The sequence below is a fragment of the Dyella sp. 01N36 genome (genome assembly GCF_056399745.1).
Window position 1 is genome coordinate 1 of record NZ_JBFTRY010000001.1, and the last position, 172,821, is coordinate 172,821.

Annotated in this window: 146 protein-coding genes; 61 read left to right on the top strand and 85 right to left on the bottom strand. The window is 62.7% G+C overall.

What is annotated here, in order from left to right; all coding sequences use genetic code 11:
- The 4 genes from mctP to AC1DMG_RS00020 form a co-directional block, all read right to left on the bottom strand.
- On the bottom strand, window positions 1-1,468 hold a 1,468-nt coding region (gene mctP, locus AC1DMG_RS00005; protein WP_477180048.1), incomplete at its 3' end, for a monocarboxylate uptake permease MctP.
- Window positions 1,458-1,655, bottom strand: coding sequence for a DUF3311 domain-containing protein (locus AC1DMG_RS00010; protein ID WP_441602211.1), 198 nt, complete (start codon window positions 1,653-1,655; stop codon window positions 1,458-1,460). The genes AC1DMG_RS00010 and mctP, both read right to left, overlap by 11 nt.
- Before the next feature lie 168 nt (window positions 1,656-1,823).
- Entirely contained in the window at window positions 1,824-2,696 is an 873-nt protein-coding gene (locus AC1DMG_RS00015) for an alpha/beta fold hydrolase (protein ID WP_441602210.1), read from the bottom strand.
- A gap of 75 nt (window positions 2,697-2,771) precedes the next feature.
- Window positions 2,772-3,767: an oxidoreductase gene (locus AC1DMG_RS00020; protein WP_441602209.1), complete on the bottom strand. Its 996-nt coding sequence runs from the start codon at window positions 3,765-3,767 to the stop codon at window positions 2,772-2,774.
- 77 nt (window positions 3,768-3,844) lie between these two features.
- Between AC1DMG_RS00020 and AC1DMG_RS00025 the strand changes: the two genes are divergently transcribed.
- The gene (locus AC1DMG_RS00025) at window positions 3,845-4,837 is read left to right on the top strand and encodes an AraC family transcriptional regulator (protein ID WP_477175560.1); all 993 of its coding nucleotides are present in this window, start codon (window positions 3,845-3,847) and stop codon (window positions 4,835-4,837) included.
- 9 nt (window positions 4,838-4,846) lie between these two features.
- Here the strand turns inward: AC1DMG_RS00025 and AC1DMG_RS00030 are convergent, their stop codons facing one another.
- Entirely contained in the window at window positions 4,847-5,833 is a 987-nt protein-coding gene (locus tag AC1DMG_RS00030; RefSeq protein ID WP_477175559.1) for a DUF4331 family protein, read from the bottom strand.
- 198 nt (window positions 5,834-6,031) lie between these two features.
- Between AC1DMG_RS00030 and AC1DMG_RS00035 the strand changes: the two genes are divergently transcribed.
- Window positions 6,032-7,126 (top strand): HoxN/HupN/NixA family nickel/cobalt transporter, encoded by a 1,095-nt coding sequence (locus AC1DMG_RS00035; protein ID WP_477180049.1) that lies wholly within the window; start codon window positions 6,032-6,034, stop codon window positions 7,124-7,126.
- Window positions 7,127-7,130: 4 nt separating this feature from the next.
- Here the strand turns inward: AC1DMG_RS00035 and AC1DMG_RS00040 are convergent, their stop codons facing one another.
- From AC1DMG_RS00040 to AC1DMG_RS00050, 3 genes are all read right to left on the bottom strand, one after another.
- On the bottom strand, window positions 7,131-7,862 hold the full coding sequence (locus AC1DMG_RS00040) for a 2OG-Fe dioxygenase family protein (RefSeq protein WP_477175557.1): 732 nt from the start codon (window positions 7,860-7,862) through the stop codon (window positions 7,131-7,133).
- Window positions 7,863-7,913: 51 nt separating this feature from the next.
- A complete protein-coding gene (locus AC1DMG_RS00045; protein ID WP_477175556.1) occupies window positions 7,914-8,543 on the bottom strand; it encodes a glutathione S-transferase N-terminal domain-containing protein in 630 nt (209 codons plus the stop codon).
- A 116-nt stretch (window positions 8,544-8,659) separates the two neighbouring features.
- A complete protein-coding gene (locus AC1DMG_RS00050; RefSeq protein ID WP_477180050.1) occupies window positions 8,660-9,568 on the bottom strand; it encodes a substrate binding domain-containing protein in 909 nt (302 codons plus the stop codon).
- Between the two features lie 103 nt (window positions 9,569-9,671).
- Here AC1DMG_RS00050 and AC1DMG_RS00055 point away from each other — a divergent pair, with 103 nt between their 5' ends.
- The gene (locus tag AC1DMG_RS00055; protein WP_477175554.1) at window positions 9,672-10,328 is read left to right on the top strand and encodes a DsbA family protein; all 657 of its coding nucleotides are present in this window, start codon (window positions 9,672-9,674) and stop codon (window positions 10,326-10,328) included.
- Between the two features lie 10 nt (window positions 10,329-10,338).
- The gene (locus AC1DMG_RS00060) at window positions 10,339-10,701 is read left to right on the top strand and encodes a nuclear transport factor 2 family protein (RefSeq protein WP_477175553.1); all 363 of its coding nucleotides are present in this window, start codon (window positions 10,339-10,341) and stop codon (window positions 10,699-10,701) included.
- A gap of 47 nt (window positions 10,702-10,748) precedes the next feature.
- On the opposite strand, the gene AC1DMG_RS00065 is transcribed toward AC1DMG_RS00060, so the two are convergent.
- Window positions 10,749-11,441 (bottom strand): response regulator transcription factor, encoded by a 693-nt coding sequence (locus AC1DMG_RS00065; protein WP_477175552.1) that lies wholly within the window; start codon window positions 11,439-11,441, stop codon window positions 10,749-10,751.
- Window positions 11,442-11,489: 48 nt separating this feature from the next.
- Here AC1DMG_RS00065 and AC1DMG_RS00070 point away from each other — a divergent pair, with 48 nt between their 5' ends.
- The 4 genes from AC1DMG_RS00070 (at window position 11,490) to AC1DMG_RS00085 (ending at window position 14,473) form a co-directional block, all read left to right on the top strand.
- Window positions 11,490-11,759 (top strand): hypothetical protein, encoded by a 270-nt coding sequence (locus AC1DMG_RS00070; protein ID WP_477175551.1) that lies wholly within the window; start codon window positions 11,490-11,492, stop codon window positions 11,757-11,759.
- 95 nt (window positions 11,760-11,854) lie between these two features.
- Window positions 11,855-12,142, top strand: coding sequence for a hypothetical protein (locus AC1DMG_RS00075; protein WP_477175550.1), 288 nt, complete (start codon window positions 11,855-11,857; stop codon window positions 12,140-12,142).
- 180 nt (window positions 12,143-12,322) lie between these two features.
- A complete protein-coding gene (locus AC1DMG_RS00080; RefSeq protein WP_477175549.1) occupies window positions 12,323-13,435 on the top strand; it encodes an alkene reductase in 1,113 nt (370 codons plus the stop codon).
- Window positions 13,436-13,543: 108 nt separating this feature from the next.
- The gene (locus tag AC1DMG_RS00085) at window positions 13,544-14,473 is read left to right on the top strand and encodes a LysR family transcriptional regulator (protein ID WP_477175548.1); all 930 of its coding nucleotides are present in this window, start codon (window positions 13,544-13,546) and stop codon (window positions 14,471-14,473) included.
- 15 nt (window positions 14,474-14,488) lie between these two features.
- Here the strand turns inward: AC1DMG_RS00085 and AC1DMG_RS00090 are convergent, their stop codons facing one another.
- The 5 genes from AC1DMG_RS00090 to AC1DMG_RS00110 all read right to left on the bottom strand — a co-directional run bounded on the left by AC1DMG_RS00090 (window position 14,489) and on the right by AC1DMG_RS00110 (window position 20,480).
- Window positions 14,489-15,817: an Nramp family divalent metal transporter gene (locus tag AC1DMG_RS00090; protein WP_477175547.1), complete on the bottom strand. Its 1,329-nt coding sequence runs from the start codon at window positions 15,815-15,817 to the stop codon at window positions 14,489-14,491.
- 133 nt (window positions 15,818-15,950) lie between these two features.
- Complete coding sequence (locus AC1DMG_RS00095) at window positions 15,951-16,142, bottom strand: hypothetical protein (protein WP_441602194.1); 192 nt, start codon at window positions 16,140-16,142, stop codon at window positions 15,951-15,953.
- Between the two features lie 141 nt (window positions 16,143-16,283).
- Window positions 16,284-17,756 carry an efflux transporter outer membrane subunit gene (locus AC1DMG_RS00100; RefSeq protein ID WP_477175546.1) on the bottom strand — a complete coding sequence of 491 codons (1,473 nt, stop codon included), beginning with the start codon at window positions 17,754-17,756 and terminating at the stop codon, window positions 16,284-16,286.
- An 11-nt stretch (window positions 17,757-17,767) separates the two neighbouring features.
- Window positions 17,768-19,348 (bottom strand): MDR family MFS transporter, encoded by a 1,581-nt coding sequence (locus AC1DMG_RS00105; protein WP_477180051.1) that lies wholly within the window; start codon window positions 19,346-19,348, stop codon window positions 17,768-17,770.
- Window positions 19,341-20,480 (bottom strand): HlyD family secretion protein, encoded by a 1,140-nt coding sequence (locus tag AC1DMG_RS00110; protein ID WP_477175544.1) that lies wholly within the window; start codon window positions 20,478-20,480, stop codon window positions 19,341-19,343. The genes AC1DMG_RS00105 and AC1DMG_RS00110 overlap by 8 nt, the downstream gene beginning before the upstream one ends.
- Before the next feature lie 97 nt (window positions 20,481-20,577).
- Here AC1DMG_RS00110 and AC1DMG_RS00115 point away from each other — a divergent pair, with 97 nt between their 5' ends.
- A complete protein-coding gene (locus AC1DMG_RS00115; RefSeq protein ID WP_477175543.1) occupies window positions 20,578-21,279 on the top strand; it encodes a CerR family C-terminal domain-containing protein in 702 nt (233 codons plus the stop codon).
- Window positions 21,280-21,299: 20 nt separating this feature from the next.
- Here AC1DMG_RS00115 and AC1DMG_RS00120 read toward each other — a convergent pair whose 3' ends face one another.
- The 6 genes from AC1DMG_RS00120 to AC1DMG_RS00145 form a co-directional block, all read right to left on the bottom strand.
- Window positions 21,300-22,322, bottom strand: coding sequence for an amidohydrolase family protein (locus AC1DMG_RS00120; RefSeq protein ID WP_477175657.1), 1,023 nt, complete (start codon window positions 22,320-22,322; stop codon window positions 21,300-21,302).
- Window positions 22,323-22,335: 13 nt separating this feature from the next.
- Entirely contained in the window at window positions 22,336-23,007 is a 672-nt protein-coding gene (locus tag AC1DMG_RS00125) for a 4-carboxy-4-hydroxy-2-oxoadipate aldolase/oxaloacetate decarboxylase (protein WP_477175542.1), read from the bottom strand.
- 20 nt (window positions 23,008-23,027) lie between these two features.
- Window positions 23,028-24,497, bottom strand: coding sequence for a carbohydrate porin (locus tag AC1DMG_RS00130; RefSeq protein ID WP_477175541.1), 1,470 nt, complete (start codon window positions 24,495-24,497; stop codon window positions 23,028-23,030).
- An 84-nt stretch (window positions 24,498-24,581) separates the two neighbouring features.
- The gene (gene dctA, locus AC1DMG_RS00135; RefSeq protein WP_477180052.1) at window positions 24,582-25,862 is read right to left on the bottom strand and encodes a C4-dicarboxylate transporter DctA; all 1,281 of its coding nucleotides are present in this window, start codon (window positions 25,860-25,862) and stop codon (window positions 24,582-24,584) included.
- Window positions 25,863-25,923: 61 nt separating this feature from the next.
- The gene (locus AC1DMG_RS00140) at window positions 25,924-26,823 is read right to left on the bottom strand and encodes a substrate-binding domain-containing protein (RefSeq protein ID WP_477175540.1); all 900 of its coding nucleotides are present in this window, start codon (window positions 26,821-26,823) and stop codon (window positions 25,924-25,926) included.
- Complete coding sequence (locus tag AC1DMG_RS00145; protein WP_477175539.1) at window positions 26,820-27,677, bottom strand: amidohydrolase family protein; 858 nt, start codon at window positions 27,675-27,677, stop codon at window positions 26,820-26,822. Before AC1DMG_RS00145 ends, AC1DMG_RS00140 begins: the two co-directional genes overlap by 4 nt.
- A gap of 268 nt (window positions 27,678-27,945) precedes the next feature.
- Between AC1DMG_RS00145 and AC1DMG_RS00150 the strand changes: the two genes are divergently transcribed.
- From AC1DMG_RS00150 to AC1DMG_RS00160, 3 genes are all read left to right on the top strand, one after another.
- Window positions 27,946-29,229, top strand: coding sequence for a LysR family transcriptional regulator (locus AC1DMG_RS00150; protein WP_477175538.1), 1,284 nt, complete (start codon window positions 27,946-27,948; stop codon window positions 29,227-29,229).
- A gap of 50 nt (window positions 29,230-29,279) precedes the next feature.
- Window positions 29,280-29,585: a hypothetical protein gene (locus tag AC1DMG_RS00155; protein ID WP_477175537.1), complete on the top strand. Its 306-nt coding sequence runs from the start codon at window positions 29,280-29,282 to the stop codon at window positions 29,583-29,585.
- Between the two features lie 320 nt (window positions 29,586-29,905).
- Entirely contained in the window at window positions 29,906-30,001 is a 96-nt protein-coding gene (locus tag AC1DMG_RS00160) for an FAD-dependent monooxygenase (RefSeq protein ID WP_477175536.1), read from the top strand.
- A gap of 52 nt (window positions 30,002-30,053) precedes the next feature.
- Here the strand turns inward: AC1DMG_RS00160 and AC1DMG_RS00165 are convergent, their stop codons facing one another.
- Complete coding sequence (locus tag AC1DMG_RS00165) at window positions 30,054-30,662, bottom strand: carbonic anhydrase (protein WP_441602182.1); 609 nt, start codon at window positions 30,660-30,662, stop codon at window positions 30,054-30,056.
- Window positions 30,663-30,856: 194 nt separating this feature from the next.
- On the opposite strand from AC1DMG_RS00165, the gene AC1DMG_RS00170 reads away from it, so the two are divergent.
- Genes AC1DMG_RS00170 through AC1DMG_RS00180 form a run of 3 tightly spaced genes read left to right on the top strand, consistent with a single transcriptional unit; the run spans window position 30,857 to window position 33,136 of the window.
- On the top strand, window positions 30,857-31,654 hold the full coding sequence (locus AC1DMG_RS00170; protein ID WP_477175535.1) for a helix-turn-helix domain-containing protein: 798 nt from the start codon (window positions 30,857-30,859) through the stop codon (window positions 31,652-31,654).
- A gap of 26 nt (window positions 31,655-31,680) precedes the next feature.
- The gene (locus AC1DMG_RS00175; protein ID WP_477175534.1) at window positions 31,681-32,643 is read left to right on the top strand and encodes an NmrA family NAD(P)-binding protein; all 963 of its coding nucleotides are present in this window, start codon (window positions 31,681-31,683) and stop codon (window positions 32,641-32,643) included.
- 34 nt (window positions 32,644-32,677) lie between these two features.
- On the top strand, window positions 32,678-33,136 hold the full coding sequence (locus AC1DMG_RS00180; protein WP_477175533.1) for a MarR family winged helix-turn-helix transcriptional regulator: 459 nt from the start codon (window positions 32,678-32,680) through the stop codon (window positions 33,134-33,136).
- A 43-nt stretch (window positions 33,137-33,179) separates the two neighbouring features.
- Here the strand turns inward: AC1DMG_RS00180 and AC1DMG_RS00185 are convergent, their stop codons facing one another.
- The gene (locus tag AC1DMG_RS00185; RefSeq protein ID WP_477175532.1) at window positions 33,180-35,636 is read right to left on the bottom strand and encodes a TonB-dependent receptor plug domain-containing protein; all 2,457 of its coding nucleotides are present in this window, start codon (window positions 35,634-35,636) and stop codon (window positions 33,180-33,182) included.
- A gap of 344 nt (window positions 35,637-35,980) precedes the next feature.
- Between AC1DMG_RS00185 and AC1DMG_RS00190 the strand changes: the two genes are divergently transcribed.
- The 4 genes from AC1DMG_RS00190 (at window position 35,981) to AC1DMG_RS00205 (ending at window position 40,605) form a co-directional block, all read left to right on the top strand.
- Window positions 35,981-36,430 (top strand): DUF3574 domain-containing protein, encoded by a 450-nt coding sequence (locus AC1DMG_RS00190; RefSeq protein ID WP_477180053.1) that lies wholly within the window; start codon window positions 35,981-35,983, stop codon window positions 36,428-36,430.
- A gap of 10 nt (window positions 36,431-36,440) precedes the next feature.
- Complete coding sequence (locus AC1DMG_RS00195) at window positions 36,441-38,024, top strand: SulP family inorganic anion transporter (RefSeq protein ID WP_477175530.1); 1,584 nt, start codon at window positions 36,441-36,443, stop codon at window positions 38,022-38,024.
- Window positions 38,025-38,119: 95 nt separating this feature from the next.
- The gene (locus tag AC1DMG_RS00200; protein ID WP_477178929.1) at window positions 38,120-39,349 is read left to right on the top strand and encodes a dicarboxylate/amino acid:cation symporter; all 1,230 of its coding nucleotides are present in this window, start codon (window positions 38,120-38,122) and stop codon (window positions 39,347-39,349) included.
- 53 nt (window positions 39,350-39,402) lie between these two features.
- A complete protein-coding gene (locus AC1DMG_RS00205; RefSeq protein WP_477175528.1) occupies window positions 39,403-40,605 on the top strand; it encodes a threonine synthase in 1,203 nt (400 codons plus the stop codon).
- Between the two features lie 2 nt (window positions 40,606-40,607).
- On the opposite strand, the gene AC1DMG_RS00210 is transcribed toward AC1DMG_RS00205, so the two are convergent.
- Genes AC1DMG_RS00210 through AC1DMG_RS00225 form a run of 4 tightly spaced genes read right to left on the bottom strand, consistent with a single transcriptional unit; the run spans window position 40,608 to window position 46,414 of the window.
- Window positions 40,608-42,695, bottom strand: coding sequence for an oxidoreductase (locus tag AC1DMG_RS00210; RefSeq protein ID WP_477175527.1), 2,088 nt, complete (start codon window positions 42,693-42,695; stop codon window positions 40,608-40,610).
- A gap of 5 nt (window positions 42,696-42,700) precedes the next feature.
- The gene (locus tag AC1DMG_RS00215) at window positions 42,701-44,026 is read right to left on the bottom strand and encodes an amino acid permease (RefSeq protein WP_477175526.1); all 1,326 of its coding nucleotides are present in this window, start codon (window positions 44,024-44,026) and stop codon (window positions 42,701-42,703) included.
- A 19-nt stretch (window positions 44,027-44,045) separates the two neighbouring features.
- Window positions 44,046-45,347, bottom strand: a complete 1,302-nt coding sequence (locus AC1DMG_RS00220; protein ID WP_477175525.1) for a Xaa-Pro dipeptidase — start codon at window positions 45,345-45,347, stop codon at window positions 44,046-44,048.
- The gene (locus AC1DMG_RS00225) at window positions 45,344-46,414 is read right to left on the bottom strand and encodes an aromatic ring-hydroxylating oxygenase subunit alpha (RefSeq protein ID WP_477175524.1); all 1,071 of its coding nucleotides are present in this window, start codon (window positions 46,412-46,414) and stop codon (window positions 45,344-45,346) included. The genes AC1DMG_RS00220 and AC1DMG_RS00225 overlap by 4 nt, the downstream gene beginning before the upstream one ends.
- Window positions 46,415-46,472: 58 nt before the next feature.
- Between AC1DMG_RS00225 and AC1DMG_RS00230 the strand changes: the two genes are divergently transcribed.
- Window positions 46,473-47,630, top strand: a complete 1,158-nt coding sequence (locus AC1DMG_RS00230; protein ID WP_477175523.1) for a DmpA family aminopeptidase — start codon at window positions 46,473-46,475, stop codon at window positions 47,628-47,630.
- Window positions 47,631-47,641: 11 nt separating this feature from the next.
- Here AC1DMG_RS00230 and AC1DMG_RS00235 read toward each other — a convergent pair whose 3' ends face one another.
- From AC1DMG_RS00235 to AC1DMG_RS00265, 7 genes are read right to left on the bottom strand one after another with little or no spacing between them, the layout of a single operon-like run.
- Complete coding sequence (locus tag AC1DMG_RS00235) at window positions 47,642-49,678, bottom strand: alpha/beta hydrolase family protein (RefSeq protein WP_477180054.1); 2,037 nt, start codon at window positions 49,676-49,678, stop codon at window positions 47,642-47,644.
- Window positions 49,675-52,215 (bottom strand): CehA/McbA family metallohydrolase, encoded by a 2,541-nt coding sequence (locus AC1DMG_RS00240; RefSeq protein WP_477180055.1) that lies wholly within the window; start codon window positions 52,213-52,215, stop codon window positions 49,675-49,677. The genes AC1DMG_RS00235 and AC1DMG_RS00240 overlap by 4 nt, the downstream gene beginning before the upstream one ends.
- 4 nt (window positions 52,216-52,219) lie before the next feature.
- Window positions 52,220-53,563 carry an acetyl ornithine aminotransferase family protein gene (locus AC1DMG_RS00245; RefSeq protein ID WP_441602444.1) on the bottom strand — a complete coding sequence of 448 codons (1,344 nt, stop codon included), beginning with the start codon at window positions 53,561-53,563 and terminating at the stop codon, window positions 52,220-52,222.
- A gap of 2 nt (window positions 53,564-53,565) precedes the next feature.
- A complete protein-coding gene (locus AC1DMG_RS00250) occupies window positions 53,566-54,369 on the bottom strand; it encodes a CoA-transferase subunit beta (protein WP_477175520.1) in 804 nt (267 codons plus the stop codon).
- Window positions 54,366-55,211, bottom strand: a complete 846-nt coding sequence (locus AC1DMG_RS00255; RefSeq protein WP_441602165.1) for a CoA transferase subunit A — start codon at window positions 55,209-55,211, stop codon at window positions 54,366-54,368. The genes AC1DMG_RS00250 and AC1DMG_RS00255 overlap by 4 nt, the downstream gene beginning before the upstream one ends.
- A gap of 4 nt (window positions 55,212-55,215) precedes the next feature.
- The gene (locus tag AC1DMG_RS00260) at window positions 55,216-56,799 is read right to left on the bottom strand and encodes an aldehyde dehydrogenase family protein (protein WP_477175519.1); all 1,584 of its coding nucleotides are present in this window, start codon (window positions 56,797-56,799) and stop codon (window positions 55,216-55,218) included.
- An 11-nt stretch (window positions 56,800-56,810) separates the two neighbouring features.
- Window positions 56,811-58,130: an aminotransferase family protein gene (locus AC1DMG_RS00265; RefSeq protein WP_477175518.1), complete on the bottom strand. Its 1,320-nt coding sequence runs from the start codon at window positions 58,128-58,130 to the stop codon at window positions 56,811-56,813.
- Window positions 58,131-58,235: 105 nt separating this feature from the next.
- On the opposite strand from AC1DMG_RS00265, the gene AC1DMG_RS00270 reads away from it, so the two are divergent.
- The 7 genes from AC1DMG_RS00270 to AC1DMG_RS00300 all read left to right on the top strand — a co-directional run bounded on the left by AC1DMG_RS00270 (window position 58,236) and on the right by AC1DMG_RS00300 (window position 67,546).
- Window positions 58,236-59,054 (top strand): IclR family transcriptional regulator domain-containing protein, encoded by an 819-nt coding sequence (locus tag AC1DMG_RS00270; protein ID WP_477175517.1) that lies wholly within the window; start codon window positions 58,236-58,238, stop codon window positions 59,052-59,054.
- On the top strand, window positions 59,047-60,249 hold the full coding sequence (gene pcaF, locus AC1DMG_RS00275) for a 3-oxoadipyl-CoA thiolase (RefSeq protein WP_477175516.1): 1,203 nt from the start codon (window positions 59,047-59,049) through the stop codon (window positions 60,247-60,249). Before AC1DMG_RS00270 ends, pcaF begins: the two co-directional genes overlap by 8 nt.
- Window positions 60,246-61,637, top strand: a complete 1,392-nt coding sequence (locus AC1DMG_RS00280) for a M20/M25/M40 family metallo-hydrolase (RefSeq protein WP_477175515.1) — start codon at window positions 60,246-60,248, stop codon at window positions 61,635-61,637. The genes pcaF and AC1DMG_RS00280 overlap by 4 nt, the downstream gene beginning before the upstream one ends.
- A 64-nt stretch (window positions 61,638-61,701) precedes the next feature.
- A complete protein-coding gene (locus tag AC1DMG_RS00285) occupies window positions 61,702-63,726 on the top strand; it encodes a tetratricopeptide repeat-containing sulfotransferase family protein (protein WP_477175514.1) in 2,025 nt (674 codons plus the stop codon).
- Between the two features lie 37 nt (window positions 63,727-63,763).
- Window positions 63,764-66,298, top strand: a complete 2,535-nt coding sequence (locus tag AC1DMG_RS00290) for a TonB-dependent receptor (RefSeq protein WP_477175513.1) — start codon at window positions 63,764-63,766, stop codon at window positions 66,296-66,298.
- A gap of 190 nt (window positions 66,299-66,488) precedes the next feature.
- Window positions 66,489-66,902: a helix-turn-helix transcriptional regulator gene (locus tag AC1DMG_RS00295; protein ID WP_441602158.1), complete on the top strand. Its 414-nt coding sequence runs from the start codon at window positions 66,489-66,491 to the stop codon at window positions 66,900-66,902.
- Window positions 66,903-67,036: 134 nt separating this feature from the next.
- Window positions 67,037-67,546, top strand: a complete 510-nt coding sequence (locus AC1DMG_RS00300; RefSeq protein WP_477175512.1) for a DUF4199 domain-containing protein — start codon at window positions 67,037-67,039, stop codon at window positions 67,544-67,546.
- 45 nt (window positions 67,547-67,591) lie between these two features.
- Here the strand turns inward: AC1DMG_RS00300 and AC1DMG_RS00305 are convergent, their stop codons facing one another.
- Window positions 67,592-68,476, bottom strand: a complete 885-nt coding sequence (locus AC1DMG_RS00305; RefSeq protein ID WP_441602156.1) for a LysR family transcriptional regulator — start codon at window positions 68,474-68,476, stop codon at window positions 67,592-67,594.
- Between the two features lie 182 nt (window positions 68,477-68,658).
- Here AC1DMG_RS00305 and AC1DMG_RS00310 point away from each other — a divergent pair, with 182 nt between their 5' ends.
- On the top strand, window positions 68,659-69,105 hold the full coding sequence (locus AC1DMG_RS00310) for a DoxX family protein (RefSeq protein WP_477175511.1): 447 nt from the start codon (window positions 68,659-68,661) through the stop codon (window positions 69,103-69,105).
- A 43-nt stretch (window positions 69,106-69,148) separates the two neighbouring features.
- Window positions 69,149-69,745 carry an NADPH-dependent F420 reductase gene (locus AC1DMG_RS00315; protein WP_477175510.1) on the top strand — a complete coding sequence of 199 codons (597 nt, stop codon included), beginning with the start codon at window positions 69,149-69,151 and terminating at the stop codon, window positions 69,743-69,745.
- 99 nt (window positions 69,746-69,844) lie between these two features.
- Here the strand turns inward: AC1DMG_RS00315 and AC1DMG_RS00320 are convergent, their stop codons facing one another.
- From AC1DMG_RS00320 to AC1DMG_RS00355, 8 genes are all read right to left on the bottom strand, one after another.
- The gene (locus AC1DMG_RS00320; RefSeq protein WP_441602153.1) at window positions 69,845-70,327 is read right to left on the bottom strand and encodes a type II 3-dehydroquinate dehydratase; all 483 of its coding nucleotides are present in this window, start codon (window positions 70,325-70,327) and stop codon (window positions 69,845-69,847) included.
- 130 nt (window positions 70,328-70,457) lie between these two features.
- Window positions 70,458-71,078, bottom strand: a complete 621-nt coding sequence (locus tag AC1DMG_RS00325) for a phosphatase PAP2 family protein (RefSeq protein ID WP_477175509.1) — start codon at window positions 71,076-71,078, stop codon at window positions 70,458-70,460.
- 11 nt (window positions 71,079-71,089) lie between these two features.
- Window positions 71,090-72,622: an ArnT family glycosyltransferase gene (locus tag AC1DMG_RS00330; RefSeq protein WP_477178927.1), complete on the bottom strand. Its 1,533-nt coding sequence runs from the start codon at window positions 72,620-72,622 to the stop codon at window positions 71,090-71,092.
- Between the two features lie 373 nt (window positions 72,623-72,995).
- Window positions 72,996-74,654 carry an ArnT family glycosyltransferase gene (locus AC1DMG_RS00335; protein ID WP_477180056.1) on the bottom strand — a complete coding sequence of 553 codons (1,659 nt, stop codon included), beginning with the start codon at window positions 74,652-74,654 and terminating at the stop codon, window positions 72,996-72,998.
- A gap of 45 nt (window positions 74,655-74,699) precedes the next feature.
- The gene (locus AC1DMG_RS00340) at window positions 74,700-76,526 is read right to left on the bottom strand and encodes an ArnT family glycosyltransferase (RefSeq protein WP_477180057.1); all 1,827 of its coding nucleotides are present in this window, start codon (window positions 76,524-76,526) and stop codon (window positions 74,700-74,702) included.
- The gene (locus AC1DMG_RS00345; RefSeq protein ID WP_477180058.1) at window positions 76,523-77,626 is read right to left on the bottom strand and encodes a glycosyltransferase family 9 protein; all 1,104 of its coding nucleotides are present in this window, start codon (window positions 77,624-77,626) and stop codon (window positions 76,523-76,525) included. Before AC1DMG_RS00345 ends, AC1DMG_RS00340 begins: the two co-directional genes overlap by 4 nt.
- A gap of 296 nt (window positions 77,627-77,922) precedes the next feature.
- Window positions 77,923-78,420 carry a hypothetical protein gene (locus AC1DMG_RS00350; protein ID WP_441603817.1) on the bottom strand — a complete coding sequence of 166 codons (498 nt, stop codon included), beginning with the start codon at window positions 78,418-78,420 and terminating at the stop codon, window positions 77,923-77,925.
- A gap of 11 nt (window positions 78,421-78,431) precedes the next feature.
- On the bottom strand, window positions 78,432-79,529 hold the full coding sequence (locus AC1DMG_RS00355; RefSeq protein ID WP_477180059.1) for a porin: 1,098 nt from the start codon (window positions 79,527-79,529) through the stop codon (window positions 78,432-78,434).
- 208 nt (window positions 79,530-79,737) lie between these two features.
- Here AC1DMG_RS00355 and AC1DMG_RS00360 point away from each other — a divergent pair, with 208 nt between their 5' ends.
- The 10 genes from AC1DMG_RS00360 (at window position 79,738) to AC1DMG_RS00405 (ending at window position 91,280) form a co-directional block, all read left to right on the top strand.
- Window positions 79,738-81,504, top strand: a complete 1,767-nt coding sequence (locus AC1DMG_RS00360; RefSeq protein WP_477180060.1) for an ATP-binding protein — start codon at window positions 79,738-79,740, stop codon at window positions 81,502-81,504.
- Complete coding sequence (locus AC1DMG_RS00365) at window positions 81,501-82,862, top strand: sigma-54-dependent transcriptional regulator (RefSeq protein WP_477180061.1); 1,362 nt, start codon at window positions 81,501-81,503, stop codon at window positions 82,860-82,862. Before AC1DMG_RS00360 ends, AC1DMG_RS00365 begins: the two co-directional genes overlap by 4 nt.
- A 545-nt stretch (window positions 82,863-83,407) precedes the next feature.
- A complete protein-coding gene (locus AC1DMG_RS00370) occupies window positions 83,408-85,279 on the top strand; it encodes a gluzincin family metallopeptidase (protein WP_441603821.1) in 1,872 nt (623 codons plus the stop codon).
- A gap of 257 nt (window positions 85,280-85,536) precedes the next feature.
- Window positions 85,537-86,760, top strand: a complete 1,224-nt coding sequence (locus tag AC1DMG_RS00375) for a ComEC/Rec2 family competence protein (protein WP_441603822.1) — start codon at window positions 85,537-85,539, stop codon at window positions 86,758-86,760.
- A gap of 43 nt (window positions 86,761-86,803) precedes the next feature.
- On the top strand, window positions 86,804-87,571 hold the full coding sequence (locus AC1DMG_RS00380) for a hypothetical protein (protein WP_441603823.1): 768 nt from the start codon (window positions 86,804-86,806) through the stop codon (window positions 87,569-87,571).
- 15 nt (window positions 87,572-87,586) lie between these two features.
- Window positions 87,587-87,844: a hypothetical protein gene (locus AC1DMG_RS00385; protein WP_441603824.1), complete on the top strand. Its 258-nt coding sequence runs from the start codon at window positions 87,587-87,589 to the stop codon at window positions 87,842-87,844.
- Entirely contained in the window at window positions 87,841-88,476 is a 636-nt protein-coding gene (locus tag AC1DMG_RS00390) for a hypothetical protein (RefSeq protein WP_477180062.1), read from the top strand. Before AC1DMG_RS00385 ends, AC1DMG_RS00390 begins: the two co-directional genes overlap by 4 nt.
- Before the next feature lie 83 nt (window positions 88,477-88,559).
- A complete protein-coding gene (locus AC1DMG_RS00395) occupies window positions 88,560-89,786 on the top strand; it encodes a patatin-like phospholipase family protein (RefSeq protein ID WP_441603826.1) in 1,227 nt (408 codons plus the stop codon).
- Between the two features lie 29 nt (window positions 89,787-89,815).
- On the top strand, window positions 89,816-90,451 hold the full coding sequence (locus tag AC1DMG_RS00400) for a glycoside hydrolase family 25 protein (RefSeq protein ID WP_441603827.1): 636 nt from the start codon (window positions 89,816-89,818) through the stop codon (window positions 90,449-90,451).
- 37 nt (window positions 90,452-90,488) lie between these two features.
- Window positions 90,489-91,280 carry a hypothetical protein gene (locus AC1DMG_RS00405; RefSeq protein ID WP_441603828.1) on the top strand — a complete coding sequence of 264 codons (792 nt, stop codon included), beginning with the start codon at window positions 90,489-90,491 and terminating at the stop codon, window positions 91,278-91,280.
- On the opposite strand, the gene AC1DMG_RS00410 is transcribed toward AC1DMG_RS00405, so the two are convergent.
- The 5 genes from AC1DMG_RS00410 to AC1DMG_RS00430 all read right to left on the bottom strand — a co-directional run bounded on the left by AC1DMG_RS00410 (window position 91,245) and on the right by AC1DMG_RS00430 (window position 99,019).
- Window positions 91,245-91,571: a hypothetical protein gene (locus tag AC1DMG_RS00410; protein WP_441603829.1), complete on the bottom strand. Its 327-nt coding sequence runs from the start codon at window positions 91,569-91,571 to the stop codon at window positions 91,245-91,247. The two genes, AC1DMG_RS00405 and AC1DMG_RS00410, sit on opposite strands and share 36 nt — an antisense overlap.
- Before the next feature lie 4 nt (window positions 91,572-91,575).
- The gene (locus AC1DMG_RS00415; RefSeq protein ID WP_441603830.1) at window positions 91,576-93,990 is read right to left on the bottom strand and encodes a GH92 family glycosyl hydrolase; all 2,415 of its coding nucleotides are present in this window, start codon (window positions 93,988-93,990) and stop codon (window positions 91,576-91,578) included.
- 60 nt (window positions 93,991-94,050) lie between these two features.
- Window positions 94,051-95,490 carry a glycoside hydrolase family 125 protein gene (locus AC1DMG_RS00420; protein WP_441603831.1) on the bottom strand — a complete coding sequence of 480 codons (1,440 nt, stop codon included), beginning with the start codon at window positions 95,488-95,490 and terminating at the stop codon, window positions 94,051-94,053.
- On the bottom strand, window positions 95,487-98,138 hold the full coding sequence (locus AC1DMG_RS00425) for a beta-mannosidase (protein ID WP_441603832.1): 2,652 nt from the start codon (window positions 98,136-98,138) through the stop codon (window positions 95,487-95,489). The genes AC1DMG_RS00420 and AC1DMG_RS00425 overlap by 4 nt, the downstream gene beginning before the upstream one ends.
- A 101-nt stretch (window positions 98,139-98,239) precedes the next feature.
- Window positions 98,240-99,019 (bottom strand): IclR family transcriptional regulator, encoded by a 780-nt coding sequence (locus AC1DMG_RS00430; RefSeq protein ID WP_441603833.1) that lies wholly within the window; start codon window positions 99,017-99,019, stop codon window positions 98,240-98,242.
- Window positions 99,020-99,208: 189 nt separating this feature from the next.
- On the opposite strand from AC1DMG_RS00430, the gene fucP reads away from it, so the two are divergent.
- Together fucP and AC1DMG_RS00440 are read left to right on the top strand one after the other, a co-directional pair.
- Window positions 99,209-100,510, top strand: coding sequence for an L-fucose:H+ symporter permease (fucP, locus tag AC1DMG_RS00435; protein ID WP_441603834.1), 1,302 nt, complete (start codon window positions 99,209-99,211; stop codon window positions 100,508-100,510).
- Window positions 100,507-100,857: an L-rhamnose mutarotase gene (locus AC1DMG_RS00440; RefSeq protein WP_441603835.1), complete on the top strand. Its 351-nt coding sequence runs from the start codon at window positions 100,507-100,509 to the stop codon at window positions 100,855-100,857. The genes fucP and AC1DMG_RS00440 overlap by 4 nt, the downstream gene beginning before the upstream one ends.
- Here AC1DMG_RS00440 and AC1DMG_RS00445 read toward each other — a convergent pair whose 3' ends face one another.
- The 6 genes from AC1DMG_RS00445 to AC1DMG_RS00470 are packed head-to-tail and all read right to left on the bottom strand — an operon-like array spanning window position 100,858 to window position 106,919.
- Window positions 100,858-102,003, bottom strand: coding sequence for an alpha-hydroxy acid oxidase (locus tag AC1DMG_RS00445; RefSeq protein WP_441603836.1), 1,146 nt, complete (start codon window positions 102,001-102,003; stop codon window positions 100,858-100,860).
- A gap of 3 nt (window positions 102,004-102,006) precedes the next feature.
- Window positions 102,007-103,326 (bottom strand): L-fuconate dehydratase, encoded by a 1,320-nt coding sequence (locus AC1DMG_RS00450; RefSeq protein WP_477179748.1) that lies wholly within the window; start codon window positions 103,324-103,326, stop codon window positions 102,007-102,009.
- Window positions 103,327-103,378: 52 nt separating this feature from the next.
- The gene (locus AC1DMG_RS00455) at window positions 103,379-104,236 is read right to left on the bottom strand and encodes a fumarylacetoacetate hydrolase family protein (RefSeq protein WP_441603838.1); all 858 of its coding nucleotides are present in this window, start codon (window positions 104,234-104,236) and stop codon (window positions 103,379-103,381) included.
- Between the two features lie 13 nt (window positions 104,237-104,249).
- Window positions 104,250-104,996, bottom strand: coding sequence for an SDR family oxidoreductase (locus AC1DMG_RS00460; RefSeq protein WP_441603839.1), 747 nt, complete (start codon window positions 104,994-104,996; stop codon window positions 104,250-104,252).
- A 46-nt stretch (window positions 104,997-105,042) separates the two neighbouring features.
- Window positions 105,043-105,897 carry an amidohydrolase family protein gene (locus AC1DMG_RS00465; protein ID WP_441603840.1) on the bottom strand — a complete coding sequence of 285 codons (855 nt, stop codon included), beginning with the start codon at window positions 105,895-105,897 and terminating at the stop codon, window positions 105,043-105,045.
- Window positions 105,894-106,919, bottom strand: a complete 1,026-nt coding sequence (locus tag AC1DMG_RS00470) for an aldo/keto reductase (protein WP_441603841.1) — start codon at window positions 106,917-106,919, stop codon at window positions 105,894-105,896. The genes AC1DMG_RS00465 and AC1DMG_RS00470 overlap by 4 nt, the downstream gene beginning before the upstream one ends.
- Before the next feature lie 276 nt (window positions 106,920-107,195).
- Between AC1DMG_RS00470 and AC1DMG_RS00475 the strand changes: the two genes are divergently transcribed.
- From AC1DMG_RS00475 to AC1DMG_RS00500, 6 genes are read left to right on the top strand one after another with little or no spacing between them, the layout of a single operon-like run.
- Entirely contained in the window at window positions 107,196-108,230 is a 1,035-nt protein-coding gene (locus AC1DMG_RS00475) for a glucokinase (RefSeq protein WP_441603842.1), read from the top strand.
- Window positions 108,231-108,257: 27 nt separating this feature from the next.
- On the top strand, window positions 108,258-110,399 hold the full coding sequence (locus tag AC1DMG_RS00480; RefSeq protein ID WP_441603843.1) for a glycoside hydrolase family 2 protein: 2,142 nt from the start codon (window positions 108,258-108,260) through the stop codon (window positions 110,397-110,399).
- Window positions 110,399-112,024: an alpha-L-fucosidase gene (locus AC1DMG_RS00485; protein WP_441603993.1), complete on the top strand. Its 1,626-nt coding sequence runs from the start codon at window positions 110,399-110,401 to the stop codon at window positions 112,022-112,024. Before AC1DMG_RS00480 ends, AC1DMG_RS00485 begins: the two co-directional genes overlap by 1 nt.
- Window positions 112,021-113,079, top strand: coding sequence for a glycosyl hydrolase family 18 protein (locus AC1DMG_RS00490; protein ID WP_441603844.1), 1,059 nt, complete (start codon window positions 112,021-112,023; stop codon window positions 113,077-113,079). The genes AC1DMG_RS00485 and AC1DMG_RS00490 overlap by 4 nt, the downstream gene beginning before the upstream one ends.
- Window positions 113,066-115,390, top strand: coding sequence for a family 20 glycosylhydrolase (locus AC1DMG_RS00495; protein WP_441603845.1), 2,325 nt, complete (start codon window positions 113,066-113,068; stop codon window positions 115,388-115,390). Before AC1DMG_RS00490 ends, AC1DMG_RS00495 begins: the two co-directional genes overlap by 14 nt.
- A 19-nt stretch (window positions 115,391-115,409) precedes the next feature.
- The gene (locus tag AC1DMG_RS00500) at window positions 115,410-117,971 is read left to right on the top strand and encodes a glycoside hydrolase family 3 C-terminal domain-containing protein (RefSeq protein ID WP_477180063.1); all 2,562 of its coding nucleotides are present in this window, start codon (window positions 115,410-115,412) and stop codon (window positions 117,969-117,971) included.
- Window positions 117,972-118,027: 56 nt separating this feature from the next.
- Here the strand turns inward: AC1DMG_RS00500 and AC1DMG_RS00505 are convergent, their stop codons facing one another.
- Entirely contained in the window at window positions 118,028-119,395 is a 1,368-nt protein-coding gene (locus AC1DMG_RS00505; RefSeq protein WP_441603847.1) for an alpha-L-fucosidase, read from the bottom strand.
- Between the two features lie 77 nt (window positions 119,396-119,472).
- Here AC1DMG_RS00505 and AC1DMG_RS00510 point away from each other — a divergent pair, with 77 nt between their 5' ends.
- The 5 genes from AC1DMG_RS00510 to AC1DMG_RS00530 all read left to right on the top strand — a co-directional run bounded on the left by AC1DMG_RS00510 (window position 119,473) and on the right by AC1DMG_RS00530 (window position 127,304).
- Window positions 119,473-120,606 (top strand): sialidase family protein, encoded by a 1,134-nt coding sequence (locus AC1DMG_RS00510; RefSeq protein ID WP_441603848.1) that lies wholly within the window; start codon window positions 119,473-119,475, stop codon window positions 120,604-120,606.
- Window positions 120,607-121,267: 661 nt separating this feature from the next.
- Window positions 121,268-124,276, top strand: coding sequence for a TonB-dependent receptor plug domain-containing protein (locus tag AC1DMG_RS00515; RefSeq protein WP_441603849.1), 3,009 nt, complete (start codon window positions 121,268-121,270; stop codon window positions 124,274-124,276).
- Window positions 124,277-124,429: 153 nt separating this feature from the next.
- A complete protein-coding gene (locus AC1DMG_RS00520) occupies window positions 124,430-126,097 on the top strand; it encodes an alpha-L-fucosidase (RefSeq protein ID WP_441603850.1) in 1,668 nt (555 codons plus the stop codon).
- Window positions 126,098-126,551: 454 nt separating this feature from the next.
- Window positions 126,552-126,731, top strand: coding sequence for an antitoxin Xre/MbcA/ParS toxin-binding domain-containing protein (locus AC1DMG_RS00525; RefSeq protein ID WP_477180094.1), 180 nt, complete (start codon window positions 126,552-126,554; stop codon window positions 126,729-126,731).
- A gap of 36 nt (window positions 126,732-126,767) precedes the next feature.
- A complete protein-coding gene (locus tag AC1DMG_RS00530; RefSeq protein ID WP_477180064.1) occupies window positions 126,768-127,304 on the top strand; it encodes a hypothetical protein in 537 nt (178 codons plus the stop codon).
- Window positions 127,305-128,149: 845 nt separating this feature from the next.
- On the opposite strand, the gene AC1DMG_RS00535 is transcribed toward AC1DMG_RS00530, so the two are convergent.
- On the bottom strand, window positions 128,150-129,070 hold the full coding sequence (locus AC1DMG_RS00535) for a DNA-binding protein (RefSeq protein ID WP_477178802.1): 921 nt from the start codon (window positions 129,068-129,070) through the stop codon (window positions 128,150-128,152).
- A gap of 104 nt (window positions 129,071-129,174) precedes the next feature.
- On the opposite strand from AC1DMG_RS00535, the gene AC1DMG_RS00540 reads away from it, so the two are divergent.
- Complete coding sequence (locus tag AC1DMG_RS00540; RefSeq protein WP_477180065.1) at window positions 129,175-130,254, top strand: site-specific integrase; 1,080 nt, start codon at window positions 129,175-129,177, stop codon at window positions 130,252-130,254.
- 291 nt (window positions 130,255-130,545) lie between these two features.
- Here AC1DMG_RS00540 and AC1DMG_RS00545 read toward each other — a convergent pair whose 3' ends face one another.
- The 19 genes from AC1DMG_RS00545 to AC1DMG_RS00635 all read right to left on the bottom strand — a co-directional run bounded on the left by AC1DMG_RS00545 (window position 130,546) and on the right by AC1DMG_RS00635 (window position 148,112).
- The gene (locus tag AC1DMG_RS00545; protein WP_477180066.1) at window positions 130,546-130,764 is read right to left on the bottom strand and encodes a hypothetical protein; all 219 of its coding nucleotides are present in this window, start codon (window positions 130,762-130,764) and stop codon (window positions 130,546-130,548) included.
- Between the two features lie 49 nt (window positions 130,765-130,813).
- Window positions 130,814-131,212, bottom strand: a complete 399-nt coding sequence (locus AC1DMG_RS00550) for a hypothetical protein (protein ID WP_477180067.1) — start codon at window positions 131,210-131,212, stop codon at window positions 130,814-130,816.
- Window positions 131,209-132,636 (bottom strand): ThiF family adenylyltransferase, encoded by a 1,428-nt coding sequence (locus AC1DMG_RS00555; RefSeq protein ID WP_477180068.1) that lies wholly within the window; start codon window positions 132,634-132,636, stop codon window positions 131,209-131,211. Before AC1DMG_RS00555 ends, AC1DMG_RS00550 begins: the two co-directional genes overlap by 4 nt.
- Window positions 132,633-133,124, bottom strand: a complete 492-nt coding sequence (locus AC1DMG_RS00560; protein WP_477180069.1) for a hypothetical protein — start codon at window positions 133,122-133,124, stop codon at window positions 132,633-132,635. The genes AC1DMG_RS00555 and AC1DMG_RS00560 overlap by 4 nt, the downstream gene beginning before the upstream one ends.
- A complete protein-coding gene (locus AC1DMG_RS00565; RefSeq protein ID WP_477180070.1) occupies window positions 133,105-133,563 on the bottom strand; it encodes a DUF7665 family protein in 459 nt (152 codons plus the stop codon). Before AC1DMG_RS00565 ends, AC1DMG_RS00560 begins: the two co-directional genes overlap by 20 nt.
- Window positions 133,564-133,575: 12 nt before the next feature.
- The gene (locus AC1DMG_RS00570; protein WP_477180071.1) at window positions 133,576-134,085 is read right to left on the bottom strand and encodes a hypothetical protein; all 510 of its coding nucleotides are present in this window, start codon (window positions 134,083-134,085) and stop codon (window positions 133,576-133,578) included.
- 173 nt (window positions 134,086-134,258) lie between these two features.
- Entirely contained in the window at window positions 134,259-135,320 is a 1,062-nt protein-coding gene (locus AC1DMG_RS00575; RefSeq protein ID WP_477180072.1) for a 3'-5' exonuclease, read from the bottom strand.
- A gap of 134 nt (window positions 135,321-135,454) precedes the next feature.
- Complete coding sequence (locus AC1DMG_RS00580; RefSeq protein ID WP_477180073.1) at window positions 135,455-136,294, bottom strand: UvrD-helicase domain-containing protein; 840 nt, start codon at window positions 136,292-136,294, stop codon at window positions 135,455-135,457.
- Window positions 136,295-136,306: 12 nt separating this feature from the next.
- The gene (locus AC1DMG_RS00585) at window positions 136,307-136,927 is read right to left on the bottom strand and encodes a hypothetical protein (RefSeq protein WP_477180074.1); all 621 of its coding nucleotides are present in this window, start codon (window positions 136,925-136,927) and stop codon (window positions 136,307-136,309) included.
- Window positions 136,924-137,625, bottom strand: a complete 702-nt coding sequence (locus AC1DMG_RS00590) for an RNA polymerase sigma factor (RefSeq protein ID WP_477180075.1) — start codon at window positions 137,623-137,625, stop codon at window positions 136,924-136,926. Before AC1DMG_RS00590 ends, AC1DMG_RS00585 begins: the two co-directional genes overlap by 4 nt.
- A 478-nt stretch (window positions 137,626-138,103) precedes the next feature.
- Window positions 138,104-138,820, bottom strand: a complete 717-nt coding sequence (locus tag AC1DMG_RS00595) for an AbiV family abortive infection protein (RefSeq protein ID WP_477180076.1) — start codon at window positions 138,818-138,820, stop codon at window positions 138,104-138,106.
- A 70-nt stretch (window positions 138,821-138,890) separates the two neighbouring features.
- Window positions 138,891-139,661, bottom strand: a complete 771-nt coding sequence (locus AC1DMG_RS00600; protein ID WP_477180077.1) for a hypothetical protein — start codon at window positions 139,659-139,661, stop codon at window positions 138,891-138,893.
- Window positions 139,662-140,530: 869 nt separating this feature from the next.
- Window positions 140,531-141,541, bottom strand: a complete 1,011-nt coding sequence (locus AC1DMG_RS00605) for a DMT family transporter (RefSeq protein WP_477180078.1) — start codon at window positions 141,539-141,541, stop codon at window positions 140,531-140,533.
- A gap of 25 nt (window positions 141,542-141,566) precedes the next feature.
- Window positions 141,567-142,298 (bottom strand): Dps family protein, encoded by a 732-nt coding sequence (locus AC1DMG_RS00610; RefSeq protein WP_477180079.1) that lies wholly within the window; start codon window positions 142,296-142,298, stop codon window positions 141,567-141,569.
- On the bottom strand, window positions 142,295-143,470 hold the full coding sequence (locus AC1DMG_RS00615; RefSeq protein ID WP_477180080.1) for an L-dopachrome tautomerase-related protein: 1,176 nt from the start codon (window positions 143,468-143,470) through the stop codon (window positions 142,295-142,297). Before AC1DMG_RS00615 ends, AC1DMG_RS00610 begins: the two co-directional genes overlap by 4 nt.
- 15 nt (window positions 143,471-143,485) lie before the next feature.
- Window positions 143,486-143,920, bottom strand: coding sequence for a GlcG/HbpS family heme-binding protein (locus tag AC1DMG_RS00620; protein WP_477180081.1), 435 nt, complete (start codon window positions 143,918-143,920; stop codon window positions 143,486-143,488).
- 23 nt (window positions 143,921-143,943) lie between these two features.
- Window positions 143,944-145,536 (bottom strand): benzoylformate decarboxylase, encoded by a 1,593-nt coding sequence (gene mdlC / locus AC1DMG_RS00625; RefSeq protein WP_477180082.1) that lies wholly within the window; start codon window positions 145,534-145,536, stop codon window positions 143,944-143,946.
- Between the two features lie 30 nt (window positions 145,537-145,566).
- Window positions 145,567-146,973, bottom strand: coding sequence for an NAD-dependent succinate-semialdehyde dehydrogenase (locus AC1DMG_RS00630; protein WP_477180083.1), 1,407 nt, complete (start codon window positions 146,971-146,973; stop codon window positions 145,567-145,569).
- Between the two features lie 47 nt (window positions 146,974-147,020).
- Window positions 147,021-148,112, bottom strand: coding sequence for an enolase C-terminal domain-like protein (locus AC1DMG_RS00635; protein ID WP_477180084.1), 1,092 nt, complete (start codon window positions 148,110-148,112; stop codon window positions 147,021-147,023).
- 304 nt (window positions 148,113-148,416) lie between these two features.
- On the opposite strand from AC1DMG_RS00635, the gene AC1DMG_RS00640 reads away from it, so the two are divergent.
- Genes AC1DMG_RS00640 through AC1DMG_RS00650 form a run of 3 tightly spaced genes read left to right on the top strand, consistent with a single transcriptional unit; the run spans window position 148,417 to window position 151,121 of the window.
- Window positions 148,417-149,430: a zinc-binding alcohol dehydrogenase family protein gene (locus tag AC1DMG_RS00640; protein WP_477180085.1), complete on the top strand. Its 1,014-nt coding sequence runs from the start codon at window positions 148,417-148,419 to the stop codon at window positions 149,428-149,430.
- A gap of 17 nt (window positions 149,431-149,447) precedes the next feature.
- On the top strand, window positions 149,448-150,533 hold the full coding sequence (locus AC1DMG_RS00645) for an SMP-30/gluconolactonase/LRE family protein (RefSeq protein ID WP_477180086.1): 1,086 nt from the start codon (window positions 149,448-149,450) through the stop codon (window positions 150,531-150,533).
- A gap of 57 nt (window positions 150,534-150,590) precedes the next feature.
- Window positions 150,591-151,121, top strand: a complete 531-nt coding sequence (locus AC1DMG_RS00650; RefSeq protein ID WP_477180087.1) for a cupin domain-containing protein — start codon at window positions 150,591-150,593, stop codon at window positions 151,119-151,121.
- A gap of 73 nt (window positions 151,122-151,194) precedes the next feature.
- Here AC1DMG_RS00650 and AC1DMG_RS00655 read toward each other — a convergent pair whose 3' ends face one another.
- On the bottom strand, window positions 151,195-153,426 hold the full coding sequence (locus tag AC1DMG_RS00655; protein WP_477180088.1) for a winged helix-turn-helix domain-containing protein: 2,232 nt from the start codon (window positions 153,424-153,426) through the stop codon (window positions 151,195-151,197).
- Between the two features lie 195 nt (window positions 153,427-153,621).
- On the bottom strand, window positions 153,622-156,336 hold the full coding sequence (locus tag AC1DMG_RS00660) for an ATP-binding protein (protein ID WP_477180089.1): 2,715 nt from the start codon (window positions 156,334-156,336) through the stop codon (window positions 153,622-153,624).
- A 307-nt stretch (window positions 156,337-156,643) separates the two neighbouring features.
- Between AC1DMG_RS00660 and AC1DMG_RS00665 the strand changes: the two genes are divergently transcribed.
- Both AC1DMG_RS00665 and AC1DMG_RS00670 read left to right on the top strand, forming a co-directional pair.
- Window positions 156,644-157,525, top strand: a complete 882-nt coding sequence (locus AC1DMG_RS00665) for a LysR substrate-binding domain-containing protein (RefSeq protein WP_477180090.1) — start codon at window positions 156,644-156,646, stop codon at window positions 157,523-157,525.
- A 152-nt stretch (window positions 157,526-157,677) separates the two neighbouring features.
- Window positions 157,678-158,277: a DUF6933 domain-containing protein gene (locus AC1DMG_RS00670; RefSeq protein WP_477164874.1), complete on the top strand. Its 600-nt coding sequence runs from the start codon at window positions 157,678-157,680 to the stop codon at window positions 158,275-158,277.
- A gap of 336 nt (window positions 158,278-158,613) precedes the next feature.
- Here the strand turns inward: AC1DMG_RS00670 and AC1DMG_RS00675 are convergent, their stop codons facing one another.
- Window positions 158,614-159,246, bottom strand: a complete 633-nt coding sequence (locus tag AC1DMG_RS00675) for a class I SAM-dependent methyltransferase (protein ID WP_477164873.1) — start codon at window positions 159,244-159,246, stop codon at window positions 158,614-158,616.
- On the opposite strand from AC1DMG_RS00675, the gene AC1DMG_RS00680 reads away from it, so the two are divergent.
- The 3 genes from AC1DMG_RS00680 (at window position 159,245) to nhaA (ending at window position 162,214) form a co-directional block, all read left to right on the top strand.
- The gene (locus AC1DMG_RS00680; RefSeq protein ID WP_477164872.1) at window positions 159,245-159,526 is read left to right on the top strand and encodes a chloride channel protein; all 282 of its coding nucleotides are present in this window, start codon (window positions 159,245-159,247) and stop codon (window positions 159,524-159,526) included. The genes AC1DMG_RS00675 and AC1DMG_RS00680 overlap by 2 nt on opposite strands.
- 186 nt (window positions 159,527-159,712) lie before the next feature.
- Window positions 159,713-160,486: a bestrophin-like domain gene (locus tag AC1DMG_RS00685; protein ID WP_477164871.1), complete on the top strand. Its 774-nt coding sequence runs from the start codon at window positions 159,713-159,715 to the stop codon at window positions 160,484-160,486.
- 531 nt (window positions 160,487-161,017) lie between these two features.
- Window positions 161,018-162,214, top strand: coding sequence for a Na+/H+ antiporter NhaA (nhaA, locus tag AC1DMG_RS00690; protein ID WP_477164870.1), 1,197 nt, complete (start codon window positions 161,018-161,020; stop codon window positions 162,212-162,214).
- 388 nt (window positions 162,215-162,602) lie between these two features.
- On the opposite strand, the gene AC1DMG_RS00695 is transcribed toward nhaA, so the two are convergent.
- The 8 genes from AC1DMG_RS00695 to kdpF all read right to left on the bottom strand — a co-directional run bounded on the left by AC1DMG_RS00695 (window position 162,603) and on the right by kdpF (window position 172,701).
- Entirely contained in the window at window positions 162,603-163,292 is a 690-nt protein-coding gene (locus tag AC1DMG_RS00695) for a response regulator (RefSeq protein ID WP_477164869.1), read from the bottom strand.
- On the bottom strand, window positions 163,289-165,955 hold the full coding sequence (locus tag AC1DMG_RS00700; RefSeq protein WP_477180091.1) for an ATP-binding protein: 2,667 nt from the start codon (window positions 165,953-165,955) through the stop codon (window positions 163,289-163,291). The genes AC1DMG_RS00695 and AC1DMG_RS00700 overlap by 4 nt, the downstream gene beginning before the upstream one ends.
- 32 nt (window positions 165,956-165,987) lie before the next feature.
- Window positions 165,988-166,557 (bottom strand): potassium-transporting ATPase subunit KdpC, encoded by a 570-nt coding sequence (kdpC, locus tag AC1DMG_RS00705; RefSeq protein ID WP_477180092.1) that lies wholly within the window; start codon window positions 166,555-166,557, stop codon window positions 165,988-165,990.
- Between the two features lie 71 nt (window positions 166,558-166,628).
- Window positions 166,629-168,371 (bottom strand): outer membrane beta-barrel protein, encoded by a 1,743-nt coding sequence (locus tag AC1DMG_RS00710; RefSeq protein WP_477164867.1) that lies wholly within the window; start codon window positions 168,369-168,371, stop codon window positions 166,629-166,631.
- Between the two features lie 85 nt (window positions 168,372-168,456).
- Window positions 168,457-168,657, bottom strand: coding sequence for a hypothetical protein (locus AC1DMG_RS00715; protein ID WP_477164866.1), 201 nt, complete (start codon window positions 168,655-168,657; stop codon window positions 168,457-168,459).
- A 46-nt stretch (window positions 168,658-168,703) separates the two neighbouring features.
- Window positions 168,704-170,785, bottom strand: a complete 2,082-nt coding sequence (kdpB, locus tag AC1DMG_RS00720) for a potassium-transporting ATPase subunit KdpB (protein WP_477164865.1) — start codon at window positions 170,783-170,785, stop codon at window positions 168,704-168,706.
- Window positions 170,786-170,809: 24 nt separating this feature from the next.
- A complete protein-coding gene (gene kdpA, locus AC1DMG_RS00725) occupies window positions 170,810-172,612 on the bottom strand; it encodes a potassium-transporting ATPase subunit KdpA (RefSeq protein WP_477180093.1) in 1,803 nt (600 codons plus the stop codon).
- Window positions 172,609-172,701 carry a K(+)-transporting ATPase subunit F gene (gene kdpF / locus AC1DMG_RS00730; RefSeq protein ID WP_121882515.1) on the bottom strand — a complete coding sequence of 31 codons (93 nt, stop codon included), beginning with the start codon at window positions 172,699-172,701 and terminating at the stop codon, window positions 172,609-172,611. Before kdpF ends, kdpA begins: the two co-directional genes overlap by 4 nt.
- Between the last annotated feature and the right edge of the window lie 120 nt (window positions 172,702-172,821).

Consider the following 172,821-nt stretch of genomic DNA (forward strand, 5'->3'; position numbering starts at 1 on the left):
TTGCTTTGGACGAGAGGCTGCCGACCGCATGCACGATCGCCACCGCCAGCAGATTGATGATCAGCGCCACCAACCCCGTATACAGCGAGACCGAAAGCGATCCCCACGCGTAGTGATGGATCGGCTTGAGTCCATCCGACCAGATCAGCCAGGTGCCGCTGGCCATGCCGGCGATCCACCCGATCAGCAGGCAGCGCGCGGCGACACGCGAGGCGAACAGGCTGAACATCAGTGCAGGGAAGGTCTGCAGGATCCACATGCCACCCAGCAATTGCAGGTCCAGCGCAAAATGCGTGGGCAGATACAGGATGGCCAGCAGCGCGCCCACCTTGACGACCAGCGACGCGATCTTCGCAACACGCGCTTCCTCTTGCGGGCTGACCGCCGGATTCACATAGGCCTTCCAGAAGTTGCGGGTGAACACGTTGGCCGCGCCAATGCTCATCACCGCGGCGGGCACCAGCGCCCCGATGCCGATGGCGGCGAAGGCAAAGCCCGCGAACCAGCTGGGGAACAGCGCCTTGAACAAGGCCGGCACGACATCATTGTTGCTGGCAAGCTTCAGATGAGCGGCATGCCCCATGTAGCCGAGCAGGGCAAGCAGGCCTAGCAGCAAGGTATAGGCCGGCAAGAGCATCGCGTTCTTGCGGATGGTGTTCGCGCTCTTGCTCGCAAAGATCCCGGTCAAGGTGTGCGGATACATGAAGGCTGCCAGCGCCGAACCCAGTGCCAGCGAGGCATAGGGCATGAACTGGGCCGGATCCAGCAGGATGCTGCCGCTGCCCTTGTCCTTGAATGCCTGCGCGGCGGCATCGAAGACAGCGCCATAACCGCCCAGCTTGCTGGGAATGACGGCCACCGCGGCGATCACCGCAATATAGATGAGGATGTCTTTGACGAAGGCGATCAGCGCCGGCGCGCGGATGCCGGAGGAGTAGGTATAAACGGCAAGTATCACGAACGCGATGATCAGCGGAATTTCGCCATTCAATCCCAGGGCGGYAAACACGGTCGCCATGCCCACCAGCTGCAACGCGATATACGGCATGGTGGCGATGACGGCGGTGATCGCCACCGCCAGCTCAAGCGCACGCGAACCGAAGCGGCCATACACCACATCCGGCGCCGTGATATGGCCGTGTGCCTTGGCGTTGCGCCACAGCACCGGCATCACGGCAAACACGAACGGGTAGACGATGATGGTATAGGGCAGGGCAAAGAAGCCGTAAGCGCCGACGGCGTAGACCAGCGCAGGCACGGCAATAATCGTATAGGCCGTATAGAAATCGCCGCCGACCAGAAACCAGGTGATCCAGGTGCCGAAACGGCGACCGCCCAGACCCCATTCATCCAGGTTGGTCGGTTCGGACGATTGCTTCCAGCGCGCGGCCAGAAAACCCATCACGGTGACGAGTGCGAACAGTGCAGTGAAGACGCCGATGGCGACAAAGTCGGGCTCAGTCGTCATGACGCGATTTCCCATAGACGATCCAGAGCAGAATGACCGTGATCGGCACCCATAGCAGCTGGTACCAGTAGAAGAACGGAAAGCCCAACAGCGCGGGCTCGGCCTTGTTATAGAACGACACCCAGAGCAGCCCCAGATAGGGCAGCAGCAGTAGCAGGGAAATCAGGCGAGCGCGATCACGAGCCATGCAAACACCTCATCGGGGGCGGCCATCGCTGCGTCCTTTGCACCGATAACCGCGAATGCCATGCAGYTGCCTTCCACTCTATGACGCCATGCGCAAGGATCGAATAGCCACGAATCGATAGTCAGTCTTCCGTGAGCAGCAACAATCCCGGTGCTCCGCCACGCAGCCTCAGGCCTGCGCCATGCGCATGCGGTGGCGATCCAGAAACTGCAGGGTGAGATCGGCCACTTGCAGCACCTTGGTATCCATCGCGAAATGGCCGGCGTCCAGCAAGTGGACCTCCGCCGATGGAACGTCGTTCTGGTAAGCCCAGGCACCGGGTTCGACGAACGACGGATCGTATTTTCCCCACAACACCAGCAAAGGCGGCTGCTGTGCCTTGAGATAAGCCTGCCACTGCGGATACGAGGCCACGTTCGTTCGGTAATCGTAGAAAAGATCTTCCTGGATGCGGTCCTGGCCGGGTCGGTTCAGGAAGGCGGATTCGTCGGTCCACAGATCCGGGTCGTACAGTTCGGTGTGGGGATCGGTTCCGAGGTGACGTTGTCTGGCTGCCTCGAACGAGATCAGATTCGCGCGCAACTTGTCGGCAAAGGCATGTCGGTCGGCCCAGTATTGACGACGCGTTGCCCACAGTGGCCCGAGGCCTTCTTCATGCGCCACGGCATTCTGGATCACCATCGCGTGGATGCGCTCGGGATGCATAAGCGCGAGCCGAAATCCAACCGGGCCGCCATAGTCCTGCATGAACAGCGTGTAGCGTTGCAGGCCCAGTTGCTTGGTAAACGCTTCGATGACCGACGCAAGATGCCCGAATGTATAGGCGAAGATGGCGGGGTCGGGCGCATCGGAGTGTCCGAAACCCGGATAGTCGGGAGCAATCACGTGGTATCGCACCGCGAGCATCGGTATCAGCTTGTCGTACATCCTCGACGACGACGGAAAGCCGTGCAGCAGGAGCACGCCGGGTGCGCTCTTGCTGCCGGCTTCGCGATAAAAGAGGTTCAAGCCTTGGACCTGAACGCTCTGGTACGTCGTCATGGCATTCACTCGTGTGCTGATCGCGCTCTGTGTGGATCAGCAAGCCGAGTGATTAGACGCGATGCGCCGTAAAGCTTACGTCGATGCGATGCGCACGTCCGTCGACCGCTCGCTCAGCGTCCACAACCGTTCGGCAGCCGCGGGATCGGTCGCCCACGGGCGAACACCGCTCGACAAGGTCGCCTGACCTGCCTCGGTGGCCTCGGTGTCGGGTGCAAGTTCAGCAATATCGCAGTCCTCGCAGTAGACGCCGCCCAGGCCATCCAGTTGCGCACTGGTGGCTGCCCATACGCTGGTCGCCGCGCCTTGCGCCACGCTCTTGAGGCCCAGCGAGAGGTCGACCACCGCCTGGCCGTGTTCGTCGATGGCGCCGATCTTCCGCAGTTCTTCCGCGCTCATGTGTCGGGCCAGGTCGGTGACGATGCGGCCCGGATGGACGGAGAAGGCGCGCACACCGTGGGGCGCACCGCGCGTATCCAGGCCCACGGCGAACAGCGCGTTGGCCGTTTTGGATTGGCCGTAGGCGATCCAGCGGTCGTACTCGCGACGCTCGAAATTCGGATCGTCGAAATCGATTGCCGCATATCGATGCCCCAGCGACGACAACGCGACCACGCGGGCGCCGTTCGCGCGCACCAGCGCCGGCCACAGGCGCGCGGTCAGCTGGAAGTGTCCCAGGTGATTGGTAGCCAGTTGCATCTCGTAGCCGCGTGCATCGCGCATCAGCGGGCAGGCCATGATGCCGGCGCTATTGATCAGGATATGCAAGGGCGAGCCGGAGGCCACGAAGGCTGCCGCAAACGCATCGATGGACGATGGGTCGGACAGGTCCATCGTCGCGATCTCCACGTCCAGGCCGGCCAGGGCGGTCTTGGCTTTTTCGAGATCGCGCGCCGGCACGATGACGCGCGCACCCGCCGCGCGCAATGCGCGCGCTGTCTCGGTGCCGATGCCCGAGTAGCCACCGGTGACGATGGCGGTCTTGCCGGTAAGGTCGATGCCGGCCAGCACGTCCTGCGCCGTGGTGGCCGCGGAAAAGCCGGTATGGATGGGGGCTTGCAAGCTGGGCATGGGGAGGGTTCCGGTGAAGGTGACGCCTAGTCTAGACATCGCGCCTCGTACGATGAATGCTTGAAAATCCCTGATACATGCCCAATCGTTCAGGCATGCTCAACGATCCGCTTTCCGATGTGCTCAAGCTGGCGAATGTGCAATCGCTGGTGACCGGCGGTTTTATGGCATCGGGTCCATGGGCGATTCGTTTTCCTGCGCCGGGCAAGCTCAAGTTCTTCGCGGCGGTGCGCGGCGCCTGCTGGTTGCAGCTGGAAGGCGAGGCGAGTCCGTTACGGCTGGAGCCGGGCGACGTGATCTTGCTCGCCCTCAGGCGCAACTTCGTACTGGCGAGTGATTTGACAGCAACACCACGCGCCTCGCATGAGCTGTTTGCAAATCGCAGCGAGCCGATGGTGGCCGTGGATGGGGTGAATATTGACGAGGCCGAGGTGGTGCAGATCGGTGGCCATGTGCATCTGCATCCTTCCTACGGTGCCTTGCTGTCGGATGTGCTGCCGCCGTATATCCATGTGCATGGCTCGGCGCCGGAGGCACAGGCCTTGCGCTGGATCCTCGATCAGTTGCTGCGCGAGCGCGCCGACTTGCCGGGCTCGGGCCTGGCCACCATGCAGCTGGGCTATCTGCTGTTTATCCAGGTCTTGCGTGCGCATCTGGCGGCAGGCGGCGCGTTGCGTGCCGGCTGGTTGCGGGCGGCGACGGACGCACGTCTCGCGCCGGCTCTGCGATTGATCCACGGCGAACCCGGGCGCGCCTGGCGACTGGATCAGCTCGCGCGTGCCTCGGCCATGTCGCGCACCAGCTTTGCGACGCACTTCAAGGCGGTGGCCGGCGAAGCGCCGCTTTCGTATCTCACGCGCTGGCGCATGCGACTGGCCGAGCAGGCGCTGCGTCGCGGCGATGCGCCGGTGGCGGCGCTGGCGCAAACGCTGGGCTATGCCTCGGAGAGTGCGTTCAGTCATGCGTTCAAACGCGTGGTCGGTCTTTCTCCGAGGCACTATGGCGAACAGCTGCGCGATATGGGCGAAGACAACGTTGCCCAGGCCGCAGTAGCCGTCGACGGGCTATAGATATCCGCTCTATGCCTCGGTGCGTACCTTGTGCGGCGGGCCAAGATAGGGAAACTCGCTGAGCAGATCCTTGTGCGGTCCCACCTTGTCGCCCGGCACCTTGCCGTTGGTGATCAGCGGCAGGAACACATCCATCACATCGTCGGTCAGGCCTCTCCCGTTGCGGGGGTAGGACGCCGGTTGTTCGGGATCGTAGCGAAGGATGTCCGGCAGCAACGAGCTCGCTACACGTTTGGCCTCTTCCGGGGTGTAGCCACCGGTGTGTTCCAGCGAGTGCGCAAAGGTGGGAATGAAGCGGGCGTCCTCGGCCGGTTCGCTGGCGAGATAGAGACTCTTCTGATCGCCCGCGAGAAAGACTTCCTGCGATGGGCGCGCTGCACGATCGGCTTGCACCCAATGTCCATCCACCCGATTGAGCGTGCGATGCCACAGGCCCAGCTGGCCCGTGCCGAGTGCGGTGTTGGGCACTTCAATCACGATGCTGCATACATCGCCCTCGGTAAAGAAGTCGTCGCCGGTGAACTGGAAATTGTTCAGCGCGCCGCGCGTGTCGAAGAAGAAGGGATCGCTGCGCCAGCCGGCAAAGAAACGGTACTCGCCAGCTTCCGTCACCACAGCCATGGGCCCTGTCGACACTGGCGCCTCCTCGACGATCAGCGTGCCGCTGTCGCCGATGCCCGCAGCCTGCGCGCCCTCAAGTCGGCGCAACGTGGCGGCCAGGGCCCAGCCTTTGCTGGAGAAGAAGCGCACCTGGTACGAGATATTGGCGACGGCATCGCCGTCGGTATCGATCTTCAGTTCATAGATCGCATCCGCCGAGAAAGGCTCGTTGGTGGTGGGTCCTTCGGGATTCACGCCTACCGACGGATGCACGTTCATCACCAGGATGGACTTGTCCGAGCTTCCTGGTTTGGGGAAGGCATACAGGTCGGTGAGATTGAGGCGGGCATCGCCATGGGGAAACCCGAAGTCCGGGCCGGGATAGTGGTGCGACATGATTGACCGCCTGTGCGTGATGGAGGGATGCATGGCGCTGGCCGCGCCGATTCATCAGGCGCATGCGTCTTCATGACGACATCAGGGCGTATCGCACGCACGCAAACGAACCACTGGATGCTGCGCTGCGTGCGCAGGGCAAGCAATTATGCGGAAGTATGGGTTGCGGTGGATGTCAGGGGCAGCTCTAGTAGGGCGATGCACTCCGCGCACAGCCCATGCCGACATCTCCCCGAGACTCTCCGACCAGGCGTCGCACACGCCCAGGGTATCGGCATTCGCAAGAAGCTGCATTTCATCTATGCCGTGCTGATTGTCTTCAATGTAGGTGCGTGGATCTGGGCGATTGCCGCCCTGCATGCGAGACCGTCGTTGCTTGGCGTGGCCTTGCTGGTCTATGGCCTTGGCCTTCGTCACGCCRTCGATGCCGACCATATCGCMGCCATCGACAAYGTCACGCGCAAGCTKATGCAGGCGGGACAACGCCCGGTGTCGGTGGGTTTCTGGTTTGCGATGGGGCATTCGACCATCGTGGTGCTGGTCACAGTGTGCGTGGCCTGCGCGACGCGTTCCCTGGCGGTGTTCCAGCATCTGCGCAACCTGGGCGCGGCGATTGGCACGTCGGTGTCGGTGGCCTTCCTGCTCGCCATCGCGGTAATGAATCTCGCCATCTTCCTGTCGATCCACAAGAGCTATCGGCAATATCGCAACGGCGGCGTATATATCGAGGAGGACCTCGATCGGCTGCTGCATCAACGTGGCTTTCTGGCCCGTATTTTTCGGCCGCTGTTTCGCCTGGTGGCGCGCAGCCATCACATGTTTCTGCTCGGGCTGCTGTTTGGACTGGGGTTGGATACCTCAACCGAAATAGCGATGTTCACGGTGTCCGCGCAGGAGACGGTCAAGGGCGTGTCCATCATGGCGATCCTCGTATTGCCCGCTTTGTTTGCCGCCGGCATGTCCCTGATCGACACCACCGATGGCGTGGTGATGCTGGGCGCGTATGACTGGGCATTTGTGCGGCCCCTGCGCAAGCTCTACTACAACATGACCATCACCCTGGTCTCCGCCCTGGTCGCGATCATCGTGGCGGGCACCGAGGCGATGGGATGGCTGGGCGAAACGTTTCGCTGGCAGGGCGCGGCGTGGAAGATCATCGGCGCACTCAACGACCACACCGACAGCCTCGGCTTTGCCGTGATCGGCATGTTCGCCCTGGCCTGGACGTTGTCGTATCTGATCTATCGCGCGCAGCAGCCAGCGGGCGTCGAGCTGCCACTACGCAAACGCTAGTCGCTCAAGCGGATGCCCTGAACGTCACCACCATTACATCGCGATGCGCGGCTTCGTCAGCCACCAGCGGTCGCACCGGTGTCACGCCGTGGAAAACGCTGGGGTCGTGGATCAACGCCGCGTCCAGCGGATGGGTGAGGGTGAAGTCGCCAAGCAAACGCCCATCCGGCGCATGGATGGTGGTGGTGCCGCTGGCGATATTGTGGCGATCGATCAGCAGCACCAAGACATAGTCGACGCCATCGCGATGACTGCCCTCCGGCGTGGGCTCACCCGCGGCATCGCGGGTGGCCTCGATGCGGAATTGATGCACTTCGATATGCCAACGAGGCACAGCTGGTGCGAGCGAGCCGAAAAACGCATGGCAGAAGTCGAGAATGCAACGCATGCTGGCGCCCGCGACGATCGAGGGAACGACCGGCTCGAACCATCGTTCGATATCGCCCTGCAGCGCGTTGTACTGCAGCGCCTGAAAATGCGCTTGATGCGCTTCCGGTCTGACGCCCTGTGCCGTGGCAGAGAACGTCGCGTGCCGACGGCGGCGGAAGCGTCCCTTCGCGGCCAGGTAGGGGTCCGGTTCCAGCTGGTTCCAGCTGTCCACGAAGGCCGGCCAGTCCGACAACGCGCCTACTGCAGTCAGCAGCGGCTGCATGCGGTCGGATGCCGCAAAGGCGAAACCATCGCGGCTGACTTCAGTCAGGAGCGTCGATACGGGCAGATCGGCGGGATTGAGCATCCGCCCATGATAAGTGATCCGGGCATCCGCACCTACCGTGTGCTTCCCGCGTCAGGCGTCCTGCAAAACGTTCATGCCCTTGATCACCGCGGGACGCGCGGCAAGCTGCGTCATCCAGCGATCCACGGCCGGGCGCCTGGCGCGGGCATCGCCCAGCAGGCTCGGGTTGGCAGTAATCACGGCCGCCACCCACGGATAGATCGCGATATCAGCGATGCCGTACTCGTTGCCGCCCGCATACGCCGACTGCGACAGGCGTTGTTCGAGCACATCGAGCAGGCGATTGGATTCGGTGAGGTAGCGATCGATCGCCAGCGGAATCCTCTCCTTCGCGCGGTTGGCGAAGAAACCAAGCTGGCCGAACATCGGTCCTACACCACCGACCTGCCAGTTCAACCACTGCAAGGCGGTGTAGCGCGCTGAACCGCCGGTGGGCAGCAGCTTGCCGGTCTTGTCGGCGAGGTACTGGAGGATGGCGCCGCTCTCGAACAGCGTCAGGCCATTCTCGCGATCGACCATCGCCGGTATCTTGCTGTTGGGCGATATCGCGACGAAGTCGGGCAGGAACTGCGCGTCGTTGCCGATATCCACCGCATGCACCCGATACTCCAGCTGCAGTTCTTCCAGTGCGATGACCGGCTTGCGGCCGTTCGGTGTTTTCCAGGTGTAGAGATCGATCATGGGGTGCTCGTCGACGGTGGCTGGGGCAGCCGCTGATGGTAGGTCATGCAATGGCGTGCATAAACGCGCTGTGAAACACTTCTATTGATACCTGGGGTAACAAGCCCGCGGGGTGCTCAGGCAACCTGCTGCACCAGGAAATCGATGAAGCTGCGCACGCGCAAGGGCAGGTGACGGCCATGCGGGTAAAGCAGGCTGAAGGGTCGCGATCGTCCACCGAAAGCCGGGAGCACCGCCACCAGGCGGCCATCACGCAAGTCGTCTTCCACGATGAAGCGGTAAGTCTGAAACAGGCCGGCACCGTGACGCGCAAGCGTGACGCCGCCGAGCACATCTTCGGACAAGACATAGCCGCCATCGCCGGCGATCTCGACATCCTTGCCCTGATCCCGGAACAACCATGGAATGCGCCGACCGCTGCTGGGCAGATCGAACTGGATGCATTCGTGCCGGTTGAGGTCGTCCAGCACGGCAGGCGTGCCGCGCGCGGCCAGGTAATCGGGCGACGCCACGACGACGAGTTCGGCATCTTCGAGGTGGCGGGCAATCAAGGTCGAGTCGGCGGGTGCGCGCACGCGGATGGCCAGGTCGTAACCCTCTTCGGAAAAATCGACGTTGCGATTGCTTACMTGCACTTCCAGCTGCACTTCCGGATGTTGTTCGCGAAACGCGGGCAGCAGCGGCAGCAGCCGGTAGTGGGCGTAGGTGGTCGGCACGCTGATCCGCAGCGTTCCGACGGGGCGCAGCTGCTGGCCAGTGGCCATGCGTTCGGCTTCGATCAGCTGGGCGAGCGCCTGCCGGCACTCTTCGAAATAGGCGCGACCGACGTCGGTCAGGCGGATCTGTCGGGTGGTGCGCACGAACAGCCGCACGCCCATGCGCTCTTCGAGCCGGGCCACCGAGCGACTGACCGCGGCGGGCGTCACACCAGCCGCAGCAGCGGCGGCGGTAAAGCTGCCGAGTTCACCAGCCAGGCAGAACAACTCGATGCTACCCAGCAGCACATCATCAAATTGGCGACGCATGATTCATTACGCCACGTATCAACTGAAATGCATTGAACCACATTTATGGCTATGGAACGCAGGAATACAGTGGACGCATTGTCAAGCATTCGAGGCAGCAAACATGAAACTCGTCCTGGTCGCCGATCCCATGTGTTCCTGGTGCTATGGCTTTGGCAAAGAGGTCACGGCGTTGCGCGAGGCCATCCCGGGCCTCGAGCTGGAGGTGGTCGTTGGCGGCCTGCGCCCCGGTGAAACCGCCGTGATGCCGAGGCAGCAGCGCGTCGCACGGCTTGAGCACTGGTCGCGCGTGGAAGCGGCCAGCGGCCTGCCATTCAATCGCGAAGCCTTCCTCGCCAACGACCATCTGGTCTACGACACCGAGCCGGCGTGCCGCGCCGTGGTCACCGCACGACGACTGGCGCCTGCGATCGATCAGCTCGAGGTGCTGCGCGGCATCCAGCGTGCGTTCTATGTCGACGGGCGCGATATCACCAAGGGCGAGGTGCTCGCCGAGGTGGCATCTGCCGTCATGGGCGCGCTGGGTTTTGCAACCACGCCGGGGGATTTTCTCGCCGCCTGGCAATCGGCCGAGGCCGTGACGGCAACACAGGAGGATTTCCTGCAGGCGCGTCGCTGGGGCATCTCCAGTTTTCCATCCTTGCTGCTGGAAGATGGCGATAGACTTTATAGCGTCGCGCCAGGGTATATCGACGCGCAGCAGCTGATCTCGCGGGTGCGCACCGTGACCGGTTCGCGCCTGGACACCAAGGTCGGATAAGGCAACGCGCATGACCCACGATCAGGCAGTACTCGAACTGGCCAACCGATACCTGCGCAGCATCTATGAGGGCGACACGCAAACCTTGCGCGAGGTGTTCCTGCCCGATGCGCGTGTCGAGGACCTGGTGACGGGCAGCTTCCGCTCGCGCACGGCCAGTCAATACGTGGAGGCTGTGGGCTCTCGTCAAAGCCCGCGCGCGGCAGGCGAAGCGTTCACCATGAGCGTGCTGTCCATCCACGTGCTTGGCGACATGGCCACGGTGACGGCGGAGCTGCGTTTTCTCGGCAACCACTACTACAACGTGCTGTCGCTGCTGCGTTGTGATGACCGGTGGCGCATTGCGCACAAGCTGTTTGGTCCACCGGTGTGACGATCACTGCGTGTGATCGACGATCGGCAGGGTAAGTCGATGGTCGATCACCGGCTGTGGTCGTGGGCTTCCCTTGCCGCATGCGCCTGCTGAAGCCTGGCATCCATGCGCACCAGCTCGGCCAGCGAGCCGGCCATCATCTTGCGCATCACCTGGCCGCGATGGGCTTTGACGGTGATCTCGCTGATGCCCAGTTCAGCGGCAATCTGCTTGTTGAGCAAGCCCACCACGACCAGCGCCATCACCTCCCGTTCGCGCCGGCTCAACGATGCCCGGCGCTGCTCGAGTACCAGGATGTCGAGCTCCTGCTCGAGCGTGGCGCGGCTGTGCGCGATGGCCTGGCGGATCGCCTCCAGCATCACTTCGTTGTCGAACGGCTTGGTGAGGAATTCCGCTGCGCCCGCTTTCATCGCGCGCACCGTCGTGGGAACGTCCCCGAATCCGGTGATGAAGATGATCGGCATGTCGATGCGGTCATGGCCGATGGCGTCCTGCACATCCAGCCCGTCGAGATCCGGCAACGATATGTCGAGGATCAGGCAGCTTGGCGCGAACACGCGAGGGCGCGCCAGAAAGGCCTGGGCGGACGCGAACGTCTCCACTTGCCAGCCTTCCAGGCGAATCATCGCCTCGAGCGCTTCGCGCACGGACAAGTCGTCGTCGACGACGAAGATCACGGGCGTGGCAGACGGGATAGGAGGGTGCGCGGAGTCCCGGTCCGGTGCATGGGGCGGGCGCATCGTGATCTCCGATGGCAGAGGCGCCCCTGTCGCGCGGTTCAAGATGACATGGGGCCGCAACCTGCACGGATCCGCACGTGGCTCACGCAGGCAATCGACGGCGGCTTCAAGTTGATGAGCACGACATCAATCGCCTGCAACGTCGGTTCTACGCTGCGTTCCATGCGTTTTCAATGTGATTATTTTCACTGTATCAAGAGTGAAACGCTTCTTGATCGGCAACGCGAAGGCAGATCGCCAGTCGCCACCGAGCAGTCGCGCTTCGACGGAAGGCTGTCGATGCAGCGCTTTTCAAGGCTTTTTTCCCGGGAAAAATGATACCCAGGTACAATCGACGGGCGTGCTGGATCGACTTACATTCACCTTCGGTTGGCCGGCAATCCGTCGGGGCCGACGTGCAAGCGCAGCGGTGAATGACTATGTATCTGGTCAAGCCACGCTCATCGTTCAATCCCATACCGGTGCCTATCCGCTGGAGCAAGCCCAGCGGCAACTCGCGTGTCATCGACCGCGTGGGGCAATACCAGCTCCTCCAGTTGGCGCTGATGATCGAGCCCGACGAGATACGCATCTCGGAGTGGTGGCACCAGACGCCTATTGCCGAACTGGGCGGCGATACGGCCGATGCGCTGGTGTCGCAAGGCATGCAACATCTCGTTGAAGCCTTCCTGCTCGCCATCCTGTTCGGCGATCGCGGCTGACCCATCGGGCAGGGCAATCGGGGCAAAACATGGTCTTTAGCCCATGCCTGCCGTACAGGCGGCTGGTGACTGCGGAAATTTGTTCCTGAGTGTTCGGACCAACGCGGACCTACAGTCCGCCATGGGGACACCCATCTGATGACTCGCCAGTGCTGGCGTCTTCCACAGGTGGTCCTTCCCATGAGCAAGAAACTGTTTGAATCCACGAAGATCGGTCGCTACGCCGTGCGTCATCGCGTCGTGATGGCTCCGTTAACCCGCATGCGTGCCGAGCAGCCGGGCGATCGGCCTGGCGAGCTGATGCGCGAGTACTACGCCCAGCGTGCCTCCCAGGGTGGCCTGCTGGTGTCCGAGGCGACCGTGGTGGCGCCCAACGGCGGCGGTTACCTGGGTTCGCCGGGACTTTATTCCGACGCGCAGATCCCGGGCTGGAAGCGCATCACCGATGCCGTGCATGCCAAGGGCGGCCTGATCTTTTTGCAGCTGTTCCATGCCGGCCGCCAGTCGCACGCCGACCTGCAGCCCGAAGGCGGCGCGCCGGTGACGGCTTCCGTCGTCCCCTATGAAGGCGTGGCGTATACCGCCCAGGGTTGGGTGCCGAGTTCGCCGCACCGCGCGTTGCGCGAAGACGAAGTGCGCGACATGGTCGTGCAATTTCGCCATGCCGCCGAGCGTGGCCTCAAGGCCGGCTTCGACGGCGTGGAAATCCACGGCGCCAACGGATACCTGATCGACCAGTTCCTGCAGGATGGATCGAACAAGCGCACGGACAGCTACGGCGGCAGCGTGGCCAGGCGCGCCCGGTTCCTGCTGGACATCACGCGCGAAGCAATTGCCGTGTGGGGCCGCGACCGCGTCGCCGTGCGCCTGGGGCCCAGCGGTCGCTTTGGCGACATGCACGACAGCGACCCGGTCGCACTTTTCAGCCATGTAGCGAGTGAGCTCGACAAGCTTGGCGTTGCCTATCTTCATTTGATCGAACCGCGCGTCAACGGCAACACGGTGGACGACAGCCGCGATCAGAATCCCGTGGCTGCGCGATTGATCCGCCGTCATTTCAAAGGCTCGATCATCGCGGCCGGTGGCTTCAACGGCGAATCGGCCGAGGCGATCCTGCAGGAAGGCAGCGCGGATCTGGTCGCGTTTGGCCGCGACTTCATCGCCAATCCCGATCTGCCGTTGCGCCTGGCCAAGGGACTGCCCTTGAACCGCTACGATCGCGACACCTTCTATGGTGGCGATGCCGCCGGATATACCGACTATCCGGCCCACGCCGAGTTGGCGGCGGCCTGATCTATCGCACCGGGGCCGGTCAGGCCGGCCTCGGATACCCGGATGCCGCTCACGCGGCATAGATCAGCGCATCCCTAGGGTGAAGCATCCATGCCAAGTGCTCCTGCCATGGCCACATCCACCAAAGCAGACACGGATTCGCTCGACAGCCTGAGCGCTTTGGCAACCTATGTGCAGGCGGCGGAAACGCGCAGTTTCACCCAGGCGGCTCGTGTGCTTGGCCTGACCGCATCGGCGGTGGGCAAGACCGTGGCGAGGCTGGAGGCCAGCCTGGGCGTCCGGCTGTTTCACCGCAGCACACGCAGCATTTCCTTGACGCCCGATGGCGAAGTCTTCCTTGAAAGCTGCCGCCGCGTGTTGTCGGAGATCGACAGCGTCGAACGCGAACTCGCCGGCAACCAGGCCTCGCCCCGTGGCAAGCTGAGAGTGAGCCTGCCGTATCTGAGCGGCCTGTTCGGCAAGGTGCTGGCCGGATTCATGGCCATGTATCCGGAAATCGAGCTGGATCTCGATTACAGCGACCGCCTCGTCGATATTGTCAACGAAGGATTCGACGTAGCCATCCGCACTGGGGAGGGCGTGGATTCGCGACTGATCTCGCGCCGGCTTGGCGTCTATCACCTGGTGCTGGTGGCTTCACCTTCTTACCTTGAGCGTGCGGGCGTGCCGAAGATGCCTGGCGATCTCGCCGGGCATGCTTGCATCCATCATCGCTTTCCATCCACCGGCAAGCTCGAGCGCTGGCCGTTCCGTCAATCGGACAAGGGCCTGGACGTTGTCGTGCCGGTGGCCGTGTCGGCAAGCACCATCGCGCCCATGCTCGAACTGGCCATCGAAGGTGGCGGCATTGCCTGCGTGCCGGATTTCTCGGTGACTGCAGCCATCGAGGCTGGTCTGCTTAAGCCGGTGCTGTCCGGGCAGCTGGAGTATCAGAACGTCTTTCGCGCCGTCTGGCCGTCGCACCGGCATATTTCACCGCGGCTGCGGGTGTTCCTCGATTACATGAGCGCTCACCTGTTTGCTGACGAACGCAAGTAAGCTGACGAGCGTCCGCTAGCTCTTGCCCAGCGTGGCAAACATCACGATCGCGGCCACTCCCATCACCACCGTCGCCAACCAACCGAAGCGCCGCAGCCAGCCGCTCACCACATGGTTGCCCATGGTCTGCCCGCGGCTGGCGACGATCATGATCGCCGCCATCAAGGGCACGGCGCATACGCCATTGACGACAGCGCTCCAGTACAGCGCCTTGATCGGATCGATCGGGGTGAAGATCAAAGCGACGCCGCCCGCCATGGCGGCGACCAGGACGCCGTAGAACACCTTGGCATCCCTGGGCTTGTGCGCCAGGCCGTAGGGCGCATGCAGGGCGCCCGCCACGGCAAACGCGGTCGCGCCGGCCAGCACGGGAACCGCCAGCATGCCGGTGCTGATGATGCCCAGCGAAAACAGCGAGAAGGCGAATCGGCCCGCGGCAGGCTTCAATGCCTGCGCGGCTTCAGCGGTCGACTGGATATCGGTCTTGCCGTGCGCATGCAGCACCGCCGCCGCGGTGACGATCATGAAGAACGCCACCAGATTCGAGAAAATCATTCCAACGCTGGTATCGATGGCGATGCGCTTGAGCGCGTCGGGCGCTTGCGCGTCGGCGTGCTTCAGTGGCTCGCGCTCATCGCTCTCGCGTATTTCCTCCACCTCCTGCGCTGCCTGCCAGCAAAACAGGTAAGGACTGATGGTGGTGCCAAGCACCGCGACAATTGCCGTGAGATACGCCACGTTCCATTGCAGGTGCGGAAGCAGGGTGGACTTGAGCACTTCGCCCCACGGCACCTTGACCACGAAGGCCGTCGCCACATAGGAAAACAGACTCAAGGCCAGCAGCTTGAGGTAGGGCGAATATTTCGCGAAGGGAACAAACACCTGCAAGCCCGTCGAGATCAACGCCAGGACAACGCCGAACGCGACCGCGGAGCCGCCGACAAGCAACTGCAAGGCAGCGCCCATCGCGGCGATGTCCGCTGCGATATTGATCACATTGGCGACGATCAACAGAGACACCAGCGACCACACCGCGGAGCGTGGAAAATTGCGTGACAGGTTGTCCGCCAGGCCGCGACCCGTCACGCGACCTACGCGAGCGCTGATCATCTGTATCGCGATCATCAGCGGTATGGTCAGAAACACGATCCACAGCAGCGCGTAGCCAAATCGCGCGCCGACTTGCGAGTAGGTGGCGACGCCGCTGGGGTCGTCGTCTGCTGCGCCGGTCACAAAGCCTGCACTCAGGCGTTGCCACCACGCCTGGGATTTGCCGCTCTTGGATGCTGGCGCGCCGCCGTCTGCCAGCGGCTCCAGGATGACCTCGTCGCCCTCGGCACTCATGTGGTTGCTCCGATCATTCAAGGCATCGTGAGCCCGCATCTGTGACGTGGTGGAGAGTGCGAGGCCGGCGTTCGGTGAAGGGCGTCAGCGTCACGACAGCGACGCCTCGTGCGTGGCCGCGCGTGAGTTGTTCTCAGTCGTCCTTCGGCGGCTTGGCCGGAATGAACGGAGACACCGGGTCACTGGCCGGAAAAGTTTCTTCCAGCGCTTCCTCATGGTTCTCCGATTCCTTCTTCTTGCGAGCCTCCCGCTCAGCCGGCGTTTCCACTTGTGCAGGCTGATGGTCGTGCGGATGAGGAACGTCTTTTCGATCTTTGCTTGACATGGGCAGCACCTGCGTCGTGCAGAACAAGGCTGCATGTTCCAGGGCGCCGCGTGACGCGAGTGCAGGACTTTTGTGAGCGTTTGGCTCGACACTTATGCGTGAGCGCGGCGTCGATAGCCTGGTGGTACATCACTGTCGTGCTTATTGCCAACCCAACCCAAGACTCTTCTGCAATGACACAAAGTCCCTGAGCAGATCGGCCTGTCCTTCGATCAGGTTTTGTTGTGCAGTGAACTGCGTACGCTGGGTATCCATCAGGTCGATCAGCGAGGATGCGCCCGCGCCGTAGCGCTGATGCATCAAGCGCTCGGAGCGATTGGCCGATGCCTCGATCTGCTGCATGCGCGCCACGCTGTCGCGCTGGTGACCGTAGCGGGACAGGGCGTTGTTGGCGTCCTGCAGCGCGGCGAGCACGGTCTGCGTATAAGTGGCGACGGCTTCATCGCGGCCGGCCTCGGCTTGGCGGATGCTGCTGTGGGTGCGGCCGAAATCGAACACATTCCACTGCAGGTAAGGCACGCCCAGCCAGGTGAGGGCGCTCTTCTTCGCAAGGTCGGCAGGGTTTACGCCGGTGGTGCCGAGGAAGCCCATCAAGGTCACCTTGGGAAACAGATCGGCAGTGTGCTGGCCGATCTGCGCGTTGCTCGAGGCCAGTCGACGCTCGGCAGCGCGGATATCCGGGCGCTGTCGCAGCAGGCTTGCCGGATCATCGATGGGTACCGCAGCCGGCAAGATCGGGAGTGCGGTCGGCTTCGACAGTTCCTGGTCGAGCGCCCCCGGCGCCTGGCCGGTGAGCACCGCCAATTGATCGAGCGATTCGGTGATCTGCTCGTCCAGCGGAATCAGGGTCGCGCGCGTGTTTTCAACCTGGGTGGTTTGCCGCTCGACGTCCGCATCGGCGGCGACGCCGCGTGCACGGCGTTGCTGCACCAGTTCTAGCGTCTTCTGCGCGAGATCGGTCGACTGATTCGCCAACACCAGGCGCTGCTGCTGATCGCGCAAGCCGATATAGGCCTGCGCCACTTCGGCGGCCAACGACACCTGGGTATCGGCGAAGTCCGCCTCGACGGCCTGGGCCTGCGCCGATGAGGACTCGGTGGCGCGTCGCACGCCGCCAAACAGGTCCAGCTCCCAGGAGGCATCGAACGCGGCCGTATACAACTGCAGCGGACCACGCCCACTGGAGGTGTTCGTGCGCTGGCCGCTTTGCGCGTTGTTGTTGGACGACTGCAGCAGCGACAGATCCGGCTCGCGCACGCGCACGGCTGCCGCGTCCACCGACAGGTTGGGCAGGGCTTTCGTGCGTTGTTGCAGCAGTTGCTCGCGCGACTGACGCAGGCGCGCCTGTGCCGCCTGCAGGTTGGGGTTGTGTGCCAGTGCTGCGTCGATCAGCGCATTGAGCTGCGGATCGTTGAGCGTGGTCCACCACTGGCTAGGCGCAGGTGTCGCGGTGAGACCTGTCGTTGGCGCGCGTACAAAAGCATTGCCGTGGCTGCCGGGCACATCGGGGGCGCCGCGATAGTCGGGGCCGACCATGCAGCCCGAAAGTGCGGTGATCGAGGCAAGCAGCGCCAGCAGCAGGGAGCGCGGCGCGCGCGATGGAAGCGTAGTCATCACAAACATCCTTAGTGGCCCGTGGCTGCCGGCGCGTGGTAGCGGGGTGTCTTCAGCAGCAAGGCGAGCGGTACACAGCAGAGCAGGGCGATGCCCAGCACATAGAAGATTTCCGAGTACGTCATCACCAGGGCCTGCTGCTGGATCTGCTGGGCCAGTTGAGCCAGCGCACGCATCTTCGAGTAGGCCATGTCGCCGGTTTGCGCGAACCAGCTCGCTGCATTGGCGGCCATACGATCCTGACCGAGCACGGAATTAGCCGATAGCGATTCGCGGATAGTCGCCACATGAAAGGTGTTGCGCCGGTCGATGACGGTGCCGATGATGGCCAGGCCGATCGAGCCGCCCAGGTTGCGCGCCATGTTGTAGATGCCGGCCGCATCGCCTGATTCCTCGCGCGACACCGCGGCCATCGAAGCCTGGTTCAACGGCATCATCGCCAGCATCTGGCCGGCGCCGCGCACCAGCTGCGACCAGAAGAAGTCATCGCCGACGGACTGGGCCGTCAGGTGGATGTCGAGCATGCAACTGCCCACGAAGCACAGCAGGCCGGTGATCACCAGGATGCGAAAATCCACTTTGCCCAGCAGGCGCGGCAGTATCGGCATCATCATGAAGGCGGGCACGCCCGATACCAGCATGACCCAGCCCGACTGTTCGGCGTTGTAGCCCGCGATCAGGCCAAGGAATTGCGGAATCACATAGATCACGCCGTACAAGGCCGCGCCCACCACCAGCACGATGAAGATCACGCTGGCGTAGCGCGGGTTCTTCAGCAGGCTCAGGCGCATCACGGGCTTGGCGGCGGTGAACTGCGATATCGCGATCAAGACCATGCCGGCAAACGACAGCAGGCTGAGCCAGATGATCATGCTGGACTCGAACCAGCGCTCGCGCTGGCCTTCTTCCAGTACCACGGTCAGCGAGCTCAGTCCGATCGCCAGTCCGAACACGCCCAGCCAATCGGCCTTTCGCAAGGCCTCCCAGTGCGGCTTGTCCGACGGCAGGCCGACGAGCAGCAGGACGATCAGGCCGATGCATACCGGCAGGTTGATGAAGAAGCACCAGCTCCAGCTGATGTTCTCCGTCAACCAGCCGCCGAGAACCGGGCCCAGCAGCGGGCCGAGCAGGACGATCAGGCCGAAGGCCGTCATGCCGATCGGCAGCTGCGACATCGGCAGGCGGCTGCGGATGATGGTTTGCGCAGTGGGGATCATCGCGCCGCCGGTCAGGCCCTGGCCGATGCGGCCGATGATCATCGCCATCAGCGTGGTCGAGATGCCGCACATCATCGAAAACAGGATGAACAACACCKCGCAACCGAGCAGGAAGTTGCGCAGGCCGAATACGCGGGTCAGCCACGCGGCGAGCGGGATGATCACGATCTCCGACATCAGATAGCCGGTGGAGATCCAGGTGCCCTCGGTGCCGGTGGCGCCGATTTCACCCTGAATCTGCGGCAGGGCCGAGTTGGTGATGGAGATGTCGAGCGTCGCCATCAACGCGCCCAGCGAGCCGGCCGCAACGGCAATCCAGTCCGCGACGCTGGCACGCTCAGGATGCGCGGCAGGCTGGGCGGCTGCCTCAGCCATGACGGCGTTCTGCGGACGCGACCTTGCCGTCCTCGTGCGCCTGACGCGTGTCCACCTTCACCGTCACCGACAAGCCCGGCACCAGCAGCTTGCGGGTTTGCTCGTCGGCTTCCAGGCGGATGCGTACCGGCACGCGCTGCACGATCTTGGTGAAGTTGCCGGTGGCGTTCTCGGGCGGCAGCAGGGCGAATTCCGCGCCGGTGCCCGGCGCAAAGCTCTCGACCACGCCTTGCAGCTCGGTATCGGGCAGCGCATCGACTCGCACGCTGGCGTGCTGGCCCGCGCGCATCTGGCCGATCTGCGTCTCCTTGAAATTGGCGGTGAGATAAACGCCTTCGATCGGCACCACCGTCATCATCCGCGTGCCGGGCTGCGCGTACTGACCCACGCGCACCGTGCGATCACCCACGCGCCCTGGCAACGAACTGCGGATCAAGGTGTCGTCCAGATCGAGCTTCGACTGTCGTGCCGAGGCCTGGGCGGCTTCGAGTTGCGCACGAGCCTGGGCGATCTGTGCGTTGAGATCGGCGATCTTTGCCTGTGCCTGGTCGAGCGCAGCGGTGTCGGCCGCCAGGGTCGCCCTGGCCTGGTCGCGGTTGCTGGTGAGCACGGACAGTTGGTCGCTGCTCTCGGCGCCGGTGGTGGCCAGCGGGCCGTAGCGGCGCACTTCGTCGTCGGCGTGGCGGCTGCTGATCTGGGCGGTCAGCTGCTGGGCCCTGGCCTGCTCGATCGCGGCGCGCTGCTGCAGGATGGCGGCCTGCGCCCGCTGGATATCCGCCTGGCGCGCATCGACCGTGGCCTGGGCCTGGTCGAGCGCCGCGCGGTACTGGCGTCCATCCAGGCGCACCAGTGGATCACCGGCCTTCACCGTGGCGTTGTCGCCCACGTAGACATCGGTGACATAGCCGCTGACTTTGGGCGCCACGGTCATGCTGTCGGCGCGCAGGTAGGCATCGTCGGTGCTCTGCATATAGCGGCCGACCACCCACCAGTAGCCCAGGGCCAGCACCCCCATGACGGCCAGGACGATGGCGACGGGCAGCAGAATCTTGCCCGCCTTGGAGCGGCGCGAGCTGGGGGCGGTGGGATCTTTCTTTACTTCGCCGGGCGTGGAGCCGGAGGGGGCGGGCATGAGGGCGTGTCCAATATATTCCAGCTGGAAGATTTATTCCGATTGGAATAACTTTGTCAAATGTTATATTTGGCAGGAGCAAGCAGGAGAACCGTGCATGAGCCCATCCAAGCGTCCTCGGCACTCGTCGGCCGGAGGCTATGCGCGCGGCGATGAAACGCGCCAGCGCATCATCGACGCGGCCGTGGCCTTGTTCGGCGAGCATGGCTACGCGGGCGCATCCACCCGCGATATCGCGGCGGCGGCCGGCGTCAATGCGCCGGCGCTGCAGTACTACTTCGAGAACAAGGAAGGGGTTTACCGGGCCTGCGCCCAGTTCATCGCCGATGACATCCGCGGCCGTTTCGAGCCCGCCATGCAGCAGGCGTCAGGCATTTTGAAAGGCGAGGCCAGTGCGGCTGAGCTGATCGACGCCTTCCTTGGCATCCACGAGGTGGTGCTGGACATGGTGCTGACCGACAGTCAGGCATCCAAGCGGCGCCTGTTCATGGTGCGCGAGGTGGCGGGCGACGAGCCGCTGGTGGCCTCACAGCTGTTGGAGCGGCGGCTCAAACAGCCGTTGAACAAGCTGCGCCTGAGCTTGCTGGCGCGTATCACCGGCACGACTACCCGCGATCCGATCACGCGGATACGCCTGCTCACCCTCAAGGGTCAGATCCTGCCGTTTTTCCATCCCCCGGGCGCCTGCCTGGACGCACTGGGATGGAAGGAGATCGACGCCGCCAAGGGCGCCTTGCTCAAGGCGACGGTGATGGAGCAGACGCGCACCCTGCTGGAAAGTTGGCAGGTGCCGCGCTGAATGCTGCTGAGCCCGGCGACTTACTTGCCGCGTGCCTTCAACTGGGCATCCAGTCGCGGATAGACGCGACGGACATTGCCTTCGTACACCTGATGGCGTGCTTTGTCTGAGAGGTTCGCTGCATCGATGTAGCGGCGCGTGTCGTCGAAGTAATGGCCGGTGGTCGGGTCAATGCCGCGCACGGCGCCCACCATCTCCGAGCCGAACAAGATGTTCTTGACGTCGATCACCTTGAACAGCAGATCGATCCCGGGCTGGTGATATACGCAGGTATCGAAGTACACGTTCTTCATCACGTGCTCGCTCAGTGGCGGCTTGTTCAACATGTCGGCCAGGCCGCGGTAGCGGCCCCAGTGGTACGGCACCGCGCCGCCGCCATGGGGGATCACGAAACGCAGGCTGGGAAAATCGTTGAACAGGTCGCCCTGCAGGAATTGCATGAAGGCCGTGGTATCGGCGTTGATGTAGTGCGCGCCGGTGGCGTGGAAGTTCGCGTTGCAGCTGCCCGACACATGAACCATGGCCGGCACGTCCAGCTCCACCATCTTCTCGAAGAACGGATACCAGGCACGATCGGTCAGCGGCGGCCCGTTCCAATGACCACCGGATGGATCGGGATTGAGGTTGCAGCCCACGAAGCCCAGTTCGTTGACGCAGCGTTCCAGCTCGGCGATCGAATGCCTGATGGTGACGCCGGGTGACTGTGGCAGCTGGCATACGCCGATGAAGGTCTCCGGATAGAGCCCGACGACGCGCGCAATCAAGTCATTGCAATGGCGCGTCCACGTCTGGCTGACAGCCTCGTCGCCCTGATGGTGGGCCATGGTGCTGGCGCGTGGCGAGAAGATGGTCATGTCCAGGCCGCGCTCGCGCAGCAGGCGCAGCTGGTTGGTCTCGATGCTCTCGCGGATCTCGTCATCGGAGATGGCGGGGTAGGCCGGCACGGGTTGCGACGGATCGGCAAAGTGCTTCAGCTGTGCGTCGCGGAACGCATCGTGGCCCTTTGGCGCGGTGGTGTAGTGACCGTGGCAATCGATGATCAGCGGGCGCGTTGTTTCAGACATAGGTGAGGCCCTTGCTGGCCAGGCGCTCGCGCATGTCGTAGATATCCAGGCCCAGTTCGCCTGCAGCCAGGCGCACGCGCTTCGCTTCTTCGCGCGCCTCGCGCTCCTTCGCTTGTTCCAGTATCCGTGCGGCGCTGGCTCGTGGCACGACGCAGACGCCGTCGTCGTCGGCAATCACCACATCGCCCGGGTTGACCAGGGCGCCGCCGCAGACCACCGGCACGTTGACCGAGCCCAGGGTTTCCTTGACCGTGCCCTGTGCATGGATGGCCCGGCTCCACACCGGGAAACCCATGGCAGTGAGATCGCGCACGTCGCGCACGCCCGCATCGATGATCAGGCCCCGGCAGCCGCGCGCCTTGGCCGAGGTGGCCAGCAGGTCGCCGAAATAGCCGTCTTCGCAGGGACTGGTGGTGGCGGCAATCAGCAGATCGCCTTCGCGCAACTGTTCGATCGCCACATGCATCATCCAGTTGTCGCCCGGCGGCATCAGCACCGTAACCGCCGAGCCGGCGATGCGTGCACCGCCGTAGATGGGGCGCAGGCTGGAGTGCATGAGGCCGCTGCGGCCCTGTGCTTCGTGTGCGGTGGCGACGCCGACCTTGGCCAGGCCGTCAATGACGTTGGGGTCGGCACGTTCGATGTGGGTTACTACGACAGACATGTCTCATCCTCTTTCGAACATCAATCGTTGGCGGCGGCAGGCTTGAAGCCCATCAGTACGCCGATGTCCATGCGCAGGCCGATGGCATAGACCAGCAGGTTCTTCGGCAACACCGCGGTTTTCGGAATGGCGGAGTTGTCCGGGTGCACGATGTACTGCACGCTCGGCATCAGCTCCAGGCCCTTGACGATGTGGTAGCTGTAGGTCAGGTCGGCAGCCGTCTGGTGGCGGGCGTTCCAGCCGCTGCCGCCGAGCTTGGCGCGCTCCTCGGCAAGAAAGTCGCGCTCGGCCGTGGTCAACTCAAACTCCGAGATGTTGAGGCCGAGCGTGTCGTACGGACGCGAGGCGAACGGCCCGGTCATCACAAAGCCGGCATAGATCTGCTGGCGCATGATTTCCTGCTGCTCCAGCTGCTGCACCCAGCCGCCGAACACGTTGAAGCTGCGCGGCGAACTCGGATCCGGACGCCAGATCACCTTGTCGCCCATCAGGTAGATGCCGTCGCGCACGTGGTTATCGGTGGCAGCGGTGCCGCCCTTGATGCCCAGCGGCTGGCCGCGCGTGTTCATGTCGATGTCGGTCAGGGGAGCGGTGCTCACATAAGCGCCGCCCTTCAACTCGAACGGAAACTGCTCCGTGCGCGGATCATTCTTCACCCAGCCGAATTCCACCGGCACGGTGTAGCCGGTGGCATGTTCGATGCCCCAGTTCAGACCATTGCTGGGTTGCACGGTGGGATTGACTTCGAACGCACCGACGTCGACGTAAGTGTTCTCGGTGGTCTTGTACTTCACGTTGCCGCCCCAGGTCGCCGACGGCAGCAGGCTGAGGCCGGTTTCGGAAACCAGCATGCGCGGCTCGCCGCAGGTGTTGGCGGAGGTGAACTGGCAGTTCACCACCAGGTGGCCGAAGTACGTCGTACTGCCCAGGCGGCCGACCTGGATATCCAGCCTGTCGTCCAGGCCTTTGTACTCGTACGAGAACAAGCCCAGATGCCAGCGCGTATAGGGGTTTTTGTAGATGTATTGCTGCTTGGTATAGGTGCCGGTGACCAGCGCGTTGAGGCTCAGGCCGTAGTCGCGATAGACGGTGAAGTGGAAGGTGGACCCCGTCCATCCCCAGATCTTGCCCAGATCGAGATCTGCGCCGACGTAGAACTGGCCTACGTTATGGCTGCCCTGGGCGACGCCGCCGGTGGTGTTCTTGGCGAATTGATCCACCAGGCTGGCGCGGATGTTGACGCCGTCGTCGATCAGGTTCTGCACCCATGCCGCGCGAGGCAGGCCCGGCTCACGCGCAGGCGGCTGTGCGGGAGCGAGCGTGTCGGCCGGAGCGACGGCGCCTGGCTGCGCATCGGCCTGCGCGGCTGCATAGCCGTCGGCCCAGTTGGCGCTCGGTCCGCTGTCCGCCGTTGCCTGCGTGTCCTGCGCATGAGCGGCAGGCATCAGCAAGGCGGCGAGCAGACCAAGATATAGCGATTGACGTGTCATCGACCTTTTCATTGACAAACTCCTCCCCGCCGCGGCGCCGTCAGGTGCCGCGAGACACATGTTGTTTTGAAGGCTGACGTCCTGTTAACCCGCGTGTAGTTCTTTTTGTAACTGTTCGCGATCGACTGCCTGTTCCCAGCGGCCAACCACTACGGTGGCCACGCAATTGCCGACGATGTTCACGAACACAAAGCCCGCCGACAGAATGCGATGAACACCAAGAATCAAGGCGACGCTGCTGACGGGTATGGTCTTGGTCGCCGCCAGCGTCATGGTCAGGACCGCGATGGCCGAGCCCGATACGCCCGCGCCGCCCTTTGAGGTGACCAGCAAAATCAACAGCAGGCCCAGCTGCCCCTGCCAGCCCAGCGCGGTGTCGGTGGCCTGCGCCAGAAACACCGTGACTGCCGCAAAGTAGAGGCAGGTGCCGTCATRGTTGAAGCTATAGGCCGTGGGCAGCACCATGCCGACCACCGACTCGTTCACGCCAAGACGGGTCAGCTTTTCAGTCAGCTGCGGAAACACGCTTTCCGAGGAACTGGTGCCAAGCACGAGCACCAGCTCCTCGCGGATATAGCGCATCAGCTTGAGCAGGCTGAAGCCGCACACGTACGAAATCGGTGCGAGCACCAGCAGCAGGAAGGCCGCGCAGGTCAGCGCGAACACGCCCACCAGTTTCGCCAGCGGCAACAAGCTGGCGGCGCCGAACTTGGCGGTGGTGAAGGCGATCGCGCCAAATGCCGCGATCGGCGCAATCTTCATCACCTGGCGGATGATCCAGAACAATGCGAGCTGGGTGGCATCGACCACGCGCAGCACCGGCTGCGCTTTTTCACCAAGGCTGGCCAGGCCGCAGGCAAACAGCACGGAAAACAGCAGCACCTGCAGGATATCGCCGCGACTGAATGCGCCCAGCGCCGAGGTCGGCACGAGATTCGTAAGAAAGTCGCCAAAGCCCTGGGGTGCGGTCGCGACGTGGTCCGTCGCATCCATTCCCTGCTTGAGCGTGGCGAGGTCGACATGCATGCCGACACCAGGCTTGAGCACATTGACCGCGACCAGGCCGATCACCAGCGCCACGCTGGTGACCAGTTCGAAATACACCATCGCCTTGAGCGCGATGCGACCCACCTTGCCCATGTCGCGCACGCTGGCGATGCCGTGCGTGACGGTGCAGAAGATGATCAGCCCCACCACCATCTGGATCAGGCGGATGAAGATATCGCCCAGCGGCTTCAGCGCGGCACCGATGTTCGGCCATACCACACCGACCAGCACGCCGAGCACGATGCCCACCACCACCTGGAAGGTCAGGTCGCGATAGAGCGGGTGCCGCTGCGACGTCAGATGGGTTTGGAGGTTCACCGGTCGGGTCATCTGGAAACTGAACTCTGGTAAGGGATCGCGTTGGCGCTATGGCGCAATGTCAGGCCGACTTGCCTTCGAGCAAAGCGTGCGCGGGACCCAGCACCTCGTCGAGGCCAAGCTTGCGCGGTAGCAGTGCCTGTTCCAAGCAGGCGTCGATGATCCACTCCAGGGGACCGGACAAGGCATCAAAGCCAGACAACGTCTTGCGCGGACCTGCGGCGGACACCTGCTGCCGGCCTTCGGCCTCCACCAGCAGGGCATAAGCGGCGCGCACGGCGTCCGGCTCGCGCCGGCAGGTCTCGGCACTGGCCGCGACCACATGGTTGATCGGCACAAAGCCGTGCAGCTGCGCCCAGGCCAGGTCCTTGGCCTTGGCATCGGCGATCACCGGTACATAGTCGTCGCCCTCGGGAAGATCATTGCCGAAGATCGCCGCGTCGATGTCGCCATCGTGCAGCATGGCCAGCAAGTCCTTGCCATGGGCAGGGTGTTCCACGAACGGCGGGTCCTGATACTGCGTGACATGTGCCGGATCGTGTGTGACCCAATGGATGTCAGAAGTTGCAAGCCCGGCATCCTCGACCAGGTGCGCGCGCACCCACATGCCTGTGGTCTGCGTATACGAACGCACGCCGACGCGCTTGCCGCGCAGTTGTTCAGGCTTGAGCTCGCCATGCGGGCGATAGGAAACCAGGCAGCCGCGCTGAAAACGCGAGGCGACCACCACGGGCAGCAACACTACCGGTCGCTGATAGGCAATCGCCTGCAGCGCCGTGACGATGGCCAGCTCCGAGATGTCGAACGCCGCCTCGCGCACCATCGGCGCAAACGCCTTGTGGATGGGGCTGATCTCGGTGAAGTCGAGCACCACGTGGTCACTCTTGAGCGTGCCGTTCTTCAGAGGTGTGGTCAAGGCCGTAGTCTTCAACACGGTCTGCAGATGGGCCGGCTGACTCATGCCGATACTCCCGCCAGCGCCGGATAGATGCGCTGGACCGTGCCGCCGAAGATCATCGCCTGCATCGGCTGCGGCAGGCTGGACAGCACATCGCGCGCCGTCGTCGCCAGTTCATGCAGCGAGCCCTCCGCAGCGGGGAAGTTGGAGCCCCAGGCAATGCGCTCGGCGCCAAACGTGCTCACCAGCTTTTCGAGGAAATCGATGGGGTGGGAGAGGCCTTTGGCTGCCGCCGCCAGCGTGCGATTGGTCAGCTTCAGATGCACGCCGTCGAACTGGGCCATCTCAAACAGCATCTGCGCCGCTTTGTACGGCACGCCATCGTCCAGGTCCGGGCGGGCGCAATGATCGAGCAGCACGCGCACACCAGGGAAATGCTCCAGCAACGTGCGCAGCGTCGGCAGGCCTTGCATGGTCATCTGCAGGCAGACAGGAATGCCTTTGCGTTCGGCATGCGCCCACGCCGGATAGGAATCCTTGTGGCCCAGCCAATCGGACTGACCGGGCATGGTGGTGCCGGTGGTGAACAGGCGAAAACCGTGCAGGCCTTGCGCTTCCCAATGATCGATCCGCTCGACCGCATCGGGCGCCAGCGCATCGATTGAATACACCCCGGTCAGTCGATCGGGATGAGCGCGCACCGTATCGACGACATAGCGGTTGTCGTGCCCGTACACAGTGGACGCCTGCACCACCACGGCCTTGGCAATGCCCGCGGCGTCCATCGCCTTGATCACGCCTGCTGCATCGACGGGACGCTGCTGCGACCACTCGGACTGATGGCCGCCGATCGGGTTTTTCGGGTAGGTGGTCGTGTCGGAGGCGATGGCGTGCAGGTGGGAATCGATGATCTTCATGGGCGCAGTCAGTTCACTATCGGCGTTCGCGGGGAAGGGCGTTTCTTTCTTGCGTCGCAACATTGGATAGATCAGCGAAAGTGGGGGATTGGCGCCTTTTGATGCTGCGTTGCGTCATTGAAAAACGCTGGCGCGACTTTCGAGATTGATATCGATTGTTACGAGAGAGTTTTTTCGCTCTCCGGTCGTGAGCGGAATCTGCGCCGAAACACTGGTGTTGCCAAATTCGTTTTATTATTGACACATAAGTAAATACTATTGATTGCGCATGGATAAGATTTACTCCCTCAATCTTCGCCACCTCGATGCACTGAGCGTGATTGCCCGCGCCGGCAGCATGAGCGTGGCGGCTGAGCAGGTCAGTCTTTCGCAACCGGCGCTGACGCAGGCCGTGGGCAAGCTGGAACGCAATCTCGAAATCCGTTTGTTCGAACGGCAGGTCGACGGCACGCGCCCGACCATCAGTGGACGGGCCTGGATCATTCGCGTGGAACGCGCGTTGCGCTATCTGACTCACGGCGTGCGCCTGGTGCGCCGCTCGGCGCGTCTGGCGCCGCTGAACCAGATCGAGCGACGCATCAGCATGGTCCAGCTGCGCGCCCTGGTGGCCGTCGTTCAATGCAGCAGCTACGCCACCGCTGCAGAACAGATCGCGCTATCGCAACCGGCGGTGTATCGCGCCGTGCGCGAGCTGCAGGATGCGCTGGGCGCGGAATTGCTGGTGCGAGCAGGACGCGTCGTGCGGCCCACCGACCTGGCCAGTCGATTCGTGCGCTTCGTTCGCCTGATGTTGGCGGAGCTGCGCACCGGCGTCGATGAAATCGCGGCCGGCAAATACGGCGGCGGCCGCATCAGCATCGGCACCTTGCCGATGGCACGCGCGGTGTTTCTACCGGACTTGCTCGCGCGATTCGCGCAAGAACATCCGTCTGCCTCGGTGGATGTGCGCGAGGCACCGTATGGCGAGCTGCTCACCTCGTTGCGCCATGGCGATATCGACCTGATGATCGGCGGCGCCATGCGCCATCCGGCGCCGGCCAACGACGTAGAACAGGAGGGCCTGTTCGATGACGAGCTCTTCATCGTCGGCAACAGCGCCCATCCGCTGCGACAGCAAAAACGGGTGGCGATCGACGACTTGCTCGCCTATCCCTGGGCCGTGCCGGCACCCGGCGTGCCGATGCGGCGCAACTGGGAAACGCTGTTTCGCGTCAACGGCATCGAGCCGCCGACGCCGCGCATCGAATGCAGCTCCGTCCTGGTGACGCGCGGGCTCATGCTCAAAGGCGACTGGTTGAGCCTGATGTCGCTGGACCAGTTCATGTTCGAGCGCCAGGCTGGCGCGCTGACTGAAATCCCCATCGAGGGCGGCGTCCTGCGTCGGCGCATCGCGATGACTCGCCGCAGCGACTGGCGGCCGACGCCCTTGCAGGAGCAGTTCGCCACACTGGCGCGGGAGATGGCTGCCGAGCGCACTGAGCGCGCGGACGTGCGCGTTCGTATCGAAGTCAATGCATCCACGGATCGTTGGGATGTCGAGGACTTGCACTGATCGTGGCGCTCGCCACACCATGGGCGGGCTGCAGAGGGAAGGGGCGTGCGATGGGCCAGACAAACGGATTTGCATGGAACAAGTTGCGGGGCGCGATGATCGCGCTCGTGCTCACCCCTTGGTGCCTGCTGCATTTCGATCCGCCCCGATCCTATTTGTTCGCCTGCTCACTGCTTTGTTCGGCTTGGTACGAGGCGTTTGGSCTGCTTCCCAACATCAGGAGCAGCGCGACCCTTCCCCAGATCTACCAGGCGTTTCGCGCCATGCCTGCGGGAGGCAGCGGCCTCGGCAGTCGCCTCGTCGGGCTGCTTGGCATCGTGCTCGCCATCGCCGGGATGCTGGCGCCGGGGGCGTGAGCCATCGGCGGGCTTGCGCATTCGGTCAGTCCTTTTCTCTGTTTGCCCGGCGCGTTGATCCAATGAATCGCCGCTCAGCAAGCGCTCTCGACGCGAGGCGAGATCCAGGTTGCCACCTGGCCTGAGCGGGCTGCGACATCCTGTCAGCCCGCCTTGCACGGGGCTTTGCCTGCAATAATTAATCGAACGATTAATAGATTAATCAAGCGACTAATATGGCTTCGAGGCGGGCGATTTCTTCCGCGGCTGACGCCAACGACTTCTGCCTTCGCCTTTGAAAGGCCCTTCATGCACTGAGATGACGATCGGAGTAGCGAGTGATGAACACACAGGTATTGGTGGTGGGAGCGGGTCCGGTGGGATTGACGATGGCGGCGGAGCTTGCGCGCTACGCATCAAGGTTCGCATCATCGTAGAAAGGGGACGGAGGTAGTTATCCTCAACTGACGACCTCCATCCCTGTTTTTCTCAGGCTGCCACGGCTTGGTGGATGTCCCGCACGACCTCGGTGATCTCGCCGGTGTCGGTGTTGTAGAAGTAGCCAAAGATATCGACGTGGCTCGGCGTACCCGGACTGGCCCGGAGTACGCCGACATCATGCTTGAGGGATGCTTCAAAGTCGTCGATGCACACGCTCTGAGTCTCGTAAGCGTGCGAGATATCCGCGCCGTGTTCATGCCGGAAGGCGTCGACGATGCCTTCGGCCGAGTACGAGGTGGCGCCGCAGTTGGAGTGATGAACCACCACCACGCGCTTGATGCCGAACAGGTGCTGGAGGATGGAAACCGAACGCAGTGCATCGATGGCCCGGCCGGCGGCCACACTGACCGCAGCCAGGGTGGTGGTGGAGCCGACGCGGTTCCCCGCGGCATCCAGGATCACGTCACCGGGGTAAACCTCGTCCCCCAAATGCCTGGCAACAGCGGCGGGAATCCCGGTGACGCGGGGATCGAGGCAATAGATCACCACCGTCTTCAGTGGCACCGCATGCGAGAAAGCTTCGCGCATCGCCGGTTCGTTGAAACCTTCCTGCGCACTGAACACAAATTCGCTGAATTTGCCCTGGTTCTTGCTCATACATGTCTCCTGGACCTGAGATGGCCGACCCGTTCCGTGCGCATCGGTGGATCGGTGAAGAGGAGTGTGAGCAGGGTGCTACGGCATCTCAATGACCTCGGAGGTTATAAGGCCGCCGGCACGGCATCGGTACACTGTTGGCAGGCCAACTCCCGTGACACAGGAGAGCAGCCATCGCCAGCGAGGAATCGAACGTGATCAAGGCAAGCCTTTCAACCACGGGTGAATTGGGCAGATTGCTGAAAGCGTGGCGCGGCATGCGCAACAAAAGCCAGGAAGCATTGTCGTTCGATACGGGAATCTCCCAGCGCCACCTCAGCTATATCGAGAGCGGCCGAAGCTCGCCGAGCCGGCACACGTTGATGGCGGTGGCCGACGGTTTGGACATGCCTTTTCGAGAACGCAACCAGCTGCTGCTTGCGGCCGGCTATGCGCCGCAGTATCAGGATGACGTGTGGGACGCCCAGTCTTTGTCGACCGTCCAGCGGGCGCTCGAACGCATGCTGGCGCAACACGAGCCCTATCCGGCCCTGGTGATGGATCGCTATTGGAATGTGGTGATGGCGAACGACGCCGTGCGACAGCTCTTCGGCCGTTTCATCGATCTCGATCGCTGGCCGCGCCCGCGCAATGTGCTGCACTTGCTGTTCGACCCGCAGGGATTGCGTCCCTTTGTTGGGGATTGGCCCGCGTTCTCGCGGGCGATGTTGCAGCGCGTGCGGCGCGAAGCCGTGGGAGGCCTCATCGACGACCGGCTGCACGAACTGATCGCCGCTTTGCGCGCTTATCCCGACGTCGACGAAGGCGCCGTTGACGGCGATGCCGCGGAGTTGCCGGTGGTTCCGCTTACTTTTCTCGATGGCGAACTCAGGCTCAGCTACTTCTCCCTGGTGACAACCGTGGGAACGCCGCGGGCACCGGGGCCGCAGGAGCTTCGACTGGAATGCCTGTGTCCGGTCGACGAGCCCACCGAATCCTGGCACCGCACCTGAGACGACATCCGATTGCGTCAAGGCTGGTGGATCCCTTGCAACTACGAGCATATACCCTTATTTTGGATATAAGGGCATATGCCCGTATTATTCGAGAGAACCAGGTCATGAACGAAGCAAGCATTCTTGTAAGTGGCGCGACGGGCCGCACCGGCGGTGCCGCCATCGACGAACTGCTGAAAATGGGCCAGCGGGTACGTGCCTACGTGCGCTCGGACGACGAGAGAGCGGCAGCGCTAAGGGTTCGAGGCGTGGAGACCGCCATCGGCGATTTCACCGATATCGACCAGATTCGCGCGGCGATGGAAGGCGTCAGCTCTGCCTATTTCCTGCACCCGATCGCGCCGGGTATCGTCGAGGCCGCTGCCTATGTGGCGCAGGCCGCGAAAGAGGCGGGCGTCACGGCCATCGTCAATATGTCGCAGATTTCCGCGCGCCGCGAGTCCTCCAGCCATGCGGCCCAGGACCACTGGATCTCCGAGCGCGTGTTCGATTGGTCCGGGGTGCCCACCACGCATTTGCGTCCTACGTTTTTTGCCGACTGGCTGATCTACCCGCACTTTGCGCATGAGATCTGGGCCCGGAAAAAGATCGAGTTTCCGTTTGCGGATGGACGTCATGCGCCGATCGGCTCGGGCGATCAGGGGCGGGTGATCGCGCATATCCTGGCCAACCCCGCCGGGCACGAGGGCAAGATCTACACCCTGCACGGCCCCGTCGAAATGAATCACAGCGAGATCGCTGCGGCCATGAGCGAGGTGCTCGGCGCACGCATCGACTATGCGCCGACCTCGATCGACGAATTCAGGCACAAGATGGAAAACGTGTATAAGTTCCCTCCGTTCCTGGTCCAGCACCTGGTGGAAGTGGCCCAGCATTATCGGGAAGGCATCTTCCAGGGCACCAATGATGTAGTCGAGAAGGTCACGGGTACGCCCGCGCTGTCGGTGCCGGCCTTTATCGAACAGCATCGCGCCGCATTTGCCTGATGTCCGCGTTACACGAGGGTTGAGGAGAGTCGAGATGTCGCCAGTCAGGTCGCCCATCGGCGTCGATCAGTGCCACTGTTTTGCGATGAGGAAGGCTGCCCGGCAGATCTCGCGCCTGTATGACAGTCACTTGCAGCCCACCGGTCTGCGTATCACGCAGTTCCTGATATTGGCAGCGCTGAACCAGGAGCAGGGCGTCTCGATCAACGACCTTGCCGAGCGTCTCGATACCGAGCGAACGGCGATGGGAAAAATGGTTGGCGTGTTGGAGCGGGACGGTTTCGTCCGGCTGCGACCGTCGCCGACGGACGGTCGCAGCCGTCTCGTTGAGCTCACCCCGGATGGCAAGGATCTGTTCGAACAAGCGGCGCCGCTATGGCGCGAAGCGCAGCGGCAATTCAGCGACATGAATGGCGCGAAAGACGTGCGAGCCCTGCGGCAAGGTCTTTCAGGCATGAAGACGGGCGATCTGGCCACCTCATCATCCGAGTAAATGTCCGCCTCCATGCCGCAGGCATCGCCTGAGCGCCTCTTGGCTAGAACGTGTAACGCACCCGCCCATACCAGTAGGCGCCATTGCTGCCGATCGGCGAGATCACGTCGTACGGGAAATTGCCGCCGTAGTTGATGTCGCTGTTGGAGCGGGTGGGGTACTGGTTGGTGACGTTGTCGCCGCCGAGCGCAAAGCTGAGGTGGTCGGTGGCGCGGTACTCCACTTCCAGGTCCAGCTGGAAGCGGGGCGCATAGGTCTGGGTGGGGATATAGCCGTCGCCAAAATCGAATACGCGCGTGGTGGCGCCTTGACGGGTGACGCGGCCGAGCAGGCCCCACTGTTTGTTGTCCCATTTGGCGGTGAAGCTTCCGCGCTGGCGCGGCGCTGCATCTGTCAAGGTGTTGCGCGCTTCCACGCCGAACAGCACGTTGTCGGCGCCGGCCGCGATCAGTGCTGGCGGGGTAGCTTCGACACTTCGGACCTGCGTGTTGTTGTGGCTATAGGCCAGGGTGAGCAGCAGGTTGCCGTTGGCGACCTCGGTGCGATAGTTGCCGACCAATTCCGCGCCACGCGTGATGGTATTCACGGCATTGGTGAAGAACTGCACGCTCTGCACGCCGGCCACGCCGAAATTCTGCTGGATGTATTGCTCCAGCCCGTCGTTGTCGATGGTCTCGGACAAGGTGACGCGATGGTCGATGGCGATCTGATAAGCATCGAGGGAGAAGTCAAAGGCGCTGCCGAGTTGACCGGTGATGCCGATGCTGAAGTTGCGCGATTTCTCCGGCTTCAGCGGTTGCGCGCCAAGATCGCGTGCCAAGGGATTGTTGACCGACAGAATGCGCCCCGTCACCAGCTTGCCATCTGCGCCGTAACCCGTCGTGGTGGCCTCGTAGCCGATCTGGCTCAGCGATGGTGCGCGCAGATTGTTGGACGCTGCGCCGCGCAAGGCAAACCCAGGTGCAAACTCCCAACGCGCACTGAGCTTGCCGCTCCAGTTGCCGCCGAAGTCGCTGTAGTGTTCATAGCGGCCCGCCGCGTCGGCGAAGAAGGTGTCGGTGATGTCGCTGGAAACCTCGGCATAGGCTGCCTGCACGCGCCGTGAGAGATCCGCCGCGTCCTGCGGCTGCAGGCCGCCGCCAGCCTGCGCTCCGGCAGGTGCGTCGATCGGTCCGACGGCGTAGGACGCCGGATCTCCCGCGCCGGTGCGGAAGGTTTCATAGCGATACTCGCCGCCGACGGCGAGCGTGACAATCCTGCCAGCCACGTCGTACTGGCGGTTGGCGTCCAGATTGGCCGTGCTCTGGTTGAACGCGTAGCTGCCGATATGGAAGTAAGTGGGGCTCGCTGCACCGAGCGAGGCGTTGAGCGAATCGCGCAAGTCGTAGTCGAACGCGTTCCTGCCCCAGTTGAGGCTGCCGTCGTAATTCCATTCGCCCAGCGTGCCGCGTATGCCGCCGGCGGTCTGTGCATCGCGGTTATGTCCGATGGACTGCGGCAGGTAGCCATCCGGATAGATGGCAGGCACGTTTGCATCGCTGTCGGGATAGCGGAAATAGTTGTCGCCGATGGTGTGGCGCTGCGTATACGTACCGAAGGCATACAGGCTGGCGTGTTCGTTCAGCGGCAGCTCGCCGTTGAACCAGCCGTTGTAACTCTCGTTGGGCGGATCGCCGGCGGCGTAGTTGCGCTGCCCTCGCAGGGCGAGGTTGGCCGGCGTGGGATCGGCAATGAAGTCGGGCACGGTGTCGTAGCCGGCGCGATTGGTGCCGGCATGGTGACTGGTCTCCACGCCCGCATGAAGATAGCCGCTGCCGGCCAGGGTGGTGCCGAAATCCGCGGCCGCATAGCCGCCCTGGCCATCGGTGATCTCGCGATCGGTGGGCCTGAAATGCGTATGGTAGGCGCCGTAATCGGCCGTGACTTCGCCGCCGCTGGGCGCATCCTTGAGGATGATGTTGATGACGCCGGCAATCGCGTCGGAGCCATATTGCGCACCGGCGCCATCGCGCAGCACCTCGACACGTTTGATGGCGCTGATGGGGATGGCATTGAAGTCGACCGGCGTCGTGCCATTGCCGATCTTGGTATCGGTGTTGACCAGGGCCGAGGTGTGAAAGCGCTTGCCGTTCACCAGGACGAGCACTTCGTCAGGCGATAGTCCGCGCAGCTGGGCCGCACGCACATGGTCCGATCCGCCCGAGTTGGACTGGCGCGGAAAATTGAACGAAGGCAGCAGCACGGCCAGCGCCGCGCCCAGTTCGCCGTTGACTGCACCGGCGTTTCGCAAGTCCTGCTCGCTCAATACATCCACCGGCACGGGCGAATCCAGCGACGTGCGATTGCTGGCGCGTACGCCCGTCACCACGACCTGGCCCAGCGTCTTGGGCTGCTCATCGGTGGACTGTGATTGTGCCTGGGCCAAAGGCGCGGCCAGCGTTGCGGCGATGAGTGCAGTGAGCAAGCGGACGCGCGGCAGCGCGGCGTGGCGGTTCGACATGGCAATTCCTTCGGGGTGCAACCGTCCGTCGCGTGAGCCGTGAGGGCGAACGCAGGACAGGATGGATTGATAAGTACTGGCGCCGGGGAGGCGCGGACGAGCGATTACGCCAGGCAACATCGCCGCATGGCGAGGCCATGCGGCGCGTGCGGGCTCTCAAGCATGTAATCGATCATGTTCGACAAACCTGATCCCCAGGTACAGCTGGCAGTGGGCTCGACCTCGCAAGGCGGCCGGTGGTTATTTGTTGCATTGCGCAAGTCATGTTGTCAATACTGCGCGAAGACCAGCGAGCTTTGACGCTCTATCCGTATAGATGTCCAAATTGGTATGAGGAAATAGCCATGTTTCATTTGCGTTTGGCGTGGGCGGTGCTTGCAGCCGGATTGCTCTCTGGTTGCGTTGCCTCGGTGGCTCCCGCGACTGCCACGTYGCACGGCGACGCGGCACATCCCGCGCAAACGCAAGGCTGGGTGGATACGAAGTTGTATTTCGGTCTGGGCATCGTCGGCGATGAAAGCCATGGCATCAGCGAGCAGCGCTGGCGGGAATTTCTCGACGCGCAGGTCACGCCACGGTTCCCCGATGGCTTGAGCGTGGTCGACGTGTATGGCCAGTGGCAGGGCAAGGGGCAGACTGCACCGGAGCGCCTGCGTTCCAAGATGCTGGTGATCGACTATCCCGATACGCCGGAGAATCGAGCTAAGGTGGAGGCCATACGCGCTGCCTGGAAGCAGCTGACGGGTGACCAGTCCGTGCTGCGGGTGACGCAGCCTGCCGAGGTGTCGTTCTGAGATGAGCAGCATGCGTTCGCAACATTGGCTGTCACCCGGCGACATCAATGGTTTTCTTGGACTGGTGGTCGACAACCTGTCGATCATGGCCTTTCTTGCCACCGCCTTGATCGGCATCTTCGGGTTCCCCGCCGATATCGTGTTTCTGCGCATGTTCCCCGGCACGACCTTCGGCGTGCTGCTGGGCAACCTGGCCTATACGGCGATGGCGCGCCGGCTGGCGAAGCGCGAGGGCCGCGACGACGTCACCGCCATGCCGCTGGGCCTGGACGCGCCCACCAGCATCGGCATGGCTTTGCTGGTGCTCGGTCCGGCGTTCCTGCAATTCAAACAGAGTGGACTCGATGAGCACGCGGCGGCGATCGCCACCTGGCAGCTGGGCATGGCCTCGCTGGTAATCATGGGCGTGCTGAAGTTCGTGCTGTCCTTTTTCGGCGGGATGGTGCAGCGGCATGTGCCGCGCGCGGGCCTGCTTGGTTCCATCGCGGGCATTGCGCTGGTGCTGATGGGCTTTCTTCCGCTGGTCGAGATACTCAAGGTGCCGGTGGTGGGCTTCGCCGGCCTGGGGGTGGTGTTGTACGCGCTGGTGGCGCGTGCACGCATGCCATTGGGCTTGCCGGGTGTGCTGGTAGCCTTCGTGATTGCCGCACTGCTGTATTACGGCCTGGGCCCCTTGGGCTGGCTGGGTAGCGGCTATCACGCGCCGGTCGCCTGGCAGTGGCGTTTTGCGCTGCCGCTGCCGACCCTTGAGTGGATGAAAGGCCTTGCAGCGGCCACACCTTATCTGCCATTGATCCTGCCGTTTGGCTTGCTGATGGTGGTGGGCGGCATCAATGTCACGGAAAGTGCGCGCGTCGCCGGCGACGATTACCGCACGCGCGATATTCTGCTGGTGGAAGCCTTGGCAACGCTGGTGGCAGGCTTCTGCGGCGGTGTCGCGCAGACCACGCCTTATATCGGCCAGCCGTCGTACAAGGCGATGGGCGCACGCAGCGGCTACACGCTGCTGACGGGCCTGGTGATCGGTCTCGGCGGCGTGTTCGGTTACCTGTCCAACCTGGTCGAACTGCTGCCGTTGTCGGTGCTGGCGCCGATCCTGGTGTTCGTGGCGATCGGCATCACCGTGCAGGCTTTCGAAGCAACGCCGGTTCGCTATGCCGCGGCCGTCGTGTTCAGCTTTTTCCCGGCCATTGCGCGCATGGTGACGATCAAGCTGAGTGATCCCACCTATGTGCCGAGCGACCACTACGCCGCGCTGTTCGCCGAGCATAGCCACGGCATCTCCGAGCTGGCGGTGATCACCGTGCTGGGCAACGGTTTCATCATCACCTCGATGATCTGGGCGAGTTTCCTGGTGGCCCTGATCGATGGCCGAACGCGTCGCGCGGCCTGCATCCTGCTGTCCGGCGCGGCCTTGAGCCTGTTTGGCATCATTCATTCGGTGGAGCTGACTGGCGGGATCTATGTGCCCTGGACACTCGATGAGGCGTCACGCCAGCTGGTCTGGCAGTTCACGGGCGCCTATGTGGTGCTCGCCATCGTGTTGCTGCTGCTTGCGTTGGCAGCGCCGCGTGAAGCCCGCCGTGCATCCTGAGCGGATGTCGCGCGACGTGAGGATGGGCAGCATTGACCGGCGATAAGCAAAGCAGCTCCCGGGCGCGAGGACGGCACGGATTCACGCTGTCCCTCGTGGTGGCCACGCTGCTCGGCGTGCTTGTGGGCTGGCTTTGCAATCGCACGTTGACGACGGATCGGGCGACCGCCATCGCTGCTGACCTTTCTGTCATCACGGATATCTTTCTGCGGCTGATCAAGATGATCGTCGCACCTCTGGTGTTTGCCTCGCTGGTATCCGCCGTCGCGCGCATGGGTGGTGCGGCGGAGATCGGGCGTATCGGCATCAAGACACTGGCCTGGTTCGTCGCGGCCTCCTGTGTGTCGCTCACCGTGGGCCTTCTGATGGCGCACTGGCTGCAGCCGGGTGCCGCGTTGCATGCCATGCCCGCTTTTGCGCAATGGCCGGCGGCAAGCGGCAGTGCCGGCGTGGCCACGAGTTTTTCGCTAGGGGACTTCATCAATCACCTGATCCCTCGCTCCTTCGTCGAAGCCATGGCGGACAACGAGATCCTGCAGATCGTGGTGTTCTCGCTCCTGATCGGCCTGGCGGCGGCATCGCTGAAGGACAAGGCGCAGGGCTTTGTCGAGCTGGTCGATTCTTTGGCCGCCGTGATGTTCAAGATCACGGACTATGTGATGAAGGTCGCGCCACTGGCGATCTTCGCGGCGCTGGCCAGTTCGATCTGCCTGCACGGCATCGCCATCATGGGCACGTATGCGCGCTTCGTGGCGGGCTTCTACCTGTCGCTGCTTATTCTGTGGGTACTGCTGCTGGCCGCGTTAAGCCTGATCATCGGATCGCGCAGCCTGCGTCTGCTGACCAGCATCCGGCAGACGGTGCTGCTGGCGTTTGCCACGTCCTCGTCGGAAGCGGCGTATCCGCGCCTGCTCGAGCAATTGGTGGCGTTCGGCATACCGCGCCGCATCGCCAGTTTCGTGCTACCGCTGGGATACTCGTTCAATCTCGATGGCGCGATGATGTATTGCACGTTCGCCATCCTGTTTATCGCACAGGCTTATGGCGTCGAACTCAGTGTGGGGCAGCAGATCACGCTGTTCGGGCTGCTTATGCTCACCACCAAGGGACTGGCCGGCGTGCCGCGCGCCGCCATTGCGGTGATTGCCCTGACGCTGCACTACTTTCACCTGCCCGACGCCGGCGTCGCGCTGGTGCTGGCGGTCGATCACGTGCTGGACATGGGGCGCTCGGCGACGAACATCGTGGGCAACTCCGTGGCGGCCAGCGTGGTGGCGTCGTGGGAAGGGCAGCTTGATGCGCCCGCCGATAGCGATCGCCCATGAAGATCCTTCTCCACACCGTTGCTCTGAACATCGCCCATCCCTAGCGAGGTCTTATGCCTGCCATTGCCTATCTCGAATGCTCCCGCTGCCATGCGCGACTGCCGGCCGATGTGCCGCAGACGCTGTGCACGCAATGTCCCGAACAACCTGCGGGCGCGCTCTACGTGCGATACGACCTCACGCCACTGCTCGGTAGCTCGCCAGCCGATGTGGTGAACGGCGGCGATGCGAGGACGCCATGGCGAGGCATGTGGCGTTACCGCGCCGTGCTGCCCGAGGTGGCGCCCGTGACCTTGGGTGAGGGCTGGACGCCGATGCTGCGCAGCAAGCGTCACGATGCACTTTTCCTCAAGGAGGAGGGCGCCAATCCAACTGGGTCATTCAAGGCGCGCGGGTTGTCGCTGGCTGTGACCATGGCGCGCCACTATGGTCTGCGCAAACTGGCCATTCCATCGGCCGGCAACGCGGCTGGTGCGCTGGCTGCCTATGCCGCCGCGTCGGATATCGAAGCGCATATCTTCATGCCGCGCGATGTGCCGCTCGCCAACCTGGTGGAAGCGACCGCCTATGGCGCCAAGGTGACCCTGGTCGACGGCGTGATTTCCGACTGCGCGCGCATCGTCGGCGAGCGCAAGGTGAGCGAGGGCTGGTTCGATATTTCCACGCTCAAGGAGCCGTTCCGCGTGGAAGGCAAGAAGACCATGGGCTACGAACTGGTCGAGCAGCTCGGTTGGGAATACCCCGATGCGGTGTTCTATCCCACCGGTGGCGGCGTCGGCCTGATCGGCATGTGGAAGGCATTCGACGAGCTCGAGCAACTGGGTTGGGTGAAGCCGGGCAAGCGGCCACGCATGTTCGCCATTCAGTCGTCAGGATGTGCGCCGGTGGTGAAGGCCTTTGACGAAGGTGCTGCGGTCAGCCAGATGTGGGCGGATCCGAAGACGGCAGCCTCGGGCCTGCGCGTGCCCAAGGCGTATGGCGACTACATCATCCTGGATATTTTGCGCGCTTCGGGCGGCAAGGCTGTGGCGGTATCCGATGAAGACACCTTTGCGTCGTTGCGCGACTGGGCGGCCAACGAAGGCATCTTCCTGTCACCGGAGGGCGCAGCGGCCACCGCTGCCTACGATCAGTTGATCGCCTCGGGCGATCTGAAGGCGTCCGACCGCGTGGTGATCTTCAACACCGGTGCAGGTTTGAAGTACACCGATGTGATTGCCGCCGAGCTGGGCCTGTCAGGCGCACAGAGTTCGTAGCCTCAAGCCTGGGCTTCGCGTCGCAGGTCATCGGGATCGGCCGTGTGGAAGTGGCGCCTGAACGCCACTTCGCCGGTCACCGGCTCCTGCAGTTCACGCGCGTAGCGGTGGCCGGCGTAGATCGCATGGGCGATCAGGCCGGGCGCCTCGGCGTCGCCGATGCAGCGTACCGAGCGGATGCCGGCGCCGCCCCAGTGACCCTGGCGTTGCAAGAGCTGCTGGTAGAGTGCGTCGTCGGGCAGGCGCGAGGTGATGGTGACCACGGCATCGCAGGGGCGCTCGGTGCGCTGATCGTCCCAGCTGTTTTCCAGCGTCAGCGTTGAGCCGTCGAAGCCGGCGATGTTGTGCGACACCACGGCCTCGATGCCGAGCTTGGCCATGCGCTTGCGGATATGGCGGTAGTCGAGCGTGTTGACGCTCCATGGGGCGATGCTGTCTTCCGGCGTCACGTAGGCGACCTCGCAACCGCGAGCGCGCAGCAGTTCGGCGGCTACGCTGGCGTAGTAGAAGCCGTCATCGTCGAAGATCGCGACGCGGCCTTCGGGCAGGCGGCCATCCATCAGGTCATCGAGCGTGAACACGCGCGCGTTGTCCAACAAGCTGGGAATGCCCAGTCCATTGCTGCGGCCAAAGCCATCGCGTCGCCAGTGACAGCCGGTGGCCAGCACCACGTGTTCGGCGCCGAAATCGATCACGTCCTGCGCGGTGAGCGGCGAATCGAGATAGACGCTCACGTTGTTGAGCTTGCCGATCTGCCCCATGCGCCAGTCGCGCACGCGCGCCCACTCGGCGAGTCCGGGCAGGCGGGCTTCGCGCGTGACACGGCCGCCCAGTTCCTTGCGCGATTCGGCCAGGCTCACGTCGTGGCCGCGCTGGCCGAGTGCGCGTGCCGCCTCCAGTCCTGCCGGCCCGCCGCCGACCACCAATACCCGGGTGGGTTGGGGCGCGGGTCGGATGCGCTCGGGATGCCAGCCCTTGCGCCATTCCTCGCCCATGCTCGGGTTCTGCGTGCAGCGGATCGGCGAGATGGTCATGTCGCCTGAGACGCAGATATTGCAGCCGATGCACTCGCGGATATCGTCGACGCGACCTTCTTCGATCTTCTTGGGCAGGTAAGGATCGGCGATCGATGGACGAGCCGCGCCAATCAGGTCGATCACGCCGCGCCGGATCTGCGACACCATGGTGTCGGGCGAGGTGAACCTCCCGACGCCGACGACCGGTTTGGTGGTGGTCTTCTTGACGAAATCGATGAACGGTTCCTGCGCGCCTTCGGCAGCGAAACGCGAAGGCACCGAATCGTTGTACCAGGCGGCGAGATTGACGTCCCACAGGTCGGGCAGCTCGGCCAGCATGCCGACGATGTCCTGCGCCTCGGCCAGTTCGACGCCGCCGGGGCCCAGCAATTCCTCGGTGGCAAAACGCAGCGCGACGGCGCAGGTGTCCCCGACGGCATCGCGGGTGTCCTGCAGCACTTCGCGCAGCAGGCGCACGCGGTTCTCCAGCGAGCCGCCGTATTCGTCGCTGCGCTGGTTGCGGCGGCGCTGCAGGAAGTGCATGGGCAGCGACAAGTCGTGCGCGGCGTAGACATAGATGATGTCCATGCCGGCGCGCTTGCCGCGCAAGGCGGCCTCGCGATGCCAGCGGCGGTACTCGCGGATGTCGTGCAAGGTCATCGCGCGGGCTTGCGAGGGATAGCCGTACTTCGATACCTGGTGCGATGGGCCGAGCAGCACTTCGCGTGAATAAAGATTGGATGCGGTCGGACCATTGTGCGAAAGCTCGAGCGCTGCGAGCGCGCCATGGGCATGCACTCTGTCGCACATCAGCGCGAGCGCAGGAATATCGCGGTCGTCCCATAGGCGTGCTTCGACGTAAGGCGTGAGATCGCTGCTGGGGTGGATCTCACATTCCTCGGTCGACACCACCGCCCAGCCGCCTTCGGCCTTGATCTCGCGCATGGCGGCATGCGCCAGCGGCATCGCGTGGCCCATGCCGTTGCAATGCGGTACCTGGAAAAAGCGGTTCTTTGCCGTGACGGGGCCGATCTTTACCGGCGTGAACAGGATGTCGTAGCGCGGATCTCTCATCGAACTCATACCTTGGCCGGTGCGGTTGCGCTGTGCGGCGATTTGCGACGCAGGCGCATGATGGCGTAGAGGGGCAGGCCCGCCGCGATCAGGCCCATCGCAAGCAGGAAGGGCTCGTGACCGCTGCCCACGAAGGCGAACACGGCATAGATCGCACCGCCAATCGCCACCAGCAATACCTTGCGGCCCATGCCAAAGGCAGCGTTGCGACGCCACAAAACGGCCAGCGCGAGCGAGCAGCACAGATACAGGGGGAGGTTCGCCGCCGTGACCACGCGGGTGAGGAAGGTGAACGCCGCCACCAGYGACTGGCTGTAGCTCATCCAGGTCATCACCGAAGCGAGCAAGCCGGTGACGACCAGCGCGATGGCGGGTGCGCCGCGGCGATTCTGTCGCGCGAATACGGCCGGCAGCACGCCGTTATTGGCCATGGTGCGGGTGAGTTCGCCCATCAGCAGCGTCCAGCCATTGAGTGCGCCCAGACCGCTTACCACCACGAACAAGGCAAGCCATCGACCGGAGCCGGCCGCGGAGAAGCGATCCATCAGCAAGGCGAACGGCGCATTGGCGTTGGCCAGCTCCGTCTGATCGATCAACAGCAGCGGCACGGCCGAGACGACGATGTAGACCATCGCGACAAGAATGGCGCCTGCCATGGTGGCGCGTGGAATCGTGCGCCCCGGGTTGTTGACGCGCCCGGCGGGAATGCTGGCCGACTCGATGCCAAGCATCGCGTACAGGGCGATGGTCGAGGCAGCCAGGATGCCGCTGAAGGTGATCGGCGTGGCCGGCGGGTGCGCCACATAGCTTGCAGGGGAGGTGAGCAGGACCCATCCACCGAGCAGCGCGATGGCGACCATGGGCAACAGCTTCAGTGCCGAGGTGACAATCTGCACGGCGCCTCCCGAGCGCACGCCGAACAGATTGACGATCACAAACAGCCACAACAGGCCCAGCGCGAACAGCGCCGGCTGGATCACCGCCAGTTGCGGCATCACCACGGTGATGTAGCCGACCACGCCGGTGGCAAGCGCCGCATTGGTCAGCCACAGCGAGACCCAGTATGCCCATAAGGCCATGAAGGCAGGGAGATCACCGAGGGTGCAGCGAATGTACTCGTACGGTCCGTCGGCTCCCGGCAGCGCTTTGGACAGATGCGCGAATACCCGGGCCAGGATCAGGCAGCCGACCAGGGTCACCAGCCAGCCGATCAACGCATTGAAACCGTAGGGAGCCAGCGACGAGGGCAGGATGAAGATGCCCATGCCGATCACGTTGCCGACCACCAGGGCGGTGCAGGTCCAGAAGCCGATCTTTTTGCCTTCGCTCACGTCATCTGCACTCGTTGGGTTAGTCGAGGGAAACCGTCTCACCAGCCTTGATCACCCCTTGCACCTTGCGCAGGCATTCGACGTCCTGCAGCGGGTCGCATGCCACGGCGACCAGGTCGGCCGCCTTGCCGGGCGCAATCGAGCCGAGTTCCTTCTCCTTGCCCATCAGGCGTGCCGCGTCGATGGTGGCCGAGCGGATCGCCTGCAGAGGCGTCATTCCATACTTCACCATGTACGCGAATTGACGGGCGTTGTCACCGTGCGGATACACGCCGGCATCGGTGCCAAAAGCGATGTGCACACCGGCTTTTACTGCTTTGCGGAAACCTTCGCGCTGGGCATCGGTGGTTTCGATGTTTTTGCGCAAAGTCTGCTCGGACCAGCCCTCGCGGCGACCCACGCTGTCGATGTAGTCGCCGTTGTAGATGTCCGCCACCAGCCAGGTGCCGTGCTGCACCATCAGGGCGATGCCTTCGTCGTCGATCAGCGAGCCGTGTTCGATGGAGCGCACGCCGGCGCGGGTCGCCCGCTTGATGCCTTCGGCGCCATGCGCGTGCGCGGCGACGAACTTGCCACGCTTGGCCGCCTCCACGACGGCGACGTGGATCTCCTCTTCGGTGTATTCCGATACGCCTGGCTCGGTGTTGTCGGCGAGCACGGCGCCGGTGGCGATCACCTTGATGTGATCGACGCCATGGTCGAGCAGGAAGTCGACATGTTTGCGCACGTCTTCCACGCCCTTGGAGACGCCGACCCGGAATTCCGGCGGCACCACCGTGCCCGGCGGCAGCCCGGTGATTTCGCCGCCACCGCCGGGGATGGTGATGTACGCACCGGCAACGAACATGCGCGGACCCGGCACATAGCCGGCGTTGATGGCGTCGCGCAATGCGATATCGGCAAAGCCGCGGAATACGCCCACGTCGCGCACCGTGGTGAAGCCGGCGCGCAGCGTGTCGTGCGCATTCTTGGCGCCGATGAAGGCATCGCGCGCCGGGTTGCTCTTGAGCGCGGCGCCGTAGTCGGCTGTCTCCATCTCATCGGCCAGATGAGTGTGCATGTCCATCAGGCCGGGCACGACGGTATAGGCCGTCCAGTTCAATACCTTGGCGCCATTGCCGCTGCTGGCCGCCCACGGTTGCACGGACACGACGCGACCTTCAACGATGGTGACAGCCTGGTCACTGAGCAGCTTGCCGCTGTCCACGTCGAGCAGATGGCCGGCGTGTACGACGGTGCGTTGTACGCCTTGCGCATCAGCAACGGGCAGGGCACACGCCATCGCGATGGCACACAACAGGCCGGACAACTTCATCGTCATGCAGGTTCTCCAGCGCCGTGGGCATAGGCCGTGCGCAACAGGTTGTGGAAATGCCAGACGCCGCCTTCGCGCTTGGGGCACAGGCGGCCAGGTTGGTAGTAACCGGAGGCGAGGCCCTTCTGCACGGCCTCGCAGATATCGATGTCTTCCTGCTGCACTTCATCGCTGAACGTCTGGTCGGCCGCGATGCGTTTCTGCGCCGCCTCGTCCTGCGCGTAGTAATAGTCGAACTCCACGCGGCAGCGGCCCGGCCCCAGCGGCAGGATGCGGTTGGTCTGCAGGCGGCCAGGCATGATGTTCAACATCACGTTGGGATAAACGAAGTAGTAGAACGCCTGGCCATCGCCGTAGATCTCCGCGCTGTTGCGCAAGGGCGAGGATTGCAGCGAGTGCCACGGGAACAACTCGGTGTCGTAGGCGCGATAGTCCAGCACTCTGGACAGACCCGGATGCACATGGGGCAGGTGGTAGCCCTCCAGAAAGTTGTCGATATACACCTTCCAGTTGCAATCGAGGTCGTAGCTGTCGCGGCGCAGATAGCGCATCGCGGACAAGTCGATGGGGGCGATGCGTTCGGCGATGCCGCCGTAGACCTCGTCGAAGGCAGGCGTGTGTTCGTCCAACGCTACGAACACCAGCCCTTGCCACTCGTGCACGCGCAGCGGTGGCAGGCGGATATCTTCCACCTTGAAGTCACAGGCGTCCTGCATTTCCGGGGCGCTGCGCAGCTGGCCTTCGAGGGTGTAAGTCCAACCGTGGTACTTGCAGTGCAGCGAACGCGCGCCCTTGCCATTGCACAGCGCAAGCGGGCCGGCGCGGTGGCGGCAGACATTGGGGAAGGCGCGCAACACCTTGTCCTGGCCGCGCACGATCAGCACAGGTACGCCGCCGATATGTTCCACCACATGGTCGCCCGGACCGGTCAGCTGTTCCTGATGGGCTACCAGCTGCCAGCTGCGTGCGAATACCGCACGCTGTTCCATCGTAAGCATGGGCTCGCCGAAGTAATACTTCGGGTCGAGTGCGCGGGCGAGAGTGAGATCGGTGATCTTCGTGTCAGCGTTCATGCGCGGTGGGTTTCCTGGGATAGACTGATCCAACAAACGGTCGAACTCTGGAGTGTCCATGCCCCGCTGTCGTCTTGCGTTTGTTCTGTGGGCCCTGTGCGGCGTGGCCTCGGCGGCCGAGCCCCGCGCCAGGGATCTTGGTATTCCCTTCGACGGCACGCCCGGTCCGCTCAACGCGATAACCGACGTGACTGGTGTGACGGTAGGTCAGGTGACCCTGATTGAGGATCTCCCCAACGGGCACAAGGTGCGCACGGGCGTCACGGCGATTCTTCCCCGCGGACACGACAGCTTCGACATCCCCACCTTCGGCGCGTCGTTCGCGCTCAACGGCAATGGCGAGATGACCGGCACGACCTGGCTGGAGGAGTCGGGCGAGCTGGAAGGCCCCGTCATGCTGACCAATACCCACAGCGTCGGCGTGGTACGCGATGCGGTGATCGCCGAGCGCGTGCGTGCGGGTGGCGCGGATGCATCGGGCTACTGGTGGTCGCTGCCGGTGGTGGCCGAAACCTGGGATGGCGACCTCAACGACATCAACGGCTTTCACGTCCGTCCCGAGCACGCAGCGCAGGCTCTGCGTGACGCCAAGAGCGGGCCCGTGGCCGAAGGTAATGTCGGTGGCGGCACCGGCATGATCTGCCACGAATTCAAATGCGGTATCGGCACCGCCTCGCGGCGCGTGCATATCGGCGAGCGCGACTACACCATTGGCGTGCTGGTACAGGCCAATTACGGACTGCGCGACAGCTTGCGCATCGCCGGCGCGCCGGTGGGCAAGTATCTTCGCGACGACCGCGTGCGCAGCGGGGCCCATACCGCCGCCGCGGACACCGGCTCGATCATCATCGTGGTAGCCACCGATGCACCGCTGCTGCCCCAGCAGCTCAAACGCATCGCCAAGCGCGCCGGCATGGGGTTGGCGCGCATGGGCAGCTATGCCGGCAATGGCTCGGGCGACATCTTCTTGGCCTTCTCCACCGCCAATGCCCAGGCGCTGCACGATGCACCGCTGCAGCAGGCGAGCTTCATCGGCAACGACCATGTGGACCCGTTGTTCGAGGCCACGGCGCAGGCGGCGGAGGAGAGCATCGTCAATGCGATGATCGCCGCGCGCGACATGCAGGGTGATGGCGGGCACTACGCCAAGGCCATCCCGCATGCGGAGCTGATCAAGCTGCTCAAGCGCTTCGGGCGATACGAGCCGTCGCATTGACGTTGTACTGATCACGGATTCGCGCCCGCCGACTTGAGGAAGCGGTCGTACCAGGCCAGGTTGCGTTCCAGGCGGTCGCGCAGGTAACTTGGTACGGTCAGCCCATGATGCTGGCCGGGATACATCACCAGTTCGGTGGGAACACCTAGCGAGCGCAGCGCCTGGTACATCTGCTCGGCGCCGATACAGGGCACGTTGAAGTCGCGCTCGCCGCACTGGAACATCGTTGGCGTCTTGATCCGGTCCGCGTGGAGGAACGGGTAGCTCGCACGGTCGTAGGCGTCGCGATTGGYCCAGGGCGTGCCGAGCTCGAGTTCGTACTCGCGTGCGTACTCATCGTCGCCATACATGCCATACATGTTGCCCGAGCCTGCGCCGGCGATGGCGGCCTTGAAGCGCGTATCGCGGGTGATGACTTCGTCGGTGAGAATCGCGCCGTAACTCCAGCCGCCGATACCCAGGCGGGCGGGATCGGCAACCCCCAGCGCTACGGCGCGATCGACGCCGGCCAGCACATCCTGGGTGTCCTTGTTGCCCCAGTCGGCGTAGATCGCCTTGGCGAATTCAAAGCCGCGGCCCGAGCTGCCGCGCGGATTCACGGCGAGCACCGCGTAGCCATGTGCCGCGTAAACCTGCCAGTCGGGCATGAACTCGTGACTGAACTGGTACACCGGGCCGCCATGGACGCGCACGATGGTCGGATAGCGTCGACCCGGCACATACCCCAGGGGTTTGGTCAGCAGCGCATCCAGAGGAGTGCCATCAGCGCTTTGCAGGTGCAGCGTTTCGGTGGTTGCCAGGTGTTTGCCATCCAGCCACGCGTTGTGATCGTCCAGCAGGCGCAAGTGGTCCTGCTCGACTGCCGACAGTTGCGGGGGGTGCAGGCTATCGCCGCCCAAGACGACTACGCGGCCGTTGTCCGATACGTCCAGGTCGGTATCGAAACGATCCCCGTGGGTCAGTTCGGCGATTTTTCCACTCGACAGATCGACGCGGGACAAGTGGGTGACCTGCGCCTGCTCAATCAAGACATAGACGCTGCGTCCGTCGGGCGACCAGCGCGGCTTGGTAAAGCAGCGATCGATCGGAGCCGGCAGCGTGGCCTTGCCGGTGGCGACATCAATAATCGCCAACTGCCAGGGGGCGTAATAGATCCACTTGTCTTCGCCGCTTTGCAGATAGGCGATACGCGTGCTGTCGGGACTCCACGTCGGGCGCGTTTCCCAGTAAGGGTCGAGATCGGCGCCGGAAAACGTGGTGAGCTGTCTTTCTTTGGCGCCGGCACGCGGAGCGATCACATAGATGTCGTAGTTGAGGTGGCGATCGGGATCGGCGCCGCGCCTGGTGACATAAGCGATCAGTTTGCCGTCGGGCGACCAGGCGGGCAGCTGTTCGTCATGTTTTCCGGAGGTGAGCGCGGTGGCGGTCCCGCTGGCGAGATCCACCAGGTAGAGATGCTTGTGGCGGTTGCCCAGCCAGCCGGTGTCATCGTCCTTGAACTGGAAGCGGTCGGTGGCAATGGGCAGCGGGTGCCTGGGTTTCTTGCTGCCCGGCGGATATTCGGGATCGAAGGCGATGGCCGCGAGTTGTTTGCCATCGGGCGAAAGCACGAAGTCCTCGACGCCGCTCGGCAGGTTGGTGACCCGATGCGCTTCGCCACCATCGGCCGGCATCACCCAGACCTGGGTCTTGGTGTCGTCGTCGCTGGCTTCGCCATCGAGCTTGCGGTCGGCAAGGAAGGCGATCAACTTTCCATCGGCGGACCACTGCGGACGACTCTCGCTGCTGTCCGGCGTGTGCGTGAGTTGCACGCGACCGGTGCCGTCATAGCGCACGCGCCACAGGTCCGATTGCGGTTCATCGCGTTCCAAGTTGGCCGTGCTCACGGTGTAGACGATCGACTCGCCGTCGCGCGACAAGGCCGGCTCACTGACATCGGCGATGCGATTGATGTCGGCAGCGTTGAATCGCGTGTCGTCGGCTTGGGCCGCGCCGGGGCAGCACAGCAACGCCCACACGACCAACGGCAGGCACAGAGTTCGCTTCATCGGGTGCCTCGTGTGGATTCGGTGGTCGCGGGGTTGCCGGCCATGGCGCGATACGCTTCGCGTGCCTGGTTGAGGTAGTCGAGCGTTGCCCGCTTTTCTTCAGCGGTGTTGTAGTCGTCGCGAGCGGACGCCGCTTCGATGGTTCGCGTCAGCCAATGGGCAAACCATGCGGCGTCACCGGGTGCACTTGGCGCACGCACGTGATCGCCAAGCCAGACTGGATTGGTAGTGGCGTAGGGGTAGATATCCAGCACCTGCGGATCGCCGCCTTCGTTCCAGGCGCGCAGCAGCAGCCAGCCGCCGTCCAGCTCGATCTCGCCTTCTGCGTCGAACGCATGATGGTCGCCGCCGAGCGCGAAGCTTTTCACCACTTTGCCGTTATGCACCAGCTCCAGGTGTTCCACCGCCACCGGCGAGCGCAGGGCGACGCGATAGTGATGTTTGCCTGGTGCAACCGCGTCACCGGGCCTGGCGTCGTCCAGCAGCAGGCCGAGCAGCGGCCCATTGCTGGCGAACCCGTGACCGGCCCTCAAGGCCGCCATGGCGGACGCTGCATCGCGTTTGCCGGCGGTGTTGAGAAACACGCGATTGAGACCCACCGGCCCGCGCAGCGAGGCATAGTTGGCCATCGCATCGGTGCCCGAGCCGGTAGGCAGGTGGAAGCCAAGATTGAGCAGGCGATACCAGACCTGGGCGGTCGCCTTGTGGTCGGAGAAGCCGATCACTTCCATGTAATCCACCTTGCCGTTGATCACGTCTGCCGGCAGTTCGTTGCTCAACACAGCGTCATGCGCTGGATCGGGCAAGGTGTCGAATGGATGCACGTAACCGACCAGGCCGCCCTGCGCATGCGCCAGGTCGGCAATCACGCCGTTGTGCGGATACGGGCTTGCCATCGCCGTATGCCGATAGGCGGAAAAATCCGGCGTGATGTAGTGGTCGCCGAGGTTGAGCAGGCCCAGGTGGCCCCAGAAGCTGGTGTGATATTCCTGGCCGTGCAGTACCAGGCTGTGCGGCAGGCTGGCCGGATCGGCATCGGTGCGGAAGTAGGCGATATCGGGAATGCGCTCTTCCTTGTTGACCACCAGGTCATAGGCGATATCGAGATCTTCGGCACGCGCCTGGCGCGCAAGGTTCGCTGGCGTATTGCGATAGTGGCCGCCGTAATTCATATGGATATGCAGGTCGGCGCTGATCCAGTTGCCGAACGCCGCGGGCAACGCTTGCGGAACGAGCGTGGCGCGCACGGACAGATCGGGGCCTGCCGAAACCTTTATCGTCTTGCGCCAGGGCGCATAGGCAAAACCGTGCTGCACCCAGATCTTCACGGCGCCGACAGGCACGTCCAGCGCAYACGGCGGCGCGCAGTGGAAGTAATGGGTTTCGGCCGATTGCAGGGTTCGGTCGAAGCCGTCGTCGGCATGCATCCAGGCATCGTCCGGTGCGTAGGCCCGGCCGTCCTGGCCGAGCACGGCGACGCGCGCGGGTGTGCGCTCGCCGTGCTCGTCGACGATGTCGAGCACCAGGCGAATGCGTGGCGTCTTGTATTGACGATGGGCTGGCGTCACCGTGGTCGTGGCGCCGCCGAGTACTGTGACGACGCGCAGGGCGGTGTTGCCGGTTTGGTTGTCAACGTAAACGATGCGCTTGCCGTCGGGTGACCAGCGCRCATTGCGGCGGTCGAAATCACCGAAGGTCAGCGGGAGCGGCGCAGCGCCGGTGCTTGTGGTCAGCCACAGCTGCTGCCACTGCCGACCGTGGTAGCTGGTGTAGAGCAGGCGCTTGCCGTCGGGATTGAGCTCGGGCCGCGCGTTCCAGCTGGTCTCTTCGCTGAGCAGCTTGCTGCGTTTGCCTGGATCGGCCACCGGCACCGACCACACATCGCCCGTGCCCCAGGCGATCTCCGGATTGCTGACGTAGTAAATCGTCTTGCCGTCCGGCGACCAGGAGGGATTGATGGCGTGGTCGAAGGCCGAGTAGTAGTAACGGTCCAGCGCCGTCTTGCGCTCACCCGGCAGGGCGCGCGCATGGTGCAGGCCGTTCGCATCGATGTCGGCCATGAACAGGTTGAAATGCCCGGTTCCCTGCGTCGACACCCAGGCGATTTGGCGGCCGTCCGGCGACAGGCGCGGCTCGACATTCACCGCGCCGCCTGAGGTCAACGCCTGCTCGCGTCCCGTCGTCAGGTCGAGCCGCCACAGTTCGATGGCGTTGCCGTCGTAGCGGGCGAACACCACGCTGCGGCCATCGCGAGCGACGTCCGGTTGATTGTCGTAGGCGCGCGGGGCGTGGGTCAGCTCGGTCGCCGCATCGCCGTCGATGCGCTGCCGCCAAAGCGAGCCGCCCATGCTGTAGATCAGCGCGTCTCCGTCAGGCATGAAGCTGGCGAAGTCCGGCCCCGTGGTGAGCTGCGGCAGGTACAGCTCGCGCCAGTAGTAGTTGTGCGGCAGGTCGACCTGCTTGAGCACGCTCTCGCGCGCCGCCTGCGCCGAACCAGCGCAGGCGAACAGGGCGAACGCGATGGCCGGGCGACGCATCCGGTCAGTGTCCCGCCAGTGCCTGATCGAGACTGGCGCGCAGCAAGACCATGGCCTCATCGATCTCGCTGGTGCTCACGCTCAGCGGCGGCATGAAACGCACCGTGCTGGTGCCGCAGGAGAGCAGCAGCAATCCGTTGTGGAAAGCGCGGGTGACCACGGCGTCGCACAAGGCGCGGGCCGGCGTGCGCTCGGCATCGGCTTCCACCAGTTCCATGCCGATCATCAAGCCCTTGCCGCGCAGTTCGCCGATGCAGGGATAGTCGCGCGCCAGCTCATGCAGGCGTGCCATGAAATGCGCGCCGGTCGCCGCCGCGTTGTCGGCCAGGCCTTCGGAGACCAGGTCGAGCGTGGCATTGGCTGCGGCGCAGGCGAGCGGATTGCCGCCATAGGTGTTGCCGTGCGCGCCGCGCTTCCACTGCGACATGAGCGATTTCTTCGCGACCACCGCGCCGATCGGCAGGCCCGAGCCCAGGCCCTTGGCCAGCGTCATGATGTCCGGCACCACGCCGGTGTGCTCGCAGGCAAACATCTTGCCTGTGCGGCCCACGCCCGATTGCACTTCGTCGAAGATCAGCAGGATGCCGTGCTCGTCGCAGAGCTCGCGCAGGCCGGCCAGGAAGCCCTCGGGCGGCACGATATAGCCGCCTTCGCCCTGGATCGGCTCGACCAGGAACGCGGCGACTTCGGAAGCCGGCACGCTGCGCTCGAACAGCATGCGGATGTAGTCGAGCACAGCCTTGCCCTGATCGGCGCCGGCAAACAGCGGGCGATAGGGATTGGGATACGGCACATGGGTCACGCCCGGCATCGTCGGCGCAAAGCCCAGCTGCTGCGTGTACTTGCTCGAGGTGAACGAGAGCGAGCCCATGGTGCGGCCATGGAAACCGCCAAGGAACCCGATATAGCGCGGCCGGCGGGTCACGTAGCGCGCCAGTTTCAGCGCGCCTTCCACCGCTTCGGTACCGGACTGGCAGAGGAAGCTCATCGCCGCTTCGCCAGCCAGTGTCTGCATCGGCGCCACGCGTGCAAGGCGCTCGCCCAGGCCGAGCATCTGCGCATGCCAGTAGTCGCTGGAAATGTGCAGGAACTGATCCGCGGCCTTCTTCACTGCATCGACCACGCGCGGATGGGCGTGACCGGTGGCGCACACCGCAATGCCTGCGGCGAAATCGAGGAAGCGGTTGCCGTCGACGTCCCACACTTCGGTGCCGCGGCCGTGCGACATCGCGAACGGGTAATCGCGCGGATACGAGGGCGAGATCACCTCGGCATCGCGGGCGATCATCGCGGTGGCCTTGGGGCCGGGCAGGGCAGTCTTGATGTGGGCCGGATTGGGCACGGTCATGGTCACGGCAATCCTTCAGCGGGCAGCGGAATATGGACAGGGCGCGCGTGCGCCTCGAGGGTGCGTGCGTTGAGTGCGCGCAAGGTGTTGAGTTCGTGTGCGCTGGGAGCGGCAATCGTGTCCAGCTGTTCGGCGATCCGCAGCGGCCAGCCGATCGCGGCGCGCGCTTCGTCGACGCTCGTGCCGGCGTACAGCGCCACCAGCTGCAGTTCTTCGGACTCGGGGTGCGGCGCGAGCATGCCGATGTCGGTAATCACTGCACGCGGGCCGCCGCCCATCGCTCCTGCGCGTGCCCGCGCGCCATGGCCGTCGAGATAGCCGGCGCTGGTGCGAAAGTCGAGCTGCTCGACGAAGCTGCGCGTGGAGGCCTTTGCCATCACGAACACCTGCTTGGCGTGCAGCGCGATTTCAGGCGCGCCGCCGGCGCCGGGCAGGCGCGTTGTCGGTGCGTCATACGGGCCGATCACGGTGCTGTTGAGGTTGCCGTGGCGATCGATCTGCGCGGCGCCAAGAAACCCTACGTCGACGCGTCCCGCCTGCAGGTAGTAGCTGAAGACTTCGGGGAGCGAGATCACGCAAGCGGCGGTTTCGGCCAATTCGCCGTCACCGATCGACAGGGGCAGCACATCGGGCCGGGTGCCGATGGTGCCCGACTCGTAGATCAGCACGATCCCGGGTGCATGCGTCAGTCGCGCCAGGTTGCAGGCTGCGCTGGGCAGTCCGATGCCAACGAAACAAACGGCGTGGTTGGTCAGCAGGCGCGATGCGGCGATGGTCATCCACTCGTCGCGGGTGCAATCACTCATGATGCCGCCTGCTGCAAACCGGCGAGGAACGACCGATGATCATGGGCGCCGATCACGTTGACGTTCATCCAGGACCTGAAACTGTCGCGTTCACGCGCAATCGCGTCCCAGCGCTGATAGAACGCGTTGTCTCGCGTGTAGTGGCCTTGCGCATACGACGGATACGCGCCACCGGGGCAGTGCACCACCGCGCTGACGATCCAGTGCGGAAGCACGATCGCATTCATCGCCGGCGGCAGTTCCTCGACGATTTCCTCGACGGTGACGATCAGCGTCTGCGCTGCCAGCGCAGCTTCTCGCGCGGCGCCGACGATGCCTTCGATGGCGACATTGCCTTCGCGGTCCGCGCGCTGCGCGTGCAGGATGGTCACGTCGGGATTGATGGCGGGAACGGCGGCCAGCGACTCGCCGGTGAACGGACAGGTGACGTGGCGGATATTCGGATTGCGCGCGGGCAGGTCGGTGCCGACATAGCCGCGCAGCACGCCGAACGGCAGCCGCGAGGCGCCGGCGCAGAACGCCGTGGCCATGCCCGCATGGCTGTGTTCGTCCAGTTCAAGCGCATTGGGCCACTGGTGTTCCACGGCGTCGCGCAGGCGATGCAGCGAACCCACGCCCGGATTGCCTCCCCAGGAAAAGGTGAGCTTGCGCGCGCAGCCCATGCCGATCATCTGGTCGTAGACCAGGTCGGGCGTCATGCGGATCAGGTGCAGATCGCGCCGGCGCTGGCGGATGATCTCGTGGCCCGCCGCAAACGGGATCAGATGAGTAAAGCCTTCGAGCGCGATGCTGGCGCCGTCGGCGACACAGTTCTCGATCGCATCGGCAAGCGAGAGATGCATGGTCTTACTCCACCACCGTGCGCGATTGCTCGCGCAGGTATTGCGCGAGGTAATAGAACGAGGCGATCGCCTTGCCGGTGGAACCCGAGCCCTTCCACCCGCCAAACGGTTGGTAGCCCGGCCACGCGCCGGTGGTGGCGCCCTGCGGGCGATTGGCATACGTCACGCCCGCTTCGATGTGGTCGTGGAACCATGGCACTTCATCCTCGCTGCCGAAGAAGCCTGCGGTAAGGCCCATGGGCGAGTCGTTGGCCAGGCGCATGGCCTCCTCGCGGTCCTGATAACGGTGCAGCATCAGGATGGGTACGAACATCTCCTGCTGCCACAGCGGATGGGACAGCGGCGCCTCGGCGAGCAGGGGTTCGACGTAGTAACCCTGGGCCAGCGCCGGCTCGGCGGCATGACCTTCGCCCAGCTGCGCGCCGCCACTGATCAGGCGGGCGCCACCGCTGCGCAGCGCGTCGGCGTATTGGCGGTAGTTCGCATAGGCCGCCGCATTGACGACCGGTCCCAGCCAGTGCTCGCGCCGGCGCGGATCGCCGACGCGGATTGCGTCAATCTGCGCCCGCATGCGTTCGATCAGGGCATCGGCAACTTGCTCATGAACGTACAGCCGCGACAACGCCGAACACTTCTGGCCGCCCATGCCAAAGGCCGAGCGCACGATGCCGGAAGCGGCACGATCCAGGTCGGCATGCTCGGTAACGATGCACGGGTTCTTGCCGCCCATCTCGGCGATGCAAGGGCGCGGATAGTCGCCGCCCGTCATCTGCTGCATCAGCTGCCGGCCCACGGGTACCGAACCGGTGAAGGTGATGCCCGCCGTATGCGGATGGCGCACCAGCGCCTCGCCCACTTCGCGCCCTGCACCGGAGAGATAGTTGAAGACACCGGGCGGCAGCCCCGCGTCGCGAATGCAGTCGGCCAGCAGGCGTCCGGCCCATGGCGTATCACTGGCGCCCTTGAGCACCACCGTGTTGCCGGTCACCAGTGCAGCGGCCGCGGGGCCACCTGCCAGGGCGAGCGGAAAATTGAACGGCGCAATCACCACCCATACGCCGTACGGCCGCATCACACTGGCGTTGTGCGACGCCACGCCATCCATCGGATCATCGGGCAGCACATTCGTGTAACCGGCATGGCTTTCGAAATCGTCGGCGTAGTGACGGAAGAAGTCGACCGTTTCCTGCGCCTCGCCCAGCGCCTCCATGCGGTTCTTGCCCACTTCGAGGGTAAGTGCGGCCGCGATGTCATAGACGCGCTCCTCCATGATCTCGCCCACGCGGCGGATCAGCCTCGCGCGCTCGGCCACGGGCGTGGCGCGCCACGCCGGGTACGCAGCGCGTGCTGCAGACATGGCGGCATGAGCATCGGAGGCGTCGGCCAGGGCGAAGGAGCCCAGTCGCAGCGTGTGATCGAACGGCGCGTGGCGTTCCACATAGTGGGCGGCGTCGCAGTCGGCGCCGTCGATGAACAGTGGGTGGCGCGCACCGGCCTTCGCCTCGACGCGTGTCATGGCTGCCTCGAAGCGCTCGTGCATCGCCTCCGGCGGGTTGTACATGGTCGCGTAGGTGAGGCGGAAGCTCATGGGTGTTTCCTCTAGAGTGCCGAAGGAAAAAAGCGCGTCAGCAGCCGATCGAGCAGGGCCAGTGCATCAGCCAGGTCCTGCTCGGCGATCACCAGGGGCGGCGCCAGCAGGATCAGGTTGCCGCGGCAGGCGAACGACGCGCCCTCGCTCATCGCTGCATCGACCAGCGCATGGAGTGCATCCGGTGTTTTCGGCCAGGGCGACAACGGTTCGCGGGTCGCCCGGTCAGCCACCAGCTCGATCACCGCGAACAGGCCGTGGCCGCCACGCACATCGCCGATGACGGCGTGGCGCGATTGCATGGCCTGCAGCTCGTTGAACATGCGCAGGCCCAGCGTGCGCGAGCGTTCGATCAGGTTCTCCTGCTCGTAGGCGCGCAAGGCCGCAAGGCCTGCCGCGCACGACAGCGGGTGACCGCAATAGGTCAGCCCGGTATAGAGCATCTGATGTTCGAGGCGCGCTGCCATTTCTGCCGACAGCACCACGGCGCCCAGCGGCAAGTGCGCGCCGGTCAGGCCCTTGGCCAGGGTCATCAGGTCCGGCTTGCCCTCATCGCCGTAGCGCTGCCAGGCAAACCATTCGCCGCAGCGGCCAAAGCCGCTCATGACTTCATCGGCGATCAAGGCCACCTGGCGCGCCTGGGTCGCCGCGCGTAAGCCGGGCCAGTAATTGTCGGGAGCGACGATGCCATTGGTGCCCGCGTTGGGCTCCATCATCACGGCGGCTACATTCGTTGCATCGAGATCGTCGATGGCTGCCGCCACAGCTTGCACGGCCAGCTCACCGCAGGTCGGCGCATCGTAGCTGCCGAATGCGCCGTGATAGGCATATGGCGGCGGCACATGCAGCACACCGAAGGAGGCGGGATCAACCTGGGCCCGCGTGCGTGCATCGCCGGACAACGCCATGCAGGCATAGCTGGCGCCGTGATAGGAGCGATCGCGCGTCACGATCACGCCGTACGATTTGCCGCTTGCCTGGCGCGCGAATTTCACCGCGTTCTCGTTGGCGTCCGCGCCGGCCAGGGTGAAGAACACGCGGCCGCCTTCGAAGCCGGCCTTTTCCACGATCGCCTCAGCCAGTTCTGCACGCGGCTGCGCGCCCCAGGCCGAAGTGACGAAGCACAGCTGCTCGGCTTGTCGACGGATCGCCTCGACGACGGCGGGATGTTGATGGCCCAGGTTGCTGCACTCGGCCAGGCTGCTCATGTCGAGAATGCGGCGGCCGTCGGCCAGCACCAGGTGCGCGCCGCTGCCGCCAACCACGGTCGGCGCCTGCCATTGTGACTGCACGCACCAGCTGTGCAGGACGCTGTCGTGTTCGCTTGCCAAGCCTCTCCCCCCGGATATCGCTTGTTCGATTACCGAACGTAAATTCGTATTGCGAACTCATTGGAATCCTTCTACGCTCGACCTGTCAATGGACACTTGCGACCTATGGCATCGGAACCGTTCGAGGACAGTGCTGACTACGTGCAATCGCTGGCCCGCGGCCTGCAAGTGCTGCGCGCCTTCAGTCACGACATGGCCAGTCCCAGTCTTTCCCAGGTGGCCGAACGCGCCGGTTTGTCGCGCGCAGTAGCGCGCCGCCTGCTGTTGACGCTGCAGCATCTGGGCTATGTGGGCAGTCGTGGCCGCAGCTTCTTTTTGTTGCCCCGTGTGCTGGAGCTGGGCTACAGCTACCTGTCATCGCTGGACCTGACCGAGCTGGCGCAAGAAACGCTGGCCTTGCTGTCGGAGCGGGTAGGCGAATCCTGTTCGCTGGCCGTGCTCGATGGCAGCGACATCGTCTATGTGCTGCGTGTGCCGGTGCGGCGCGTGATGAGCGTCGCGCTGGGTGTCGGCGCGCGCTTGCCGGCTTACGCCACCTCGCTGGGGCGTGTCGTACTGGCCGACCTGCCAGACGCCGAGCTGACGGTCTGGATGCGCGAGCAGAAGTTCCAGGCGATCACGCCCTATACCTTGCACACCATGACGGCGCTCAAGGCCGAGATAAAGCGCGTACGCGAACAGGGTTATTCGATCGTGGCACGCGAGCTGGAGCTGGGCCTGTGTTCGATCGCCGTGCCAATTCACGCTGCCGACGGCCGCGTGGTGGCCGCGCTGAACGTGGGCATGCCCTATAGCGACAACACGCCCGCGCGTGCGGTGAAAATGATCCTGCCCGCCTTGCAGGATGCCCAGCGCTCGGTCGAATACGCCATCCAGCGCGGCAACTGGCAACCGCATATGGCCTTGACGAGGGCCTATGCATAGCGCTTTTCTGGTCGACGCGACCCGCACGCCGTTTGGACGGCATGGCGGCGCGTTGTCCAGCGTGCGTGCCGACGACCTGGCGGCCTTGCCCATCGCGGCCTTGATGGCGCGTCACGCCAGACTGGATTGGGCGGCAGTGGACGAAGTGATCCTGGGCTGCGCCAATCAATCGGGCGAGGACAACCGCAACGTCGCGCGCATGGCCTCGCTGTTGAGCGGACTGCCCGCAAGCGTGCCCGCCGTCACGGTGAACCGCCTGTGTGCATCGGGACTGGAAGCGATCGGCCAGGCTGCAAGGGCGATTGCCGGCGGTGAGGCCGAGCTTGTCATCGCCGGTGGCGTGGAAAGCATGTCGCGCGCGCCCTACGTGATGGCCAAGGCCCAGGGCGCATTGGCCCGCGACCAGCAACTCGAAGACACCACGCTGGGCTGGCGTCTGGTCAATCCACGCATGCGGGAAAGCTACGGCGTCGATTCCATGACGCAGACGGCGGAGAACCTCGCGCGCGAACATGGTATCGATCGCGCCGACCAGGATGCCTACGCGTGGCGCAGCCAGCAGCGCGCGGAACAGGCGCGGCAGCAGGGTTGGCTCGCCGAAGAAATCACCGCGGTCGAAACGGCATCCGGCAAGCAGGCCGTCACCGTCGATGCCGACGAGCAACCGCGCCCCGGCTCGACCTGCGAACAGCTGGCCGCGCTCAAGCCCTTGCTTGGCACGGGCACCAGCATCACGGCCGGCAATGCTTCCGGTCTCAACGATGGCGCCGCGGCCGTTCTGCTCGCCTCCGAACAAGCCGTGCGCAAGTACGGCCTCGATCCGCTCGCGCGCATCACCGGCATGGCGTCGGCCGGCGTGGAGCCGCGCGTGATGGGCATGGGTCCGGTGCCGGCGATCAACAAGCTGCTTGCGCGTTCCGGCCTGGCCTTGTCCGACTTCGATCGCATCGAGATCAATGAAGCGTTCGCGGCGCAGGTGCTGGCATGTGCGCGTGCACTCGGCCTGCCTGACGATGCGGCACAGCTCAATGCGAACGGCGGCGCCATCTCGCTGGGCCATCCGCTAGGAGCCAGCGGTGCGCGCCTGGCGATGAGCGCTGCGCTTGCCTTGCGTCGCCACGGCCAGCGCCGTGCACTGGTCAGTCTTTGCGTGGGCGTGGGCCAGGGCTTGGCCCTCGCGATGGAGCGGGCATGAATCGTGTTTTGACCAGCATACTGTTCGCAGCACTCAGCTTGCCTGCAATGGGCAGGGCGGGCGATATCGCAGTCGACGCGCAGAACGCTTTGGGCCGAGAGCTGCTCAACGAGCTGATCACTACCGACACCACCTCCGAGCACGGCAGCACCACGGTGGCGGCAGATCGCCTGGCCAAGCGCTTCATCGCCGCGGGATTTGCACCGGCGGATGTGCAGGTAGTGGGTGACGATCCCAAGCGACGCAATCTGGTGGTGCGCCTGCATGGCCGCGGCGAGCGCGAGCCGGTCCTGCTGCTCGCCCATCTCGACGTGGTCGAAGCACGACGCGAAGACTGGCACGTCGACCCTTTCGCACTGACCGAGCGCGACGGTTATTTCTACGGTCGCGGGACGATGGACATCAAAGGCGGCGGGGCAGGGTTGGTCACCGCCTTGCTGCGCCTGCACCGCGAAGGCTACAAGCCCAAGGGCGACTACATCCTCGCGCTGACCGCTGGCGAAGAGGATGGCGTATCCAATGGCGTGCAGTGGCTGCTGGCCCATCGGCCGGAGCTGATCCGTTCGGCCTATTCGATCAATGTCGATGGCGCAGGCCCGGAGATCCGCGGCGGCAAGCCAGCGGTGCTTTCGGTCGAGACGGCCGAGAAGGTCTTCCTCAGCTACACGCTTACCGTACGCAATCCCGGTGGCCATAGCTCGCTGCCGACCTCCGACAATGCGATCTATCGGCTCGCCAAAGGGCTGGACCGCCTTTCGTCGCTGCAGTTTCCGTTGCGCACCAACTCCGCCACGCGTGGCTATTACAGCGAACTGGCGAGCTTCTACTCGGGCAAGACCGCCGCCGATATGCGGGCGGTCGGCAAGCAGCCCTCCGATCCGGCGGCGCTGATCCGGCTTGCGGCGTCCTCGCCTTATAACAACGCACAGCTACGCAGCACCTGCGTGCCCACCTTGCTGCAAGGCGGCCATGCGGAGAACGCGTTGCCGCAGATGGCCCGCGCCACCATCAACTGTCGCCTGCTGCCGGACGAGGATCCGGACCAGGTCGACGTCATGCTTAAAAATGCCGTGGCAGATAACGGCATCGACATCAGCCGCGTCGCAGCACCTCAGCCCAGTCCGCCCAGTCCGGTGGACGCGGCGTTGTTTGCGCAGATCGCAAGCGTGGCGAAATCGCTGTGGGGTACGGTGCCGGTGTCGCCGATGATGTCGGCCGGCGCTTCCGATAGTGTATTTCTGCGCGCAGCGGGCATGCCGTCGTATGTGTTCAACGGCTTGCCTTATGACGTGGACGATGACCGCTCGCACGGACAGGACGAACGCATTCTGGTCAATTCCTACACTCAGTCGTTAGAGTTCAACTATCGGTTGCTCAAGGACCTATGAGAAGCGTCTGCCGCCTTATGCCGACCGCCATCACCCTGTCCATGCTGCCCTGGACGCGCGCACGATGACGGCGCGCGACGCCAGCGGCACCCTGGAGCAGGCGCTGGCGCACGCTGCGCGCCTGCTGGAGAGCCACCCGTCGATGGCCGCCGAGCAGGCGACCGAAATCCTCAAAGTCGTCGAGAACCAGCCGGTGGCCATGCGCCTGCTCGCAGGGGCGCGCGCGGCGCAAGGCGACATGCAGGGCGCCATCGACGTGCTTCAGGAGCTGGTGCGCACGCAGCCCAACTGGGCGTACGCGCAGCTCGACCTGGGCATTGCCCTGGGCCGTAGCGGGCAGGGACAGGAGGCCATGACGGCGCTGCGCCTGGCGACGGTGTTGAAGCCCGAGCTGCCGCAAGCGTGGCGTGCGCTGGGCGATGTCCTGATGGCCGCTGGCGAGCACGCGCAGGCCGATGCGGCTTACGCCCAGCACGTACGCTGCTCGACGCGCGATCCGCGCTTGCTGTCGGCCGCCACCGCCCTGGTTGAAAACCGCATACCGGATGCCGAGGCGCTGTTGCGCGAACATCTGAAACAGGCGCCGACCGATGTGGCAGCGATCCGCATGCTCGCGGAAGTCGCCGCGCGCCTGGGGCGGCTCGAAGACGCGCAGCATCTGCTCGCGCGTTGCCTGGAACTGGCGCCCAGTTTCCATGCGGCGCGCCAGAACTACGCGCTGGTCCTGCATCGGGGCAACCAGCCGGAGCGCGCGCTGGCGGAAGTCGAACAGCTTCTCGCTGTTGAACCGAACAACCTCGGCCACCTCAACCTCAAGGCGGCGGTGCTGTGCCGCATCGGCGATTACGAGCCGGCCATCGGCATCTATGGCGACCTGGTGGCGCGCGATCCGCGTCATCCCAGCGTGTGGATGAGCTACGGCCATGCTCTGAAGACGGCAGGGCACACCGCGCGCGCCATCGAAGCCTATCGTCGCGGCGTGGCGCTGCAACCTTCGTTTGGCGAAATCTGGTGGAGCCTGGCCAACCTCAAGACCTTCCGCTTCAGCGCTGACGACCTTACCGTCATGCGCCGGCAGCTGGCTCGCGCCGACCTTGGCGAAGACGATCGCCTGCACCTGGAATTTGCCATCGGCAAGGCGCTGGAAGACGGCGGCGAGTACGAGGCATCGTTCAGTCATTACGCGCAAGGCAACGCAATACGGCACGCACAGCTCAACTACCGCGCCGATGAAACCGCAGCGCGCGTCGAGCACATCCGCGAACGCTACACCAGCGAGTTCTTTGCCGCGCGCGCCGGCTGCGGCCATGCGTCCGGCGATCCGATCTTCATCGTTGGCCTTCCGCGCGCCGGCTCCACCCTGATCGAGCAGATCCTGTCCAGCCACAGCATGGTGGAGGGCACCATGGAGCTGCCGGAAGTCACCTCGATCACCCGCAGCCTGCGCGAGCAGGCGCACGCCGCCAGTGAAATGCCGTACCACGAAACGCTGGCTGCGCTCGACGCGAACGCGCTGCACGAACTGGGCGAACGCTATCTCGAACACACGCGCATCCAGCGCAAGACGTCGGCGCCGTTGTTCATCGACAAGATGCCCAACAACTTCATGCATATCGGCCTGATCCACCTGATGCTGCCGAATGCGAAGATCATCGATGCGCGCCGGCATCCCCTGGCCTGTTGTTTCTCGGGCTTCAAACAGCACTTTGCGCGCGGACAGAGCTTCAGCTACAGCCTTGAGGACCTGGGTCGCTACTACCGCGACTACGTGGCGCTGATGTCGCATTTCGACCGGGTGCTGCCCGGGCGCATCCATCGCGTCATCTATGAACACATGGTCGAGGACACCGAAGGGGAGGTTCGGCGTCTGCTCGACCATTGTGGCCTGCCGTTCGAGGAATCGTGTCTGCGCTTCTTCCAGAACGAGCGGCCGGTGCGTACGGCCAGTTCGGAGCAGGTGCGTCGGCCGATCTACCGCGAAGGCGTGGATCACTGGCGGCATTACGCCCCCTGGCTGGAACCGCTGGAACAGGCGTTGGGACCGGTGCTCGGGTGTTATCCCGAGCCGCCGGCATGGGGAGTCCTATAGCAAGTAGATCGTCGTCACTACCGGGGAGGGTAAGTCGATGCATAGGGTCAGGCCGAGACAGCCAATACGAACAGAGAGGGTGCGACTAGCCCGGTTGCCGCTTGCCGCGGCGATCTGCCTTGCCGTAGCGCCATCCGTGTTTGCGCAAGACAACAGCCAGCAGAATCAAAACCCGAACCAGAGTCCCGCCGCGGCGCCCGCCGCTCCAGCCAAGCCCAAGACGCTGGGCACGGTGACGGTGACCGCTCAGAAGCGCGAGGAAAATCTGCAGAAGGTACCCATCAGCATCGACGTGCTGGGCGGAGAGCAGCTGCAGGAACTGCACGTCAAGAGTTTCGACGACTATGTGAAGTACCTGCCCAGCGTTTCGTATCAAACCTTCGGACCGGGTTTTGCGCTGATCTATATGCGTGGCGTGGCCAGCGGCGGCGACGGCAACCACTCCGGCTCCTTGCCAAGCGTGGGCGTCTATCTCGACGAACAGCCGGTCACCACGATCCAGGGGCCGCTCGATATCCATATGTACGATATCGCGCGCGTCGAATCGCTGTCGGGTCCGCAGGGCACGCTTTACGGTGCCAGCGCGGAAGCGGGTGCGTTGCGCATCATCACCAACAAGCCCGACCCGAGTGCCTTTGCCGCCAGCTACAGCGTCGGCATGGACTCGGTCGATCATGGCGGCATCGGCTACGAGGCCGACGGCATGGTCAACATCCCGCTGTCGCCGAGCACGGCGATCCGCCTGGTGGGCTGGCACGAGCACGATGCGGGCTACATCGACAACGTCGTTGGCGAGCGCACGTTTCCCACGTCCGGCATCACCGTCAGCAATGCCAAGGGCTGCTCGACGCCGGAGCTGGTCTGTACCGGCGCTGCCAAGAAGAACTACAACGACGTCGACACCAGCGGCGCGCGTGCGGCGTTGAAGATCAACCTCAACGACGAGTGGTCGATCAGCCCGACGCTGATGGGGCAGCAGACGATCGCCAACGGCAACGTGGCCTCCGATCCGCAGGTCGGCAGCCTGGCGCTCACGCACTTCTATCCCGAAAAGACCAATGACCGCTGGATACAGGCGGCGTTGACGGTGGAAGGCAAGATCGGCAACTTCGACCTGACCTATGCCTATGGCCGCCTCAAGCGCAACCAGGAAGAGTACAGCGACTACAGTGACTACTCGTTCTGGTACGACACCCTGGCCGGCTATGGCGCCTACATCTACGACAACAGCGGCAAGCTGATCAATCCGTCGCAGTTCATCCAGGGCAAGGATCACTACACGATGAACAGCCACGAGCTGCGCATCGCCTCGCCCAAGGAAGACCGCCTGCGCGTGGTGGGCGGCCTGTTCTGGGAAAAGCAGGTGCACGACATCGAACAGGCCTACATGATCAATGGCCTGGCCGATTCGCTGGCGGTGCCGGGCTGGCCCAATACGCTGTGGCTGACCGAGCAGCAACGCAATGACCGCGACAAGGCGGTGTTCGGCGAGCTGTCCTACGACTTCATCCCGGAGACCTTGACCGGCACGATCGGTGGCCGCTACTTCAAGACGGACAACAGCCTGCAAGGCTTCTACGGCTTCAGTTCCGGCTACTCACCCTCATCGAGCTACGGTGAAGCCGGCTGCGTGACGCAGGAGCCCTATCACGGCGCACCTTGTTCGGACTTCTTCAAGAGCACCAACGAATCGGGCTCGCTCGGCAAGGCCAACCTGACCTGGCAGATCACGCCCGAGCAGATGATTTACGGCACCTGGTCGGAAGGCTTCCGTCCCGGCGGCATCAATCGCCGAGGCAGCCTGCCGCCGTACAAGTCGGACTATCTGACGAACTACGAATTGGGCTGGAAGACGACCTGGTTCGACAACCGTCTGTCGTTCAACGGCGCGGTGTTCCGCGAAAAGTGGAAGGACTTCCAGTTCAGCATCCTGGGCGCCAACGGTCTGACCGAAATCAAGAACGCAGGCCAGGCCCAGATCGATGGCCTGGAGTCTGACCTGAACTGGGCGGCCACCTATAACCTCACCATCGGCATGGGCATCGCCCTGTACAACGCCAAGTTGACGGAAAACTACTGCGGCTTCACCGACACCAGCGGCACGCCGATCACCTACTGCCCCGCGGGTACCGTCAATCCGCTCACGGGTGACACAGTGACCGGGCCGCAGGCTCCCAAGGGCACGCAGTTGCCGGTGACGCCGAAGTTCAAGGGCAATTTGATTGCGCGTTATGCCTTCGACGTTGCCGGCATGGAGGCCTTCGTGCAGGGAGCTGTGGTGCACGTGGGCGAGCGCACCTCGGATCTGCGCATCCTGGAACGAGGCCTGGTGGGCAATCTGCCTGCGTACACGACGGTGGACTTTACCGCCGGCATCAAGAAGCACGGTCTGTCGCTGGATATCTACATCAACAACATGTTCGACAAACGGGGGCAGCTGTACCGCTACACCGAATGCGCGGAGGCCGTCTGCGCCGCCCACGACGTGGTGCCGGCGTACCCCAATGGCCAGGTCTATACCGTCATGACGCCGCCGCGCACGATCGGCATACGGCTGAGCCAGGAGTTCTAGTTCGACGCCGCCGTGCCGAGGACGGCAAGGCGCGGTGCGGGTTTGGCTCAAGTCATCCGATGTTGCGTTTCCCTAGCCGGGCCCTCGGGCCCGGCCTTTTTTTGTGACGATGCGGCAGCCCTTCGGCAAGCACCAGAACCCCCGGCCAGCGTTAAGATCCGACTCCAAGGGGAAAGTGGAGGCGGCGGTGATGTGGAAGCGGGTGGTCGGCTATGGGGCGCTGCTGGCGGCGGGAACCGTTGCCCTGCAGTGGCTCGACTACCAGCGCCTGGCGCGGATGCATTCGGGTGATATCTATCTGTTCCTGGTCGCGGCGGCCTTCCTGGTGCTTGGCATCTTCCTGGGCGTGCGGGTCTTTGCGACGCCGGCGGCCCCCGACTTTGACGGCAACCCGAAGGCGCAGGCGGCGCTGGGTCTTAGCGGGCGTGAGCTGGAAGTGCTGCATGAACTTGCCGCCGGCCATTCCAACAAGGAGATCGCCGCGCGCCTTCATGTGTCGCCGAACACGGTCAAGACGCACGTCGCGCGACTGTTCGAGAAACTGGGCGCGAAGCGGCGTACCGAGGCGATCCGCCGGGCACGCGAGCTGGGTATCGTGCCCTGACGCTTTGTTATTTCGGATGAAATCGTCCAAATCACCCATTCGGGCGATTGCCGGCCGGCTCCCGAATGCAGTCAATAGCGACACCATTCATCAGCGGGGAGCAGACCTTGTTACGGACCATCCTTAAGTACGGCGTGATCGCCGGCGTGATCGTCGGCGGCTTCGAATTCGTCACCTTCATCGCGTTCTCCGGCATGCCGCCCATGAAGTACGGCATGCTGATCGGCTATACGACGATGCTGATCGCGCTCAGCGCAGTGTTCGTCGGGATCAAGCGGCATCGTGACGTGGACAGGGGCGGGGTGATCGGCTTCTGGCCGGCACTCGGCGTCGGCCTGGGCATCAGCTTCATCGCAGGCATCTTCTACGTGATCGCTTGGGAAGGGGTACAGGCGATGACCCATATGGATTTCGCCACGTCCTATGCGCAGGCGATCATCGCCAGCGAAAAGGCCAAGGGCGCCAGCGCCGAGGCGCTGGCCAAGCTGAGCGCCGACATGGAGGCTTTCAAGATCCAGTACGCGAACCCGATGTACCGCCTGCCGATGACCTTCGTGGAAATCTTCCCGGTCGGCGTTCTGGTGTCGCTGATCTCGGCGGGATTGCTGCGCAACAGCCGGTTCTTGCCGGTGCGGCGGAGTTGATGCGCTTTCGGGCGCTCAGGGTTGTGCTGCTGACGAGCCTGGCCGTCAGCAGCGCAACTGCGAGATGAAGGCACGTCCGGTGGGGCCGGGAAGGGCGTCCTTGCGATAGACGATATGCATGGGGAGAAACGTGTCTTTGGCGATTCCCTCCACCTTGATCCTGACCAGGTTGCCGGCGTCCAGATCTTTCTTGACCATGTGCAGGGGCATATGCCCCCAACCCAGGCCGGCATTCAAGAACGCGTGCTTCGCACCCAGGTCGGCCAGGCGCCAGGTGAGTGGCGAGAGCACGCCGAAGCTCCGGCCATCCGATAGCGGCGTGCGATCGGTCAGCACCAGCTGGATCTGTTTCTCGATGAGCTTCTTGCTGATGCTGCCTTTGTGCCTGGCCAGTGGATGCGATGGCGAGACCACGGTGATAAAGGGCAGGTCGATCAGCGGCTCCGAGGCCAGCTCATCGGGTATCACCGGCAGCGAGCCCACGATGCCGATGCGGCACGTGCCATCCATCACGGGGCGGATCACGCCGCCCAGTGCTTCCACGTAGACACGCAACGGCGTGTTGGGGAAAAACTCGCGGCAATAGCCGGCAGCGCGGGTGAGCCCATCCATCGGATACATCACGTCGACCGCGACGGAAAGCTCGGGCTCCAGCCCTTCCTTCATCGAGCGAGCGCGCGCCTTGAAGCCATCCATTTGATCGGCCACGCCGCGCGCCTCGGTGAGTAGTGCCGCGCCCGCTTCGGTGAGTTTGGGATAACGCTCGCTGCGATCGAACAGCGTGACGCCCAATTGCGCCTCGAGATTGAGCAGGGTCTGGCTCACCACCGATTGCGCGCGCCGCAACTTTCGCCCGGCCGCCGAAAAACTGCCTTCCTCGGCAGCGGCAATGAAGGTGCGCAGCTGGTCCAGTGTGACGGCGTCGAGCATATATCGTCCAGAACGATAGTTTGCATCGAAATATATAGGCTATTCAGATGCATGGGCAAGGCCTAGCCTTTGTCCATCGCAGACGAGGTCGCATGAAGGCTGTCACTCCCCGCCTGGCGCCATCCGAACCGACCACCCAGCCGGTGGCCAATCAAGCAACCCACTTAACGAGAGACATCACCATGAACACTCAAGTTGAAACTGCTCGCTACGCCTCATCGATAGGCAACACGCAAGATACCTCTGTCTTCACCATCAAGAGCAGCGCTGAACTGCTCGGCCGCGTACTGATCGTGGCTCTGTTCCTGCTTTCCGGCATCGGCAAGATGGGTGCCTACGCGGCCACCGCGGGCTATATGGCTTCGGTTGGCGTGCCCGGCGCCGTGCTTCCGCTGGTGATCGCCACCGAAGTACTCGGTTCGCTGGCCATCATCCTCGGCTGGAAGACCCGCATCGTGTCGGTGCTGATGGCCGGTTTCACCGTGCTCACGGCCATCCTGTTCCACAACCACCTCGCCGATCAGATCCAGATGATCATGTTCATGAAGAACGTGTCGATTGCCGGCGCCTTCCTGCTGCTGACCGTCCATGGCGCAGGCCCGATCAGTCTTGACAGCAAGTCGCGCTGATACATCGCATCCATCCCAGTTATCGTCCACCAGGAGATATCTCATGAGCTACGCCATCATCGGATCAGGCGCCATCGGCGGCGCCCTCGCCAAACAGTTTTCCCGCAACAAGATTCCGGCCGTCATCAGCAATCGTCGCGGACCGGCGTCGCTGGAAGAGGAAGTGAAAGCCTTCGCTCCTTCGGTAAGCACGAAGGAAACGGGCGAGGCATTGAACGCGGAAGTCATCATCCTCGCAGTCCCGTTCGGGGCAGTGGAGGAAGTGGCGAAGTTGCGCAGCGACTGGACCGGAAAGATCGTGGTCGACGCCACCAATGCCATCGAGTTCCCAGCGTTCAAACCGCTGGACCTTGGCGGCAAGCCCTCCAGCCAGGTCGTGGCGACGAAGTTCAAGGGCGCCAAGGTGGTCAAGGCCTTCAATACACTGCCGGCCGCGGTGCTCGCCGACGAGCCGCGCGTGGGCGACGGCCATCGCACCATCTTCGTCTCAGGCAATCATGCGGACGCCAACGAACAGGTCGCCGCGCTGGTCACCACGCTCGGGTTCAGCCCGATCACCCTGGGCCGTCTCGAAGAGGGTGGCCTGCTGCAACAGTTCGGTGGCCCGCTGGCGGTGCATAGCCTGATCAAGCAGCGCTAAGAAAGCCTCCGCGCAGCACGCCAACGCAAGCCCATGCAGCCGCCCGGCTTCGACGGGTGGCTGGTTTGGCTTTCAACGTCGGAGGCCTATGGAACGCCATCAAGCGATGCTTGCTTGCGGAAGAGGGTAACGGTTGACTCCCCTCTGATCGTCGCCGCGCAGGCCTTCGCGCAATTGCCGCAAGGCGATGCTGAGGCCTATGCGGTAACCGCTGCCGATGTTGCCGTTGATGATGACGGTGGCGAGCGGAGCTTTGTGAAAGCCGGCGTCGTGTTGCAGCTCGGCATCAATCTCTTCGTGAACTTCGATATACGGCGCGCCCAGATGGTCTAACGCGTCAGCCAGGCCGGCCTCGGGGTGCTCACGTACTTCTGATGCCAGGTCACCTGGATCGAGCAGTACAAACTCGGTGCTGTCGGTGCCGGCAGCGCACACCTGACCGACAAAGTGGCTCAGGTCCTTGCATCCTCGAAGCTCCAGCGTGCATCCCGCCGCGCCGGCTTGTTGCTGAAGTTGTTGTTGCAGTTCCTGGGGAAGCGAGTGGCCGGACGTGTGCGGCCCATGGACGATCACAATGCTCACAGCATGGTGCTTTTCGGCGCTCCTCGGAGCGGATGAGGCATGCTGGGTCCTGCGGGCGTAAAAGCGCTACATCGAAATGCTGCGGGGGCGTAAATTTTCCGCCTCTCTGTGGAATAACACGGGTTCTCTTCTAATCGAAGTGATGGACATAGCCAACCTGAAATCCGCCGGGTAGCAGCGAAAGAATCCAGGGCGAATCGCGATGCGTGGCCCATATCCCGATGCCCGTTCCGATGGCCGCGCCTATCAGCACGTCGCTCTGCCAGTGCCCATGCGTTTTAACGCGAGCCACCGCGTCGTACGCGGGCAGGAGGGCAAGCAGGTAGACCGCGGGATGGTCGCTGCCATAGTTGACGATGAATGGCGTAACGGCGGCAGATATGGTTGCCACCTCGCCACTGGGAAAGCTCTCGGCGTGCAGGCCCTGGAACCACTTGTTTGGGTTATTGGTTTCCGACGGGCGCTCGCGCTGGAAGGTCCACTTGAGCGCCTGCGTGCTGACAGCGGTGATCGCCACGGAATCGACCGATCGCCAGAAGGTGTCGCCGAGTTTGTTGTCATCGCCAAACCAGAGCGCTCCCGCGCCCACGGTGGCGATGGTTCCATAGAACAGGATTTGCTGATTGCTGCGCTTCCAGATGCCGCTGTTGTCATAGGTCACAGGGTGATCAAGACCCAGGATGCCGCTGCCCGCCCAGCTGGGGCTGCAGGCAAGCACGAGGACCAAGGCTGCGAGTCGTCGAATGGACATACGCCCTCCGGTCACTTCGGAACACCGTGTACGAGAAACAGCAGGTTGTTTCGCCACGCGCCGGCGGACACGACGGAGGCGCCGCAGCTGTTCAACAGCGCCTGCGCATTGGCGGCAGGGATGTCGCGATCGACCAGCAGCAAGGACGTTCCCTGTGCCTTGGCCGCGGCGCAGAGCTGAGTGCCCACGTCGGGGCTGCGCCACCAGATGCCGTAGACCGGCCGGTTGAGATAGAACCTCAGGCCCCAGAGGGTTTGTTCTTCCACGGCATAGGTGTCCGTGGCCTCTTCCAAAAAAAGCAGCGCACGGTAATCGGCTGCGCCCATCGTTGCCGCAATCTGTTTTGCTGCCTGGCGGTTGTCGACGTTCGTTCTGTAGCCGTAGGCCGCGATGGCCTTGGTCGCGAGCAGAAGCACGATCCATGTGGCCAGCAAGGCGATGGTCCGCTGGCTGCCTAAATCGAAGGTGCGCTCCATGCGCGATGCCGTGAGCAGGGCAAGAGGAAGAAACAGCGGCAGCAGATAGAGCGGCAGGCGCGACTGCGCGAGACAGAAGATGACGAAGGGAAGCGCAAACCAGAGCACAAGAAGCAGCTCAATCGATTGCTCCTTGCGCCACCGGATCCACTGGGCGGGCTTGACCATGTCGCGGATCGACAGCGCAAGGCCGCGCCACCAGGGGATGGTTCCGAGCACGAGCACGGGAAGAAATGCCACAGCCCATCCAAAGGCTCCCGCATGGCGTTTGTGCATGGCGGTGAAGATGCGGCCGTACACTTCCTGGTGAAGAAAATAGTGGAGCAGGCCGGGATAACGAAGAATGACCACGGCATACCAGGTGAATCCCACCAGCACAAAGATCACCAGGCCGGCCGGGTGAAACAGTCGAACGACGGCACGTCCACCGCCGCAGATCGCAGCGAAGGCGATGACCGAAAGCAGGGGGAGCAGGCCCGGAGGTCCCTTGGTCAAGAAGGCCAGACCAAAACCGAGCCACATCACGACCAATCCGTAACGTCGTTCGTCGTCGCTCTCAGGCCATCGGTGCAAGATGAAGCCGAGCACCGCCAGGCCCTCAGTCAGCGTCAGCAGCACATCCGTGCTGATGATGTTGGAACTGAAAAACGTGAACAGGCTGGTCGCATAGACCAGCGATGGAAGCCAGGGTTTGCCCGGGCTGGTGCGCTTGCCCATGGCGAACAGCAAGGCCAGCGTCGCCAGGTAGGCGAGGGCATAAGGCAGGCGCGCCGCCCACGCATTGCGGCCCAATAGCCGAAGCGACGCGGCAATTGCCCAATACGTCAGCGGCGGCTTGGAGAAATTGAGCGAAGCAGGACTATAGGCGGGGGCGAGATAGTTGCCCGAGTCCATCATCTGCAATGCAACGCCCACGTAGCGCCCCTCGTCGGGGCTCCACAAGCCACGAGAGCCCTGGAAGCCAAAACCAAGCAACAGGCCAAGCAGCAACACCCATGCCAGAGCACTGGTGTGGATGCGCGCGGCCGCTCGCATAGATTCAACCGACACACTCAGGCTGCTGTTCATGCGTGACAACCGGTCAGCGATGCCCTGGTCGCCTCCCTTGTGCAAACGAAATTTGGTGGACGTTGGCAGGCAACGTTCCATGCGTTGCCGCCTTGTTGGCTCAGGCACTCGCTGGCAGAGGAAGGTGACTGGCTAAGACATGGCGTGATGGGAAACCGATCGAGAAACGTACCGGCCGTTGCGGGCATGGATGAAGCTCTGCGTTGGCGAATGTCTGCTTATCCATTTGCCAATTTCATGCCACGCCACTAAGTGGCTGAGCGAGCGTCCATTTGGACGCTGATAGCGCACCGCCAGCAGCATGCAAAACCTGCACCCTGCAATTTTCGTTTGCAAAAAAGGTAGGAGCGCGCGCTGGATCGCGCGCATCGCGTCACAGGTTTTCTTGAGGAAGCGCCTGCGCGAGGGCGTCTGCGGGCCATACGGCCAGCGATATGCCGCGGAACGGTTGGATATAGATGGCGTGTGCGCGATCAGCGTCGCTCAGGCGCCTGGGATAGATGATCACCAGGCCTTCGGGGTGTTGGTGCGCCCACTCTCCTAGTGCGTGGAGACTATGCACCGATGCGACCGGCTGGGTCAGACGTCCAAGGAAAGTGTACTGCCCGTCGTTCGATTCGAAGTTGGCAACCGCTCGCCCCTGCTGCTGGGCAGTAGCAAGCAGGCGGGCCACGGGGGCGAAGTCGTAAGCGGGCCATAGCGTCATGCTGAAAAGCCCGTTGGCTGTCACCACGGCGAGCAGGCCTACGCCGGCCACGCGGTACAGTTCTCCTCGTCGCGGCACGGCAAGCACCAACGCCAGCAGCAGGTACAGCACGCCGAACGGGCGACTATGCGTGGACAGCGTTGCAAACATCGGATCAACGAGGTGCCCATGGGCAACCAGCCCGTCCATGGTGATCAAGATGGCGCCAGCCATCGCCAATAGCAGCGCCAACGGCCATGGCGACCACCAGCGGCCAGGCCGCGCCTCGCGCAAGGACAGGCGGGCCAGCGATGCCGCGATCAGCACGGCAAATCCGGCAAACTCAGGCAGCAGGTAGTACGCCTGCTTGCCGCTGATCAACGAGAACGCCAGAAAAACAGAGCCGAGCCATGCAAGCAAAAACCGCAGGCCGGGCTCAAGCGGGCGACGCCAGCTAGCCAGCGCCAACCAGATGCGCGGCCATAGCGCGAACGGAAACAGCAGCACCGGCAGCAAGGGCAGGTACCACCAGAACGGTTGCGCATGAGCAAAGGCGTCGACAACGCGACCGGCAGTCTGATGTACCAGCAGCGTGTGTCGATAGACCTCGCCGCCACTCCACGCAGCCAATAAGGCCCACGTCAGCAGCACCCCGCACGCCGCCAGGCAGGCGGCGCCTCCTCGTACATACCACCGCCGCGCATCCCGCCGTGCGTATTCGCTCCACAAGGGAGCCAGCAGCCAGGGCAGCCCGACATGCAGCAGCATGACCGGTCCCTTGGTCAACAAGCCGAGGCTGAGCGCCAGGGCAAACCTGCCCAGACGCGGAGGTTCGCCATGCACCGAGGGTGCAAGGCAAAGCAGGGCCGCCAGTACGCAGTCGGCCAACAGGACCTCGTACATCACCTGCAGGCCAAACAGGAAGCCATAGGTAAGCGCGAGCACGATCCATGCCGTGCCGTGTGCAACCAGCGCAGTCCGTGGAAACAGTCGGCGCGCCAGCCGCCACGCCAGCACCAGCTGCAGTGCGCCGAGCGCCACTTCGAGCAGACGCGGCCACACATCACCGACGCCGCCGATCACCCAGCCCAACTGGATCAGCCACAGCAGCAAAGGCGGCTTATCGCTATAGGGCAGACCGTTGAGGTAAGGAACGAGCACGCTGTGGTGCGTCCACATCTCCCACGCCACCGACAAGGTGCGGGTGGAATACATGGGCATGGGGCCGTGCTGAAAAATCGCGATAAGCGCCGCCACGATCCACAACGGTAGCCATGCCCAGGGCAGGCAGGACGCCAGGCGAATAGGCAACGTGGTGCGAGGTGCGTGGGTGTCTGGAAAATTCACGGGCGACTCGGGAGCGTGGTGGCACAAGGACGGGAGGCAGGTGCATCAACGGTGACTGTCGATGCCGCCCCAGTCCTCGACGGCGCCCGTGGGCACCTGGCCTTGCCGGCACGCAGCAGCCACCGCGTCGCTGCGAAACAGTCGCCAGTCGCGCCCGCTGGTGATGCCTGCATCCACGGTTGCCGAGCGGAGGATGCATGGCCCCATCACGTCCGCCAGTACCAGCACCCAGCGCCGTTCCGGCGCCTGGGCCTGCCAGCGTATCGCCGACGCCAGCTGCTGATGCCAGGGCACGACAAAGCCGAAATCGGTGAGCGGTCGCGCAAAGGCAAGCGGCAGTTCTTCTTTCCAGGCGACCAGGGCGAGCTCGGCTTGTGGACCAATGGTCTGCTCGACGCGATTGGCCAATGTCGCCGGGGAGCTGGCGCGCGCCAGCATGGGTGCCATGCCGAGACCCCAGATCGCCCATACGCCGGCCATGCCGGCGAGCATGGCAACACCGGCGCGACGAGGGCGAAAGATCGCCGCCTGCAGCAACAGCCATGCGCCCAGGACGATGCACATGCTCCACCACAGCGAGGCTTGCTCGCCCAATTGGCGCGCAGCGATGAAACGTGCGGTCGCCGCAGGATGAAGGCCAAGCGCAGCTACGCCGATACCCAAGGCGGCACCGCCGAGCAGGAGCAGAAACCCGATGGCGACGAACGACAGCCAGCGTTTGCGCAGCACATCTTCCAGATACGGGCCAGCGCAAAGTGCCAGCATCGGCAGCGCCGGCATGATGTAGACGTCGCGCTTGGCCCGCGTCAGGCTGAAGAACACGATGACCATGACGATCCACGCCAGCGGCAGCAGGATGCGTGCATCGCGCGCGCGCAGCCGTTCCATCCATGCCGGCGCCAGTGCGGGCAAGGCAAGGCTGAGCGGCAGCCACGAGGTGATGATCACCGTGAGATAGAACCACGGCGGCTGGAAGCTGTTCCAGGGATGCACGTAGCGATGGAGGGTCTGGTTGAAGAAGATATCGTGCAGATAGCTGCGCGCGACGTCGCTGTCGTCTGCGTGCACATAGAAAAGCAAAGGCACCATCCACAGCGCGATGGCCAAGGCGAAAGCCAGCAGGCCGCCCATCCAGTGCCCGACTTGGCCACGAAAGCCAGGCATCCAGAGCCAGCGACGCCGCGCGGCAAAGGCCCACGGCAAGAACATCATCAAGGCAAGAAAGCCGACACCCTTGGTGATGACGCCCAGGCCCGCGGCAAAGCAGCCGAGCCAGAATGCGCGCCAGTCCGGGCCCAGCAGCAGATGCCGCAGCAGACCCACATTGGCGAGCGTGATGAAAAACGTGACGGTCGGATCGATCTGTCCGCGCTTGGCCTGGAATACGAATTGCACCGTGCACAGCAGGGCCAGGCCGGCGAACATGCCGGCTCGATGCCCCCATAGCCGGCGCGCCAGGTCGTACACCAGCCACAGCGTACCCAGGGCGCTCAGCAACGAAGGCAGCAAAAATGCCACCCACCAGTTGCCCGTGAGCGTATACGACAGCGCTTGCATGGCCATGAACAGCGGTGGCTTGTCCGAATACCAGTCGCTGCCGCGATGCGGAATCAGCCAGTTTCCCGACGCCACCATTTGATGCGCCACCAGTGCGAAACGGGGCTCATCCGATGGAGTGGGTCCGCGCAGGCCGATGCCCGCCGCGAGCAGCAGCAAAGCACCCAACATCAACAGCCAGCGCTCCAGTCGATCGCGTGACCAGGCCGTCGCCGGAGCATCGCTGGGTGCGTATCCCGACCTGGGTTGATGCGGGGACATCACGTCGGCACGCTCTGCAGAAGGCTCGCCAGGCGTGCGTAGTGGTTCCGTCATGGTGCCCATGCCCGCTCGAGGAACAGGTCTTCGCTCGCCGTGGCTGACACGTCCCCCGGTGACGACCCGAACACGGGACGCCCCAGCAAATCCGGGTGCGCCGCTACTACGCGGCAAGCGACTTCGCGTGCGGAAAGCCCTTGCGTGGGCAGGGAGCAGTTGCCCTTTCCGTAAGGGGCATACACCGAGGCATCGGTGACGCAGAACATGCCGACCGTGGCCACACGCGATGCCACGGCCAGATGCATCACGCCACAATCGGCCGTGATCATCAGGTCCATGCCTGCCATGACCGCGCCCATGCGGCGAATGTCGGAGGAGTAATAGCCCGGCCATTCGGCGCCCAGCATGGAATGGCCGTGCATGGGGATCAGCTCGAGCATGCTCGCTGCCGGACACAGCGTCTTGAAGGTGTCGATGAACTCGCGCCACCACTCCATCGGGTAACGCTTGGCGCCCGTTGCATTGGCGAACACGCCGACCACCGGGGGCGAACTGGTCTGGCGCGACACGGCCAGCAGTTCGCCAATCACATGGCGTCCGTGGGCCCGCTCGACATCCGTCAATCGGATATCCAATGGCGGATAGCCAGGCTCCTCGCCCTGGCTGCGGCCCAGCGCCCAGCGCAGCAGGTTGATCGGGCGTTTGGCCATATGCTGCATTGCGATACTGGTCGGCGCAGCGTGGGTGAGACCTGCGCGCAGGGGAGTGTCGCTGAAGCCCAGCTTGTACGTTCCCTGGAGCAGGCGGGTGACGGCGCGACTGAAGCCCGAGCCCAGGCAAGGGTCGATGATCAGGTCATAGCGGGTACGGCGCACGCGATGCAGCAGGTGCAGGAAGGGCAGCGGGTGCTTGAATCCGCGCCTGGGCAGGCAATAGACGTTGCGGACGCTGAAGAACGTCGCGAAGATTTCTTCGGCGATGTCTCCCTCGGAGATCACGTCGATCTCCGCGCCCTTGAAGTGCCGCTCAAGCTCCGCGATCAGCGGCGTGAGCAGGATGGTATTGCCAAGACGATGATTGGGGCGGCAGACCAGGATGCGAAAGATGCCTTTGCGAGGCAGCGGCTCGTTGCAATGGAGTGTCTTGGTTTCGTTCAAGCGGCACCGGTAGGCATGAAGGAGGCATGAGGTGAATTCCGCTCCGGGCTCATGCCGAGATCCGCGCAACTACCGCCAACCGCATCATGCCCTAAGAAGGGTGCAAGAAGTTGACACAGAGAAGACAAAGGATCTGGTAGCTCGCAGCCGGACAGTGCTGCGGTGCGATTTTCGTGCCACCGCTGCAAGTGGCTGATGATTCGATGAAAGAGCACACCGGGCAGGATCCAGCGAGCGCGCGGCATCCTGCAGAGTGCAAAGTTTGTCTGCAATGATTGGCGCGGCGGCCGGGTGACTCAGGGCGCAGGATGTTCCGGACAGATCGGAAGATCTTCGGCCTGGTGCGCCGGCAGGGTGATGGTGAGCACGACGCGCACGCTGGCATCTGCCTGGCAGGGTTCCACGTAACCAATCGCACCCGGCGTGGTCGCCACAAAACGGACCACGGCATCGGCCGAGGCGAGCACGTAAGGCGGACTGACACCCTGGAAGTATTGCCGATCCCAGTAGTCCTGCAGCTGGGTGTCGTCCATGTGCAGCAGCGCGCGCGAGAACGCTACGCGCATCGGCGCGCGGCTGGGGAAATTGACCGGCGTCAGCCGCTGCCCCTTGCCGTCCACAAAGATCTTCTTCAGATACACGTTGCGCACCGTGTTCTGATCCAGCGTCATCTGCGGCCCATCAAGTGCCGTGATGATCGCAATCTGCGGCTGTGCGGCCCAGGCCGAGCCCGCCCGCATCAGCAGTGCACTGATGATCAGCCAGGTGGACCATTGCCGAAGTTGTCCGCGCATGGGAGCGACGCTCAGAACAACACCGCGACGGACGCCAGCCAACCGGTCGGCGCGAGCAGCTCGTTGTGAGAGCCGTCGCGATATTCGAGTTTGAGCACGACCCCTTCAACCGGCTTGAAATTGATGGCCGTGGTGCGGATGGTGCTGGTTTGGGCGGGCGTCGATGATCGGTAGCGCTCGTAGCGGCCGATCAGGTACAGCCGTCGCCATAGCGGCACCTCTGCCTGCACGAAGCCGCCTCGCTCATCGGGGCGGTTACTGGTGCTGCTGCGGTAAATGCCTTCGCCCGTGAGGCTCACGTAGCGGCTCGTCCAGCTGAAATCGATGCCGTTGAGCCGGTATTTTTCGCGTGGCTGCTGCAGCTCGTAGTTCAGCGTGGAGGCGCCGATACTCAGCGAGTCGCCCAGCAGGTGGTAGAGCACCCGGCCACCAATGGCCTGGCGAAAATTGTTCTGCAGCGTCTCGGTCGTGCCGAAGTTGGTATACGCATTGTCCTGATCGCGGCCGATGTTGAGGTTCTTGCTGTCATCGGCAAAGACCCAGTAGTCGAGGTCGTTGCCCTTCACCGGAAGCGTGCCGAACATCATCGCGCCGTTGGTATGCAGCGCAAACGCGGCCGAGGTCGACAGGGGACGCGATACCGTCCAGGTCAGCGGGTCGGCATGCACCAGATTCCACTCGCCCACGGGCGTGAGGAACTTGCCAAAGCGGAACGTGATGGCCTGGTTGGCGTGGTAGTCGGCGTACAGTCGCTCGATGTCGAGCTCGGCGTCGTCATCGTCGGTGCGCCCGGTGCTGTTGACCGGGTTGGTGGCTTCGATTTCGCTGAAAAGCTGCCAGCGCGTGCCGATGTCCTGGGTGATGAACAGGCTCAGGTCGCGCACGTTGTAACTGGTCTTGGTGCCCTGGACGCTGAAGAAATTGAGGTCGGCATAGCCGCCGACACGCAAGCCCACGCCAGGAAAGTACAGGCCCTGGCCCAGCGTATAGGGCGCCGGTTGCCAGCTGCCGTCGCCATCGTCCGCGGCCATCGCGCCCGAGGCGTAGGCCAGGCCCAGCAGCAGGGCGACTGCGCCAGGGAGCGAGTAGCGGCGAGGGTGCCTGTTCATCGGTCATACCCACCAACATGGAATGGAATCGAGCCGGCACGCCTGGTTCGGGCGGCAGACACAGCGAAACGAAAGGCTGGCGAGCGACTATTTCATCGGAGGGGCTCGGCACTGCGGCGGATTCTGCGACAGTGCAGGGGCCGCCGCAAAGGCGTGCCATCCAGCTCGGGCGGCGACGCACTCCCATCATCAGCGCGACGACAGCACTTTGACCACACGATCAGCCCTGTTCCGCCTGCTGTTCCTGACCCTGCTGGGCACCGTCATGGTGGTTGGGGCGCTCTCGTTCTATCAGTTTCGCAGTGCGCTCAGGTCGGAGATCGCCGGCAACCTGCGATTTGGCGCCAGCACCGTGATGCAGCGCATCGACACGCTGCTGTTCTCGCATATCGAAAACATGCGCGTGTGGAGCGGGCTGGAGGTGATGCAGGACATCCGCGTCAACGATGTCGACAAACGCCTCTCACACTTCCTTTCGGATCTGCATGCCGGGCAGGGTAACGCGTATGCCGCGCTGCTGTGCACCGACGAACACGGACGCGTGGTGGCAGCCAGCCAGCCTTCCCTGATTGGCACGGCGGCGCCGACCGGTGCTGTGTGGCGCCCCATTTCGGGCGCTCGCCTGGGTGGCGCATCCATTGCCCAGACGTGGGGCGCCGATGGCCAGGGCGCCATCTTGCGTACGCCGGTTGCCAATACGTTTGGCCAGGGCAGTATCGGCTACCTCTACGTCGTGCTGAACTGGCAAGCCGTGCAGGCGCTGCTGGACGAGGCCGTGGGTCACGGGTCACGAGGGCTCCTGCTGGTGGACGATCACGGTCGCGTCATCGCTGCCTCCGCTGCCTTGCGGACACGCGCCGTCCTTTCGCGCCTGCAACTGGATTGGCGCCTGCCGGCGCAGGGGGCGTTGTCCTATGTCCGCGACGGCAGTGCGCTTGGCTATGGGACGTTATTGGTCGGTATCGCCACGTCGACGGGCTATCAGCAATTCCAGGGCCTGGGCTGGCATATCGTGATGATGGAGCCGACCTCGGTTTCCTTTGGCCCGATCTGGCGCTTGCTGTGGGCAATGCTGGCCGTGCTGGTGCTGACCTTGCTTGCGGGATTGTGGATTTCGTCGCGACTGGCCAATCGCATTGCGCTCCCCATCGTGGCCCTGACTGACTTTACGCGCAGCTTCCGTCAGCGCGACGCTGCGTTGCCGCAACTGCCGGCCACCCATATCTCCGAGATCCACGAGCTGCATCGCGCCTATGCGGAGATGATCGACGCCTTGGCGCGTTCACGCGAGCAGGTAGTGCGTGCAGGCAAACTCGCCGTGGTCGGTGAGATGGCCGCCATCATGGCGCATGAGGTGCGAACGCCCATGGGCATATTGCGCAGTTCCGCGCAAATGCTGCAGCGGCAACCACACTTGGGCGAGCGCGAGCATGAGCTGATCGGCTTCATATTCAGCGAGACCGAGCGGCTCAACCGGCTGGTCACGTTGTTGCTGGAATGCGCGCGCCCGGCGCCGCCCGATTTTCGTCCGCACGACTTGCACGCCATCGTCGACAGCGTGCTGGGCTTGCTAGCCTCGCGGGCGGACAAGGCCGGCGTTTCCCTGTCCAGCCACTTTGCCGAACCGGTGCTGGTGTTTCCCTGCGATCGCGAACAGATCATGCAAGTGCTGCTCAACCTGGTGTTGAATGCACTGGCCTTCGTGGGTGAGCACGGCCGTGTGCAGGTGGCCACCCGCTCCGATGCGGCCGCGGTGTGGATCAGCGTGACGGACGACGGTCCCGGCGTTCCCGAATCGCTGCGGCAGACGATTTTCGACCCCTTCTTCAGCCGTCGAGATGGCGGCATCGGCCTGGGCCTGACCATCGTGCAGCAGGTGGTGCATGTGCATGGCGGCGAAATCACCGTGGGCGAGAGTGCCTGGGGTGGCGCCTCCTTCAATCTTCGATTCGCAGTGGATGGGCAAAACCGATGAACGCCAGGCGGATACTCGTGGTGGACAACGAGGCGAAGATGCGCCGCATCCTCGAATTGTCCCTGAAGTCGCTCGGCCATGACGTGCTGGAAGCCGGTGACGGCATGGAAGCGCTTGCCGTCATCGAGAAACAGTCGGTCGACCTGGTGCTCACGGATCTGCGCATGCCGCGGATGGATGGCATTGCCTTGCTTGAGGCCTTGCGCGAACGCAACCAGGACGTGCCGGTCATCGTCATGACCGCCTACGCCACCATCGAGACCGCGGTGGCCGCCATGAAACTTGGCGCCGTCGACTACATCATCCGGCCGTTCGAGATGGAGACCGTCGAGATGGCGGTGACGCGAGCGCTGGCCATGCAGGCCGTGCAGCGCGAGAACCTTTTTTTGCGTGAGGAGATATCGCGAGGCTGGGGCGAGTTCATCGGCGTCAGCCCGGCCATGCAGGCGCTTTACGAGCTGATCCGCCAAGTGGCGCCAACGCGCAGCAATGCCTTCATCGTCGGGGAAACCGGCACCGGCAAGGAATTGGTGGCACGCGCCATCCATGGGGCATCGGGCCGGCAAGGTCTCTTCGTGCCCATCAATTGCGCGGCCATTCCTACGGAGTTGCTCGAGACCGAACTGTTCGGCCATATCAAAGGCGCATTCACCGGCGCCTTGCGCGATCGCGTGGGCAAATGCGAGCTGGCCAGCGGCGGCACCATCTTTCTCGACGAGATCACCGAGATGCCCACCAGCCTGCAGGYCAAGCTGCTGCGCGTGCTGCAGGAAGGACACATCGAGAAGCTCGGCGCCAATGCGGCGATACCGGTGGACCTGCGCGTGGTGGCGGCCACCAATCKCGAGCCGCAAGAGGCGGTCGAAGCAGGCATGCTGCGACGCGACCTTTATTTCCGGCTCAACGTGGTGCGCGTCGACGTGCCGAGGCTGCGTGACCGCCACGGCGACATGGTCATCCTGGCCAATCACTTCCTCAACAAATACTCGCTGGAACTGGGGCGCGCCACGCCCCGATTGTCAGTGCGTGCACTTGAGCGACTGGAAACCTACGACTGGCCGGGCAATGTACGCGAGCTTGAGAATCTGATGGAGCGCGCCGCCGTGCTCTGCCGCGACGGTGAAGTTGGCGCCGCGTTGTTGCCGGCCGAGCTTTCGCGCGAGCCGACGGTGCCGCCGCCGCACGTCGCGCCACCGCCCGAAGGCTCTCTGGCCTTGAAGGATCGCGTCGAGTCCCTGGAGCGCCAACTCATCGGGGCCGCCTTGGCGCGCAGCGACAACAACAAGGCCGCCGCGGCGCGCCTGCTGGGCGTCAGCGAACGCACGCTTTGGTACAAGCTCAAGACGTATCAGATGTAGCGTTGCATTCATGCTATCGAAGCACTCTCTTCGAGGCCGTCGGCTGAAGAGTGCGCGCAGCTGGAGACGCCGTAGCGGCCGCGCAAGCTGCTTGGCCATGAGTAGACGCAGCAGAAAAAGYGGCCTGCTGTACCAGGTGATCGAACCTTGACGCAGGGGCTGCATCGATGTGGCCGACGGCCACCGCCTGTTCGATGAGTCGTGCGCGGGAGAATCTGCGCAATCGGGCAGGCGTTGCATCTGTGTAGCAAGACTACAACCACTAGCTAATTGAACTGAGTATCCGTGGTGGTAGCGTCGCAAAGGTATGTTGCGCCATTTGCGTGCCCGGTGGGTGCATCTGGCAGTAGAAGGCCAGGGGTTTCGTAAGTCGTCTGCGTCCGCATAGCTCAGCGGAAGAAAGAGGCCTGTGCCTTAGCTTCGCATCGCGGTGTTACGCGGACACGGCGCGATCGTCGAATGGGCTCCGGAGTGGCGGGGATGGGTCGCAGGGAGTGCGCCAAGCGTTCTTGCATCGATCACCGGTTACAGCGGCGGAGTCAGCCATGAGCCAAGTCGTTGGAAAAGACGCCAGCATTTACGAAGTCGTGCGGATTCCCAAGCCGGCATTTCGCCCACTGAAGGTCTATGCATTTGACCCCAGTGCGGGACACTACGTGGGCAACCGCATGACGGTGCGTGTGACCTACGAGCCCTTGGCTCCCGGTCCGGTGGGCGAGCGACTGGCTGTCGTCGACTACGATTATTCGCAGAAGACCTATTATTTGCCGGTAAATCTTGACGATCTTCGGCTCGTCATGCCCGGCGGCCTCGAGCCCAACGAAGGTGATCCCCGCTTTCATCAGCAGATGGTGTACGCCGTTGCGAGCGAGATCCTCCAGCGATTTGAAAACGCGCTGGGACGCCGCATCCGGTGGGCCCGGGCAGCGAAGATGAAGTCAGGGCGCAACCAGTCGAAGCTGTTTCTCTTTCCACACGCGATGGTCGGCGCCAATGCGTTCTATAGCCGGGCAGTCCAGGGCATTGTGTTTGGATATTTCCGCGCAAGCAAAACCGACCCTGGCGCCAACCTCCCAGGTCAAGTCGTCTTCACGTGCCTTTCCCACGACATCATTGCGCACGAAATGACGCATGCCATCGTGGATGGCATACGGCATTACTTCATGGAGCCGACCAATGTAGATGTTGTGGCCTTCCACGAGGCCTTCGCTGATATTTCGGCGCTCTTCTGTCATTTTTCGCACAAGGATGTCTTGCTCGATTCGCTGCAACGGACTGGCGGAAAGTTGTATGAGAAGAATTACGGACCCGAAGCCGGTCCAGATACAAGCACGCCCGAGCCAACCAAGGCCACCATCCAGGCGCAGCTATCCAAAGCCAATCCACTATTGGGTCTGGCGCTGCAATTTGGCGAGGCATCCGGCATGCGGTCGGCTTTGCGCAGCGCGCTGGGCACGCCTCCCGATCCCAACGACTTGGCCACGAAGACGGAGCCCCACGAACGTGGTTCGATCCTTGTCGCTGCGGTGTTCGATGCCTATTTTTCGATCTACACGCGTCGAACGGCCGACCTGTTCCGGATCTTTCGTGCAGGAAGTGGTGGCACCAATCCCGTGGATTTGCCCCAGTCTCTCGCGGGGCGCCTGGCGGAAGAGGCGAGCCGCACGGCAGAAGAGTTCTTTACGATTTGCGCTCGCGCGCTCGACTACTGCCCGCCAGTGGATATCGTGTTTGGTGACTTCTTGAGAGCGCTGCTGACGGCTCATGCGGATCTGTATCCCGGTGATCCCGATGGCGTCCGCAACGCCTTCATGGAGGCGTTTCGACTGCGCGGCATCGTGCCGCAGGATGCGAGTTTCTTTTCGGAAAACGCGTTGTTGTGGCCGCAGGTCGATGCGGATGCGCTTGATCCGGTCGAGGGCTTGACCTTCGGCGACCCCAATGGACTGACCGACCAGGAAAAGAACGACAACGGCAGTGTGCTTCGAGCGTACGCCAAGGAACATGCCAAGAAACTTGGATTTCCCGATGACCATGGGCCCATCGATGCACCATCGTTCCATCCCATGTTTCGCATCGGCCCGCAAGGCGACCTGATCGTGGATATGGTGGTTGAGCTGGTGGAGACCTGTCCACTGGATACGGACAATCCCGAGGGCGCGCCTTTCCGTGGCGGAGTCACTTTGCTGATTTGGCAAGAGGCGCTGGTTAAGGGAAAGCGTCCACCGCCACGCATCCATTACGTCATACCCAAGCATCGTGATGCCGATCGGGCCACCCGTCAGCGCATGTACAGCGCAAGGCTTACCGGTGCATTGGACGATCACGATCACGATCACGACGACCAGCGCTCGCCCAAAGCTGCCAAGCCAGTCCCGATGCGGATCGACTTTGGGCTCATCCACGCAGGGCTATAGCCATGGCCAGCCAACCCAGGAATTCTCGCCGCGTGCGCACGAGCCGAGCGTCGGCCGGTGCAGTTCATCGTTCGACAAGCAAGACAGCGGCAGCGAAAGTGACCAAGACAGTGGCGCGCAAAGCGACAGGAAAGGTTGCCAGGGGAGCAACGAAGAAGTCCGGAGAAACCTCGACGCGATCCCCCGCGTCCCCGCGCGTAAAGGCGGCATCCCATAAAGCGCCATCGACGAGGGATAAGGCTGCGACCGGTTTGCGCGTGCGCATGTATCGCGTGGGCTTTGGCGACTTCTTCCTGGTCAGCGTGCCGGCGGCCAAGGGCTACCAGCACATCCTGATTGATTGCGGCGTACATGCGAAGGACACCGGGAGCATTGTGGCGTCCGTCAAGCAGATGGCCGAGGAAACCAATCATCGGCTGGCACTGGTCATCGTGACGCATCGCCATGCCGACCACATTTCGGGTTTCGCACGCTGCAAAGAAATCTTTGAGACATTCACGGTAGATCGTGTGTGGATGTCCTGGTTTGAAGATCCGCGCGATAAAAAGGCGAAGGCGTCACAGGCGAAGCTCGCCATGGCCGCGATGCGTCTGGGCGCGGCGTTCGCCGATCGCAATCTCGCGGGAGACCAAAGCTATCAGCACATGGTCATGAACATCACGGGAGGCGGCCTGAACCAGTCCGCGCTGGATATGTTGCACGGCTTTACGAATCGCCCACCGGTGGACTACTACGCYGCCGGCGCGACACCCACGCTCCCCGCGAGCCTGGTCGCCACAGGCCTGAAGGCTTCGATTCTGGGGCCACCCACCGACCCCGCCTTGATTCGGACCATGTCAAACAGCAGTCAGGAGTACCTGGCCCTGGCCGAGTACGCGGCGTCAGGCAGTGTGGCGCCGTTTGCGAAGGGCTTCAACGTGCCGCCTGAGCAGTACGACAGCGAAGTCTTTGCCAGCGTCGACAGGAACACGCTTCAAGAGCGCATCAAGTCGGTGCAGCCAGACCTGCTTGTCGCAGCGGCCGTCGAGGCCGACCGATACCTGAACAATCAGAGCCTGGTGGTGCTCTTCACCTTTAAAGGGAAAAGCCTTCTCTTTGCCGGTGACGCCCAATGGGGGAATTGGGCGAACTTTTTGTATGGCAGCGCGACGAGCGACACCCTGACCAAGGACAGCGCAGCGCTTTTGGCCAAGCTCGACTTCTACAAGGTCGGTCACCACGGAAGTCGCAATGCGACTCCCAAGGCGGCTCTGCAAGCCATGCGAGATGGTTGCGTGGCGATGTGTTCAACAGCGGATGGCGCTTTCAACGGCGTGCCGCGCGTACCCCTGCTGACAGCGATTGACGCGAAATCCAGGCAGCAATTGGCGCGAAGCGACCAGGTGGGCGTGCCCCAGGCAGCCGCCATTGCAGAGGTGCTACCCAAGATATTCAAAGCCACCTCGAAAGGCGGCTACGGGTACATCGACTACTTCCTTTGAAGCACATCAGGGCCGGTGCAGTGGATTTATCAGGAGCAATGCCATGAGTTGGGACCTCATCCAGTCCATCCAGAAGACGACCGATCTGCGTCTGATCTTGCCTTTTGGGCTCACCTTGAAGCTCGGCGACGTCGTGGCTGTCGGGCGCGACGGCGTCTTCTCACTCCAGGGCAGTGCACGTACGTTGCTGGGCATGGATGCAGGCGAGCCTCGCCCGAATGGGAGTGCCATCAATCTTGAAGAGCAGTCGGGCAGGGATACTGTCTGTCGCTTCAGGGCGGCCGGCGTCGCGTCGAGCCTTTTCCCCGACGCTCCGCATGCCAACGCCGGTTTCGATGTCTCTTTCCAGAATGCAGATAGCTGGCTGCTCGCCGTCATAGGGCGACAACTTAGCGTTCTCGATCAAGTCGATCGTTTCCGTCAGCCCATCCTCGCGGCGTACAAGCGCGGTGTGTGGAAAGCTGATTGGGCGCTGGTGACCGGCGTGGCGAGCGTGGAACGCATGACGCTACTCGCATCCAGTAGTGCCAGCTCCAAAGTGGCGCTTTCCGTCGGCGCAACCGTCACGGCAACGACGCCTTTGGAGGCGGCCCTCACCAGCGATGTTAGCATTTCGGCCATGAACCAGCAGATCATCAAATGCATGATCACTCAGCAGTCGGGGGCCTTCTGCACTGCCATTCGCGTCAAGGATTCCTGGTTCAAGTCGCCGGAAGTGGGAGATCTCTCGCTGGCAGGGAAGCATCGTGACCCCACTGCCGCCGGCCACGACGCTTTTTGGGAGGATGTCGATGATGTTTCCAAACGGTAGACAAGGCGATCCGCTGTGCTGAGCGAGGAGGAGTTTCACGAGCTGCGGCGGGCGCTGTATCGCTGGTCCGAGCGTGTTCCTGATGTCCCCGTTCTGGGCTTTCTCGACTCAGATTCACTGATGACGCCCCGCGAAGTCTTCGAGCACTTTGATCGTCGCACCAGTGAGGGGCGCGGCATCCGCACGATCCTGGAGCACGGTGTTCGGCGCGAAGGCTTGCCAATGGTGGTGGAGCGCTTTTCGCTCGGCAGGAACGAGGAACGCGCGCGATGACTGGCACGCGGGTCGGACAGCTCGCGCTTGTCGTGCCGCGGGACGATGCCGCGGCACGACAAGCTTGCGATTGGGCGGACGACCTTGTGGCGCGCTGGCCAAGTCACGCGGTTGCGTCCCGGGTGGATGATCGATCCCCCGCCAAWCGACAGACGATACAGCTCCTGTTGGCTTCGAAGGCCGATCTCACACTTTATTTTGGACATGGCAATACCCGCGCCTGGCTCACGCTCGGTCGAGTGACGATGGGCGTGGCAGCTGTTGCCGCAGGGGCGGGAACAGCCGTGGTGTCAGTGGCCTGCGAAACAGGGCAGCGACTGGGCCCACAGGCTGTCACTGCCGGTGTGATTGCCTGGCTGGGCTTCACTATCAGAGTACCGGTCATGCCCACGCACAAGGGGCTCGATCCGATCGGTGACGCGCTTGTCGATGGTTTGGAGGTGTTGGGAAAGGCACAAAGCATGCAGGTCGCCAGGGATGCCGTCGTCAGTGCGCTCGACCGCACCGTCGACAGCTTTCGCAACGGCTCGCTGGCATCGCATCCGGGTGCGGCGCTCGGCTACTACGCAGCGATGTGCCTGCGCGATCACGTGGTGATCCACGGCAATGCGGCCCATGTGCCACTGCCATGAACGAGGTCGCGGCGGACAAGTGGGGGAGTCCGCGTCCAGCAAGTAACGATCGTGCCATTGCTGATTGACAACGAGGCATCGCCATGACCATTGGGGATCTGATCGTCCATTCCACGACACCGGCGCCGCCCGTGCCTGCCGAGGGCATTGCGTTGGCGCTCTCCGGCGGCGGTTACCGGGCCATGCTGTTTCATACCGGAGTGCTATGGCGCCTGGGGCAGCTTGGGTTCTTCAAGGACAAGGACCAATCACGGCAGGCGCCTCAGCAGGCTGCTCCCAACGCCGTCGGGAAGCTGGAGCGCATATCGAGCGTATCCGGTGGGTCTATCACTTCTGCCGTTCTTGCGCTCGCATTCGCACAACTGGAAACCCTGGACGGGGCCGCTTTCGATGAGGCGTATGGCAGGCTTGTGGTCAAGCCTATTCGTGGCTTGGCGTCGACGACTCTCGCGGGAACCTCGGCCGAAGGAGTGTTCCATGTCCTGAAAGACATCGCGTTACCAGGGAGCGTCAGCGACCATATCGCCGATGCCTACGACGAGCACCTGTTCAACGGCAAGACGCTGCAGGACCTGCCCGATCGCGTGCGCTTCATTTTCAACGCGTCCAATCTCCAAACCGGCTCGCTTTGGCGCTTCTCCAAACCCTACCTTGGAGATTGGCGCGTGGGCCAGGTGGTGTCGCCGGGGTTGTCATTGGCGAAGGCGGTGGCGGCGTCGTCTGCCTTTCCACCAGTGCTGGCGCCAGCGATCCTGGACTTGAGCAGGACACCGCTGGGACCCTTCGCCACGGATGGTCCGGCCATACCCTTGGAGCCGCCATTCACCACGCGCCCTGTTCTGGCGGATGGCGGTGTGTACGACAACCTGGGCCTTGAGACCTGCTACAAGCGTTATAAGACGCTGTTCGTCAGCAACGCGGGCAAACCCTTTGCGTCGCAGGCAAGCGTGGCCAAGAACTGGGTGTCCATTGGCAATCGGTGCCTTGATGTCGTGGACAACCAGGTGGGCAGCCTGCGAAAGCGACTGCTAATGCTGGCCCTGACCCAAGGAGAGCGCTACGGCGCCTTCTGGGATATCCAACAAGACATTCGCACACACAATGCACCAGGGGCGCTGCCGTGTCCCTTTGAAAGCACGGGTGCATTGGCCCAGGTGCCCACTGACCTGGCGAGCAAGCCCGCCGACATTCAAGAGCGCCTTATCAACTGGGGCTATGCCATTGCCGACGCGGCATTGCGGCGATGGTTCAACAGTGCGCTGGCTCCGCCGCCAGACTTTCCGTATCCCAAGGTTGGCGTGGGCTCCTAGTGCCAGGTATTGCCGAGGAGGAACTGGTCATGCTGAACGCAGTCATCGACATTTCTCACCACAACACCGTCGCCGACATGGCGAAGGTGAAGAAAGATGGAGTGCAGGGCGTTTTTCAGAAGGCGACCCAGGGCGCAACTTACAAGGATCCCACCTTGGGGCAAAACCGAACGAAGATCGAAGGCGCCGGGCTGCTTTTTGGGGCCTATCACTTCGGCGTGTCGGGTGATCCCTCCGCGCAGGCCGAGTTCTTCCTGGACACCGTCGGCAAAGGTGCGTTGCTCGTGCTCGACTTCGAACCAAACCCACAGGGCTACGACATGTCGCTCCTGGAAGCCGAGCAATTCGTGCACCACATTTACACGAAGACCAAGCGTTACCCGGGCCTGTATTCGGGACACACGATCAAGGAGGCGCTGGCATCGCAGGGCATCACCTCCGCCACTCAAACCGAACTGTCCAAGTGCTGGCTGTGGATTGCCCAATACGCAACCGCCCCGTTGATTCCCAAAGTCTGGAAGAAATGGGCCGTCTGGCAATACACCGATGGCGCCATCGGGTCGATGCCGCATGAGGTGGCAGGCATCGGTCGTTGTGATCGCGATCAATTCAACGGCACGGCGAGCGATCTGAAAAAATTCTGGACTGACAACATGTGGGCGTAACCGCGTGCCTTAGCACCAGCGCAAGGAGTGCAACGACATGCCGCTTACAAGAGACGACTATCGGTGGGCGATCGGCATCATCATCATTCCTCTGTTGGGAGGCCTTTGGGCGCTCCATCAGCAGGATCTGGCAAAGCGGGAAGAGGCCGTGCGGCGCGACCTGGAGAATGCCCAGCGCGGAACCACCGTCCTTGTTTCGCTTTTGCCCTATCTCTCCGATCCCGATCCTTCGCACGTGAAGCGAAACATGGCCATCCGCGTGCTCAATAAGATGCGCGAGGAAAACACCATATCGAGCGAATTGCTGGCGAGCCTGGTTTTGGGCGTGGAGTTGCTGGACCCCAAAAACCCCCTGGATCAGAAGACATTGAGCAGCTTGGCACTGTCACAGGACCTGCCAACCGTGAATTCGCCGTCAGGGGCGCCCGTGGCAGCCGCTGGGCCGGCGTCGGCGACGGCGTCAACATATGTCGCGCCACCCCAGCTCAATCTGCCGACGAGGATTTACATCCAGGTCTATGGCGAGCAAGAGATGGCCCAGGCAAGCAGGGCAAAGGAAGCTCTCCAGGCGGCGGGCATCATCGTGCCGCAGATAGAAGACGTCACACTCAAGCAGCAGAAGGGACAGAAGGTGCCGATCGGGTACGCCGAGTTGACCTTGTTGTACTTTCGGGCGTCCGACAGTGCGGCCGCGCAAACCGCTGCAGCGATTCTGCAAGACGCGGGTTTAGGTGCGGTGCACGTGGCTGATCGCTCGAAGTCAGGCTACCAGGTGCCAAGCGGGCAGCTGGAACTATGGTTTGGCCATTCTGTCGTCGCCGTCAATTAACAGGCGTGTGATCTGACGAGCTTTCGTTTGACCGAGGGTGCCGCCCATGGATGTTCGCAGGCCAGTTGATTTGGCCTGGACCATTGAGCGCTTGAATGCCTGAAGTGAGCTGCGCAGGAAAACCAGCGCGGATGACTTCAAGCTGCCCGCCGCCGAACTGGCGGCGAGCAGCCATTGACTCGCAAGAGGCGAACTGGAAAAACCCGGGGCGACATACAGGCACTCAGTCATCGCTACGCCGAGGAGATGGCAGAGCGACAGGCCGACTCGGGAGGAGCGATGGAAGAGCATCCCCTCATGCTTTCGCCTGCACGCCGAAGCTCGGTGGCCGATCCGCCATGGCCGAGCCGAACGCCGGATTGGGTTTGTCGCTCATCTGGAACAGCAGGGTGCCGCCAGCGGTCAGTTCGGCATGGGTGATCCAGCTCTTGGTCCACGGCTGGCCATTCCAGCTCACCGACTGGATATACGGACGGCCCTTGCCATTGCCCTGCGTCTGCACCACCAGTCGCTTGCCGCTGGCCAACTGGACTTCGGCGCGATCAAGCAGCGGGCTGCCGAACACGTAGTTCGTGCTCACCGGATCCACCGCATACAGGCCTAGCGCACTCATCACGTACCAGGCGCTCATCTGGCCGCAGTCCTCGTTGCCGGGGAGGCCGTCAGGGTCGGGCAGATACATCGTTTCCAACAGCATGCGCACGCGCACCTGAGTCTTGTGATGTGCGCCGGTATACGCATAGAGATAGGGCATGTGATGGCCCGGCTCGTTGCCGAAGGCGAACTGGCCAACCATGCCGGCGATATCCGGCGGTGCATCCGACGGCAATTCGGAGTCGGTGGTGAAGAGCTGATCGAGTTTTTGCTCGAAAGCGTTGGCGCCACCGAACATGGCCATGTACGTGTAGAGATCGTGCTGGTTGAGGAAGGTCGCCTGCCACGCATTGGACTCGGTGAAGTCGCGCCACTTCTTCGAGTGCCCGATGGCGCGCGGATCGAACGGCTCCAGCCACTTGCCATCACTGGCGCGCGGACGCACGAAGTTCACGGTCTTGTCGAACACGTTGCGGTAGTTCTGCGAGCGCGCCTTGAGTGCGGTGGCATCGTCGTGATGACCGAGCTTCTCCGCGTAGTGCGCCATCACCCAGTCGTCATAGGCATACTCGAGCGTCTTGCTGACGGCTTCGCTTTCGACATCGCTGGGGATGTAACCGCGCTTGCGATACTCGGGCAGGCCGAAGTAGTCGTCTTCCATGGCACGCTTGCGGAACACGGGCCACGCGGCCGCATAGTCGATGCCGGTGAAGCCCTTGGCTTGCGCCTCGGCAATCACGACCGCCGAGTGGTAGCCGATCATGCAGACCGTCTCGATGCCTTGCAGCGGCCACACCGGTGGGCCGGCAGGGCTTTCCTGCGCCATGCGCACCAGACCGTTGACCAGGTCGGGCACGCGCTCGGGCTGGTACAGCGTAAACAGGGGATGCTCGGCGCGGTAGGTATCCCACAGCGAGTAGGTGCTGTAGTTGTGCTGCCCCTTGGGCAGCTGGTGCACCTTCATGTCCATGCCGCGATAGCGGCCGTCCACGTCGCTGAACAGCGTGGGCGCCAGCATGGTGTGATAGAGCGCGCTGTAGAAGGTGCGCTTGATATCGTCCGACGAAGACTCGATGCGGATGCGGCTGAGCTCGCTTTCCCACGCGGCTTCGGCGGCTGCCTGCACGCCATCGAAGTCCCAGGCGGGAATCTCGGTCATCAGGTTGCGCAGTGCGCCTTCGATATCGACGCCCGAAATGCCGACCTTGACCAGCAGGGGTGCGTCGTCGAGCTTGTCGTAGAACAACGCGGCCTTGAGGTTGGTGCCCTTGACCTGCGTTGTGCCCTCGGACTGGGCGCTGTCGTTGGAGTACAGCGCGCCGCGCTTGAACGGTCGCGAGACCTTCAGCGCGAAATAGATGTGACGCCCATTGGCCCACTGATGCACACGACGTGCACCAACCACGGTGTCATTGCCCACCAGCTTCAGTTCGGCGTCGGTGACGCTGGCGGGCTTTTTCGGGTCGTCGTGGAAACCGTGGGCGAAGTCGACCAGCAGATGCGCCTCGCCCGCTTGCTGGAAAGTGTAGCGATGGATGCCGGCACGTTCCGTCGCAGTCAGCTCCGCGAGCACGTGGCTGTCCGTCAGTTGCACGCGGTAATAGCCCGGCCGCGCCTGCTCACCGGTGTAGTGCGAACGGTAGCCCTTGACGTGGGTCTTGTAGCCCTTGCGTTCGGCGCCCTGGCCGGCGTGCACGCCGTCGTAGCGCGAGGTGTAGTTGACGCCGTCGTAGTCGCGATCGCCCGGCTGCAACAGCACGGGCCCCATGGCCGGCACGACAAGCACATCGAGCATGTCAGCGGCGCCCGTACCCGACAGATGGGTATGCGAGAAACCCATGATCGAGCCGTCACCCTGGTGATAGCCCGAACTGCCGTCCCATTGCGAGTCATTGGTGTCGGGGCTGAGCTGCATCATGCCGAAGGGCATGCTGGGGCCGGGGTACGTATGGCCGTGGCCGCCGGTGCCCACGAACACGTCGACGTGACGCGACACGCCCTGGGCAAGCGCCGTCTTCTTGCCTGCGGCAGCCGGCAGCGCCGGGAGCGCATGGGCACCGCTACTGAGAACGCCGAGGGCGGCCATGCCTTGCAGAAAGCGACGACGCGAAACCATGATCTGACTCCTTAAAGCAAAACATTGGCCGCGGGGTCGGCCGGGTGGGGGATGGGGTGATTACGCCCTGCGCAACACCTGCGGATGGCGATCGGCCAGCGTCACGATCAGCTCGCCGAACAAGGTGTTGGCCCAGGCAAACCATGAGCGCGTGAATTTCGCCGGGTCGTCCTGATCGAAAGCCTCGTGCATGAAGCCGGTGCCGGCATGCGTGGTTTTGAGCCAGGCGATGCACTGGGAGATCTCTGCCGTATCGCTGCTGGTAAAGGCACGCATCATGATCGACATCGGCCAGATCATGCGCAGCCCTTCGTGCGGACCGCCGATACCCGATGCTGCGCGCCCTTCAAAGAAGTACGGATTGCGCGTGCTCCACGCCTGCGAACGCGTGCGCTGATAACGCGCATCGTCCTGCGTGCAGCTGCCGAGATAGGGCAGGGCGAGCAGGCTGGGCACGTTGGCATCGTCCATGAACAACTGGTTGCCGTAGCCATCGACTTCATACGCCCAGTAGTCGCCTTGCTCGCCGTGGATGACACCGTGCGCTTCGGCCGCACGCTGGATGTCATCGGCAAGCGCGATGCAATCGCCTGCGGTGCTGTCGTCATGGCGCATCGCGCGCAGCATCTCGGCGAGACGGCGAAGACTTGTCGCCGCAAACAGGTTGCCGGGGATATTGAACGGATAGACGGTGGCATCGTCCGATGGACGGAACATCGCATGGATCATGCCTGTTGGTCGCGTCGGGTTGCCGTAGCCCTGCAGGAACTGCGATTCGCTCGGCGTCGGCGACGTGCGCTGGAAGTGATACGGCCCCGGGCCATCCTTGCGCTGCTGTTCGCGGAAGGTCTTGAGCACGGTGCGCATCGCGGCGTGCCAGTCATCATCGAAGGGCGTGATGTCGCCGGTCGCCTGCCAGTAGCCGTGTGCCAGCCGGATCGGATAACACAGCGAATCGATCTCCCATTTGCGCTCCGCCACGCCCGGGCGCATGTCGGTGATGTCGTGCTGCGCCCATTCCAGGTTCGACTTCGCCGTCGGGTCGGGCATGAAGGCGTTGGCATAGGGATCGATGCTGATGCATAGCGCGTGGCGATGAATCAGTCCACGGAACAGCTGCTGCAGGGCCTTGTCCTGGCGGGCGAGCTGCGCGTACGGCCACACCTGCGCGGAGGAATCGCGCATCCACATGGCGTCGATGTCGCCGGTGACCACGAAGGTATCGGGCTTGCCGCGCAGCGTACCCACCTGGACGGTGGTATCGAGCGTATTGGGGAAACAGTTCTCGAACATCCACGCAAGTTCAGGATCACCGATGCGCGCCTTGGTGGTTGCGATCCGTTTCTCCACGGCGGCACTGGTGAATTTGCGCTGGCCAACCGGTGGGCGCTTGCTGGTGAAGGCCGTCTTACCGACGCCAGCCAGCGCGCCGTTTGACAGCATGGCGGCGGCAGGCGCCATCGCCATCCATTTAAGCAGGTCGCGTCGCGTGGTCCTCATGGCTTGGCCTGCGCCTGCGACTGCACCGCGTCGACCAAGGAGGTCAGCTTGAGGGCTGCCTTGAGGCGTGACACGTCCGTCGCACTCTTGACGGTGATATCCACGTGCTCCCCGGGTAGCAGGTCGAACGCATTGTCGGAAAGTTCGACATCGTTGCTGCCGAAATCCAGCCATACGCCGCGCGCCAGCTGTTTGGTACTGATGGTCAACACAATGCCGTTGCCGCTCTGTCGCCAGTCGGCCATCAGCCCCGGCTGGCCCGGAAGCGCCAGCGATTTGGCCAATCCGAAATAAAGCAGGTGATGAGCAATCACCTCGCCGTTCTCGATCACGTCGAACGAGGCCACACTGCGCGTCGGATTTGCGCCGTGCAACAGGTCTGCATCACTGAATTCGCCTGCCATGGTGCTGCTGAGTGCGGCGGCTTCGACCGGCCTGCTGCTCTCGCTCAGGCGCTTGCCGGCCATGTCGTAGAGGCGCGTGCGCAGTACCGCCTTGAACGGCGTCGTGCGATCGGACACGAGATGGAGTGTCGTGTGGCCGTCGCGACGGATCGGCACCACATCCACGGGCGCGTAGAAGCGCCTGGCATGGTATTGCAGTGCCTTCCAGCGACCGAAATAGTCGAGGCTGGACCAGGACGGCCCCGGCCACACGTCGTTGAGCTGCCAGTACAGCGAGCCCATGCTCTGCGGGCGCGCGCTGCGCAAGTGCTCGGCCGCCAACTCGATGCCTTCGGCCTGCATCAGCTGGCTGAGATAGACGAATGACGCAAAGTCCTTCGGCTCGCCGTAGTTGCCGCGGATGTAGAGCAGCAGGCGGTCGTTGCCATCGCCGTTCGCGAACTTCTGGTGCGCGCGCATCACCGGCGAGTTCGGCGTCATGTCGGCGGGCGTGGCGAAGCTTTCGATGGTGGCCATCACCGGAAACGACTGCAGCCCGTACTCGGACTGGAAGCGCGGCGCGACATCCAGGTAGTGCTCGATCGGCTCGGAGCCCGACCACACCTTCCAGTAGTGGTAGTCACCATCATTGAGCACATTGGCTTCGCCATCGAAATCCGTGCTGGGCGAACTGGCCCAGTAGGGCACGTCGGCATCGTTGGACTTCACCACGTCGCGCAAGGTGGTGCCAAAGAGTTCGCGCATGCCGCTTTCGATGCGCTGGCGTTCATCGCTGCCGATGGTCTTCTTGAAATCTTCGCGATCGGGCCAGGATTCCCAGCCCGTCTGCACCTCGTTGTTGCCACACCACAGCACGATGCTGGGATGGTTGCGCAGCCGGCGCACCTGTTCCACTGCCTCGATGCGTGCGTTCTCGCGGAATGCCTGGTCGTAGGGCGTGATCGCGCCGCCGAACATGAAGTCCTGCCAGATCATGATGCCAAGCTGGTCGGCCAGGTCGTAGAACGCATCGCTCTGGTAGTAGCCGCCGCCCCACATGCGCAGCATGTTCAAGTTGGCGTCGCGGGTGGAGGTCAACAGCTTGCGCAGTTGCCCGGACGTGGTGCGCTCGGGAAAGCTGTCGGTGGGAATGAGGTCGGCGCCCTTGGCAAAAATCGGCAGGCCGTTCACCACGAATGCGAAGCCGCGACCCCATTGGTCACGGTCTCGACGCAGCTCGACGCTGCGCAGGCCGCTCGTACGGTCGGCGCTCGCGAGCGTGTTGTCGCCGCGCTTCACTTCAACATGGAAGCGATAGAGGTTCTGCTTGCCGTACCCCAATGGCCACCAGCGTGCCGGATGCTCGATGGTGAATGGCAGGCGCAACGCATTATCGCCAGCCGTGAGTGCGACATCTTGCGCCGCCTCGCCGCGGCTGCCATCCGGCGCCGTCCAGCTCAACGTGACGTGTGCAGAGCCGGACTTGGCTGCCTGCAATGAGACTTCTGCCGTGAGCGCTGCCTTGTCCGCATCGACGTGCGGCTGGGCGATATGGAAATCTTCCAGCCGCGCGTCGGTCCAGCCCTCCAGTCGTACGGGCTGCCAGATGCCGAGCGTAACGAAGCGCGGGCCCCAATCCCAGCCGTACTGGTAGTTGGCCTTGCGCACATAGTTGGAGGTCTGCTTGCCCTTGGGCTCATCGCCGAAGGCCGAATCGAACTCGCCCGGCAACGCATAGGGCTGCTTGAGCAACCAGGGCTGCAGCCTGGCGATCGGCGAATGCAGTTTGACGATCAGGTTATTGCTGCCCGCATGCAGCACACCCTTCACCGGTACGCGCCAACGGCGGAACATGTTGTCCGCGCTCAGCAGCGGCTTGTCGTTGACGGCGATGTCAGCGAACGTGTCCAGGCCATCGAACACCAGGTCCACGTGATCCTGTTTCAGCGTGGCCGCATCGACGTTGAAGGCGAGGCGATATTCCCAGTCGGCCAGGCCGATCCACTGCAGGCTCGCTTCGTTGTCGCGATAGAACGGGTCGCCGATCTTGCCGGCCGTCAGCAGATCCGTCTGCACGCTGCCGGGAACGTGCGCGCTGGTCCAGGCTGCCTGCTCCGGATGTCTGGCCGCCTGTGGCGTGCCCGGCAGCAGGCGGAACTGCCACCCCGTATCCAGTGGCGTCACTTCAGTGGCGTGGAGTTGGCTTGCACCAGCGAACAGGAGGCCGGCCAGCAGGCCGAGAGAACAGCGAGTCAAAGAGGGCAAGGCAAAGCGCTCCGCATCGTCGTGGTTGGAACGTCGGCCGTCAGAGCCGGCCGGCGTTGCAGGAAGGCGAGGCTTCCCGGCAACGGCATGTCGTGATGGTGTCAATTGTCCAGCGACGCCGTGGAGCGATGATCCAGTTCGCCGGATACTTCGTTCGCCGCCTCGATGAGCAACTTGGTAGTGGTCGCCATGGTCATGCTGGAGCCGCGCCGTTCGATGAAGGGAATGGTGATCGCGCAGATGGCTCGATCGTGTTGCATGACCGGCGCGGAAATATCGGTGACGCCATCGACTACCTGGCTCGGGATGGTGGCCACGCCAGCGGCACGGATCTCGCGTATCGCCTTCTCGACGGGTGGGCGTCGCAGCTGCGGTTCGTGCTCGATCATCATGGCGAACCAGCGTTCGCGCGTGGCGTCGTCCTGCCATGCCAGCAGCACGTGGCCGGAAGCGGAGTGGGAGATCGGGCGGCGATGACCCACGCGTACCACCAGGCCGATTTCACCCGGCGGATCGACGCGCGCAATCACCACGATCTGCTCCTGTGACGGCACGACCAGATGACAAGATTGATCGATGTCGTCCGAGAGCCTGTGCATGATCGGCAGGGCGGTTTCCACCAGACTCTTCACCGGCGGTTGTTCCATGCCCAGGCGAAACAGTCGCGGCGTGAGCGCGTAACGGCCCTCGCCATCCGGGCGACTGATGTAGTCGCGTTCTTCCAGCACCTGGAGCATGCGGAAGATTTCGCCGCGCGAACGGCCTACGCCTTCGGAGATCTCCGCGATGGTCAGCGGTGCGACGGCGCGCGCCAGCAGTTCAAGGATGTCCAATCCCTTGTCGAGGGCGGGGGCGCGATATTTGGGAGACTCTGCAGCCATAAGCGTCCGTGGTATTGAGTGGCTCGTCATGCAGACTACGGGCGGGTTTCAGATGCGAAATTCAACAGCCTCGCCGCCCACCATGCTGCGCCGCAACTTGTGATACATATAAACTATAAGTTCATATTTGCACAATTGTGGCGCCCAGGGCAGAGGGGGCGCTCGCCAACGGCCGGAGGATGAACATCCATGCACCCACAAGCCGCGCCGATCCCGGCGGGTGGTCGCTTTCGGGACAGGGTCCCGCTTTTTCCCCTGGCCTTGATCGTAAGTCTTTTCTTTCTCTGGGGTGTGGCCAACAACCTCAATGACGTGCTGGTAGCGCAATTCAAGAAGGCCTTCACGTTGTCGGACTTCCAGGCCGCGCTGGTGCAAAGCGCGTTCTATCTCGGGTATTTCGTCGTTGCACTCCCTGCGGGAGCCTATATGCGGCGATACGGCTACAAGTCGGCGGTGGTGCTGGGCTTGTGCCTGTATGGGGCAGGGGCGCTTCTGTTCTGGCCGGCCGCGGTGTCGGCAACCTATGGGATGTTCCTCGCGGCGTTGTTTGTCATCGCGTGCGGACTGGCCTTCCTCGAAACCTCGGCCAATCCCCTGGTCACCCTGCTGGGGCCGGCATCTTCGGCTGCCGCGCGCCTCAATCTGGCGCAGGCGTTCAATCCGCTGGGATCGATTGCCGGCGTGCTGATCGGGCAGCATTTCATCTTTACCGGCGTGCAGCACACGCCCACGGAACTCGCCGCCATGAGTGCAAGTGCCCGCGAGGCTTTCATGAAGAGTGAAGCCGCTGCGGTGCAGATGCCTTATCTGGTCATCGGGCTGGGCGTGCTTTTGTGGGCCGTGGTGATCGTGCTGACGCGATTCCCGTCGGTGGCCGTCAGCCAGGAGGGTGCGCCGGGCGAGCGGGGCGTGCTGAGGCACTTGCTGCGCGATGGCAGGTTCCTGGGTGCGGTCGCTGCGCAATTTTTCTACGTGGGTGCGCAGGTCGCCATCTTCAGCCACATGATCCGCTATGCGCAGGCGACGATGCCGGGCACCGCGGACAAGACGGCCGCCAGTTTCGTCACGGCTGGGCTGATCTGTTTCATGGTGGGCCGATTTGCCGGGGCGGTGCTGATGAAGCGCCTGAAGGCTTCGCGCGTGCTGGCCTTGTTCGCGCTCGCCAATGTGCTGCTGATGGCCGTGGCAGCGCTGGCGCCGGGGCGTGAGGGCATCTATGCGCTGGTGGCATCGAGCTTCTTCATGTCGGTGATGTATCCGACGATCTTCGCACTGGGCGTGGAAGGCAGGAGCGACGACGAGCGGAAATTCGGCGCGGCCCTGCTGGTGATGGCTATCGTCGGCGGCGCGGTACTTACTGCCGCGATGGGCGTGGTGTCCGATGGCGTCGGCATTGCGCACGCGATGCTCGTGCCCGGCGTGTGCTTCGTGGCCATCTTCCTGTTCGCGCAGCAGCACTGGCAGCGGGCGATGGCGAGCGTGCCGGCATGAGCTGGCAATGCCTGGCGCTCGACCTGCGCGACGATCCGGCGCTCATTGCCGAATACGAACACTGGCATCGTCGCGAAAACATCTGGCCGCAGATCGTCGCGTCGATTCGCGAGTCAGGCATCGAGGACATGCAGATCTTCCGCACCGGCACCCGGCTGGTCATGCTTATGCGTGTTGCGCCGGATTTCGATGCGCAAGCCAAGGCCCTGGCCGATGCGGCCAACGAGCGCGTGCAGGCATGGGAGTCATTGATGTCCAGGTTCCAGCAGCCACTGCCATGGGCCGCGGCAGGGCAGAAGTGGGTGCCGATGCAGATGATCTTCGACCTGGCCGACTGCGTCGGCTGATCAGCCGTTGCGCCACAGGATGTCGCGCGAGATGCGCGAAGCATCGCGTTGACCGGTCAGTGCCATGGTGACGCTCAGTTCGCGCCGGATCAATTCGATGGCCTGCGTCACGCCCTGTTGTCCATGGGCGCCCAGTCCGTAGAGGAAGGCCTTGCCGATCAGGCCGGCGCGCGCACCCAGTGCCAAGGCCTTGATCAGATCCTGGCCGCTGGTGATGCCGCTGTCGAACAACACCTCGATGCGGCCCGCGACGGCATCGACGATCGAAGGGAGCACGTCGATGGTGGCGGGCGCACCGTCGAGCTGCCGGCCGCCGTGATTGGACACCACGATGGCATCGACGCCGCGCTCGACGGCCAGGCGCGCATCCTCGGGGTCCAGGATGCCCTTGATGATGAGCTTGCCCGGCCATTCTTCGCGTATCCAGGCCAGGTCATTCCAGTTCAGCGTGGGATCGAACTGGTTGGCGATCCATTGCGCGAGCGTGGTCAGGCTGTCGGCCCCCTGGATACGTCCGTCCAGATTGCCGAATGAGCGGCTCGGCGCCCTGAGTACGTTCCAGACCCAGCGCGGCTTGCTCATGATGTCGAACACGTTGCGCAGCGTCACCTTGGGCGGCACCGCAAGACCGTTCTTGATTTCGCGATGGCGCTGGCCTTGCACCGTCAGATCGGCCGTCAGCATCAAGGCGGAGCACTGCGCGGCACGGGCGCGGCGGATCAGCTCGCGGGTGAAGCCGCGGTCGCGCATCACGTAGACCTGGAACCAGAACGGCGTGTCGCAGGCGGCGCGCACCTGCTCGATCGAGCAGATGGACACGGTGCTGAGGCAGAACGGTATGCCCGCCTCGGCGGCCGCACGCGCGCCGAGGATCTCGCCGCTGCCGTGTTGCAGCCCGGTCAGCCCGGTTGGCGCAATGGCGAGCGGCATGCTGGCCGGCGAACCGAGCATGGTGGTGCCCAGTGAGCGATGGTCTACGTTCTGCATGACGCGCTGACGCAGTTGCAGGCGATCGAAGGCGCGCCGATTTTCACGCAGCGTCACTTCATCGTAGGAGCCCCGGTCAGCGTACTCGAAGAATGCCTTGGGCACGCGCCGGCGTGCGATCTCGCGCAGGTCGGCGATATTCGTCACTGGCGCTTTCATGGCTCACCCCGTCGCCGTCTTGGGAGCATTCTTCCACACGATGCCATCAGGATAGAGGTGGTCGCGGATCGAGGCCTCGTGCATGCGCGCGGAAAACCCCGGGGCCGTGGGCACCAGATAGCGTCCACGCTCGATCGTCACCGGCTCGACGAAATGCTCRTGCAGATGGTCGACGWATTCGATCGCGCGATCCTCCTTCTTGCCGGTGATGGCCACAAAATCGGCCATGGCCAGATGCTGCACCAGTTCGCACAGCCCCACGCCGCCTGCGTGGGGGAAAACGCGCACGCCGAAGTGGGCGGCCAGCAGCAGGATGGCGAGGTTCTCGTTCACGCCGCCCACGCGTGCCGCATCGATCTGGATCAGGTCGACTGCCTGAGCCTGCAGCAGCTGCTTGAACAATACGCGGTTTTGTCCGTGCTCGCCGGTGGAGATGGGGATGGGTGAAACGCCTTGCCGAATCGCCGCGTGACCCAGGACGTCGTCGGGATTGGTTGGCTCCTCGACCCAGGCCAGGCCGATGTCCTTCAGCGGCTTGAGCCATTCGATGGCCGTCTGGACGTCCCAGCGCTGGTTGGCGTCCACTGCGATGGCGATGTCCGGACCCACCGCCTCGCGCGCGAGGCGGCAGCGTCGCAGGTCGTCTTCCATGCGCAGCCCGACCTTGAGCTTGATCGTGCGGAAGCCGTCTGCCACGGCTTTCCTGGCGAGACGCTGCATCTTCTCGTCGGTATACCCGAGCCAGCCGGGCGAGGTGGTGTACGCAGGATAGCCTTCGGCCTCCAGCTGGGCGATGCGAGCCTGCTTGTACGGCTCGGCCTCTTTCAGGATCTCCAGGGCGCGGGCGGGCGTCAGTGCATCGGTGAGATAGCGGAAATCGATCTGGGCGACCAGCTGCTCGGGCGTCATGTCCGCAATGAAGCGCCACACGGGCTTGTTCGCCACGCGCGCCGCCAGGTCCCACGCGGCGTTGATGACCGCGCCTATCGCCATGTGCATGACGCCTTTCTCGGGGCCGAGCCAGCGCAACTGGGAGTCGCCCGTCAGCTGCCGCGCGAACGCGCCCAGATCGTCGACGATGTCCTCCACCGTACGACCGACCACCATCGGCCGCAGTGCCGCGAGTGCCGCGGTCTGGATGTCGTTGCCCCGCCCGATGGTGAATACCAGCCCGTAACCGGCGAGCCCGCCAGGGGCGTCGGTTTTCAGCACCACATAGGCGGCGGAGTAGTCGGGATCGGGATTCATGGCATCCGAGCCGTCGTGCGCCAGCGACGTCGGAAAACGCACGTCGAAGGTTTCCAGGGCGGTAATTTTCACCATCGTGACCGGCCTCCGGCGCCGGTAACTCAATAAGGAAAAAGCAGGGCAGCGCTCAGGCGCGCGAAGCGGGATAGGCGAGCACGTCCTGTCGCTGCCGGCCAAGTCCTTCGATACCCAGTTCGATCACGTCGCCCGGCTTCAGATAGGTGGGCGGATGCAGGCCCAGCCCGACACCGGCCGGTGTTCCCGTGCTGATCACGTCGCCTGGCATCAAGGTCATGTAGCGGCTGATGTAGCTCACCAGCTGCGCCACGCCGAACACCATCGTGCGCGTGTTGCCGTTCTGGTAACGGTGACCGTTCACTTCGAGCCAGAGGGCGAGCTTCTGCGGGTCGGGGACCTCGTCCCGGGTGACCAGCCATGGGCCGATCGGCCCGAACGTGTCGCAGCTTTTGCCTTTCACCCACTGGCCGCCGTGTTCGAGCTGGAACTCGCGCTCGGACAGGTCGTTGATCACCGCATAGCCGGCGACGTGATCAAGTGCCTCGTTGACGTCGACGTAGCGCGTCACCTCGCCGATGATCACGCCGAGCTCCACTTCCCAGTCGGTTTTCGCCGAGCCGCGCGGAATGACGACGGCATCGTTGGCGCCGCCGATGGCGGTCGTGGCCTTCATGAAAAGCACGGGCTGCTCGGGCACCGGCGCGTTCGTTTCAGCCGCATGGTCGGCGTAGTTCATGCCTACGCAGAGCATCTTGCCGACGTGCGCCACCGGCACGCCGAAGCGTGGCGTGCCATCGACACGGGGCAGGGTGGCCGGATCCAGGGCCATCAGACGGCGCAGGCCATCGCGACCAAGCACAACTGCCGAGATGTCGTCGATCACGCCTGAAAGATCGCGCAAGGCGCCATCGCCATCGATCAGTCCGGGCTTTTCCGCGCCAGGTTCCCCATAACGGCAAAGTTTCATGCAGTGGCTTCCATCAGTTCGACCAGCCGCCATCCACGACATGGATGGTGCCGGTGGTAAAGGACGATTCGTCGGAGGCGAGATAAACGGCGAGCGCAGCGATCTCCTCGGGCGTGCCGAGTCGCCCCATCGGCTGCCGCGAGGTGAAGCTCTGCCATGCAGCTTCTTCGTCGCCGCCCAGGGCGCGCACGCGCTCGGCGAGCGATGGCGTCTTGACCGTGCCGGGGCAGATCGCATTGCAGCGTATGCCCGCCGACACATAATCGGCGGCGATGGAACGCGTCAGGCCGATCACCGCGGCCTTGGTCGCGCCGTAGGCAAAGCGATTAGGCACGCCCTTGATGCTCGAGGCGACCGACGACATGTTGACGATGCTGCCCGTGCCGCGACTCAACATGCCCGGAAGCACCGCGCGACACAGATGAAACATGCTGTCCACATTGATGGCGAACGAGCGCCGCCAGCTGTCGTCGTCGGTATCGAGGATGGTGCCGGCATGCACGTAGCCAGCACAGTTGAACAACACATCGATGCGCTCAGTCGCGCCCACCAGCGTCCGGATCGCCGCGTCATCGGTGACATCGAGCCGGTGGATACGAATCGAGGAATGGCTCGCGGCAAGCGAAGCCAGATGGCTATCGTTGATATCGGTCGCCAGCACCGTGGCGCCGGCCTCGGCGAAAGCGAGCGCGGTGGCGCGCCCGATGCCTGCGCCTGCCGCCGTGACGAGCGCGTGCTTGCCGGACAATCGGTCGTTCATGCGAGGCGCTCCACGTCGCTGCAATGGCAGCAGGTAACCCAGGTCTTCATGGCCTTGTTCCGGATGCGGTCGCCGATACGCGGTCAGCGAGTGAATAGACGGTCGCGGCGTTGCCGCCAAACACGGCTGCTTCGTGATGACGGGCAAACCGTCGCGTCAGCTTTTGCGCGCACGCTTTCCATTGCTCGTAGGTCGCATGGGTCGTGAGCACGGGCCAGTCGCTGCCCCACATCACGCGCTGCGCGCCGAAGCTCTCGAAGAGGTGCGCTACATAAGGTTCGATGGCTGCCATGTCGGCGTCCGGACCGGTCAGTGTCAGCAACCCCGATAATTTGCAGGCCACGTCCGGCACTTGGGCGACGCGTGCAATCGCACCGGCCCACGAGGCGAATTGCCCATCCGCGATGTTCGGCTTCGCGCCGTGGTCAACCACGGTGACCAGGCCCGGGTGCCGGGTCAGTCGCTGGGAAAGGGCGCGCAGATGCCGGTTGTCGACCAGTGCATCGAACACCAGGCCGTGGTCGCGCAGGCAGTCGAACGCGCGATCAAGCGAGGGTCGGGCGAGCCACTCCGTATCGGGGATGTCCTGGACCATGGGACGGATACCGCGCAGCAGCCCTTGTCCGCTCTGGACGAGGGCGGCGATGCGTTGCGTGGCGTCGTCCGCTTCCATGTCGACCCAGCCGATCACGCCGAGCACGCCATCGGTCTGTCGGGCGATATCGAACAAGAACAGGGTCTCCTGCTCATCCGGTGCGGCCTGGACGAGGATGCAGGCGTCTGTCGTTGCCTTGAGATCCGGCGGAAGAAACGCGCGCTGCAGCTGGGCCGGGGCATGCGCCAGCCAGCCATAGGCCAGGCGCGCGGGATCCCAGTAGTGGCGATGCGCATCGATGATCATGGTGTCGGCACGCTCTTATCGAGCAGGCCGTGCTCGACCAGCGACGCCCAGGCCGCATCGGGAACCGTGGCGCACATGCGGGCCACGGCGTCATCGACTTCGGCGACCGAGCGCAGCCCGCACACGACTTTCGTCACCGCCGGATGGGCGAGCGGAAACTGCAAGGCAGCCGCGCCGACGCTCGCGCCCGTGCGTGCGCACACATCGTAAAGTTGCTGTGCACGCGCCTTGATCGCCAGCGATGCCGGCGCGTAGTCATAGGTATCGCCAGGACCTGCGTCCGCGCCAAGCAGGCCGGAGTTGTAAGGGCCTGCGATCAGCACAGCCACGCTATCGGCTTGCGCCCGCGCCATGACGGCCTTGCTGCGCCCCTGTTCGAACAAGGTGTAGCGGCCGGCCAGCATGATCGCGTCCAGCGGAAAACGATCCATCACTTCCAGGCAGACCGCCTCTTCGTTCACACCCAATCCAATGGCGCCCACTACGCCCTGGTCGCGTAACTCGGCCATGGCGGGCAGCGCTTCATCGAGGGCTTGCTTCAACACGTGCGGGTGGCGCGAACCATGGGTGAGCTCGCCGATGTCGTGCAGCAACAGCAGGTCGATGCGACCGGTGCGTAGCCGCCGGATGCTGCTTTCCAGGCTGCGCAGGATGCCGTCGCGCGTGTAGTTGAAGTAGGCCCGGCGACCATCGACCGCGAAGCCATCGCCGCGGTCCGTGCGCTCCTCATCCATGTCGATGAGTCGGCCGACCTTGGTGGAGATGGTGTAGCTGGTGCGCTCGATGCCTAGCAGCGCATCGCCGATGCGCGTTTCGCTGAGGCCGTAGCCGTAATAGGGCGCGGTGTCGAAATGMCGGATGCCCTGGCGCCATGCCTGCAGGATGGCTTCTCGCGCCGCCTCGTCGCCCACGCCGGCATACAGGTTGCCCGCTGGCGCGCCTCCGAAAGCAAGGGCGCCCAGTCGGGCTTCGGCCTGGCCTGGCTGGCCGAAGGACTGTTGATGTTCGTGCTGGACCGGCATCAAAACCCCCAAAACCCGCCTCCTGCAAGGCCGGACGACTGCACCATCGGACGACCGCCACCCGGGCGGCGCCGCCTTTCGGGCATCGTACTACTTGTGCATAGATAAAAACTAGGTTTATATGTGAGCGGACGGGCAGGCCGGCAGACCTCGAGTCGACGCGCTGTGGCGTCACGATGGGCCTGCTATTGAATCGATCGAAATCGCCCTGTTAACTGGGGCGAGGCAAGCACAGCATCGGGGTGGGTGATGACGCCGTTGTCGGATAAGAGGCCAGTGCCTCCGCATAGGGACCACCTGCAGGACATGGGCGGGCCGATCGTCGCTGGCGTACTCGGACGGCAGCCGCGCCCGGTGTCTCCCTTTCTCGCCGCCGACCTCGGGGGCACCCACGCACGCGTCGGCCTGGTCGTGCCCGACGCCATCACGGGCAAGCCGGACATCGTCCTTTACCAAGTCTATCGCTGCGCCGAGCACGCCTCGCTGGTCGATATTCTTGGCAGCTTTTGCCGGGAGCATCGCGTGCAGCCGGATGCGCTGGTGCTGGCCTGCGCGGGATTCGTCGAACACGGCGTGGTGATCAACGAGAGCCTGGCGTGGCCTGTGTTGCTGGACAGCGTGTGCATTGAAGGCGGGTTCGCCTCCGTCGATGTGCTCAACGACTTCGAAGCATTCGCGCATGCGGTCGGCCATTTTGAACAGGAGAACAGCGCCGCCATCGTGGATGGTGTTGCCAATCCCAGTGGCGCCGTGGCCGTGATCGGCCCCGGCACCGGACTGGGCGCCGCCCTCTGGCTGCCGGGCCGGCCGCCTCGCGTACTGCATACCGAGGCCGGACACATGGAGCTGGCCGCGCGCCCCGGCATCGAGCAGACCATTCGCGCGCAGCTGGGGCCGATCGACGGATACGTGCCTTACGACCGCGTGCTCAGCGGGCCAGGCTTGTTGCGCCTCTATCGCGCCCTCGCGGCGGTGCAAGGCGTGCCGGCGACGCTCACGGAGCCGGGCGAGATCACCGCCATGGCGCTGGCCGGCATGGACACGCTGGCCACGCAGACGGTCGATCAATTCTGTCGCTGGCTCGGTGCGTTCTGCGGTGATGTCGCCATCGCCTTCAATGCGAGCGGCGGGGTTTGCCTGGCCGGCGGATTTCTCGCGCGCATCACCGGCGTGCTGCGCTCCGGGCCGTTCACCGAGCGGTTCCTGGACAAGGGAGTGATGCGCTCGTTCTTGAACAACACACCCGTGTTCGTCGTCGAGCACGGGCAGCTGGGCGTGCTGGGCGCGGCAAACTGGCGATTGGGCCACTGATACGGGTTTCTTTGCAGGGGCAGGGGAATGGGATTGAGGTGGGGTTACACGCTGGCGGTTCTGATTTCGCTGCTGCTGTGGTCGATGGCTGGCCATGCGCAGGTGCGCATCGACATGGATCACGACTGGCGCTTCCGTACCGACGCCGCCGATGCAGGCATGGCTGCTGGCTGGCCGCGAGCCACGCCGGCCGAAACGCAGCTGGTGGATGTGCCCCACACCTGGAACATCGGCAAGGATGACGACTACGAAGGTGTCGCCTGGTATTTCAAGTCCTTCACCGTGCCGGCGTCGATGCTTTCGTCCCACGTGGAATTGCATTTCGGCGCCACCTTCTATCGCAGTCGCGTCTGGGTCAACGGCGTAGAAGTCGGCGGCCACGAAGGCGGACACACGGCATACGACCTGGACATCGGCCGGCAGCTTCGTGCGGGGGAAAACCAGATCGCCGTACGACTGGACAACCGTCCCGGCGAGGCGACCATCCCCGGTTACGCGATGCGGCAGGTGGCCAGCGGCAGCGTGTGGTACGACTGGTGGCATTACGGCGGCATCGTGCGCGACGTGTGGCTCAGCGTATCGGACCATGCACTGATCCGGCGGCAACGCATCGCGAGCAAGCTTGGCGGCGACGCGGCCAGCGTCAGCAGTCAGGTATTTGTCGAGAACGTCGACGGCAGCGACGGCAGCTATCGCGTCACCGCAAGCATCATCGATCCGGACGGCAAGACGGTGGCGCAAACGCAGCAGGGCGTCTCGGCAAAGGCGGGGCAGTCCACCTCCACGACACTTGCCGTGAACCTGCCACACCCCCAGTTGTGGAACGTCGGCGACGCGCGACTCTATCAGTGGGTAACGGAGCTGCATGCCGCCGACGGCACGGTGCTGGACTCGCGCAGCGATTCGTTTGGCGTGCGCGACATCGTCATCCGTGACCGCCGCCTCTACGTCAATGGCAAGCCGGTGCGGCTGAGCGGCGTCAGTCGCCACGAGGATTCGCCCTGGGAAGGATTGGCCGAATCGGCGGGCACGATACGCCGCGACTGGTCCGACATGGCCGCCTTGCATACAACGCTCACGCGGCCGGTGCATTATCCGCAGAACGACGAGGTACTCGACTTCGCCGACCGCCACGGCATCTTGCTCGTGCCGGAAATCCCGGTCTGGCAATTCAGCCAGGCGCAGCTGAAAAACCCAAAGCTGCTCGCGCTCGCCAAGGGCATGATGCGCGAGATGATCGAGCAGGATGGCAATCACCCCAGCATCTTCGCCTGGAGTGTTTGCAACGAGAGCGATGCCTCCACGCCTGGTGGTCGCGCCTATGTGGACGCCATGGCTTCGCTTATTCGCGACATCGACCCGGGCCGCTATGTGACCTTTGCCGATGCCGACATCAGCAGCAAGCCGTGGAAAGAAGCGCCGGTGATGCACGACATCGACTTCATCATGGCCAATGCCTATTTCGGATCATGGAGCGGCGCGGGCAGCGACGTGGAACCCTGGCTGGATTTCATCGATCGCACTTATCCCGACAAGATGGTGATCATTTCCGAATTCGGCTACCCGGGCGTTTTCTCGCACGACAGCGCTGCCGCCGACAAGGCGCGCGCCGAGAACCTGCTCCAGCAGATGGATGCCTTTCAGCGGCGCAGCTTCATTGCGGGAACGATTTTCTGGACGTATCAGGACTATAAATCCCATCGCAATCTGTGGCCCGGCCAGACCGAAGGTTTTGTCGACCACGGCCTGGTCGATGAGAACCGGCAGCGCAGGCCGTCTTACGCGGTCTACGAAACGCGCAACGAGGCGTTGTCGGTGGCGACGCAATGGCGGGTCGACGCCAGTGGACTGCGTGGATTCGAGGCCACGGTGAGCGGCTATCCAGCCACGCATCTGCCTTCCTATCCCATGCTCGGCTATGTCGCCCACTGGCGCGCCATGGACGATCGCGGCCACGAACTTGCGCATGGCGATGACGTGCTGCGCGACCTGGCACAGCCCATCCGCTTTGAGGGTGCCTGGCCCGCTATGGGCAAGGGCGCTGCTGTGCATCTGGCCGTGGACGTCGCCCGGCCCGACGGCGTGCGCGCCGGCGGCGTGGTCAGCGACTACCACCCGCTGAACATCGGCAGCGCGCACTTTCTTCCGAACAAGGACGAGCAACCATGATGAAACCGGCCGCGCATGGCGCGCTTGTCGCGGGCTGGCTGCTCTGCGCCTCGGCGTGGGCGCAGTCGCCCACGGCGCCCACAGCCGATTCCTTGTCGCCGGCAGCGCAGGATCAGGCCTGGCAGCAGGCCAGCGCCAAATTCGCGCCGCAACGAAAAGCGATCCTTGATCGTGTGGCCAACGCAGCCGGCCGGGGGCCCTTTCGCAGCGACTGGACGTCCTTGCAGAAGTATCGTTCACCTGCCTGGTACGACGACGCCAAGTTCGGCATCTTCATCCATTGGGGCGTCTACTCGGTGCCCGCGTTCGGCAGCGAGTGGTATTCGCGCAACATGTACCAGCAGGGGACAAAGGAGTTCGCCCATCACGTGGCGACGTACGGGCCGCAGTCGAGGTTCGGCTACAAGGACTTCGTACCGATGTTCAAGGCCGAGCACTTCGACCCGGATGCCTGGGCGAAACTTTTCCGCGTTGCCGGCGCGCGCTATGTCGTACCCGTGGCAGAACACCACGACGGCTTCGCCATGTACGACTCGGCGCTGTCAGATTGGACCGCCGTAAAGAAGGGGCCCAGGCGCGACGTGATCGGTGAGCTTGAACGTGCCGTGCGAGGGCAGGGCATGCGCTTTGGCGTGTCCTCGCATCGCGCCGAGCATGACTGGTTCTTCGACGGTGGGCGCCATGTCGATTCGGACGTCAACGATCCGCGCTATGCGGAACTCTATGGCCCTGCCGTAGCGCATCTCAGCAAGGAAGACGAGAACCTGGCGCAGGACTGGACCTATGTCTCCCAGGCCTGGCTGGACGACTGGCTTGCACGCACTGTCGAACTCACCGACAAATACCATCCCGACCTGATCTACTTCGACTGGTGGATCGGCCATCCCAGCTTCCGCAACACGCTGCCGACCCTGCTGTCGTACTACTACAACGAAGGCGCGAAACGCGACGGCGTGGTGGTCAATTACAAGCTGGGCGACTTCGCCGATGGCGCCGGCACGCTGGACATCGAACGCGGGCAACTGCAGGGCATCCACCCCGCCCACTGGCAGACAGACACCTCGATCAGCAACGATTCCTGGGGCTACATCGAGCACGACACGTACAAGTCGCCGACCTTCATCATCCATCTGCTGGTGGATGTGGTCAGCAAGAACGGCAACCTCATGCTCAACGTCGGGCCGCGTGCCGACGGTACGATTCCCGCTGGCGCGCAGGACACGTTGCGCAGCATCGGCGGATGGCTGAAGGCGAACGGCGAGGCGATCTATGGCAGCAAGCCATGGCGCACGTTTGGCGAAGGCCCGACCGAAGTGGTCAGCGGCACCTTCCAGGACACCAAGACCAAGCCATATACCGCCGAAGATTTCCGCTTCACCACCGGCAACGGCAAGCTCTACGCGATCGAGCTGGATTGGCCGGCGAACGCCCAGGCCATCATCCATTCGATCAAGCCGGAAGACAAAGTCACACGCGTCCAGTCTGTGGCAGACAACCGCACCATCCCGTTTACCCAGGATGCCGGCGGCCTGCATCTTAGTCTGCCGTCCCACCCAATCGGCAGCGATGCGTACGTCTATCGCATCACCTTCTCCACTCCCCATTCACTCAAGGCTGCGCCATGAAACGATGGTTGTCCCTGACCGTTTCGCTGTGTCTTGCATTGGCGTCGACCGGCGCCTTTGCGAAGGCTCCCACCGCGTTGTTCTATATGATCGAAGTACAGAAATCGATCAACTCGTTCGAGGCGCACATCGACAAGGTCGACTTGCTGGTGCCCACCTGGTTTGGCGTGGATGGCAACGGCCTGGTATCGGGCGCACCCAACCTCTACGTGCTCAAACTGGCCAAGGCGCATCGTGTGCCGGTGATGCCCATCATCTCCGCTGGCGGCGACCGCAAGAAGTTTCACGATCTGCTGGTCAACGAAACCGCCAAGAAGGCGATGATCGAGGGCATGCTCGAACAGGCGAAGCTCTACGGGTTTGTCGGCTTCCAGTTCGATTTCGAAAACATCGCCTGGACCGATCGCGACGCACTGACCCTGCTGACGCAACAGACCGCCACGGCGCTGCACAAGCACGGCCTGAAGCTATCCATGGCGGTGGTGCCGAATGCGCCGGGCTACGCGGGCCGCGGCCCCTTCGCCAAATGGATATGGGAATACTGGAAAGGTGCGTACGATCTCAAGGCGCTGGGACAGGCACTGGATCTCGTCTGCCTGATGACATATGACCAGCACACCCGCTGGACCACGCCGGGGCCGGTGGCGGGCATGCCGTGGGTGATGGCCAACCTCGAATACGCCTTGAAGGTGGTGCCGAAGGAAAAGCTCTCGCTGGGCATTGGGCTGTATGGCTACCACTGGTTTGCCGGCGATCCGGTGGGTGCGGACGGCAAGGAGAGTTCGAACATCTCCGCGCAATACATCGATGCGGACGAATCGTTCCCGCTGGCCAGGCAGTTCAACGCCACCATGCAGTGGGATCCGGTGGAGCACGAATCATGGTTCTACTTCTATCGCGACCAGATGCGCGAGTGGGTGTTCCTGCCCGATGCGCACGCGTTCCGCGATCGCTACGACGTGGTGAAGCAATACGGCCTGGAGGGCTTCTGTGCGTGGGTGATTGGCGCCGAAGATCCCAAGATCTGGGAGGCGCTCCCCGATGCGGTGCGCTAAGCGCGGTCTGAAGGCGCCGATCGCGCTGGCATTGGCAACGCTGTTTGGGTTCGCCGTCGATGCGCACGCGACAGGCACGCTGCCGATTATTCCGCTTCCCGCGCAGGTGAGCATGGGGCAGGGCGGTTATGCCGTCAGTGCCGCTGCCGTCATCCATGTCGCGCCGGGTGATCGTGCGGCCGCCGAGGCGGCCCGCTATCTGGCGGACCTGCTCGTGCGAACGCGCGGACTTTCGCTACCGGTGAAAGAGGATGCGACAGCCACGAGCCACGGCGACATCGTCATTCGCAGCGATGCGGCCGCAAGCGTCACGCAGCCGGAAGGTTATGTACTCGACGTTGATGCGCAGGGCATGCGCATCACTGCGCGGGATGCGGCAGGCCTGTTCTACGGCGCCGTCAGCGCGTGGCAGCTGATGACGCCCGATGCCGCAAAGGGTGCCGTCTCGGTGCCCTTGCTGCACATCGCCGACTGGCCAAGATTTGCCTGGCGAGGCCTGATGCTCGACTCGGCGCGGCACTTCCAGCAGCCGGTTGAAATCAAGCAGCTGCTCGACGCCATGGCACAGCACAAGCTCAATGTCTTCCACTGGCATCTCACCGACGACCAGGGCTGGCGCCTGGAAATCCGCCGCTATCCCAAGCTCACGCAGATCGGCGCATGGCGCCAGCCGCCCGGGGATGGCGGCACGAGGTACGGCGGCTACTACACGCAGGCCGACGTGAAGGACATCGTCGCCTACGCCGCCGTCCGCCACATCACGGTCGTGCCGGAGATCGACATGCCGGGCCACGCGCAGGCTGCCGTGGCGGCTTTTCCGGATATCGGCGTCACCGGCGAGCGGCCGTCCGTCTCGATCAACTGGGGCGTCAACCCTTACCTGTTCAATGTCGACGAACACAGCATCCGTTTCCTGCACAACGTGCTCGACGAAGTGATGGAACTGTTTCCATCGACCTTCATCCACGTGGGCGGCGACGAAGCCATCAAAGACCAGTGGCAGGCGTCGGCCGCCGTGCAGGCGCGCATGCGCTCGCTCGGGATCAAGGACGAAAAGGCGCTGCAAAGCTGGTTCATCGAGCGCATGGGGCAATACCTGGCGCAACATGGGCGTCGCCTGATCGGCTGGGATGAAATCCTTGAGGGCGGCATACCGCCGTCCGCCTCGATCATGTCCTGGCGCGGTACGCAGGGCGCCATCGATGCGGCGCGACTGGGGCATGACGTGGTGCTGTCTCCCGCGCCCACGCTCTACTTCGACAACCTGCAGAGTCATCGCGACGATGAACCGTCCGGGCGGCTTGGCGTCCAGACGCTGGCCCGCGTCTACGCGTTTGAAGCGGTCTCGCCGGAGCTCACTGCCGAGCAGGCGAAGCACGTACTTGGCGCGCAGGCCAACATCTGGACCGAGTACCTCACGGCACCCTGGCAGATCCAGCATGCGGCCTTCCCACGACTGGACGCCTTGGCCGAGGCGACCTGGACGCCTGCCAACGAGCGGCGCTTCGACAACTTCTTGGCGAGGCTGCCCGCGCAATTCGATCGCTATCGCAAAATGGGCATCTACTATGCCGACAGCGCCTTCGCCGTCGACATGCGTGCGCAGCGTTCACCCGGCAACGGCGACAAAGTCGCCGTGACCCTTGTTGCACAGGAGCCGTCCACCACGATCCGTTACACCACCGACGCAACCGTGCCGTCGGCGAGCTCGCCTGTCTATGGTGGACCGATCGAGACTGCGCTGCCTGTCACCATCAGCGCAACGACGTTTACTGCCGACGGACAGCCGCTCGCGCGCGTCCGCACACAGCGTTTCGACGCGCGGACGCTGGCGAGCTACGACGGCAATGCGCTGGAGGCCTGTCCGAAGGGCGACCTTGGCCTGCGCGTGCCGCTGCTACCCGATGCCACCTCGCCGGCGCCGGTGTACAACCTCGACGTCATGAACAGCTGCTGGCGCATGGCGAACGTGTCCCTGGACGAGGTGGTCGCGATTTTTGTCGACGGTGCATGGCTCGCCCGCAATTACGGCCTGGCGCATGACGCATCGAAAGTCGTGTCGCGCCCGTCACGCCGGCCTGCGGGCGAACTCGAGGTTCACCTCGATACCTGCAGCGGCCCCTTGGCGGCCAGCTTGCCGTTGCCTGCCGAAGCCTTGCCCGGCAGGACGTATCGCGTTGCGGCCGCCGTGACTGCGCACGGCGGCACACACGACTTGTGCATCCTCTCGACGGCGCCGCTTCAAGGTCCTTTGGCAGGCGTCAGCCGCATATCGTTCAATTATCCCGCGCCGCCTGGCGCAACGCAGTGAGCAGGCGGAGCAGACGCGCATGAGGCGATTACATCAGGCCTGCCTGCTGGCGACCCTGCTGTTCGGCGTCTTGCTGGCGACGCCCGCTCCGGCCGACGAGGCCACGGAGCGGGCGGCCAGTCTGGTCGCGCGCATGACGTCGGCAGAGAAGATCGCGCAGTTGCAAAGTGCCGCACCGGCCATCCCGCGCCTTGGCATTCCCGCGTACGACTGGTGGAGCGAGGGGCTGCACGGCTTTGCCCGCTTTGGCGAGGCGACCGTATTCCCGCAGGCCATCGGTTTGGCGGCCAGCTGGGATCCCGCCTTGCTTCATGCCGTGGGCGGCGTAGTGGCGACGCAGGCGCGCAGCAAGTTCCTCGCTACGGGTCTGCAGCACAATCATGGACGCTACAACGGCCTCACGATCTGGTCTCCCAACATCAACATCTTCCGCGACCCTCGCTGGGGGCGAGGCCAGGAAACCTATGGCGAAGATCCACGCCTGACGGCAACGCTTGCCGTGGCCTTCATCGACGGACTGCAGGGCGATGACCCTGCGCATCCCACGGTGATCGCCACGCCCAAGCACTTCGCCGTGCATAGCGGTCCGGAGCCCGGCCGTCATGGCTTCGATGTCGATGTATCCGCGCATGATCTCGAAGACACGTATCTGCCCGCCTTCCGCGCTGCGATCGTGGAGGGTCGCGCGCGCTCGGTCATGTGCGCCTACAACGCGATTCATGGCGTTCCCGTTTGCGCCTTGCCGTGGCTGCTCGGCGAGCGCCTGCGCAAAGACTGGGGCTTCGAGGGCTTCGTCGTGTCCGACTGCGATGCGGTGGACGATATGACGATGTTCCACCACTACCAGAAAGACAACGCCGGCTCATCGGCCAGCGCGTTGCGCGCGGGCACGGACCTGGACTGCGGCTCGGCGTATGCGGGCCTTGGCGGCGCGCTGGCAGATGGCCGGATCAGCGAGCGTGACCTCGATGTGGCCGCAACGCGCCTGTTCGCCGCGCGCTATCGCCTGGGCATGTTCGACGCATCGGCGCCGACGCCGCGGGTCGCCCCTGATGCTGATCGCTCACTGGCGCTGCGTGCTGCAGGCGAATCGATCGTCTTGCTCAAGAATCGCGCGAATACACTGCCATTGAAGCCCGGCGGCCGTATCGCCGTGGTGGGGCCAAACACCGACGCCTTGTCCGTGCTGGAAGCCAACTACCACGGCACGGCTCGACAGCCCGTGACGCCGCTCGATGGCGTGCGCGCACTATGGGGCGAGCAAAACGTGCGTTACGCCCAAGGCGCCACGCTTGCTGATGGCGTGACCGTTCCGATTCCCGTGACGGCACTATCCAATCTCAAGGGCGAGTACTTTCGCGATGCCCGCCTGACCGGCAAGCCGGTGATGACGCGCTCCGACGCCCGGATCGACTTGGATACTGATCACCTGCCGCCCGCGGATGGTCTCGATGCATCCCGCTACGCAGTGCGCTGGACAGGCCAACTGCTGCCTCCCGGCGCGGGCGACTACACCCTGGCCGTGCGCGTGGATCGATGCTTCGACTGTCGCGGGCACGACCCTGTGCGCCTCTATCTCGATGGCCATCTGATCGCTGGCAGCTCGGGCAGCGATGAGCCGCCTGCCGTGAAAATCCATTTTGCCGATACGCGTCCGCACGATCTGCGCCTGGAATGGGAGCACAGCGGCGAGGACCAAGGCATTCACCTGGAATGGATGGCGCCCGCCGATGCACAGCTCGCTGAGGCAGTCAGGGCGGCCGCCGATGCCGATGCCGTGGTTGCCTTCGTGGGTTTGTCGCCAGGTGTCGAGGGCGAGGAACTGAAGGTCGACGTGCCGGGCTTCATGGGCGGCGATCGGACCGCCATCGATCTGCCTGCGTCGCAGCAGAAACTGCTGGAGGCGGTCGCCGCCACCAGGAAACCGCTGGTAGTCGTCTTGATGAGCGGCAGTGCCGTGGCCTTGAACTGGGCCAGTGAACACGCGGACGCGATCATCGCGGCGTGGTATCCGGGCGAGCAGGGCGGATTGGCGGTGGCGCAGACCCTTGCCGGCGTGATCAATCCCGCTGGCCGCCTTCCGGTGACTTTCTATCGCGACGTGCGCGATCTCCCGCCTTTCATCGATTACGGCATGAAGGGTCGCACTTACCGTTACTTCAAGGGCGAGCCGCTGTATGCGTTCGGCGATGGCCTGAGCTACACCACGTTCGCCTATGACGCGCCCAGTCTGTCCGCGCAAAACCTGAAGGCCGGCGACGCGCTCGACGTCGCGGTGAACGTGCGCAACACCGGAACGCGCAGCGGCGACGAAGTAGCGCAGGTCTATCTTGCGTATCCGGACGCCCCCGATGCACCGCAACGGGCGCTGATGGGGTTTGAGCGTGTCTCCCTCGCCGCAGGGGAGCAGCGTGCCGTGCATTTCCATCTTGACGCGCGCGCCCTGAGCCTGGTCGATGCCGACGGTGTGCGTGCCGTCAGGGCAGGGCGCTACGCATTGTTCGCAGGCGGCCACCAACCCTCGTCGGGGCAGCCATCGGTGGCGTTCACCATCGCAGGACACGCCGACGTGCCGCGCTGAGCATGCCGATGAATGGCATGATCAGCGCCAGCCTGGCGCCGCATGTCGGCGCCATGTCAGTTCGAAGGCAAAGCGCCGGCGTCGAACACCTGGAATTCGCGGATGGATGCATCGCCGACGCTGGACAAAATGTTCAGTCGCACGCGTTGCGCAGTGACGCGAGGGAACACATCGATCTTCATGTGGCCGATGGCTTCAGCGTTGGCGACCGCATGCCAGGCCTTGCCGTCGAAAACCTCGATGGCGTACTTGCGCACATGCTGCCCGTCGTCCAGCCATTCCATCGCGAGCGTGCGATCGAACGTCACCGGGTGGCCGAAGTCGACTTCGAGCGTGGCGTGGCGGGAGCCAGCCGGCGCCGACCAGAATGTGTCCTTGTTGCCGTCCAGGGCTGCCTCGGTGTTTTCGTCCGTCTGCACGTGATGGCGCGCCAGGTTGCTGGCATCGCCATAGCGCGCACGCAGCGCCTTGCCAAAGGCTTCGAGGCGGGCGACGTCGGCATCGGGCAGCCGGCCGTGGCGATCCGGCGCGATGCCCAGCATCAATTGTCCGCCACGCCCGACRCTGTTCTCCCAGGTGTCCACGAGCTTGGCGACACTCTTGAGCGTGACTTCGTCGTTGGGGTGCCAGAACCAGTGCAGGTCATGCAGAGGGGTGTCGACTTCCACCGGGCGCCAGCGCTGGTAGCCGTGGCGGTCGATGACGTTCCAGTTCTCGCCGCGAATATAGCCATCCTCCTGGCCCACCCAGCGAAGGTCGCCGTACTCGAACAAGCCCATGTCGGCAAACACCATGGCATTGGGCTGATAGGTTCGCAGCGTTTCGATGTAGCGCGGGAAATCGTAGACATGGCCGGCGCTGCCTGCGCCATCGAGCCACCACTCGACCAGCGGCCCATAGTGCTGGGCCAATTCCTCCACCTGGGCGCGGTAATACACATCGTAAGCTTGCGGCTGCTTGTAGCGCGGCTCATGCCTGTCCCACGGCGACAGATAGACGCCGAACTCCAGTCCTTCGGCACGCGCCGCGTCGGAGGCGAGGCGCACAAGATCGCCCTTGCCATTCATCCACGGGCTGCTTTTCACCGAGTAGTCGCTCTGCGCCGTCGGAAACAGTGCAAAGCCATCGTGATGCTTGGCGACCATCACCATGTAGCGCGCGCCCGCTGCGCGGCTGGCGCGTGCCCATTGCGCCGCATCGACATGGTCGGGATTGAACACCCTGGGGTCGGCTGTGCCGTCGCCCCACTCGCGATCGAGGAAGGTGTTCGTGCCGAAATGCACGATCACGCCAAACTCCAGATCCTGCCAGTGAATCTGCTGGGGGGATGGCTTGGTATCCGCCGCGCCTTGCGCCAACGATGCCTGCGAAAAAAGAGAGAGCGCCAAGGCGGCGCCAAGAACGGTTCGGGCAAGTCGCTTCATTAGCCACCTTTGCAACAATCATTTGGACGTTAATACGTCCTTATGGAAGTTTTCATTAGAGGACGGGAAACGCAGTCGTGTCAATCAAATATGGCGCCGTGCCGAAGGGGAGGTCGAACAGGCCTCGCCTCGCTTTCGCTTTGCTCTTCGTCATGACGTTTCGTGGCGAAGCGGCGCAGACATCCGTGGTTTCGTCCGAGTTCGTATTAACGCACCCACCGACGGCGCAATGCCATGCCGGCACGATCGTTGAAACACCGACGGGGCTCGTCGCCGCATGGTTCGGCGGCAAGCAGGAGCGAGACCCAAGTGTTGGCATCTGGATGTCCCGCCAGGTTTCCGGTCATTGGATAAGCCCGCGCGAGATCGCCAACGGCAGACAATCGGACGGCTCGCGGTGGCCCGCCTGGAACCCGGTGCTGTTCCGGTCGACGACGGGCAGGCTGATGCTCTTCTACAAGATCGGCCCGGATCCGCAGCATTGGTGGGGCATGCTGACGACCTCCGCTGACGACGGCGCCACATGGTCGGCACCGCATCGACTTCCGCCCGGCATCCTCGGGCCGATCAAGAACAAACCCATTCAACTGGCCAATGGCGACATCCTCAGTCCATCCAGTACCGAACGGGGCGGCTGGCGAGTTCATGTCGAGCGGTCGGAGGACGACGGCAGAACCTGGGTGGCTGGCAGCGATCTATCATCGCGCGGCATCGAGGCCATTCAACCGAGCTTGCTCCCGAAGCAGGACGGCGGCATCGAGGCCATTGGCCGCACGCGCCAAGGGAAATTGTTCTGGTCGCAGTCCGCCGATGACGGGCACCACTGGTCGCCATTGCGCCTGCTGGACGTGGACAACCCCAACTCAGGCATCGACGCCGCATCCCTGGCGGACGGCCGCGATCTGCTCGTCTACAACCCGACGTCGCCCGGGTCCCGGTGGTGGGACGGACGAGGAACGCTGGCAGTCGCCATCAGCGCCGACGGCCTGCACTGGAAGAGGGTGCTGACGCTCGAAGACCAACCGGGCCAGGAGTACTCCTACCCGGCCGTGATCCAGTCGCGCGATGGACTAGTCCATGTCTTGTACACGTGGCGGAGAACGCGCATGCGTCATGTAGTGATCGATCCCGCGCGCCTGAGCGACGCCACCGCTCGCCTGTCTGAAAGCATCCCGCCGATCGTGTCAGGCGACTCAGCCGTCCCGCACTGACCGGGACGTTGCCCCCGCCAGGGACGCCCATGAGCGCGTCCAGGGCCGGGACCCAGGCCCTCGTGATTGAGGGCGCCGCCCCGCAGGGAGGGGCGCGAAACCAGCAGGCTCTCATCGTAGGGGCATTGAGCAGGCAAGTGGCCGTCTGCCGGGCAAGTTCTTTTCAAGATTGTTGCAATGCAACTTGCATCGATCCAGTTTAGGCTTATAACTAAGTCAAATATGAACTATAAGTTCGTATATGAATCTCTTCTCGCAGGGGCGGGACGGGGAGGCAGGCGGGAATGGGGCGTGCGGGGCGCGAGCTTGGCACACGCGACCTGGACCAAGGTGAACGAATGGCCCGATGCAGAGCAGGCGTCATGAATCTCCGTTGGCTGTGGTTGGAGCCCTCGACTCGAAGAGGACACATCGGAAAGAGCCGTTCTTGTATGGGAAGAACGTCGGAACCAAGAGCAGCGGATGGCACGGAGAAGGTTGGGCAAAGCCGTTACGCAGCTTGATCACCAGCAGGACGACTTGAAGCGTCTGATCCGGGATGGGGACCGCGAAAGCGGACCGGGGCAGGCGAGCGAACACAGCGCACAAGAAGTGAATAGAGCTGGTGAGCGCAAGGCTCAACAGCAATCACACCATTGAAGCTTTTCGGGGAGGGTTAACCATGAAAAAAATCCGTTTGCGACGCAGCGTACTTGCCACTTCCATGGCGCTGGCGCTTTTCACGCCACTCGCCTTCGCCCAGTCGGCACCAGCCGGCAGCGATCAGTCGTCCGCACAACAGTCATCGGGTGCGCCTTCGTCCAGCAAGTCGGACAAGGCAGTCGAGTTGCAGGGCGTCACGGTCACGGGCTCGATGATCCCGCGCGCGCAAGTCGAAGGACCGGCGCCAGTCGTCTCCATCAGTGCCCAGGAGATCAAGGATCAGGGCTTCACCACGCTGTGGGAGTTCCTCGATTCGTTGCCGCAGGTGGGTCAGCAGACGTCGGATCCGGCCTCCTGGGGTTCGAGCTCGGTCAATGCGCGCTCGGTCAACCTGCGCGGCGTCGGCCCCGGTTTCAGCCTGCTGTTGATCGATGGCCATCGCGTGGTGGATTACCCGCAGCCGCTCAACAAGCAGAGCAATTTTCAGAACTACAACAACCTTCCCCTCGGCATGATCGACCATGTCGAAGTGCTCGCCTCCGGCGCCTCGTCGATCTATGGCTCGGATGCGGTGGCGGGCGTCATCAACGTGATCCTGAAGAAAAACTATCAGGGTGACGAGCTGCAGATCACCGGCGGCACGGCGACGCGTGGTGGCCGCAACTACGGCGACATCAACTTCTTCGGCGGTAAATCCGGCAGCAACTGGCACATCCTGTACAACCTCGAGCAGTACAACCGAACGGCGTTGTGGGGCATGGATCGTCCGTACCAGGACTCGGTGTCCGATGCAGGCTATGGCGCATGGGGCCCAGCCTCGCGCATGTTCGGTTATCAGTACGACGCTGCCGGCGCCATCGCGCTCTCCGCCACGGATGCCAACGGCCACTACATCACGCCGCCGGCGGGCAGCTGCTCGAAGTTCACCAACTCGCAGCTGAGCCAGTCGCATTCGGTCACCACCAATGGCACGCAGATCGCCAGCATCACCGACAACGGTTACTACTGTTCGCAGCCCGCGCTGTTTCAGAACTGGGTGCTGACGCCTGGCACCCGCAGCCAGAACGGCTACATCGCCGGCGAGTACGACTTCAGCAACGGCTTGCAGCTGTATGGTTCGGCCGCCTTGTATGACACGACGGGCATCTCCAACACCCAGCTGCCCGTGGAAGTCACCGGCCAGTTCTACGACCAGAGCACGGGGCAGACCATCAACCAGGCCATCCGCCAGTTGACTGCGCAAGAGATGGGCACGGCGGCCAATACGCATGACCGCGAGCAGAACTGGAACCTGCAGGTTGGCCTGAAGGGCACCATGTTCGACAACCGGTTCAACTGGGATTTGAACCTCAACAGCCAGAAGTACACGGTGCGCGAAGACTATACGGGCATCAACGTCGCCGGCATGAACAACTTCTTCCTCGGCAAGCAGCAGGGCACCACGGCCGACGGCTTGCCGATCTACAACATGAACTGGCAGCAGTGGTGGAATCCGATCACCCCGCAGCAATACGGCCAGTTCGCGGTCAATGGCGAGAACACCTCGTCATCGTGGCTGGACCAGGCGCAATTCCGCATCAATGGCGATCTTTTCAAACTGCCGTGGGTGGACGAGTCGGTAGGTTGGGCAGCCGTGTTGGAAGCCGCGCACAACGGCTTCCTGCTTTCGCCTGACCCGCGTTCTGCCGACCCGACCACGTTCCAGAATCCGTTCGGCGCGTATCTCACCGGCGGCGGCACGCGCCAGCGCTTCTCGCTGGGCACCGAGTTCCGCGTGCCGATCCTTGATTCGCTGACCTGGACCATTTCCGGTCGCGGCGACAAGTACAACGACGCCAGCATGGCCGACATCGCCAAGACCTGGGGCACGGGCCTGGAGTACCGTCCGTACGACGGCCTGCTGCTGCGCGGCAGCTACGGCACCAACTTCAAGGCGCCGGACATGCAGGCCATCTACCTGACCGGCTCGACCTCGCCGGTGGGTGATTACCTCGACCCCCTGCAATGCATCAACGCGATCAAGTCTGGCCAGTCCAACAGCACCTGGTGCAGCCTGGTGCAGCGTCCGACCTCGCAGTACTACAACTTGAACACCAACGGCAGCCGCCTGCTGGAGCCGCAGACCGGCCACTCCTGGACCTATGGTTTCGTGTGGCAGATTCCGGGCGTGCAGGGCTTGTCGGTATCCGCCGATTACTGGCACATGGGCGTGGACAACGCGATCGAGTATCTGGACAAAGACACCGTGCTGGTCGACGAGGCCGGCTGCCTGACCGGCCTGCAGGCCAACGGTACGTCGGCGTTGTCGCCGTATACGGCGCATGTGCCGGGCTCGGCGTATTGCCAGATGGTGACCCAGATGGTTCAGCGCAATGCAGCTGGCCAGATCGTCTCGGAAGAGTCCGGCCCGATCAACGAGGCTTCGCTGTACGTCAGCGGCATCGATGCATCGCTCGATTACAAGATCCACACCGACGACTACGGCAACTTCCGCGCCGGCATCAACTACACCGACAACCTTTCGTACAAGCAGCGCGTGCTGGCTTCGGACCCGCTGCAGAACACTCGCTACAACAATGTGGCAAGCCGCATGACCTGGATCGCCGACTGGACCAAGGGCGACTGGAACGTGTCGATCTCCGGTGTGCGTGACGGCAGCATGCGCGCTCCGAACTACGCCGGCTGCGTCGTGCTGCCCAATGGCATCCAGCCGGGCATGGTCAACGTGCAGAACGGCAGCGAGTCGATCAGCACGGGCGTGTGCCAGGTAACCCAGGATGGCAACCCGGTGGCCGTGGACTCCGCGACGTATCGTGGCAGGACGCCGGTGTGGATCACCTGGAACACGGCAGTCGGCTGGCAGATGAATCCCGATACCACGTTGAAGCTCACCGTATCCAACATCTTCGACAAGGTCGGCTCCATCCCGTACTACGCCGGCGGCTTCGAATTCGTCACGACGGGTCAGACCGCCGATGAGTACAACGGCCGCGAAATCTTCCTGACGTTCGACTACAAGTTCAAATAAACCCGTGTTTCCCAGCCTGTGGCAGGCATGACTCTCCCCGTCTGACGGGTCGGCCTCGGTGTCCCCGAGGCCGGCCCGCTCATGACGGCAAGGGCAGGGGAGGCGCACTTCCATTGATGGGCGCCTTCCGGTGTGAATCAAGGAGTAGGGCGTATGTCGTTGTGGAAGAAGAAGGCCCGCGAAACCCGCGCGCCCGCCAAGTCTTCATTCGCTTTGCCGCATAGCCGCCTTTGGCTGGGCATGGCTTGCGCCTTATGCACAACAGCCGTTGTCGCTGGCAATCCACCGCAAAGTTTCGCACCGCCGGATGCGGCAACGATCGAACACCAATGGGAAGATGCGAATCGTCCTTTCGATGGCGCACGTCAAGCCATACTTGCGCAAACGCACAAGGCGGCCTGGCAAGGCCCGATGTCTCCCGACTGGAAAAGCCTTACCGCTTATCGCACGCCAGCGTGGTATCAGGATGCGAAGTTCGGCATCTTCATTCACTGGGGCGTGTATTCCGTGGCGGCGTACAAGGGCGAGTGGTATCCGCGCCATATGTACGAACGCAGCGGCGAGTACGCCAATTACTACCAACATCAAGTGAGCACCTATGGAGCGATGCCCCAGGTCGGCTACAAGGATCTGATTCCACGTTTCAAGGCAGAGCATTTCGATCCGCAGGCCTGGGCCGCATTGTTCCGCGCGGCAGGTGCGCGTTACGTGGTTCCCGTTGCCGAGCACCACGACGGCTTCGCCATGTACGACTCCAAACTGTCCGACTGGACGGCTGTAAAGATGGGGCCGCATCGCGACGTGATCGGCGAACTCGCCAAGGCGATCCGCGCGCAAGGCATGAAGCTTGGATTGTCTTCGCATCGTGCGGAACACGATTGGTTCTACGAATACGGCCGCAGCTTCGACTCCGACGTCAACGATCCCAGGTACGCGTCGCTCTACGGACCGGCACATCCCACCGAATCGGCCAAGGGTGCCGATGGCAAGGACGTCGACTGGACCTTCGTTTCGGACGCCTATCTCGACGATTGGCTCGCACGCTCGTCCGAAATCGTGCAGGACTACCATCCGGATCTGATGTATTTCGATTGGTGGGTCGGCCAACCGCGCTTTCGCGGCGCACTCGCCGAATTCGCCGCCTTCTACTACAACCAGGCCGCAACGCGTGATCAGGGTGTGGTGCTCAACTACAAGCTCGACAACATGATGCCTGGCACCGGCACCTTGAATATCGAGCGAGGGCAGGCCGCCGATATCCTCGCGCAACCCTGGCAGACCGAAACCTCCGTAAGCCCGGACTCCTGGGGCTACGCCGAAGGCGACACCTACAAGTCACCCGACGAGATCGTGCAACTGCTCGCCGACGTAGTTAGCAAAAACGGCAACCTGCTGTTGAACATCGGCCCCAAAGCCGATGGCAGCATTCCCGACGAGGCAAAGAGCATCCTGCTGGCCGTCGGCCAATGGCTGAAACTCAACGGCGACGCCATCTACGGCTCCAGGCCATGGCAGCGCTTCGGCGAAGGCCCAACCCAAGTCGCCGCCGGCACCATGCGGGACACCAAGACCAAACCCTATACGCCCGAAGACTTCCGATTCACCACCCACGACGGCCACCTCTACGCCATCGAGATGGAGTGGCCCGCGAACAACCAGGCGCTGATCCATTCCATCGCGCCATCGACGACGGTCCGAAAAGTAACGCTACTGGCCACGGGCAAGCCGATCGCATTCCACCAGAAAGCGGACGGTCTACATCTAGAGCTGCCAACGCGTCCGTCAGGCCCGCACGCCTATGTGTATCGGATTGACTACTAGGTTGAGGAGCCGGAGGTTGATGGGAGCGGGCCTTGGGGAGAGCCAACAGCAAAGGGGCCAGGCTGGCGCCGGTCATTTTGTAATTTTACATAATATACATTATGCGAAATGGAAGGCGCAGGAGACACGGCAGCAATTGCCTTGGCACATTCCTGGCTTGGCTGATCGCCCTGACGCACGGAACGCGCCCATGCAGCCGGCGAAACTAAATCTCCACTCATCTGGAAACTAAACGATTGTTGGAGTGAGCGGTTTTCATTGGGCTGTGTGTGCGGAAACTTTGTGCAATCGACGCGGTAATCACTGAGCAACTTCCTCGCAACGCGTTTAAGGTTGGCCACGTGTTCCGGTCGAATCACGGTAGGCTTAGCTCCGACCTGGACATTTTGAGCCCATTGCCATGACGGATCAAAGAGCTGATCGCAGGCTCCAATTGATTCAAATTGTGGACGCCATGGTCCATGCCAGTGGCAACCCCGAAGGTTTTGATCCTGCCGCATGGGTTGATTCCTGGCTCCGCAGTCCTGTTCCGGCATTGGGTCACAAGCTGCCGCTGGACTACTTGGGGTCCGACGAGGACTGCCAAATACTTGTCCAATTGCTTGGGCGGATGCAATCAGGCGCATACGCTTAGTCCGCGGGGCTAGCGTACATCCAAGGAGAAATGCGCATGATTTCGGAAGACCTGCCTACCAGCCTGTTCTTGGATACCGAGTGGGCTGACGACGACGGCCGTGAGCTGGTGTCACTCGCCTTGGTGCCGGGAGGCCCATACGGGCTGTTCTCTGGTGCTCCGGTTGCACCTTTCTACGCTGAGCGCGACCCACTCCCTACTCCAAATGCGTTCGTCAAGGGCACCGTATATCCCTTGCTTGACCGCGGCGAATTCGCCAAGACAGATGAGCAATTTTCGCGCGCACTGAGTGCATATATCGCCGACGCGAGAAACTCGCGCACGGACGAGCCTCCAGTCATCATTGCCACCCATGCCAACGATTTCGACCTCCTGCGCGGCATGTTGTCCATTACGCATCCAGCTCCTCTTTACCTTGAGGAGCTGCGTTACTCGGAAAGCCTAGTCGATCGGATCCGCAGCGCATTCGCTAAGAACATCGAGCTTTCCCCTCGCCGGCATCACGCTCTCGTAGATGCGCAGGTTCTGCAGGCGGTTTACTACGGATGGTCTAGGATCGGAAAGTCGATTTAGCTTGGGCGTGTCGAGTATTCACCACGGTTGCCCGCTACATGTTCCCCGCAAAGAAATCTCAGCCTTCTCAGCAGAAACCTTCTTCAATCGGCCCCACATGGTTGCGCAAGGAAGAATGTGAGCTGACAAAGTTCTGCACCTCGGTTCGGTGAAATTCGATCCGGGCTCAGTGGAATCTAACGCGGTCAACATTGGGAACTTGCTCGGAATGCGCTCAAGACTGTCAGCGCACTTCGGCCTGAGCTTACCGCCTGTGCTTCCTTGCGAGATTTGCATCGCCACAAACACGGACGCCGTACACTGCATCCTATGGACCTGCCACCGAGTGTCAATGCAGCAATCGCGTACCGCGACAGCCTGCTCGAGAAGGCTCGTGCCGAGGCATGGCCTACATCGAAGGCGGCTGGCCGCCTGCTTGGTGGCGCCACTGCGTCAGCGTGCAATGAGATGGCCGCAAAAGAGCGCGCCCTTGGGCGCCTGCTGGGTATCTGGTCCCAAGCTGATCGGACGTTCTATCACCCGCCTTTCCAGTTCGCGTCCGATGGCCTAGTACACCCGAGCTTCTATGAGTTGCTAGAGGTACTGAGCCAAAATCCGGCTCTTGCCCATTCGGCGGACCCGGGGGGCTGGGGGCGGCTCGAATGGATGTTTCAGCTGAGGGGTTCCCTCAGTGAATGTTCCCTGGCCGAGACGGCCTCTCCCTTTGGTATCGCAGAACCAGAAGATACGTTAGATAAAACACCGCGGACACCTGCAGAAGTTTTCCCGATCGATCCCGATGCTGTAATTGCGCTTGCTGGTAGCGATGCTGCGTGGGTGTTGGATCGGCTATAGCCGACATCTAGCTATTTGCGGACCTGACGTCCTGCCGACTTCTTTGGTGCGCGAGCGAGCGTGGACGATTTCGTTTTCGGGGAAAGCTGACGCTTTGGCTTTGCCGTCGCCGTGTAGGCCTCGGACAATGCCTTCTCTAGTCCCGAGATTTGGCCTGCTTGGCGTGCAGTTTCTTGCTCTAGTTCGCGCACGCGGGCGATAAGCGAGTCGCGCCGATTTTCGGTTGCCGCGGTGGCGTCCCGGTGCGTTCGTTGTGCATTTTCATATCTCTGCTGCCACTGTCCGGCATCTTGTCGAGCGCGATCGACTTCACAATGCAAGCGATCTTCGACGGCACGAATGTGAGCCTCTTGGCGTTCGCGTTCTGTTTGGAGTGCAGCATGGAGTTGGTCGAGCTGAGCCCGTAGCGTCCGGCATTGCTCGGCTTGCTGGTCGTACTGATCTTGCAGGCGACCGCGCTGGTGCAATATGTCGGCGCGCAGAGCATGACTATCCTGCAATTGGCCATCCAGGGTGGTGCAGACGTGCTCAGCTAGATCTCGGGCCGCTTGCGCCTGGGCCGCGCTAGTTTCGGCTTCCGCCAAACGAACTCCCCAGTTTTCCCGCTCCCCAGCCAATTGAGTTCGAGCAGCTTCAAGCGCCGCACGCTCATTGGTGAAGCGTTCATCGATGGCTCGCTCCGCATGCTCGGTGGCGAGACGCCACAGCTCAAGCATCGCTTGCCCCACAGCGTCAGGCACCTCTGGTATGGCGCTCAGTCGCCGCAGGCGCTCGCCCAACTGGCCACGCCAGCTATCAAGCATGCGAGTGATCGTGTTGGGCGAACCGGTACCGAGTTCTGCGCGCACCTTCTCCACGGTCGGATTTTCACCCGCGGCCAGGATGGCATCAGCCGCCTCATTGACCTGGTTCTGGGTGATGCCACGTGCCATGCCCTGGTCTCCTCGATTGGCGCCCTGCCCGCTTGGATTCGTACTCGCGATAAGTGATGATTATCGCCAGTAAGTGCCCTATTTCGTAATATACACTACATATTATGGACCATAAATCAACGTTACCGAGCCTTGCCACACCTGCGGCCGGCCTGGTGTTGCCGGAACAACTGGCCCAGCAGGCGGCCGACGCCGTGCGCGAATTGCTGGCCGAAGCGGCGGCGGCCAACACCACCCGCAGTTACGCCGCGGCCCTGCGCTACTGGGCCGGCTGGCATCAGGCGCGGTTTGGAATAGAGCTCACGTTGCCGGTGAGCGAGGCCGCGGTGATTCAGTTCCTGGTCGACCACATCCAGCGCAAAAGCAAAGGCGGCCTGGTCAGCGAGCTGCCACCGGCGATCGACCAGGCGCTGGTCGCGGCGGGCCTCAAGGCCAGCGTGGGACCGCTCAAACTCGCCACCGTGACCCAGCGCGTCGCCGTGTTGTCGACGGCGCACAAGCTCAAGCGGCTGACGAACCCGTGCGAGCTGGCCAGCGTGCGCACGCTGCTGAGCCGCGCCCGGCGCGCCGCGGTGAAACGCGGCGAGCGGCCGACCAAGAAGACGGCGATCACGCGCCCGGAGCTGGAGGCCATGCTGGCCACCTGCGACGACTCGCTGGAAGGTCTCCGCGATCGCGCCCTGCTCTGCTTTGGCTTCGCCAGTGGCGGGCGCCGGCGCAGCGAGATCGCCGCGGCCGATTTGCGCGATCTGCGCAAGACGGGCGAAGACAGCTACATCTACCGGCTTGAGTTTTCGAAGACCCAACAGGCTGGGGTCAAGGTGGATTCGACGCCCGACAAGCCAATCTTGGGGCGGAGCGCTCAGGCGCTGTCGGCGTGGCTGGAGGCGGCGGGTATTCGTGAGGGGGCGATCTTTCGACGGATCTGGAAGAATCGCGTCGGCCCTGCCCTGTTGCCGGGCTCCGTGGCAACGATCGTCAAGCGGCGCGCCTCAATGGCCGGGCTGGAGGGGAACTTTGGGGCGCACAGTCTCCGGTCGGGATTTGTCACCGAGGCCGGCAAGCAAGGGGTGCCGTTGCCCGCGGTGATGGCCATGACGGAGCATCGGTCCGTGGCGAGCGTGATCGGATATTTTCAATCTGGCGCTGCGGAAGACAATCCAGCAGCTCGCCTATTGAAGTGAGGATCACCATTTTTCTGCTTTTGTCGCGAATGCTGCAGCGCTGACACTCATTCTGATAAGTCTGGACGACACTGTAGTTCGTTGGCGATACGTTGATCCCACTGGATTCCGGCATCCTCGCGCTCTTGAGTCGAGCCGGCGCCCGAACGCCGGCCGGTCGGAGCGGGAGCGATCAGTCGCTCTCGCTACACGCTCTTCTAGGTGCGTGTTCGTCACGTGCATACTGCAGGATGCGATCCTGTCCTGCTCAAGCAAGCTATCTTGACGCACCGCCATCGCTAGTGGGCGTCGCTACGCCGGCCTGACCTCCACAGCGTCATTGATGCCTTCGACATGGAGCATATAGCGGCCACCTTCCTGGACGATCTTTGCCCGTGGCATGTACGCGTAGTGGTAGTGGTACTTGTACTCGGCCTGCCGCCATTTTCGACCACCATAGAATTCGAAAATGGTGTCTCGATTCTTGAATCCCTTGAAGCTGCCTTTCAGCTGACCTTCGGCGATAACCATGCTTCCTCCATCGGATACTTGTTGACCTTCCTGGCGACGGCCGCGCGAATCAATGGATGAATCGGGCGAGCAATTTCGCCAATGTGCTCATGAGTGAGATGTCTTTTCCTTCCGGATCGAACTCGAGAAGAAGCTTCCAGATGCCGATCGCGGTACACACCAGAAGAACCGCCACCCCTGCCCACTGCAAAGGGTCGATCACCCGGATCCATACCATCTGATTGACCAAGTTCGAGAACTCAGTTGCCATCGAGCCGACCATCTCTGCGTTGTGCGCAGCCGTCCATTTCAGCAGCACAATCGGGATCACGGCATAGAGAAGCGTAAAGCTCACCGCACCGGTCACGATTGCTCCAACAGGGCCAAAACGCGAGGCGATGTAGGCAGAGTCATCCACCAACGATCCCAGCGAACTACGTCCGCGCCTGCGATACCTTCTTTTACTCATGACGTCACCTCCGTGTCGAGAGTGGCGTCGGCGGTGAAGGCCGCCCGACGAATCTGCATGCCAGCTAGGACATAGGGCGTGGGCAGTCCCTGATACGTAGAGGGTTGAGAGCCAGTCCGATAGCCCAAGTCCTTCATCTGTAGATCCAGTGTTGCGTGGATGCACCCCCCGTGCAGCGGTCGCACGACTTCGGCAAGGACTAGCGCCGATGTCAGCGCGCCCACAAACGGCGTTGCCACGGCACGCGAGGCCAACTGGGTCATTCCGCACAGGTTATCGTGCTCAAGCGCAAGACTCTTATAGGCGTCGTTCAGCTCGATAGTCCCCTGTATGTCGGACTGAGGGGGCCATAGTTCCGTCGCTCGCTTGGGGCTGGGAAAGGTGTGCACGCGGATGTTGCGGAAGTCGCGGTAGCCACTGCCCAAGCCTGCCTCCACGACCTTCGCAAACCCAGCCGAGTCGATATCCCGACGGGCCGCGGTGTTATCGACACCGAACAAGGCCGTCGTGGGCTCGTTGGTGAGCACTTGATGGAGTGGACCGAAGCGGCGCTCGACCATGTCGATGGCGAACCCAGCTGCCTCCAGCCGCTGAGCAACCGCCCGAACCTTGCGCGTGCGCAGGTCGGGCTCGCTCAGCAGTAAACATGTGCTGAGGTTGGATTTAGCTGCACTGTCGAAGTCTTGGAGCACCAGATGAGGTCGCTCTCCTGCCGGATAAGGCAGCATTCCCAAGGTCCATGCATAGGCCTGGCCGAGGTGCCCTAGCCCCACGAGCCACAGCGACTTGGGCAGATAGCGCAAAGCAGGTCCGCGATGTGCGTCGGCCTGCCAGTCCTCGACGGCCAGGGGATGCCACAGCGACATACCGACGCATCGATGGCCGGCCTCAAGGAGATCACCACGCACGTGCAGGAACGCTTCGCTTACGCCTATTGCCGCGGCGACCACGCCGGACAGAGGGTTGTCCTCGACACAAGGCAGACCAGTATCGTTGGCCGCTGGCGAGATGGCGGCGCACCAACTGTCCCAGCTCAGCTGGATGCAGAACGGTGTCGCTGCGAGCTGACCTGCGGCCCGTCCGATCACGAGGGTCGGAAGGTCCGACGCGGGGCGCTCCATCACTGCACCACCTATGGCTTCGGTCACCGCTCGCACACTTCGCCCTTCATGCAGCGGCACGCTGAGTACCTGGTCCAGGTCACCCGACACCAACACGCCACCCAGAAAGGCACGCACGGCGGTGTTCAGCGCCGTCAGAAAGCAGGCTTGCCCTGCGAGCGTATCTGCCCAGCCGGTGCCCAGATGGATGTGCAAGCGATAGCGCGAGAACAAATCCAGCGCTGCCTCAGGCGTAGCGACCTCGCCGGCATCCAAGGCGAGCTTGGCCAGGCGATGCATGGATTCTGCATTCCACTGAGTCATGAGTTACCTCGTTCTCGGATAAGTCGGATGCGTTGCGCAACATCGGAACCGAAGTGGCTGGACCACCGGTGGCTCCCCTGGTAGACATACAGGCCGACACCCTGAAAGCCTCGGCCGTCTCGGGCAAAGTTCGGCACGATGAGGGCGATGTGGCCTCTCAGGGCGATCATCGGATTCTCACGGTCCGAGCGGCTCTGGCCAGCGCCGAATCGGTGTGTGTGGACATCGGCGACGACGCTTAGTGCTTCTTGACCGCACAACTCCCATAGCTTGGCGAAGCTGGCCGCGGTGAGGGACACGTAGTCGTCGTGCAGGGCATCGGCCTGAAGCTGCTCATAAGGCAGGAACGCAGCGACTGTGCGCGTGGCCTCGGTCTTGCGCCCAAGAAGGAAGGCCCCACTCTCACGAACGCCGCCACCTTGGTGACGCAGATGCTCGAGTAGCTCCTCCCATAGGCCCTGGCGGACCTCAAGCAGCGGCGCAGACATAGTCGCGACTCTGCAGAAGTTCATGGACCACCTCCAGGTAATGGCAAATGCCTTTGGCCGGATTCCAGATAAGCTGGGGGTACTGCGTCACCCAGCCGTCGTGCCCGACGAAGCTCTCGCGGTCACAAGGGATATATAGCGCGTCCCCGTCCTTCCAGCCTGGCTTGAACGCCAGTTGAATCCGCTCGCCACCTTGAGGCCATTTGTCGAATGCCAGGCGAGTGTTGGTCGTCGAATCCCAGAACGTGCCCGTTGGAGATGAGGCGGGGAATCCGCTGCAGTTCAACCGCAGCGTGTACTGGCGCCCATCACGTGCCTTGACACGGACAAGCAGGTACGGCCATTGCAGTTCTTCAAACTGCCAGCGGTTTCGGTCCTCCCCTGCCAGGAAACGCGCCGACGCAAGGTCGGCACGCAGTGCTTGCTCATCAGGTGCCATGCGCCCCCCCGCTCAGCCGTTGATGCGGTGCGCAGGCACCATGTCGAACGTTACGGAGCATTGCGGGCATCGGGCCAGGGTGCCGATGTGGACATCCATATCCGGCTGCTCGGTCGTCCCGGCCACCTGCAGGACGTGCTCGGCGATGTCTCCGGGGTCCATGCCCAGCTTGCGGCCCGCCCAGCTACGGACTCGGCCAACCGTGGTGGCGGGGCGGAACTTACGGTGGACGGTTTCGCTGCCGAAACGCACATGCACTTCCACCTGCTTGCAACGGTGCAGATGAACGCGAATGCCATGCTCCTTCTTCAGTTCCCTGACGTAGATGACTTGGGGACGGTCCGTCTGCTCTTCATCCTCTTGGTCATCTTCGACCGAGAGCGAAATCTCGGACACGTCGATGCCGGCCGGGAGAAGTTCCAGAGCAGCGCGCTTGAGGTCGTGGAGAGTGGCCTCGTCGCCGACTTCAACGAGCTTGACGTCGGAGAGGTATTCGGACTGGACGTAGACACGAATGATCATTTCTGAGCTCCTTACTTGGCGAGCTGCGCGTTATGCGCTGCTCATGACAGGTAAGTCGTCAGTCGGTGCAAAAATCGGAACGATCTGCTTGTGTGGCAGCGAAGGGGCGCGGGGAACACCTGAGTTTATGGATAATCCGTGCTCGGCACGGCGCGACAAGTTACTGGCCAGTGTCAGGCTGGGCAATACATGAAGTGCCTGCACTTCGGACACGCCCACGGAGCGGGCCGAGCCTGAAAGTCCCCCGCCATCAGCCCCTTTGCGATCGGAACAAGAATAAAGTCGTCCGGCAATCTTCCGTACGGAGCCACGGATTCGGTTGCTCGACTACTCAACGAGTAGAGGCTGCCCACGAACGAGTATTGTCTGTACGTTTCGCTGAGGTACTTCAATACCCATCTCAGGGCGGTACGTTGGGTCGACACCTTCCCAGGTGGGTTTGTTCGGACGAACTCAATCGTAATGGTTGAACCCGACTTGCTGATGCGATGCGGCGATACGACAAGAGGAAGCCCGGCGCAGGTCACCTGAAAGGGTCGCGCCATCGCTGCACGCGGCACGCCTAGCCAGCTACGCCCTGACTCCAGCAATTGATCACCGTAGGCCCTGAGGTACGGTAGCGAGTCCCTAAGTTCGAGCCCGAACGAAGCGAGCACTCCCTTGACTTCCATAGATGGCATATCGGGATCGGACCCATAGGGTACGAATAGCTCTCTCGTGACGGCTTGCTCGACGAGAGCGGCTGGATGTAAGCCGGCCGTAGGACTGAGGCCTCGCACCACGTCGTAGTAGTAGCGACGTGGGCAGGCACGGTACGTGAGAAAGCTGCCGAATTCGAAGACGCTGGCAGACGGCTGCTGAGTCACGCCAGACAGCGGCGGCGCCTTCGGCAGAACGACACTGCCCTTTTCCCGATCAAGGAGATGGGCGGCTTGCAGTACAGCGGTGACACATTCCGCGTCGTATCGAGCCTGGGTCTCATAGAGTATGAGGTGTTTTTTGGCTCGTGAAAGTGCGACATAGAGCTTGTTGGACGCCTCGGTTTCGGCTTCGAAATTATCTTTGGGAACCAGTGAGCGCAGGAGAGAGCTAGGTATCAGGTCCGAATCCCCAAAAACTCGAAAATGCCGCGCGTCAACGTCCACCAGATGGACGGCCTCAAACTCCAGGCCTTTGCTCTGGTGAATGGTCATTACGGCCACGGCATCCAGACCGCCGGCTTCGGGCGGCGGCATGCGCAACTCGCGGTCGTCGCCCACCCGTAAGCGACGTCGCAGGCGCGTGATAAAGGTCCCGACGGTTTGATACGTGCGGCTCCCGTCCGGAGCACGCAGGTAGTAAATAAACTGCCACAGCGCCAATCGGCGGGTTACGTCGAGGATACCCAGATCTCATGGGCGTTTTCTACCCCTGCCAACTGAAGTCGCTCAACCAGTTCGCGGGCCGCCCGGTTCGAGAAGGTAAGCAGAAGCAACTCGCTCGGCTTGGCTCCCTGTGACAGTAGGTGCTGTACACGCATGAGCAGCGTAGCCGTCTTACCGGTTCCGGGTCCGGCGACCACAAGCGAGGTCTTTGCCTGTGACGTCGCTGCCTTGGTTTGCTCGTCGGTTGGAGTAATCACTTCCCATGCCGTCTCAGCGAGAGGGCCATGATCCGGCAGTAGAAGCCCATCAAGGAGTTGCTGGCGAACCAGCTCCAACGGCAAGCAAAGAGACTGCTGGATCCGATGTGCGGTCCATCCCGCCAGGAACAGGGCTCTGGCGAGCTCGCGCGGTAGCAAGAGTTCTCGGGCGAAGATGTTGGCCTGTAACTCCGCACGTTCGCGGGCTCCGTACGCCTCAACCTTTTGGGAGCCGAAAGTGTCGGCATCGTCTGGCTTCAAGGTTGAATCGATCACCCTATGGCAACTGTCATGCTCCTCAGGGTGGAGTTTCCAATGACCAAATTCATGAGCAATTAGGAATGAACGCTCCTCACACTGCACATCGTTGCGGACAATGATCTGCCGGAACTTTCGCAAAAGGATTGCGTCGGCACCTCCAAGTGCTGCATCAGTTGGATGCGCAAGCGAGATCTCGAAATCCTCCGCATCCTCATGCGCGATCATTTCGACGATCTGCGTCGAGACAAGGGCGGTTGACGACATCTCCCCAAACAGCGTGGTTCGCAGCTGTCTCGCGGCATCTCGAGCTCGATAGAAAGGGGTCAAGAGCTATCCGCCTCAGTCTTGAAGACTTAGTAGTCGCTTCTTCTCTTCTTCTGAGACTGGGAGAGCGCGAACGGCGCTCTCCCAGGTTTCCATTGCCTGATCGCTCGGCTTGTCAGCGGACTTGTAACTTCTCGCACCGCCCAGTCTTGGGCTGAGCGTCTGGCTAAGCGCCTCGATTGTGAGACTGAGATGCTCTGCCAATTTATCGAGAACGATAAGAGGCACATTTGTCAGGCGCTTGGTCAGGACCTTCTGCAAGAGCAAGGTTGACTCTCCAAGCGCGGCGGCCCTAGCTGCTCGCCGAAGGCTTCCCCCCGCCAAACCCTCTATAGCGGCCGACACGAAATCGACGCTTGGCTTCGAGTTGGCTTCACGATCGGTTTCGTGCAGCAGGTTAAGCACGAAGCTTTGCATACGACTGACAGATTCCTCGGACACATGGTCGGCCATTCTTGCTGGCTCGGGTGAAGCCACATAAGACGACCAAAGTGACGCGAACTCCATGATGTCTTCCCGATATTCGGGATGAGCATGGCAGGCACGGAGCACCATGGTGGCGGAAGGTTTGTCAGCCGAGTAGAAGAGCTCGTCCAGCACTTCCTCAAGTGACATCCTATGGGTGTGCGTAGTCATGGGGTGAACTCCTTGCGAATCTTGCCTAGCGCAGCATTCTTGTAGTTGTTGACCGCCCTCGGAGTAACACCGAGAGCTGCCGCGATGTCCTTGACCGGCATTTCCTCGACATAAAGCATTACGTAGGTCGAAAGTTCTTGCTTGGTCAGAATCGCCTGCAAGCGCATAGCAATTTGTGCATGTTCCTGTTGTGTTGCCAAAGTGTCTTCGGGGTTCGGGCCCGRATCCGACCAGGAGTCGGGAACGTCTTCCGGCGGTTGGTCCAGTGCATCCAGGCTGTCCTGACATTTACGCTTCTTGGCCAGAAGCGTTCTCTGGAAATCCAGGGCGCGGCGACTAAACAGCTGGCCAAAGTACTTTTCGGCATGCGCAGCGTCTTTGGGCTGGCTAACTAGGCGTTCCCAAACGAATTGGGAAATCTCCTCTGCGGCCTGGTCCAGGTTGTCGATGTTTCCTGGGTAGATACCGCTTCGAACAGCAAATCCCTTGGACAAACCGAGAAGGCGCCTGGAAAGAGCGGCCGAGAGCTGTCCGGCACGCATGCGATCGCCGCTCTCTTTTGCACGGCGGAACAAGCGAAACACTTGTTCGTTCGGTATGTACTCCTCGTCGCGCTCCCAGTTAGTGAGAGCCAGCCGCGCATGCAGCGCGGCGGTCGACAGGGCTTCCAGTGTTGAGTCAGGCGCTGGTGTATCCATTGTCCGATCTACTCATCGTGGCAAACGTCTCCGTCCAAGAACAGGAACGGCCTTCCTTGGCTAAGTCGTCACGACTCCATCAGATCGGAAAAGCCCTTGCCTCCCACCAGCATCGATATCATAGGCCCATGCAGGGGGCGGTTACACAACTCACCGGCGAACAGGCTAGAGCTGTCGGCATCCAATTGATAAGGTGGGATTTTTGTCGGCACGAGTCTCGTTGATGGCAGTCCGAGAACCCCCTCCCCCTGCGTAACACAGGCCAATCGCGCTGTCTCAGATCGACTCTCGTGTGGACGGGCGCTCGAGAGTGGGCCCTGACCGGGGTTCGAGCGACGCTGCGACCTGGGGCACAGGATCCATCGATTACGGAGCTGCCTCCATCAGCAGGCCACCCAGAATGATATCCATGGTGCTCTGTCGTGATTAGTGATCCGCTTTGTGTCTGCGGCAGAACTGGGCCAAAAGCACTTCCGCGTCAGCGGTTGTCCTTCTCGACCCCTCCCTTCATGCCGTGGGCCATACCCTTGATCCTTTGAATCATTTCGTCGGCCAATTCGGAAAACGACTGACCTCCGTCGAACTTCAGACTGGGAAGGTCCAGCGTTTCAACCATCAACCCAGCTTCTTTGGCCGCAGAAGCCCAATCTTCAGACCATCGATATAGCAAGTTAATCTTTGTTTGGCTCAGCCCAAGGAATGTGTCATTCAGAGCCCTCACCTTCTGAAACATCTCCTCGGAAACTCGATGAAGAGGAGAGGTGAACTCTTTCCGAAGATCGACATACAGCGCGCCATTCTTGTCATTGTTTGACTCTTCGTGAAACGCGTCTTGGAGCTCTTTGAACGCTTGCCGAGAGCCCTTCAGGTCACCCGATTTGCGCGCATCATCTTCAGCTGCCGTGGCCGGAAGAGAGAAGGCATTTATGCGATTCTTCCGCTCGTGCCTGCTAAAAGCTCTTTGAAGAGCCGGAACTTCAATGTCGTGCCCTAGGAGGGTCGCTGTCACCGCAGCGCCAAGTACTTCGATCTTTGCGCACTCCTCCAGAGATATCTGGTGCAAGAAGAGTGCGCGTGCCCAGCACCCTTCGTCTGCAAGAAGGGTTGCCTCGCCGTAAAGGGCTTTGGCGTTTTCGAATACCTCATTGGCACCGTGCGACAGAAATCCAACAAGTTGGAGCGTCTCGCCGTCCATAAGGACCTCCATCATCTAGTCGATGTAACGCAGTAAGCGTGCCTGCCTTTCTCGCAGGGCGCAGGAGTTATCAGAAGACGATGGCAGCCGCTCTTGCCGCGCGAATTTCGGGAAGGCGTCCTTGTCGCTCATGTTTGTAGTCGAAGCTCTCGTCGAGCAATCCCATGAAATGAGACTTCGCAAAATACCAGCCGATGGTAGAGCCGTCGCTCTCGACGAACCAATCGGCGGGTACGTACGGTGGGACTGAGTGAAAGAGGAACACGAGCGATGCGGCAAAGACTCTAGCCAAGACGTTGTTGAGTCGCAAAATATCCGCAACGCTCTCGTAACCCGCGGTGTGCCCAGCATCTGTTCGTCCAATGCGCTCGTCAATCTGAGAGCGAGTAAGATGGACGTAATTCGATGTTGCACCGTAAAGACGCCCCGTCTCTTCCTGGATGGATGCGCGTGATTGCTCAGGAATGAGATGAAGCTCGATGTCCTTCTTAATTGAAATACTCGAGGAATCGAGCACCCTTTCGAAGGAATCAAGCTTGCTTTGGATGTTGCTCCTGTAGTCCTGTTGCTGCACGTAGCATAGCTTTATGTGCGCCTCCAAAATAAAGCGAGCTTCGCGCAATGCCACATTCTGTATGCCTTGCTGGGCAAGCAAAGGGATGGCTAACGCGGACTCAATGAAGTCCTGTGCCAGATAGGAAAGCAAGTGGTTGTCGTGATATGTCGGATCTCGCCATGTGTCGCCCGTGGCAAACCGTAGAGCGCGCAGATAGTCAGCACAGATTTGAAGTGTCTCATCGAGCGCTGCCCTGTGTGGTTCGGTGAGCTGCCAGTTGGTCATATGAACACGATGCTAGGGCGATGACGATGTGCACTGCACAGTAGTTGCAACTATACCGTCCGGCGGCGAATTGCGCTTTAGATTACTTTGCGCACAAACGCAGGCTATCAGCCTCGATGCGCGGCCACTTGAACGTCCGCTCTTCTTTGGCCAAAGAGATCTCCTCCCCCTACCCGCGATAACTTGACCTAATCGAGGCGAATTGACGCCGGCAGAAGGCTGACTGCGCCCCGCCCTTGCAATTGTCCGCGCCCCCTATGGGTCGATAGCGGACCAATGCTAGCTCGTTATCCCACGCCGACGGGTTGATCGGAACAGCGGGCAGATTTGGCGACACAGACAACGGCGTGAGCCGGACTCTGCATTCGATGGACGACTACGGCCAGCCGAATGCAGAGCGGCCGGCGCCGCAGGAAGGCCAGTTCGCAGGCTCGACAGGGCCATGGTTATCTTCAGGCATGGACACAAGTCGACTTTGCCGCGATGCTCAGAACGCACCTCGCAGTTTGGACTCCTGGCATGGATAAGGACGCTGACTGGTATGTGCCGCCCAACCTGGTACCAACCTGGCTTACCGATGCGGCTGGAAATTTGCTACTGCTTTCACAGTCAGAGTGGGGGCGCAGGGACCTCGCGCAGTAGTCGGCACCGATGAGAAAACTGCCCACCTTGCGGCGAGTTGCGGCCGTCTAATCCCGCACGACTAAAACGATCAGATGGCCTAAGATTTGGTTTTGGCCTTTGCGTGCCTCATGGCCCGCTCACACAGGCTAGCCGCGATAGCCAGCCCTAATCACACCGCATTGAGCTCGGCGGCTAAGAATTGATGGAGAGGCCTGGGCTGTGACTCAAAAGGACGATATGTCGCCTCATCGATCATCTCCGCAATTTCTCCCGGATTCCTGCGAATGACTCGGCGGAGCGCCGCGTTTGAACACAAGGGATAGCGTTGCATCAGGAATGAGTGAGAGGGCCAGCGCGCAGACAAGGAAGATGCCAGCGATGATCTCCTGAAGCGACAAGCTCTCTCGAAGCAGTAGCACCGATGCAGCCATGCCGGCCGCGATCGCACCGTAGGATGTGAGTGCCACGACGAGCGCCACATTGAGTGCCTTGAGGGCAATGCCCTGGAGAAGCTGGCCAACAAGCGAAAGGCACAGGACCAGCTCGACGTCGAACCAGATGATCGTGGCCAAGTCGCGATGCCGGATCGGAATCAGGACTGCATCGAACTGCCCAACAGCTAACCCGATGACGGCGAGCATCACCCCGCCAATCGCCCCAAACACTCCCACTACGAACAGCGGGGGTAACCTCGCATCGAGTTTGCGGATCCCAAGGGTCAGCAGCGCCCAAGTGAAGATGAAGGCTGCGATCATGGCATCACCCTGCATAGAAGATCCGCTTCCAGATCTTGATCCGGTGAGGATGCCCGCCCCTGCCATGCCGACTGCGATGGCGAGGATACGCAAGCTGGAAAGGCGTTCTCGCAACACGAGGGCAGCAAGTACGGCCGCCAGTGGCGGGAACATGCTCATGAGAAGTACCGCATGAGCGGCGCTTGTCTGGCTCGCGCCCAAGGCGGAAAGCGCGTTGGTGCCCGGACCATAAGCCGCACCGCAGAAGATGAGCAAGACGATCTGAGTTGCGGAAAGTCTGGGGAATGGCCGCGGGCACGTGATTGCCGCGAGGCCAAGGAACAAGGGAATCGACCAAAATCCCCGAGCAACGAAGAGAGCCGTGGCGTCGAAATGGCCGCTCGGCGCAAACAGCAATTTGGAGGCGACAGCGTTGAGGCCGAAGAAAACAGCCGAGAGCAGCGCAGCGAGGACCGCGCCAAATCGCGACCGAGGTCTCGTGTTCGCCGCGATATTCGGCATAAGACCGTCTCCGTTCATAGCTAAATCAGCTGGCGGGCCACTCAGTGATCTCTGGGAGAACCCACGCGCGGCGTTCCATTTCGTGGATCCACGTCTCTAGGAGGCCGACTGTCTTGCTGTCGCCACGCTTCTCGCAGGTTGCATGGAGGTTTCTCATCGCACCGATAAGTTGTTGGTTGTTCTCTCGAAGCTCACCCAGTGCCTCAATGGTAAGCGCCGAGCCGGCGTCTTGGTCGGTTGTGCGCGTGAGCTGAGCGACATGCCTGATGAAGCGGAGCGTCATCCCACCGAGATGGCAGCAACGCTCCGCGATGGCATCGGTCATGTCGAAGAGGCTCTTGGTCTGCTCCCCGAGCATAAGCTGATAGTCACCGAAGTGGGGAGCCATCGCGTGCTTGAGGAAGTTTTTGGATTTCACGTGGAGGGCAAAAACACCCGCCAACATTATGATCAGCGACGCACATAAATCGTTCGACGTCTTTCCATCTGAGCATGATGACGAGTGCTCTACGACGCCGGCCCCTGTCCTCCCGTCACACATAAGCTCCTCCGTCATCCGCGCCTTCAGAGGCGCGGCCACTTCTACGGTCAGCCCAAGCACGCGCACCAGCGGTTGCCGTGGTAACGCCGCCCCGTCGGCCGGATCGCATCTTGTAACGACGGAGACGAACGCGGCATTCGCGTAGCCGTCTCGCACCGATTTTGCGGATGCGAAGTCGATCGCCTGGGATGTATCCAGACGATCGCTACGCTTCACTTCAGCAGGACGGGGCCGGCATCGATCCTCACTCGGAAGAGCGTATAAGGCTYCACGCGCTCGTCTTTACCCTCATGGAACTGAGCCTGACGGTGGAGCTGGTTGGCCGTGAAGTAGAGGTAACCATCGGGACCCACCGACATCGTGTCCGGCCAGAGAATACGCGGGTCATGGGCGATCGTTTTCCACTCCCCATTCGTCTGGCGCTGACGGATGCTGTTGCGCTCATAGTCGCCAGCATAGATTCGCCCTTTATCGTCCGCCTCGAGGCCATCCGATGCTCCCTTCTCGCCTAGATCGACGACGGCCGCGCCCAATGTCTGCGCGCTAGCCTCACGATCAAGCAGCACTTTCGTCGGAATCGCATAAAGATGTCGGCTCGACAATGGGCAGTAGTAGAGCGTGGCACCATCGGCCGAGATCGCGATGCCGTCGGAGCCGACCGCGAAGGGCTGCGGTGCCTTGCCTGCTTCCCTCACGGCCAAGCGCTCGCCCTCGACGACGGGCACGAAGGAGGGATCCGGCATGGTCGAGGGATGGCCGCTCAGCCGCCGCCAGGCTTCACCGGTCGCAAGATCGACCACAATGATTGCGCCCGGGCCAGTGACCGAGGAGTCGGTGATGTAAGCGACGCCTTCCTTACCCTGGCGCAGATCGAACCGCACATCATTCACGTAGGTTGATTTGAGCACTACGCTCGCGGGCAACACTATCGTCTTTACAACCTGATTGGTCGTGAGATCGACGGCCATGAGTTTGGCGCCACCTTGCTTGGGTTCGGCGAAGCCCGGGGCGGCCGTATCGAGGATCCAGAGCCGATCCCTTGGATCGATCACCACGCTCTGAACACTGATGAGTGTCGTACCTGGGTGCTTCGGATCATAGGCATTGATTGCTGCGTTAGGAAACGGCACCGCTTTACCGTCACGGATCTCCGCAACCGTAAACGGAACATCATCGCCCCAGCGCGGGTAGTTGATGAAGATGCGCCCCTTCGCTGACACCGCGACACCGGTTGGCATGGCGTCGGAGAAGTGCGCAACGGGCTCGATCTGGCCGATCGCACGCTCGGCAGGGAGTGCGTTATTGCTCATAGAGCCTCCGATGGTCTGAGTTGAGACGCTGATACAAACCAAGGCTGCAAGCGCCAATACCGGAACGAAAGTCTTCATAGGCACCTCCTACGTTTATTTTGCGCCCAGTGCTTTAAGCAGCGCGGCTCGACCAGCCTCGGCGACGTCGAGGTCCTGCTCTGTAGTGCCGGAGCCGACGCCGATCGCACCAAGCACCACACCGTCGACGGTGATAGGCAAGCCGCCACCAAGATTGGTGATGTCGCCTTGGCTCGCTGTGGCAAGGTTGACGCCGAACTCAAACGGTATCGGGCCCGTGGCGATACCAAGCGAGGCGGCAGTTTGCGCCTTAGCGATCGATGGCTTCATTGCAAGCACGGCCGCACCCTCCACCCGACCGTAAGCCAGCACGTTGCCGCCGGCGTCAACCACGGCGATACATTCGGGTGCATTGATCTCGCGAGACCGAGCAACGGCAGCCGCGAGAGCGACGGCAGCACCTGCATAGGTGAGCTGACGATGATTCTGGACGAAGGGTTGCTGGCTCATGAGTTCAAATCCTCACTGATAGGTTACAAGAGCGGCGGCACAGTCGGGTCCACGAGGACCTCGATTAAGTGTGGTCCTGGGGTAGCGATTCCGCGCTGAAGGGCGTTGTCCAGCGTGGAGAGTTCGGTCACGCGTTCGGCTGGGCAACCGTAACCAGCCGCCAAGGAAACGAAGTCGAGGCCCGGCAGGTCCAGCCCAGGAACGCCAGGCGTATGGAGCTGATTCGCGAAAGCCTTGAGAATGTTGTAGGCACCGTTGCGCGGGATGATGAAAAGGATGTCGAGCTTGTGCTGTACTGCGGTCCAGAGCGCCTGGATGACGTAGTTGGCCGCACCGTCGCCCACGATGTCGATCACCTTGCGGTCCGTCCCCTCGTCGCGCTCGGCGAGCGCCACGCCGACCGCCGCCGGCAGGCCATAACCCAGTACACCGCTGGACATGGAGAAGAACGAACGCGCTTGGCTTGTCGGCAACCGCTGCCGCAGTGCCTTAAGCGACGACATGGACTCCTGGACGATGATGCTGTCGTCTGGTCGCACCTGGTCGATGGCGTAGTAAAGCCGATCGGGCGTGATGATCGACTGATCGGACGGAGCGGCCAGTCGAGGCCGCGGGGTCGGCGCCGGTCGCTTCGGCTCGCTGACAAGGTCCGCAAGCACCGCACAGGCGCGAGCGGGGTCAGCGAGGATGCTCTCACCTACCGGCGCGCGCCCTGCCTCATTCGGATCGTCGGTAATATGGAAGAGCCGGGAGCCCGTCGGGATGTAATTGCCTTCGACATAGGGGTAATAGCGGAAGACGGGCGCGCCAATGACGACAATAACGTCGTGTCCTGCAAGGTGATCGCACAGTGGCCCGATCGCCCCTGGCAAACTTCCTTGGAACGCTGGATGGGTCTCAGGAAAACCCGGCCGCCCTTCCCCAGGCGCCGCCCAAACCTTGCAGCGCAGTCGCTCGGCCAGCCGCACGCCATCTTCCCAGCCGTCGCTCTGATCAACCGCGCCACCCATGACGAGCACGGGCGACTTAGCATCATTGAGGGCGTCGACCAGATTCGCGAGGAAACTCGGATCGGCGCCGAGCCGGCGGCCGATCGAGCGGATCTCAGGCATGATCGCGGGCTTGTCGACGTCGTCCATAGGGATCGACAAAAAGACCGGGCCGGCTGGTGGCTGCACCGCCATGGCGTAGGCCCGCATCAGCGCGCCGGGCACGTCCTCGGGGCGCGACGGTTCATAGGCCCATTTGACAAACGGCTTCGGCAGCTCGGTCGGTTGCGTGTTTGTCAGATACGGCTCAAGCAGCAGCATTTGGCGCGTCTGCTGGCCCGCCGTAATGATGAGCGGCGCGCGGTTGTACCAGGCGCTCTCGATGTTCCCCATCGCATTGCCCATGCCTGCGGCCGTGTGCAGGTTAACCAGAGCCGCACGTCCCGTTCGCTGCGAGTAACCGTCCGCCATCGCGACAGCAGGCGCTTCCTGGAGCGCCAGTACGTATCGGAAGTCTGGCGGAAAATCTTTGAGGAGCGTTTCCTCGGTCGAGCCGGGGTTGCCAAAGATCGTGGTCAGCCCTAGTTCGCGGGCGACATCGAAGAACGCTTCGCGTACCGTCGTCATTTTGCTCTCCAATTCAAGAGGAAACCTGGATCAGCCCGCCGCCGAGACGCCAGGAGGCGGTGCGCCGACTGGAGAGACGGCGATCAGCTTGCGATTCACAAACTCGCCGAAGCCGAGTTCCGACAGCTCGCGGCCGTAGCCCGAGTTCTTGATGCCGCCAAAGGGCAACTCGGGCGCGGTCCAGGTCGGATGATTCACGAAGGCCATGCCACTCTCGATCTGTTCGGCGACGCGGCGACCGCGGTCGAGATCTGCAGTGAAAACGGAGCCGCCGAGGCCGAACGGAGTGCCGTTGGCGAGCTCGATGGCCTCGGCCTCCGACTCGACGACATAGAACGAGATGACGGGACCGAATAGCTCCTGCACGTAAATCGGGTTCGACTTGTCGATGTCCGCCAGGATAGTTGCCTCGACATAGAAACCAGGTCGGGCCACGCGGCCACCGCCCACTACGACACGCGCGCCATGCGCCTTGGCGATCTCGATCTGGCCAAGCAAACCTTTCATCGCGCCCTCAGACGAGACGGGGCCAAGCGTGGTATCGGGATCAGTCGGGTCGCCAGCGCGCAAGGCACTCATCCTCTCAGCGAGACCGTCGAGGAACAGCTTGCCTCGATCGTGGCCGACCACCACCACGCGCTTGGCAGCGACGCAACTTTGACCTGTGTTGTTCATTCGGCCCCAGATGGCGTTGTCGAGCGTGGGCTGGATCGGAGCATCCTCCAGCACGATCAACGCATCGCTGCCGCCGAGCTCCATCACGGATTTTTTGAGGTTGCGACCTGCGCGTTCCGCCACGGCCGCGCCGGCTCGTTCGCTGCCGGTGACCGTCGCGCCACGCACGCGACGATCATCGAGCAGCCGTCCGATCTGATCCGTGCTCGCGAAGATGTTGGTGTAAGCCCCCTTTGGCGCACCGACATCATCAAATAGGGACGCAAACGCGGCAGCGCATTGCGGCACACTGCTGGCATGCTTAATGATCACGGTGTTGCCCACCATTAGCTGCGGACCGGCCACGCGTGCGAGCTGGTAATAAGGAAAGTTCCAAGGCTCAACACCAAGGATGACGCCGATCGGCTTGGTCGCTACGACCGAGCCCGGCGACTCCGGGATCGGCTGCGGGGTCAAATAGCGCTCGGCGCGCTCAGCGTAGTAGTCAAGAATGTCGGCCGACAGCGCGACCTCACCACGAGCCTCTGCGATTAGCTTGCCCATCTCAAGCGTGACCAGCGTAGCGAAGTGCTCCGCGTTCGCACGTAACTTGGCCGCAGCCGCCGAGACGATCTTTGCGCGCTCGGCAATTGCCCGATGCCGCCAGTCTGTCTCGTAACAGATGTGGGCGGTGGTCAGTGCCGTCTCGAGGTCAGTATCGGAAATTTGCGGAAAAGTTTTCACTACCTCGCCGTTCGATGGGTTGATCGATTCATAGGCCATGGCTACTTTCTCCAGAGTTCGCTTAAGTGGTGATGGCATCGCGAGGTTTAGATCTCGACGCGATACTTCGCGACGGCAGCTTCGTTCCATGCGATGCCGACTCCGGGCTGTGTCGACGGGCTAAGTTGTCCGCCAACAGGAATCATCGGCTCAGCCAAGATGGGGCTTGCCCAGTCCACCCATTCGAGCCAGTGAGCCGTCGGAGTGACGCGCATCAGATGTGCGGATATCTCCGGATAGAGATGACTGGAAAACTGAACTCCGGCGGCGCCGGCAATGCTTGCGGCACGCAGCCAGCCCGACACCCCACCAATACGCATGAGATCGGCCATGGCGTAGTGCACGCCGCCGGCAGCAAGGAAGGTGAAAAGATCGCGTGGTCCGTAGTAGTTCTCGCCCATCTGAAGCGGTGTGCGAACTTTATTGGCAAGTTGCGCGTAGCCATGAACGTTGTCGTAGGCGATGGGTTCCTCGAACCAGTAAAGACCCATGTCATCAAGTTCGTGGCAACGACGGATAGCGTCGCCCAGGCCCAGTGCTTGATTGAAATCGACCATCAGATCGATGGCGTCGCCAATGCCGTCCCGTACGGCCCTGATCGCGGCGATGTCATCGACGACATGTTCGTTGCCAAGCCTTAGCTTCATGGCGCGGAAGCCGCCTTCTTCGGCCAAAGTGCGCGCCTCGGCGGCCAGAGTGGACACCTCATGCCGCCATAACCCGTTGCTGTTGTAAGCCCGCAAAGGTCCGATCGTTCCGCCGAGAAGCACCGCAAGCGGCACGCCCGCGGCCTTAGCAAGCGCATCCCATGCGGCCATGTCTATCGCTGATGTGGCAATCATTGAAATGCCGGTCACACCAACCACATTGAGCGCCTTGAGGTCGCCCTGAAACATATCGAAAGGAGCTACCGCGCGGCCCTTGAGGGCGGCACCCAAGTCCTCCAGTTCCCGCACAATGGCTGGAACAGCCGCTGCGCGGTAAGGCGCAATGTAACTATGGCCCACGATCCCGCCGCTGGTTTCTAGGTCAACAAGTACCAGTGGCCACTGATCGAAACGGCCGATTCCCGCAATCACCGGGCGTCGCAGCGGCACATGAACCGCGCGGGCGCGGATGGATTTCACCAGGTTGTCCATGCTTCCCTCTCCGAACTGTAGGGTCGTACGAGGGACCTTAAGTACAGTCACTGGTGAAGTCGCGTAGCAAGTTGTGAATTCGCGTGGAAGACAATCCAGCGTGATCTGTCCGTGAACGACACTCATCAAATGCGGTGCGCGCTTCTATTCGCCACACAAGTTTTCACAAGACTTCACTTTGGTGGTCGGAGGTTGATGCGCATACTGCGACCACCGACCTTCGGTCGCGCGCGGGATATGCAGAGCCTGCGTAGTCGACACAAACGCACCTGCCAATCGCAAGCACAGCCACCGGAGAGCAGTGATGAAGGCTATCGGTTATAGAAAGTCTCTGAAGATCTCAGATCCTGAAAGCCTGATCGACGTCCAATTGCCGATGCCCGAACCCGCACCGCACGACCTTGTCGTCGAGGTGCGGGCGATTTCGGTGAATCCCGCGGACGTCAAAGTGCGCGCCAGCATCGACCCCAACGGCGAACTCAAGGTGCTGGGCTGGGATGCAGCTGGCGTGGTGCATGCCGTCGGTTCCGCAGTCACTCTGTTCAAGCCGGGCGACGAGGTGTTCTACGCCGGCTCGTTCGACCGCCAGGGAGCGAATGCGCAGTTCCATGCTGTCGACGAGCGCATCGTCGGCCGAAAGCCCCGTTCGCTCGATTACGCAAACGCGGTGGCATTGCCGCTCACCTCGCTGACTGCATGGGAGCTGCTGTTCGATCGCTTTCGCGTCGACTATGGCAAGGGCGGCGAACGAGGCTCGCTGCTGATCATTGGTGGTGCCGGCGGCGTTGGCTCGATCGCCACCCAGTTAGCCCGCCGCCTGACTAACTTGACCGTGATTGCCTCGGCTTCAAGGCCGGATACGCGAGACTGGGTTGAAAGCATGGGCGCGCACCACGTCATCGACCACACCAAGCCGCTGGTGGATCAGGTTCGTGCCATCGCGCCAGAGGGAGTGACCTATGTGATGGGCCTCACTCACACCGAACAACATTTCGACGAGATCGTGGAGTTGCTGGCGCCTGAAGGGCATCTTGGCCTGATCGACGACCCCGCCACCCCGCCGAACATCAATAAGCTTAAGATGAAGAGCCTGGCGCTGCACTGGGAGCTGATGTTTACCCGCTCGCGTTTCCAGACGCCGTCGATGGCGCGCCAGGGCCACATTCTCAATGAGGTCGCTGACCTGGTCGACGCGGACGTCTTGCGCAGCACGATCAAAGAGAATTACGGCCCAATCAATGCAGGCAACCTCAAGCGCGCGCACGCCTTGATCGAAAGCTCGCGCTCGATCGGCAAGGTCGTGCTATCGGGCTTCTAGGTCTAACGGAGGCAGTTATGCGCACCGCTTCCATGTTGCTATTTTCGGCCGCTATCATGACTTCACCCACCGGTTCTGCTTCATCGCCAAAGCTCATCGTCGCGGCCGAAACCCGGACGATGGTCTGGAATGCCGTGGTAGTTGATAGCGGCCGCGTGTTCGTTGCCGGACCACGATGGAGCGGCTCAAACGGTCCTGCGGTCGCCCAACTCGACCAGCATGGGGTCCCTCAGCCTTACCCCGACGCGGACTGGAATGCGTGGCGACCGGGCGATGATCCGCGCGACGTCTTCGTCAACGTCAACGCATTGCATCGCGATCACAGCGGCGGGCTATGGGTGGTCGATACAGGCACGCCTGCATTTGGCGGCGAACCCTTGCCAGAGGCAGCCAAGGTCGTGCGTATCGACCTTAAGTCGGGTCGCGTGACCCGGGTGATTCGATTTGGCCCGACGGCGATTGGCAGCGGCAGTTACGTCGACGACATCCGGTTTCACGGCAACCAAGCCTATCTGACGGATGCCGGGCGCCCAGGGTTGATTGTCCTCAATCTGAAGACAGGTGACGCACGCCGCGTATTGGATGGCCATCCATCCACCACGGCCGGTGGCCGGGACATCATTCTGGACGGCGACGTGCTCAAGGCACCGAACGGCCAGCCCTTGAAGGTGAACACCGATCCGCTGGAAGTATCGCCCGATGGACACTGGCTATATTTCGGCCCCCTGGAGGGGCCGTGGTCGCGTCTCGAGACGCGTTTTCTCGACGACCCCGCTGTTTCGCCCAAGGACATCGCGAGCAAGGTTGAGCCATGGGCCGACCTGCCGCCGATGGGTGGCTCGGTCATGGACGCCAATGGAGACCTCTATTTCAGCGACCTGGCGGAGAACGCGCTAAAGAAACGACGCGCCGCCGACGGTGTCATCATCACGATCATTCAAGACCCTAGGCTGCATTGGGTCGATGCGCCCTTTATCGACGAGCACAGGGTCATCTGGCTGCCCGTGCCGCAGATCGATAGAGCGGCCATGTTTCATGGCGGCAAGTCGCGCATCGCGCAACCGATCCAGCTGCTCAAGATGTCGCTCGACGAACCTGGCTAAGTCAATGCCCGTATCGCCAACCAAGCACGGCTTCCCGAACTAAGAAAGGTGACATTTATGCCCGCCGTTTCCTCTGCCCAGCGTCGCTGGCGTCATATTGCAGGGGCTCTCGCCATCACGGCCATGAGCTTGAACTTCGAAGCGGCGATGGCCGATTCCCTTACGGCGCCTACGCGAGCACCTGAAGAGGCGCCGGGCAGAGGCATTCAACCTCAGGTTAGCCTGCACATGGGGCAGGCCCCAGTGCTGTATGGCCTGGCCGATCAGCCAGTGGAGCACGTCTCGCCGCTGATAGATCGCCAGGTCATCTACGGCGCTCAGAGTACCTTCGTCGTATGGACCATGAAGAAGGGCGCGGTGGTGCCGCTTCATCACCATCCGAACGAACAGATTACCTGGATCACGAAAGGTCGTGCCGAGGTTTATTCCGGAGGCAAGAAGTACGTCATGAACGCCGGCGATCTGATGGTGATTCCTCCAAACGTCCCGCACGAGTTTGTGATCACGGAAGAGACGATCGACATCGACATCTTCGCGCCCCAACGGCAGGACTGGATCGATGGGACCGCGGACTATCTAAAAAAATAACTTCCACCCTCCATAGGCCCGTCTTCGAGGCGGTCGATCTATCTAGTGCACTGTCCCGGCTGCTCGCACTTCTTCATCGGCGCTCTCCCGCCCTGCTCAATGCCGATTCGACGCTTTGAAGAATCTCATCGGAAAGCGCAATGCTGTCGACGGCGCGAGAGAGACCGATTGCCCCGACCATCGCGGCGTAGGACAGCCATGCCTTTTCGCGGACCAACGGGTCGGCCTGGTCACCCAGCATCCCGGCCAATAGCTTGATTTCGTTCTGCAGATGCTCGGTGCAATGGGCGCGAACGGCTATTGAACCCCGCCCGAGATCAGACAGAAGCGCGCTTGTCGCGCAACCCGTGCCCGGATTGTCACGATGATGTGGCGTGAGAAATTCGCTTGCAGTGCGTGCCAGTGTCGCGTCGCCCCTTACACTCCCCTCCTCGATCCGCTCTTTAAGCCAGCCGCCAACAGAGCGCAGCGCCTCGACGATCAATTCGTCACATGAACTGAAATGGCTGCGAAAAGCGTTGGGGCGCAAGCCGGCCTCGGCCATGAGTTCCTGTACGGTGAAGCCACCCATGCCGGCCTCGCGAAGCTTCGTAGCGGTCAGTTGGAGAAGATATTCCCGGACGGGTAGTTGCCTCGCGGAAGCAGCCTTCTGTAGCGCCGGCAGCTCGGGCTTGTCACCCTTGAGGCCAAGCCGATCCCACAAGGGAAGCACCCCGAGCGACAGGGACATATATATCTCGTCGTCACCAGCAGACGAGCCAGCCCATTCAAGCGCAGCGCGAAACTGCTCGAAGTCGGCGCGGTATGCCCGATACCAGTCGGACGGACTCCTGAGATCCGCCCTGCTCCGAGCAGCGGTGAGGATGGCCCCGTAGTAGGCTGCATGTCGCCGCGCGACTTGGGCCCGCTCGCCGCTGTGGTCAAGTTTCTCCGCAGCGTAAATCCGGACGGTATGTTGGAGTCTACGACGCCCCTGGATACCCTCGCGGCTTGCGGCAACCAGAGACTTTGAAAACAGCCGAGCTACCACGTCGCTGACCTCGACTGCTTTGATCTCGCCGAATCCGACGACCTGCCGCGCGGCTTCGAATGTAAATGTTCCTCTGAACACGGTTAAACGCTGCAAAACGATCTGCTCATCGACTGTCAGCGTTTCAAAGCCCCAATCCAGCGCTGCAGCCAACGAGCGATGCCTGGGTGACGCGCTGGCGCGGCCAAGCATTTGTAGCCTGACAGGGCCTTCGATCAGCTGGGCAAGGGCCGGCAGATCAAACGCATCCATGCGCGCTGCAGCGATTTCGATCGCCAGCGGACAACCGTCAAGGCATCGACAGATCGAGGCCACACGTGGTGCAGAGCTGTCCGTGAACCGGAAGCTCCGATTGCTGGCCGTGGCGCGCTCCACGAAAAGCTCTACCGCCGCAAACTTGCGTGCACGTACCGCGGTCAAGCCCTCTGCCTCGGACGGCACCGGCAGACCGTCCAGACGCCGCAGTCGCTCATCCGCCGCGCGCAAGGGCGCTCGGCTGGTGCACAGCACGCGGACGTTAGGTGCGATGGACAAGAGTTCTTCGACTACCGGCGCGACGCTCTCGATGAAGTGATCGCAGTTGTCCACGACGATTAGCATGCGTCGATTGTCGAGGAAGCTCTCCAGGTCGGCCCACGGATTGTCGCCCGGCGCGTTGATGCCGAGATCCCGGAGAAAGACATCTAGCAAGCCCGCGCCTGTCTCAACTGTATCGAGGCAGACAAACGCGACGTCATCCACGCATCCGCGCTCCAGGGCCATCTGCGCGACTCCCTGTGCCACTGTTGTCTTACCCACACCGCCCGCGCCGACCACGCTGATCAGCCGACTGGTCCGCAGATCCTCGACGAGCTCCGCGACGAAAATGTCCCGCCCGACCACGGCAACGCGAGGTGCCGGCAGCACGCGGCGCGCTGCCGCAGAAGCCTGGATGGACACGGGTTCGCAGAAGCTGTAGCCGCGCCTGGGCACCGTCAACACATAGGGGCGCTCACAGCCTGCATCTGTCATCGCGCGTCGAAGCGCCGCCACTGCTGCGCGTAGATTTGATTCCTCGACATTGAGCGAGCCCCAAACCGCCTGTGTCAGGGTTCGCCCGTCTATCGTTTCACCAGCATGATCCAGCAGCACCTCGAGCACGCGATAGGACGGCCAACCAAGCGGAACGACAGTTTCGCCGCAATAGAGTTGGCGATGCGAGCGATTGAGACGGAATGGGCCAAAGCTGATTTCAGTCGYCTCGTTGTGCTCACCCGATACTGAGCTGGCCGCCATATCGCCTCCGTCCTGAAACCGACGTCTCAGGAGCAATGTGTGCGTGACGTCCACGGGATACTCGAAACCTCGTCAGTGATTCCGAGCGGAACACGATTGTCACGGGACCCGGCAACGTAGCCTCGTCACCGCGCCGATGCACGTTAGGAGTTGTGAATATTTGCTTTTGCGGAAGGCTGCAAAGGTTTCTCTACGTCATGCTTGCTTGCAGCGAGACATTGTTGAAGCAATCAAGTCCGCCCACTGGTTGGCTCCCGCACGCTGCGCCATATCGAGCGCCGAGCTAAACTCAGTCTCGAACACTTCGAAATTCGCGCCTCCTTGCTTAAACCTTGACTCGGCCCGTGTCGCAAGGAGAACGGGGTAGCACCACCGCTCCCCGGTGCGCAGGCAATAAGCTATGGCCTCGTCCAATCCAATCTGCGCCTCATGTGGACGATCGGCATCCAATAAGGCTCTCGCCAGAAGGTGCGCAGTGATCAGTCGGATAGTTCCGTACCAGGTTTGATGGAGGCGGCCGGCGAGTTGTTGTAGCGTCCCAATGACGGCGGCCTTACCTATCCGTGACTCTTCGGCTACCGCCTCGATGCAATCAGCCACTAGTCGCCAAAAATCCAGCCCCGCACGAGTCGCGTGCTCGGCGAGCAGCTTGCCTAGGCGGCTTGCGGTCTCCAAGTCTCCTGCCTCGATAGCCACCCAGGCCGAGACGCCGCCAATGGCATGGCAGATGGTGGCATCGTGCCGAAGCCTGATCGCTCGTTCCAGATTGCTCGCCGCGATGGCGGTGGCCCCGGCAAGATCTCCGCGCGCTGCCTGCATGAATGCCCGGCGGGTAAGCGCCACGCTCACTAAATCAAAAGCCTCGTTGAGTTCGAATCCTGCAGCGGTCAGCGCGTCGGGCGCCCGCAGAGCGCGCTCAATCGAGCCGTCGGCTGCAGTGAAGTTCCCCAGTTGAAACTGGGCCATCGCAACTAAAACGTCGGCCACAGGTTCGAAACGGTCCATGCTGTCCGCTTGTGCAGCCCGACCAAGGCTGACCGCACTTCCCAGCGCATCCTGTAAACGCCCCAGCGACCAGGCAGCAACAAACCTCGAATAGATCGCTCGCAAATGTTCGCGCGGATCAGCGAGCCCTCCGGCAATGTCGGACACTTCCATCCAGCTCTCATACAGGTCCTCGGAGCCGGCAACACGATTCATCAGGATCGTGCAACGTGTCATGGCCAAGCGCAGCATGTCTCCGGCCGTCGCTTCAAAGTCGCGCGTGCTTCGCAGTCGTGCAATGACCGTCAGGCATTCGGTTCCCAAACCTAGGCTCTGCCACAGCGGAAGCGCAACCAGAACCAGTTCCAGCGCCAACATGTGCATGCCAGGCTGCCCCAACAACCATTCAAGCGCGCACCTGACTTCATCGATCGTGCGCGCACAGAAGATCAACCACTTGGACCCTGCACGATCAGTGGATTCGGTCATGCTTCGAATAAGCTCGATGACAAACCGGGCATGGCGAGGCACAAATATTTCGGTTTCCCCTGCCTCTTGCAGTCTTTCGAGCGCATAGGCCCGCGTGGTTCCTAGAAAGACATAGTGCTCAGATTGCAGATCAGGGCCAGGGCTCAGCAGTGACTTGGTGCCGAGAGTCCGCATAAGAGATGCCACCTGCGAGGCCGCAAGCAAGCCATCGGAAACAACGTTCCGAACAGTTTCGGCGGTGAGATTCCCACAGAACACAGACAGCCGGCGCAGTAGGATTTGTTCACATGGCCTGAGCGCGTCGTAGCTCCAATCGAGTGTTGCTTGCAATGTGCGATGCCGAAGCGGCGCCGTGCTACGCCCAGGCATATGTAAGCGAAAATAGTCAGTCAACTCCGTGGCCATTTCGGACACATCAAGCCCATCGATCCTTCCGGCTGCCAGCTCGATAGCAAGCGGCAGACCATCGAGACGGCGGCAGATCTCAGCAACCTGCTGTATGTTCTCCAGCGTCAATTGGAAGCCGCTTACCGCCGCACTTGCCCGCTCCTTAAACAGCTCCACTGCGGAGTAACGGAGCGCCTGATCGACAGTTAGGGGCAGATAGAGAGCCGGCGTCGAAAGCGGATCGAGTCGCCAGACCAGTTCTCCCTGTGCGCCGAGCGGCTCCCGACTAGTCGCCAGTACTGCAAGACCAGGTGCACGTTCAAGAATGCCAGGCAATTCCGCGCCAAGCGTCGGAAGCACGCTCTCGCAACTATCCAGGACAAGGAGCCTGCTTTGATGCGTGACGGCCAAGCAAATAGCCTCCCAGTCGTCCTCTAGCTCTCCCGTAAGATCGAGAGCCGATCGAATGGTGCTTGCTGCAAGCTTCGGCTCATGCACAGACGAAAAATCGACGAGGGTCAACGCATCGAAAAGCGCCCCATCGATAAGTTGCTGCGCGACAAGTAAGGCCGTGGTGGTCTTGCCGATTCCCCCAGGTCCGACAATAGTTACGAGCTTCCGCTGGGGATACTCGTCCGCTAAGGCGGTAACTACGAGCTCACGGCCGATCACCCTGGATCGTGGCTTCGGGGCGCTGCGCGTGGTCGATTTACCGCTGTCGATGACAACCTGCGCCGACAGCCGATAGCCCCGCCCCGGATCAGTTTCGATATAACTGCGGCCTGAGCTGTCTTCGCGAAGAGCGCGGCGCAGGGCGGCAATAGCCGTGCGTAAATTTGTTTCGTCAATCGAGAGCCTTGGCCAGGCACGTTCAAACAGTGCTCTCTTCGAAACGAACTCTCCGGCGTTTTCCACGAGTAGCTGGAGAAGATCATAGGCGCGTCCTCCCAAACGAATAACTCGATCACCCAAGAGAAGCTGCTTGCGGACCGGCACAATCCGAAAGGCGCCAAAAGTCGCTTGCCACCCCGCCGGCAAGTCACGCAGCACTCGGCCACATTCGCAAGTCACGCTTCAACCACCCTTTTCTGAGAACTCATTGCGTACGCGCAGCTACAGCCCACTGTCCAGCCAGGACGTCAGTCGCGCGCGCGTTGCCGGAACACTTCGGCGGAATCGTTAAACGTAGGAGCTAGCCATACGCTCGTCCCTGCAGAGACAGCGATCCAGCAAGATGACGAATGGCCTTCGTTTCTTCGCCAGGCCCGTCGTTACACCCTGCAGTTAGGGTGCCATCTTGCAATTTAGAAGTAAAACGCGTAGTTCTAATACCCACCAGCAAGAAAACAGCTAAGTCGTGGTCTACGCTGACCTGGAAATTGATCTTTTGCGCGCCTTCGTCGCGGTCGTGGAGAACGGCAGCTTTACTGCGGCCGCTGATGTGGTCGGGCGGTCCCAATCGGCTGTAAGCCAGAAGGTTATAAGGCTGGAAGAAATACTTGACTGCCGGGTTTTTGAGCGTACAGGTCGCTCGCTTCGCCTGACACCAGATGGTGAGCGGCTGCTTTCCGCGGCACGACAGATTTTGGAATTTAACGACCGACTTTTGCGCGAATTCCGAGAGCCCGGCACTGTCGGACAGCTCAAGCTAGGTATTTCTGAAGACTTCATTCCCAGCCAGCTCCCCAGACTTTTGGCCCGCTTCTCTCGTCTCTATCCCGGAGTCGCCATAGATTTAACCACCGCATTGAGCTGTGACCTGTTAGCGAGCTATGACGCAGGAAAGCTCGATGCAGTGATCGCAAAGAAAGACGGAAACGCGCAACGCGGTCGCGTCATCTGGCGAGAGCCGCTTGTATGGATGGCGACCTCCGACTACCAGTTCGATTTCGCGAAGCCCACGCGACTCGTGACGCTGCCGCAGCCATGCACTTATCGTGATCTCATGGTGTCGTCTCTTGACGCTGTGCGCTGCGAGTGGGTAATCGCCTGTACGTCAAATTGCCTCATGGGCGTACAGGCCGCCGTTGCTGGCGGCCTCGGCATCACTTTGCTTGGCCGATCGTTCGTGCAGGGCGGGATGCAAATTCTTCACGCGCCCGAGCATTGGCCGGTTCTGCCTATGACGGAGATCGTCGTCCTCGGCGAAGAAGGGGCTACCGCCAGCCTTGTCTCTCCTCTTGTTTCGTTTTTGACGGAAAGCCTTGCCTCGAGCAGCGATCTGGCGTTTGGCGTGTAGGTCGCGCCTTCCTTTAGGGAATAGGTGCGGGTGCCGCGCTTGCGCTTGCAATGCGACTGTTCCTTAAAGACTTTCCTACCCTCGATAACACGGGCTAATCGCATTCAAAGCTACTGAGAAACCGTGCGAGCAATCACCGTTAGAATCGTCCCATGATCACGTTACGTTGCACCGCCAAATTATTGAAGCGCCTTCATCAGCCGGCCAAGCTGCCAAAGCCTCCTATGCCGAGCAATCCGCTGGGTGAGTGGTACGCCGACCTCGACTTCTTCGACCGCAAGCCATTCGTGGCGCTATTGAATGCCAGTACCGGTGTAGGACTTGTACTCCCCGGACACGCTGAATTACTGAAGCATCTCCACATTCATGCCGGGCAACAGCTCTTCAAGCTCTTGCTGCACTACGATTTCAACCCGGAATGGCCTCAATGCACCGCCGAATTGGCGGCTTGGGAAGCGCCGCCGACATATGCCAACTCCAGTGATCGCAGTCTGTCGGGATCGCTGAATCGGTTCAAGCTCGAAGCTTGGCACTCCTTCGCAGACAGGAATCGTTCGCTTCCCGAAATTGCCGCCAGTTGGTGGGAGGGGATCTTCGGTCATCCTTCACTCCCCAAATCGCATCGTGGAAGCGGGCACTATCATCGCCCATTGGACTTAGTCTTGGATAAACTCGCTCCGCCCGGCACTGTGCTCATCGAGGATAGCCACAGGTGGATTCATCCCTTCGTCGCTGCCAATGACGACGCTTAAAAATGATCAGTCAGCCATTTTCAGTGCAATAGCCTTTGGATCGGTTACTACGTGACTGAGGCGACGCCCCGTGCGCAAGCCACCCTCCGCACAAACGGATCGGGTATGCACCGGATCCATGCCGGAGGAAGCTCTGCGGACGGATCTTCCCTGCCATCCTGGCTACCCTTTTTCATTGATAGGAGGACTGGTGCTGCCTGGCCGCGCTATGTGGGACGCGGATCCCGAAAGTTGCGCCCCTTCTTCTCCCTGCTCTGGATAACTTGACCTAATCGACGTCCCCCGCTTTCAGTAGCGGGACGAATTAGAGTCCAAGGTCAGGGGGGCCGAAACCTCTCAGGGCTTCACAAACCGATAGACAAAGCGATCGGTGTCGCCCTTGATGGACGGATCGAACACCTTGACCGAATGCGAATCGTCGTTGTTCGCGAGCATGGTGCTCTCCGCGTCCAGAATGAAACCGGCCGCTTCCACCTCCTTGCGCACGGATGCAGGTTCGATCCGATGCAGCGACCGGGCCTCGCTAGTGCCCGCCCCGACGGCGGCCGCATGGTCGACGATGACATACGAGCCACCAGGCTTCAGCCGCTCGTAGACGGCTCGATTGAAGTCGGCCGCCGTCGCGCCCCTGGCTTGGATCAGGTCGGTGTGCAGGTCGTGGTAGAACAAATGCAACCACAACACATCCGCCGGTTGCGTGACCTCCCGCATCGCCACGAGGTCCGCTGAGACGGCTTCGACGTTCTCCCGGCCCGACTCCTTCGCCAGCCTACGCATGTTGCCGAGCGGATCGTTTTTGAAGTGGGCGACTTCAACCGGCACGAAGCTGTAAACCCGCCCCTCCGGACCGACGATGTCGGAGAAGCTTCGGGTCCAGTCGCCATCACCCGGGTAAACGTCGATGACGATGGCGCCTGCATCGACGCCTGCGAAACGGATCAACTCGGAAAGTGTGGATTGGTCGTACATGGAAATCTCCTTTGCGATGGGGTATCTCGCGGGCGTGACCGGAGCTCCCTTGACTTCAACGGTCATCGCGATGGAGCTGACTGATAACCACGCCATGGTGATTCCGATCATGGCAGGTTGTTTGCTCGCCCGAGCCACCGCTTCTCTCTTTTGTCCTACGCCAGTCTACAAAGAATTTGCCGAGCGCCTGGTGAGAGATTTCGAGAAACAGCAACCGCTGGCTCGCGATATCTCGGAACAGGGATTGTCCGATCATCACGAACCCGATTCTCGAAGTTAACCAGTTCACGAACGGGCCTTTGCCTCTTCCCAACTCTTATAAGTCACTGGTCGGCTCTATAGGGTCAGGCGCTGGGACTCAGTGCCCCAGACGACAGGAACGTCCACCGCACTTCACCTCCGTTTCGCGGCAGATTTAGCATGGTGATTACAGGCGCGCGTCATAGACGTCCAAGGGGATAAGCGAATGACCTTCGTGATCAACCATCCGGCCCTGGTCTTAGCCGTCACCCTGGCAGGTATGTGGGTCGCCGGTCGGCTTGGTGTATGGCTGGCAAGGTGGCGAGGACCCGGCAACCCGGAGATCCGCGAAGCATTCAATATCGTTCAAGGTGCCACGTTGACGCTGCTGGCACTGATCATCGGCTTTACGTTTTCGATGGCGATTAGTCGCTACGATCAACGCAAGAATTACGAGGAGGCCGAGGCGAATGCTATCGGTACGGAGTACGTGCGTGCTGACCTGTTGCCGCCCACAGACGCGGCGAAACTCAGACCACTTCTGATCCACTATCTCGGCCAGCGGATCGAGTTCTACGAAACCACAAACCGGGATGAGCTGCCATCGATCAACGCGCGCAAGAGTGACCTTCAGGTCAAGCTGTGGAGCGCGGTGATGATTCCGGCAAATGAACACCGCGACCCGATCACTGCGCTCGTCGTAGCGGGCATGAACGATGTTCTAAATTCGGATGGCTATACGCAGGCAGCGTGGTGGAATCGCATCCCTATCTCCGCCTGGATATTGCTAGCCGCCATTGCGCTTGGAAGCAACTTGCTGGTCGGATTTGGCGCAGGAAAGCTCGCATCGCAACCAGCGCTGATGCTGGTACTCCCACTTACCATCGCCGTGGCCTTCGGCCTCATCGCGGATATTGATAGCCCTCGCGGCGGAGTCATTCGCGTCCATCCCCAAAACCTCCACGCGCTACTGACGTCTCTTACTGGCTCACATGAGTGAGCATCCGGAGCTCGTTCGGAGTGGCTACTGAGAAGCGCGCTCGTTCGGGACGGTGTGCAAGCGAGATATCCGGCCCTCGGCCGGGCTAACGTCGGCGACCAAAAGGCACGACGTGCCGAAGAGGCAAGTTTTCCATCTGCACGAGCGCATCCTGGACGGCACGCCCAAGCAAGAAAGCAAGTGAGGGGGAGACCCGACCTTCGGCCATGACATCGCCAAGCGACTGAAGAATGGCTAGGAGCTCGTCCAAGCTGTCATCTTCCAGACCAATGGCGGCCGTGCGCAATGCATGACTTGCTAGTGCCGCCTGCGCCACGGACAAGCCGTCCGTGCTGCATTCCTGAAGCGTGTCAGCCACTGCTCGAACAGTACCGTGTGGTCAGTGCTCATAAGCATGCCTCATGCGGGCGGCATAGGGAGGTCAGTGTACGCCTCTCACGGTCAGTCGCGCCTTCGAGGAGGACGTAATACCCTTGGCTACATAAGGACGCCCCTTCGTCATGGTGGCGTTGGGGCTGGGTATGGAATGTCATGAATAAGACTCTCAATTGGGCGCCGCTGCGACGGCTGCAAGATTTCCTTAACGGCTCGGCGGCGGGCGGCCTCGTGCTTATGGGAACCTCGGCGCTAGCACTGTTGGTCGCCAACTCGCCGGCCAGTGGTGCGTATTTCGCAGCCCTGGACGCGCACGTCGGCCCTATGAGCGTCTTGCACTGGATCAACGATGGCCTGATGGCCGTTTTCTTTCTTTTGGTCGGCCTGGAGATCAAGCGCGAGTTCCTCGACGGCGAGCTGGCGACCCGTCAGTTACGCGTTCTGCCGGGGCTTGCGGCGCTGGGTGGGATGGCGATACCTGCGCTTGTCTATGTCGGATTGAACTACGACCACCCGGAAGCGCTTAAGGGCTGGGCCGTGCCCTCGGCCACCGACATCGCCTTCGCCTTGGGAGTGGCCGCTTTACTCGGCTCGCGCGTGCCGACCTCCCTAAAGGCCTTCCTCGCCGCACTGGCGATCATCGATGACCTGGGTGCGGTGATCATCATCGCAATTTTCTATACGGCAGAAATCGCTACTGTGTATCTGGGGCTCGCCGCTGCGGTTCTCGCTGCGCTGGCCGTCCTCAACCGTTCGGGCGTACGGACACTGTGGCCCTATCTGGTCCTGGGAGGGATCTTGTGGTTTGCCGTATTGCGGTCGGGCGTACACGCCACGCTTGCAGGTGTCGCTCTGGCGCTCTTTATCCCGCTCAAAGATCGATCCGGTAGGTTGCCCTCCGACGGTGACTGCACGCACTCTCCGCTGGCCAAGCTTGAGCACGCCCTTCATCGGGTCGTTCCCTTCACGGTCGTTCCTCTCTTTGGCTTCGCCAACGCCGGCGTGTCATTCGGCGGCATTGCGGCGCATGAATGGATGGCGAGCACAACCTTGGGCATTGCACTGGGTCTTGCGCTTGGCAAGGTCGTGGGTGTCTTCGGCTTTGCTGGTATCGCCATACGGTCCGGCATGGCAGCCATGCCTTCGGGTGCCACATGGCGTCAGCTGCTGGGCACATCGTTGCTCTGTGGGATCGGCTTCACGATGAGTCTTTTCATTGGCATGCTCGCGTTCGCCGACCATCCTGACCTGCAAAGCGAAGTGAAGCTTGGCATCCTCATGGGGTCGCTGGTCGCAGGAATCGCAGGCTGGGCCGCCTTCGGTTTTACAAAGCGGGTCGCCACCAGTCATTGACGCTCTTGCGCGGTCATGAGCAAGGTTTATCAGCCATGAAGGTGTGCGGTGGCGCGCGCCACCCAGTCGGTGATGGACTGATCCGCGCAGGAATAACGGTTCACTATCGTGTGCGCCGTGAGGGAAAACCAACGATGGCTCCGAGACGTCCCCCCTACGATCCGTCGCTGAACAGGTGTGCAAGCCGTGCTGCCTTGAGAAGGACTGTTGGCACATCTACGGTGCGCGCACGATGCGTCGGTCGCGTCCCTACACGAAGACGATCGCAAAGTAACGACCGGCTCACGGATATGTTCTCGATTGGATAAGTTCCGGCGGAAGCCTGACTTCTTGCCATTCCACGCCAGTGGGAAAGCGATCTGTTCCGCTTCAGCGAGGGCGTACAGTCCTAAGCCAGGAAGCGATAGCCAACACCGGGCTCGGTTTTAAGCCAGCGCGGCGAGGCCGGGTCGTCACCGAGCTTCTGTCGCAGTTTACCGACCACGATACGTAGGTAGTGACTGTCCCGCCCATGCGTCACCCCCCAAATTTCCTGCAGCAGCTGCTGTTGCGTCACAAGGCGGCCGCCATGGCGGACCAATGCCGTGAGTAGGGCGTACTCCTTGCGGGTAAGCGCGAGTGGCACTCCGTGCAGAATCACTTCGCGACGTGCCATGTCGACAACCAATTGACCATCGTCATAGCGCTGCGACTCTTCAGGCCCGTTGGGACGCCCCCTCAACAGAGCACGTAGTCGAGCCATCAGCTCCTGGATACCAAAGGGTTTGGTGACGTAGTCGTTGGCGCCCCCGTCCAAGGCCTTCACTTTGTCGATCTCCGCATTCCGAACGGAGAGCATCAATACGGGTACCTGGCTCCATTGCCGGAGTTCGGCCAATACCTCATAGCCTTCCCTGTCGGGAAGGCCGATATCCAAAATCACTAGATCGGGCACCCGGGTGGCAGCAAGCGCCAATCCTTCGGCCGCGGTCGCCGCAAGCAGAACCTCGTAGCCCTCAGCCCGCAGGCCGATGTCGAGAAATTTGCGTATCTGGGCTTCATCGTCGACAACCAAGACGCAGGCGGGGGTCGTAGTCATGCCTCGCGATCCGGCTGCGCCGGCAGCGGCAGACTGACGCGAATCGTGGTCCCCGAATGCGCTCCTGACAGCGCTTCCACACTGCCACCGTGCGCGCCGATCATGCCGCGGCAGATGGCCAGGCCCAGGCCGGTGCCTTGCGGCGCGCGATCGCCGCGCGAGACGGAATAGAACATGTCGAAGATGCGCGCGCGCTCGTCCTCCGGAATACCCGGTCCACGGTCGATCACATCGATCTGGATCTGCTCGCCCTTGGGACGCACGACCACGCGCACAGCCTGGCCTGACGGCGAGAAGCGCGCGGCGTTCTCCAGGATGTTGAACAAAGCCTGCTCGATCAGCGCGGGATGCACGTAGAGCAGCAAGGTCTGGGGCGGCAGCTCGATATCCACCTTGAGGTCGGGAAACAGCTTGCGCATGCGCGTCGTGGCCGCCGCGACGATTTCGGCGGCGTCGGTCCAGTCGCGGTTGAGCTTGAGCGTGCCGTGCCCCAGCTTGGTCATGTCGAGCAGGTTCTGGATGTAGCGGTCCAGCCGCTGCCCTTCGCCAAGGATGGCTTCGAGCAACTCCTGGCGTTCACTGGGCGGCAATTGGTCGCCATAGCTCGATAGCGTCCCGGCGGAGCCAATCATCGAGGCGAGCGGCGAACGCAGGTCGTGCGACACCGACGACAGCAACGCATTGCGCAAACGCTCGGTCTCGCCCTGCACTCGCGCGCCTTCCAATTCCTCGGCCAACCGGGCGCGCTGCAGCGCCTGGCCAATGTCCTGCACCATGGTCAGGGCCAGGCTACGCACGTCGGTGGACGGCTCTCCCTGCCCCGCCGGGAGGCGCATGGCGGCGACGCCGAGATGGTTGTCATCGCTGCCCAGCGGCAACACCCAGCAAGGCGCCGCGTTGAGCGTGTCGGTGAAACGGCCCGCTTGTTCCGAGTGTTTCTCGCTCCACTCGGCCGCACCCAGGTCCTGCGAGGTCAGATCGAAATCGCGTGGCGACGACGCCACCACACGCAACACCTGGCTCGCATCGCGCGCCAACACAGCCACCTCGCAACGCATCACATGCGCCAATGCGGAAGCGCCCACGCGACGAATACCTTCGGCATCGGTGCTGGTGGAAAGCCGCTGCCCCAACGCGAGCAAGGCGCGCGCCTGCGCATGGGCCGTGCGCAGGGACTCGACCTGACTGGCCAGCTTGGTGGCCAATCGGCTCGCCACCAGGGCGGCGACGAGGAACAGGCTCACCGCCAGCACGTCGTCGAAGTTGGCGATCATCAAGGTGTAGCGCGGCGGCGCAAAGAAAAAGTTGTAGCCGAGGAAACACAACAACGCCGTATAGACGGCCACCGCCATGCGCGTTCTCACCGCCACCACCAGCACGGCGGTGAGGAAGATCAGTGAGAGGTTGGCCACGGACAGGTAACGGTCGGCAATGAACGACAAACCGAAGGCCACCAGCGTGGCGAGCGTCGCATAGATGTATTCGCCGCGACGCCCGGAACCTCCCGGCATGCGCAGACGCAGACGCGACTTCGCCCGCTCGGCCGGCGTGGCGATGATGGTGAGTTCCAGATGCGCGCCACGGCGCAACAGCAGTTGGGTCAGCGAACGGCCAAGCATGCGTGCAAGAGGACGTTCACGCGTACGGCCAAGGATGATCTGGCCGATGCCTTCGCGATCGGCATGGGCGATGAGTTCATCCGCAATGGCGTGACCGCGCAACACTACCGTATCGCCACCGAGCCGACGCGCGAGGCCCATGGCCGCATCCAGCCGCTCGCTGCGTGCATTGTCCAACGCTGCCCCGGTATCGACGAAGGCCACGCTCCACGGTGCGCCACGCCGTTCGGCAATGCGGCGAGCGATACGCACAAGATATTCGCTCTGCGAATGGCCATCGATCGCAGCCAGAACACGCCGGCGCACCGGCATGGCGCCGCCGCGCGCGAGCATGTGCCCGCGCAAGTCGCTATCCACATGGCCGGCGACGGTATCGACGGCCAGCTCGCGCAGCGCAACGAGGTTGGTCGGCGAGAAGAACGCATCGAGCGCCGCGGCCGCCGTCTCGGGCACATAGACCTTGCCTTGCTTCAGGCGCTGGATCAGCTCGCGCGGCGGCAGGTCGACCAGCACGATGTCGCGTGCACGATCGAGAAAGGCATCGGGCACCGTTTCGCGCACGGTGACGTTGGTGATGCGCCTCACCTGGTCGTTGAGACTCTCCAGGTGCTGCACGTTGAGCGCGGAATACACCTCGATGCCCGCCTCGAGCAGCTCGGCAATATCCTGCCATCGCCGCTCATGGCGACCACCCGGCAGGTTGGAGTGCGCCAGTTCGTCGACCAGAATGATGTCGGGGCGTCGCGCAAGCGCCGCATCGAGATCGAACTCGGTAAAGTCGCGGCCTTTGTAGTTCACCTTGCGGCGCGGCAGTTGCTCGAGTCCGTCCAGCAGCGCGGCCGTTTCCTGCCGCCCATGCGTCTCCACCAGACCAATCACCACATCGATGCCCTGACGCTTGAGCTCCCGCGCCGCAGACAACATGGCGTAGGTCTTGCMCACACCCGGCGCCGCACCGAGGAAAATCTTCAGGCGACGCGTACGCTCTTCCTGCATGACATCCAGCAGGGCATCGGCGCGTGCTTCGCGGGAGGGCTCGGGCATAGGACTTCGCGACAAGGCAGCAGGTGGCTACGTTAATGGCTGTCAAGCGCTTGGTTGAGCATTAGCACATTSACCCGCGCCTCMCCCAACATCCCAAACTGCCKCCCSGTSGTCGCCATSRYCACCATCGCCYKCACCTGCGACKYGCTCAASCCRCGCACCTTCGCCACSCGCGSCACCTGATARGCCGCCGCCGCCGGCGAAATCTCCGGATCCAGACCRCTACCMGAYGCCGTCACCARATCCACCGGCACTGCTGCCTTGTTCGTCGGATCCGCCGCACGCAACGCTTCGATGCGCTGCTTCACCGCATCCGTCAGGGCCGGACTCGTCGGTCCCAAATTGGAACCCGACGACGACAGCGCGTTGTTCGGCTGCGGCGTGGTGGCTGAAGGACGACCCCAAAAATACTTGGGGTCGTCGAACGACTGGCCAATCAGCGTGGAGCCGATCGGCTTGCCATCTTTGACGATCAGGCTGCCGTTTGCCTGCGACGGGAACAGCACCTGGGCTATACCGGTAACTGCCAGTGGGTAGGCCACGCCGGTGATCACGGTCATCATCAGCAACATAGTTAGTGCACTGCGTATCAACCTGCTCATGACATCACCACCCGTTGGGAAATCCAAAAATCTAACTGACCATCAGCACCGGCTCGCAAGCGGAGCCCTGCTCAAAAATGAAAAATGGCGTCACCGGACAAAATCGTCTCGTGGGACTTGTTCGGAGCAATGCCAGCGTTCGAGTTTCCGTTGAACGCTTTACCGTTCAGCGAATGGTACGTAGCGATTTCCGGTCGAACTTCAAATTGCGGTGAGAACCAGTGCTGCCAACCAATTGCGAAGTTCACATAACGAGTTGCTACGCCCGTACGTTGGCCATTCTTGTCCCAGTAGTACTCAGGCCGGAACGAAAAGTTGTTCAAAGGATCGGGGCTGTAGTTGAGATAGGCAACGGTAGCCAGCGTGGTGGACCGGCACGTCAACTCCGTCGCGTTGCGGCAGATTGCCAGATCAGGGGCGTTGTACGGGATGAATCGCGACGAGAACGGCGCGCCCCCGTTGGCATAGATGGCTTGCACATCGCTATTGAGTGCGTTGGGAACGCGGTTCTCATAGAGATCATAGGCTTCGTAGGAAACATGCCAATACTCATTGAACGTATGGTAGAACGTGAAGCCATACCACTGCAGATTGTTGTAACCATATCTTCCCGAGTTGATTGCATCCGCGCATGGCATGAAGTCGGTCTTGCCATCGTCGGTGACATAGCGAACGCATGCCGACACCGACGCCATGGCACCTGGATCCTTCTTGAAGGTTGCGTTCGGATAGAGCGGGTTGTATCCAACATCGCCAGGGCCGGTGCCTGGGACGTTCGGATACGGATTGTCGAGCCTCTGATGCAAGTGCGTCGGATATGCCTCGGTGCCGTCCGTCACGCCGAGTAGCACGGTCCAGTTCTTGTTGAGAGCTACGGTACCTTCCAGGCCGGTGTTCGTATAGTTATCGAACGAATAAGACATCGAATGCGTGTACATATAGTTGTTGGGCGCGAGCTGAGCTTCGATATCTGGTATGGAAATGAAGCGACCAAGGCGTAGCATCAAACCATCGGCGACCCAGGGAATGTAGAGTTCGCCATACAACATCGGAAAGTCGTAGCCATTGACCTTGTTTTCCTTCAACAATTGGTAGCTGGCCAACCCATACGCCGTGGTGTAGCGATAGTTCTCGCCGTACAACAGCGAAACGCGCATGCCCCAATCGATGTGGTCGGTCTGCACCGTGTCCGGGAAACGGTCCAGATACAGCACAAACTGGTCAAATTCCAGCGTATTAGGGGTGTATACATACGCCGCCGGCGCATTGCCGCCGGGCTTCGTCGTACTCGTGCTTAGGTTGCCACCACCATTGACCCAGCCATAGACCTGGAAATTGTTCCGGGTGAGCCATTCGCCGAAAGCGGTGTTGCTCAGTGCAGCCATCAGCGGACTGTCGACCGAATTGGGGCGCGTCACACCGAGGGAAGTGGCTCCGCCGTAAGGCCACTCGGTAAACGGCATGGGGGGCGTTGTCTGTGCGGCCGCCGGCCAATCCGCCCGCCTCGATGCAGGCGCATTCGGATCCGTGGGAGCCGTCGCCTGGCCCCATTCTAGCTTGTAGTAGTTTGTCAGGCGTCCCCAGAAACTTGTTCCCAGGTAGTCATTGAGGCAGCCGAAATTCTTGTAGGGGTCGCAACCGCCGCTGGGTCCGCGAGCGGGTGCCGCAGACTCCGGCGGCGCAGTAAGCGGCGACTGTGGCGCTGTCGCTATATCCGAGCTTCCCAGGGCAACCGGCGCCGCCGCAGCGGCTGCTTCACCCGCGGGGGCAAGCGCCAACAACAATGCAAACGAAAGAAGCTTCTTGGACATCATGGGTGTGCCTGAAACCGGCTCGGGGCGAGCCGTCCTTTTCTGTGAGTAGAGAGGGTTGGGGCCGCTGTTCCGCGGCCTTCTTGCATCAGATGCCGGCGTAACCGCCGAGCACGTAATCGTCTTGCTCGCTGTTCGGCGCTTCGCTGGTGCGCGCTGGTACGCGTGCACGACCCTGCACTGGCAGTGCGATCACCACATCGCAGGTGGAGTCGTCTGAGGAGAGACGAAGCTCCATGTCTGGGTGGGTGTCGTCGGGCAGCGAAACGGAAAGCTTGAGTACTTGCATGGCAAAGACTCCGGAGATTCCAGTAGTGCGTCAGTAATGAGAGGGCTTAGGCAAGACCGCAGAGCACGAGCAACATGTCGATCACYTTGATGCCAAGGAASGGCACSACGATGCCKCCMAGGCCGTAGACCAGCAGRTTGCGMCGCAGCAGCGCACCGGCGCCCARCGCACGGTATTTCACGCCCTTCAGCGCCAACGGAATGAGAAAGATGATGATCAGCGCGTTGAAGATCACCGCCGARAGAATCGCGCTCTGCGGCGTGGCGAGCTTCATCACGTTGAGCGTGTTGAGCGCCGGGTARGTCGTCGCAAAMGCCGCTGGGATGATGGCGAAATACTTGGCCACGTCRTTGGCGATCGAGAASGTGGTSAGCGAGCCGCGCGTGATCAGCATCTGCTTGCCGATCTCCACCACTTCGATCAACTTGGTGGGATTGGAGTCGAGATCGACCATGTTGCCGGCYTCTTTGGCCGCYTGCGTRCCGGTGTTCATCGCCACCGCSACGTCAGCCTGGGCCAGCGCCGGCGCGTCGTTGGTGCCRTCGCCGCACATYGCCACCAGGCGGTTYTCGGCCTGGATYTTGCGGATCAGCTTGAGCTTGGCTTCCGGCGTGGCTTCGGCGAGGAAGTCATCGACACCTGCTTCCGCAGCAATCGCRGCGGCAGTCAACGGATTGTCGCCGGTGATCATGATCGTCTTGATGCCCATGCGACGCATCTCGGCGAARCGTTCGCGGATGCCGCCCTTCACGATGTCCTTCAGCTCGATCACRCCCAGCGCCGTGGCGGCTTCGGTGACGATCAGSGGCGTGGCGCCGCGGCGGGCGATGTCCTCGGCCATGCGCTTGACCAGCGGCGGCARGTGGCTGCCGTTGGATTCCAGRTAGCGTTCCACCGCATCCAGCGCGCCCTTGCGGATCTGGCGCTCGCCGAGATTGACGCCGCTCATGCGGGTYTGCGCGGTGAACGGCACGAACTCGGCATGGCCTTCTTCCAGCTGGCGCTCGCGGATGCCGAAGCGCTCTTTCGCCAACACCACCACGCTGCGGCCTTCCGGCGTTTCATCAGCCAGCGACGCCAGCTGCGCGGCGTCGGCGAGCGTGTGTTCGTCCACACCCGGCGCCGGCAGGAAGGCCACGGCCTGGCGATTGCCAAGGGTGATCGTGCCGGTCTTGTCGAGCAGCAGCACGTCCACATCGCCCGCCGCTTCCACCGCACGACCCGAGGTGGCGATCACGTTGGCGCGGATCATGCGATCCATGCCGGCAATGCCGATCGCGGACAACAACGCACCGATGGTGGTCGGAATCAGGCACACCAGCAGCGCCACCAGCACGGTCAGCGTGATGGGATTGCCCGCACCGGCCGCCTGCACGCTATAGATCGAATACGGCAGCAGCGTGGCGCAGGCGAGCAGGAAGATCAGCGTGAACTTGGCCAGCAGGATGGTGAGCGCGATCTCGTTCGGCGTCTTGCGACGCGAGGCGCCTTCCACCATCGCGATCATGCGGTCGAGGAAACTCTCGCCCGGATTGCTGGTGATGCGCACCACCAACCAGTCGGACAGCACCCGCGTGCCGCCGGTGACGGCGCTGCGATCGCCGCCGGACTCGCGGATCACCGGCGCGGATTCACCCGTAATGGCGCTCTCGTCAACGCTTGCGGCGCCGACGACTACTTCACCGTCACCAGGCATCTGCTCGCCCGCTTCCACCAGCACATGGTGGCCCACGCGCAGTTCGGTCGACGGCGTATAGGTGATCGGCGCGTCCTTATAGGGCGCCGACAGACGCTTGGCCACCACGTCCTTGCGCGAGCCGCGCAACGCAGCGGCCTGCGCCTTGCCGCGGCCTTCAGCCAGGGCCTCGGCGAAATTCGCGAACAACAGCGTAAACCACAGCCACACCGTCACCCAGAAGATGAAGCCGGTGGGCGCCTCGCCGTGGCCGGTCAACGCCTGCACCCACAGCAAGGTGGTCAGCACGCTGCACACGAACACCACGAACATCACCGGGTTGCGGAACTGCTGCTTGGGCGAGAGCTTGCGGAACGAGTCGGCGATCGCCTTGAGGATCAGCTCGCGATCGAAGCTGCGAACGCCGTGAACAGGGGTATGAGTCGTTGTCATGGATTTGCTTCCTTCGGGCGCTGATCAGCGCACCGACATCAGGAATTCAGCGATCGGGCCAAGGGCCAGCGCAGGCAGGAAGGTGAGCGCACCCACCACCACCACGACACAGGCAAGCAAGGTGACGAACAGCGGCGTATGCGTGGGCAGTGTGCCGGCCGAGGGCGGCACGTGGCGCTTGGCAGCGAGCGAACCGGCCATGGCGAGCATGGCGATGGCCAGCATGAAGCGCGACAGGTACATACATACAGCCAGCAAGACGTTCCAGAACGGCGTGTTGGCCGAGAGACCGCCAAACGCACTGCCGTTGTTATTCGACGCTGACGACACCGCGTACAGGACCTCGCTGAAACCATGGGCACCCGGATTGCCCACCGCCGCCGCACCGGCCGGCGTCATCACCGCGATGGCCGTGCAGATCACCACCAGGGCGCAGGGCACCAGCACGGCGAGGCTGGCCATCTTCATCTCGTGCGCCTCGATCTTCTTGCCCAGGTATTCCGGCGTACGGCCCACCATCAAGCCGGCGATGAACACCGCGACGACGGCGAACGCAAGCATGCCGTACAGGCCCGAGCCCACGCCGCCGAAGATCACTTCGCCTAGTTGGATCAGCCACATCGGCACCAGGCCGCCCAGAGGCGTGAGCGAGTCGTGCGCGGCATTCACCGCACCACAGGAGGCGGCCGTCGTAATGGTGGCGAACAGGCCGCTGGCAGCGATGCCGAAGCGCGTTTCCTTGCCTTCCATATTGCCGCCCGCCTGCAGGGCGGAGGCTTGCTGGTCCACGGCCAGGCCATGCAGCGCAGGATTGCCGGCCTGTTCTGCGGCAATGGCGCCAAAGCATAGCGGGACAAAAATAAGCAGCATGGTGGCGAGGATCGCCCAGCCCTGGCGGCGATCGCCCACCATGCTGCCGAAGGTGTAGCAAAGACCGCCCGGAATCAGAAAGATCGCCAGCATCTCGATGAAGTTGCTGAAAGGCGTCGGGTTCTCATACGGATGCGCGGAGTTCGCATTGAAGAAACCGCCGCCATTGGTGCCCAACTGCTTGATCGCGATCTGCGAGGCAGCCGGTCCCATCGGCAAGGTCTGCGTGGTGACCGTGGTCGACTTGGTCATGTMCTTGCCGGCCGCATCCTTCACCGTGTTGCCGGCGGCATCCTTCACCGTTTCCACGGCCGTCGTGTTCTGCACCAGCGGCACATCCACGTAGGACTTGAAGTTCTGCACCACACCCTGCGAGGACAGCAGCAGTGCGACGACCAGCGAGAACGGCACCAGTACGTAAAGCGTGGTGCGGGTCATGTCGACCCAGAAGTTGCCCACGCTGTTGGCGCTGCGACGCGTGAAGCCACGAACGACCGCCAGCAACACCGCAATGCCGGTCGCTGCGGAGAGGAAGTTCTGCACCGCCAGGCCCAGCATCTGGGTCAGGTAGCTCATGGCGCTTTCGCCGCCGTAGGCCTGCCAGTTGGTATTGCTGGCGAAGCTGATCGCGGTATTCATCGCCAGGTCCGGCGACAGCGCATCGAAATGCTGCGGATTGAGCGGCAACCACTGCTGCGTGCGCTGCAGTGCATAGACCGCAAACAGGCCGAGCATGTTGAACACCAGCATGGCGATGGCGTAACGGCGCCAGCCCATCTGCTCATCGCTGCGCACGCCGGCGAGGCGGTAGAGCAGACGCTCCAACTTGCCGCCCACGCGATTGACGCCGTTGGGCGTATCGGCAAACGCCATGGCCATGTATGCGCCGACCGGCTTGATCAGCACAAGCAGCACGGCCAGGAAAAGCACAACCTGGAAGAAATCGAAGGTGGTCATTCGAACCACTCCGGCTTGAGCAGAGCCACGCACAGGTAGCCCGTCAAGGCCACCGCGATCACGGCAGCCACGAGGTAGAAAGCGTTCATAGGTGGATCTCCCGCAGGAAAAGCGCGCGCCAGCAACGTCGTCGCCCGTGGCGACGACAGGCGATCAGGGACGGCGACCGAGGCGATCGCAGATCAGCAGAAAGCCGAGCGCCGCCGCAA

What these genes read in the sequence shown, in the direction of transcription:
- AC1DMG_RS00225 (WP_477175524.1), bottom strand. Translation starts at nt 46,414, where the DNA reads ATGAACGCTGACACGAAGATCACCGATCTCACTCTCGCCCGCGCACTC.
- AC1DMG_RS00195 (WP_477175530.1), top strand. Translation starts at nt 36,441, where the DNA reads ATGCGTTCGCAACATTGGCTGTCACCCGGCGACATCAATGGTTTTCTT.
- AC1DMG_RS00560 (WP_477180069.1), bottom strand. Translation starts at nt 133,124, where the DNA reads ATGTCTGCGCCGCTGCTTGAGGTCCGCCAGGGCCTATGGGAGGAGCTA.
- AC1DMG_RS00255 (WP_441602165.1), bottom strand. Translation starts at nt 55,211, where the DNA reads ATGCATCTCTCGCTTGCCGATGCGATCGAGAACTGTGTCGCCGACGGC.
- AC1DMG_RS00440 (WP_441603835.1), top strand. Translation starts at nt 100,507, where the DNA reads ATGAGCTGGCAATGCCTGGCGCTCGACCTGCGCGACGATCCGGCGCTC.
- AC1DMG_RS00640 (WP_477180085.1), top strand. Translation starts at nt 148,417, where the DNA reads ATGAAGGCTATCGGTTATAGAAAGTCTCTGAAGATCTCAGATCCTGAA.
- AC1DMG_RS00295 (WP_441602158.1), top strand. Translation starts at nt 66,489, where the DNA reads ATGTGGAAGCGGGTGGTCGGCTATGGGGCGCTGCTGGCGGCGGGAACC.
- AC1DMG_RS00280 (WP_477175515.1), top strand. Translation starts at nt 60,246, where the DNA reads ATGAATCGTGTTTTGACCAGCATACTGTTCGCAGCACTCAGCTTGCCT.
- AC1DMG_RS00585 (WP_477180074.1), bottom strand. Translation starts at nt 136,927, where the DNA reads ATGACTACGCACACCCATAGGATGTCACTTGAGGAAGTGCTGGACGAG.
- AC1DMG_RS00650 (WP_477180087.1), top strand. Translation starts at nt 150,591, where the DNA reads ATGCCCGCCGTTTCCTCTGCCCAGCGTCGCTGGCGTCATATTGCAGGG.
- AC1DMG_RS00085 (WP_477175548.1), top strand. Translation starts at nt 13,544, where the DNA reads ATGGCCACATCCACCAAAGCAGACACGGATTCGCTCGACAGCCTGAGC.
- AC1DMG_RS00260 (WP_477175519.1), bottom strand. Translation starts at nt 56,799, where the DNA reads ATGAGCTTCCGCCTCACCTACGCGACCATGTACAACCCGCCGGAGGCG.
- AC1DMG_RS00490 (WP_441603844.1), top strand. Translation starts at nt 112,021, where the DNA reads ATGAAACGATGGTTGTCCCTGACCGTTTCGCTGTGTCTTGCATTGGCG.
- AC1DMG_RS00405 (WP_441603828.1), top strand. Translation starts at nt 90,489, where the DNA reads ATGCCGCTTACAAGAGACGACTATCGGTGGGCGATCGGCATCATCATC.
- AC1DMG_RS00165 (WP_441602182.1), bottom strand. Translation starts at nt 30,662, where the DNA reads ATGAGCAAGAACCAGGGCAAATTCAGCGAATTTGTGTTCAGTGCGCAG.
- AC1DMG_RS00210 (WP_477175527.1), bottom strand. Translation starts at nt 42,695, where the DNA reads ATGAGAGATCCGCGCTACGACATCCTGTTCACGCCGGTAAAGATCGGC.
- AC1DMG_RS00100 (WP_477175546.1), bottom strand. Translation starts at nt 17,756, where the DNA reads ATGACTACGCTTCCATCGCGCGCGCCGCGCTCCCTGCTGCTGGCGCTG.
- AC1DMG_RS00465 (WP_441603840.1), bottom strand. Translation starts at nt 105,897, where the DNA reads ATGATCATCGATGCGCATCGCCACTACTGGGATCCCGCGCGCCTGGCC.
- AC1DMG_RS00315 (WP_477175510.1), top strand. Translation starts at nt 69,149, where the DNA reads ATGAGCTACGCCATCATCGGATCAGGCGCCATCGGCGGCGCCCTCGCC.
- AC1DMG_RS00520 (WP_441603850.1), top strand. Translation starts at nt 124,430, where the DNA reads ATGTCGTTGTGGAAGAAGAAGGCCCGCGAAACCCGCGCGCCCGCCAAG.
- AC1DMG_RS00140 (WP_477175540.1), bottom strand. Translation starts at nt 26,823, where the DNA reads ATGAGTCAGCCGGCCCATCTGCAGACCGTGTTGAAGACTACGGCCTTG.
- AC1DMG_RS00110 (WP_477175544.1), bottom strand. Translation starts at nt 20,480, where the DNA reads ATGCCCGCCCCCTCCGGCTCCACGCCCGGCGAAGTAAAGAAAGATCCC.
- AC1DMG_RS00400 (WP_441603827.1), top strand. Translation starts at nt 89,816, where the DNA reads ATGCTGAACGCAGTCATCGACATTTCTCACCACAACACCGTCGCCGAC.
- nhaA (WP_477164870.1), top strand. Translation starts at nt 161,018, where the DNA reads ATGAATAAGACTCTCAATTGGGCGCCGCTGCGACGGCTGCAAGATTTC.
- AC1DMG_RS00115 (WP_477175543.1), top strand. Translation starts at nt 20,578, where the DNA reads ATGAGCCCATCCAAGCGTCCTCGGCACTCGTCGGCCGGAGGCTATGCG.
- AC1DMG_RS00090 (WP_477175547.1), bottom strand. Translation starts at nt 15,817, where the DNA reads ATGAGTGCCGAGGGCGACGAGGTCATCCTGGAGCCGCTGGCAGACGGC.
- AC1DMG_RS00325 (WP_477175509.1), bottom strand. Translation starts at nt 71,078, where the DNA reads ATGTCCATTCGACGACTCGCAGCCTTGGTCCTCGTGCTTGCCTGCAGC.
- AC1DMG_RS00145 (WP_477175539.1), bottom strand. Translation starts at nt 27,677, where the DNA reads ATGAAGATCATCGATTCCCACCTGCACGCCATCGCCTCCGACACGACC.
- AC1DMG_RS00430 (WP_441603833.1), bottom strand. Translation starts at nt 99,019, where the DNA reads ATGGCTGCAGAGTCTCCCAAATATCGCGCCCCCGCCCTCGACAAGGGA.
- AC1DMG_RS00060 (WP_477175553.1), top strand. Translation starts at nt 10,339, where the DNA reads ATGACCCACGATCAGGCAGTACTCGAACTGGCCAACCGATACCTGCGC.
- AC1DMG_RS00305 (WP_441602156.1), bottom strand. Translation starts at nt 68,476, where the DNA reads ATGCTCGACGCCGTCACACTGGACCAGCTGCGCACCTTCATTGCCGCT.
- AC1DMG_RS00355 (WP_477180059.1), bottom strand. Translation starts at nt 79,529, where the DNA reads ATGAACAGGCACCCTCGCCGCTACTCGCTCCCTGGCGCAGTCGCCCTG.
- AC1DMG_RS00460 (WP_441603839.1), bottom strand. Translation starts at nt 104,996, where the DNA reads ATGAACGACCGATTGTCCGGCAAGCACGCGCTCGTCACGGCGGCAGGC.
- AC1DMG_RS00565 (WP_477180070.1), bottom strand. Translation starts at nt 133,563, where the DNA reads ATGGCACCTGATGAGCAAGCACTGCGTGCCGACCTTGCGTCGGCGCGT.
- AC1DMG_RS00350 (WP_441603817.1), bottom strand. Translation starts at nt 78,420, where the DNA reads ATGCGCGGACAACTTCGGCAATGGTCCACCTGGCTGATCATCAGTGCA.
- AC1DMG_RS00530 (WP_477180064.1), top strand. Translation starts at nt 126,768, where the DNA reads ATGATTTCGGAAGACCTGCCTACCAGCCTGTTCTTGGATACCGAGTGG.
- AC1DMG_RS00495 (WP_441603845.1), top strand. Translation starts at nt 113,066, where the DNA reads ATGCGGTGCGCTAAGCGCGGTCTGAAGGCGCCGATCGCGCTGGCATTG.
- AC1DMG_RS00600 (WP_477180077.1), bottom strand. Translation starts at nt 139,661, where the DNA reads ATGACCAACTGGCAGCTCACCGAACCACACAGGGCAGCGCTCGATGAG.
- AC1DMG_RS00030 (WP_477175559.1), bottom strand. Translation starts at nt 5,833, where the DNA reads ATGTCGCACCACTATCCCGGCCCGGACTTCGGGTTTCCCCATGGCGAT.
- AC1DMG_RS00220 (WP_477175525.1), bottom strand. Translation starts at nt 45,347, where the DNA reads ATGACGATGAAGTTGTCCGGCCTGTTGTGTGCCATCGCGATGGCGTGT.
- AC1DMG_RS00040 (WP_477175557.1), bottom strand. Translation starts at nt 7,862, where the DNA reads ATGCTCAATCCCGCCGATCTGCCCGTATCGACGCTCCTGACTGAAGTC.
- AC1DMG_RS00230 (WP_477175523.1), top strand. Translation starts at nt 46,473, where the DNA reads ATGCCCCGCTGTCGTCTTGCGTTTGTTCTGTGGGCCCTGTGCGGCGTG.
- AC1DMG_RS00410 (WP_441603829.1), bottom strand. Translation starts at nt 91,571, where the DNA reads ATGCTCTTCCATCGCTCCTCCCGAGTCGGCCTGTCGCTCTGCCATCTC.
- AC1DMG_RS00395 (WP_441603826.1), top strand. Translation starts at nt 88,560, where the DNA reads ATGACCATTGGGGATCTGATCGTCCATTCCACGACACCGGCGCCGCCC.
- AC1DMG_RS00250 (WP_477175520.1), bottom strand. Translation starts at nt 54,369, where the DNA reads ATGAGTGATTGCACCCGCGACGAGTGGATGACCATCGCCGCATCGCGC.
- AC1DMG_RS00045 (WP_477175556.1), bottom strand. Translation starts at nt 8,543, where the DNA reads ATGATCGATCTCTACACCTGGAAAACACCGAACGGCCGCAAGCCGGTC.
- AC1DMG_RS00555 (WP_477180068.1), bottom strand. Translation starts at nt 132,636, where the DNA reads ATGACTCAGTGGAATGCAGAATCCATGCATCGCCTGGCCAAGCTCGCC.
- AC1DMG_RS00095 (WP_441602194.1), bottom strand. Translation starts at nt 16,142, where the DNA reads ATGTCAAGCAAAGATCGAAAAGACGTTCCTCATCCGCACGACCATCAG.
- AC1DMG_RS00680 (WP_477164872.1), top strand. Translation starts at nt 159,245, where the DNA reads ATGGAAATCTCCTTTGCGATGGGGTATCTCGCGGGCGTGACCGGAGCT.
- AC1DMG_RS00010 (WP_441602211.1), bottom strand. Translation starts at nt 1,655, where the DNA reads ATGGCTCGTGATCGCGCTCGCCTGATTTCCCTGCTACTGCTGCTGCCC.
- AC1DMG_RS00160 (WP_477175536.1), top strand. Translation starts at nt 29,906, where the DNA reads ATGAACACACAGGTATTGGTGGTGGGAGCGGGTCCGGTGGGATTGACG.
- AC1DMG_RS00480 (WP_441603843.1), top strand. Translation starts at nt 108,258, where the DNA reads ATGGGATTGAGGTGGGGTTACACGCTGGCGGTTCTGATTTCGCTGCTG.
- AC1DMG_RS00535 (WP_477178802.1), bottom strand. Translation starts at nt 129,070, where the DNA reads ATGGCACGTGGCATCACCCAGAACCAGGTCAATGAGGCGGCTGATGCC.
- AC1DMG_RS00075 (WP_477175550.1), top strand. Translation starts at nt 11,855, where the DNA reads ATGACTATGTATCTGGTCAAGCCACGCTCATCGTTCAATCCCATACCG.
- AC1DMG_RS00340 (WP_477180057.1), bottom strand. Translation starts at nt 76,526, where the DNA reads ATGACGGAACCACTACGCACGCCTGGCGAGCCTTCTGCAGAGCGTGCC.
- AC1DMG_RS00080 (WP_477175549.1), top strand. Translation starts at nt 12,323, where the DNA reads ATGAGCAAGAAACTGTTTGAATCCACGAAGATCGGTCGCTACGCCGTG.
- AC1DMG_RS00020 (WP_441602209.1), bottom strand. Translation starts at nt 3,767, where the DNA reads ATGCCCAGCTTGCAAGCCCCCATCCATACCGGCTTTTCCGCGGCCACC.
- AC1DMG_RS00630 (WP_477180083.1), bottom strand. Translation starts at nt 146,973, where the DNA reads ATGGCCTATGAATCGATCAACCCATCGAACGGCGAGGTAGTGAAAACT.
- AC1DMG_RS00605 (WP_477180078.1), bottom strand. Translation starts at nt 141,541, where the DNA reads ATGCCGAATATCGCGGCGAACACGAGACCTCGGTCGCGATTTGGCGCG.
- AC1DMG_RS00645 (WP_477180086.1), top strand. Translation starts at nt 149,448, where the DNA reads ATGCGCACCGCTTCCATGTTGCTATTTTCGGCCGCTATCATGACTTCA.
- AC1DMG_RS00415 (WP_441603830.1), bottom strand. Translation starts at nt 93,990, where the DNA reads ATGGTTTCGCGTCGTCGCTTTCTGCAAGGCATGGCCGCCCTCGGCGTT.
- AC1DMG_RS00125 (WP_477175542.1), bottom strand. Translation starts at nt 23,007, where the DNA reads ATGTCTGTCGTAGTAACCCACATCGAACGTGCCGACCCCAACGTCATT.
- AC1DMG_RS00285 (WP_477175514.1), top strand. Translation starts at nt 61,702, where the DNA reads ATGACGGCGCGCGACGCCAGCGGCACCCTGGAGCAGGCGCTGGCGCAC.
- AC1DMG_RS00620 (WP_477180081.1), bottom strand. Translation starts at nt 143,920, where the DNA reads ATGAGCCAGCAACCCTTCGTCCAGAATCATCGTCAGCTCACCTATGCA.
- AC1DMG_RS00445 (WP_441603836.1), bottom strand. Translation starts at nt 102,003, where the DNA reads ATGAAAGCGCCAGTGACGAATATCGCCGACCTGCGCGAGATCGCACGC.
- fucP (WP_441603834.1), top strand. Translation starts at nt 99,209, where the DNA reads ATGCACCCACAAGCCGCGCCGATCCCGGCGGGTGGTCGCTTTCGGGAC.
- AC1DMG_RS00130 (WP_477175541.1), bottom strand. Translation starts at nt 24,497, where the DNA reads ATGACACGTCAATCGCTATATCTTGGTCTGCTCGCCGCCTTGCTGATG.
- AC1DMG_RS00380 (WP_441603823.1), top strand. Translation starts at nt 86,804, where the DNA reads ATGAGTTGGGACCTCATCCAGTCCATCCAGAAGACGACCGATCTGCGT.
- AC1DMG_RS00025 (WP_477175560.1), top strand. Translation starts at nt 3,845, where the DNA reads ATGCCCAATCGTTCAGGCATGCTCAACGATCCGCTTTCCGATGTGCTC.
- AC1DMG_RS00245 (WP_441602444.1), bottom strand. Translation starts at nt 53,563, where the DNA reads ATGACCGTGCCCAATCCGGCCCACATCAAGACTGCCCTGCCCGGCCCC.
- AC1DMG_RS00710 (WP_477164867.1), bottom strand. Translation starts at nt 168,371, where the DNA reads ATGATGTCCAAGAAGCTTCTTTCGTTTGCATTGTTGTTGGCGCTTGCC.
- AC1DMG_RS00635 (WP_477180084.1), bottom strand. Translation starts at nt 148,112, where the DNA reads ATGGACAACCTGGTGAAATCCATCCGCGCCCGCGCGGTTCATGTGCCG.
- AC1DMG_RS00515 (WP_441603849.1), top strand. Translation starts at nt 121,268, where the DNA reads ATGAAAAAAATCCGTTTGCGACGCAGCGTACTTGCCACTTCCATGGCG.
- AC1DMG_RS00550 (WP_477180067.1), bottom strand. Translation starts at nt 131,212, where the DNA reads ATGAGTAAAAGAAGGTATCGCAGGCGCGGACGTAGTTCGCTGGGATCG.
- AC1DMG_RS00070 (WP_477175551.1), top strand. Translation starts at nt 11,490, where the DNA reads ATGGGGCCGCAACCTGCACGGATCCGCACGTGGCTCACGCAGGCAATC.
- AC1DMG_RS00595 (WP_477180076.1), bottom strand. Translation starts at nt 138,820, where the DNA reads ATGGACGGCGAGACGCTCCAACTTGTTGGATTTCTGTCGCACGGTGCC.
- AC1DMG_RS00290 (WP_477175513.1), top strand. Translation starts at nt 63,764, where the DNA reads ATGCATAGGGTCAGGCCGAGACAGCCAATACGAACAGAGAGGGTGCGA.
- AC1DMG_RS00370 (WP_441603821.1), top strand. Translation starts at nt 83,408, where the DNA reads ATGAGCCAAGTCGTTGGAAAAGACGCCAGCATTTACGAAGTCGTGCGG.
- AC1DMG_RS00500 (WP_477180063.1), top strand. Translation starts at nt 115,410, where the DNA reads ATGAGGCGATTACATCAGGCCTGCCTGCTGGCGACCCTGCTGTTCGGC.
- AC1DMG_RS00055 (WP_477175554.1), top strand. Translation starts at nt 9,672, where the DNA reads ATGAAACTCGTCCTGGTCGCCGATCCCATGTGTTCCTGGTGCTATGGC.
- AC1DMG_RS00485 (WP_441603993.1), top strand. Translation starts at nt 110,399, where the DNA reads ATGAAACCGGCCGCGCATGGCGCGCTTGTCGCGGGCTGGCTGCTCTGC.
- AC1DMG_RS00420 (WP_441603831.1), bottom strand. Translation starts at nt 95,490, where the DNA reads ATGAGGACCACGCGACGCGACCTGCTTAAATGGATGGCGATGGCGCCT.
- pcaF (WP_477175516.1), top strand. Translation starts at nt 59,047, where the DNA reads ATGCATAGCGCTTTTCTGGTCGACGCGACCCGCACGCCGTTTGGACGG.
- AC1DMG_RS00270 (WP_477175517.1), top strand. Translation starts at nt 58,236, where the DNA reads ATGGCATCGGAACCGTTCGAGGACAGTGCTGACTACGTGCAATCGCTG.
- AC1DMG_RS00310 (WP_477175511.1), top strand. Translation starts at nt 68,659, where the DNA reads ATGAACACTCAAGTTGAAACTGCTCGCTACGCCTCATCGATAGGCAAC.
- AC1DMG_RS00015 (WP_441602210.1), bottom strand. Translation starts at nt 2,696, where the DNA reads ATGACGACGTACCAGAGCGTTCAGGTCCAAGGCTTGAACCTCTTTTAT.
- AC1DMG_RS00065 (WP_477175552.1), bottom strand. Translation starts at nt 11,441, where the DNA reads ATGCGCCCGCCCCATGCACCGGACCGGGACTCCGCGCACCCTCCTATC.
- AC1DMG_RS00575 (WP_477180072.1), bottom strand. Translation starts at nt 135,320, where the DNA reads ATGCCGCCGCCCGAAGCCGGCGGTCTGGATGCCGTGGCCGTAATGACC.
- AC1DMG_RS00695 (WP_477164869.1), bottom strand. Translation starts at nt 163,292, where the DNA reads ATGACTACGACCCCCGCCTGCGTCTTGGTTGTCGACGATGAAGCCCAG.
- AC1DMG_RS00675 (WP_477164873.1), bottom strand. Translation starts at nt 159,246, where the DNA reads ATGTACGACCAATCCACACTTTCCGAGTTGATCCGTTTCGCAGGCGTC.
- AC1DMG_RS00570 (WP_477180071.1), bottom strand. Translation starts at nt 134,085, where the DNA reads ATGATCATTCGTGTCTACGTCCAGTCCGAATACCTCTCCGACGTCAAG.
- AC1DMG_RS00330 (WP_477178927.1), bottom strand. Translation starts at nt 72,622, where the DNA reads ATGAACAGCAGCCTGAGTGTGTCGGTTGAATCTATGCGAGCGGCCGCG.
- AC1DMG_RS00545 (WP_477180066.1), bottom strand. Translation starts at nt 130,764, where the DNA reads ATGGTTATCGCCGAAGGTCAGCTGAAAGGCAGCTTCAAGGGATTCAAG.
- AC1DMG_RS00540 (WP_477180065.1), top strand. Translation starts at nt 129,175, where the DNA reads ATGGACCATAAATCAACGTTACCGAGCCTTGCCACACCTGCGGCCGGC.
- AC1DMG_RS00525 (WP_477180094.1), top strand. Translation starts at nt 126,552, where the DNA reads ATGGTCCATGCCAGTGGCAACCCCGAAGGTTTTGATCCTGCCGCATGG.
- kdpF (WP_121882515.1), bottom strand. Translation starts at nt 172,701, where the DNA reads ATGAACGCTTTCTACCTCGTGGCTGCCGTGATCGCGGTGGCCTTGACG.
- AC1DMG_RS00455 (WP_441603838.1), bottom strand. Translation starts at nt 104,236, where the DNA reads ATGAAACTTTGCCGTTATGGGGAACCTGGCGCGGAAAAGCCCGGACTG.
- AC1DMG_RS00180 (WP_477175533.1), top strand. Translation starts at nt 32,678, where the DNA reads ATGTCGCCAGTCAGGTCGCCCATCGGCGTCGATCAGTGCCACTGTTTT.
- AC1DMG_RS00685 (WP_477164871.1), top strand. Translation starts at nt 159,713, where the DNA reads ATGACCTTCGTGATCAACCATCCGGCCCTGGTCTTAGCCGTCACCCTG.
- AC1DMG_RS00670 (WP_477164874.1), top strand. Translation starts at nt 157,678, where the DNA reads ATGATCACGTTACGTTGCACCGCCAAATTATTGAAGCGCCTTCATCAG.
- AC1DMG_RS00715 (WP_477164866.1), bottom strand. Translation starts at nt 168,657, where the DNA reads ATGCAAGTACTCAAGCTTTCCGTTTCGCTGCCCGACGACACCCACCCA.
- AC1DMG_RS00185 (WP_477175532.1), bottom strand. Translation starts at nt 35,636, where the DNA reads ATGTCGAACCGCCACGCCGCGCTGCCGCGCGTCCGCTTGCTCACTGCA.
- mdlC (WP_477180082.1), bottom strand. Translation starts at nt 145,536, where the DNA reads ATGACGACGGTACGCGAAGCGTTCTTCGATGTCGCCCGCGAACTAGGG.
- AC1DMG_RS00150 (WP_477175538.1), top strand. Translation starts at nt 27,946, where the DNA reads ATGGATAAGATTTACTCCCTCAATCTTCGCCACCTCGATGCACTGAGC.
- AC1DMG_RS00205 (WP_477175528.1), top strand. Translation starts at nt 39,403, where the DNA reads ATGCCTGCCATTGCCTATCTCGAATGCTCCCGCTGCCATGCGCGACTG.